Raw genomic sequence first — 224610 nt, 5'->3', positions numbered from 1 at the left:
CCGTCGCCGCCCAGGATGGTGTCGCGGCCGTCCGCGCCATAGACGAAGTCGTTGCCGGCGCCCGCATCGAGGAGTCGTCCCCGTCCTCGCCCCAGACCTGGTCCTGGCCGTCGCCGGCGGAGATGGTGTCCTTGCCGTCGCCGCCGTAGAGCTTGTCGGCGCCGCCGGCGGCCACGAGCTTGTCGTTCCCGTCCTTGCCCCACATCCGGTCCGCGCCGGCCGTGCCGGACAGCGTGTCGGCCTTGTTGCCGCCGAACCTGTCCGGACCGGCGGGAATCGGCGTCAGGGTCACCTTGACGGTTTGGGCCGCCGAATAGTCCGTGCCGTCGAAGGCCCGGTACTGGAAGCTGACGACCCGCGCCGAGGTCAGGTCGGCGTCCCCCCGCCACCGGTTGGACGTAGAACGTCCCGTCGGCGTCGAGCACCACGCCGGCGGGGAGGGTCCCCACGGCCTGGTAGGTCAACGTCTGCTGGTCCACGTCGGTGGCCACCAGGTGGCCGGTGTACAGCGTCCCGCCCTGCGTGGCGGCGGTGAAGGCCTGGGCGACGGGCGCGGTGTTCAGGGTGAGCGTCAGGTTGTCGAAGGCGCCCCAGCCGGTGCCGCCGTTGACGAACCAGCGCAGTTGGGTGAGGCCGGACGCGAACTCGGTCGGCAGGGCGACGGTCTGGAAGCCGTCCACATTGTCCGTCGTGAACTGGTAGCTGATGATGTTCCCGTCAGCCTTCACGCCCTGGAAATAGTACTCGACCACCGAGGTCCCGGTGATTGGCGTCGTGCCGTTGAAGCCGCCGAAGCTGAAGCCGTTCACCTGGATCGAGGTCGCGCCGAACGCGCCGCCGGCCGTCGGTTTCACGACCACCGTATCGGAGGTGTACTGGTTGATCAGGTAGCCGCCGGTGCCCAGGTCAGTGGTCTGGGCGCGGTTCCAGAAGGCGTCCGCGAAGCCCTGCTGCTGCGTGAGCTGGGTGGAGAAGTTGAAGCCCTGCTCAGTGTAGGTCGTGACCAGACCCGTCGGCACAGCCTCGAAGTTGATCGTGATCGGCATGGTGTCGCCCCTCGATGACCCGTTCTGGCACAGGTCCGTTCCTGCTGCCCGGGGACCCGCACACCTGCGAGCCCGTTCCCCCCAGCAAGAGCAAGAGCCGCGCCGGCCCTAGTTGTAAGCGACGGTTACCGCGAAGGTCCCCGAATACGTCCCGTTGCGGGTCGTGGGCGAGATCGGGAAGGATCCGCCCACGAAGAAGTTCAGGCTGCCGGAGTTGCCCAGGATCGAGCTGAGCTGGGCATTGCCGCCGGAAATGAAGGTGTTGGTGGTGACCGTCAGGCTCGACGCGCTTGGACCGGTCATCGTGAAGGTCGACGGCACGGTGATGGCGAGCGTCTGGCCGCCCTCGCCGGACACCGAGAAGGAGGCCCGGGTCGGCAGGGGCAGGTTCAGCCAGGCGACGCCCGCCGGCACGGTCTTGGAGGCGTCGGCGGCCGCCAGTCCCACGGTGACCGCGCCGCCGCTCACCGGCTTGACGATACGCCCGAACGCCAGGTCGGAATTCTTGGTGAGCGAGAGCGAGCGGAACACCGTGGCCACCGCCGTGCCGCTGCCCGACTGAGAGCCGTTGGGCGGGTTCACGTCGTCGGCCCAGACGTAGAAGCTTGCTGTCGCGTTGCCGGTGGAGCCGGTCCCGTCCGCGCCGATCGGGAAGTCCGCCCCGACGTAGAAGGTCTTGGAACTGTTCTTGCCGATCGGGCCGATGCGGAAGTTGATCGGGTTCGTCCCGGACGCCGCGGTCTTCAGCGTCGCCGTGCCCATGGAGACCGTGAAGTTGGTCAGGGCCTTGGCGCGGCCGGTGACGGATCCCGCGCCGACCCGGATGTAGACGTCGTCGTTGTTGCAGGCATTGTCGTTGCCGCAGCTGATCGTCACCGTCGCGCGGCTGGTCCCGGTGCTGACGCGGGCGCCGTTGCCGCTCTGCTTGGTGATCGCGCCCGTCGAGGGCGCGATCCGGAAGACGGTGTCGCCGGACGCCGCGGAGGCGACCTCACCCAGGGAGGGCGTGCTCGAAGACACGCCGACGCCATAGGTTTGCGCCGCCGCACTTCCGCTTGCAGCGGCGAGAAGCATCACAATCAAGAGTTGAGATATACTGATGCTGCGCATGGCGATGCTGGATAACACTTTCGAGCGACGATTGTGAGGGGCAGTTTATCTGCCGCAGGTTACTGGGAATCTTCCTGTTTCTGCTGCGTCGCACCGTCCGACGGCGCCGGAGCCGGCGCCTCCGGCTCCGCGTCATCCCGGGGACGGGGGGCGAACTTGACCTCGGCGTCCACGTCCGGCGCGAAGCCGCCGTCGCCCTCGATGACGATCGGCGGGGTCTCGAGCAGGCTCATCCGCAGGCGCTGCGCCTGGTCGGGATCGAGCTCCAGCCGATACTGGCCGACCGGCAGGTTCTGGAAGCTGGCCGAGCCGTCGAACTCGGTGCTGCCTTCGACGGCGAAGCCATTGTTTCCGACCAGCCGGACCTGCGCCGCCGACAGGCCGACCAAGGAGCCGTCGGGCCTGCGCAGGTTGATCCGCACCAGCACCTCGCCGGTCGGCCGCATCGGATAACGGACGGTGGTGAAGCTGCCGGCGCGCGGCGAGAACTGGACGGTGCTGGGCGGCGTCTGGACCGAGGTGTTCTCCACCTCGTCCAGCCCGACGAGCAGGCGGGCGGTGGGTCCCGCGCCGACGCCGGTGACGAAGGCGCGGCCGTTGAGGCCGGTGCGCACCTTGGCCTCGGCGCCCTCGAGGGTGACGTTCGGCACGGGCGTGTCGTCGCCGTCGAAGATGCCGTTGCCGTTCCGGTCGAGGAAGGCCTCGAACAGCAGGCTGCCGCCCGAACCCGGACCCGGGCGGGTCATCTGGTAGCGGCCGGCCACCGGGTTGTAGTTGAGGCCGAAGTTCAGCTGCGCCCCCACCCGCCACGACTGGTCGGCGTTGTTGTAGTCGCCGCCGACCGACAGATCGGCGAACCTGAGCTTGAAGATGCTGGACGCGGTCAGGTTGAAGCCGTCGAGATTGTCCAGCGGCTGGCCGATGCCGAGGCGGAGCGCGACGGTCTCGGAGATGTCGCGGTCGGCGGTGATCGCCAGGCTCCGCGCCTCCAGCTCCGGCAGGATCTGGAAGTCGATCGTCGAGCGGATCTGCCACTTGTAGCCGCGGAAGGTGGAGCCGGCGAAATAGCCATTGAGCTGTTCGGTGGCCGAGGTGTTCTGGCGGCCGGAGTTGCGCTGGTATTCCAGGCCGGCGCTCAGCAGGAAGCTCGATGCGGTGGTCGACGCGCGCATCGAGGCGGCGAGGTCGACCTGGCCATCCGCGTACTGGTTGCGCTGGCCGCGCAGCTGGGGGGATGACCTGGCCGGCGAGCGTCAGATTGCCGTCGAAAGTCAGTTCGCTGCGGCGAAGCATGAATCGCGTGGTGTCGACGCCCGGGCCGTTCTCGTCGAACAGGGAGCCCTGGAACTCCACGTGGCGCAGGACGCTGGAGATGCCCAGGATCTGGCCGGCCAGGCCGATGCTCTCGGCCGAGGCGCCGGTGTTGTCGTAGGCGAAGTCGAGCTGGGTCGACCAGCCGAACAGCGAGGTTCGGGCGCCCAGCAGGTAGAGCTGGCGATCGTTCAGCGCGCCCAGCGGAATGTAGGCCGCGGAGGCCGAGAGCGTCAGCGTCGAGGTCAGGCCATAGTTGACCGTTCCCACGGCCCGCAGCCCGCCGCGGCCGATCTGCACCGTCGCCTGCGGGTCGGGCCGGCGCACGAGCAGCAGCGGCTCGTCCTGCTGGACGATCCCGGCCTCGAAGGTCGCCTCGCCCCGCTGCAGCAGGCCGCCGCCGACGTTGATGATCCGGGTGTCCTCGCTCCGCTCCCCGCGCGGGCCGTAGGTGACCACGCGGACGACGTTGATGCCCTGGGTGAGGGGCACGTTGAGGAACTCGTAGCGGCCCTTGGCCGGGGTGTTCTGGCCGCTGCGCAGGATGTCGTTGACGTAGAGCTCCACGTCGTAGCCCAGCGGCAGCTCGCCGCGCAGGTCGATGCGGTTGAAGATGTTCGTCTGGTCGAGCGGGACGGTGGAGAAGTAGAGGCCGCGGCCGCCGACGCTGCGCGGACCGAGGGTGAGGCCAGGCGCGTAGACGTCGCCCGCGCTGATGACGCGGGCCTTCAGCGGTCCGAAGAGGCCGCCCTCGACGGAGCGGCGCTCGAAGACGAAGCGGGCGGTGTCGGGTTCGCCGGTCTCGTTCGAGCCGAGGTAGCCCTGGAAGCCGGTGTAGAGCAGGTCGGCGCCGACGCGGACGTCGTAGCGCATCGGGAAGCGGTTCTCCGACTTCTCGACGCCGGCGCCGAGCGCGATGTCGAAGGCCGGGAGGCTGAAGAGGCGGTAGGGGGTCTCGACCTTCAGGACATCGTCCCTGGGGCCGACGTTCTGCATGGCGTCGCGGCGGCGCGCCATCCGCTCCATCCGGCTCTGGATCGGGAGGAGCTCGGTCGGCGTGATCTTGAGCGCCAGGGTCTCGGGCTCGACCTCGAACTTGATCGGCAGCAGGCGCTGGAGCGCCGAGGCGCGGATGTAGATCTCGGTGTCGGTGGCGACGACGTCGGCGGCGGCCAGCGGCACATTCCGCGGGCCGTCCTTGGCTGTGCCCGAAGCAAGGTCGACGACCAGGGAGCGGCGCGCCTCGCCCAGCCGGCCGATGATCCGACGCTCGTCGGGCAGGACCTCGACGTCCATCTCGAGAAGTCGGGTAAGCTCGCCGACCGGGAGGAGGGGGTCCTCCGGGACGTCGTAGGCCGTGAGGCCGTCGGTCAGGGTGAGGTCGTCGAGCTCGACGGAGAACAGCAGCAGGGTCGCCGGATCGATGACCGGCGCGGCGGCGGGCGACGGGGACTGGGCAGCTTCGGCAGGCGCGCTCGTGGGCGGGGCGACGGCCTCAGCGGCCGCGCCCTGCGACGCACGGAAAATGGCAAGTGCGGCGGTGGCAGACCACGCGACGCACCTACGACGCCTGTTTGGCAAGGAGTTTACCCGGGGAAGTGTCGTCGTCGGTGAAGGTGATCTCGAGCTTCTCTCCGGCGGCGATGGTGCGGCTCAGCGGAATCCGCAGAGTGCGCCTCGCGACCTCCGGATAGACCCCGACCCCCGGGCTATACCGATGACCTCGTTCGCTTTGCCGCTCGGCTTCACCTCCACGTTGCCGAACAGCGAGTTCGCGCCGACCCGGACAAGGTCGAACACGGCGACCGGCGTGCGCCGGGCCGGGCTCGAGCCATCCGGCGAGATGTCGGCGTACTCAACATGCACGTTCTCGATCCCGGCCCGGACGTCGGCATCTCCCGTCCGGACGATCGCCGGGATGCTGAGGCCGAAGACGGAGTTGATCTGGAAGCGCAGTTCGTTGGGACCGATCCCGGCGGCCGCTTCGGCGGTGAGGCCGGCGTCCCTGGGGGAATGGTCGTGATCGTCAGGTGCGTGCGGTATTCGGCCGACGTCGCGTCGGGCGCGCCGTTGACCCGCAGGCGGATCGTCTGGCCCTGGCCGGGCGCGAGCGTCACGCGCCGCGGCGAGACCAGCAGCAGGCTTTGAGCCGACTTCAGGTTGTCGGCAAAGGGCTTGATCTCGGGCCGGCGCTCCAGGTCGGAGACCGCCACGATCTGGCCGTCCGGCAGCATCGTCCGGTCGATCAGCGCCACGTCGAACGACGCGGCGGCGTTGCCCTGGTTATAGATGTAGACCGTGGCCGACCGGCGGTTGCGGTCGAAGGTCACGCGCTTGGGCGAGATGTTGAGGTTCGCGCCGACCGTCGTGGTGTTGACGACGGGCGCGGGTGGGGCCGCCGGCGCCGCAGCGGGCTGCGCCAGGACTGCGGACGTGGCGAGGACCGCCATGACGGCGATCGCGACGGGAATGGCGACGCGGGTCAATTGTATTGAACCACGACAACCAGGAGGCCCTCATAGGCCCCGGGTTCCAGGCGGTCGGAGGAGGCCAGCGACAGCGCGCCCCCCGACGTTGACGCTCATGGTGTTGGAGCCCATCACGGCCCCGCCGAGGACGACCCCATCGCCCTCGATGCCGAGCTCAGAGCTGGTGTTGGTTCTTACCGTCAAGGCTTCGGTCCCCCCGTTGCGGACGACCGTGAAGCTCTCTGGCACGGCCATCGACACAGCGTCGCCAGCCTGTCCCCGAATGGTTAAGGTGGCGTTGCTGACACCAGCGGTTGTACCATTAGTTCCCGCCGAAGGCACGGCCCCCCGCAAAGGACGCGTTCGGAGAGACCGCCGATGCCGTCACGCTGGGCAGGACCAGGGGACTGACGACCTGGATGCCGACCGGCCGGGCGACAATGCGCGCGTTGACCCCCGTCGATGCGGAGGACGACGAAACGCCGAGCGCCACCGCCTGCGCGCAGCAGGCGATGGCGCCGAGAGACGTCAGGAGGAAAAGCGACGCTCGTTTCATGGCTTCCGCTTATACCCGCCTGATTGACCGAAGCTGAACGCGGCCGGTTGTCGCCGGCCGCATCCGCCTTAGTTGTAGTCGACCGTCGTCGTCAGGGTGCCGGACTTGGCGCCGAGCGACGGGTTGGCCGGGATGTTGAGCGTCGCGCCGACGACCAGCTCGCAGGCGGCCGAACCGGTGCCCGTGTTGGCGGTCTTGCCGGTGCCGGTGCCCGCCGCGATGATCGTGTTGAAGCAACCCGAGGCGGTGAAGTTGTCCACCGAGAAGGTGTTGTCCGACATCACCGCGCTGATGGAGATGTTGAACGCCTGGTTGGCTTCACCGGTGATGTCGAAGCTGCCGGCGCGCGGCGCGGTGCCGCCCGGAGCCAGCAGTTCGGTGTCGCTCGCGGTGCGGGCGCCGGCGGTGGAGATGGTCACCGTGGCGGCGGCGGTCGGCGCGACGATCGTGCCGAACTCGAGGCTCAGGTCCGGATCGATGGTCAGCGGCGCGATGAGGCGAGCGTTGATGCCCACCGAAGCGCTGTCGCTGCTCTGAGCGGCGGCGGCGGTGGCAAGACCCGCCACCAGGGCGGCGCTGCCAGCGCCGATGAGGATCTTACGAAGGGTGTTCATGTTCGCCCCAGGCGTGAAAGTTGTCAGATGAACGCTTGAACTGCTTTGACGGAAACCTTGGAACTTCAACAGAACCGCGACGCGAGTGTTGCGGAGACCTGTAAAACCCCCTAGTTGTACGCCGTCAATTTAACCCACAGTTATCCATGGCCCTCTAGATGCGTTGCCGTTGGCTGTCAAGATTGAAGGCCCTCGGTAACCAAACTAACGGGGCGCCAAGGTCAAAGTCCCGAAACGGAACAACGGCCCGGACGCAATCCAATTCCTGCAAAAGGTGTGCGCACAAAGGTCAGGATGAGCTGTGAATCTCTCGGAGAGCTTGCAAATTCACCCGTTGAGGGGAGGGGGGCTCCGTTACTGTTGCAAACACCTTGAGGTGGCGGCGATGACATTGGACGCAACCCATTGGTGTGGAAGTATAGTGAATTGAAAATCGGCGTTCTCTGGAGCGGCGAGTTCAGGAACTCGCGCTGTTCGGACCAAGTAAAGCCGCCGCGGCAATACGTCACGTATCGGCGTTCTTCTACCAGGCGTGGCGAAAAGGCGGCGAACCTTTGCCGTGAAGCTTTGCCGGGAGCGCGCGCTCGCGGGGCCTCTATTAACGAATTGCTTAGCTTGCTGCGGGGGCCGTCAGGCGTCCGGCCGCACGAGGATCTTCACATGGGCCTCCGGATCGCCCAGCGCCTCGAACGCCCCGGCCACCCCGTCCAGCCCCACGGCGCCGGTCACCAGGTCGGAGACGTCGATTACGCCTTCGGCAAGATGGCGCAGCGTCTGGCCGAATTCCTCCGGCGTGTAGCCGAACACGAAGGTGAGCTCGATCTCCTTGGTGATGGCGATCGAAGGCTCGATGCGGTCGGTCTCCATGCAGACCCCGGCCACGACGATCTGCGCGCCCGCCGGCGCCGCCTCGATCAGCCCCTGCAGGACCCCCGGCGCGCCGACGCATTCGAAGACCACCGGCCGACCGAAGCCGCCGCCCATCATCCGGATCATCTGCTGGGCCGCGCGCGCCTTGGGGACGCCCAGCGCCTCCCAGCGGTCGTGGGGGCTTTCCTTGGCCGGATCGACCAGGATGTCGGCGCCCAGCTTCTCCGCCGCCGCCCGGCGCCCTGGGCGAGAAGTCCGCGGCGATCACCGGGCCGTGGCCGGCGGCCTTCAGCGCGGCGATCACCGCCAGGCCCACGGGTCCGCAGCCGACGACCAGCGCCACCGAGGTCTTGTCCATCCGCGCCTTGGCCACGGCGTGGAGGCCGACGGCGAAGGGCTCAGTCATCGCCGCCTTGTCGGTCGGCAGGCCGTTCGGCACCTCCAGGAGGAGCTGCTCGGATAACAGCATGCGTTCGGAGAAGCCGCCGGGCAGGCGATTCGAGAAGCCGAGCATCTCCACGCCGCCGGGCGTCATGGTGACGGGAATAGAGACCACGCGGGCGCCGGGCTTCAGCTTCCGCTCGGTGTTGGGCCCGAACTCCAGCACCTCGGCGCAGAACTCGTGGCCGAAGACGGTGTCGGCCGTGGGGTCGAAGCCGTTGTCGCCGCCGCCGGCCCGGCGGCCGAGCTCGATCATGTGTTCCATATGGTGGAGAGCATGCAGGTCCGACCCGCAGATCCCGCAGGCCAGCGTCTTCACCAGCACCTGGCCGTCGACCGGCGTGAGTTCGGAAATCTCGTCGCAGACCAGCCGCTTGTTGCGCCGAATGACCGCTCTCATGGCGTCCTCCCCCTCTAGCTTGCCCACTTTAGCCATATCCCCTAACCCTCGCCGCTCGGATTCTTCAGCGACGGAGCGGGACCATGAGCCTCGCCTTCATCTTCCCGGGACAGGGCAGCCAGGCGGTCGGCATGGGCGGCGAACTGGGCGAGGCCTTCGCAACCGCGCGCGAGGTCTTCCAGGAGGTCGATGACGCGCTCGGCCAGGCGCTCTTCAAGCTGATGAGGGAAGGTCCGGAGGACCAGTTGACCCTCACCGAGAACGCCCAGCCGGCGCTGATGGCCGTCAGCGTCGCCGTCAGCCGCGTGCTCGAGCGGGAGTTCGGCGTCGGCGTCGAGAAGGCCGCCTTCGTGGCGGGCCACAGCCTCGGCGAATACTCCGCGCTCGCCGCCGCCGGGGCGATCAGCCTCGCCGACACCGCCCGGCTCCTGAAGCTGCGGGGCCAGGCCATGCAGCGGGCCGTGCCGGTCGGGGCAGGGGCGATGGCGTCGCTGATCGGCCCCAAGACCGACGTGGCCCTGGCCGAAGAGGCTGCCGCGGCCGGCGCCGAGCTCGGCGTCTGCGTCGTGGCCAACGACAACAACCAGGGCAATGTGGTGATCTCCGGCGCCAAGGCGGCCGTCGACCGGGCGATCGAGAAGGCGAAGGAGCTGGGCGCGCGCGCGATCCCGCTGAACGTGTCCGCCCCGTTCCACTGTCCCCTGATGCAGCCCGCGGCGGACGAGATGGCCGAGGCCCTGGCGGCCGCGACGATCCTGTCGCCCAGGGCGCCGGTGGTCGCCAACGTCACCGCCCGGCCGACCAACGATCCCGAGACCATCCGCCGGCTGCTCGTCGAGCAGGTGACCGGCCGCGTCCGGTGGCGCGAGAGCGTCCTGTGGCTGGCCGGCGAGGGCGGGGTGACGCGGTTCGCCGAGGCCGGCGCGGGCAAGGTGCTCTCGGGCATGGTCAAGCGGATCGCGCCGGACGCCGAGGCCGTGCCGCTGAACACGCCCGCCGACCTCGAAGCCTTCGCCAAGACTCTTTAGAGAAGAGAGGCACAAGCCATGTTCGACCTCAGCGGCAAGACCGCCCTCGTCACCGGCGCCACGGGCGGGATCGGCGCGGAGATCGCCCGCGCCCTGCACGCCCAGGGCGCCCACGTGGTCCTCTCCGGCACCCGCGAGGCGGTGCTGCAGGAGCTCGCCGGGGAGCTCGGCGAGCGCACCTCGGCGGTGGCGGCCAACCTCTCCGATCCGGCGTCCGTCGACGGCCTGATCGAGGCCGCGGAAGCCGCCGCCGGCAAGCCCATCGACATCCTGGTGGCCAACGCGGGGATCACCCGCGACGGCCTCCTGATGCGGATGAAGGACGAGGACTGGGAAGCGGTCATCAAGGTCAACCTCGAGAGCTATTTCCGCCTGGCGCGCGCCTCCATGCGCGGGATGATGAAGCGCCGGCACGGCCGCATCATCGGCATCACCTCCGTGGTCGGCGTGATGGGCAATCCGGGGCAGTCCAACTATGCCGCCTCCAAGGCCGGCATGATCGGCTTCTCCAAGGCGCTCGCCCAGGAGGTCGCCAGCCGCGGGATCACCGTGAACTGCGTGGCCCCGGGCTTCATCGAGAGCCCGATGACCGACGCCCTGAACGAGCAGCAGAAGGCCCAGATCATGGGGACGATCCCCGCCGGCCGCCTGGGCCAGGGCCGCGAGGTCGCCACGGCCTGCGCCTACCTCGCCAGCGACGAGGCGGCCTACGTCACCGGCCAGACCCTGCACGTCAACGGCGGCATGGTGATGATCTAGCCCCTCGCGTCGCCGGAGCGAACATGCTACCCGGCGGCCCGAACCAAACCGGTCCGGTGCCAGTTGACACCAGCGTCGCTGTCGCCGAATGCAAAGACTGACTAAGCCTGAGGGACCTACCTAATGTCCGACGTCCTCGAACGCGTCCGTAAGATCGTCATCGAACACCTCGACGCCGATCCTGAGAAGGTCACCGAAAAGGCGAGCTTCATTGACGACCTGGGCGCCGACAGCCTCGACAACGTCGAGCTTGTTATGGCGTTTGAAGAAGAGTTCGACATCGAAATTCCGGACGACGCGGCGGAGCACATCCAGACCGTCGGCGACGCCGTGAAGTTCATCCAGGAGCGTCTGGGCGCTTAAGCGCTCGTCTTCGCTGGAATTTTTGACCGCCGCGTCGCCGAGGGCTCAACCCCTTAGCCGCGGCGGTTCTCGTTTGAGGACAACCCATGCGTCGTGTCGTCGTCACCGGGATCGGCCTTGTCACCCCCCCTCGGGATCGGGGTCGAGCACAGCTGGAAAGAGATCCTCGCCGGGAAGTCCGGCGCAGGCCGTATCTCCGCCTTCGATCCTGAGGCCTACGCCTGCCAGGTCGCCTGCGAGGTGCCGCGCGTGGACGGCCGCGGCGGCGGCGGCCCCGACGTGCCGGGCTCCTTCGACCCCGACCAGACCCTCGCGCCGAAGGACCAGCGCCGCGTCGACGACTTCATCCTCTACGCCATCGCCGCCGCCGACGAGGCGGTGAAGGATTCGGGCTGGCAGCCCGATGAGGACGACAACGAGGGCCGCGAGCGCACCGGCGTGATGATCGGCGCCGGCATCGGCGGCCTGGGCGCCATCGCCGATACCGCCGTCGAGCTGCACGAGAAGGGCCCGCGCCGGATCAGCCCGTTCTTCATCCCGTCGGCCCTGATCAACCTGGCCAGCGGTCAGGTCTCGATCCGCTACGGGTTCAAGGGGCCGAATCACAGCGTGGTCACCGCCTGCGCCACCGGCGCGCACGCGATCGGCGACGCCGCCCGGATCATCAAGTACGGCGACGCCGACGTGATGATCGCCGGCGGGGCGGAAGGCTCCGTGGTGCCGGTCGGCATCGCCGGCTTCGTGGCCTGCCGGGCCATGTCCACCAGCTTCAACGACAATCCGACCAAGGCCAGCCGGCCCTACGACAAGGACCGCGACGGCTTCGTCATGGGCGAGGGCGCCGGCATCCTGGTGCTCGAGGAGTACGAGCACGCCAAGGCGCGCGGCGCGAAGATCTACGCCGAGGTGGCGGGCTACGGCATGGCCGGCGACGCCTACCACATCACCGCCCCGGCCTCGGACGGCGACGGCGGCTTCCGCGCCATGCGCAACGCCATCAAGGATGCGGGCCTGGAGCCGGCGGACGTGGACTACATCAACGCCCACGGCACCTCGACTCCGCTCGGCGACGAGATCGAGCTGGGCGCCGTCGAGCGTCTGTTCGGGAATGCGGCGTCCAAGCTGACCATGAGCTCGACCAAGTCGGCGACCGGACACCTGCTGGGCGCCGCCGGGGCCATCGAGGCGGCGTTCTCGGTGCTGGCGATCCGCGACCAGATCGCGCCGCCGACGATCAACCTCGACAATCCCTCCGTCGAGACGCCCATCGACCTGGCGCCCAACAAGGCCAAGCCGATGGAGATCAATGTCGCCATGTCGAACTCCTTCGGCTTCGGCGGCACCAACGCCTCGGTGGTCTTCAAGAAGGTCGCGTGAGCCGCAGAGCCCGCCCGCGTCGCCGCGCCGTCCCGCGCAAGGCCCCGCCGGGACCCTTGCGGATGCTCGGCGGCGCGCTTGCCGCCATCGCCGCCTTCGCGGTGGTCGCCATCGCCTGGGTGATGTGGACCTACGGCGGGCCGGGCCCCCAGGCCCGCGAGGGCGAGGTCACCACCGTTGTCCTCCCGCGCGGATCGGGCCTGTCCACGATCGCCGGCGACCTGGCCGACGCCGGGGTCATCCGCTCGCGAGGCCTGTTCATGGCGGCGGCCCGGCTGGGCGGCGCCGCCGGGTCGCTGAAGGCCGGCGAGTACGAATTCCGAAGCGGGACGTCGATGGCCCGTGTCCTGCGCGATATCCAGGCCGGCCGCGTCGTTCGCCACCTCGTCACCGTGCCGGAAGGCTGGACCAGCGAGATGGCCTGGGAGGCCGTCCATAAGGCGCCGGTGCTGACGGGCGAGGCGCCCGTTCCGGCTGAGGGGACCCTGCTCCCCGACACCTACCAGGTTCAGCGCGGCGACAGCCGCTCGACGGTGATTCAGCGGATGGCCGAGGCCCAGGACAAGCTGATGGCGGACCTCTGGCCGAAGCGACAGCCGGGCCTGCCCTTCGACACGCCGCAGGAGGCGCTGACGCTGGCCTCCATCGTGGAGAAGGAAACCGGCATCGCCGCCGAACGTCCCCGCATCGCCGCCGTCTTCGTGAACCGGCTGCGCAGCGGCATGCGGCTCGAAAGCGATCCGACGATCATCTATGGCGTCTCGAAGGGGCGGCCGCTCGGGCGGGGCATCCTGCTCTCGGAGCTGAACGCCCGGACGCCCTGGAACACCTATCAGATCGATGGCCTGCCCCCGACGCCGATCGCCAATCCGGGGCGGGCGGCGATCGAGGCGGTGCTCAATCCGCCGACATCGGACGAGCTGTTCTTCGTCGCCGACGGTTCGGGCGGGCATGTCTTCGCCTCGACCTACCCCGAGCATCAGCGCAATGTCGCGCGCTGGCGCCAGGTGGAGCGGCAGAAGGCGGCTGCGGCCGGGGCGGGGCGCTAGATGGCCATCTCGGGCATGACCGGCTTCGGCCGGGCGGAAGGGGCGCAGGGCGCCTGGAGCTGGGCCGTCGAGGCCCGCTCGGTGAACGGCCGCAACCTGGAAGTCCGCTTCCGTGGCCCGCCGGGCTTCGAAGGCCTGGAGCGGGCCGCCCGCGAAGGGGCCCAGGCGCGCTTCCAGCGCGGCCAGGTGACCGTCGGCCTGCAGGCCAGGCGCGGCGAGCAGGCCGCCGCCGTGAAGATCAACATCGAGCAGCTCGAGCGCTACCTCACCGCCGGCGGCCTACATGGCGACCGGCATGGTCGCGCCCCCGCGCTTGGACGGCCTGCTGGCGTTGAGGGGGCGTCATCGAGGCGGCCGACGCGCTGGAGGATCCTGAGGCGCAAGGCCAGCTGGAGGCCGCCATGGCCGCCTCCATCGCCCAGGCCTACGAGGGGCTGCTCGCCGCGCGACGCGAGGAGGGGCGCGCGCTGCTGGCCGTGCTGACGGGGCAGATCGACCGGATCGCCGAGCTGGTGGCCGAGGCCGAGGGCCACGCCCAGGCCCAGCCGATCGCCATCAAGGAGCGCTTCGAACGCCGCATGGCCGAGCTGGCCGGCGAGGCCGTCTCCGAGGACCGGGTGCTGCAGGAGGCCGCGGCGCTCGCGGTGAAGGCCGACGTCCGCGAGGAGCTGGATCGCCTGGTGGGTCACATCGCGGCCGCCCGGCAGCTCGTGGCCGGGGAGGGCGCCGTGGGCCGCCGCCTGGACTTCCTGACCCAGGAGTTCATGCGCGAAGCCAATACGCTCTGCTCGAAGTCGGCCATCGCGGCCCTCACCACGGCCGGCCTGGACCTGAAGGCCGTCATCGAGCAGTTCCGCGAACAGGTCCAGAATGTCGAGTAGCAGAGGCCGCCGTTGACCCTCCAAGACGATCACCACGACGCGAAGCCCTGGGAAACCGTCCGCCGCGGGCTGCTGATGCTGGTGTCCAGCCCGGCGGGGGCCGGCAAGACCTCGCTGTCGCGCCGGCTGGTGGCGGACTATGCGAGCATGATCCTCTCGATCTCCGCGACGACCCGCGGCCCGCGGCCCGGCGAGGAGGATGGGCGGGAGTACTACTTCAAGACTCGCGCCGAGTTCGAGGCGATGATCGCGGCGGGCGAACTGCTGGAATGGGCCGAGGTCAACGGCCACCTCTACGGCACGCCCAAGGCTCCGGTGATGGCCGCCCTGGAGGCCGGCCGCGACGTGATGTTCGACATCGACTGGCAGGGCGCCCAGCAGGTCGCCGCCCAGGCGCCGGAGGATTCCGTTCGCGTCTTCATCCTGCCCCCCCTCCTGGGTGGACCTGGCCCGCCGGCTGCGCGCGCGCGCCCAGGACAGCGAAGAGGTGATCAACCAGCGGCTCGCGCTCGGCAAGCGCGAGATCACCCACTGGGGCGAGTACGACTACGTCATCGTCAACAAGGACTTCGACCGGGCGTATGCGGATCTCCTGCACATCTATCGCGCCGAGCGTATGAAGCCGGTCCGCAATCCCTGGCTGCCGCCCTTCGTGCAGGACCTGCTGGACGAGAAGATCTAGGGCGCGCGACCCAAAGGGCCCCGCTGCCCATCCGCCGGGCCCGGCGGCGCAAGTTCCGGCGTTTCACCCCAATCCGTCCGCTGACGGCGCTCGGCCGTCGCGCCCCGCGCTGGGCGCTCTCTAGCTTCCCGCCCAGTGCAAACGCGAGTGGGGCTTTCGGGGATGGGTTCCGGACAACAGACGCCGACCAGGCGCCAGCTACTCAACGCCATCGGCCTGATGGGCGGGACGGCGGCGCTCTACCAGATGATGACGACCTTCGGGCACGCCGCGGAGACGCGGTTCGACGGGCCGCCGAACCTCTCCGGGGCGCGGAAGGGGGCCTCGGTCATCGTGCTGGGCGCGGGGCTGGCCGGAATGCTGGCGGCCTACGAGCTCGAGAAGGCCGGCTACAAGGTCCGCATCCTCGAATACCAGAACCGCCCCGGCGGCCGGAACTGGTCGCTCTATGGCGGCGACACCTACACCGAGATGGGCGGCGCGACCCAGCACGTGAAGTTCGCCAAGGGGAACTATCTGAACCCCGGGCCCTGGCGGATCCCGCACCACCACCGGACCCTGCTGCACTACTGCAAGGCCTTCGGCGTGGCGCTGGAGCCGTTCATCCAGTTCAACCACAACGCCTATGTCCACACGACCGAGGCGTTCGGCGGCGCGCCGCAGCGGTTCCGGTCGCTGGCCGCGGACTTCGAGGGGAATGTCGCCGAACTGCTTGGCAAGGCCGTCGACCAGAAGGCGCTCGACACCCGGCTGACGCCCGAGGACGTCGACCGCCTCAAGGAGGCGCTGCGCAGCTGGGGCATGCTCGACGAGAACATGCGCTACACAAAGGGCCTCAGGTCCTCCTCGCACCGTGGCTTCGACCTGCCCCCCGGCGGCGGGGTGAACGGCGCCCCGAAGCCCTCGGACCTCTTCCCGTTCGACGAGGTCCTGAAGTCGGGCGTCTGGGCCCAGATGGCGTTCTTCATGAACGACGAATTCCAGACCACCATGTTCCAGCCGGTGGGCGGCATGGGCAAGATCGGCGAGGGCTTCGGCCGTAAGGTCGGCCACCTGATCACCTACAACGCCAAGGTGACGAAGCTCCATCAGGACAGGTCCGGCGTCACGGTCAGCTACACCGACGTCGCCAAGGGCGGCGCGGCCGTCGAGGCCAAGGCCGACTACTGCGTCTGCACCATCCCGCTCTCGGTGCTCAGCCAGATCGAGAACAACCTGTCGGAGAAGAAGAACGCCGCCATCCAGGCGGTGCCCTACTCGGGCCAGGTGAAGATCGGCCTCGAGATGCGCCGCCGGTTCTGGGAGGAGGACGCCGACATCTATGGCGGCCATTCCTTCACCAACCAGCAGATCGGCCTCGTCTCCTATCCCAACAACAACTTCTTCCAGGACGGTCCGGCCGTGCTGCTGGGCGCCTTCGCCAGCGGGGCGGGCGGCTTCAACCTCGCCGGCATGACGCCCGAGGAGCGGATCGAGGTGGCGCTGAAGGAGGGCTCGGTCTTCCACCCGGAGAGCTACCGCAAGGAGTTCCTCTCCGGCGCCTCGGTCGCCTGGAGCCGGGTTCCCTGGGCCATGGGCTGCTGCGCGCGCTGGAACGAGCAGACCCGCCGGGACCACTACCAGGAACTGGTCGCCCTCGAGGACCGCGTCGTGCTGGCCGGCGAGCACGCGTCGTACGTCGGCTGCTGGATGGAGGGTTCGCTGCTCTCCGCCCTCGACGCCATCACCCGCTTGCACAAGCGCGCCCTGGAGGCCTGAACCCATGCGCCCAGCCCTGATCGCCACCGCCCTGATGTTCGCCGCGACCCCGGGCCTCGCCGACGAGCCCGGCCCCGGGGGCAGCAAGCCGCCCGTTCCGAAGACCGGCGCAGAGGTCTACCGGATGTACTGCCAGGCCTGCCACATGCCCGACGCCAAGGGGGCCGTGGGCGCCGCGGCCTTCCCGGCGCTGGCCGCGAACCCGAGGCTCGGCAGCCCGCAGTACGCCATGTTCGTGGTCGAGAACGGCAAGGCCGGCATGCCGCCGTTCAAGACCGCGCTCACGCCGGAGCAGGAGGCGATGCTGATCACCTACCTGCGCACCCACTTCGGCAATGACTACCGGGAGCCTGTGAGCGTCGCCGACGTCGAGGCCATGCGGAAGGCCGCGCCCTAGACCCCGCGGCTGGCGATCCAGCGATCGACGCGGGCCTCCAGGACATCGAGGGGCAGGGAGCCGGCGCCCAGCACCGCCTCGTGGAAGCCCTTCTGGTCGTAGCGGGCGCCCAGCGCCTGACGCGCCTTCGCCCGCAGCGCCAGGATCTTGACCATGCCCACCTTGTAGGAGGTCGCCTGGCCGGGGTTCACCAGGTAGCGGCGGACCTCCGAGCGGATCTTCGCCTCCGGCTGCGGTGAGTTGGCGGTGTAGAAGCGAAGCGCCTCGGCCTCGCTCCAGCCCTTGGCGTGGATGCCGGTGTCGACCACCAGGCGGATCGCCCGCCAGATCTCCGCCCCAGGCGGCCGAAGTCGGAATAGGGGTCGGTGTAGAAGCCCATCTCCTTGGCCAGCAGCTCGGAATAGAGGCCCCAGCCCTCGATGTAGGCGCCGTAGCCGTACTGGCCGCGGAACTTCGGCGTGCCGGTCATCTCCTGGGCCAGCATGATCTGCATGTGATGCCCCGGCCAGCCCTCGTGGTAGGCGGTGCCTTCCAGCTCGAAGATCGGCGTGGCGCCGGTGTCCGCCAGGTGGACGTAGTAGATGCCCGGACGCGAGCCGTCCGGCGCGCCGGAGTTGTAGTGCGCCGCGCCGCCCGGCTCCTCGCGGAAGCTCTCCACCCGCTTCACGATCAGCGGCGCCTTGGGCAGGCGGCCGAACTGCTCGGGAATGCGGGCGCGCATGGCGGCCAGGTAGGTCTCGGAGGCCTTCAGATACTCTGCGCGGCCTTGGTCGGTGTTCGGCAGGAAGAACCGCTTGTCGGTGCGCATGAAGACGAAGAAGTCCTCCAGCGAACCCGCAAAGCCGATCCTGGACTTGAGCGCTTCCATCTCGCCGCGGATGCGCTTCACCTCGGCGAGTCCGAGCTCGTGGATCTCGTCGGCCGTCATCCCGGTGGTGGTCTGGAGTTTCAGCAGGTCGTCGTAATAGGCCCGGCCGTTGGGGAGCGCGTGCGCCCCTTGCGGCTCCAGCGCGGTGTTCTCGCGCTCGGCCGTCAGCCACGCGGCCACCCGGGCGTAGGCCGGCTGCATGGACTGCGTCATGGCGGCGGACTGGGCGGCGACGAAGCGGTCGGCCTGCGCCGGATCGATCTTCCCGGCCTTCTGGAGGGCCGCGATCTTGGCCTTGGCGTCGGCGAAGAGCGCGGAATCGGCGCCGGCTGCGAACGGCGCGCCGGCGGTCAGCCGCTTCACCTCCTCCAGGCTCTGGTCGAAGGCGAAGCGCGGCGGCCGGACTCCTGCGCGGCGGCCAGCTTCGCCCGCTCCAGCGACTGGTCGAGCGCCGGGCCGATCGCCCGGGTCCGGGCGACGTAGGCCTCCAGGTCCGCCGGGGTGTCGACCCGGTGGCTGTTGATCAGGAAGTTCGGCAGGCCGCTCTGGGGCCCCCCGCGGACGAAAATGTAGTCGTTGCGCCGCCACTTCGCCTCGATCTCGGCGCGGTCCAGCTCCAGCGCCCACATGTCGTAGGAGGTGCGGGCTTCCTCGGAGAGCTTTGCGCCGGCGAACTGGGCCTTCATCTTCGCCACGCTGGCGCGGCGCCAGGCCAGGACCCGGTCGGCGTGCGCCTCGCTGCGGGCGGTGAGCTCGGAATAGCGTTCCTTGCGGCCGAGCCGCGTCAGCCACTGCGGGTCCATCTGGACCTCTTCCTCGAACTGCGCGTCGAGGAAGGCGGTCAGGCGGGCGTCATCCTGGCCTTGCGCGAGCGCCGGCTGGGCGATCAGGGCCGCGGACCCCATAAGGGTCAGGGTGAACTGGCGTCGGGAAAGCCGCATCTATTCCTCCACTTTGCGCGCGAAGGCCTAGCCGGGTTCGCGGGGTCCGGACAAGCGGCGCGAGACGGGGAGGGAGAAGCGCCGGGGATAACGCCCCCGGTCGGGCGGCCGGCTCCCTGTCTGGGGGACGTAGCCGGCTGCGGGCGATATCTACGGCTCTGCCCGCTTACCGCTCGATCACCCTTCGCAAGGAAATCGAGGGGCGATATTCCCCGCGCCGCGCGAATTAATACAACCTGGAGGAAGCCCGGAATGGGTCGAGCTTGCGGCCTGGCAACCGGAGCTCGGCTTTGGCATTCACGCGATATGCGCGACGCAGAGACCTGCCGCCATCGGGCGGCCGAATATGAAGCCGCAGCCAGGGAGGTTGGCCAGGAGGCGAACCGCCGACGCTACCTGCACCTGGCCGAGTGCTGGCGCGAGCTGGCCGAGGCGGCGGAGTTCGAGTCCAGGCGCGAGGTCGCGGCCTGATCTCACGCGCCGCGTGGCGTCCGGCCCCTGGGCGCTGCTAGGCCTTGGCCATGAGCGTCATCGCCGCCAACGCCTACCGGAACGGGGCGCCGGTCCGCAGCCTCTCGCTGAGCGCGCCGGAAGGCCTGAAGCTCGCGCCCGACGAGTTCGCCTGGATCGGGCTGCACGAACCCACCGCCGAGGAGCTCGGCGTCCTGGCGGACCACTTCCGGCTGCACCCTCTGGCCATCGAGGATGCGCTCAAGGCCCACCAGATTCCCAAGGCCGAGGTCTACGACCACGAGCTGTTCGTCGTCGCCAAGACCGCCCAGCTCGACGAGGATCAGGACATCGCCTTCGGCGAGACCCACATCTTCGTCGGCCCCCAGCACATCATCACCGTCCGCCATGGCTCGGCCCGGGCGCACACGGCGCTGCGGGCCCAGCTCGAGGCCGCGCCGCGGCTCCTGGCGCATGGCGGCGACTATGTGCTGCACGCCGTCCTCGACTTCATCGTCGACGGCTACCTGCCGATCGTCGATTCGCTCGAGGAAGAGGTGCTGGAGATGGAGCAGCGCACCCTCGACAGCTTCCTCAGCCGGCCCGAGATCACCCGCATCTTCGAGCTGCGCCGCGAGCTCACGCGCTTCCGCCGCATCCTCGGCCCCATGGAGGAGATGGCCAGCCGGCTGGAGCACCTCGACACGCCCTGCATCGACCCGGAGGTCCGGCCCTACTTCCGCGACGTCCTCGATCACGTCCGCCGGGTCGCGGTGCGGGTGGAGACGCTGCGCGACGCGCTCGGCTCGGTCTTCGAGGTCGCCAACCTCCTGGAGCAGCAGCGCCAGGGCGTGATCACCCGCAAGCTCGCCGCCTGGGCCGCCATCCTGGCCGTGCCGACCGCGGTGGCGGGGATCTACGGCATGAACTTCAGGCACATGCCGGAGCTGGAGTGGACCTATGGGTACTATCTCGTCCTGGCGGCGATCGCCGTGATCTGCGCCGGCCTCTACTACCGCTTCAAGGAGTCCCGCTGGCTCTGACGGGCGCGGTAGGCGCGGCTCATCGTGTGGCCGGCAAGCGCCGCTACGGCCACCAGCAGCGGCAGGACGAAGTAGCTCAGGCGGTATCCGAGAAAGGCCGCCGCCAGGGCGGCCGGCGGCGCAGCCCGCGGCAGGAGGGCGGAGAGCATGCTCTCGAAGACGCCGGCCCCGGCCGGCACCGTCGATGCGAGGCCCGCGACCAGCGCGATGGCATAGGCGCCGACGAAGGCCAGGTAATCCACGGCGCCCGGCGGCAGCAGGATCCAGATGATCGCCGCCGCGGTGGCGTTGTCGATCGCGCCCACGACGAGCTGGACCAGGGCCGTGCCGGGCGAGGGGAGGGCGAGCGTCCGCCCGAAGGCGTGCAGCGGTCTCCGATGGAAGGTGCACGTCAGGATGTAGGCGGTGACGCCCGCCAGCAGGACCGCGCCGGTGGCGCGGGCCACGGGGGTGGCGATCGCGCTCCGCGCCAGCTCATCATGGCTGGCCAGCAGCAGGCCAAGCCCGGCCAGGGTCGAGATGCCGACGACGAAGGAGAAGCTCTGGAAGAGGGTCGCGCCGGCCACCTGGCTCACCTTGATCCCGTGCCGGTCGTAGAGCCGGGCGCGCACCGCGCCGGACACCAGCAGGTTGGCGCCCAGCGAATGGGCGATGGCGCTGGCGATGAAGGTGGTGGCCAGTGTCCGGCCCCATGGCAGGTTGGCCCCCATCCAGCGGAGCCCGACCTTCTCCACCACGCCCATGAGCAGGAAGCTCACCGCCGACAGCGCCAGGGCGGCGAGGATCGCGCCGGGGCCCCAGCGACGGATCTCCAGGGCGACATCGGCGAGGCTCAGGTCCTGGTACTGCCGCCAGAGCACCAGGGCGGCGGCCGACAGCAGCACCAGGGGCACAAGCCGGAGCGTCCAGCGCCAGATCAGGGTGCGGAGGCTGGTCTCGCGGCCGGGCAGGGCCTGGACGATGTCGTCCTCGATCGGGTGATCGGCGACCGGGACGGCACGGTCCGGTGGTGAAAGGGGCTTCCGCACGCCTCTGGTGTCTCAGGAGTCGGCGACGGCGTCACGACATGGGGGGAACCGAAGCCCACGGCTGAGGTTTCTCCGCGGACCGCTTAGACGACGAGGAGGATAACCCATGGCGCGCGAAGATTGGCGGCAACGTGACGACGGGCGCTGGGAGCGCCAGGAGCGTCCGGCGGGGCGCGACGATTTCGGCCAGGCGGACTACTCCACCGACTATGGCTACGACCCGCAGCGCCGGGCCGGCTACCGTGCGGACGCCGAGCCGGACGTCCGGCGCGACGATTACGGCCAGGCCGACTATTCCAAGGACTACGCCTACGACCGCGACCGCGGCGCCGCCTACCGCCGCTTCTCGGCCGACGACCCCGACTACGTGCGGCGGATGGACGACGGCGACTACCGCCGCGACGAGGGCCGGTCCTGGCGCGAACGCACCGGCGGCCTGTTCGGCGGCCGCCCGGCCGAGGACCGTTCTCCCCGCCGCCGGGGCTCTTCGGACCGCGTGCTCTGGGCGGTGATCGTCGAGCGCCTGGAGGACGAACGCCGGCTCGACCTCCGTGACGTCGAGGTGATCGTCGAAGACCGGGAGGTCACGCTCAACGGCACGGTCCGCCGCAAGGAGGACCGGCGCCGGATCGAGGACATCGCCGACATCGACGGCGTCCGGCACGTGCAGAACAACCTGCGCGTCCGTGACCGGGGCGGCTGGACCTTTCTCTAGGCGCCGGTCGCCCGCGGGAACCGCCGGCGGAAGCGCTCGACGACGATGGGCGCCGTCGCGGCGGCCAGCCCGCCCAGGTCGGCCACCCAGTTGTCCATGAGCGGGGCCAGGGCGGCGCCGCTCAGGAGATGCAGCGCTTCCAGGACCGTGGCGAAGGCGCCGACGCCGGCCGCCACGGTCCTGAGCCTCGTCCGCGGCATGGCGGCGAGCGCGCACAGGGTCAGCACATAGAAGGCCGCGAAGTGCTGCAGGTTCGGCGAGCGGACGAAGTCCGGCACGAGCTCGCTCGGCAGGAACTTGGCGACGATGATGGCCAGGCCCGCGCCCAGCAGGGACAGGCGCGCCATGACGGCGAGCGGCCCGGCCTCGGGATAGCGCCCATCCCCGAACAGGCTACGATCTTCACTCACGCCGGTTTGTCCTCCCTGCGCCGACCCTAGGGGCCTTGCGGCCGGTTCGGAACCCCTGAGCGCCGCCTGTGCGTTGGATCGTCATGAGCAAGGCGATCACCGTCAACATCCCCCACGAGCTCGGCCGCGCCGAGGCCCGCCGCCGCATCGAGGAGGGTTTCACCCGCTTCTCCACCCAGATGGGCGCGGCCGCGGGCGCCTTCACCAAGAGCTGGGACGGCGACCGGCTGAACTTCGCCCTCCAGGCGATGGGCCAGGCGATCTCCGGCTCCATCGATGTGGAGGAGACCGTGGTCCGTCTGGAGGTCCTGCTGCCCAACCTGCTCGGCATGATCGCCGGCAAGCTCAAGGGGCGTCTCCAGAAGGAGGGCCAGATCCTCCTGGAGAAGAAGTAGCCGGCAACCGTCCCTGTCGCCGGGGGTTCTACAGTCAAGTCAACGAGGAACGTTTCGATGCCCCATAAGCAGACGGAAGAAGAGGCCAAGCGGGCCTTCACCCATGGCTCCAGCGGCGCCAACGCCGACATGGCCGTCGACGGCCAAAGCAAGCCGCTGGACGAGCACCGCCATATCGATGCGCCGCATTCCCGCCCGGCCGAGCCGCTGGCGGAGGGCGAGAAGCACGATCAGCTGGCCGAGAAGGAAGCCTGCGCCGAGGACCGGCAGGAAGCCCTGCTCGACGAGGCCATCGAGGAGACCTTCCCGGGTTCGGATCCGATCAGCCCGAAGCACATCACCTGACGTCGGCGGGCGGGGGCGCTCAGCGCCCCTGCTTCGCGCCCACCGTGTCCGCCATGACGGCGCCCCGCGCGCCCAGCGGCTTCTCCGGCCCTACGGTGGTGTCCTTCGCCGTCTGATGCTCGATCTCCGAGTTCAGTTCGGCGCCCAGCAGGATCACCTGGCCGGACACGTACATCCACATCATGAAGCCGACCGCCGCCCCCAGCGACCCGTAGGTCCGCTCGTAGTGGGCGAAGTTGGCCACATAGACCGAGAACGCCGCCGAGGCGGCCATCCACAGCACGAGCGCCACGGCGCTGCCCCAGCTGATCCAGCGCCACCGGGCCTGGTCGCGGCTCGGTCCGAAGCGGTAGAGCAGGGCGAGGCCGGTCCCCAGCGCGGCCAGCAGCACGGGCCAGGTCACCAGGCGGAAGCCGAAGGCCGTCGAGGGCCCCAGGACGCGCTCGATGGCCGGCGGCGCGGCGATGACGGCGACGGCGCAGAGACCGAACGCCAGGAAGCCGAGCGTGAACGCCAGTGAAATCAACGTCCTGCGGACGAAGCCTCGCTTCTCGACCTCGTCGTAGGCGATGTTCATGGCGGTGATCAGCGCGCGGGTGGCCCCGCTGGCGCTCCACACCGAGAGCAGCAGGCCGCCCACGAAGGCCAGCGACAGCCCGCCTTCGCTCGCCGCGGAGATCCGCATCATCTGCTCGCCCACGAACCGCAGCATGTCGGCGGGGATGACCACCGTCAGCGCCTGGAGGTGGTCCTGCACCTGGGCGACGTCGGCGAACAGGCCGTAGAGCGCCACGAAGGACGCCAGGGCCGGGAACATCGCCAGCAGGGCGTAGAACGTGAAACCGGCGGCCACCAGGGGAACCTGGTCCTCGGAGAACTCCTTGCCGGTGCGGATCAGGATGTCCTTCCAGCCCGGCGCCGGGATGTCCTGCGGCGCCTCGGCCAGCCGGCCGCGCGCGGCGTCGAACATCTCGCTGGGTTCGAGCGTGTCGCGGTCGGACGCGGGCGCGTCCTTGAGCGCCGAGGCCGGGCGCGTCGGGCGTTCGGCCGCCGTGTCGCGCGGGCGCCGGGGTCCGGCCCGCGTCGGCAGCAGCGCCACGCCCGCGAGCGCCAGCCAGGGCACTATCTTCCTGAGGGTTCTCGCCATCCGCCGCCGCACTCCTGCACCCGGCGGGCTGAACCGGTCAGGGCGGCGCAGGTTCCGTCAGCCGACCTGCAGCGCCTCGTAGGCTTCCTGGGCCTCCAGCCATTCCAGCTCGGCGGCGTTGACCGCGGCCTGGGCCTGCTCGCGGCGGCGTCCGAGTTCGGCCGCCTTCTGGGGATCCCTGGTGAACACCTGCGGATCCGTCAGCGCCTGGTCGATCTGCGCGAGCGCCTCGGTCGCCCGGGTGAGGGCGGCCTCGGCGGCCTCGGCGCGGCGGCGCGCGGGGCCGGTCGGGACCTTCGGTCGCTGGGCCGGCGGGGGCGGCGGAGGCGGCGGGGCCTCGGCCTTCACCTGGGTCGGCGCGCGGGCCGCGACCCGGGCACGGTCCAGCACGAAGCGGGCGTAGTCCTCGAGGTCCCCGTCGAACGGTTTGATGGTCCCGTCCGCCGCCAGCCACAGGCGGTCGGCGACCAGCTCCATCAGCGAGCGGTCGTGGGTGATCAGGATCACCGCGCCCTCGTAGTCGTTCAGCGCGTCCAGCAGGGCGCGGCGGCTGTCGATGTCCAGGTGGTTGGTCGGCTCGTCGAGGATCAGGAGGTGCGGCGCCTCCATGGCCACCATGTTGAGCAGCAGCCGCGCCCGCTCGCCGCCGGAGAGGTTGGAGACCGTGGTGTCCTGCTTCTCGAAGCCCAGGCCGAACTGGGCCAGCTTCGAGCGCCTCTGGCTCTCGGTGGACTGGGGCAGGGCGCGGCGCATGATCTCCAGCGGAGTGTCCGTGGGGTCCATGGCCTCGATCTGGTGCTGGTGGAACCAGCCCACCTTGAGCCGGCCGCTGCGATGCAGGTGGCCGCTCTCCACCGTCAGCGCGCCGGCCACCAGCTTGGCGAAGGTCGACTTGCCGGCGCCGTTGACGCCCAGGAGGCCGATGCGGTCGTCGAGGTCGAGCCGCAGGTCCAGCCGCTTCAGGATCGGCGCGTCGCCGTAGCCCACGGCCGCGCCCTCCACGCGGATCAGCGGCGGGGGCAGGGGTCGCTCGGGCGAGGGCAGGGTGAAGGGCGCCACGTGCTCCTCGATCACCGCGGAGACTGGCGGCAGCTTGGCGATCGCCTTCATGCGCGACTGCGCCTGCCGGGCCTTCGACGCCTTGGCCTTGAAGCGGTCGACGAAGGACTGCATGTGCGCCCGCTTTGCCTCGATCTTCACCCGGTTGGCTTCCTGCAGCCTGAGCTTCTCGGTGAGTTGGCGCTCGAAGCTGTCATAGCCGCCGGAGTAGAGCTCCAACTTGCCGTCCTTCAGGTGGAGGATGTGGTCGACCGAATTGTTCAGCAGCTCGCGGTCGTGGCTGATGACGATGGCGGTGTGCGGGTACTTCCGCAGCCGCGCCTCCAGCCAGAGCGCGCCTTCCAGGTCGAGGTAGTTGGTGGGCTCGTCGAGCAGCAGCAGGTCCGGCTCGGCGAACAGCGAGGCCGCCAGGGCCACCCGCATCCGCCAGCCGCCCGAGAACTCCGCCATCGGCCGCGCCAGGTCCTCGTTGGCGAAGCCCAGGCCCGCCAGGATCTCGGCGGCGCGCGACGGCGCGCGGTCGGCGTCGATCTCGATCAGCCGGGTGTAGATGTCGCCCAACTCCTCCGGCGCGGCGGTCTCCAGCCGCGCAAGCAGGCTCGAACGCTCGAGGTCGGCGGCCAACACGGTGTCGAGCAGCGGCACGGGCGTCGCCGGATGCTCCTGGTCGACGGAGCCGATTCGCGCCTGCCGGGGCAGGCCGATCTCGCCCGAGCCCAGGACGAGCTGGCCGAGGATCAGCTTGAAGAGGGTCGACTTGCCGACACCGTTGCGGCCCACGAGGCCGACCTTGGCGTCCTTCGGAAGGCTGACGCTCGCCTGGTCGAAGAACCGGCGGCCCCAGGCGTCGAAGACGAGGTTCTGGATCTGAAGCATGACAAACGACGGGCAGGAGTTGCGGGCGCGGACCAGCCCTCGCCGGATCGCGTATGTGGAGAAGGCCAGGGCTTGAATGTCAGGAGCCGCGCCGCCACTTGGCCGGGCGGGCTCTTAGCAGACCGCTGGCGCCTTGGCGAGGCGGGGGCGAGCGTTTATAGAGCCCGCCACTTTCCGCGGCGCCGCTGCGGCCTCCCCCAGTCCTGAGAGACCAAGAACAACACCATGACCGAACGCACCTTCTCGATCATCAAGCCGGACGCGACGCGTCGCAACCTGACCGGCAAGGTCAATGCGGTGATCGAGGACGCCGGCCTGCGGATCGTCGCCCAGAAGCGCATCCGCATGACCCGCCAGCAGGCGGAGCAGTTCTACGACGTCCACAAGGAGCGCCCGTTCTTCGGCGAGCTCGTGGACTTCATGATCTCCGAGCCTGTCGTCGTGCAGGTCCTCGAGGGCGACAACGCCGTCGCCAAGTACCGCGAAGTGATGGGCGCGACGAACCCCGCCCAGGCCGCTGACGGCACCATCCGCAAGCTCTACGCCGAGAGCGTCGGCGAGAACTCGGTCCATGGGTCCGACAGCCAGGACAACGCCAAGATCGAGATCGCACAGTTCTTCACGGACGCCGAAATCGTCGGCTGATCCGGCAACCCGATCTGGTCCGCGGGGGTTTTCCCGCGGACCAACTTTGTGTTTCCCCACCTAGAAAGTCCCGATGCGAGAAATGAAGATCGGTGGCTTCAGCGAAAGGCTGGAGTCCCAGGCTGCGGCGCGGAAGGCGCTGCTCGAGAAGTTCAAGCCCAAGCCGATGGTCCAGGCGGTCGAGGCCGAGGGCCGGTTCGAGACCCGGGCTCAGCGCAAGGCGCGCGAGCTGGAAGAGGTCCGCGCCAAGCGCGCCGCCGAGAAGGAAGCCGCCCGCGTCCAGGCCGAGCAGGCCGCTGCGGCGCGCGCCGAGGCGATCGCCAACGACGAGGAGCTTCAGCTCGCGATGAAGCGCGACGAGCGCAAGGCGCGCAAGGCGGAAGCCAAGGCCCAGGCCCGCGCCAAGCGCGAAGCCAAGTCGGCGGCCCGCCGCTAAGGCGGGCTCAGCTGTCCCCCGCCGCTCATGCGGCGGGACATCTCGCCGTAGTATCCCTGAATGAGAAGTTCGACCTGCTCGCCGCGTTCCTCCGCGTCGAACGCGAGGTCGCGCGCCATCTGAATGGCCGCCGAGCGCGACAGGCCGCGCTCAAGCGGCGCTCCGTCGCAGAAGACAGTCCAGTCCCCATCCTTCAGGGTGACCGCGTATTGGACCATTCCGCACAACCCTCGCGATAAAGCTTCAGCGTGCAACGGCGCTGTTGGTTCCAGCCGTCCTCGGAACTGAACCGGCGGATGGCGGGCGCACGGCTATTGGGCGGCGGATTCTTCCACGAAAGCTATCACTTGGCCGCGCCGGCCGGCGCATTCGTACGACCGGTCCGTCCAGTGCAGGTTCGCGCGGTGCGGGTATGGCCTCAGGGGCACAAGCCGCGTGACCTCCGGAGCGGCGCCTGCGATCCTCCCGCCGCCGCTCGGAGACGCGCCATGGACGGTCCGCACCTGATCTATTTCACCGACCCCATGTGCTCGTGGTGCTACGGCTTCTCCCCGGCCATCGAGGAAATCCGGCGGGCCTTCGGCCGGGCGCTTCCGATCCGCCTGGTCCTGGGGGGCCTGCGGCCCGGGACCGAGGAGCCGATGAGCTTCGCGGCCCGCGCGGAGGTCACCACCCATTGGCGACACGTGCATGACGCCTCGGGCGTGCCGTTCGACGAGGCCGCCCTGCCGGAGGGGTTCGTCTACGATACCGATCCCGCCGCCCGCGCCGTCGTCGTGGCGCGACGCGAGGACCCGGAGCTGGCGCTGGCCTATCTCGCCCGCGTGCAGCGGGCGTTCTACGCCGAGGCGCGCAACGTCACCGATGGGCAGGTGCTCGCCGACCTCGTCGCCGAGCTCGGCCTCGACCGCGCCGACTTCCACGCCCAGTGGGCCGCCGAAGACGCCAAGCGGGAGACCTGGGGCGACTACGCCCTGTCCCAGCGGGCCGGCGTCACCGGCTTCCCGACCCTCGTCGCCGGGCCCAACGAGGCCGGGGTCTATGGCGTCGTCACGCGCGGCTATGCGCCGCCGGACCAGGTGGTCGCCACGCTCAAGGCCTGGATCGAGCAGATCTCGGCCTGAAACCAATCTCTTCCACAGGTTTCCTGCGGCAGATCGCGCGCGTTCGGCGAACGTTGTTGACCCCCGTCACAGGGACGTAACAGCTGGTGGATAGCGACCGCCCCGGGAGGCGGTCATCTCGGACGGCCATCATTTGCGAACCGGCGCTGGGGAGCTCCGGTGGGGGAGTTCCATGCCTGTTTGGATCAACGAGTTCCACTACGACAACGCCGGCACGGACGCCGGGGAGTTTATCGAGATCGCCGCCAGCGCCGGCACGGATCTGACCGGCTGGACCGTGGTCCGCTACAACGGCGCCAACGGCCAGGCCTACACCTCGCCGGGCGGCGTGCTGACGCTCTCCGGTGTGGTCTCCGACGAAACCGGTACGGGCTTCGGCTTCCGCACCATCACCCTGCCGGTCGACGGGCTGCAGAACGGCGCGCCGGATGGCTTCGCCCTCGTCAACGCCCAGGGCCAGGTCGTCCAGTTCCTGAGCTATGAAGGAACCTTCGCGGCCACCAGCGGGCCGGCGCTCGGCATGACCAGCGTCGACATCGGCGTCGTCGAGCCGGGGAACGCCACCGGCACCTCCATCTCGCTGACCGGTTCGGGCACGCAGTACGGCGACTTCAACTGGGTTCTCGACACCAACGACACCCCTGGCCAGACCAACAACGGCCAGTCGTTCGGCGGCGTCACGCCGCCGACGGTCTCGGTCTCCGACGCCACCGTGACGGAGGGCGACGCCGGCGCCTCGACGCTGACCTTCACCGTCACCCGCACGGGCGGGACGGGCGCCTTCACCGTCGGCTACGCCACCGCCGACGGCACGGCGACGGCGGGCGTCGACTACACGGCGGCCTCCGGAACGCTCAGCTTTGCCGCCGGCGAGACCAGCAAGACGGTCAGCGTCACGGTCTCCGGCGACACCACGGTCGAGGCCAGCGAGACCCTCTTCCTGAACCTCTCCGGCGCCACCGGCGGCGCGGCCATCGCCGACAGCCAGGGGCAGGGGACGATCGTCAACGACGACGCGCCGCCGCCGATCGTCGGCACGCCCTGGATCAACGAGTTCCACTATGACGACGCCGGGACCGACACCGGCGAGTTCATCGAGGTGGCGGGCCCCGCCGGCCTCGACCTCACCGGCTATTCCCTGGTGCTCTACAACGGCAACGGCGGCGCGGCCTACGCCACCATCCAGCTCTCCGGCGTCATCCCCAACCTGCAGAACGGCTCGGGCGTCCTGAGCTTCGCCGCCAGCGGCCTGCAGAACGGCGGCACGTCCACCCCCGAGGCCGACGGCATCGCCCTCGTGGCGCCCGGCGGCGCAGTGCTGGAGTTCATCAGCTACGAGGCGACCATGACGGCCGCCAACGGCCCGGCCGCCGGCATGACCAGCGTCGACGTGGCCGTGGCCGAGCTCGGCAACGCCGAGGGGACCTCAATCGCCCGCACCGGGACCGGGGGCGAAGGCCTCGACTTCGGCTGGACGCTGTCCGCCGACGACACGCCCGGCCAGATCAATGGCGACCAGACCCTGGTGGCCCCCACCGCCCGCGTCCGCGTCGCCGACGTCACGGTCACGGAAGGCGACGACGGTTCGAAGACCCTGACCTTCACCGTCACCCGCTCCGGGCCGACCCAGGCCTTCACGGTGGACTACGCCACCGCCGACGGCACGGCGAGCGCGGGCTCCGACTACACCGCCACGTCCGGCCAGCTCAGCTTCGCGGCCGGCGAGATGAGCAAGACGGTCGCGGTCACCGTCTTCGGCGATACGGTCATCGAGGCGCACGAGACCCTCTTCCTGAACCTCGCCAACCCGACCAATGGCGCGACGCTCGGCGACGCCCAGGGCGTCGGCACCATCCGCAACGACGACGTGCCGTTCCTGCGCATCTACGAGATCCAGGGCGCGGGCCACCTCAGCGCCTACGACGACCAGGAGGTGAAGACCGAGGGCGTCGTCACCGCCGTCGACACCAACGGCTTCTGGATGCAGGACCCGACCGGCGACGGAAACCTCGCCACCTCGGACGGCATCTTCGTCTTCACCAACACCGCGCCCGGCGTCGTGGCCGGCGACAAGGTCAGCGTCCGCGGCCAGGTGGACGAGTTCGGTACGGGCAACAACCTCACTACCACCCAGATCGCCACGCCCACCGTCACGAAGATCGGCGCGGGCGAGGTCACCGCCACGGTGATCGGGCAGGGCGGCCGGCAGGTCCCGAACGCCGTCGGCGACGACGACGACGCCTACGATCCCTCGACCCAGGCCATGGACTTCTTCAAATCCATGGAAGGCATGCTGGTGACCCTGCCGAACGCCCGGGCCACCGACCTCTCGGATGGCGGCTCCACCTGGGTGGTCACCGACGGCGGCGCCGGGAACCCGGACGTCAACGGCCGTGGCGGCGTGACCGTCGACGCCGGCGACTTCAATCCGGAGCGCATCGAGGTCTATGTCGACCAGGGCGTCCTGCCGGGCTTCTCGCCGGCCTACGACATGGGCGACAGCCTGGGCGACGTCACCGGTGTCATCAGCTACTTCGGCGGCGACTACGAGGTGGTGGCGACCCAGATCGCCAACCGCACCGGTCCGGGCTCTCCCGCCGACGAGGTCTCGGCCCTGGTGGGCGACGCGATCCGCCTGACCATCGCCGCCTACAACCTCGAGAACCTCGATCCCAACGATCCGCAGGCGAAGTTCGACGCGCTGGCGCAGGACATCGTGAACGCCCTGAGGAGCCCTGACATCATCGGCGTCGAGGAGATCCAGGACGCGGACGGGGCGGGCGGCGGCGCGGACCTCTCCGGCGCGGCCACCGCCCAGAAGCTGATCGACGCCATCGTGGCCGCCGGCGGCCCCCGCTACGAATATGTCGAGGTCGCCCCGGCGACCGCCGGCAGCAGCGGCGGCGAGCCCGGCGGCAACATCCGCAACGGCTTCCTCTACAACCCCGACCGCGTCGACTACGTGGAGGGCTCCGCCCGGCTGGTCAGCCCCGAGGACGAGGCCTACGCCGGCAGCCGCAAGCCGCTGGCCGCGGACTTCGTCTTCCGCGGCGAGACCGTCACCGCCATCGACCTGCACTCCACCTCGCGGATCGGCAGCGACGAGGGCATCTTCGGCGACCGCCAGCCGCCGGTGAACGCCGGCGAGGACGCCCGCGAGGCGCAGAGCGAGGCGGTCCAGGCCTTCGTCCAGCAGCTCCTCGCGGCCGACCCGACCCGCCACGTGGCGGTGATGGGCGACTTCAACGGCTTCCAGTTCGAGGAGTCGCTCACGGTCCTGGAGCAGGACGGCCTGCTGCAGAACCTCTCCTGGCTGCTCCCGGCCAACGAGCGCTACAGCTACGTTTTCGACGGCAACTCCCAGCAGATCGACCACCTGCTGGTGTCGGGCCGGCTGGCGGAGACCGCCGAGTTCGACATCGTCCACCTGAACTCCGGCCAGGCCGGTTTCCGGCCCACCGACCATGATCCGGTGCTCGGCCGCTTCCTGGTCAACACCGGCCCCTCGGCGGGCGCCGACGCCTATGCGGCGAACGAGGACGCCGTGCTGACGGTCTCCGCGGCCAACGGCGTGCTGGCCAACGACAGCGACCTGAACGGCGACGCCATCACCGCCATCCTGCAGCAAGGCCCGGCGCACGGCGCGCTGACGCTCAACGCGGACGGCTCGTTCACCTATGCGGCGGCGGCCAACTACAACGGGGCCGACAGCTTCACCTACGTCACCCGCGACGCCGTGGGCGCCGTCTCCCAGGCGACGACCGTGGCCCTGAACGTTGCGGCGGTGAACGACGCGCCGGTCGCGGTCGCGGACACGGCGGCGGTCGCCAACAACCAGACGGTGGTCATCGACGTGCTGGCCAATGATGCCGACGTCGATGCCGGCGACATCCGCACCATCGTCGGCGTCTCCGCGACGTCGCTCGGCGGCTCGGTCAGCATCGTGGACGGCAAGCTCGTCTATGCGGCCGACGCCGACGCCTTCGACCTCCTGCTGCTGCCCAGCCTGAAGGTCACGGACACCTTCACCTACACCATGAAGGACGCCGCCGGCGCGACGAGCACGGCGACGGTCAAGGTCACGGTCTCGGGCGTCCTGCCGATGCTTCCGCAGTTCGGGACCAATGGGAACGACACCCTGAACGGCGACGACGGCATCAACATCCTGAGCGGCGGCAACGGAAACGACCGGCTGGCGGGCTTCGACGGGTCCGACTCGCTGAACGGCGGCAACGGCAACGACGTGCTCGCCGGCGGGGGCTCCAGCGACGTCCTGGTGGGCGAGAACGGCGACGACACGATCTCCGGCGGCGACGACGGCGACCTGATCTCGGGCGACAACGGCAACGATCGCCTGGACGGCGATGCGGGCGCCGACCTGATCGGGGTGGCAACGGCAACGACACCCTCGCCGGCGGGACGGGGGCCGACACGCTGTCCGGCGACAACGGGGCCGACCGCTTCATCTTCTCCGGGGCGTTCGGCCGCGATCGCATCACCGACTTCAACACCCGTGACGATGTGATCCAGCTCGACCGGACGCAGTTCGCCAACTTCGCCGACGTCATGAGCCATGCCCAGCAGGTCGGCGGAAACGTGGTCATCACCTACGACGCGGAGAACTCGATCACCCTGATGGATGTCCGCCTGTCGAGCCTGAGCTCGAACGACTTCCTGTTCGCCTAGCCTCCGGCGTCGGCCCGCCGCCGCGGAATCTGCGTCCGGGAGGGCGCGGCGGCGTGTCTGCGCCGCCGCCGCCCTTGCGGCGCAACGCCCGGCGCGCGATATCGGGGAGACGCGGGTTACGGCAGCCCGCATGCGAATTCCTGGAAGGACGTCCTTTTCATGCGTGACCCTGTCACCACCGCGCTTGGGCTCGTGCCGATGGTCGTCGAGCAGACGAGCCGCGGCGAGCGCGCCTACGACATCTTCTCCCGCCTCCTGAAGGACCGGATCGTGTTCCTGGCCGGCCCCGTCGAGGACGGCATGGCCAGCCTGATCTGCGCCCAGCTCCTGCACCTCGAGGCGGAGAACCCGAAGAAAGAGATCCAGATGTACATCAACTCCCCGGGTGGGGTGGTGACGTCCGGTCTCGCGATCTACGACACCATGCAGTACATCAAGAGCCCGGTGATCACGCTCTGCCTCGGCATGGCGGCATCCATGGGCTCCTTCCTGCTGATGGCCGGCGAGAAGGGCCAGCGCATCGCGCTCCCCAACTCGCGGATCATGGTGCACCAGCCTTCGGGCGGCTTCTCCGGCAAGGCGTCGGACATCGAGCGCCATGCCGAGGACATCATCAAGACCAAGCGCCGGCTGAACGAGCTCTACGCCAAGCACACCGGCCGCACGGTCCAGGAAGTCGAGGACACCCTCGACCGCGACTACTTCATGACGGCGGAGGAAGCCCGCGACTGGGGCCTCGTCGACCACGTCTGGGAAAAGCGCGACGCCGAGAGCTGATCGCTCGGCCAGGGCAGGGACAGCAGGGCGCTCGCCGGCCGCGGCGGGCGCCTTTGCATGAGGGGGCGGGACTTGCGGATCTTCTACGTCACGACCGGCCAGCACGTCGCCGGCGGCCAGCTCATCAATCTCGAGCACGTGGCGGCGCTCCGGAGGATGGGCTTCGACGCGCGCTTCCTGATCCTGCCGATGGACGACGCCGGAGACGCCGCGCCGACCTTCCCTCCTGGGCTTGAGAGTCCCTGGCAGTACGAGGCGGAGCTGACCGCGGACGACTGGGTGGTCTGCGGCGAGATGCACGGCCGGGGCATGCTCCACGTGATCAAGAGCCCGGCCCGCAAGGTCGTCCACAATCAGAACTGGCACTACAGTTTCCAGGCGGTGCGGGACATGCCCTCCCTCCGGCGCTGGGGCTGCGAGGCGATCATCGCCGGCAGCCGGATCGGGGCGGAGAAGATCGTCGAGCTGGGATGGGATGGTCCGATCCCGGCGGTCAGGGTCTTCGTGGAGCCGGCCTTCGCCCAGCCGCTCGATGCGCCGCGCAAGCTGGCGGTGGCCTTCATGTCTCGCAAGCGCGGCATGGAGGGCAAGCTGATCAACGGCGCGCTGCTGTCGCTGCACCCGCGCCATCTCGACGTGCCCTGGGTGCAGATCCGGGGCGTCGCGCGGCCGAAGGCGGCCGAGATGGTCAAGGGCTGCGAGGTCTTCCTCAGCCTCAGCCACATGGAGGGCCTGGGCCTGCCGCCGCTGGAGGCGATGGCGGCGGGGTCCCTCGTCGTGGGCTTCCACGGGGTCGGGGGCCTCGAGTACGCCACGGAGGCGAACGGGGACTGGTTCGACGACGCGGCCTCCCCACGCCGCCATCGCCCATCGCCTGGCCGAGCGGCTGGATGCGCTCAAGGCCGGCGAGCGCCTCGACGACCGCCGCCGGGCCGGCCAGGCGACGGCGGCCGGGTTCTCCCGCGACCGCTTCGAGGCCGAACTGAAGGCGGCCTGGGACCAGATCCTCGCGCTGCCGCGCGCAAGCTGAGCCGATCACCTCACGCGAAGTTTAGACGTCGGCCCGTTGGCGTGAGCCTTCGCAGGGTCTAACTGCAACGTGATGTGGGACGACATCCAAATCGAAAAGCAGTTTGATCAGTTCACGACAGTCTTGGTCGTCAGGACATTTTCGGAGAACCCCGATTCACTCGTGGCGGATCTCACCGATGCGGGCGTGAATGTTCTCGGTCCGGTGGATACGGCGGCGAAAGCCTTGACGCTTGTCGCCCAGACGCCGGTGGACCTCGCACTGGTTTCCGCGAAGCTGGCTGGGCGTCGGAGCGGGGCGGAGCTCGCGCGATGCCTTGAGGACACCTGGGGCGTGCCGCCCGTCCTGCTGCCTTGAGGGGCGCGTGATGGGGCGACTGATCGTAATCTCCAACCGCGTGAACCCGCCCGGCGACGAGGCGGGGGCCAGCGTGGGCGGCCTCGCCATGGCGCTGTCGGCGGCGCTGCGCGAACACAACGGCGTCTGGTTCGGCTGGAGCGGCCGCACCATCGAGACCTTCAGCGGACAGCTGGCGGTCCAGCGCAGCGGCGGCGTCACCGTGGCCACCGTCGACCTCGAGGAGCAGGACCGGCAGGAGTACTACAACGGCTACGCCAACCGGACGGTCTGGCCGCTCTTCCACTACCGCATCGACCTGTCGGCCTACGAGCGCTCCTTCGACGAGGGCTATGCGCGGGTGAACGCCCGCTTCGCCGACACCGTCCGGCCGCTCATCGAGGCGGAGGACTTCGTCTGGGTCCACGACTACCACCTGATCCCGCTGGCCCGCGAGCTGCGCCGCCGCGGAGTCGGCAACCGCATCGGCTTCTTCCTGCACATCCCCTGGCCGGCGCGACGGCTGTTCACGACGCTCCCCAACCACGTCGAGCTGGTGCAGTCGCTGTTCGACTACGACCTCGTCGGCTTCCAGAGCCACGACGCGCTTTCCGCCTTCCGGGACTATGTGGTCCAGGAGGCGGGCGGCCAGGTGGAGGCGGACGGCCGGGCCACGGCGTACGGCCGGACGGTGCGGCTGGGCGTCTTCCCGATCGGGCTCGACGCCGAAGCCTTCGCCCGGGCCGCGGAGGGCGAGGCGGCGCGGGCTTGGCAGGCGCGGATGACCCGCAGCCTCGCCGGCCGGCGGATGATCGTCGGCGTCGACCGCCTCGACTATTCCAAGGGCCTCGAGGAGCGCTTCCTCGCCTACGAGGAGTACCTGACCCGCACCCCGGAGGCGCAGGAGCAGGTCTTCTTCCTCCAGATCGCGACGCCGAGCCGCGACGAGGTCCCGGCCTATCAGGAGATCCGGGCGCGGCTGGACGGGGTGAGCGGCCGGATCAACGGCGCGTTCGCCACGGCCGACTGGGTGCCGATCCGCTATGTGAACCGCAGCTACCGGCGGGACGAGCTGGCCGGCATCTACCGCACCGCCGCCATCGGGCTCGTCACGCCGCTGCGCGACGGCATGAACCTGGTGGCCAAGGAATACGTCGCCGCCCAGGACCCCGAGGATCCCGGCGTGCTGATCCTGTCGCAGTTCGCCGGGCGCCGCCGAACAGATGGCGGAGGCGCTGATCGTCAATCCCTTCAGCCGCGAGGACGTCTCCGACGCCATCCGCCAGGGGCTGGGCATGGAGCTGGCCGAACGCCGGCGCCGCTGGGAGGCGCTGATCGACGGGGTCCGCCGAGACGACGTGAACGCCTGGCGCGACGCCTATCTCGCCGCCCTGATGGACCGGTCGGCGGAGCGCCCGCCGCCTCTGCACCTGGTGACCGAGGGCTAGGGTCTGCCCTTGAACACCCGGTAGCCGGGGATCTCGGCCATCGCCAGCATCTCCCGATCGCCGCTGGTGTCCCCGTAGGCCGCCTTCAGCCGCATCTCCGGGCCGAACACCTCCTTCAGCCGCACGATCTTCTCCGGCCCGCGGCAGTTGGGACCGGAGAAGGCGCCCAGCACCCGGTTGTCGGCGTCGAACGAGAGCTGGGTGCCCAGCACCGCGTCGGCGCCAAGGCCCCGGCCGAACGGCCCGACGGTCATCTCCGGCGAGGCGGTGACGATCACCAGCCGCACCCGCTGCGTGCGCCAGCGCTTCCAGGCGGCGACGGCGTCGGGGCGCAGGAGTTTCCGGGCGTGGGTTTCGGCGAAGCGGCGGGCGTCGGCCTCCAGCCGGTCGTGCGGCACGCCCTTGAGGAACTCACCGACCGCCTGCGCCTTTATGCGGCCACGGTCGCGATGGAACACATAGGCGATCAAGGCAGGCACGAGGCGTGCAAGGCCCAGCGCGTAACGTGCCGGTCCGGCACGCCATCTGAGGAAGGCCGTAAAGCTGTCCCTGACCGTCAGCGTGCCGTCGAAGTCGAAGGCGACGACCGGAAGGTCGGCTCCGTTCGGGTCCTCCGCGGCTGTTTCGCTTGGGGACAGGGCGGTGGTGAACTCTTGTGCCATTTCGGCCCGTATCCCATTTAGGGGCGCGAGTCGCCGCCAGGTGCGGGCGCCGCGTCGCCATTTGTCGCTCCGGCGAACGAAGGGTTGTGATCCTTAGCCGGATCGGGGAATGTCAAGACTTAGACAACCCGCGGCGCGTAATCTGCATTGTAGGGGCGCAGACGTCCTGCGGGACGGCGCGGGCCGGTTATCGGCCGTGTCGTCTAGAGAGTGAGAAACGACCATGACCAAGGCCGCGAGCGGAGATTCGAAGAGCACCCTCTATTGCTCTTTCTGCGGCAAGAGCCAGCACGAAGTCCGCAAGCTGATCGCCGGGCCCACCGTGTTCATCTGCGATGAATGCGTCGAGCTGTGCATGGATATCATCCGCGAAGAGCACAAGATTTCCTTCGTGAAGTCGAAGGACGGCGTGCCGACGCCGAAGGAGATCCGCGAGGTTCTCGACGACTATGTGATCGGCCAGGACCACGCCAAGAAGGTCCTCTCGGTCGCGGTCCACAACCATTACAAGCGCCTGAACCACGCGACGAAGAACAACGACGTCGAGCTGGGCAAGGCCAACATCATGCTCATCGGGCCGACCGGCACGGGCAAGACCCTGCTGGCCCAGACGCTCGCCCGAATCATCGACGTTCCGTTCACCGTGGCCGACGCCACGACCCTCACCGAAGCCGGCTACGTCGGCGAGGACGTCGAGAACATTATCCTGAAGCTGCTGCAGGCCGCCGACTACAACGTCGAGCGCGCGCAGCGCGGCATCGTCTACATCGACGAAGTCGACAAGATCAGCCGCAAGTCGGACAACCCGTCGATCACCCGCGACGTGTCGGGCGAAGGCGTCCAGCAGGCGCTGCTGAAGATCATGGAAGGCACCGTCGCCTCCGTGCCGCCGCAGGGCGGGCGCAAGCATCCGCAGCAGGAATTCCTGCAGGTCGACACCACCAACATCCTGTTCATCTGCGGCGGCGCCTTCGCCGGCCTCGAGAAGATCATCTCGGCGCGCGGCCAGGGCACCTCCATCGGCTTCGGCGCCAAGGTGTCGGATCCGGACGAGCGGCGCACGGGCGAGATCTTCCGCCAGGTGGAGCCGGACGACCTGCTCCGCTTCGGCCTGATCCCGGAGTTCATCGGCCGTCTGCCGGTGATCGCCACCCTCGACGACCTGGACGAGAAGGCCCTGGTGAAGATCCTCACCGAGCCGAAGAACGCTTTCGTGAAGCAGTACGTCCGCCTCTTCGACATGGAGAACGTGGGCCTCACCTTCACCGACGACGCCCTGATGGCGGTCGCCCGCAAGGCGATCCAGCGCAAGACCGGCGCGCGGGGCCTGCGCTCGATCCTGGAAGGCATCCTGCTCGACACCATGTACGAGCTGCCGACCTACGACGGCGTGGAAGAGGTGGTGGTCAACGCCGAGGTGGTGGAAGGCCGCGCCCAGCCGCTGCTGATCTACGCCGAACGCCGCGACAAGGGCGGCGCGGCCTAAGCGCCGCCGACCAAGCCGGAAAGTTCAGGCCCCGCAGGCGACTGCGGGGCCTTCTTCGTTCCAGGCCGAAAAACCTTGACTCCGCCGGCTGCATATGTTCTCGTTTCGTTCTCATGACCGACGATGCAGCCCAGATCGGAGAAGACCGTCACACCCTGACGCTCCGCGCGCTCGCGGGGATGAGCCTGGAGCTCTGCCGCGACCTGCAGCAGCGGGCGCTGGACGCCGAGAACCCCGAGGACGCCGGCCGCCTCGCCACCGCCTTCCACCGGGTGAGCCGCGGCCTGCGCCAGACGCTGGCGCTGGAACTGAAGCTCCTCCGCTACAAGGACGATCTGGTTCTCAAGGAAAAGGCCGCCGCCGACCTCGCCGAAGCCCGGGCGAAAGCCGAGGCTGACCTGCACGACCTCGCCGTCGACCAGCGCCGCGACGGCGTCTGGACCCGGGTCGGCGACTGCTTCTGGTCTGAGCACGAAGGCGCCGACTGGAACCTCCCCGACGACGGGATCGACAAGCCCGACCGCCCGCCGCCCGAAGACCCCATGTGGGACAGGCTCGAGGCCTTCCTCGATGCCGAGCAAGCCAAACCCGACTTCCTCACCCGCGACTTCGACCTCCTGGTCATCGAAGCCTGCGACGCCATCGGCGCCGACCCCACCCTGATCTACGACATCCGAGGCCGCGAACGGGCCGAGCCCGAACCCGAGCCCGCAACCGCCGACTCCAGCTAACCCCCCTCCGCTCATCCCGGCGAAAGCCGGGATCCAGGCTGACTCAGCGACCGCGCCGCGCGCGAAAATCAAACCACGGAATACACGGAATACACGGAAAGGCGGGCCACCCCATGGCTTGGCGCCTCGATCATGCTTGCGCGCCTCCGGCGCGCGATTCCCTTTCCACCACCTCGCCCGCCTCGAAAGGTCAGCTCGGCTCCCTTCCGTGTATTCCGTGTATTCCGTGGTTCCATCAGGCCGAGCCAGCGGCCATCCGTGAAATCCGTGGTTCAAACCCACCCTCAGCCTGGATCCCGGCTTTCGCCGGGATGAGCGGAGGAGGGGCGGATCAATGGCGTGTCCTTCGCGCCCTTCGTGGTTCCAACCCGAACCTCACCCACGCTCCGATCTCACAGCCGGCGCAGAATTCCTGCCATCCATTTCGCTGCGCCCGCGAATATGATGATCATCATTCCATCGGGCGCGGAGGAGCATCCCATGGCGGAAAAGGCGGTCATCGTCATCGGGGCAGGGGACGCGCTGGGCGGGGCCATCGCCAAGCGGTTCGCCCGGGAGGGCTTCGCGGCGGTCGTCGTGCGCCGCCACGCCGACCAGCTCGAGGACCTGGCGCAGGCCATCCGCGACGCCGGCGGCGAGGCGCACCCCTTCGGCGTCGACGCCCGCCAGGAGGACCAGATGGTCGGCCTCTTCGACCGTGTCGAAGCCGAGATCGCGCCGGTGGAGGCCTGCGTCTTCAACATCGGGGCGAACGTCCGCTTCCCGATCGCCGAGACCACGGCGCGGGTCTATTTCAAGGTCTGGGAGATGGCCGCCTTCGCGGGCTTCCTCGCCGGCCGCGAGGCGGCCAAGCGCATGACCCCCGGGGCCGGGGCACCATCCTCTTCACGGGGGCCACGGCCTCCGTACGCGGCCGCGACGGATACGCCGCCTTCGCCGGCGCCAAGCATGCGTTGCGCGCGCTCGCCCAGAGCATGGCCCGCGAACTGGGACCCAAAGGCCTCCACGTGGCCCACACCATCATCGACGGCGCGATCGACACCGCCTGGATCAAGGAGAACTTCCCGGAGCGCTATGCGCAGAAGGACCACGACGGCATCCTCAATCCGGAGCACATCGCCGAGGCCTACTGGATGCTGCACGCCCAACCCCGCGACGCCTGGACCCACGAGCTGGACCTCAGGCCCTGGACGGAGAGCTTCTGATGGGAAAGACGGTCGAGTTCCTGTTCGATTTCGGCAGTCCCGCCAGCTACCTGGCGTGGAAAGCTCTTCCGGATGTCGCCGCCCGCACGGGCGCCGAGATCGACTACCGGCCGGTGCTGCTGGGCGGGGTGTTCAAGGCGACCGGCAACGCCTCGCCGGCGACCATCGCGGTCAAGGGCGCCTGGATGAACGCCGACCTCGCCCGCTGGGCCGCGAAGCGCGGGACGCCCTTCACCCGCAACCCACACTTCCCGATCAACACGCTTCACCTGATGCGCGGCGCGGTGGGTCTGCGCGACGATCCGCGGTTCCTGGCCTACGTGGACGCGGTCTTCGACGCCATGTGGAACGACCCGAAGAACCTCGGCGACCCGGCCGAGATGGGCCCGGTTCTGGCGCGCGCCGGGGTCTCGGGCGAGGAGTTCATGGCCTTCCAGGCCGACGAGGACGTCAAGGCGCGGCTGAAGGCCGACACCGAGGCGGCCGTGGCGCGCGGCATGTTCGGGGCGCCGACCTTCTTCGTGGAGGGCGAGCTCTACTTCGGCCAGGATCGGCTGGATTTCGTGGAAGCGGCGCTGGCCGGCTGAGGCCGCCCGGGGGTGAGCGAAGAGGGGGGTATGCATCCGGAACATGCTCGTCTGATCGAGGATCTCCGCGCCCTCGCGCCGAAGACCAGGCGGCTCGAGACCGCCGCCTACCTTGGCGCCGACAGCGAGGTGCTGGGGGTGCCGGTGCCGGCCCGCCGCGCCCTGGCGAAGGCCTGGGTCGACCAGCGTCGGGACGCGCCGCCGGCCGAGATCCTGGCCGTGGTCGAAAGCCTCGCCGGCGCCGCGACCTTCGACGAGAAGACCCTGGGCGCCCTGATCCTTGGCCTGCACCGGCCGGCCCGCCAGGCCGTGCGCCCGGAGGACCTGGAGCGGTGGCTGGGCGCCATGCGCGGCTGGGCGGAGGTCGACCACCTCTGCCAGAACCTCTTTCCGCCCGAACAGATGCTCGCCGACTGGCCCGCCTGGAAGGCGGCGATCCGGCGGATGGCGGGGGATCCGGTCATCGCGCGCCGCCGCGCCTCGCTGGTCCTGCTCACCGGCCCTGCGCGCAGGTCGCCGGACGTGCGGTTCGCCGACCTCGCCTTCGCCAACATCGAGGCCCTGAAGGCCGAGCGCGACATCCTGATCACCAAGGCGGTGTCCTGGCTGCTGCGCGCGCTGACGGCCCATCACGCCGCCGCCGTGGCCGCCTATCTGGACGCCAACGCCGCGTCCCTTCCGGCCATCGCGGTGCGCGAGACCCGCACCAAGCTCGCCACCGGACGGAAGACCGCTTGATGCACGGGCAGGGGGCCTATCTGAACGCTGTTCAGCAGGGCATGGCCTTGCGCGAGCGGCTCCGCTTTCCCCGGTCAAGCTAACCTGTGGACGGCGATGAGGCGCAGTGTCGCGCAACGGACTTGCTCCGCTTGCACCGGCCCGGAAACGGTCCACATAAATCCCAACAAGCCGCCGCGAGCACGGCGGACGGGTCGTCCGACTCAGGCGCATCGTCTGGGTGACCGCGATCCGGCAGGCTGAGTCGGACACCAAACCGGCCGGCCAGGAGTTGAAGCATCATGTCCGAGATTAAGATCCTGCCGATCCTGCCGCTGCGGGACATCGTGGTCTTCCCGCACCAGCCAGTCCCCCTGTTCGTGGGTCGGGAGAAGTCCGTGCGCGCGCTCGAGGAAGCGATGCGCAATGAGGGCAAGCAGATCCTGCTCGCCACCCAGAAGGACAAGGACGACGACGATCCGTCGCCCGAGGCCATCTACGACGTCGGCGTCGTCGCCACCGTCCTGCAGCTGCTGAAGCTGCCCGACGGCACCGTGAAGGTGCTGGTGGAGGGCCGCGCCCGCGCCGGCATCACCCGCTTCACCGACCAGCCCGACTATTACGAGGCCGAGATCGCCTTCGTTCAGGAGGACGGCGCCGGCACGTCGGAGGCCGAGGCCCTGAGCCGCGCGGTCGTCGAGCAGTTCGAGAACTACGTCAAACTCAACAAGAAGGTGCCGCCCGAGGCTCCTCGCCGCCATCCCGCAGATCGAGGATCCGGGCGAGCTGGCCGACCGCATCGCCAGCCACCTCTCCGTGAAGATCAGCGAGAAGCAGCAGCTCCTCGAGGTCTTCAGCGTCGTGAAGCGCCTGGAGAAGGTCTACGCCCTGATGGAGGGCGAGATCTCGGTCATGCAGACCGAGAAGAAGATCCGGAACCGCGTGAAGCGTCAGATGGAGAAGACGCAGCGCGAGTACTATCTGAACGAGCAGATGAAGGCGATCCAGCGCGAGCTGGGCGAGCAGGACGACCAGCGCGACGAGCTGATCGAGCTCGAGAAGCGCATCAAGAAGACCAAGCTCTCCAAGGAAGCGCGGACCAAGGCCGAGGCGGAGCTGAAGAAGCTGCGCAACATGAGCCCGATGTCCGCGGAATCGACCGTGGTCCGGAACTACCTGGACTGGCTGCTGTCGATCCCGTGGGGCAAGGCCAAGCAGAAGCCCATCGACCTGCAGAAGGCCGAGGACATCCTCAACGAGGACCACTACGGCCTCGACAAGGTCAAGGAACGGATCCTGGAGTACCTGGCGGTGCAGAGCCGCGTGGGCACGCTGAAGGGCCCGATCCTGTGCCTCGTCGGTCCTCCGGGCGTCGGCAAGACCTCGCTCGGCAAGTCGATCGCCAAGGCGACGGCGCGCGAGTTCGTCCGGGTCTCCCTGGGCGGCGTGCGCGACGAGGCCGAGATCCGCGGCCACCGCCGGACCTACATCGGCTCCATGCCCGGCAAGATCATCCAGTCGATGAAGAAGGCCAAGTCGACCAACGCCTTCTTCCTGCTCGACGAGATCGACAAGATGGGCTCGGACTGGCGCGGCGACCCGTCGTCGGCCCTGCTCGAGGTGCTGGACCCGGCGCAGAACTCCACCTTCGCCGACCACTACCTGGAGGTGGACTACGACCTGTCGCCGGTGATGTTCGTCACCACGGCGAACAGCCTGAACATGCCCCAGCCCCTGCTGGACCGCATGGAGATCATCCGCATCCCCGGCTACACCGAGGATGAGAAGGTCGAGATCGCCAAGCGGCACGTCCTGCCGAAGCTGACCAAGGACCACGGCCTGAAGCCGGAAGAGTTCGTGGTGCCGGAATCGAGCATCCGCGACCTGATCCGCTACTACACCCGTGAGGCCGGCGTCCGCTCGCTGGAGCGCGAACTGGGCAACCTGGCGCGTAAGACCGTGCGCGACCTGGCCCGCGAGAACGTCCTGTCGATCACCATCGACGACGAGCGGCTGGCCAAGTACGCGGGCGTCCGCAAGTACCGCTACGGCGAGACCGACGCGGAGGATCAGGTCGGCATCATCACCGGCCTGGCCTACACCGAGTTCGGCGGCGACATCCTGACCATCGAAGCGGTCAAGATGCCGGGCAAGGGCCGCATGTCCATCACGGGCAACCTGAAGGACGTGATGAAGGAGTCGATCGCGGCGGCGAACAGCTATGTCCGCAGCCGGGCCACGAAGTTCGGCGTCGAGCCGCCGTCCTTCGAGCGGACCGACGTCCACATCCACGTGCCGGACGGCGCCACGCCCAAGGACGGCCCCTCGGCCGGCGCGGCCATGGCGACGGCCATCGTCTCGGTGCTCACCGGCATCCCGATCCGCAAGGACATCGCCATGACCGGCGAGGTCACCCTGCGCGGCCGGGTCACCGCCATCGGCGGGCTGAAGGAGAAGCTGCTCGCGGCGCTCCGGTCCGGCGTGAAGACGGTGCTGATCCCGGCCGAGAACGAGAAGGACCTGGCCGACATCCCGGACAACGTGAAGTCCGAGATGGAGATCATCCCGGTCTCGACCATGGACGAGGTGCTGAGCCACGCGCTCACCCGCCAGCCGACGCCGATCGAGTGGTCGGAGGCCGACGCGCCGCCGGTCGCCCCGGTGGACGATGGCGACGTGGAGAGCGTGATCACCCACTGAATGCCGCCTGGGCGCGCTATGCGTCCGGGGCTCGATCAAAAGTTGTGACAAACGCGCGGCGCGGGAGGAATCCCGCGCCGCGTTCGTTTGACGACCCGCGTTCTCGGGTCCTTAATCGGCGGCAGAGGCGCCGGGGGGTAGGCCTCGCGACCATCCCGGCGTGCTCCACAAAAAAAGAACAGAAGAACGACACATGGGAGAATGCGCACATGACGAAGGCGGAACTTGTCTCGGCGATCGCCGACAAGGCTGGATTGAACAAGGTGCAAGCCAAGGAGGCGCTGGACGCCTTCATCGCCTCCGTCTCCACCTCGCTGAAGCAGGGCCAGGAAGTCCGCCTCGTGGGCTTCGGCAGCTTCGTGCCGGTGAAGCGCGCCGCGGGGCTGGCGCGCAACCCGAAGACCGGTGAGACGGTGAAGCGGCCCGCCCAGAGAACCTGCCGCTTCAAGGTCGGCGAGAGCCTGAAGGGCGTGCTCAACACCTGACGGGAGGCGGCTCCCGCGACAAAAGGCGACCAGGGGCGGTCGCCTTTTTCATTGCCCGCCCGCCGGGCGTCCCCTATCAGGGCGGCTTCTTCGGGGAGTAGCCGTTCGCTCCAGCGGAGTCCGCGTCAACACACTTGCTTTCGGGCATGGCGCGGGCGGCGGGCCTTAGGGCCCGGATTGGCGAGACCGACGATGCGCGCCGGGCGACAAGGCCCCGCCGGGCGCCGCGTCGTCGTCTCTGACGCCAGGGCCCGGAGCGTCTTCTTGGAACCCTTCCTCATTTCCACCGGCGTCGTCGCGATCGCCGAGATCGGCGACAAGACCCAGTTGCTCGCCATGGTGCTCGCCGCCCGGTTCCGGAAGCCCGTGCCGATCATCCTGGGCATCCTGTGCGCCACCATCCTGAACCACGCCGCCGCGGCGGGTCTTGGCGTGCTCATTGCGCAATGGCTGGAGGGCCGCTGGCTCCAGGCCCTCGTCGGCGCCGCCTTCGTCGCCATGGCCGCCTGGGCCCTGATCCCTGACAAGGAGGATGAGGACGCCGCGGCGAAGTCGCACGGCGGGGTCTTCCTGACGACGCTGGTGGCCTTCTTCCTGGTGGAGATCGGCGACAAGACCCAGATCGCCACGTCGCTGCTGGCCGCCCGGTTCGAGAACCTGGTTCTCGTCACCGCCGCCACCACCTTGGGCATGATGCTGTCCAACGTCCCGGCCGTGTTCCTGGGAGAGGCGGCGACGAAGGTCGTTCCGCTCAAGGTGGTGCGGATCGTGGCCGCGGTGATCTTCGGCCTGATCGGCCTCTGGGTCCTGGCGGCGGCCTTCCTCCCCGGCGGATTCCGGGTCTAAGGTCCCGCCCGGCTTGGAGATTCTGATGACGACAACGACCGCGACCGTCGTGAAGGACGGCGACCGCGCATTCCTGGGCCACCCCAAGGCGCTGGGCTTCCTCTCGTTCTCGGAAGCCTGGGAGCGGTTCTCCTACTATGGCATGCAGTCGCTGCTGGTCCTCTACATGACCAAGACCCTGCTGCTCTCGCCCCATGTGGAGCAGATCGCGGGCTTCGAGGGCTTCCGGGCCTTCATCGGCCAGCTCTACGGACTGTCGCCGGATGCCTCGACCCAGGTCGTCGCCTCGACGATCTTCGGCCTCTACACGAGCCTGGTGTACCTGACCCCGATCTTCGGCGGCTTGCTCGCCGACCAGCTTCTGGGCCGGACGCGGACCATCGTCATCGGCGCCCTGCTGATGGCCGCCGGCCACTTCCTGATGGCCTTCGACGTCTCCTTCCTCCTGGCGCTGCTCTGCCTGGTGCTCGGCACCGGCTGCTTCAAGGGCAACATCGCGGGGCAGGTGGGCTCCCTCTACGCCGAGGGGGACCTGCGCCGGGCCGACGCCTTCCAGATCTTCTACCTGGGCATCAATGCGGGCGTGATCGCCGCCCCGCTGATCGCGGGCACGCTGGGGGAGACGGTCGGCTGGCACTACGGCTTCGGCGCGGCGGGGGTCGGCATGCTGATCGCCCTCGTCATCTACCTCGCCGGGCGCCGCCACCTCCCGCCCGATCCGCGCCTGCGCCGCAAGGGCCCCGCCGTCGCGCGTCCGAAGATGCGCGCGCACGAGTGGCGCACGGTCGGCCTGCTCATCCTCCTGCTGCCGGTGCTCACCGCCTCGGTGCTCTGCAACCAGCAGATCTTCAATGCCTACCTTGTCTGGGCCGACACAGGGGTCGACCTGACCTTCTTCGGCTCGAAGGTGCCCACCACCTGGCTGATCACCCTCGACAGCGTCGTCTCGGTGTCCTTCCTGGCGATCATGGTGGTGTTCTGGCGAGTGTGGGCGACCCGCTTCAAGGAGCCGGACGAGATCGGCAAGCTGACGATCGGCGCCTTCATCTCGGTTCTGGGCGTCCTCTGCCTGGCCGCCGGCGCGGCGCAGGCCGCCGCCGCCGGGACCCAGGTCAGCATCTGGTGGTGCGTGGCCTTTCACGTCCTGAACAGCATCGCCTTCGCCAACATGCTGCCCGTGTCGCTGGCGCTCTACGCCCGCGCCGCGCCGGCCGCGATCACCGGCTTCGTCATCGGCCTCTACTACCTGCACCTCGTCGCCGGGAACCAGACGGTGGGCATCCTGGGGACCCTGCTGGAGAAGATGCCGCCGACGCAGTTCTGGCTCATGCACGCCGGCATCGCCGCCGGCGCCGCCGTGGTGTTCCTGGTCGTCGGCCGGTTCTTCGCGACCCTGCTCAGCCACGAGAACGTCAAGGGACCCGCCGCGCCCGCCCACGCCTAGGCGAAGCGCCGGGACTTGCCTAAGAAGGCCAGGAGGGGCGGCTAGCTCAGCTGGTTAGAGCATCTCGTTTACACCGAGAGGGTCGGGGGTTCGAATCCCTCGCCGCCCACCAGTCTTCGCCCGCAGGGAGGCTCCGACATTGCGATGGCTGGCTCTGTTCCTCGGGCTGATGGCGGCGACCGTGGCTGAGGCCGAGCCCGCCTCCCTCGACGCCTACATGAGCCAGCCGCGCGTCCAGCCGGACGCCGTGATCCGCTACGGCGAGGCGCCGTCGCAGGTCGTCGAGCTGTTCAAGCCGAGGGGGCAGGGGCCGCACCCCGTCGTCGTCCTGCTCCATGGCGGCTGCTACCTGAAGGCATACGAGGGACTGCCTCAGACCAGCGGCATCGCCGCCGACCTGGCCCGGCGCGGCTATGCGGTCTGGAACGTGGAGTACCGGGGGCTCGGCGAGCCCGGCGCCGGCTATCCCGGGACCTTCCAGGACGTGGCCGCGGCCATCGACCGGATCCGCGCCGAGGCGAAGACCCACGGCCTCGATCCGACGCGCGTGGTCGCCCTCGGCCATTCGGCGGGCGGCCACCTGGCGCTCTGGGCCGCGGCGCCGCGAAGCTACCGAAGGACAGCCCGCTCCATGTCGCCGACCCGCTGAGGCTCCGCGGCGTCGTCAGCCTGGCCGGCATCGGCGACCTAGAGGGGCAGGGCGCGGTGTTCTCCAACGCCTGCGGCGCCGAGACCTTCCCGCAGATGGTCGGGGACCACTTCGCCGACACCTCGCCGGCCCGGCTCCTGCCGACCGGCGTCCCCATCGCCCTGGTGCATGGCACCTGGGACCATGTCATGCCGCCGTTCGCCGGGCGGCAGTACGCCCAGAAGGTCCGCGCCGCAGGCGACGTGGCCGAGGTCGTCGTGCCGGAGGGCGCCGGCCACTTCGACGTGGTGATCCCGACCACGCCCGCCTGGGAGACCGTGGCCGACCTGGTCGCCAGGGCCTTCGGGGACCGCTGATGCGCTATCGCCGCCTCGGCCGCACCGGCCTCACCGTCTCCGAGATCGGCTACGGCTGCGCAAGCTGGTGGGGCAAGCCGCGCTTCCCCGAAGCCGACGCGCTTGGGCTCGTACACGCCGCCATCGACCTCGGCGTCACCTTCTTCGACACCGGCGCCAGCTACTCCGCCGGCGAGGCCGAACCGCGCCTCGGCCGGGCGCTCGCCGGCCGCGACGTCTCGAGGCTGGTCATCGCCACCAAGGCCGGCACCTTCCATGCCGGCGGCGGCCGGATCGCCCGGGACTTCAGCCCGACCGCGATCACCGCCAGCGTCGAGCGCTCGCTCGGCAACCTCGGCCTCGAGCAGGTCCAGCTCCTGCAACTCCACGGCCCGGCCATCGGCGAGCTGACCGACGAGCTCCGCAGCGCGCTCGCCGACCTGAAACAGCGGGGCCTGGTCCGCGCGTTCGGCGTCAACAGCTTCGACACCGCCGTGATCGAGCACGTGGTCGGCCTGCCGGACTTCGATGTGGTGATGGTCGACTACAATGTGCTGCGGCCCGAACGCGAGCCTCTGATCCACCGCGCCGCCGCGGCGGGGAAGGGCGTCCTGGCCGGCATGGCGCTGGCCATGGGCCATACCGGCCTGAAAGTGGCGAAGCTGAAGGGGCCGCAGGACCTCTGGTACGCCGCCCGCGGCCTCGTTCGGCACCGCGACGAGGTCCTGAAGGGCGCGCGCTTTGGCTTCCTGCACCGCCAGCCTGGCGTCACGGGCTCGCAGGCCGCGCTCGCCTATGTGCTGGAGAACCCCCACGTCGCCTGCGCGGTCATCGGCACCACGCGCCTGGCGCACCTGCAGGAGAACGCGGTGGCGTCGGGGATGGAGCTTCCGCCGCAGGTTAGGGCAGGGATCCTCGGCGCCCAGCGGCGCTAGAGGTCGAAGGCCTCAGGGGAAGGCGACGGTGACGTCGTACTGGCCCTTGTAGACCCCGGTCTTGGCGTCGGCGGAGACCGGCAGGCTGCCCTGGACCTCGACCTTGGCGCTGGCCGGCTGGCCGGCGGGCCCGGTGAAGGCCCCGACCGTCCGGCTGGGATGCAGGGTCAGCTTGATCTCCTCGGCGCCGCCGTCGCGGGTCAGGGTCACCGTGGAGGGGGTGGAGATGCTGTAGGCCTCGCCGCCGAGACCGACGACCGTGTAGCTGGCCTCCTCGGCCGTGGCGGTCTTCGACCCCTTGGCCGGCCGGGTCACGTCGGCGATCGCCAGATCGGCGTCGTGGCTCATCTGGCCCGGGTCGAGGACGGTGATCGAGGCGTTGGTCACCGCGCTGTCGCGCGTCTGCGCCTGCGCCGCGCCCGCAAGGAGCGCGCCGGCGGCGAGCATCGCGAAGAAGGTCGGTCGAACCAGCATGGCCCTCATCCTAGGCGCCGCAAGTTAACGCAGCAATGACCCGGGTCACACGTGGCCTGACGTCACGGCGCCCTTTCGCGCGGGCCGGACGGGAGTCATGCTGCCTGACATAACAACGATAAGCCTGGGAGAGAGACGACGATGGCGGAGGCCCTGCAACTGGAGCAGGCGCTGGCGGACGCGCACCTTCCGGCGCTGCTGGCGGCCCTGGTGCACGTGACCGGCGATCCGGACTGGCTCCGGCCCGAATGGGCGCCGACCTACGTCCCCCTGACCCGCGGCGACCCCGGCATCTCCGAGGAAGAGCAGGCGAAGATCCGCAAGCAGGCGAAGGCGGCCATCGAGGCCTTCATCGCCTCCGGCGCGCCGCCGAAGCTGACCACGCCCGACCGCCAGTTGCTCGGCCGGATGATGGACTTCGTGGGCGGCGGCCCGATCCCGGACATGTACGGCGACTTCCTTTTCGACGAGCTGGCGATCTCGGGGACCAGCTCCAAGGACCCGAAGTTCGAGGCGCCGAAGGTCCGCGAGGCGGCCCGTAGGCTGAGGGTGCTGGTCATCGGCGCCGGCATGTCGGGCCTCTTGACCGGCATCCGCCTCTCCCAGGCCGGCGTGCCGTTCGAGATCGTCGACAAGAACGCCGACGTGGGCGGCACCTGGTTCGAGAACACCTATCCCGGCTGTCGCGTGGACAACGCCAACCACATGTACAGCTACTCCTTCGAGCCGAACCACTTCTGGCCGCAGCACTTCTCGCCGCAGCCGGTCCTGCTCAGCTATTTCCGCGGCATCGCCGACAAGTACGACCTGAAGAAGCACATCCGCTTCGAGACCCTGGTGGAGAGCGTCACCTGGGACGAGGCGAGGGCCGTGTGGCGGGCCGAGCTCGTGGGCCCCGGAGGCACGCGCGAGACCGTCGAAGCCAATGCAGTGGTCAGCGCGGTCGGCCAGCTCAACCGGCCGCGGTTCCCCGACATCGAGGGGATGGGCAGCTTCGAAGGGCCCGCCTTCCACTCCGCGGAATGGCGCCACGACGTGGACCTGGAAGGCAAGCGCGTCGCGGTGATCGGCACCGGCGCCTCGGCCTACCAGTTCGTGCCGGAGATCGCGCCGAAGGTCGGCAGCCTGAAGGTCTTCCAGCGCACCCCGCCCTGGGGCCTGCCCGTCGAGCACTACCACGAGAACGTGCCCGAGGGCGTGAAGTGGCTGCTGGAGCACGTGCCCTATTACGACAAGTGGTACCGCTTCTACCTGTTCTGGACGACCACCGAGGGCTTCCTGCCGATGGTGAAGTCGGATCCGGCCTGGAACGGCGGTCCCGGCGCGGTCAGCGCCGACAACGCCATGCTGCGCGAGATGGCCGCCGCCGCCCTGGCCATGCAGGTTCAGGACCGGCCCGACCTGCTGCCGCACGTGGTCCCGGAGTATCCCCTGGGCGGAAAGCGCGCGGTGCTCGACAACGGCGTCTGGATCGGCGCGCTCAAGCGCCCGAACGTCCAGCTCGTCACCGAGAAGATCACCAGGATCACGCCCAAGGGGGATCGTCACCGCCGACGGGACCGAGCACGAGGTCGACGTGCTGATCTACGGCACCGGCTTCCAGGCCTCGAACTTCCTGGCCTTCTACAAGGTGAAGGGCAGGGGCGGGCGGGAGCTGCACGACGTCTGGAGCGGCGACGCGCGGGCCTACCTGGGCGTCACGGCGCCGGGCTTCCCGAACTTCTTCATGATCTATGGGCCGAACACCAACATCGTCGTGAACGGCTCCATCATCTTCTTTTCCGAATGCGCGGTCCGGTACATCGTGGGCTGCCTGAAGCTGCTGGCCGAGACCGGAGCCCGGGCGATCGAGGTGAAGCAGGCCGTCCACGACGACTTCAACCGACGCGTCGACGAGGCTAACCAAGGCTGGGCCTGGGGCTCGCCCCACGTGTCGAGCTGGTACAAGAACCAGTTCGGACGGGTCAGCCAGAACTGGCCGTTCGGGCTCATCGACTACTGGCGCGCGACGCTGGCGCCCAATCCCGAGGATTTCATCCTCGAACGCCAGCCGGAGACGGTGGCTTGAGGGCCGGGCCCTCCACGCTCCTCATCCTCGCGGCTGCGCTGGCCGGCTGCACCACCGTGACCCACCCCACCGAGCCCGCCTCGGTGCTCCACTGCGAGAACGGCGAGACCGTCGAGGTCCGCTACGCCGGCGACATGGCCCTCGTCGTCTATAAGAACCGGAAGCACACCATGCGCACGGTGATCTCGGGCAGCGGCGCCCGGTACATCGGCGATGGGATGGAATGGTGGAGCAAGGGATTCGAGGAAGGCATGATCGCGCCGGTGGCGCACGGGGCCGAGATGGGCATGAGCGACCAGCGGGTGACCTGCCGGGCCGGCCCGCCGCCGCCGTGAGGGCGCTGGCGCTCGCGGGGGTTCTGGCGCTGGCCGCTTGCGGCGAGCCGTCGCCCCCGCCCGCGGGCCGCCCGGTCGCCGACGCGGTGACGAAGGCGTCGCCCCCCCACCGCCCCTGCGACCTATCCGCCCGTCGAGCCGCCCGCCCCGGGAACCCCGGGCGGCCTGCCCGACGACCGCACCCCGATCTCGGAGGCGCCGTTCACGCCCGAGAGCGCTCAGGGCGCGGCCGACGTGGTCCAGCGCTACTTCGCCCTGCTCGGCGAGCGGAAGTACGCCGAGGCCTGGGCGCTGTGGTCGGACGGCGGCAAGGCCAGCGGCAGGGCCGAATCGGCCTTCGTCCGGGAGATGGCCGCCTATCCTCAGTATGACGCGCAGATTGGGGCGCCGGGCGACATCCAGGGGGCCGCCGGTTCGCTCTATGTGGAGGTGCCGGTGGTGATCTACGGGCGCAACCCGGACGGCTCGGAGCTGCACCGGAAGGGCGTGGCGGTGCTTCGCCGCGTCAACGACGTGCCCGGCGCCACGGCCGAGCAGCGGCGGTGGCATATTGCCCGCTTCGATCTGAATTCCTGAGGAGGATCGCCGACTTCCCCTTCCAGATCGGGGGAAGTGGCGCGAGTGACGGGGCTCGAACCCGCGACCTCCGGCGTGACAGGCCGGCGCTCTAACCAACTGAGCTACACCCGCGTATGGACCGTTCGGCCCGGCGAGGCGCGTCTGATATGTGCGGACCGGAATCGTGTCAACGGAAGACTGCGTGCGCGACGATTTTGCCCGGTTCGCGGGCCCTCTTTGCGAGCGCTTCGCAATTGGGTCGGGCGGTTTGAAACCGGCTTGGCGCTGGTCTAGAAGGGCGCGCGACTCCCCCGAGGACTCCATGAACGCGTTCCTTCTTCAGTACCTGCCCATCGTGATCTTCCTGGGGATCGCGGCGGCGCTGGGGATTGTCTTCATCCTGTTCGCCACGGTCATCGCCCCCAAGGCGCCGGACCCCGAAAAGCTGTCGTCGTACGAGTGCGGCTTCAACGCCTTCGACGACGCGCGGATGAAGTTCGACGTGCGATTCTACCTGGTCTCGATCCTCTTCATCATCTTCGACCTGGAAGTGGCCTTCCTCTTCCCGTGGGCTGTCACCCTCATGAAGCTGCCGGCCGACGTGGCCCAGTTCGCCTTCTGGTCGATGATGACCTTCCTGGGCGTGCTGACGGTGGGCTTCATCTACGAATGGAAGAAGGGAGCCCTGGAATGGGAGTGATCGTTCCTGCGGGCGAGGCCGGCCGAACCACGGTCGAGGGCTACGACCCCAAGAAGCACGACCCGTTCTTCGACGGCGTCTCGGAACAGCTGGCCGACAAGGGCTTCGTCACCGCCGGCCTCGACGACCTGATCACCTGGGCGCGCACCGGCTCGCTCATGTGGATGACGTTCGGCCTGGCGTGCTGCGCCGTCGAGATGATGCAGGCGTCCATGCCCAGGTACGATCTGGAACGTTACGGCTTCGCGCCGCGGGCCAGCCCGCGCCAGTCGGACGTGATGATCGTCGCCGGCACGCTGTGCAACAAGATGGCTCCCGCGCTCCGCAAGGTCTACGACCAGATGCCGGAGCCGCGGTACGTCATCTCCATGGGCAGTTGCGCCAACGGCGGCGGCTACTACTACTTCAGCTATTCGGTGGTCCGCGGCTGCGACCGCATCGTGCCGGTGGACGTCTACGTCCCGGGTTGCCCGCCGACGGCCGAGGCGCTCGTCTACGGCGTGCTGCAGCTCCAGAAGAAGATCCGCCGCACGGGGACCATCATCCGATGAGCTGGCCTGCGACCTCCAAGCAGCTCGAAACCCTCGGCAAGAAGATCGTCGCCAACGGGAAGCAGACCTTCACGGGCTTCACCGTGGCGTTCGGCGAGCTGACGCTCACGGCCCAGGCGCCGCAGATCGTGCTGGCGCTGACGGCGCTGCGCGACCAGTACGGCTTCCACCAGCTGGTCGACCTTTGCGGCGTGGACTATCCGGAACGCGAGCGGCGCTTCGACGTGGTCTATCACCTGCTGTCGATGACCGAGAACCGCCGGATCCGCATCAAGGTGCAGACCGACGAGGACACCCCGGTGCCGTCCGTGGTCGAGGTCTTCCCGGCCGCCGACTGGTTCGAGCGCGAGGCGTTCGACATGTACGGCATCTTCTTCGAGAACCATCCCGACCTTCGCCGGATCCTCACCGACTACGGCTTCCACGGCCACCCGCTGCGGAAGGACTTCCCGATGACCGGCTATGTCGAGGTCCGCTACGACGACGAGCTGAAGCGCGTCGTCTACGAACCGGTGAAGTCCGTCGAGTGGCGCAACTGGGATTTCCTGTCGCCCTGGGAAGGCGTGGAACAGGGCTTCGCGCCCATCATCCCCGGCGACGAGAAGGCGGGGGAAAAGAGCAAGTCATGACCGGCGACAACGCCCCCGCCGCGGCCACGGACATCTTCGACCGCGCGAGCACCTCCGAGACCCCGGTCCGGAAGTTCAACATCAACTTCGGCCCGCAGCACCCGGCGGCCCACGGCGTGCTGCGCCTGGTCCTCGAGCTCGACGGCGAGGTGGTGGAGCGGGTCGACCCGCACATCGGCCTCCTACACCGCGGCACCGAGAAGCTGTGCGAAGCCCGGCCCTACCAGCAGACCATCCCCTACATGGACCGCCTCGACTACGTGGCGCCCATGAACCAGGAGCATGCCTACTGCCTGGCGATCGAGAAGCTGCTGGACGTGACGCCGCCCTACCGGGCGCTGCTGATCCGCACGCTCTATGACGAGATCGGCCGGATCCTGAACCACCTGCTGAACGTCACGACCCAGGCCATGGACGTCGGCGCGCTCACCCCGCCGCTCTGGGGCTTCGAGGAGCGCGAGAAGCTGATGGTGTTCTACGAGCGCGCGTCTGGCGCCCGTATGCACGCCAACTACTACCGCGTCGGCGGCGTTCGCCAGGACCTGCCGGAGGCGCTGGTCCGCGACATCTCCGACTGGTGCGACTTCTTCCCGAAGGTCTGCGACGACCTCGAAGGCCTGTTCGGCAACAACCGCATCTTCAAGCAGCGGAACGTCGATATCGGCGTGGTGTCGAAGGAAGAGGCGATCGCCCGTTCGTTCTCGGGCGTCATGGTGCGCGGCTCCGGCATCGCCTGGGACCTGCGCCGGGCCCAGCCCTACGCGGCCTACAACGACATGGAATTCAACATTCCGGTCGGCGTGAACGGCGACTGCTACGACCGCTACCTGTGCCGGATGCAGGAGATGCGGGAGTCCACGAAGATCATGAAGCAGTGCTGCGACGCGCTGCTGAAGACGCCGGGTCCCGTGCTCGTGGACAACAACAAGGTGTCGCCGCCCCGGCGGGGGCGAGATGAAGCGCTCGATGGAAGCGCTCATCCACCACTTCAAGCTGTTCACCGAGGGCTACCGGACGCCGCCCGGCGAGGTTTACGCCTGCGTCGAGGCGCCGAAGGGCGAGTTCGGGGTCTTCCTGGTCTCGGACGGCACCAACAAGCCCTACCGGCTGAAGATCCGCGCGCCCGGCTATCCGCACCTGCAGGCCATGGACTGGATGAACCGCGGCCACATGCTGGCCGACGTCTCCGCCATCCTGGGCTCGCTCGACATCGTGTTCGGGGAGATCGACCGTTGACCGCGGCCGCCCCCCTGCAACCCGGCGACCTGGCCCAGGGCCAGCTCGACGCCTACAACGCCCAGGACCTGGACGCCCACTGCGCGTTCTTCGCCGACGACGTGGTGGTGGCCGACCTCAACGGCGACGTCACGATCCGCGGCATGGACGCCTACCGGGCGAAGTACGCCCAGGTGTTCGCCGACTTCCCGAAGAACCGCGCCGAGCTCGCCAACCGCATCGTGGTCGGCGACACCGTGATCGACCACGAACGGGTCTATCGCGACGGCCAGACCGAGGCCTTCCAGGTCATCGCCATCTACACCATCGCCGGCGGCAAGATCGCCCGCGTGGATTTCCGTAAGTGAGGCCCGCGTGAGCGTCCGCAGACTCGCCGCCGTCCAGCCCGACGGCTTCGCCTTCAAGCCGGCGACGCTGAAGGAAGCCCAGGCCTGGATGGCCAACTATCCCGCCGGCAAGCAGCAGTCGGCGGTGATCCCGATCCTCTGGCTCGTCCAGAAGCAGGAAGGCTGGGTGTCCGAGCCCGCGATCCGCACGGTCGCCGAGCTGCTCGGCATGCCGGTCATCCGGGTGCTGGAGATCGCCACCTTCTACACCATGTTCATGCTGGAGCCGGTCGGCACCCATGCCCTGGTGCAGGTCTGCGGCACGACGCCCTGCCAGACCCGCGGCTCCGAGGAACTGCTGGCGGTCTGCAAGCGCAGGATCGGCCCGCAGAACCACCGGTCGGCCGACGGCAAGTTCTACTGGCAGGAAGTGGAGTGCCTGGGCGCCTGCTCGAACGCGCCCATGGCCGCCATCAACGACTACTATTACGAGGACCTCGACGCGGCCTCGTTCGAGAAGCTGCTCGACGACTTTGCGGCCGGCAGGAACCCCCCGCCGGGCTCGGTGATCGGCCGCCAGGGCGCCTCGCCCGAGGGCGGTCCGCTGACCCTGACCGACAAGACCCTCTACGACGGCAGCCGGGCCAAGAAGATCAAGATCCCGAACCTGCCGACCAAGACCCCGAAGGAGACCGCCTGATGCCCGGCCTGCTTCAGGACAAGGACCGCATCTTCACCAACCTCTACGGCCTCCACGACTGGGGCCTGGACGGCGCGAAGGCGCGCGGCTGCTGGAACGGCACCGCCGACATCGTCAAGCAGACGCCCGAGTGGATCTGCGACCAGATCAAGGCGTCGGGCCTGCGCGGCCGGGGCGGGGCAGGGTTCCCCACCGGGCTGAAGTGGACCTTCATGCCCAAGCAGGAGAGCGAGCGGCCGCACTACCTCGTCGTCAACGCTGACGAGTCCGAGCCGGGCGCCTGCAAGGACCGCGAGATCCTGCGCAACGACCCGCACCTCCTGATCGAGGGCTGCCTGATCGCCTGCCGGGCGATCCGCGCACACACGGCCTACATCTACATCCGCGGCGAGTACGTGCACGAGCGCGAGCGCCTGCAGGCGGCGATCAGGCAGGCCTATGACGCCAAGCTGATCGGCAAGGGCAACGTCCACGGCTGGGACTGCGACATCCGCGTGACCCACGGCGGCGGGGCCTATATCTGCGGCGACGAGACCGCCCTGATGGAGAGCCTGGAGGGCAAGAAGGGCCAGCCGCGCCTGAAGCCGCCGTTCCCGGCCGGCGCTGGTATCTACGGCGCTCCGACCACCATCAACAACGTCGAGTCGATCTCCGTCGTCGGCTCGATCCTGCGCCGCGGCGCGGAGTGGTTCGCGGGCTTCGGCACCGAGAAGTCCACCGGCACCAAGCTGTTCGCCGGCTCCGGCCACCTCAATAAGCCCTGCGTGGTCGAGGACGCTGTCGGCATCCCGCTCAGGCAACTCATCGAGGAGCACATGGGCGGCGTCCGCGGGGGCTGGGGCAACCTGAAGGCCGTCATCCCGGGCGGCATTTCGGTGCGGATGATCCCGGCGCACGAGGCCGAGGAAGCCCTGATGACCTACGAGGACCTGCAGGCCCGCGGCTCGGGCCTCGGCACCGGCACCATGATCGTCTTCGACAAGGACGCCGACCTGGTGAAGGCCATCGCCCGCGCCTCCTACTTCTACAAGCACGAGAGCTGCGGCCAGTGCACGCCGTGCCGCGAAGGCACCGGCTGGATGTGGCGGGTCATGGAGCGGATGGTCACCGGCGAAGCCGAGATGTCCGAGATCGACCTGCTGCTGGACGTCGCGTCCCAGGTCGAGGGCCACACCATCTGCGGCCTCGGCGACGCGGCCGCCTGGCCGATCCAGGGTCTCTTCCGTCACTTCCGCCACGAGGTGGAGGAGCGGATCAACAACTACCGCGCGCGCAAGGGCAGCTACGCCGGCGCATCCATCGCGGCGGAGTAAGCGGAATGCCTATCGCCAAGGTCGACGGGGTCGAGGTCGAGTTCGAACCCGGCATGAACGTGCTCCAGGTGGCGGAGCTCGCGGGGAAGGAGATCCCGCGGTTCTGCTACCACGAGCGGCTTTCCATCGCCGGCAACTGCCGGATGTGCCTCGTCGAGGTGAAGCCCGGCCCGCCGAAGCCGCAGGCGTCCTGCGCCCTGCCGGCCGCCGAGAACATGGAGATCTTCACCGACACGCCGATGGTGAAGAAGGCCCGCCACGGGGTCATGGAATTCCTGCTGATCAACCACCCGCTGGACTGCCCGATCTGCGACCAGGGCGGCGAGTGCGACCTGCAGGACCAGGCCATGGGCTATGGCCGCGACGACAGCCGCTACGCCGAGAACAAGCGGGCGGTCGAAGAGAAGTACATGGGTCCGCTCATCAAGACGGTGATGACCCGCTGCATCCAGTGCACCCGCTGCGTCCGCTTCATCACCGAGGTGGCCGGGGTGCCGGACATCGGCCTGATCTCGCGCGGCGAGGACGTGGAGATCACCACCTACCTCGACAAGTCGGTGGCCTCGGAGCTGTCGGCCAACGTCATCGACCTCTGCCCGGTCGGCGCGCTCACCTCAAAGCCCTACGCCTTCAACGCCCGTCCGTGGGAGCTGAAGAAGACCGAGAGCGTGGACGTGATGGACGCGCTGGGCTCGGCGATCCGCGTCGACGCCCGTGGGTCCGCCGTGCTCCGCGTGCTCCCGCGCATCAACGAGGACGTCAACGAGGAGTGGATCTCCGACAAGACGCGCTACGCCGTCGACGGCCTGGCCCGCCAGCGCCTCGACCGTCCGTACATCCGTGAGGGCGGCAGGCTCCGCCCGGCGACCTGGAACGAGGCGCTCGACGCCGTCGCCGCCAAGCTCACCGCCACCAGCCCCGACCGCATCGGCGTGATCGCCGGCGACCTGCAGGACGCGGAGTCCATGAAGGCCGCCCTCGACCTGTTCCGCGGCCTGGGCGTCCAGTCCACCGACTGCCGCCAGGACGGCATGGCGCTGGGCGACGGCGCCCGCGAGAGCTGGCTGTTCAACTCGACGCTGGCCGGCATCGAGGAGGCCGACGTGGTTCTCCTGGTCGGGACCAACCCGCGCCTCGAGGCCCCGGTGTTCAACGCCCGCCTGCGCAAGCGCTGGCTGGCCGGCGCGCTCCGCGTGGGCGTGATCGGCGAGCAGGCCGACCTGACCTACGCCTACGACTACCTGGGCGCGGGTCCGCAGAGCCTGGGCGGTCTGGCCCGCCAGAAGAACGCCTTCGTCGAGGCCCTGAAGGGCGCGAAGAACCCGGCGATCATCGTCGGCGCCGGCGCGCTCAGCCGCGCCGACGGCGCGGCCGTGCTGAAGGCTGCGGCGGGCGTCGCCAAGACGTTCGGCGCCACCTGGAACGTGCTGCACACCGCCGCCAGCCGGGTCGGCGGCCTCGACCTGGGCTTCGTGCCCGGTCCGGGCGGCAAGACGGCGGGCGAGCTGGTCGCCCCGGGCGGCGCCGACGTGCTCTTCCTGATGGGCGCCGACGAGATCGAGCTGTCGGCCTCCAAGGCCTTCACGATCTACCTGGGCACCCACGGCGACGCCGGCGCGCACATGGCCGACGTGATCCTGCCGGGCGCCGCCTACACCGAGAAGAACGGCATCTATGTGAACACCGAGGGCCGGGTTCAGCTCGGCGCCCGGGCCGTCTTCCCGAAGGGCGAGGCGCGCGAGGACTGGGCGATCCTGCGGGCGCTCTCCGAGCGCATGGGCCGCAAGCTGCCCTACGACAGCCTGGACCAGCTCCGCGCCAGGCTCTTCGAGGACCATCCGACCTTCGGCCGCATCGACCACGTCGACGGGCCGGACGCGGCGAAGGGCCTCGACCTCGGCGCGCTCGGCCGCCAGGGCGATCTCTCCGACGCGCCGTTCGCCAGCGCCGTCCGCGCCTTCCACCTGACCAACCCCATCGCCCGCGCCAGCGTGACGATGGCCGAATGCGCCGCCCTGGCTTCGGGCGCCGCCAAGATCGCCGCGGAGTAGGCATGGAACCTGCGACCCAAAGCTTCTGGGCCACGCCTGTCGGCTGGACCATCGGGACGGTGGCGCACATCCTGGCGATCACCGTCGTCCTCCTGCTGTGCATCGCCTTCATCATCTACGGCGACCGCAAGATCTTCGCGGGCGCGCAGATGCGCAAAGGCCCGAACGTCGTCGGCCCCTTCGGCCTGCTGCAGTCCTTCGCCGACCTCGGCAAGTTCCTGATCAAGGAGCTGATCATCCCGGCGGGCGCCGACAAGGCGGTCTTCCTGCTGGCCCCGATCATCTCGGTCACCCTGGCGCTCGGCGCCTGGGCGGTGATGCCGGTGGCGCCGAACTGGGTGGTCTCCGACATCAACGTCGGGATCCTCTACCTGTTCGCCGTATCGTCGCTCGGCGTCTACGGGATCATCATGGGCGGCTGGGCGTCCAACTCGAAGTACCCGTTCCTGGGCTCCTTGCGCTCCGCGGCCCAGATGGTCTCCTACGAGGTCTCCATCGGCTTCGTGATCGTCACGGTCATCCTGCTTGCGGGCAGCATGAACCTGACGGCGATCACCCAGCAGCAGGCGGGCGGCTTCTGGAACTGGAACATGTTCGGCGGCGGCTTCCCGCACAATCTGCCGCTGATCCTCGTCATGTTCCCGATGGGCGTGATCTTCTTCATCTCCAGCCTGGCCGAGACGAACCGTCCGCCCTTCGACCTGCCGGAAGCCGAGTCCGAACTCGTGGCCGGCTACGCGGTTGAATACGGCTCCACGCCCTACATGCTGTTCTACCTGGCCGAGACCGCCAACATCGTCCTGATGAGCGGCCTGATGGCGGTGCTCTTCCTGGGCGGCTGGCACGCGCCCTGGCCGGAGGACTACCTGGCCACCTGGCCGGCGGTGCTGGTCAGCCTGCACGGCCTGTTCTTCTACATGGCCAAGACCTTCTTCGTGTTCTTCATGAACGCCATGGTCCGCGCCATCACGCCCCGCTACCGCTACGACCAGCTCATGCGGCTGGGCTGGAAGATCTTCCTGCCGACCTCGCTGGTCGCCGTGGCGCTCGTCGCCGGCTGGCGCGTGTACGCATGAGGACGATCCTGGCATCGCTGCTGGCCCTGGGCGTCGCCGCCTGCGCCACGGCCATGCCAGCCGGTGGCGTGGCCACCTACGACGACCTCCAGCGCGCGCAGGCCGCCTGCGCCGCGAAGGGGGGAAAACTGACGCTGAAGCGAGGCGGAGACTCCCAGTACCTGGAAGACTACGCCTGCGAGAGGACCTGAGATGCTCAATCGGATCGGACAGGCGATGAAGGGAGCGGCGCTCCTCGACTTCGCCGGGGCCTTCGGCCTCGCCATGAAGCACATGGTGCGTCCCAAGAAGACCGTGCAGTACCCGCACGAGCGCAACCCGCAGAGCCCGCGCTTCCGCGGCGAGCATGCGCTGCGCCGGTATCCCAACGGGGAAGAGCGCTGCATCGCCTGCAAGCTCTGCGAGGCCATCTGCCCGGCCCAGGCGATCACCATCGAGGCGGAGCCCCGCGAGGACGGCTCGCGCCGCACGACCCGCTACGACATCGACATGGTCAAGTGCATCTACTGCGGCCTGTGCCAGGAGGCGTGTCCGGTGGACGCCATCGTGGAGGGGCCGAACCTGGAGTTCGCCGTGGAGACCCGCGAGGAGCTCTACTACGACAAGGAGCGCCTGCTCGATAACGGCGACCGCTGGGAACGGGAGATCGCGAAGAATCTGGAACTCGATGCGCCCTATCGCTAAGACAGCCGCGCGATTCCGCGGCCGTCCGGCATAGACGCAGACCTCAGTTTTCTCAGGGAGCTAGAACCCGCCGATGGCCCTTCAGGCGATCGCATTTTACTTGCTGGCGGCGGTGACCGTCCTGGCCGGTTTCGCCGTCGTCTCGGCGCGGAACCCGGTCCACTCCGTCCTGTGGCTGATCCTGTCGTTCTTCTCGGCGGCGGGCCTCTTCGTGCTGCTCGGCGCGGAGTTCCTGGCCATGCTCCTGGTCGTCGTCTACGTCGGCGCGGTCGCGGTGCTCTTCCTCTTCGTCGTGATGATGCTCGACGTGGACTTCGCCGCGCTTCGCCAGGGCTTCGCCCGCTACCTGCCGCTGGGCCTGGTGGTGGCCGGCATCCTGGTCGCCGAGATGGTGATGGTGTCGACTACCGTGGCCACCCGCGGCGCGGCCGCCGCGAACGACACGCCCAACGCCTCGGGCGCCGTCGACGTCACCAACGCCGAGGCCATCGGCCGGGTGCTCTACACGGACTATGTCTACTTCTTCCAGGCCGCCGGCCTGGTGCTCCTGGTCGCCATGATCGGCGCCATTGTGCTGACGCTGCGCCACAAGCCGGGCGTCCGCCGCCAGGTGATGATGGACCAGGTCCTGCGCACGCCGAAGACCGGCATGCGCATCCTCGACCTCAAGCCGGGCAAGGGGATCGGCGAATGATCATCGGGCTCGCCCACTATCTGGCGGTCGCCGCCATCCTGTTCACGATCGGGGTCTTCGGGATCTTCGTGAACCGGAAGAACATCATCGTCATCCTGATGTCGATCGAGCTGATCCTGCTCGCCGTGAACATCAACCTGGTGGCCTTCTCGGTCTATCTGCACAACGTGGTGGGGCAGATCTTCGCCATGTTCGTGCTGACCGTCGCCGCGGCCGAAGCGGCCGTGGGCCTGGCCATCCTCGTCACCTTCTTCCGTAACCGCGGCGACATCTCGGTCGATGACGCCTCGATGATGAAGGGCTGAGCGCACACCCATGCCTGCCGCCGAAACCCTCGTCAGCATCATCCTCTTCGGCCCGCTGATCGGCGCCGTCGTCGCCGGCCTGTTCGGCCGCAAGATCGGCAACGTGCCGTCCCAGGCGGTCACGACCGGCTTCCTGTTCCTCTCCGCGATCCTCTCCTGGGTGGTCTTCCTCCAGTGGATGGGCGGGGCGATCGAGCCCTTCGTGGTCACCTACGCGCCCTTCATCACCGTGGGCGACTTCCAGTCGCACTGGGCCTTCCGCTTCGACGCCCTCTCGGCGGTCATGCTGGTGGTGGTGACGTCGGTATCGTCGCTCGTGCACCTCTACTCGTGGGGCTACATGGCCGAGGACCCGCACAAGCCGCGGTTCTTCGCCTACCTGTCGCTGTTCACCTTCGCCATGCTGGCGCTCATCAGCGCCGCCGACTTCATGCAGCTGTTCTTCGGCTGGGAAGGCGTGGGCCTGGCGAGCTACCTCTTGATCGGCTTCTGGTACAAGAAGCCCACGGCGAACGCCGCCGCGATCAAGGCCTTCGTGGTCAACCGGGTCGGCGACTTCGGCTTCGCGCTCGGCATCATGACGGTGTTCTGGGCCTTCGGGACCATCCAGTTCGCTGAGATCTTCCCGGCGGTCGCCGCCAACGCCGACCGCGCCTGGGAATTCGCTGGCCACTCCTGGCGGCTGATGGATCTCGCCTGCGCTCTGCTCTTCGTCGGCGCCATGGGCAAGTCCGCCCAGTTCTTCCTGCACACCTGGCTGCCGGACGCCATGGAAGGCCCGACCCCCGTGTCGGCCCTGATCCACGCGGCGACCATGGTGACCGCCGGCGTCTACATGGTCTGCCTGCTGTCGCCGATGTTCGAGTACGCCCCGGTGGCCAAGCACATCGTGACCGTCGTCGGCGCGGTGACGGCGCTGTTCGCCGCGACCGTGGGCCTGACCCAGAACGACATCAAGCGGGTCATCGCCTATTCGACCTGCTCGCAGCTCGGCTACATGTTCTTCGCGGCCGGCGTCGGCGCCTACCAGGCGGCGATGTTCCACCTGTTCACCCACGCCTTCTTCAAGGCCCTGCTGTTCCTGGGCGCCGGCTCGGTGATCCACGGCATGGCCCACGAGCAGGACATGCGCCGCTATGGCGCGCTGATGCCCTACATGAAGTGGACCTTCGCGGTGATGACCGTCGGCACCATCGCCATCACCGGCCTGGGCATCCCGTTCATCGACCTGGGCTTCGCCGGTTTCTACTCGAAGGACGCAATCATCCACGCGGCGTGGGAAGCCGCCCAGGCGGGCGACAGCTTCGGCTACTTCGCCTTCGTCATCGGCATCTTGGTGGCCGGCCTGACCGCCTTCTATTCCTGGCGCGTCGCCTTCTTCACCTTCAACGGCCACGCCCGCTGGACGCCCGAGGACCTCGAGCACCACTGGCACAACCGCGACCACCACGACGCCGCCCACGGCGCGCACAGCGACCACGCCAGCGCCGCGCAGCACGAGACCCACGACGAGCCGCTGGCCGAGCCTGCGGACCATGGCCACCACGGCCACGGCCACGGCCACCATGACCACAAGCCCCACGAGAGCCCGTGGTCCATGCGGATCCCGCTGATCGTTCTGGCGGTCGGCGCCATCGGCGCGGGCTTCGCCTTCCACCATCAGTTCATCGGCGACGAGAAGGCCGAGTTCTGGCGCGGCGCCATCTACAACGCCCCGGCCCACCACGCCCCGGCGGAAGCCGTCGCCGCGGGTCCGGCCCACGACGCCGCGCCGGCGGCCGCCCATGCGCCGGAAGCGGTCGGCGCGCCCAGCCACGCGGCCCAGGCCGCGGCCGGCCCGGCGCCCGAGCATGCGGAGGAGGGGGCGGACACCACGCGCCGGCCTGGGTCATCCTGGCCCCGCTGTTGGCCTCGGTGCTTGGCCTGCTGATCGCGGCCTACGTCTATCTGCTGCGGGAAGGACTGGGCGCGCGCCTGGCCGCCCGCGGCGGGCCGCTCTACGTGTTCTTCTACAACAAGTGGTTCTTCGACGAGCTCTACCAGGCGACCTTCGTCCGCGCGGCGAAGTTCCTGGGCGACCTGTTCTGGAAGGGCGGCGACCAGAAGATCATCGACGGCCTCGGCCCCGATGGCGTGTCGGCCGTCTCCTATGCGGTCGGCCGCGGCACGGGCCGCCTGCAGACCGGCTACGTCTACCACTACGCCTTCGTGATGCTCCTCGGCGTCGCAGGCCTGCTGACCTACGCCCTCTGGGCGTGGAACGCCTAAGGGGAGGGCGCTGACGATATGACCGGGCTGCTTTCCCTCATCACCTACGCCCCGCTGGTGGGCGTGGCCGGCATTCTGATCCTGCGCCTGGTGCGCGGGAGCGAGGACGCCGGCGTGGTCAATGCATCCAAGTGGATCGCGCTGGTCACCACGCTCGCCACCTTCCTGCTGTCGGTGCTGCTGGTCGTCCAGTTCAACCCGGCGGACCCGGGCTTCCAGTTCCTGGAGGAGATCCCGTGGTTCGCGGGGGATCACCTACCGGATGGGCGTCGACGGCATCTCGGTGCTGTTCGTCCTGCTGACGGCCTTCCTGATGCCGCTCTGCATCGCGGCCTCCTGGCGCTCCATCGAGAACCGGGTGCCCGAGTACATGATCGCCTTCCTGGTCCTCGAGACCCTGGTGATCGGCGTCTTCTGCGCCCTCGACATCGTGCTGTTCTACGTCTTCTTCGAGTTCGGCCTGGTCCCGATGTTCCTGATCATCGGCATCTGGGGCGGGGCGCGGCGCGTCTACGCGGCCTTCAAGTTCTTCCTCTACACGCTGCTGGGCTCCGTGCTGATGCTGGCCGCCATCCTGGCGATGATCGGCGTCGCCGGCACCAGCTCGATCCCCGAACTGATGGCCTACAAGTTCGATCCGAACCTGCAGACCTGGCTCTGGCTCGCCTTCTTCGCCTCCTTCGCGGTGAAGATGCCCATGTGGCCGGTGCACACCTGGCTGCCGGACGCCCACGTGGAGGCGCCCACCGCGGGCTCCGTCATCCTGGCGGGCATCCTGCTGAAGATGGGCGGCTACGGCTTCATGCGCTTCAGCCTGCCGATGTTCCCGAACGCGTCGGAGATGTTCACCCCGCTGGTGTTCGCGCTGAGCGTGATCGCGGTGGTCTACACCTCGCTCGTCGCCTTCCGGCAGACCGACATCAAGAAGCTGATCGCCTATTCGTCGGTCGCCCACATGGGCTTCGTGACCATGGGCATCTTCTCGGGCAACGCGGCGGGCGAGCAGGGCGCGCTCTTCCAGATGATCTCCCACGGGGTGATCTCCGGCGCGCTCTTCCTCTGCGTCGGCGTGGTCTACGACCGCATGCACACCCGCGAGATCGCGTTCTACGGCGGCCTCGTGAACCGCATGCCCTGGTACGCGGCGGTCTTCATGCTCTTCACCATGGGCAACGTCGGCCTGCCGGGCACCTCCGGCTTCGTCGGCGAGATCCTGACCATGACCGGCGTCTACCAGGCGTCGACCTGGACGGCGATTGTCGCGGCCACCGGCGTCATACTGTCGGCGGTCTATGCGCTGACCCTTTACCGCCGGGTGATCTTCGGCGAGCTCGCCAACCCGAAGCTCGCCGCCATCGAGGATCTCGACTGGCGCGAGTGGGTGATCTTCCTGCCGCTGATCGTCTCCACCCTCTACCTGGGCGTCCAGCCCAACTCTGTGTTCAACGTGACCGCGGCTTCGGTCGACCAGCTCGTCTCGGTCTACCGCGCGGCGGTCGGGGGCTAAGCCTGTCATGACGTTCTCCACCGACATCGGCCTGGCTTTCCCCGAGCTGATCCTGGCCGGCGCGGCGCTGCTGCTGCTGGTCTGGGGCGCCTTCGCGCCGAGGATGACCGCAGCGATCGCCGCCGCCGCCGTCGTCGCCCTGCTGGGCGCCGCCTTCGCCGCCGCCACGGGCCCGCTCGGCCGCGCCTTCGCCGGCGGCCTCATCGCCGACGACGCCGCCGTCTTCGCCAAGGTGGCGATCTACGCGGCCTCCGCCGTCGCCATCCCCCTCGGCCAGAGTTGGTTCGAGCGCCGGGGCGTGAAGAACTTCGAGTTCCCGGTGCTCATCGTGCTGGCCGCGCTCGGCATGGGCATGATGGCCTCGGCCGGCGACCTGATCAGCCTCTACGTCGGTATCGAGCTGCACTCGCTGGCGCTCTACATCCTGGCCGCCATGCACCGCGAGGACGGCAAGGCCTCGGAGGCCGGCCTCAAGTACTTCGTGCTGGGCGCGCTCTCGTCGGGCCTGCTGCTGTACGGCTCCAGCCTGATCTACGGCTTCGCCGGCTCGACCGTCTTCGCCGACATCGCCGCGGTCGCCGGCCAGCCGGGCAACACCGGCCTGCTGTTCGGCCTGGTCTTCCTGATCTGCGGCCTGGCCTTCAAGGTCTCTGCCGCGCCGTTCCACATGTGGACGCCCGACGTCTACGAAGGCGCGCCCACGCCCGTGGTGGCCTTCTTCGCCGCCGCCCCGAAGCTCGCCGCCATGGTGCTCTTCGCCCGCGTCCTGGCCGAAGGCTTCGCCGGCGCGATCCCGCAGTGGCAGCAGGTGCTGGTCGCGATCGCCCTGATCTCGATCTTCGTCGGCGCCTTCGCGGGCCTCGCCCAGAAGAACCTGAAGCGCCTGTGGGCCTACTCCTCGATCGCCAACATCGGCTACGCCGTCCTCGGCCTCGCCGCCGGCACCAACGAGGGCGTGCAGGCCATGCTGGTCTTCATGGTCCTCTACATGATCGACGTGACCGGCTTCTTCGCCTGCCTGGCCGCCCTGTCGCGCCAGGGCCGGGCGATGGAGACCATCGAGGACATGGCCGGCCTCATCAAGCAGCAGCCGGGCATCGCCCTGGCCATGACCGCCTTCTCGCTGTCGGCGCTGGGCCTGCCTCCGTTCTCGGGCTTCTTCGCCAAGATCTATGTGTTCAAGGCGGCCATCGACGGCGGCCTGACCTGGGCGGCGGTGCTGGGCCTGGTGGGTTCGGTCGTGGCGGCCTTCTACTACCTGCGCCTGATCAAGGTGATGTGGTTCGACGCGGCCCCGGGCGCGACCGACAAGCCGGCCTTCGAGGCCCGCCTGATCGGCGTGGGCCTGGCGCTGTTCTCGTTCCCTGTTGTGGTGCTCGCGCTTCGCGGCCTCGACCAGGCCGCGGCGCGCGCCGCGGCCGCGTTCGGACTGGCCTGATTTGGCGGCTCACCCGCCGATCGAAGCCTACGACGAGCTCGACAGCACCAACGCCGAAGCGCGCCGCCGGGCCGAAGCCGGGGAGGGCGGTCCCGTCTGGCTGACAGCGGCGGTGCAGACCGCCGGCCGCGGGCGTCGCGGCCGCGCCTGGTCCACGAACCGGGGCAACCTCGCCGCGACGCTCCTGATGACCACCGACCGGCCGCCGGTGGAGGCCGCCCAGGTCTCCTTCGTGGCCGCGCTCGCCGCCTGCGACCTCGCCGACACCTGCCTGGGCGAGGGGGCGGCCCGGCTGAAATGGCCCAACGACGTCCTGGTGCATGGCCGCAAGGCGGTCGGCATCCTCGTGGAATCCGGCGCCCGCGCCGACGGCCGGCTCTGGCTCGCGATCGGCGTCGGCGTGAACCTCGCCCACGCCCCGCAGGACGTGGAACGGCCCGCCGCGGCGTTCGCGGAATTCATGACCGGCGCGCCGCCGAAGCCGCTGGACGCCCTGGAGGTCCTCACCGGACGCTTCGAGGCCTGGCGGTCGCTGTGGGCCACCCAGGGGTTCGCGCCGATCGCCCAGGGCTGGACGGCCCGGGCCATGGGCCTCGGCGACCGCTGCGAGGCCAGGCTGCCCGCCCGGACCCTTACCGGCGTCGCGGAGGGCCTCGATCTCGACGGCGCGCTCCGGCTCAGGCTGGACGACGGCGGCCTTGAGCGCATAACGGCAGGCGACGTCTTCTTCGGGGAGTCCTGATGCTTCTGGCCATCGAGCAGGGCAATACCAATACGCTGTTCGCCGTCCACGACGGGGAGCGCTGGACGGCCCAGTGGCGCGCGGCCACCGAGAGCTCGCGCACCGCCGACGAATACGCCGTCTGGCTCTCCCAGCTCCTCAACATGGCCGGGCTGCAGCTCGGCGTGTTCAACGCCTGCATCATCTCCAGCGTGGTGCCGCAGTCGATCTTCAACCTGCGCAACCTCGCCCGCCGCTACCTGCACGTTGAGCCCCTGGTGATCGGAGAGAACGCGGAGCTCGGGATCGCCGTCAGGATCGACAAGCCGTCGGAGGCCGGCGCGGACCGCCTGGTCAACGCCATCGGGGCCCATGTGGCCTACGAGGGGGCCCTGATCGTCATCGACTCCGGGACCGCCACCACCTTCGACGTCGTCGCGCCCGACGGGGCCTTCGAAGGCGGGGTGATCGCACCGGGGATCAACCTCTCCATGGAGGCGTTGCACAACGCGGCGGCGAAACTCCCGCGCGTCGCCATCCAGAAGCCCCAGCGGGTGGTGGGGACCGATACCGTGGGGGCCATGCAATCCGGCGTGTTCTGGGGCTATATAGCGCTGATCGAAGGCCTCATCTCCCGTATCAAGGCCGAGCAGGCCCGCCCGATGACCGTGGTCGCCACGGGCGGCGTGGCCTCGCTCTTCCATGGGGCGACAACCTCGATCGACCGGTTCGACCCCGACCTGACAATCCGCGGCATGCTGGAGATCTGGCGCCGCAACCAGAAAGCGTCCTGATGGCCAAATCCAAAGGCCATGACGAGCTCGTCTTCCTGCCGCTCGGCGGGTCGAACGAGATCGGCATGAATTTCAATCTCTACGGCTACGGCCCGCCGCATGACCGCAAGTGGGTGATCGTCGACCTGGGCGTCACCTTCGGCGACCAGACGACGCCGGGCGTCGAGGTCATCCTGCCGGACCCCGCCTTCATCGAGGAGTATGCGGACCGGATCCTGGGCATCGTCGTCACCCACGCCCACGAGGACCACATCGGCGCGGTCGCGCACCTGTGGCCGCGCCTCAAGGCGCCGATCTACGCGACGCCCTTCACCGCCTTCGTCCTGCGCGAGAAGCTGCGCGAGGCCGACCTGGTGGAGGCCGCCCCGATCACCATCGTGCCGCTGGGCGGCACCATCGAGCTGGGTCCGTTCAAGCTCGACCTGATCACCCTGACGCACTCGATCCCCGAGCCGAACGGCATCGCCATCCGCACGCCGCTGGGCACCGTGCTGCACACCGGCGACTGGAAGATCGACCCCGATCCGCTGCTCGGCGCGCCGACCGACGAGGACGCCATCCGCCGGCTCGGCGACGAGGGCGTGCTGGCCATGGTCTGCGACTCCACCAACGTCTTCGTGGACGGCGTGGCGGGCTCCGAGCTCGAGGTGCGCAACACGCTCACCCCGCTGATCGGCCAGATGAAGGGCAAGGTGGCCGTCGCCTGCTTCGCCTCCAACGTGGCGCGGATGGACAGCGTGATCCGCGCCGCGGAGGCCAACGGCCGCCGCGTCTGCCTGGTCGGGCGCTCGATGCACCGCATGGCCGCGGCCGCGAAGTCCGTGGGCCTGATGGAGGACGTCCAGCCCTTCCTCGACGACACCGAGGCCAAGCACTATCCCCCCAACAAGATCCTCTTCCTCTGCACCGGCAGCCAGGGTGAGCCGCGCGCGGCGCTGTCGCGGATCGCCGAGGGCACCCATCCGCATGTGAACCTCGGGGCGGGGGACGCCTGCGTGTTCTCCTCGCGGGTCATCCCCGGGAACGAGATCCCGATCCGCAACCTGCAGAACAAGCTGACGGAGCGGGGCGTCCGGCTTTACACCGAGCGCGACCATCCGGGCATCCACGTCTCCGGCCACCCGTGCCGCGACGAGCTGGCCGAGATGTACCGCTGGGCGCGGCCCGAGATCGCGGTGCCGACCCACGGCGAGCGCCGCCACCTGATGGAGCACGCCGCCTTTGCGCGCGACCTGCAGGTGCCGCAGCAGATCGCGCCGCGCAACGGCGACATGGTCCGCCTGGCGCCGGGCCGCGCCGAGGTGATCGACGAGGTTCACGCAGGCCGCCTCTATGTCGACGCCGGCGTGCTCACGCCCGAGAACGGCGAGGCGCTGCGGGAGCGGCGCCACGCCGCCTACAATGGCGTCCTGGCCGTCTCCGTGGTGCTCGACCGCAAGGGCAAGGTGCTGGCCGGGCCCGAGGTCCGGGCGCTGGGCCTGCCGACCGACGAGGACTATCCCCTGGAGGACGTGCTCGACGACCTCTCCGAGGAGGCGGAGAACGCCCTCGGCCGACTCGGCCGCGACGACCGCGACCTCGACGACGCCGTCGAGACCGCCATGTCCCGCGCCGTCAAGAAGGCCAGCCAGCGGATCTGGGGGCGCCGGCCAGTCGTCGAGACCACTGTGCTTCGTGTCTGACGCCACGTGATCTCGCGCCCAGGCCCGCCGCGGCGTATATCCGGCCCATGATCGGAAGACTGAACCACATCGGCGTCGCCACACCGTCCATCGACGAGGCCGTGAAGCTCTACCGGGACGTCCTCGGCGCCACGAAGATCGGCGAGAAGTTCGCCATGCCCGAACAGGGCGTCTGGGTCTGCTTCGTCGACCTGCCCAACAGCCAGGTGGAGCTGATCGAGCCCCATGGGGACGCCTCGCCGCTGAAGGGTTTCCTTGAAAAGAACCCCCTGGGCGGGCAACACCATGTCTGCTTCGAGGTCGAGGACATCCTCGCCGCCCGCGATGACATGGTCGCCAAGGGCGCCATGGTCCTCAACGGCGGCCAGCCCCGCATCGGAGCGCACGGCACGCCGGTGATCTTTGTCCATCCGAAGAACATGGGCGGCGTGCTTGTGGAACTCATGGAGTCACCGAAGGGAGCCCACTGATGGGTCCGCTGACCGGGATCGCGATCTACATCACCATCTGGTGGACCGTGCTGTTCGCCGTCCTGCCGTGGGGCGTGGTCAGCCACGCCCAGGCCGGGATCGACAAGGGCGACGGCGGCGACCCCGGCGCGCCGGTCGACCCGAAGCTCAAGCAGAAGTTCATCACCACGACCTGGATCTCGGCCGTCGTCTGGCTGGCGGTCTGGGCGATCATCCACTTCGAGATCATCAAGCTGCCGCCGCTGCCGTCAGGTTACTAAGCTCTCCGTTGCCAAGGGGAGGGGGCGAACGCTATCAGGGCCGCTCGCTGCCGCCTCAGGGACAACGATAAGACCGATGCGCCTCTCGCGTTACTTCATGCCGACCCTGCGCGAGGCGCCGTCGGACGCCCAGATCGTCTCGCACCAGCTCATGCTGCGCGCCGGCCTGATCCGTCAGGAGGCCGCCGGCATCTATGCCTGGCTGCCGCTCGGCCTGAAGGTGCTGAAGAAGATCGAGCAGGTGGTCCGCGAGGAGATGGACCGCGCCGGGGCCGTCGAGATCCTGATGCCGACGCTCCAGCTCGCCGACCTCTGGCGCGAGAGCGGCCGCTACGACGCCTACGGCGAGGAGATGCTGCGCATCAAGGACCGCCATGAGCGGGACCTGCTGTACGGCCCCACGGCGGAGGAGGTCGTCACCGATATCTTCCGGGCTTATGTGAAGTCCTACAAGGACTTGCCGAAGAATCTTTACAACATCCAGTGGAAGTTCCGCGACGAGCGCCGGCCCCGCTTCGGGGTCATGCGCGGCCGCGAGTTCCTGATGAAGGACGCCTATTCCTTCGACCTCGACGCCGAGGCGGCCAGGCGCTCCTACAACCGGATGTTCCTGGCCTATCTGAACATCTATGCCCGCCTCGGCCTGAAGGCGATCCCGGTTCGGGCCGACACCGGCCCGATCGGCGGCGACCTCTCCCACGAATTCATCATCCTGGCCGACACCGGCGAGAGTCAGGTCTGGGCCCACTCTGACCTCGTGGAGATGGGCGCGCCCGGGCCCGACATCGACTGGGAGGGCGACCTCCAGCCGCTCGTCGAGCAGCGCACCAGGCTCTACGCCGCCTCCGACGAGATGCACGACCAGGCCCGCTTCGAGTCCGAGGCCGCCGAGGACAAGCGGATGACCGCCCGCGGCATCGAGGTCGGCCACATTTTCTACTTCGGCGAGAAGTACTCGAAGCCGATGAACGCCAAGGTCGCCGGGCCGGACGGCAAGGACGTGGTCGTCCACATGGGCTCCTACGGCGTCGGCGTCTCGCGGCTGGTGGGCGGGATCATCGAGGCCAGCCATGACGAGGCCGGGATCATCTGGCCCGAGGCCGTCGCCCCGTTCGGCGTCGCCGTCGTCAATCTGCGCCCCGGCGACAGCGCCGTGGACGAGGTGGCCGAGCAGGCCTACCGGGCGCTCGCCGACCGCGGCAAGGAACCCTGCTTAGACGACCGCGACGACCGTCCGGGCGCCAAGTTCGCCTCCCTCGACCTCGTGGGCATCCCCTGGCAGCTCATCGTCGGCCCGAAGGGCGTCGCCGACGGCACGGTGGAGGTGAAGCGCCGCGCCACCGGCGAGCGCCAGACCCTGCCGCTCGACCAGGCCCTGAAGGTCATCTGCGCCTGATGGCCGACGCCACCCCCCATGGGCGGCCGCGCCCCGCCGTTCGGGCTCTGGGAGCGCATGCTCGCCGGCCGCTACCTGCGCGCCAAGCGCAGCCAGGGCGGGGTGGCGCTGATCTCGGTGATCTCCTTCATCGGCATCATGCTGGCGGTCGCCACGCTGATCATCGTCATGAGCGTGATGAACGGCTTCCGCTCGGAGCTGCTCGGCCGGATCCTCGGCTTCAATGGCCATGTGTTCGTCAGCGGCCCGGTGCTCGACGGCGACGCCCGCGACGCCGCCGTCCGCCGCGTGGTGAAGGTGCCCGGCGTCGTCCAGGCGGCCCCGATCATCGAGGCCCAGGCCATCGCCATGGGCCCGACACAGATCACCGGCGCCATCGTTCGCGGGATCGCGCCCGCCGATCTTCAGGCCACGAAGATCGTCTCCGGCAACATCACCCGCGGCTCGCTGCGCGAGTTCGGTCAGGGCGAGTTCGGCGGCGAGACCATCGTCGTCGGCGACCGGCTGGCCCAGGCGCTAGAATCATGCCCGGCGACGTGCTGACGCTGATCTCGCCCACCGGCGGGGCCACGGCTTTCGGCGGCACGCCCCTGCAGAAGGCCTACACGGTCGGCGCCACCTTCACGGTCGGCATGAGCCAGTACGACCAGGCCTACATCTACATGCCGTTCGAGCAGGCCCAGCTCTTCTTCGCCCGGGAGGGCACGGCCGACGTCATCGAGGTCAAGGTCGCCGATCCGGACAAGGCGGTCGGCATGAAGGCCGCCGTCCAGAAGGCCGCCGGCCCGCTCGCCATGGTCGCCGACTGGACCCAGCGCGACAGCTCGTTCTGGGGCGCGCTGAAGGTCGAGCGCAACGTCATGCGCCTGATCCTGATGCTGCTCGTGGCCATCGCCGCCATGAACATCATCTCGGGCCTGGTCATGCTGGTGAAGAACAAGGGTCGCGACATCGCCATCCTGCGCACCATGGGCGCGGGCCAGGGCTCGATCCTGCGGATCTTCTTCATGTCCGGCGCCGCCATCGGCGCGCTCGGCACCGTCGCCGGCCTCGCCATCGGGGTCGTCTTCTGCCTCTACATCGGTCCGATCCAGCAGTTCGTGGAGTGGGCGACGGGGCAGGCGGTATTCTCCTCCGACGTCTATTACCTCAGCCGCATCCCGGCGAAGGTCGACTGGGCGGAGGTGGCTCTGATCACCTCCTGGGCGCTGGGCATGAGCTTCCTGGCCACCCTGCCGCCGGCATGGCGGGCCTCGCGCCTCGATCCTGTGGAGGCGCTCCGTTATGAGTGAGACGGTCCTCTCCATCCGCGGCCTCGAGCGCACCTACGAGACCGCCGCCGGCGGCCTCACCGTGCTGAAAGGCGTCGACCTCGACCTCCAGGCCGGGGAGATCGTCGGCCTGATTGGCCCCTCGGGGTCCGGCAAGTCCTCGCTGCTCCACGCCGCGGGCCTGCTGGAGCATCCCAACGCCGGCCGGATCACCGTGCTGGGCCAGGACTGCACCGATCTCTCGGACCGCCAGCGCAGCCGCGTGCGGCTGGCGACCATCGGCTTCGTCTACCAGTTCCACCACCTGCTTCCGGAGTTCTCGGCGCTCGACAATGTCGCCCTGCCGCAGATGATCGCCGGCAAGGGCCGCCGACCGGCCCAGGCCCGGGCCCGGGAGCTGCTCGAACAGCTCGGCCTGAAGGAGCGCGTCCAGCATCAGCCGGCTCAGCTCTCGGGCGGCGAGCAGCAGCGGGTCGCCATCGCCCGGGCGCTCGCCAACAGCCCGCGCCTGCTGTTGGCCGACGAGCCCACCGGCAATCTCGATCCGACGACCTCGGCGGCGGTGTTCGAGAACCTTTACGCCCTGGCCCGCAGCCAGGGGGCCGCCCTGGTGGCCACACACAACCTCGAACTCGCCCGCCACATGGACCGGGTGTTCGCGCTGAAGGACGGCCACCTGGAACCGCACGCCGGCTAGCGGGGCCTGACGGCTGGACCTCGGAAGGCCGGCGGCTACAGTGCCTTCCGAACGGGGGAGTTCATCGATGCGTGCAAGGATCACCGCGGCCGTCGCCGCCATCGGGCTCATGCTGGCCCAGTCGGCCGCCGCCCAGGCGCCTCCGCCCGCCACCATCATACACGCCGGCGCCCTGCTGGCTAGGCCGGGTCAGCCGCCGGCGGGCCCATCCACCCTGGTGATCCGCGCCGGCAAGGTCGAGGCGGTGCACGCCGGCTTCCAGGACCCCGCCGCCGTCGGCGCGGCCGGAGCCCGCATCGTCGACCTGAAAGACCAGTTCGTCCTGCCCGGCCTGATCGACAGCCACGTCCACATCTTCAGCGACGATGACAAGCTGCGCGCCCGGGTGGAGGGCAACACCCGCGACATCGAGGACAACTTCGTCATCGGTCTCGACAATGCCCGGCGCACGCTGGAGGCCGGCTTCACGACCATCCGCGACCTGGGCAGCGACGCGCGCAGCGTCACCGCGCTCCGGGACGGGATCAACAACGGCCTCATCGCCGGGCCGACCATCCTGGCCGCCGGCCGTCCGATCAGCATCACCGCCGGCCACGGCGACCCGTCGAACAGCCTGAACCGCATGCTCTCCGGCCCGGTCCGGAGTGAATCGGACAACCTCTGCAACGGCCCCGAGGACTGCCGCCGCGCGGTCCGCGCCCAGATCGGCCAGGGCGCCGACGTGATCAAGTTCACCGCCACCGGCGGGGTGAACTCGAACATCGCCGGCGGGCTCGGCCGCCAGATGTTCGACGACGAGATGAAGGCCATCGTCGACACCGCCCACATGTTCGGCCGCAAGGTCGCCGCCCATGCCCACGGGACCGACGGTATCATCGCCGCGCTCAACGCCGGCGTGGACTCCATCGAGCACGGGACCTTCGGCACGAAGGAGACCGACGCCCTTTTCAGGAAAACCGGCGCCTGGTTCGTGCCCACCATGCTGGCCCCCCAAGCGGCGCTCGCCCAGGCGCGCGCCGGCTCTCGGAGCCGCGCCACGCTGGAGAAGGCCGAGATCGCGGCGAAGGCGGCGATGGAGAACCACCGGCGCGCCATCGCGTCCGGCGTGAAGATCGCGTTCGGCACCGACTCCGGGGTCTCCAGCCACGGCGACAACGGCAAGGAGTTCGCCCTGATGGTCCAGGTCGGGATGACGCCCGCCCAGGCGATCAAGGCCGCTACCGTGGACGCCGCCGAGCTACTCGGGCGCGCCGACGCCATCGGCAGCCTCGAGCCCGGCAAGGACGCCGACCTGATCGCGGTGGCCAGGAGCCCGCTTGCCGACGTCACCGAACTGGAGCGCCCGACCTTCGTCATGCGCCGCGGCGTGGTCCACAAGCTGGCCGGCGAGCGCCAGGGCTTCCCGCCGCCCGGCAGGCCCTGACGCCATCGCGGGCGCCGCCGCGCCTGCGCTGACGCTTCCGCGGGCGTTCCGGCGCCGCGGGATGTGCCCTGGACGCCTGGGCGCTGACCGGCCGCCCCCCGCCTGCCATCGTTTCGTCAGCACAAGCGGGGGATGTCGCCATGACCGTGAGCCGTCGGGAGTGGATGCAGGTCGCCGGGCTGGCGGCGACGGCGGTGGCGGCCGCGCCGGGCTTCGCGGCGGCGAAGGCCGCCGAGCCGGTCAACCTGTCGCTGAACGAGAACCCCTGGGGGCCCGGCCCCGTCCGCGGTGAAGGCCATGCAGGACAGCCTCACCCGCGTCAGCCGTTACGCCCATCCGGAAACCCAGCGGCTGGCCCAGCTCATCGCCGAGCGGCAGGGCGTCACCCCCGACATGGTGGTGATCGGCGCCGGCTCCAGCCCGATCCTGGCGGCCTGCGGCGAGTATTTCGCCCGGGACGGCGGCGAGCTGATCACCGCGCCGGCCACCTTCGAGACCCTCTACCGCGCCGCCGCCGGGCGGGGGCAAGGTCGCCTTCGTGCCCTTCGACGAGAAGATGCGCTACGACCTCGACGCCATGGCCGCCCGGGTCGGCAAGGCGACCTGCGGCGTCTACATCTGCAATCCGAACAACCCGACCAGCACGGTCGTGGACGCGGCGAAGCTGAAGGCCTTCGCCCTCGACGTCTCGAAGACCGCGCCGGTGTTCATCGACGAGGCCTACATCGACATGACCGACGCCTATCCGGCCGACACCACGGGCGAGCTGGTGCGGTCGGGCCAACGTCGTCGTCTGCAAGACCTTCTCCAAGCTCCATGGCTTGGCGGGCCAGCGGGTGGGCTACGCCATCATGCCGGCCGCGATGGCCGCGAAGGTGCGGCCGCGCGTCAGCGGCGGCGGCATGAACCGCCTGGGTATCGCCGCCGCCACCGCCAGCTATCTCGACCTGGGCTTCCAGGAGGAGATGCGGCTTCGTCTGATCCGCGGCCGCCGCCAGATGGTGGCCATGGCCGAACGGCTCGGTCTCGCCTACGCCCCCCGATCCCCAGGCCAACTTCATCTATGTGAAGACCGGCATGCCCAACGCCCGCTTCGTGGAGCGGATGCGCGGGGAGGGGGTGCTCGTGGTCGGTCGGGGTTTCCAGGGCTACGACGACTGGAACCGCATCTGCGTCGGCCAGGACGAGGAGCTGGCCGCCTGCGAGGCGGCGCTCAGGCGAGTGATGGCCTAGCCCGCGCCGAAGGTTGTGGAGCCGTCTTCGCCGATCACGCACTGCGGGTTCCAGGCCACCTCCCAGGTGTGGCCGTCCGGATCGCTGAAGTAGCCGGAATACCCGCCCCACGCCGCGTCTTCGGGTGGCTTGGTGATCGTGGCGCCCGCCGCCTCGGCTTGGGCGAAGGTCGCGTCCACGTCGGCCTTGCAGCGCTCGTTCAGGGCCAGGGTGATCCCGCTAAACGTCCCGTCGATCGGGCGCTTGGCGTCCTTCTCCAGTTCGTGGCGCAGGAAGAGGGCGAGGCCGAAGCCAGGCCGGAGCTCATAGAAGCAGACCTCGTCCATGGCCGTCTGCGCGGTCCAGCCGAGCCCGTTCTCGTAGAACCGGCGCGCCCGCGCCATGTCGGCCACGCCCAGGGTGATCAGGGATAGGCGCTGTTCCAAGCGGTTACCCCTAGCGTTGTTCGCGCGGACTGCGCGAGGCCTCCACATCGCCCGCGCCCATGCGGTCCAGTTCGTCGGCCAACGCCATGAGCGCCTTCGACGCCGGCTCGGAGTCGGCAAGCTCATACGTCTGGCGGACCTCGACGACGTAGTCGCCGCGCCGGGCGAACAGGACCACCTGCATCCGACCGTCCTTGTCGAGCCAATTGCTCCCGGCCTGGATCGCCCGCTTCGGTCCCATCGGCGGGAGCGAAATCTTGCGCGTGACCCCGGTGGCCTGCTGGGAGCGCGAGATCTCGTCGTTCCAGTAGCGCTTGTCGCCCGACGTATCCGGCGCGCGCATGACGAAGACGGAGAGGCCGGCGGTCTCGGTGGCGAGGTTGCAGCCCAGGTTGAGCCGTTCCTCGTCCGCGTTCAGCACCGACAGGCTCTGCCGCTCGAAGGCGCCGAACGCCGGCGGGCACCGGAAGCCGGACCCCTTGAACACGAAGTCGCCCTCATCGCCCTGGGACACCAGCCGGCCATCCGGCAGGAACATCGTGGCCATCTGTTCCCCGTTCAGGTCGGCGGGCCGGAAGATCTCGGCGCGCGGGCCGCTATCCGCCTCCAGGATCAGGGAGACGACGCCGCCGGCGAGGCTGTAGGCGGCCAGCGGGATCGCGTCGCCGATCTCCGCGTCCGTAATGTCGTCGGCCAGGGCTTCCATGGTCGGCGGCGCATCGTAGATCCGAGCGATATAGGCCACGCCGTCGGACAGGCCCGCGAGGTAGTAGGCCGGCCCCGTCGTCGTCACCGGCGAGGCGCCCCGGCTGGCGTGCCACGTCGCCGCGTCCGCCAGGTTCGGTCCACGCAGGAAAACGTATGAGGTCTCGGCGCCTTGGGCGGTGACGATGCGGAGCGGCGCGGTCCCGGCGCCGGAGTGGATGGTCCAGACGCGCTCTCCCGCCACGAACCGGGCGACGGGGCAGGCGAGCGCCGCCTCCACGTCGCCCTCCGTCCAGCCGGCTCCGGAACCGCTCATGGCAAGGAAGACGCCGCCGAGCAGCCCGGTCCGCTGGACCTCGTTGAGCGGCGCCGTCAGGGCTGCCGGCTTGCCTGTCCCTTGCAGCGCCGTCCCGCAGCCGCTTGTCGGCGCCGCCTGGAACATCTGCGCCCGCTCGGCGGCCTGTGCCGAGGTCTGTACGCCGAGAAGGGCAAGCGCAGCGATCAGCGCCCGGATCATGTGGAGCCTCCTGAATCCAGGCTCTGCAATAGCAGCTTGACGATGAGAACAAAAGCAGAATAAGAACGAATACAGAACGCCTAACCGGTCGTCCACAGACGGCCCACAGCAGGATCGTCGCACATGGTTCGTCTCGCCCGGGAATCACTGGCTTTTGCCTCGGTGGCCAGCTTTGTCTGGATGATGTGCGCGGTCGCGGCTCACGTGGGGTGACGCCGTGAGCCGCATGGCGGAGGCGGCGGGGTTGAGCGAGGACGGTCTGGGCTTTGTGCACCTGAGGGTCCGCTCCGCCTATTCGCTGCTGGAGGGCGCGATCAAGGCCGACAAGATCGGCGCGCTCGCCCAGGCGCAGGAGATGCCCGCCGTCGCGCTCTGCGACCGGGCGAACCTCTTCGGCGCCCTCGAATTCTCCGTCGCGACCAAGGGCGCGGGCGTCCAGCCGATCATCGCCTGCGCCATACCGGTCTCCGGCATCGGAGAGGGGCCCTCGGAGCGCTGGGCCAAGACGCCGACGGTCGTGCTGATCGCCCAGAGCGAGCGGGGTTACCTGAACCTCTGCGAGCTCTCCTCCATCGCCTATGTGGAGAATGACGGGACCGAGGGAGCCGCACGTGCCCTGGTCCCGGGTCGCGGAGCACGCCGAGGGCCTGATCCTGCTCTCCGGCGGGCCGGACGGGCCGGTCGACGCGCTGATGGCGAGCGGCAAGAAGGTCGAGGAGGGCCGCCAGGCGCTGCTCGAGATGAAGCGGGTGTTCGGGGGACCGGTTTTACGTGGAGCTCCAGCGCCACGGTGCGCCGGCCGAGGCCGCCGCCGAGGGCGAACTGGTGCGCTTCGCCTACGAGGAGGACGTCCCCCCTCGTCGCCACCAACGACTGCTATTTCGCCAAGAAAGAGATGTACACGGCGCACGACGCGCTTCTGTGCATCGCCGACGGCAGCTTCATCGGCCAGGACGAGCGCCGCCGGATCACGGCGGAGCACTGGTTCAAGGCGGCCGCCGACATGCGGGCGCTGTTCGCCGACCTGCCCGAGGCCTGCGACAACACCATCGACATCGCGAGGCGCTGCGCCTTCATGGTGCACAAGCGCGACCCGTTGCTGCCGCGCTTCCCTACCGAGGGCGGCCGTTCCGAAGCCGAGGAACTGGCCCACCAGGCCCGCGAGGGGCTGAAGCTACGCATGTCCCGCGGCCAGGCCAACTCCGCGACGGCCGAGGAATACGAGGCCCGGCTGGAGCGCGAGATCGGGGTCATCACCCAGATGGGGTTCCCCGGCTACTTCCTGATCGTGTCGGACTTCATCAAATGGGCGAAGGCCCATGAGATCCCGGTCGGGCCGGGGCGGGGCTCGGGCGCGGGCTCGCTAGTGGCCTATGCCCTGACCATCACCAACCTCGACCCGCTGCGCTATGGCCTGCTGTTCGAGCGCTTCCTGAACCCCGAGCGGGTCTCCATGCCCGACTTCGACATCGACTTCTGCCAGGAGCGGCGGGAGGAGGTGATCAACTACGTCCAGCAGCGCTACGGCCGCGACCGGGTGGCCCAGATCATCACCTTCGGCACGCTCAGGCGCGCGCGGTGCTGCGCGACGTCGGCCGGGTGTTGCAGCTTCCGCTGGGCCAGGTGGACCGGCTCGCCAAGATGGTGCCGGCCAATCCCGCCAATCCGGTGACGCTCGCCCAGGCCATCGACATCGAGCCGCGCCTGAAGGAGGCCCGCCGCGAGGACGAGGCCGTCGCCCGCCTGCTCGACGTCGCCCTGCAGCTCGAGGGTCTTTACCGCAACGCCTCCACCCACGCCGCCGGCGTGGTGATCGGCGACCGCCCGCTGACCGAGCTGACCCCGCTCTACCGCGACCCGCGCTCGGAGCTGCCGGCCACTCAGTTCAACATGAAGTGGGTGGAGAGCGCGGGCCTGGTGAAGTTCGACTTCCTGGGCCTGAAGACGCTGACGGTGATCGACCGGGCGCTGAAGCATCTCGAGAAGCGCGGGGCCCGCGTCGAGATGGACACTCTGCCGCTCGACGACGAGAAGACCTACGAGCTGATGAGCAACGCGCTCACCGTCGGGGTCTTCCAGCTCGAAGGGCAGGGGATGCGCGACACGCTCCGCCAGCTCCGCCCCAACTCCATCGAGGACGTCACCGCCATCGGCGCCCTCTATCGCCCCGGCCCGATGGACAACATCCCGGCCTTCGTGGACTGCAAGTTCGGCCGCAAGCCGATCGACACCCTGCACCCGACGTTGGCGCCGGTGCTGAACGAGACCTACGGCATCATCGTCTACCAGGAGCAGGTGATGCAGATCGCCCAGATCCTGGCGGGCTACAGCCTGGGCGAAGCCGACCTTCTGCGCCGCGCCATGGGCAAGAAGAAGAAGGAGGAGATGGACGCCCAGCGGGCGCGTTTCGTCTCCGGGGCCGAGAAGAACGGCATCCCGCCGGCCCAGTCGGGGGCGATCTTCGATCTCGTGGACAAGTTCGCCGGCTACGGCTTCAACAAGTCCCACGCCGCAGCCTACGCCTACATCAGCTACCAGACCGCCTGGCTGAAGGCGAACGCGCCCGTCGAGTTCTTCGCGGCGTCCATGAGCCTCGATATCGCCAACACCGACAAGCTCAGCGTCTTCTATCAGGACGCCAAGCGCTTCGGCGTGAAGATCTGCGCGCCGGACGTGAACCGCTCCGGCGCCGACTTCGAGGTGGAAAACGGCGAGGTGCTCTACGCCCTGGGCGCCATCCGCAACGTCGGCCTGCAGGCCATGCAGCACCTGGTGGAGATCCGCCGCGAGGGCGGGCCGTTCCGGGATATCTTCGACTTCGTCGAGCGCGTGGACCCGAAGCTGGTCAACAAGCGCACCTTCGAGACCATGGCCCGGGCGGGCGCCTTCGATACGATCCATCCAAACCGCGCCCAACTCGTGGAGGCCGCCGAGCTGCTGGTCAGCTTCTCCCAGACGGTCGCCAACCAGCGCGCCTCCGACCAGGGCGGGCTCTTCGGCGACAGCAACGACCACCTGGCCGAAGCCCAGAAGCGGAAGATGCCGAGGCGCGAGCCCTGGACGCCCACCGAGCGGCTGGACGAGGAGCTGGCGGCCATCGGCTTCTACCTCTCCGGCCACCCGCTGGAGGACATGGTCGAGGCCCTGCGCCGCAAGCGCACCGACCTCTACACCGACGCGGTGGCCAAGGCGCTCGCCGGGGCCGAGGCCCTGCGCATGGCCGGCATCGTCCGTCGCAAGCTCGAGAAGCCAGGCCGCACCGGCGAGAAGTTCGCCTTCGTCACCCTCTCCGACCCCACGGGCGAGTACGAGGTGCTGTTCCCGCCTGAGACGCTGCGCCGCTGCCGCGACTTTCTGGAGCCGGGCAAGGCCGTCTCGATCCGTGTCCGCGCGAAGGCCAGCGAGGGCGAGGTCCGCTTCTTCGGCGACGACGCCCAGCCGGTGGAGAAGGCGATCGAAAATGCGGTCGCGGGTCTGCGCGTCCACGTGGCGCCGCGCAGCGCCGAGATCGAGGCGCTGAAGAAGCGGCTGGAGGGCGTCACCGACCCGCGCGGCGGCGAGATCCTGCTGGTCGCCGGCCTCGGGGCCGGGCGCGAGATCGAGCTCAAGCTACCCGGTCGCTTTACGCTCAACGGCGCCGTCCGCGGCGCGCTGAAGACCGCGCCCGGCGTGGTCTTTGTCGAGGATCTCTAGAGAGGGGGAACGGATGCGTCGTCTCGCCCTGATCTGCGCCGCCGCGGCGCTCGCCGCGTCCCCGGCGCTCGCCCAGGGGACCTTCAACGGCGGCGCGAAGTCCGGCGGCTACGGGACCTTCGCGCCGGGCCTCCCCAAGCCGAAGGCCTACGAACCGAAGCCCTACGCCCCGCCGAAGCCGCCCCCCGTCGGCCCCCGGCCGAGTGCTCCGACGGAGCCAACTTCTCCGGCCTTCAAGCCCTACGAACCCTGGAAGCCGTCCGGCGCGACGAGCCTCTACGGCCCCGACGGCAGGCCGAAGAAGAAGTAGCGGTCCAGGCTGTCCGCCCGCCGGCTTGATTTTCCGGCGCTTTCACCCTACATGCGCCGGTCCAATCCACACGCAGGTGTGCGGCTGGGTCGGGGAGACATCCCGTCCTATCCGTTCCGGTCCTCTTCGGAGGGTTTGCCTGCGGCGGTTCAACCGGAAGAAAGAGAAGACACAGACGATGGCTCTGCCTGAATTTTCCATGCGCCAGATGCTCGAAGCCGGCGCGCACTTCGGCCACCAGACGCACCGCTGGAACCCGAAGATGGAGCGCTACATCTTCGGTAGCCGCTCGAACATCCACATCATCGACCTCTCGCAGTCGATCCCGCTCCTCCACCAGGCCCTGGTGAAGGTCCGCGAAGTCGCCGCCTCGGGCGGCCGGATCCTGTTCGTCGGCACCAAGCGTCAGGCTTCCGAGCCGATCGCCACGGCCGCGCGTCGCTGCGCCCAGTACTATGTGAACCACCGCTGGCTGGGCGGCACGCTCACCAACTGGCGCACCGTGTCGGGTTCGATCGCGCGCCTGCGCGAGCTGGAAGGCCTGGTCGAGGGCGAGGGGCAGGGTCGCTCCAAGAAGGAGCTGCTGACCCTGAACCGTGAAAAGGACAAGCTCGAGCTCAGCCTCGGCGGCATCAAGGACATGGGCGGCATCCCCGACCTGATGTTCGTGATCGACACCAACAAGGAAGCGATCGCGATCCAGGAAGCCCGGAAGCTGAACATCCCGGTGATCGCCATCCTCGACACCAACTGCAATCCGGACGGCATCACCTATCCGATCCCCGGCAACGACGACGCCGCGCGCGCCATCCAGCTCTACTGCGACCTGATGGCCGACTCGATCCTCGACGGCCTGGCCGCCGGCCAGGCCGCCTCGGGTGTCGACCTCGGCGCTTCGGAAGCTCCGGTGGAACCGGCGCTGGCCCGCGAGCTGGCCCCGGAAGCCGCTCCGGCTGAGCCCGAGGTCACCGCGCCGGAAGCCGCGGCCCTCGAAGCCGAGATGACCGGCGCCGAAGCCCCCGCCGAGGAAGCCCCCGCGGCCGCCTCGGAAGCGTCGAGCGAAGAACAGGCCGGCTGAGCGCGGTTTCCGCGTTCGACCGACACAAGACCTTGATGGCGGGCCTCCATGCTGGGGGGCCCGTCCTGACCTAGAACTCTGAAGGAGCTGACCATGGCGGAAATCACCGCTGCGCTGGTCAAGGACCTGCGCGAAAAATCCGGCGCCGGCATGATGGACTGCAAGAAGGCCTTGCAGGAGAACAACGGCGACGTCGAAGCGTCGATGGACTGGCTGCGCACCAAGGGCCTGTCCAAGGCCGCCAAGAAGTCCGACCGCGCCGCCGCGGAAGGCCTAGTGGCCGGCCTCGTGTCCGGCGACGGCAAGAAGGGCGTGCTGATCGAGCTGAACGCCGAAACCGATTTCGTGGCCAAGAACGACAAGTTCCAGGCCGCGGCGCGCAACATCGCGGCCACCGCGATCGCGCTGAACGGTCTCGACGGCCTGCATGAGGCGAAGACCTCGGACGGCGAAGTGATCGGCGACGTGATCACCAACCTGATCGCGACGATCGGCGAGAACATGCGCCTGCGCCGCACGGCCGAGCTGAAGGTCGAGCAGGGCGCCGTCGCCCTCTACCTGCACAATGTGCAGGGTGAAGGCGTGGCTCGCCTTGGCGTGCTCGTGGCGCTGGAAGGCGCCGGCGATCAGGCGAAGCTGAAGGACGTCGGCCGCCGCATCGCCATGCACGTGGCGGGCACGCCCACGCCGCCGCTGGCGCTGAACTCGGACGAGCTCGACCCGGCGGTCGTGGCGAAGGAGCGCGAGATCCAGACCCAGACGGCGATGGAATCGGGCAAGCCGCGCGAGATCGCTGAGAAGATGGTCGAGGGCCGCATCCGCAAGTGGCAGGAGGAAGTCGTCCTCCTGAAGCAACCCTTCGTGATGAACCCGGACCAGACGATCGAGCAGCTGATCGCCGAGACGGCCAAGGAAACCGGCGCGCCGGTGACCGTGAAGGGCTTCGTGCGCTTCGCTCTCGGTGAAGGCGTCGAGAAGACCGAAGGCCCGGACTTCGCCTCGGAAGTGGCGTCGATGACCGGCCAGGCCTAAACACGGTCTGACGAAAACAAGGGCGCGGCCGCGTCGACGCGGTTCGCGCCCTTGGTATATCTACTCCCTGCCATAGTTCTGGATCGCCCATGTCCGACGCCACGCCGCGCCCCAAACGTGTCCTGCTCAAGGTGTCGGGCGAAGCCCTGATGGGGGGATCAGGCGTTCGGCATCGATACCGGCGTGCTGGACCGCACGGCCGAGGACATCGCCGAGGTCGTGAAGTCGGGCGTCGAGCTCTGCCTGGTGATCGGCGGTGGCAACATCTTCCGCGGCGTCTCGCTGGCCGGCCGCGGCATGGAGCGGGCGCAGGCCGACTACATGGGCATGCTGGCCACCGTGATGAACGCGCTCGCGATGCAGGGCGCGCTCGAGAAGATCGGCATCTACACCCGCGTCCAGTCGGCGATCCCGATGGAAGCGGTGTGCGAACCCTACATCCGCAGGCGCGCCCTGCGTCACCTGGAGAAGGGGCGCGTGGTGATCTTCGCCGCCGGCGTCGGCGCGCCGTTCTTCACGACGGACACCGGCGCGGCGCTGCGGGCCGCCGAAATGGGCTGCGACGCGCTCTTCAAGGGCACCAGCGTGGACGGCGTCTACACGGCCGACCCCAAGAAGGACCCGAGCGCCCAGCGCTACGAAACCCTCGACTATCAGACGGTGCTGGCGAAGGACCTGCGGGTCATGGACGCCTCGGCCACCAGCCTGATGCGCGACAGCGGCATCCCGATCGTGGTCTTCTCGATCCGCGAACGGGGTAATTTCATGAAGGTGCTGAACGGGCAGGGGGTCTATACGACCATCGCTTGATCGGCGCGTTACACGGATCAAGGTTCAAGAGACGGGAGAACGTCCATGGCCACGACGGAAAAGCCGGTGCTGTCCAGGTACAGGGATCGGATGGACAAGGCGGTCGCCGCCTTGAAGGAAGAGTTTGGCGGCCTGCGTACCGGCCGCGCGTCCGCGAGCCTGCTCGATACGATCCACGTGGAGGCCTACGGCTCCTCCATGCCTTTGAACCAGGTGGCCGCGGTCAGCGTGCCGGAAGCCCGCATGATCTCGGTAAACGTCTGGGACCGCGGCATGGTGGTGTCGGTCGAGAAGGCGATCCGCTCGTCGGGCCTGGGGCTGAACCCGGTCGTCGACGGCCAGAACCTGCGCATCCCGATCCCGCCGCTCACCGAGGAACGCCGCAAGGAGATCGCTAAGATCGCCAGCAAGTACTCCGAGCAGCAGCGCATCGCGGTGCGCAACGTGCGCCGCGACGCCAACGACGACCTGAAGAAGGCCGAGAAGGACGGGGCCATCAACCAGGACGAGCACAAGAAGATGGAAGCCGAGGTGCAGAAGATGACCGATGAGGCCATCAAGCGCATCGACGAAGCCTTGAAGACCAAGGAACAAGAGATCATGCAGGTCTGACGACCTGCCGACCGTCCCGCGTTCCAGGAAACCAAGCCGCATGGCCGCCGAGAAACAGTCCCCGACCGCGGGCGCGCCTGCCGAGGAGGCAGGTTCACCGCTGCACGTGGCGATCGTGATGGACGGCAATGGCCGGTGGGCGAAGAAGCGCGGCCTGCCGCGCACCCTTGGCCATCGGGCCGGCGTGGATGCGCTCAAGCGCACAGTTTCGGCGGCCGCCGAGCTCAATGTCCGGTGGCTCACGGTCTTCGGATTCTCGACCGAGAACTGGAGCCGGCCGGCCGCCGAGGTCGCCGAGCTGATGGCGCTTCCGAAGCGCTATTTCGAGACCGACATCGCCCGTCTGGAACGGGAGGGGGTCCGGGTCCGGGTGATCGGCCGGCGCGAGGGCCTGTCGGCGGAGCTGGTGCGGATCATTGAGGACGCCCAGGCGCGCACGGCGCACAACGACCGCTTCTTCCTCAACATCGCCTTCAACTACGGGGGCCAGGCCGACATCGTCGACGCCGCCCGCCGCTTCGCCGCGGAGGTGGCCTCCGGCCGTGCACGGCCGGAGGACCTCACCGAGCAGCTCTTCGCGAGCCACCTCGCCACCGCCGGCTCCCCGCCGCCGGACGTGATCATCCGGCCTTCGGGCGAACAGAGGCTGTCCAACTTCCTGCTTTGGGAGGCGGCCTATGCCGAGCTGGTCTACCAGGACGTGCTCTGGCCCGATTACGGCCATGAGCACCTGAAGGCGGCCCTCGAGGCCTTCGCGGGCCGGGATCGGCGATATGGGGCCCTCGCGGCCGATGACGTCCTTGCCGCCGGCTAGGCGCTTCGACTGGTCGAACCTGGGCCTGCGCGTCGCTTCGGCCGTGGTCCTGGTGCCGGGCTCCCTGTTCGCGACCTGGGTGGGCGGCTGGATCTTCCTCGTCCTGATCGCGGTGGCGGTGGCGCTGCTCTCCATCGAGTGGGGCGGCATGAGCGCGCCCTACGCGCCCGTGCGCGTCTCTGCGGCCGTGACGGTCGCCGTGCTCTCGGCTGTATTCCTGACGCACTTCGACAAGTTTGCGATCGCCTGGCTGGCCGTGCTTGTTGGGGCCGCCGCGTCCGCCCTCGTGGCCCGCGGCGTGTCGGAACGGCCCGCCGACGCGGCGTTCGGCGTCTTCTACATCGCGCCGGCCTGCATCTGCCTCATCTGGCTACGTGACACCGACCAGACGATGTCCGCCCAGGGCCACTGGTGGACGCTGATGCTCTTCGCCATGACCTGGGCCGCCGACATCGGCGCCTATGCGGTCGGCAGCACGCTCAAGGGCCCGAAGCTGTGGCCCCGCTTCTCGCCGAACAAGACCTGGTCCGGCTTCCTAGGCGGCCTTGCCGCTGCGATGGCCGTGGGCGCGTCCATGTCGATCTGGTCGGTCTTCCAACTGAACCCGTGGGCCGCCGCGCTGATCGGGCTTCTCGTGGGCCTCGCCACCATGGCCGGAGACCTCTGGGAATCCGCCATCAAGCGGCGGTTCGGCGTGAAGGACTCCGGCGACCTGATCCCCGGCCACGGCGGCCTGCTGGATCGCGTCGACGGCCTCATGTTCGCCGTGGTGGTGATGTCTGCAGCCCGCCTGGTCAATCATTGGGGGTGGGGACATTGAGCCTGCCGCGCAAGGTCGCCGTCCTCGGCTCTACCGGCTCTATCGGGGTCTCGACCCTCGACCTGTTCGACAAGGCCGAGGTGGAGGTGGAGGTGACGGCGCTGGCCGCCGGCCGGAACGCCGAACGCCTGGCCGAGCAGGCCCGCCGCTGGCGGCCGCAGCTCGCGGTGATCGAGGACGAGAGCAAGCTGCCGGAACTCCGCGAGCGTCTGGCCGGCTCCGGCATCAAGACCGCCGCCGGTGCCGCCGCGGTCGATGAGGCTGCGGCCTCCGACGCACAGTGGGTGATGTCGGCCATCGTGGGCTTTGCCGGCCTCGCCCCGACGCTCGCCGCCGCCCGCTCGGGCGCAGTTGTGGCGCTGGCCAACAAGGAAAGCCTGATCTGCGCCGGGCCCTCTCTGCTGCGGACGGCAAAGCTGGCGGGCGGGACGGTGATCCCGGTGGATTCCGAGCACTCGGCGATCTTTCAGGTTTTCGATCCGGCCAACGCGCACAACGTAGAGCGCCTGATCCTGACGGCGTCCGGCGGCCCGTTCCGCGGCTGGTCGCGCGAGCAGATGGCCCATGCGACGCCGGCGCAGGCGCTGGCCCACCCCAACTGGAACATGGGCGCCAAGATTTCGGTCGATTCCGCGACCATGATGAACAAGGGCCTGGAGGTGATCGAGGCCGCCTACCTGTTCGCCATGCCCGCGGAGCGCGTCGAAGTCTTGATCCACCCGCAGTCGATCGTCCACAGCCTGGTCGAGTACCAGGACGGCTCGACCCTGGCGCAGCTCGGGCCTCCGGACATGCGGGCGCCGATCGCCTGCGCCTACGCCTGGCCCGACCGGCTGCCCTGGCCGGCCCAGCGGCTCGACCTCGCCAAGGCTGGCCAGCTCACCTTCGAGACGCCCGACCTGGACCGGTTCCCGGCCTTGCGCCTGGCCAAGGAGGCGCTGGCCGCGGGCGGCCGGGCGCCTGCGGTGATGAACGCCGCCGACGAGGTGGCCGTCGCCGCTTTCCTTGACCGACAATTGGGCTTTCTCGATATTGCCCGCGTCGTTTCCGAGACTCTCGACCGGATGGCGGGCGAGAGTCTGACGGCGGGCTCCGGCGACGCGCTGGAGGACGCCCGCGCCACGGATGCGGCGGCGCGTCGCGTCGCGAACGAGGTTGTGTCCGGTCTTATGGCTTCGGCCTGATGGAGTCCCGATGATCGGCTTCGTGCAAACCGCCCTGATCTACATCGTCCCGTTCCTCATCGTGCTTGGCGTGGTGGTGACGGTCCACGAGCTCGGCCACTTCCTGGCCGCCCGCTGGCTGGGGACCAAGATCGACCAGTTCTCGATCGGCTTCGGCCGCCCGATCGCCCAGTGGCGTGACCGCCAGGGCGTTCAGTGGCGGGTCGGCTGGCTGCCGCTCGGGGGCTTTGTGCGCTTCGCCGGCGACGACAACGCCGCCAGCGTGCCCGACAACGACGACCTTGAGGCCCTGCGCCGCGACCTGGTGACGCGCGAAGGCGAGGGGGCGCTCGGTCAGTACTTCCACTTCAAGCCGATCTGGCAGCGCGCGGTGATCACCGCCGCGGGCCCGTTCGCCAACTTCCTCCTGGCGATCGTGGTCTTCGCGGGGCTGCTGATGGTCATGGGCGAGCCCAGCCAATCGGCGCGGATCGCTCGGGTGGAAGCCAATACGCCCGCCGCGCGCGCCGGCCTGATGCCGGGCGACGTGATTCTCGCGGGCGAGGGGCGGCCCATCAAGACCCCGGACGCCGTCAAACAGCTGATCGTCCTGCGCAGTGGCGTGCCGACCGATTTCACCGTCGATCGCGGTGGCCGGATCCTTGACGTCGTGGTGACCCCCGAGCGTGGCGACGTGGTCGATGGTCTGGGCCGTGTGCAGCGCCTCGGGCGCATCGGGATCGCCTTCGCCGACAGCCCGGTGAGGTTCGAGCGTGTGGGCCCGGTCGGAGCGCTGTTGGGCGGCGTGGAGCGCACCGGCGACGTGATTACCACGACGGTGTTCTACATCGGCCGCATGCTCTCGGGCCGCGAGACCGCCGACCAGCTGTCCGGCCCGCTCGGCATGGCGCAGATCTCGGGCGAGCTGACCAAGCAGAACGTCGAGGTCGCCCCGGACATGAACGCCTTTGTCCGCAATGGCGTCCTGACCATCCTCGTCCTGGTCGCGAACATTTCCGTGGGCATCGGTTTCCTGAACCTCTTGCCGATCCCCGTGCTCGACGGCGGCCACCTGCTCTTCTATGCGTACGAAGCGCTCGCCCGGCGCCCACTTGCTGCCAAGGTTCAGGCGGCAGGGTACAGGGTGGGCCTTGCGCTGGTGCTGGGACTGATGCTGTTCGCGACCTGGAACGATCTGCAGCGCCTGCGTGTGTTCAATCTCTTCGGCGGGCTATTCTCCTAGCCACCCGATTTTCCCAAACGGCTGATTCGATGCACCAACACCGCGCCCGTCGCGCTGCGCTTGCCACAGGCCTTGCCTTGCTTCTGGGCTCCACGGCCCTGGTCGCCCCAGGAATGGCTCTTGCCCAGGACCCGGCCGCGCAACCGGCGGTTCCGCCCGCCGAGGCGTCCGGCACGGTTCAGCGGATCATCGTGCGCGGCAACGAGCGGATCGAGCAGTCGACCGTCGTCTCCTATCTGCCGATCCAGCCCGGCGAACCGGTGAACGCCGAGCGGCTCGACCTCGCCCTGAAGACGCTCTTCCAGACGGACCTGTTCTCCGACGTGAAGATCGACTTCCAGGCCGGCGACCTCATCATCACGGTCGTCGAGAACCCGATCATCAACCGGGTGATCTTCGAGGGGAATTCGGGCCTCAAGGGAAGACAAGCTCCGCGATGAGGTGAGCGTCCGCCCCCCGCGGCATCTTCACCCGCGCCAAGGTGCAGGCCGACGTCCAGCGGATCGTCGAGCTTTACCGCCGCTCCGGCCGGATCTCGGCCAACGTCACGCCGCAGATCGTCGAACTGCCGCAGCGCCGGGTGGACCTGATCTTCAAGATCGAAGAGGGGCCGAAGAGCGGCGTGCTCAACGTCAACTTCCTCGGCAACCGCGAGTTCTCGGACAACGACCTGCGCGATGTGGTCGTGACCGAGCAGTCGCGCTGGTACCGGTTCTTCTCGAACAACGCCAACTACGATCCGGACCGCCTGGAGTACGACAAGGAGCAGCTGCGCAAGCACTATCGCAACCGCGGCTTCTACGACTTCCGCGTCGTCTCCGCCGTCGCCGAGCTGGCGCCGGACAAGAACGGCTTCGTGGTCACCTACACGCTCGACGAAGGCCGCGAGTACAAGTTCGGCAAGGTGGGCGTGGAGACCGAGCTGCAGAAGCTCGACAAGAACGTCCTGACCGCGCTGGTGCCGCTTCGCAGCGGCCAGACCTACCAGGACGAGGCGATCGAGCAGGCGACCGACGCGTTGACCTTCGCGGCCGGCGCCGCGGGCTTCGCCTTCGTGGACGTGCGCCCGCGCTACACGCCGAACCGCGAGACCGGCCTCGTGGACGTGACCTTCCAGGTGAACGAAGGTCCGCGCGTCTACGTCGACAGGATCGACATCGTCGGCAACACCGCCACCCTCGACTACGTGATCCGGCGCGAAATGAACGTGTCGGAAGGCGACGCCTACAATCGGGCCCTGGTGGACCGTTCGCGTAACCAGATCCGCTCCCTCGGCTTCTTCAAGGAAGTGGAGATCACCGAGGTGCCGGGCTCTGCGCCCGACCGCACCGGCCTGCGCGTACAGGTCGAGGAGCAGCCCACGGGCGAGCTGTCGTTCAGCGCCGGCTACTCCTCGGTAGACCAGCTTGTCATCGACCTCGGCGTCACCCAGCGCAACTTCCGCGGCCGCGGCCAGAACGTGCGGGCGCGGGTTTCGCTCGGCTCGCTCCGCCAGCAGGCGGACTTCTCGTTCACCGAGCCGCGGTTCCTGGGACGCGACCTCGCGGCCGGCCTCGACGCCTACTACTACAAGTACGACCTCACCGAGTACTCGGCCTACAAGACTGAGTCCCTCGGCGCCGGCACGCGCCTGAGCTTCCCGCTCAGCCTCAACTCGCGCGGCAGCCTCGGCTACACGCTCCGGACCGACGACGTCTCGATCGACGATGCGCTCTGCCAGCAGGGCTTCGTGTCGTCGGTGATCTGCGACCAGCGCGGCTCGTTCCTGACCTCGCTGATCAGCTACGGCTATCGCCTCGACCGCCGGAACGACTACCTGAACCCGACGCGCGGGTTCTACGTGGCGGCCAACCAGGACCTGGCCGGCCTCGGCGGCGACGTGAACTACCTGCGCACCGAGCTCGACGGCGGCTGGTACTATGGCTTCACCCGCGACTTCATCCTCAGCGTCACGGGTTCGGCCGGCTACATCGACGGCTGGAGCAGCGACAACGTCCGCATCAACGACCGCTTCTTCAAGGGCGGCACCAACTTCCGCGGCTTCGAGACCGCCGGCGTCGGGCCGCGCGACACCTCGCTCGGCCGTCAGGACGCGCTGGGCGGCAAGGCCTATGCGATCGGCACGGTGGAACTAACCGTTCCCACCTTCCTGCCGGACCAGTACGGCATCAAGGCGGCGCTGTTCACCGAGTTCGGCACGGTCGGCATGCTGGACGACGTGGACAAGCTCTGCCCGTCCGATGGCGGCGAGGTTTGCCCGCCCGGGACAGAGAACCCGTTCATTCGGGACGATCTGTCGCTGCGCGCCGCTGCAGGCTTGAGTATCTTCTGGCGATCCCCCATGGGACCGATCCGCTTCGACTTCAGCCAGATTTTGGCCAAAGAAGACTACGACAAGACCGAAACCTTCCGGTTCTCCACCTCAACCAGGTTCTAGCATCATCATGAATTCCAAGACCCTCGCCGTGGCCGCCAGCGCCGTCGTCGCGCTGAGCGCCGGCGCCGCCTTCGCCCAGCAGCCGGCGGCGGCTCCTGCCGCTGCGGCGCCCGCCGTCAGCCACGGTCCGGCCGTGCCCGGCCTGTGCATCCTGTCGGTCCAGGGCGCCATCGGCGGCTCGACCGTCGGCAAGTACGTCGACACCCGCATGCAGCAGATCGTCCAGCAGGTGAACGCCGAGCTGAACGGCGAGCGCACGGCCATCGAGAACGAGGGCAAGACCCTCGAAGGCCAGCGCGCCACGCTCGACCGCACCACGCTGGAACAGCGCGCCTCGGCCCTGCAGGTCCGCGCCAACGCCCTCCAGCGCAAGGCCCAGCAGCGCGAGCGGGAAGTCTCCGCCACCGAGCAGAAGGCCGTTGGCCGCGTCGGTCAGGAGATGGAGCCGCTGATCCGTCAGGTCTACCAGCAGCGCCAGTGCTCGGTGCTGCTCAACCGTGACGCGGTCGTGATCGCCTCGCCTGCCGCCGACATCACGCCCGGCGTGGTGACCGCGCTGAACGCCAAGATCACCCAGTTCGCCTTCGACCGCGAACGCCTGGACGCCCAGCCGCAAGCCGCGGCCGCCGCCACCCCGGCGCCCGCCACCCGCCGCTAGGACAGAGACCCGAAGAGGGCGCGGGTCGCGGTGACCCGAAAGGACGTCATGCCCGATCCGCGCTTCTTCGAAGACCTCGGTCCCATAACCCTAGGCGAACTCGCGGCGCTCACCGGCGCCGAGCTCTCCGACCCGGCGGCGGCCGGCCGGTCCGTCCGCGCCGTGGCCATCCTGAGCCGGGCCCAGGCCGACACTGTCACCTACATCTCCGACCGCAAGCACGCCGAGGCGCTTGCCGCGTCGAAGGCCGGCGCCTGCTTCGTGCCCGCGGCCCAGGCGGCCACGGTCCCGTCGGGTTGCGTCGCGCTGGTCACGCCCGCGCCGCAGGCGGCCTACGCCCTGGCAGCCCAGCGGCTTCATCGACCGCGGGTGAACACGTCCAAGCAGGCGGTGGCGGCGGATGCGCGGCTGGAGGAGGGCGTCATCCTCGGCCCGGGCGCGGTGGTCGGTCCGGGCGCCCAGATCGGCCGCGGCACGGTGATCGGCGCCAATTCGGTCGTGGGACCGGGCGTGACCATCGGACGGAACTGCGAGATCGGCCCCAATGTGACGCTGGGGTTCGCGTTGCTTGGCGATCGGGTCCGAATCCTCGCCGGCGCGGTCATCGGCGAGCCCGGATTCGGCGCCACGGTGGGCCCCAAGGGCCTGATCGACGTGCCCCAACTCGGCCGGGTGATCCTGCAGGACGGCGTCACCGTGGGCGCCAACACCTGCATCGACCGGGGCGCCTATGACGACACCTCGATCGGCGAGAACACCAAGATCGACAATCTGGTGCAGATCGCCCACAACGTGCGCGTCGGTCGCAATTGCGTGATGGCGGCGCACACCGGCATCTCGGGCAGCGTCGACATCGGCGACGGCGCTCAGTTCGGCGGACGGGCGGGCGTCGCCGACCATGTGAGCATCGGGGACGGCGCCCGTGTCGGCGCGGCCGCCGGCGTCATGAAGGACATCCCTGCCGGCGAGACCTGGGGCGGCATGCCGGCCCGGTCGATCCGTAAGTGGATGCGTGAGACCGCATGGCTGGCCAAGATGGCCGCCGGCAAGGAGGGTAAGGCATGAGCCGCAAGGCCCCGGTGAACGACGAGACCGGCCACATCGACATCACCGAGATCCTGGCTCGCATTCCCCACCGCTTCCCCTTCCTGCTCATCGATCGGGCGGAGGGAGTACAAGGCCAACGAGAGCATCGTCGGCATTAAATGCGTGACCGTGAACGAGCCCTTCTTCCAGGGCCACTTCCCGGACTATCCGGTGATGCCCGGCGTGCTCCTGATCGAGGCCATGGCCCAGACGGGCGCGGTGCTGATGTCGAAGACCCTCGAGGTCGATACGACGGGCAAGGCGATCTTCTTCATGTCGGCCGACAACTGCCGCTTCCGCGCGCCTGTCCGGCCGGGCGACGTGGTGCGCATGCCGGTCCGCGTCACCAAGCAGCGCGGCGACATCTTCAAGTTCGCGGGCCAGGCCATGGTCGGCGAGAAGGTGGTGGCGGAGTGCGAGTTCGCCGCCATGGTGGTCGACACCCAGTGAGCGGCGGGATCCATCCGACGGCGGTCGTCGCCAAGGGCGCGGAGCTCGCCGAGGGCGTTACCGTCGGCCCCTTCTGCGTGATCGGCGCGAGGGTGAAGATCGGGCCGGGCACCCGGCTGCACAGCCACGTGGTGGTCGACGGCTCCACGGAGCTCGGCGCGAACAACCAGGTCTATCCCTTCGCCGTCCTGGGCGGTCCGCCACAGCACACCGCCTACAAGGGCGAGGACACTCGCCTGGTGGTGGGCGACAACAACGTCATCCGCGAACACGCCACCATGAACCTCGGCACCGTCAACGGCGGCGGGGTAACAAGGGTCGGATCCAACGGCTTCTACATGATCGAAAGCCATGTGGGGCACGACTGTGTGGTCGGCGACAGCGTCATCCTCACCAAGCAGGCGACGTTGGGCGGTCACTGCGAGATCGGCGACTTCGTGATCGTCGGGGGCCTGGCGGCCGTCCATCAGTTCACGCGGGTGGGCCGGCACGCCATGATCGGCGGCCTCGCGGCCGTGGTGAAGGACGTGATCCCCTACGGCTCGGTCTGGGGCAACCATGCCCACCTCGAGGGCCTGAACCTCGTGGGCCTGAAGCGCCGGGGCTTCAGCCGCGAGAGCATCAACACCCTCAGAGCCGCCTACCGCCTGCTGTTCGCCGACGAGGGCACCTTCCAGGAGCGGCTGGACGACACGATCGAAACCTACTCGGACTCGCCTGAGGTGATGGAGATCATCGACTTCATCCGCGCCGACGCCAACCGGCCGATCTGCCTGCCCGAACGCGAAGTCTGATGAAGAAGCTCGGGCTGATCGCCGGCGGCGGGAGCCTACCCGTCGAGATCGCCCGGCACTGCGAGCGGGCCGGCCGGCCCCTGTTCGTCATCCGCCTCAAGGGGTTCGCCGGCGACGGTCTGGGCGACTATGCCGGCGCCGAAGTCGGCCTGGCGGAACTCGGCAAGTGCTTCAAGGCGCTGAAGCGGGCGGGCTGCGAGGCGGTCTGCCTGGCCGGCAACGTCGCCAGGCCGGACTTCGCGACGCTGATGCCGGACATGCGCGGCCTTGCCGTCATCCCCGCCGCCATCGTGGCGGCCAGGAAGGGCGACGACGCCCTGCTGCGTCTGCTGGTCTCCGAGTTCGAGAAGGAAGGCTTCGTCGTCGAGGGGGCGCATGAGGTCATGGACGACCTCGGCCTGCCGGCCGGGCCGCTCGGCCGCGTCACGCCGTCGGAGGCCGCCGCCGGAGACGTCGCCCGCGCCCTCGAGGTCGCCCGTCACATCGGCAAGCACGACATCGGCCAGGGCGCCGTGGTCTGCGACGGACTGGTGCTCGCGGTGGAAGCCCAGGAGGGCACCGACGCCATGCTGGCCCGGGTCGCCGAGCTGCCGACGGCGGTTCGCGGTCGACCCGACGCGCCGCGTGGGGTGCTGGCCAAGGCGCCCAAGCCGATCCAGGAAACCCGCGTGGACATGCCGACCATCGGCCTGGCGACGATCGAGGCCGTGGCCCGCGCGGGCCTGGCGGGCATCGTCGGTGAGGCCGGCCGCCTGCTGGTTCTCGACCGCGAGGCGGTGATCGCCTTGGCCGACGAGCTTGGCCTGTTCGTCCTCGGCGTGGAGCCCGAGACACCATGACCGGTCGCCCGCTCACCGTCATGCTGGTGGCGGCGGAGGCATCGGGCGACGATCGCGGTGCGGGCCTCGCCCGCGCGCTCCGGAAGAAGCTCGGTAAGGATGGGGTCCGCTTCGTGGGCGTCGGCGGCCAGCATATGGCGGCCGAAGGGGTCGCGAGCCCATTCGACATCGCCGAGCTTTCGATCTTTGGCCTCGTCGAGGGACTGATGGCCTGGCGCAAGGTGGTTCGCCGGGCTGACGAGACGGCGGCGCTCGCCGCGCGCGAGAAGCCGGACGTGGCGGTGCTGATCGACCTGGGGTTTCACCCTGCGCGTGGCCCAGCGACTGCGGAGGCTCGATCCGAAGCTGCCGCTCATGAAGTACGTCGGTCCGCAAGTCTGGGCCTCGCGGCCCGGTCGGGCGAAGACGGCGGCCGAGGTGTTCGACCACCTGCTCTCGATCCTCGCCTTCGACGCGCCGCTGTTCGAGGAGCACGGCCTGCCCGTGACCTTCGTGGGCAATCCGGCGCTCAACCTCGACTTCAGCCGCGCCGACCCGGTCCGCCTGCGGAGCCAGATCGGCGCCGGTCCCGACGATCCCATCCTTCTGGTGCTGCCGGGCAGCCGGCCGAGCGAGATCGCCCGGATGCTGCCGCCCTTCGAGGCGGCCGTGAACCGGCTCAAGCGGACCCGGACCGATCTCCACGTCGTGATCCCGGCCGCCCCGACGGTGGCCGAAGCGGTGAGGGCGCGCGTCGCGGGCTGGCCGCACCGCGCCCATGTGCTGGAAGGCGACGAAGCCAAGCTCGACGCCATGAAGGCCGCCACGGTGGCGCTGGCCTGCTCTGGGACGGTCACGACGGAGCTGGCGCTCGCCGGCGTTCCTATGGTCGTCGCCTACCGCCTAGGCCCGGTGACCTATGCCATCCTGAAGCGGCTGATCCGCACCAAGTGGGTGACGCTGTTCAACATCGCCGCCCAGGACTTCGTCGCGCCGGAGCTGATCCAGGACGCGTGCAACGCTGAGCGGCTGACACACGAGATCGCACAGCGCCTCGACGACAAGGCGCTGCGCGACGCCCAGGTGGCGCGGCAGTACGAGGCCCTGGACCGCATGGGGCGCGGCGGCCCCGATCCGAACGATGCGGCCGCCGAGGCCGTGCTGAAGCTGGTGAAGGCCCGCGCCTAGGCTGGCTGGAGCCTGGCGTCTGTGAGGTCGAGTGCGCCGAGACCGTTCCTGACCTCGAAGATCTGTGGCTCGGCCGCGGGCACGCCGAGACGGTTCGCCCGCTCCTCGATCTGGGGCCGGTAGGCGGCCAGGGCCTCGCGGCTCTCCCAGACGTCCACGATGGTCATCTCGCGCCCGTCATAGCCGACGAGATGGAGCAGCGCGCCTTCGGGCAGCGGTTGGTGGGCGAGTTCGGTTTCGTAGGGCGCGTAGTCGGTCGGAGCGACCTTGTCCGACCGGTAGATAGCCATGATGGCCATGGCGGTCTCCCTTGGAGCGGCGGAGCCGTCTTGGCCCCGCCGTATCCTTGGGCGACTTTTCAGTCGTTGCAACCTGCGCGGGCTTAGCCGCGCTTCTCGACCGCCACGTAATCGCGTTGCGGCGCGCCGGTGTAGAGCTGGCGCGGGCGGCCGATCTTCTGCGACGGGTCCTCGATCATCTCCTTCCACTGGGCGATCCAGCCGACGGTCCGCGCCAGGGCGAACAGCACGGTGAACATCTCCGGCGGGAAGCCGAGGGCGCGGAGCGTGATGCCCGAGTAGAAGTCGACGTTCGGATAGAGCTTCCGCTCGACGAAATAGGGGTCGTTGAGCGCGATCTTCTCGAGCTCCATGGCCACCTTCAGCAGCGGGTCGTCCGAGTGGCCGACTTCCGCCAGGACCTCGTGGCAGGTGGTCTGCATGACCTTCGCGCGCGGGTCATAGTTCTTGTAGACCCGGTGGCCGAAGCCCATCAGGCGATAGCGCCGGTCCTTCACGCCCTGGACGTATTCCGGGATGCGGTCGACCGTGCCGATCTCCTTCAGCATGTTCAGCGCCTCCTCGTTCGCCCCGCCGTGGCTGGGGCCCCAGAGGCAGGCGATGCCGGCGGCGATGCAGGCGAACGGATTGGCGCCCGAGGAGCCGGCGAGGCGGACGGTCGAGGTCGACGCGTTCTGCTCGTGGTCGGCGTGGAGGATGAAGATCCGATCCATGGCGCGGGTCAGCACCGGGTTCGGCTTCCAGTCCTCGGCCGGCACCGAGAAGCACATCTTCAGGAAGTTCTCGGCGTACGAGAGGTCGTTGCGCGGATGCACGAACGGCTGGCCCAGCGAATATTTGTAGGCGCGGGCCGCGATCGTCGGGATTTTGGCGATCATCCGGTGCGCGGAGATCATCCGCTGTTCGGGATCATCGATGTTGGTGCTGTCGTGGTAGAAGGCCGACAGGGCGCCGACGGCGCTGACCATGATCGCCATGGGGTGCGCATCGCGCCGGAAGCCCATGAAGAACCGGTCGAACTGCTCGTGCAGCATCGTGTGGTAGGTGATGTTGTGGTCGAAGGTCGCGTACTCGGCGGCCGTCGGCAGCTCGCCATGCAGCAGCAGGTAGCAGACCTCGAGGAAGCTGGACTTCTCGGCCAGCTGGTCGATCGGGTAGCCGCGGTGCAGCAGGATGCCCGCGTCGCCGTCGATGAAGGTGATCTTGCTCTCGCAGGACGCCGTCGACGTGAATCCGGGGTCGTAGGTGAAGGTGTCGGTCTCGGCGTAGAGCTTGCGGATGTCTACGACGTCGGGCCCGGTGGTCCCCTTAAGGACCGGAAGCTCGACGGTCTTGCCGCCGATGCCGATCTTCGCCGTGTCGCCCATGCGGACCCCTTTCGCAATGCGGGATAAAACGCTCGTTCGAGCGGCCTTATAGCGTTTTACGCGCCGTCGGAAAGCGCATCGTTAAGCCGGCCAAGACTTTCGTCTTTTCCGAGCGATACCAGCGTTCCGGCGAGGTCCGGCGCGGGTGAGCCGCCCGAGAGGACGCCCCGCAGCGCCGGACCGAACTTTCCAATACCCACCCCTTCGGCCTCGGCGAAGCCGCGGATGGACTGCTCGAGCGCCGGGACGGCCCAGTCGGCCTCGTCCGCCAGGCGATCTCGCAGGCGCGAAAGGCGGCCGCGGGTCTCCTCGGTGAGCAGGCCCTGGACCTTCTCCGGCAGCTCCAGGGGCCGGTGCTTCAGCACGAAGACTGTGGCGTCGGCCAGCTCCAGCATGGTCTTGGCGCCGTCGCGGACCAGCGGGATCGTCCGTTCGAGGACGGGCAGGGCGGCTTCGCGGACCTTCAGGTCGCGGCTCTTGTGGATGTCGACGACGAGGCCGGCCAGGCGGGCGGGCTCGGCCAGGCGGATGTAGTGGTTGTTGAGGTGGTTCAGCTTGTCCCAGTCGAGCCGGGCCGGGGCGGAAACCACGTCCTTGATGTCGAACCAGGCGATCGCCTGTTCGTCGGAGAAGATCTCGTCGTCGCCATGACCCCAGCCGAGCTTGGCCAGGTAGTTGCGCATCGCCTCGGGCAGGTAGCCCATGGCGTCGAACTCGCTGACCGCCTGGGCGCCGTGGCGCTTGGAGAGCTTGGCGCCGTCGGGGCCGTGGATCAGCGGCAGGTGGGCCCAGACGGGCGCCGCCCAGCCGAGGCCCTGGTAGATCAGCGTCTGGCGGGCGGCGTTGTTCAGGTGGTCGTCCCCGCGAATGACGTGGGTCACGCCCATCTCGTGGTCGTCCACCACGACGGCCAGGTTGTAGGTCGGCGTCCCATCCGTCCGCAGCAGGATCAGGTCGTCGAGGTTCTGGTTCTGGAAGCGGACCTCGCCCTTCACCTGGTCGTCGATCACCGTCTCGCCGTCGAGCGGCGCCTTCAGGCGCACGACGAAGGGGCGGTCCGGCGCGTCGTTCGGCGAAAGGTCGCGCCAGGGCGAGCGGATGACGCGGCCCTCGGCGCGGGCGAGCTCGCGCTCGGCCTCCAGCTCCTCGGGCGTCATGTAGTCCCGGTACGCCGAGCCGCGGGCGAGCATCTGGTCCACGGCGGCGCGATGGCGGTCGGCGCGGCCCGCCTGGAACACCGGGGCCTCGTCGGCCTCCAGGCCCAGCCACTTCAGGCCATCGAAGATCACCTGCACAGCCTCGGCCGTGGAGCGCTCGCGGTCGGTGTCCTCGATGCGCAGCAGGAACTTGCCGCCGGTGTGGCGGGCGTAAAGCCAGTTGAAAAGCGCCGTCCGGGCCGTGCCAATGTGCATCATGCCGGTGGGGGGACGGGGCGATACGGGTGACGACGGGTCGGTCGGACATCGATTTTCGTGAAGCTGGGGAAGGGGGGCGCCGGGCGCCTGGGCGGCGCCTCTTAGCACGCGGATTCCGCCGGGCTCCTAGCCTTGCTGCGGCGCTCGGGTGGCTCAAGGCGCAAGTCGGAGCCCAGGCAGATCGCTGGACGCTCTGGACGCCGGTCGCCTTCGGCCTCGGCGCGGCGCTCTACTTCAGCCTGCCGAGGGAGCCGATGGCGACGGTCGCCTGGGCCTGCCTGGCGATTGCGGGGCTGCTGCTGGCCGGCGCGGCGCGCTCTAGCGTTCGCATCCTCACGGCGGTCCTGGTGCTCTCCGCCTGCGCCATCGGCGGCTTCGGCCTGGCCAAGGTGCGGACCGAGCGCGTCTGGGCGCCCGTCGCGCCGGCCGGCGGCGAGCCGCAGCGGATCGAGGGCTGGGTCGTGGACGTGGCGAGCCCGGGCGAGGGCGGCCAGCGGCTGCTGATCGCGCCGGCCCGGATCGGCGACTGGGGCCCGGCGGCGACGCCGATCCGCATCCGGGTGACGCTGCGCCCGGGCGCCCCCGTGCCGGCGCCGGGATCGCCGGTGCGCCTGCTGGCCATCGTCAACGCGCCGCCCCCGCCGGCCGCGCCTGGGGCCTACGACTTCGCCCGCGACGCCTTCTTCGAGAGCGTCGGCGGCGTGGGTTTCGCGCTCAGCCCGCCGGTGACCTGGGAGCCGCTCGCCGAGCCGCCGTGGCGGCTGCGCTGGCAGATGCGCATCAACGCCGTGCGCTGGGAGCTGTCGCGGCGGATCGTCGACGAGCTGGGGCCGGCCACCGGCGGGCTCGCGGCGGCCATGACCACCGGCCACGAGGCGTTCATCCCGCGCGAGCAGGAGGAGAACCTGCGGGCCGCGGGCCTGGCGCACATCATCTCGATCTCCGGCCTGCACATGGCGATCGTCGGCGGGTTCGCGTTCGCCGCGGCCCGGCTCGGCATCGCCGCCTGGCCCTGGCTGGCGCTGCGGATCCACGGGAAGAAGGTGGCCGCCCTCGTCGGATTGGCCGCCGTCGGCGGCTACCTCGTGCTCTCCGGCGCGCCGCCGCCGGCCGAGCGGGCCGCCGTGACCGCGGCCGTGGCGTTCGGGGCCATCCTCGTCGACCGTCAGGCGATCAGCCTGCACGCCCTGGCGCTCGCAGCGATGGCCGTGCTGCTGCTGCAGCCGGAGGCGGTGACCGAACCCGGCTTCCAGATGTCGTTTGCTGCCACCGCGGCGCTGGTGGCCCTCGCCGAGCGGTGGCCCAGGCCGATCCGGGAGATCGAGGTCCCGTGGCCGATCCGGACGCTGCAGGCGGCCGGCGCGTGGATCGCCATCAGCATCGCCGCGAGCTTCGTGGCGGGCCTGGCCACCGGACCCTTCGCCATGCAGCACTTCAACCGGGTCTCGACCTGGGGCCTGGCGGCCAATCTGGTGGTCGCGCCGATCTCGTCCTTCCTGATGATGCCGGGGCTCGCCGTCGGCGCGGCGCTGACGCCCTTCGGCCTGGGCGACGCGCCGCTGGCGGCCGCGGGGCTCGGCATCGAGGCCATGAACCGGGTGGCCGCGATCGCGGCCGCCGCGCCCATGGCGCAGGTGGTCGTGCCGAGCGGACCGGCCTGGACCCTGGCGGTGGCGTTCCTCGGCATCCTGTGGCTCTGCCTCTGGAAGGGGCCGCTGCGGTGGATCGGGCTGCCGTTCGCCTTCGCCGTGCTGCTCGCGCCCCGACCGCCGGTTCCGGACGCCTGGGTCAGCGCCGACGGGGCGACCGCCGCGGTGAGGTCCGAAAAGGCGGCGCTCCTGCTCCGGCCGGACGTGAAGCTGTTCGGCGCCGAGCTCTGGGCGCGGCGGCGTGGACTGACGCCGCAGGCCGCGGACCAGGGCTACGACTGCGACCGCTGGAGCTGCCTGCCTAAGGCGAAGGCGCCGGTGAAGCTGGCGGAGGCGTGGAACCTGAAGCGGCCGCTGAAGCCCGGCCGGACCGAGGCGATGTGCGCCGCAGCCGAGGTGGTGGTGATCCGCAACGACGAACGCCCGGCGAGCTGCCGGGCGCGAGTGGTCCTGACAGGCGTCGACTTCCGCAAGGGCGGCTCGGCCGAACTGCACCGTCAGGCGGACGGGACGTGGCGGGTGACCTGGGCGCAGGACCTGCGCGGCCATCGCCCCTGGACCTGGGGGCCGGATCCGCGTCGTCGCTGACAGGGGGCCTGGGCCGGCGGTGTCGCCTCTGGACATCGGACCAGGGGACCACGGCCCTGCGACAGACCTGGTCGCAACGGATTTGGCTGCGTGCGAGGGGGGTTCAAGGGGAGGGCGGGGCTGTTCGCCTGCGCCGTCCTCTCCCGGCCTCTCCCATGGCGCTGGCGGGCCTGAGAGAGGGGCGGGATCGGCCTAGTGGTAGCGGCGGATCAGGCCAACGAGGCGGCCCTGCACGGCGACCTGGTCGGGGCCGAAGATGCGGGTCTCGTAGGCCGGGTTGGCGGCCTCCAGGGCGATGGACGCGCCCTTCTTGCGGATGCGCTTCAGCGTGGCTTCCTCGCCGTTGACCAGGGCCACGACGATGTCGCCCGACTGGGCGCTGTCGGTGCGGCGGATGACCACGAAGTCGCCGTCGAGGATGCCGGCGTTGATCATCGAGTCGCCGGAGATCTCCAGGACGAAGTGCTCGCCGGCGCCGAGGATCGCCTCGGGGACGGGGAGGCGGTCGCGCTCCTGCTGGATCGCCTCGATGGGGGGTGCCGGCGGCGATCTTGCCGAGGATCGGCAGGTCCCGGGAGTCGTTGGCCACCGGCAGGCCGCCGGCCTGACCGGCTTCGACGAGCTGGGGCTTGAAGGGCGCGCGGCCCTTGGGCGGGGCGGCGGCGGTGGCCTGCTGCGGCAGCTTCACGACCTCCAGGGCGCGGGCCCGGTGGGGCAGGCGGCGCAGGAAGCCGCGCTCCTCCAGGGCGGTGATCAGGCGGTGGATGCCGGACTTCGAGGCCAGATCCAGCGCCTCCTTCATCTCGTCGAAGGAGGGAGACACGCCGGTCTCCTTGATCCGTTCGTGGATGAACATGAGCAGTTCGTGCTGCTTACGGGTGAGCATGGCGCTAGTCCCTGAGGAACAAATCGAAAACCTTGTCGATGTTCTCTAGGTGTTCCTCGTTAATGTCAAGTTACCGACGAGGCCATTGAAACCGCTGATCAAATTTCGGAGGGCGCGGCGGCGACTCAGCCGAGCAGGGCGCGAGTCGCGGCGGCGACGTCGGCCTGGCGCATCAGGCTCTCCCCGACCAGCATGGCCTTCGCGCCCGAGCGTTCCAGGCGGGCGGCGTCCTCGGCCGTGAAGATGCCGCTCTCGGTGACGAGCAGGGCGTCCGTGGGCGCGCGGGCGGCGAGACGCTCGGTGATCGCGAGGTCGACGGTAAAGGTGCGGAGGTCGCGGTTGTTGACGCCCACGAGGTCGGCGCCGAGCGCCCCGGCGCGGTCCATCTCGGCCTCGTCGTGGACCTCGACGAGCGCGTCCATGCCCAGGCGGCGGGCCTCGGCCACCAGCTCGGCGGCGAGCGTGTCGTCGACCATGGCCAGGATCACCAGGATGGCGTCGGCCGAGAGCGCCCGGGCCTCGGCCACCTGCCAGGGGTCGACCAGGAACTCCTTGCGCAGGCAGGGCAGACCCGTCGCCTGGTGGGCGGCGGTCAGGTAGGCGTCGGCGCCCTGGAAGCTGGGCGTGTCGGTGAGCACGGAGAGGCAGGCCGCGCCGCCGGCCTCATAGGCGCGGGCGAGCGCCGGCGGGTCGAAGTCCTCGCGGATCAGGCCCTTGGAGGGCGAGGCCTTCTTGATCTCGGCGATCAGGGCGAGGCGGCCGGGGCCGTGGGCGCGCTCCAGGGCGGCCTTGAAGCCGCGCGGGGCGGGCGCGGCGCGGGCCGCGGCCTCGACCATGCCCTGGGTGCGCCCGGCCTTGCGGGCGGCGACCTCGTCACGCTTGTAGGCGGCGATCCGGTCGAGGATGTCGCTCATGCGTAGGTCTTGGTGATATCCGCCAGGCGGTCGAGGGCGGCCAGCGCCTTGCCCTCGTCGATCACCCGGGCGGCCATCTCCACGCCTTCGCGCAGGGTCTCGACCTTCTCGTCCACCAGGAAGGCGGCGGCGGCGTTCAGCGCCACCACGTCGCGATAGGGACCCTTCTCGCCTTCGAGCAGGCCGCGGAGCGCCTTGGCGTTCTCGGCCGGCGTGCCGCCCGTGAGGTCGGCCAGCGCCGCGCGCGGCAGGCCGACGGCCTCAGGCGTGATGGTGAAGAGCCGGACCTGGCCGTTGCGGAACTCCGCCACGCTGGTCTCGCCGGTGGTCGTCATCTCGTCCATGCCGCCGCCGTGGACCACCCAGGCGCGCTCGGCGCCCAGCGCGCCCAGCACCTGGGCGAGCGGCGAGACCCAGCGTTCGGCGAAGACGCCGACCACCTGGCGCTTCGCGCCGGCCGGATTGGTCAGCGGGCCCAGCAGGTTGAAGATGGTCCGGAAGCCGAGCTCGGTGCGGATCGGCGACACGTGGCGCATGGCGCCGTGGTGGGCCGGGGCGAACAGGAAGCAGATGTTCGCCTCCTCCAGCGCCTTCAGATGGGTCTCGGGCGGGGCGGCGAGGTTGACGCCCAGCTCGGAGAGCACGTCGGCGCCCCCGGACTTCGAGGACAGGGCGCGATTGCCGTGCTTGGCGACCTTCAGGCCGCCGCCGGCCGCCACGAAGGCCGCGGCGGTGGAGATGTTGAGCGTGTGCAGGCCGTCGCCGCCGGTGCCGCAGACGTCGATGGTCGGGAAGCCCGGCTCGATGTGGATGGCGGCGCGGCGCATGGCCCGCGCGCAGGCGGTGATCTCGCCCATGGTCTCGCCGCGCATGCGCATGGCGGTCAGCGCCGCGCCGACCTGCGCGGGCGTCGGCTCGCCGCGCAGGCAGGCGGCGAAGAACTCGTCGGCGTCCTCCTCCGAAAGGGTCGCGCCGTCGGCCAGGCGCTGCAGGAGCGGCTTGAAGAGGTCGGACATGGGTCCCGGGTCAGGCGGTGGCCAGGCGCTTCACGCCGGCGATGTCGAGGAAGTTGCCGAGCAGCTCGTGGCCGCATTCGGTGGCGATGGACTCCGGGTGGAACTGCACCCCGTGGATCGGCCGCGTCTTGTGCTGGACGCCCATGATCTCGCCGTCCTCGGTCCAGGCGGTGACCTCCAGCACGTCCGGCAGCACCTGCTGCTCGACGGCGAGCGAGTGGTAGCGGGTGGCGGTGAAGGGGGCCTTCAGGCCCTTGAATACGCCCTTGCCCTCGTGATGGATCTGGCTGGTCTTGCCGTGCATCAGGGCCTTGGCGCGGACCACCTCGCCGCCGAACGCCTGGCCGATCGACTGGTGGCCCAGGCAGACGCCGAAGATCGGCAGGTCGTCGGGGGCGGCGGCCAGAAGGTCGAGGCAGATGCCGGCCTCGTTGGGGGTGCAGGGGCCGGGCGACAGCAGCACGCCCTGGGGCTTCAGCCCGAGCGCCTCGGCCACGCTCACCGCGTCGTTGCGGTGGACGACGGTCTCCGCCCCCAGCTCGTTCAGGTAGTGGACGAGGTTGTAGGTGAAGCTGTCGTAGTTATCGATCACCAGGATCATGGGTTCTCTCTAGGGGCAGAGGGGCGGTCCGCCAAGCGCGCCGATTGGCGATGGGTGGATTGGAGATGGGCCAATTGGAGATGGGCCAATTGGAGATGGGGACGACTCCGGCGATCCTCCATCCATGTCCGCCCTGGATACCGAGGCTGTCGAGCGCGCGCGCAGGCTGGTCGCCGGACCGGCGCGGCGGGAGCGGCTGTGGCCCGTGGTGGCGGCGGCGGCGCTGGCCGCGGCGACCGCGCTGGGCTTCGCGACGGCGATGATCCTGGCGCCGCCGGTCGTGACCCAGCACGTGGTGGAGACCGTGGAGTAGGGCGCTGGGCGCCTTGCCGGTCCGGGTCTGGACCCACGAAGGGCGCGAAAGCCACGACCTTGATCCGCTCCTTCTCCGCTCATCCCGGCGAAAGCCGGGATCCAGGCTGAGGGTGGGTTTGGAACCACGGATCTCGCGGGTGCTGGCCGGCGGGCGCGGGTGCGGTCCGGGTTTGGAACCACAGAACCACACAGAACCACACAGTAGGGGCTGAACAGGTTGAGGTCGGGGAGATGGCGGGCGTGACTCGCGCGCCTGGAAGGCGCGCATGGTGATGGAGGCGCCTGGCCATCCCGTGGCCCGCCTTCTGTGTGGTTCTGTGGTTCGTCTTCCGCGCGCAGCGCGGCTGCGGCCTCGGCTTGGATCCCGGCTTTCGCCGGGATGAGCGGAGGGGGGTTAGCTGGAGTCGGCGGTTTCGGGCTCGGGCTCGGCCCGTTCGCGGCCGCGGATGTCGTAGATGAGGGTGGGGTCGGCGCCGATGGCGTCGCAGGCTTCGATGACGAGGAGGTCGAAGTCGCGGGTGAGGAAGTCGTCGCGCTGTTCGGCGTCGTCGAGGAAGGCCTCGAGCCTGTCCCACATGGGGTCTTCGGGCGGCGGGCGGTCGGGTCTGTCGATCCCGTCGTCGGGGAGGTTCCAGTCGGCGCCTTCGTGCTCGGTCCAGAAGCAGTCGCCGACCCGGGTCCAGACGCCGTCGCGGCGCTGGTCGACGGCGATCTCACGGGTCTCGGCCTCGGCCTTCGCCTTGGCTTCGGCGAGGTCGGCCTTCTCCTGAGCCTTGAAGTGCAGATCGTCCTTGTAGCGGACCAGCTTGAGTTCCAACGCCAGCGTCTGGCGCAGGCCGCGGCTCACCCGGTGGAAGGCGGTGGCGAGGCGGACGGCGTCCTCGGGGCTCTCGGCTTCCATGGCTCGGTGCTGCAGGTCGCGGCAGAGCTCCAGGCTCATCCCCGCGAGCGCGCGGAGCGTCACGGTGTGACGGTCTTCTCCAAGCTGGGCTGCGTCGTCGGCCATGAGAACGAAACAAGAACAGATGCAGCCGGCGAAGTCAAGGTTTTTCGGCTGCAGGCCCTCTCCCTACCCTCTCCCTCTCCGCTTCGCGGGGGAGAGGAGGTGATGGCTTTGACTCTCAGCTCCACTCCTCTCCCCCGGGCGAAGCCCGAGAGGGAGAGGGTAGGGAGAGGGCCGGGCTCGACCTGCGTCGCCGTGATTAGGGGTCCAGGTCTTGGGCTGACGCCCAAGCCGGGATGACAAGCGTGGCGGACGCCGGGATCAGACGAAGCGCCAGCTTTCCTCGGCGGCGCGGCGCAGCGCGCGGGCCTTGTGGAGGGTCTCGTCGTACTCGGCGTCGGGATCGCTGTCGGCGACCACGCCGCCGCCGGCCTGGACGTACATGGTCCCGTCCTTGAAGAGGGCGGTCCTGAGCACGATGCAGGTGTCCACCGAGCCGTCGGCGCCGAAATAGCCGACGCCGCCGGCGTAGCCGATGCCGCGCTTCTCGATCTCCAGCTCGTCGATGATCTCCATGGCGCGGACCTTGGGCGCGCCGGAGAGCGTGCCGGCGGGAAGCGCGGCCATCACCACGTCGACCGGGTCGAGGCCTTCGGGCGCGTCGCCCTCGACGTTGGAGACCAGGTGCATGACGTGGCTGTAGCGCTCGACGAAGAAGCTGTCGGTGACGCGCACGCGGGGGCCGCGGGCCCTCGGCGGGGGTTCGTTGGCGCCGGCGGACTTCAGCATGGCGACCCGGCCCACGTCGTTGCGGCCGAGGTCGAGCAGCATCAGGTGCTCGGCGCGCTCCTTCGGGTCGTTGATCAGGTCCTGTTCGAGGGCGGCGTCCTCGCTGGGCGTCTCGCCGCGCGGCCGGGTGCCGGCGATGGGCCGGATGGTGATCTTGCCGTCGCGCAGCCGGACCAGGATCTCCGGCGAGGAGCCGGCGAGCTGGAAGTCGCCGAAGTCCAGGTAGAACAGGAAGGGCGAGGGGTTCATCCGCCGGAGCGACCGGTAGAGGGCGAAGGGATCGCGGTCGAACGGGCTGCGGAAGCGGTGGCTGGGCACCACCTGGAAGATGTCGCCGGCCCGGATGTAGTCCTTCGCCGTCTCGACGATCTCGCGGTAGCGCTCCCGGCTGACCGGGGAGGTGAAGCGGTCCGGCTCGGGCTGGCCGTCGCCGGCGAGCGGCGGGGTCGGGCGCTGACTGTCGGCCCGGACCTTGGCGAGCCGCGCCTCGGCCGCCGCATAGGCCTCGGCCGCCGGGAGCCCGTTCGGCCGGACCGGGGTGACCAGCAAGATCTCCTGGGCGATGGCGTCGAAGATGGCCACGACCGACGGGCGGGTCATGACGCCGTCCGGCAGGCCCAGCGGGTCGGGATTGACGTCCGGCAGGTGCTCGGTGAGCCGGATCATGTCGTAGCCGATGGCCCCGAACAGGCCGGCCGACGGCGGCGGCAGGCCGGCCGGCAGCTCGATCCGCGAGCGGGCCACGAGGTCGCGCAGGCTATCGAGCGCGCCGCCGGGCTGTTCGGTGAAGCGGCCGGCGGCGATGTCGTCGCCCTCGGCGATCTCGGCCTTGTCGCCCCGGCAGCGCCAGACGAGGTCGGGGTTCAGCGTGATGATCGAATAGCGGGCGCGGAACGCGCCGCCCTCGACGCTTTCGAACAGGAAGGCGTAGGGGCGGCCGTGGCCGATCTTCAGATAGGCCGAGACCGGCGTCTCCAGGTCGTCGATCAGGCGCGTCCAGACGAGCTGGGGGCGCCCGCGTCGTAGGTCGACTGGAAGTCGTCGAACGCGGGCTCCAGCTTCACTTCTCGGCCTTCCCGGCGGCCTTGCCCTCCAGCGATTCCGGCTCGAGGCCGAGGGCGGCGCGGGCGCGGGCCTCGTTGGCCTTGACCTTCATCGCCGCACGCGCGCCGAGGCGGGCGCTCTCCTCCAGCTCCTTGAAGAGCTCGGCGCTCATCTGGTCGCGACCGAAGGCGGTGATCTGGGCGGTGAGGGCGGGGTCGCCGGGGCGGACGGCCTCCAGCTTGCCCACCGCCATGGCGAACTGCAGGTCGCGGGCGGTGAAGGTCTCGCCGGGCTTCACGGTGAAGGCCTGGCCGAGCACGTCGCGGGAGACGGTCTGGACCTGGCCGGCGGTCTGGCGCGAGAGGCCGGCGACGCGGACGACCTTCGCCCCCACCGAGCCGGCGACGGCGTCGATCGCCTCGCCCTTGCGGACGCGCTCGGACAGGGCCGTGGCGCGGGTCTCCATCCGCTTCAGGGTCTCGCGGCCGACCCAGACGCGGGACAGCTCGGCGCGCAGGGCGGCGTCGAGCGGCGGCAGGGCCGGCGGGACGATCCTCTCCACGCGGACGGCGAAGTAGCTGTTCTCGCCATCCTCGACGAGCTCGCTCTCGCCGCCGGAGGGCAGGGCGAAGGCCGCTTCGACGAGCTTCTGGGTGAGGCCGGCGACCGGCTGGTTCTGCTCGTCGCGGCCGCCCTGCGTGACCGGGCCGACCGTGACGACCGGGACACCGGCCTTGGCGGCGGATTCGGCGAGCGAGCCGCCGGCGGTGTGCGCCTCCTCGTAGGCCGTGGTCTGGGCGAGCACCTTCTCGGCGGCCTGGTCCTTGCGGATCTCGGCTTCCAGCACCGGGCGGGCCTCTTCCAGGGTGATCTCGCGGCCGGGGGTGACGCCGACGACCTTCACGACCTGCCAGCCAAGCCCGCTCTGCACCGGGGCGACCTGGCCCGCGCCGAGCCGGAAGACGGCGTCGGCGATGGCGCGGTCCGGGAAGGCGGTCTTCGGCCGGTTGTCGTAGCTGATGGCGTCCACCTTGAGCGCGCGGGCCACGGCCTGCGGGTCCTCGCCGGCCTGCAGGCGGCCGGCGATCGACTGCGCGGCGGCCTGGTCCTTCGCCGGGATCTGGACGACGGTCCGGGTCTCGGGCGTGGAATAGGTGTCCTTCCGGAACTCGTACCGCTTCTGCAGCTCGGCGGGGTCGACCGGCGGCAGGGCGCCGACCGCGTCCGGGGTGAAGCGCACCACCTGCAGCACGCGGAACTCGGGGCGCGTGAGCTGCTGGGCGTTCTCCTTCATGAAGGCCTGGAGCTGGGCCTCGGTCGGCGGGGCGACCGTACCGACCATGGCCGGGGTGACGCTGAACCAGGCGAGGTCGCGGTTCTCCAGGCCGTAGAGGGCGTTGAGCGCCGACATGGCGCGGGGCGCGCGGGCGCCGGCGACGACGCCAGTGAGCGCCATCTGGGCGGCGATGTCGTCGCGCGCCATCTGCTCGAACTGTTCGGTCGTGAAGTTCGCCTCGGCGAGCTGGCGCTGGTAGGCGGTCTTGTCGAAGCGGCCCGACACGGGATCGAAGAAGGCCGGGATCTTGGCGATCTCGTCGACCACCAGCTTGTCGGACGGATAGAGGCCGACCTTCTGCAGGAAGGCGGCGAAGGCCTCGCGGTCGGCCATCACCTGCAGGACCTGGCGGTCGAGCCCGCGCTCGACGGCGAGCTCGAGGGGAATCGGCTGGCCCTGCTGCTGCTCGATGCGGCGCTTCTGGGCGTCGAACTCGCGGCGGAACTCGACGGAGCTGACCGTTCGGCCGCCGGCCTGGATGACCCAGTCCTTGAAGGACCCGGTGAAGACGTCGTTGATGCCGAAGACGGCGAAGCTGACGATCAGCAGGCCGATCAGCACGGCGGCGACCCAGGATTTCGCGAAGGTGCGAATGGCGGCGAGCATCAATTCCCTTTCCGGGCGCAAACTTGCGGGTGGGTATAGTGGAGGCCTCTCCGTCCCCGCAAGCAGGTGACATCGGGGGCGGCATGGCTTACCGCCCGGCCCACGTGACAGAAGTGAGGCCAAATGACCGCTCCGACGCCGCTGATCGCCGGAAACTGGAAGATGAACGGGACCGCCGCCGCCCTGGGTGAGGCGAAGGCGATCGCCGAGGGCGCGGCGGGGGCCGCCGGCCGGGTGGCGATCTGCCCGCCCGCGGTGCTGATCCACCGCATGGCCGAGGCGCTGGCCGGGTCGAGCGTGCTGGTCGGCGGCCAGGACGCCCACTGGGAAGACGCGGGCGCCTTCACCGGGGACACCTCGGCCGAGATGCTGGCCGACGCCGGCGCCAAGCTGGTGATCCTCGGCCACTCCGAGCGGCGCGACGGCTACCGCGAGACCGACGACATCGTGGCGGCCAAGACCCGCGCGGCGCTCAGGGCCGGCGTGGAGCCCATCGTCTGCGTGGGCGAGACCCTGGCCCAGCGCAAAGCCGGCGAAGCGCTGGCGGTCGTGACGGGGCAGGTGAGGGGGTCGCTGCCGGCGGAGTTGGCCGGCCAGGCGTTCTCGGTGGCCTATGAGCCGGTCTGGGCGATCGGCACCGGGCTCACGCCCACCATGCCGGAGATCGAGGAGGTGCACCGCGCCATCCGCGCGACCCTGGTCGAGCAGTTCGACGACCACGGGAAGACCGCGCCCATCCTCTACGGCGGGTCGGTGAAGCCGGGCAACGCCGCCGAGATCCTCCACGCCGACGAGGTGGGCGGCGCCCTGGTGGGCGGGGCCTCGCTGAAGGCCGAGGACTTCCTGGGGATCATCCGGGCGCTCTAGGGGCCCAATCCCTCCCCTTCAGGGGGAGGGGCAGGCCGCGCCAGCGGCCAGGGTGGGGCAGGGTGGGCCAGTCCCGTCGTCCGGGCTTGAGCGTGACTCCCCCCACCCGGCGAGGCTTCGCCTCGTCCACCCTCCCCTGAAGGGGAGGGATGACCTTGCCTAAAGCAGCAGGCCGAAGAGGCGCAGGTCGCGGCGTTCGCCGTCCTCGAGGATATGGCCGCGGAGCAGGCCCTCCTCCTTGAAGCCGAGGCCTTCCAGCAGGGCTTCCGAGCGACGGGCGCCGAGATAGGTGCGGGCGCTGAGCTTGCGCAGCCCGCTGACGGCGGCGTAGGCGGTCACCGTGGTCAGGGCCTCCATCGGATAGCCCAGGTCCCAGGAGCCCTTGGCGAGCTTGAAGCCCACCTCGGCGCGGCGGTGGCGGCGGTCGATCTCGGTGAGGTCGATGGCGCCGACGAAGCGCGCGTCGCCGAGCGTGCGGATCGCCCAATGGATGGCCCGGCCGGCGGCCATGGCCTCCACCTGGCTGCGGATGATGTCGGCGACCATGTCGGGGTCGTCGATCTCGGGCCAGTCCCAGGCGGCCATCACCTCCGGGTCGTCGACGATCGGGAAGATGTCGGCGGCGTCCTCCGGCGTCAGCGGATCGAGCCGCAGGCGTTCGGTTTCCAGGATCGGCAGACGCGTCAGGTCGAGAATCATTCTTGCCACGGGGCTGCGACGTCCTAGGTATGGCTTTGGCGCAGGCTCGGTGATAGAGCGCGCGCTTCAATTTCAGGGTGGTGTTGCCGCCCGAACGCACGGACGCCCGAAAGCTCGCATGCTGCTCACCATCCTCCTGGTCATCGAAGTCCTCGTCAGCCTCGGCCTCGTGGGCGTGGTGCTGCTCCAGCGCTCGGAAGGCGGCGCGCTGGGCATGGGCGGCGGGCCGTCGGGCTTCATGACCGCGCGCGGCGCGGGGCGACCTGCTGACGCGCATCACCTGGATCCTCGGCGGGACGTTCTTCGCGGTCGCCCTGCTGCTGACCATCCTGGCGGGCCGCGAGCGGGGCGCCTCCTCGGTCGTCGACCGGCTGAAGGTCAACGCCATCGACCCGACGACGCTGAACACGCCGCCCCAGGGCCAGGCCCAGCCGGCCCAGCCCAGCGGCCAGCCCGCGCCGATCACCGCGCCGGCCCCGACCGTTCGCAATCCGCTGCTCGGCGAGCCGGCTCCGGCCCAGCCGACGGCCCCGGCGCCGCAGCAGTAAGCCGTGGATGAATTTGATAGCCGCCTGAGTCGCCGCCGCGAATCAGGGGTAATCTGAACGCCCATGGCCCGGTACATTTTCATCACCGGCGGCGTGGTCTCTTCCCTTGGTAAAGGTCTCGCGTCCGCCGCCCTCGGCGCGCTCCTCCAGGCACGTGGCTACAAGGTCCGCCTCCGCAAGCTCGACCCGTATCTGAACGTCGATCCGGGGACGATGAGCCCCTATCAGCACGGCGAGGTCTTCGTGACCGACGACGGGGCCGAGACCGACCTCGACCTCGGCCACTACGAGCGGTTCACCGGCGTCAACGCGACGCGCGCCGACAACATCACCACCGGGCAGATCTACAAGACGATCATCGAGAAGGAGCGGCGCGGGGACTACCTCGGCGCGACGGTCCAGGTGATCCCGCACGTCACCGGCGAGATCAAGGACTTCGTCCTCTCCGATCCCGGCGAGGGCGTGGACTTCGTGCTCGTGGAAGTCGGCGGCACGGTCGGCGACATCGAGGGCCTGCCGTTCTTCGAGGCGATCCGCCAGCTCGGCCAGGAGCTGCCGCGCGGCCACGCCTGCTTTATCCACCTGACGCTGCTGCCGTTCATCAAGACGGCCGGCGAGATGAAGACCAAGCCGACCCAGCACTCGGTGAAGGAGCTGCGGTCCATCGGCATCCAGCCGGACATCCTGCTCTGCCGCTGCGAGATGGAGATCCCGGAGGGGGAGCGGCGGAAGATCGCCCAGTTCTGCAACGTGCGCCCAAGCGCCGTGATCCAGGCGATGGACAGCCCGAACATCTACCACGTGCCGCTGGACTACCATGCCGAGGGGCTGGACCGGGAAGTGCTCGACGTCTTCGGGATGAGCGACACGGCGCCCGCGCCGGACCTCTCCCGCTGGCAGCAGATCTCCCACACGCTGAGCCATCCGGACGGCGAGGTGAACATCGCCATCGTCGGCAAGTACACGGGGCTGACCGACGCCTACAAATCCCTGGTCGAGGCGCTGGTCCACGGCGGCGTGGCGAACAATGTCCGCGTGAAGTTCGACTGGATCGAGGGCGAGGCCTTCGAGAAGGACCGGGAGCTGATCGGCGAGCGGCTGACCGGCGTCCACGGGGTGCTGGTGCCCGGCGCCTTCGGCGAGCGCGGCTCGGAGGGCATGATCCGGGCGGTGCAGTTCGCCCGCGAGCACGCCATCCCCTATTTCGGCATCTGCTTCGGCATGCAGATGGCGATGATCGAGGCGGCCCGGAACCTGGCCGGCATCCATGCGGCCTCGTCGACCGAGTTCGGCCCGACCTCGGAGCCGATCGTCGGCCTGATGACCGAGTGGGTGCGCGGCAACGAACGCGAGACCCGCCAGGCGGGCGGCGAGCTCGGCGGCACCATGCGCTGCGGGGCCTATGACGCTGTGCTCGCGCCGGGCTCGAAGGTGGCCGAGATCTATGGCGCGCCGACGATCTCCGAGCGCCACCGGCACCGCTACGAGGTCAATATCGACTACCGCGAACGGATCGAGGCCACGGGGCTGAAGTTCACGGGGCTGTCGCCGGACGGCGTGCTGCCGGAGATCTGCGAGCGCGGCGACCATCCGTGGTTCGTGGGCGTGCAGTACCACCCCGAGCTGAAGAGCCGGCCGTTCGACCCGCACCCGCTGTTCTCCAGCTTCATCGGCGCGGCCAAGGAGCGGAGCCGGCTGGTCTAGGCGGCCGCGGCCGTGTTGTCCTCGGCGGTCTCCGCCGCCGGGGCGCGCTTCGCCAGCGCAGCGGCGAGGCGCTGGTTCAGCCAGATGGCGACCGGGATGAAGCTGTAGGTCATCGGCGGCAGCCAGGGCGCGCGCTCCAGGGGCAGGAAGGTGAGCAGCGCCGAGATCACGCCGCTCGCCGTGCAGACCAGCCAGGCATCCCGCCAGGCGCGGGCGGCCGCCGCGATCTCCGGGGTAGGCGCGAGCGCGGTCGAACGTGCGAAGAGCGCCGCCACCAGGCCCGAGAGCACCGCAAAGCCGACGCCGTAGATCTGGTAGAGCGCGGCCAGGTCCCCGTAGCCGTGGATCAGCTCCTGACCGGGCAGACGGCCCTGGCTCAGCCAGTAGAACAGCGCCTGCATCAGGAAGCGGAGCGGGTGGACATAGACCAGGACGGTGAACACCACCGCCAGGCTGAGCAGGGTGGTCCAGCCGTCGCGCACAGGGGTCACCCGGCTGAACGAGCGGTGCGAGTTCCAGAACAGCACGATCAGCACGAAGGCGGCGAGCGAGGAAGGCAGGTAGAGGAGCGCGCGCTTCAGGTCGTTGAGGTCGGTCGGCGCCTCGGCCCCGGTGATCAGCAGCAGGGTCACCGCGAACGCGAAGGCCGCGTCCACGAACTGGTCCAGCCGCTTCCTGGAGTCGCCGTCTTCCATACCGACGTTATCGCCCAGGCTCCGAAGCTTGGCTATGCTGGCGGCGATGCCCAGCCGCGACGACATCCGCCCCCTCGCGCTCGCCCTGCCGGAGGCCTACGAGCAGGACCACCACGGCATCCCGTCGTTCCGGGTGAACAAGAAGATCTTCTGCACCGTCCACCTGGACCGCCCGCGGATCGTCCTGAAGCTCGACCGCGACGATCAGCTCAATCTCGCCGCCGAACACCCGGGGATCGTCGAGGAGGCGGAATGGTACCCGCACCACGGCTGGACCTATGTGTGGTTCGAGAAGGCGGACGGGGCGCTGCTCAGCCTGCTGCTGCGTCTGGCGTGGGCGAATGTCGCGCCGAAGAAGCTGCTAGCCCGCGCCTAGTCGCAGGAAGAACCACACCCAGAAGGCCATCAGCACGAAGTTGGAGAGCGCAAACGCGCTCAGCCGATGGAGGATGTGGTTGTAGGTCATGTGGATCAGGGAGTGGGCGGCGCGCAGGCCCACGAAGGTCCAGGCCAGCACCAGGGTCACGGCGTCGACCCGCTCGGCGACGTAGAACATCAGGCCGCCGACGTAGAACAGCATCGGCAGCTCGAGCAGGTTCATGTAGTTGCGGTTGGGGATCGAGACGTCGCCGGGCACCCGGCGCGATTCCCCGAACAGGAAGTCCTCGGGCTTCGCGCGGCCCGCGCCGACCGCCCGGAAGCGCCGGATCGGGATGAAGCCCAGGACCAGGAAGGTGAGAAGCGCCAGCGCGCCCATGGGCGCGAAGATGAGTTCCTGCGGCATGGATCCGCCCCCCCATAGGTGCTTACGTCGTAAAGCCTATACCGTGGCGCTTGAATCCGCATGGGCTTTCATGCATAAGCCCCCGCTCACGTCGGCGGCCCTCACCGGTCGCCGCTTCCATTTCCACGCCGGCGAGATTCTCCCATGGCCGTTCCTAAGCGAAAAACATCGCCCTCGCGGCGCAACATGCGGCGCTCGCACCACGCGCTGGGCCCGAACTCCTTCGTCGAAGACAAGGAAACCGGCGAACTGAAGCGCCCGCACCACGTCGATCTGAAGACCGGCATGTACAAGGGCCGCCAGGTCCTGACCCCGAAGGAAGACTAAGCCCTTCCTTCCGAGTGACGTGCTCCGACGAGACGCCGGCCGCGAGGCCGGCGTTTTGCGTTTCCGGCGACCCTTCCGCAGCATGGGAAAGGACGGCCGCGAGGTTGCTCCTGGGAGGGAAGCTGGCTAAGCCACGCCCGCCCCCCGCAGACCAGGAGACTTCCATGACCGAGATCGTCGACATCAACGCCCGCGAGATCCTGGACAGCCGCGGCAATCCGACGGTCGAAGTCGACGTGATCCTCGAGGACGGCTCCATGGGCCGTGCGGCGGTGCCGTCGGGCGCCTCCACCGGCGCCCACGAGGCCGTGGAGAAGCGCGACGGGGAGAAGGGCCGCTACGGCGGCAAGGGCGTCCGCCAGGCGGTGGAAGCCGTGAACGGCGAGATCTACGACGCGCTGGCCGGCATCGACGCCGAGGACCAGCGTCGCATCGACAGCCTGCTCATCGAGCTGGACGGCACGGCGAACAAGAGCCGGCTGGGCGCCAACGCCATCCTGGGCGTCAGCCTGGCGACGGCGAAGGCGGCGGCGAGCTCGGCGGCCCTGCCGCTCTACAAGTACGTGGGCGGGGTGTCGGCCCGCGTCGTGCCGGTGCCGATGATGAACATCATCAACGGCGGCGCCCACGCGGACAATCCGATCGACATCCAGGAGTTCATGATCCTGCCGACCGGCGCGGCCACCTTCGCGGAAGGCCTGCGGATGGGCGCGGAGATCTTCCACGGCCTGAAGAAGGCGCTGCACGACGCCGGCCACAACACCAACGTCGGGGACGAGGGCGGCTTCGCGCCGAACCTGTCGAGCGCCGAGGACGCGCTGGCCTTCATCGTCAAGGCGGGCGAGGCGGCCGGCTACAAGGTCGAGGACGACTTCGTGCTCGGCCTCGACGTGGCGTCGACCGAGTTCTTCAAGGGCGGCAAGTACGTCATGGAAGGCGAGGGCAAGACCGTCGACCCGGCCGGCATGGTCGACTACCTGGCGGGCCTGGTCGCCAAGTTCCCGATCGTCACCATCGAGGACGGCTGCGCCGAGGACGACTTCGAGGGCTGGAAGCTGCTGACCGAGCGCCTGGGCGGCAAGGTGCAGCTCGTCGGCGACGACCTCTTCGTCACCAACCCGGCGCGCCTGTCGCAGGGCGTCGACCAGGGCCTGGCGAACTCCATCCTGATCAAGGTCAACCAGATCGGCACGCTGTCCGAGACGTTGGACGCCGTCGACATGGCCCACCGCGCCGCCTACACGGCCGTCATGAGCCACCGCTCGGGCGAGACCGAGGACTCGACCATCGCCGACCTGGCGGTGGCCACCAACTGCGGTCAGATCAAGACCGGCTCGCTGGCCCGCTCCGACCGGACGGCCAAGTACAACCAGCTGCTGCGCATCGAGGAGGAGCTGGGCGACCAGGCCATCTACCTCGGCCGCAAGGCGCTCAAGGTCCGCTGATCTTGGCGGGGGCGGACGTCGGGATCGACGCCGCCCTCGTCCGCCGGCTCGTGGCCGGCCAGTTCCCCGCAGTGGGCGGGCCTCGACGTCCGCCCGGTGGCCCATGGCGGCTGGGACAATCGCACCTTCCATCTGGGCGAGCGCTTAAGCGTCCGGCTGCCGTCGCACGCGCGCTACGCCGCCGCCGTGGAGAAGGAGCAGGCCTGGCTGCCGAGGCTCGCGCCGCGCCTGCCGCTGCCGATCCCGGCGCCCGTTGCGATGGGGCGGCCGGGGGAGGGCTATCCCTTCCCCTGGTCGGTGTGCCGCTGGCTGCCGGGCGAGGCGGCCGACGCCGCGCCGCCCGCGGATCTTGCAGGCTTCGCCGAGGACCTGGCGGGCTTCCTCGACGCCTTCCAGGCCATCGAGGCCGCCGACGGGCCGCCGGCGGGCGCGCACAGCTTCCACCGCGGCGGCGACCTGGCGGTCTATGACCCGGAGACCCAGGCCGCGCTGGCGAAGCTGGAGGGCCGGATCGACGCCAGGCTCGCCCGGTCGCTCTGGGACCGGGCGCTGGCGGCCCGCTGGGACCGGCCGCCGGTCTGGGTTCACGGCGACGTGGCGCCCTCGAACCTGCTGGTCGCGGACGGCCGGCTTTCGGCGGTGATCGACTTCGGCCAGCTCAGCGTCGGCGACCCGGCCTGCGACTACGGCATCGCCTGGACCTTCCTGGACGCGGAGGCGCGGGCCGCGTTCCGGGCGAGGCTGGCGCCGGACCCCGGGACCTGGGCGCGGGCGAAGGGCTGGACGCTCTGGAAGTCGCTGATCATCGCCGCGGGCCTGGCCGCCACGACGCCGCGGCAGACGGCGCTTTGGATCGAGGCGCTGAAAACCGTGCTCGGCGAGGGGGAAGGTTAGCGGCCTATTAAGCACGTTGGCGCGAATCTCCCGAACACCGCCCCAGGGATTCGCCCGTGCTCGCCCGCCTTCGCCCGTACCTGCCGACCGCGGCGCTCGCCTTCCTGATCTTCTACTTCGGATTCCATGCGCTGACCGGCGACGCCGGCCTGCTGAAGTCCGACAGCCGCGACGCGACCCTGGTGGCCAAGACCCGCGAACTCGCGGCCCTGCGCGCCCAGCGGCAGGACCTGGAAATGCGCGCCCAGCTCATGCGCGACGCGAGCCTTTCCCGCGATCTCCTGGAGGAAAGGGCGCGCTCCCTGCTAGGCTTCGCCGATCCAAGAGACTATGTGATCCGCATGAAGCCCTAGGCCTGCTTCGGCAGTTCTAACAAAAGGGCCAAGCAAGAGATCACGGAGAGACGCATGGCGCGTGGGCAGGCAGCCGCTGCCGGCCGGAAGGCCAATGGCTCCCATCCGAAAGGCGATGGGGTAGGGGCCACCAAGGAAGAGCTTCTCGGTTATTACCGCGACATGCTGATGATCCGCCGCTTCGAGGAGCGGGCGGGCCAGCTCTACGGCATGGGCCTGATCGGCGGCTTCTGCCACCTCTACATCGGCCAGGAAGCGATCGCGGTCGGCATCGAGTCGGTGCGCGAGCCGGGCGACGAGGTGATCACCGGCTACCGCGACCACGGCCATATGCTGGCCTGCGGCATGGACCCGCGCGAGGTCATGGCCGAGCTCACCGGCCGGGCCGGCGGCTCGTCCAAGGGCAAGGGCGGCTCGATGCACATGTTCTCGATGGAAGCCGACTTCTACGGCGGCCACGGGATCGTCGGCGCCCAGGTCAGCCTGGGGACCGGCTTGGCGCTCAGCAACAAGTACCGGAAGAACGACAAGGTCTCCTGGACCTACTTCGGCGACGGTGCGGCCAACCAGGGCCAAGTCTACGAGAGCTTCAACATGGCGCAGCTCTGGAAGCTGCCCGTGGTCTATGTGATCGAGAACAACCAGTACGCCATGGGCACCTCGATCGAGCGGTCGTCGTCGGAGACCCGGCTGCACAAGCGGGGGATCTCGTTCGGGATCCCCGGCGAGGAAGTGGACGGCATGGACGTGCTGGCGGTCCGCGCCGCCGCGGCCAAGGCCCGCGAGCACGCCGCCTCGGGCCAGGGCCCCTACATCCTGGAGATGAAGACCTACCGCTACCGCGGCCACTCCATGAGCGACCCGGCCAAGTACCGGACCCGCGACGAGGTGGACGAGGTGCGCAAGACGCGCGACCCGATCGACCATGTGGAGGAGCTGCTCGAGAAGCAGGGCTTCGCCGACGAGGCGACGCTGAAGGCGCTCGACGCCGAGGTGAAGAAGATCGTCGCCGATGCGGCGGAGTTCGCCCGCACCTCGCCCGAGCCCGACCCGTCCGAGCTGTACACCGACGTCTATACGGAAGCGCGCGCATGACCGACGTTCTGATGCCGGCCCTGTCGCCCACCATGGAGGAGGGCACGCTCGCCAAGTGGCACGTGAAGGTCGGCGACACCGTGCGCTCCGGCGACGTGATCGCCGAGATCGAGACCGACAAGGCCACCATGGAGGTGGAAGCCGTCGACGAGGGCGTGATCGAGGCCATCCTGGTCCCGGAAGGGTCCGAGGAGGTGAAGGTCAACACGCCGATCGCGCGGCTGGCGGGCGAGGGCGGCGCGGCCGCCGCGGCCCCGCCGCCGTCCGCCCCGGCCTCGGCCGCCGCGGGCGACCCGGAGAAGCAGGCCCGAAGCGGCCAAGCCGCAGCCGGAAGGCGAGGGCCCGGCCCCGGTGAAGCCGGCGCAGGCGCTGAAGGATCCGGAGCTGCCGGAAGGCGTCAGCCTCGTGAAGACCACGGTCCGCGACGCGCTGCGCGACGCCATGGCCGAGGAGATGCGCCGGGACCCGGACGTCTTCCTGATGGGCGAGGAGGTCGCACAGTACCAGGGGGCCTACAAGGTCTCCCGCGACCTGCTGCAGGAGTTCGGCGACCAGCGGGTGATCGACACCCCAATCACCGAGTACGGCTTCGCCGGCGTGGGCGTGGGCGCGGCGATGGCGGGCCTGAAGCCCATCATCGAGTTCATGACCTTCAACTTCGCCATGCAGGCCATTGATCACATTATCAATTCGGCCGCGAAGACCCTCTACATGTCCGGCGGCCAGCTGAAGACCTCCGTGGTGTTCCGGGGCCCCAACGGCGCCGCGGCCCGGGTGGCGGCGCAGCACAGCCAGGACTACGCCGCCTGGTACGGCCACGTGCCGGGCCTGAAGGTGATCGCGCCCTACGACGCGGCCGACGCCAAGGGCCTGCTGAAGGCCGCCATCCGCGACCCGAACCCGGTGGTCTTCCTGGAGCACGAGATGCTCTACGGGACCGAGTTCGACGTGCCGGAGGGCGTCGACTGGGTCGTGCCGATCGGCAAGGCCAAGGTCCGCCGCGAGGGCAAGGACGTCACGCTCGTCGCCTATTCCCGGATGGTCGGTTTCTGCCTGAAGGCGGCCGAGGAACTGGCGGCCGACGGGATCGAGGCGGAGGTCATCGACCTGCGCACCATCCGGCCGATGGACTATGCGACCGTCGTCGAGAGCGTGAAGAAGACCAACCGGCTGGTGACGGTGGAGGAAGGCTGGGGCCCGATGGGCGTCGGCGCCGAGATCTGCGCCAAGGTGCTGGAGGAGGCCTTCGACTACCTGGACGCCCCCGCCCGCGCGGGTCTGCCAGGAGGACGTGCCACTGCCCTACGCCGCGAACCTGGAGGCGCTGTCGCTGCCCTCGGTCGAGAAGATCGTGAAGGCGGCCAAGGCGGTCAGCTACAAGTGAGTGGGCTCTATGAGCGCGAAGGGCTGCCCTCGGGCGCGACCTCACGCGCTCGCGGCATGCGGCGCCGGATGAATGGCGCGGAGCTGAAGCTGTGGAAAGAGCTGCGGAAGCTCGACCAGAACTTCCGGCGGCAGGCGCCGATCGGTCGCTACTTCGTCGATTTCGCCTCACACGGGCGGCGGCTTGTCATTGAGGTGGACGGCGGCGTGCACGAGCGCCTGCCGGAGGTGGCCTTGCGGGACGCCGAGCGTCAACGCTGGCTCGAAGCGGAAGGCTATCGCGTGCTGCGCTTCAGCGATCGGCAGGTGTGGGACGACGTGCACGGCGTGATCGATCTCATTCGCGAAGCCCTCCTCCTCGATGGAGGAGGGTTGGGTGGTGGTGGGGCCGCTGAGCTTGGGCAGACGGCGCAGGTTGGCGCTGGCGCCCACGAGCGCCTGGACGAGCCACTCATTGCCCCCACCACCATCCCCGACCCTTCCTCCATCGAGGAGGAAGGGAGGATGTTTCGACCGGCGAGCCCGGTGGATGTGGGAGCGGCCCATGTCTGACGCACCGTTCGAATGGCGGGGCGGCGGATGCCATTGCGGCGGCGTGCGCTTTGAAGTGGCGCTCCCCGCGACCGTCGAGGCGCAGACGTGCAATTGCTCGATGTGCGCCAAGACGGGGTTCGTGCACGTCATCGTGCCGGAGAGCCGGTTCCGCATCGTCCGCGGGGCCGAGCGGCTGGCCGAATACACGTTCAACACCCGGGTGGCGAAGCACCTGTTCTGCGCCGAGTGCGGGGTGAAGGCCTTCTACCGTCCGCGGTCCAACCCGGACGGCTGGAGCGTCAACGCCCGTTGCCTCGACAGCCTGGACGGCGTCGACCTCGACCTCACCGCCTTCGACGGCCAGAACTGGGAAGCCAACGCCCACGAACTGTCGCACCTGTCCAGGGAGCCGGCATGACCACGCTCGCCGGCCACTGCCACTGCGGGGCGATCCGGGTCAGCCTGGACACCGCGCTGACGGCCGCCGAACTGCCGCTCCGGGCCTGCCAGTGCACCTTCTGCCGGCGGCACAACGGCCTGACCACCAGCGACCCGGCGGGCCACGCCCACTTCGAGGCCGCCCCGGGCGCCGTCACCCGCTATCGGTTCGGCCAGGGGAACACCGACTTCCTGGTCTGCGCCGAGTGCGGCGTCTATGTGGGCGCGACCACCGAGACGCCGGAGGGGCTGACGGCGGTGATCAACGTCCGCGGCGTCGACCTCGACGGGTTCGACGGCCGCACCCCCGAACCCATGATCTATGACGACGAGGCCCCGGCCGAGCGTCTGGCGCGCCGTGCGGCCCGCTGGACCCCCGCCGTCGTCGTCGAAGCCCAGCCCACTTCCTGAGAGATCCGATGCCGATCGACATCCTCATGCCCGCCCTGTCCCCCACGATGGAGGAGGGCACGCTTGCCAAGTGGCACGTGAAGAAGGGCGACGCCGTCCGCTCCGGCGACGTGATCGCCGAGATCGAGACCGACAAGGCCACCATGGAGGTGGAGGCTGTCGACGAGGGCGTGGTCGAGGAGATCCTGGTCCCCGAGGGCACGGAAGGCGTGAAGGTGAACAGCCTGATCGCGCGCCTGTCGGGCGAAGGCGAGACCGCCGCGCCGGCCCCGAAGGCTGAAGCGCCGAAGGCGGAGGCTCCGAAGGCCGAGGCTGCGAAGCCCGCGCCTGCGCCGGCCGCGGCGCCCGCGCCCGAGAAGGCGGCGGCCTTCCAGGCCCCGCGCGGTCCGCGGATCTTCGCCTCGCCGCTGGCCCGGCGGATCGCCGAGCAGAAGGGCGTCGACCTCGCCGCCATCCAGGGCTCGGGCCCGCACGGCCGGATCATCAAGGCCGACGTCGAGAAGGCCCAGCCTGCTTCGCCGGGGGCTTCGCAGGCCAAGGCCCCCGCGGCGCCGGCCCCTGGCGCGCCGGCCGCCGCTGCTGCGCCCCGGCAGGTGCAGTCGCTGGAGCAGATGGGCATCGCGCCCGGCAGCTACGACCTGATCCCGCTGGACGGCATGCGCAAGACGGTGGCCCGGCGGATGACCGACAGCTTCCGCGACGTGCCGCACTTCCCGCTGACCATCGACCTGGAGATCGACGGCCTGCTGGCCGCGCGGACCAAGATCAACGCCATGCTGGAGAAGCAGGGCGTGAAGGTCAGCGTCAACGACATGGTGATCAAGGCCGCCGCGGTGGCCCTGAAGCAGGTGCCGGAGGCCAACGCCTCCTACTCGCCGGAAGGCATCGCCATGCACCACCATGCGGACGTCGCCATGGCCGTGGCGGTCCCCGGCGGGCTCATCACCCCGATCATCCGCTCCGCCGAGCTGAAGGGCCTGGCGCAGATCGCCACCGAGGCCAAGGACCTCGCCGAGCGGGCCCGCAACAAGAAGCTGAAGCCCGAGGAGTTCCAGGGCGGCACCTTCTCGGTCTCCAACCTGGGCATGTTCGGCATCAAGACCTTCGCCTCGATCATCAACGAGCCGCAGGGCTGCATCCTGTCGGTCGGCGCGGGCGAGAAGCGGCCCGTGGTGCGCGGGAACGAGCTCGCCATCGCCACCGTGATGAGCGTGACCCTGACCTGCGACCACCGGGTGGTGGATGGGGCCACGGGCGCGCGCTGGCTGACCGCGTTCAAGGCGCTGATCGAAGACCCGATCACCATGATCGTCTGAGGCCGCGACGTGGCCAGCATCTACGACTTCGAGGCCGAGACGCTGGACGGCCAGCCCGCGCCGCTCTCGGCCTACCGGGACAAGGTCGTGCTGATCGTCAACACGGCCAGCAAGTGCGGCTTCACCCGCCAGTACGCGGGCCTGGAGGCGCTCTGGACGAAATACCGGGACCGCGGCCTCGTGGTGCTGGGCTTTCCCTGCAACCAGTTCTCGAACCAGGAGCCCGGCGACGCGGCGGAGATCGCCAGCTTCTGCTCGCTGACCTACGACGTGGACTTCCCGATGATGCGGAAGATCGACGTCAACGGCCCGAAGGCCCACCCGCTCTACGTCTACCTGAAGGGGGCGAAGAAGGGGCTGCTGGGCACCGAGGGCATCAAGTGGAACTTCACCAAGTTCCTCGTCGACCGGCAGGGGCGGGTGGTGAACCGCTTCGCGCCCACCGTTGAACCCAAGGCGCTGGAAGGCGCGATCGAGGCGTTGCTCTGATGGCTGATTTCGATGTGGTGGTGATCGGCTCGGGCCCGGGCGGCTATGTGACGGCGATCCGCGCGGCGCAGCTCGGGATGAAGACGGCCATCGTCGAGCGCGCCGAGCTCGGCGGCATCTGCCTGAACTGGGGCTGCATCCCGACCAAGGCGCTGCTGAAGTCCGGCGAGGTCTATGAGACGCTCGGCCACCTCGCCGACTACGGCCTGAAGGTGGAGAAGGCGTCGTTCGACTTCGGCGCCGTGGTGCAGCGCTCGCGGAAGGTCTCGGCCCAGCTCAACGCCGGCGTCGCCTTCCTGATGAAGAAGCACAAGATCGAGGTGATCGCCGGGACGGCGAAGCTCGAGAAGGGCAGCCCGGCGCCGAAGGTGGTGGTCGCCCTGACCGCCGGCGGTTCGCGGACGGTGCAGGCCAAGCACGTGATCCTGGCGACGGGCGCGCGGGCCCGGACGATCCCGCAGGTCGGCATGGAGCCGGACGGCGAGCGCGTGTGGACCTACCGCGAGGCGCTGGTTCCGAAGGAAGCGCCGAAGCGGCTGATCGTCGTGGGCTCCGGCGCCATCGGCATCGAGTTCGCGAGCTTCTTCCGGGCGCTCGGCTCGGAGGTGACGGTGATCGAGGCCCTGCCGCGCATCCTGCCGGTCGAGGACGAGGAGGTCTCCAAGGCCGCCCACAAGGCGTTCGAGAAGCGGGGCCTGAAGTTCCGCGTAGGGGCCTCCGTGAAGAAACTGACCAAGTCGAAGTCCGGCGTCGCCATCGAGCTGGAGGCGGGCGGCAAGGCGGAGACGCTGGAGGCCGACGTGGCCATCGTCGCCATCGGCATCGTCGGCAATGTCGAGGACATGGGCCTGGAAGCGCTCGGCGTGAAGATCGACCGGACCCACGTCGTCACCGACGGCCATGGCGGGACCGGCGTGCCCGGCCTCTACGCCATCGGCGACGTGGCGGGCCCGCCCTGGCTGGCCCACAAGGCGAGCCACGAGGGGGTCCACTGCATCGAGCACATCGCGGGGCTGAAGCCCTCGAACCTGAATGCGCCGATCCCGGGCTGCACCTATTCGAACCCGCAGATCGCGTCCGTCGGCCTGACGGAAGCCCAGGCGAAGGAGCAGGGGATCGAGGTGAAGGTCGGCCGCTTCCCGTTCAAGGTGAACGGCAAGGCCATCGCGTCCGGCGAGACCGAGGGCTTCGTGAAGACGGTGTTCGACGCCAAGACCGGGGCGCTGATCGGCGCGCACATGATCGGCGCCGAGGTCACCGAGATGATCCAGGGCTATGCGCTGGCCATGACGCTGGAGGCCACCGAGGCGGAACTGCACGCCACGGTCTATCCGCACCCGACCATGAGCGAGGCCATGCACGAGGCGTCGCTCGACGCCTTCGGCAAGGTGCTGCACATCTAGCCAAAGGGTCCCTCCCTTAATGGGGAGGGACAGCTCGCCGGAGGCGAGCAGGGTGGGGGTTTGTGGTTCAGATCACGAGCTCGGAGACTGCGCCCGACTTCCCCACCCTGACCGCTTCGCGGTCGTCCCTCCACATTAAGGGAGGGACTGGGGTTCTACGCCTTCTTCCGCACCACCGCGTCCAGGCTCCAGGGACCTGGACCGGCGCAGGCGATGTAGAGGAAGACGAAGCAGAACAGGATGGCCGCGTCGCCGCCGTTCAGGCCGGGCCAGAAGCCCTGCGACGCGTGCGCCATGAAATAGGCCACGGCCATCTGGCCGGAGCAGATGAAGGCGGCGAGGCGGGTGAAGAAACCCACGGCGATCAAGGCGCCGCCGACGATCTCGATGGCGGCCGCGGCGATCAGGAGCGGCGGCAGCGGGTCGGGCACGCCGGGCTGCGGACCCGGGAAGCTGATGAGCTTCATCAGGCCGTGCTCCATGAAGAGCAGGGCGGCCATGATCCGCAGCAGGCTCAGGACTCGTGGCGCCCAGGCGGAAAGATCCGGCATCGTGAAGTCCCCCCATGAAGGCCGGGGAGAGCCCCGGCCGGAAACACTCACGCGGCCCGGCGGATCTCCGCGTCGACGATACGCTGGAGGGCCACGTAATCGGTCTTGCCCGTGCCGAGCACCGGGATCTCCGGCACCCGGATGATCTTGCGGGGCACGGCGATCTCCGGCGCGCCCTGCTGTTGCGCATAGGCCAGCAGGGGTGCGGGGTCGGCGTCGCGCTTGTCGGTGACCAGGATCAGCCGTTCGCCCTTCTTCGGGTCGGGGAGCGCGACCACTGCGTGGCGGCAGTCCGGCCAGACGGCGGCGGCCAGGTCCTCGGCGGCGGTGAGCGAGACCATCTCGCCGCCGACCTTGGCGAAGCGCTTCACGCGGCCGAGGATCTTGATCCAGCGGTCGTCGTCGTCGGTGATCGAGACCACGTCCCCGGTGTCGTGCCACCCGTCCACGGGCGGATCGATGCCGCCGTCGGGCCGGAGGTAGCCCGCCATCACGTTCGGGCCCCGGACGTGGAGCTTGCCGCCGCCGGGGATGCCCTCCATGGGCTCCAGGCGGACCTCGATGCCGGGGAGCAGGCCGCCGACGGTGCCGCGGCGGTTGTCCTCCGGCTTGTTGACGGCGATCACCGGCGAGGCCTCGGTCGCGCCGTAGCCTTCGAGCAGCGGGATCGGCCCGAACCGCTCGGTGATCAGGTTGTGGGTCTCCTCGCGGACCTTCTCGGCGCCGCAGACCACGAACTTCAGGTCCGACAGCTCGCCCGGCTGGGCGGCGCGGGCGTACTGGTTGATGAAGGTGTCGGTGGCGAACAGCACAGCCGCGCCGGAATCCTTCACCAGCGGCGGGATCTGCTTGGTGTGCAGCGGCGAGGGGTACTGGAAGGCCTTCATGCCGGTCAGCAGCGGGAGGAGGACCCCGCCGGTCAGGCCGAAGACGTGGAAGATCGGCAGCGGGTTGAAGAACACCCAGGCCGGATCGAGCGCGATGTGGGCCGCGATCTGGCGGCAGTTGGCGATCAGGTTCGCCTGGGTCAGCACCACGCCGCGGGGCGCGCCGAAGCTGCCCGAGGTGAACAGGATCACGCCCGGCGCGTCGGAGCGGGTCTCGGCGCGGAAGCGCTTCGGGAAGGCCCCGGCGGCGGCGGCGTAGAGCTTGTCGCCCAGGCCGATCGTCTCGCGGACGTCCTCCAGGTAGGTGACGGTCGTGAGCCCCTCCAGGGCGTCGACCAGGTCGTGCAGCTTGCCCTGCTCGACGAAGCGGTGGGAGGTCAGCACCCGCTTGACCCCCGGCCAGCTCGCAGGCGGCCTTCAGGTTCCGGATGCCGGCCGTGAAGTTCAGCATGGTCGGGGTGCGGCCAAAGGCGTGCAGGGCGAAGAAGGTCACCACCCCGCCGGCCGAGGCGGGCAGCATGACGCCCACACGCTCGCCGGGCCTGGTCATGGCGGCGATCTTGCGGCCGAGCGCGAACGCGGCCCGGATCACGCCCTGGTAGGTCAGCGGATTGCGCTCCTGGTCCTCCAGGATAGGCTTCTTCAGGCCATAGGTCTGGCTCGCCTCGATCAGGGCGTCGAAGATCGTGGTATGGATGCGACTAGGGTCGAAGGTACGCGACAAGGGCGTACGCCTCCCGGATTGTTCTCGTTGGCGCGCAACCTATAGCCGCGGTCACGGTCTGAAAAGGTCGGTAACAGTCCGTGAGACGGCGGGGGTCAGCCGAGGGCGAAGACCACGCAGGCGGACTCTTCCAGGCGTTGCATCGGCGGCTGGACAGGCAGTCGGAAGGCCTCCGGGTCCAGGCCCACCTCCCTGGCGCGACGCTGGGCGGTGACGACGATCTCTTCGAAGCCGGGCGGCGGGGGCGGCGCCGGGGGCGGGACGCGATAGGCCCCGCCGACCGAGCCGCCGCCGCCGGCCGGCCAGCAGGACGTCCGTCTGGCAGGCGCGGCCGGTGGGATCGATCACCTTCGCCGCGCCGACCCCGGTCCCGGCGGCTTCCGCGCCCAGCAGGGCGCGCCGCCGTGCGTCCTCAACGGCGCGCCGGAACATCTGGGTGCGCGTCTCATTGTCTGGCTCGAGGCGGAACGACATCTGCTCGGTCGAGGACGGCCTGGCGGCCATCAGAGTGGCGTAGACGCGCTCGGCCAGCCGCACGTCGCGAACCTCCACGGAGACGGTCGTGGAAACCTGGTAGCGTTCGATCTTATCGGCGCGTTCGTTGTCGTTCAGGTTGCCCTCCTTGTCCCTGTACTGGGCGTAGAGCGGCGTGATGGCGAAGGCGGTGGTCACCCGGACCTTGTCGGCGCCATAGGCCTCGAGGGCTTGGCCGAGCGCGCGGACCTTGTCGGCGGCCTGTTTCGTCGCGTCCTCGGCGCTGCGATCGATGGCCTGGTAGGTGGCCTGAGCGTAGGCGCGGTTGGCCGGGACCTCGGTCCAGACGTAGCCGACGGACGGGATGACCGGCTTGTCCATCCACCAGGGCGCGACGTCGTAGACGCGCGGCGCGACCGGGGTCTGGGCGGCGGCGGGCAGGGCGGCGGCGAGGACGACGGCGGCGAGGGCGATGCAACGCATGCGGAACTCCAGCTTGAGGTCGCAGCCTGTCCGGAAGCCGGGCCATGGGCAAGACGCCGCGTCCCGCAGGGCACGTCCCGCTTGATCCGAAGCCCCCGACAGACGATCTAGGGCGCATGGCCGTGGTCATCGACACCGTGGGCGGCAAGCGTCCCCGCCACCCCGAGAAGCAGAACCGTCCCGAGACGCCGATCCTGCGCAAGCCGGACTGGCTGCGCGTGCGCGCGCCAGGCTCGGCGGGCTACAACGCCACACGGGACATCGTGAAGAGCCACGGGCTGGTCACGGTCTGCGAGGAGGCGGCCTGCCCGAACATCGGCGAGTGCTGGACCAAGAACCACGCCACCATGATGATCATGGGCGAGGTCTGCACCCGGGCCTGCGCCTTCTGCAACGTCACGACCGGCAAGCCGGACGCGCTCGATCCCACCGAGCCGGCGCGGGTCGCCGACGCCGTCGCCAAGATGGGCCTGGCCCATGTGGTCATCACCTCGGTGGACCGGGACGACCTGGCGGACGGCGGGGCGGCGCACTTCGCGGCCGTGGTCCGGGCGATCCGGGCGGCGTCGCCGGCCACCACCATCGAGATCCTGACGCCGGACTTCCTCCGGAAGCCCACGAGCGCCGCCGAGCTGGTGATCGACGCCAGGCCCGACGTCTTCAACCACAACCTGGAGACCGTGCCGCGGCTCTATCTCTCCATCCGGCCGGGCGCGCGCTACTACCACTCCCTGCGGCTGCTGGAGCGCGTGAAGGAGCGCGATCCGACCCAGTTCACCAAGTCGGGCGTTATGGTCGGGCTGGGGGAGACCAAGGAGGAGGTCATGCAGGTCATGGACGACATGCGCTCGGCCGGCGTCGACTTCATCACCATCGGCCAGTACCTGCAGCCCACGCGCCGGCACGCCGCCATCGACCGCTTCGTGCATCCGGACGAGTTCAAGGCGCTCGAGGAGATCGCGCGGGCCAAGGGGTTCCTGATGGTCTCCTCGAGCCCGCTGACCCGGTCATCGCACCACGCCGGCGAGGACTTCGCCCGCCTGCAGGCGGCCCGCCAGGCCAAGGAAGCGGCGGCTTAAGCGCCGTGCGCCACCACGTCTCGAAGCTGCTGCCCTACGAGCCGGACCAGCTCTTCCGGCTGGTCGGCGACGTGGCGAAATATCCCGAGTTTGTGCCCTGGATCACCGCTATGCGGACCTGGAACGCCCGCCACCTGAGCGACGGCGTCGAGGCGGTGGACGCCGAGGCCAAGGTGGGGTTCGCCTTCCTGAAGGAGCGGTTCGCCACCCGCGTGCGCCGCGACGGCCACGAGCGGCAGATCGACGTCAGCCTGCTGTCCGGGCCGTTCAAGAAGCTGGAGAACCGCTGGCGCTTCCTCGACGCGGGCAAGGGCTGCACGCGGATCGAGTTCGACATCGACTTCCAGTTCAAGTCGCGGCTGCTGGAGGCCATGCTGGCGGCCAATTTCAACCATGCGGTCGACCGGCTGATGGACTGCTTCGAGGCCCGGGCGAAGACGCTCTACGGCGAGACGGCCCCGGCCGCCGCGGAGCCCGGCGCCTAGGCGATCCGGTCCCGGAGCGCCTGGAGCGCCGCCTGCACCGCCGCGAGCTGGATGCCCTCGCGGGTGTCCTCCTCGAAGAACTCCTGGCGGTGCATCAGGCCGTGGTTGGTGCGGGCCGTGGCGATGTGGACGGTGCCGACCGGCTTCAGCGGCGTGCCGCCGCCAGGGCCGGCGACGCCGGTGATGGCCACGGCCAGGTGGGCGTTGGAGGCCTCCAGCGCGCCCTCGGCCATCATCCGGGCGACGGGCTCGGAGACCGCGCCCAGGTCGGCAATCAGGTCGCCGGGGACGCCCAGCATCTCCTGCTTGGCCCGGTTGGAGTAGGTGACGAAGCCGCGCTCGAAGACGTCCGAGGCGCCGGCCACCTGGCAGATAGCGCCCGCCACGAGGCCGCCCGTACAGCTCTCCGCCGTGACGATCCGCAGGGAGCGCTCCCGGGCCTCGTCGATGAGGAGCCGGGCCAGGGTCACGATCTCAAGGGAAAACATCGGCGCCCGACCCCGCGAAAATTGGCTGGCTTGGTAACGAAGACCGACCACAACATCTGCCACCTGATCGATTCAAGGCTGAAAAAACCACCATGACCACGATCGCGGCCGACAAGGCCGGCCTCCAACCGCCGCCTGCGCTGTTCGCCGTGACCGTCTTTTCGAGCGCCGCCCTGGTGTTTCTGGTCCAGCCGATGGTCGCCAAGCTGGTCCTGCCGCTGCTGGGGGGAGCCCCTCGGTGTGGAACACCTCGATGGCGTTCTTCCAGCTGGCCCTCCTGGCCGGCTACGGCTACGCCCACGCCCTGCAGCGGCTTCCCAGCGTCGGGCGCCAGGCCCTGGTGCATGGCGCAGCCCTGCTGATCGCGGCGCTGGCGCTCCCGCTCAGGGTCAACGAGCTGATCGGGCCGCCGACGTCCGAACACCCCAACCTCTGGCTGCTGGCGGTGCTGGCGCTGTCCATCGGCGCGCCCTTCGCCGTCCTTTCGGCCACCGCGCCGCTGGTGCAGGCGTGGCATGCGCGGACGGTCGGGGCGGGCGAGGGGAAGGAACCCTACGTCCTCTATGCGGCCTCGAACCTCGGCAGCCTGCTGGCGCTGCTGGCCTATCCGTTGCTGGTGGAGCCCGCCTTCACGCTCTACGGCCAGAGGCTAGGGTGGAGCGCCGCCTACGGGGCCTTCGTGCTGCTGATGGCGGCGCTGGCCTTCGTGGTGACCCGCGCGCCGGACAGGCGGCCCGAGGTGGCCGAGGTGCGCAAGACCGCGCCGATCCCTTGGCGCGAGCGGCTGATCTGGGTGGCGCTGGCGGCGATCCCCTCCAGCCTGATGCTGGGGGTGACCACCCACATCACCACGGACATCGCCTCCGCCCCCTTCATCTGGGTCGTGCCGCTGGCGCTCTACCTCGTCACCTTCATCATCGCCTTCCAGGCCAGGCCGCTGATCCCGCTCGACCTGACGCTGGTCCTGCAGGCGGCGGCCCTGGCCGGCTGCGCGGCCCTGCTGCCGTTCAAGACGACCAACCTGATCGTCCAGCTTCTCGTCCACCTGACCGCCTTCTTCCTGACGGCGCTGATGTGTCACCAGCGGCTCGTGGCCCGTCGGCCCGACCCCGCGCACCTGACGGAATTCTACCTCTGGCTTTCGGTGGGCGGCGTCGTCGGGGGCGCGTTCAACGCGTTCATCGCGCCGGTGATCTTCAACAATGTCTGGGAGTACCCGCTGGTCCTGGCGCTGGCCGTGCTGGCCCGGCCCTGGGGGTCGGACCGCGTGCCGATCGGGAGCTGGGTCCTGCTCGTCCTGGGCGTGCTGGGCGCCGCGCTGACGCCGATCCTGATGACCTTCGTGGGCCCCTCGCTCGACACCCGCTCGGTGATGGGCGACTTCAGCCAGTTCGACCTCCTGGAACTGGCCGTGCGGGCGCTGCTCTGCGTGGCGGTGGTGTCGGCCTTCCTGGTGCGGCAGCAGGCGCTGCTGATGTTCGCCATCGTGGCGGTGATCTCGATCGGGGCCAACGCCACCGCCGATCGGTCGGACACCACCCGGAGCTGGCGGAGCTTCTTCGGGGTGCTGACGCTCTCCAGGACCGAGGCCGCGGCCCGGGGCGGGGAGATCCGGATGCTGGCGCACGGCACGACGCTGCACGGCGCCCAGGCGGTGCACCCCTACTGGCAGTGCCAGCCGATGGTCTACTACACGGTCGGCACGCCCATCGGGCAGGTCTTCCTCCAGCAGCAGGCGCAGCGGCCGGCGACCCGGATTGGCGCGGTGGGCCTGGGGACCGGCTCGGTGGCGGCCTATGTGCGGCCGGGCGATCACCTGACGTTCTTCGAGATCGATCCCCTGGTGATCGACATCGCCAACGACCCGGCGAACTTCACCTACACGACCAAGTGCAGCCAGGGGCCGATCGACTATGTGGTCGGCGATGCGCGGCTGACGCTGGCGCAGCAGCCGGATCAGGCCTTCGACATTCTGCTGATCGACGCCTTCTCGTCCGACGCGGTGCCGGCGCACCTGCTGACCGTCGAGGCGGTGCGGGGCTACCTCCAGAAGCTGAAGCCGGACGGGGTGATGGTCCTGCACCTCTCGAACCGGAACCTGGAACTGCTGGGGCCGGCCCAGGCGGTGATCCAGGCGGCCGGCGGCCATGGCTGGCTGCAGAAACGCCGGGTGCTCGGCGACGGCGCCTTCTGGGAGGCCGACGAGGACGCCATCGTGGTGGGCCGCAATCCTGAGGCGGTGGCCGCCTACGGCCGCGACCCGCGCTGGCTGGCGCTCGACCCGACCCAGGCCAGGCCGTGGACCGACGACTACACCAACCTGCCCGGCGCGCTCTGGCGCAAGCTGCAGGAGCGGTATGCGTGGATGCCGGGGTAGGGGGCTGGGCCTGAGAGGCTAGAGCGGCGTCTCGACGGCCACCACGGCCTGGGCCATCAGGCCCTCCTCGCGGCCGGTGAAGCCCATGCCCTCGGTCGTGGTCGCCTTCACGCTGACCCGGTGGACGGGGATGTCCAGGAGTTCGGCGATGCGCTGGCGCATGGCGTTGCGGTGCGGGCCGATCTTCGGCCGCTCGCAGATCAGCGTCAGGTCGGCGTTGATGATCCGGCCGCCCTGGGCCTGGGCGAGCTTCACGGCGTGGACCAGGAACTGGTCGGAGGAGGCCCCCTTCCATCGGGGATCGGACGGCGGGAAGTGCTCGCCGATGTCGCCCGCGCCGATCGCGCCCAGGACGGCGTCGGTGAGCGCGTGGAGGCCGCAGTCGGCGTCGGAATGGCCCACGAGGCCGAGATCGTGCTCGATGCGGATGCCGCAGAGCCAGACCACGTCGCCGGGACCGAAGCGGTGGGCGTCGATGCCCTGGCCCATCCTCAGGATGCGGCGCGAGGACGCAAGCTGCTCCGCCATGAGGAAGTCCTCGGGGTAGGTCAGCTTCATCAGCATGGGGTCGCCGGGGATCATGGCGACACTGCCGCCGGCCCGCTCGACGACGGCGGCGTCGTCGGTGGGCTCCTCGCCGGTCGGCCAGCGGCGGTAGGCGGCTTTCAGCTTGGCGACCTTGAACGCCTGGGGCGTCTGGGCGCGCCAGAGACCCTCGCGGGAGACGGTCTCGTCGACCAGGCCGTCGCCGCGCTTAAGCGTGTCCGGGACGGGCAGGGCGGGCACCGCGCCGTCGGCCAGCTCCAGGGCGGCCAGCAGGCGGTCCACGTGCTCGCGGGTGACGAACGGCCGGGCGGCGTCGTGCACCAGCACCGGCTGATTGCGGCCGGCCGTGACGGCGGCCAGGCCCGCCTGGACGGAATCGGCGCGGGTCTTGCCGCCGGTGACGGCCTTCCAGCCCGTGAGGCCGCTCAGCGCCTCGTCCACCTGGGCCAGGCGGTCGCGGGCGACGACGACCACGACCTCGCGCGCGCGGCGGAGAGCAGGCCCTCCACCGACCAGCGGACGATCGGCCGGGAGCCGAGCATGCGCCAGGCTTTCGGTTCTCCCGGCCCGGCGCGCAAGCCCGCCCCCGCCGCCACGACAATCGCGGAAAAACTCATGCGCCCTCTTTAGGGGGCGGGGAAAACTTGTCCAGATTGGCGGGGCTTTACGGCGCCGCACAATGTGCCTAAAACTAAGGCGGTGGGGATGAGTAAAAAATGAGCAGCAGGCTCGAGATTGGCGGCGTGGAGGTTGCGGGCCGCGCCTGGATCGCGCCGATGACCGGCGTTTCCGACCTTCCGTTTCGCCGGGCGGCGAGCCGGCTGGGCGCGGCCTATGTCGCGACCGAGATGGTCGCCTGCGCGGAATTCTCGAAGGGCCGGCCGGACGTCGTCCGTCGCGCGGCGGTGGGCGAGGGCCTGCCGCTGATGGTCGTGCAGCTGGTCGGCCGCGATCCCGCCCACGTGGCCGAGGGCGCCAGGCTGGCGGTCGAGGCCGGGGCCGAGATCATCGACCTCAACTTCGGCTGCCCGGCGAAGGAGGTAACCGGTGTCCTCTCGGGCTCGGCCCTGATGCGCGAGCCGGACCTGGCCTGCCGGCTGGTCGAGGCGGCGGTGACCGCCGTCGACGTGCCGGTGACGGTGAAGATGCGCCTGGGCTGGGACGACAATTCCAAGAACGCGCCCGAGCTGGCCGCCCGGGCCGAGGCGATCGGCGCGGCGGCGGTGACCGTGCACGCCCGCACCCGCTGCCAGTTCTATAAGGGCCAGGCGAACTGGAACGACGTGGCGCCGGTGAAGGCCGCCGTCGGCATCCCGGTGATCGTCAACGGCGACATCGTCGACGGCGAGAGCGCCAAGGCGGCGCTGGCCGCGTCGGGCGCCGATGCGGTGATGGTCGGCCGCGGGGTCTATGGGAAGCCGTGGATCGCGGCCCAGATCGAGGCGTCGCTGGACGGCCGGCCCTTCGCCGAGCCCGAGGCGGAGGCGCGGCTGGCGATCGCCCTGGCGCATTTCCGCGACAGCCTGGACTTCTATGGCGAGCGCCTGGGCCTGCGGATCTTCCGCAAGCACCTGGCCGCCTACATCGAAAACGCCCCCCTGGCCCGCGTCCGCGCAGGCCCGGAGAGAAGCGAGGTCGGCGCTCTGCCGGCTGGAGGACGCCCGTGACGTGGAGGCGGGCCTTAGGGCCCTCTGGGGAACTCCGGATCACAGGTTGGCGGCATGACGGGGAAGACAAGAATAAGACCGGACGGACCGGACACCGACGCCTTGAAGGCCGCGGCCTTCGAGCTGTCGCCGGATCCCGCGATGGTGGTGGACGCCGACGGCGCGCTGGTCGCCGTCAACGAGGCGGCGCAGGCGCTGTTCGGCCAGGGGGCTGGGCCTGCTGGCCCGCGGGCGGTTCGGGGCGGCCCTGCCGCCCGGCTCGGCGCTCGTTTCGCTGCTGGAGCGGGCGATCGAGGAGGGCGCGCGGGTCCGCGAGCGGGGCGTGCAGATCAGCCTCTTCGGCCTGCCGCCGTTCGAGGCCGACGGCGCGGCCGCGCCGCTGGGCGACGGCTCGGTGCTGCTGACGCTGTCGGTGAAGACCGGCCTGGGCGCCGACCGCGGCGGCAACGAGGCCGCGGGCCTGCGCTCGATCGTCGGGCTCGGCCGGATGCTGGCCCACGAGATCAAGAACCCGCTGGCCGGCATCCGAGGCGCCGCCCAGCTCCTGAAGACCGGGGCCAAGGCCGAGGACGTGCCGCTGGCGCAACTCATCGTCGACGAGACCGACCGGGTCCGCCGTTTGGTGGAGCGGATGGAGGCCTTCTCCGACGACCACCTGCCGTCGCTGACGCCGCTGAACATCCACCAGATCCTCGACCGGGTGCGGGCGCTGGCCGCCAACGGCGTGGCCGACGGCCTGGTGCTGCGCGAGACCTACGACCCCTCGCTGCCGCCGGTGCTCGGCGACGAGGACCAGCTGATCCAGGTGTTCCTGAACCTCGTGAAGAACGCCGCGGAGGCCGCCCATGCGCGCGGCGACGGTCGCGGCGAGCTCTCGATCCACACCGCCTTCCGCCACGGCGTGCGCGTCCGGGCGATGAAGGGCCAGCCGGCGCGGGGCGCGCCGCTGGAGGTGCGGATCATCGACAACGGCCCGGGCGTGCCGGCGCACCTGCGCGAGCACCTCTTCCAGCCGTTCGTCACCTCCAAGGCCAATGGCGCGGGCCTGGGCCTCGCCCTGGTCGCCAAGCTGGTCGCCGGCCATGGCGGCCTCATCGATTTCGAGTCCGAGCCCGGGCGCACGGTGTTCCGGGTCCTGCTTCCCATCGCCACCGAAGAGGACGTCACGGGATGAACGCGGCCGCGAAGAAGATCCTGATCGCCGACGACGATTCCTCGATCCGGCTGGTCCTCTCCCAGGCGTTCACGCGCCTGGGCTATCAGGTCCGGGCCACCGGCAACGCCACGACGCTCCTGAAGTGGGTCTCCGACGGGGAGGGCGACCTCGTGGTGACCGACGTGGTCATGCCCGACGAGAACGTCTTCGACGTCCTGCCGCGCATCAAGAAGGAACGGCCGAAGCTGCCGGTCATCGTGATGAGCGCCCAGAACAACCTAATCACCGCGGTGAACGCGGCCGAGGTGGGGGCCTTCGACTATGTGCCGAAGCCCTTCGACCTGGACGACATGACGTCGGCGGCCCGCCGGGCGCTGGCGCGGCCGGCCGACGCCGACGCCGCCAAGGCCCAGGCCCGGGCGGTGCGCGACGACCGCCTGCCGCTGATCGGCCGCTCAGGGCCCATGCAGGACGTCTACCGGACGATCGCCCGCCTGGTCGGCGCCGACCTGACGGTGCTGATCCTCGGCGAGAGCGGCACCGGCAAGGAGCTGGTCGCCCGCGCCCTGCACGACATGGGCCGCCGTCGCGACGGCAAGTTCGTGGTCATCAACCTGGCCGCCGTGCCCCGTGAGCGTGTCGAGACCGAGCTGTTCGGCAAGGAGGACGGCGACTTCGGCAAGCTGGTCGAGGCCGACGGCGGCACGCTGTTCCTCGACGAGATCGGCGACATGCCGCTGGACGCCCAGACGCGGCTTCTGCGGGTGATCGACGGCTCCGAACCGGCGCTCAATCCGAAGACCGGCCGGCGGCCGAACGTGCGGATCATCGCGGCGACCAACCGCGACCTGCGCGCCCTGATCCAGCAGGGCCTGTTCCGCGAGGACCTTTATTTCCGCCTGAACGTCGCGCCGGTGCGCCTGCCGCCGCTCAGGGACCGGGCCGACGACATCCCGGATCTCGCGCGGGCCTTCCTGCTCCGCGCCAACCGCGAGGGGCTGCCGGCCAAGACCATCGACGCGGGCGCGCTCGAGCGGCTGAAGCTGCACGCCTGGCCCGGCAATGTGCGGGAACTGGAGAACCTGGTCCGCCGGATCTGCGCCCTCTACGCCGAGGACCTGATCACCGCCCGCATCGTCGAGCGCGAACTCGCCGACCAGCAGCCGGTCGTGGAGGGCCAGGAAGGCCCGGCGACCCTGGCCCAGCTCGTGGAACGCAAGCTCGCCACCTATTTCGCCGACCAGCCGGACGGCCTGCCGCCGGCGGGCCTGTACGACCGGGTGCTCGAGGAGGTGGAGCGGCCGCTGATCCAGCTGACGCTCGCCGCCACGCGGGGCAACCAGGTGCGGGCGGCGGAGGTGCTGGGCCTCAACCGGAACACGCTCCGCAAGAAGATCCAGGATCTCGGCGTGGAGATGAGCCGCGGCCGGCGCTAGCGGGTCCGCGGCAGCTCTGCCGCAAATCCGCAACATCGCTGTTGAGTTTGGAGCACAGTGCCGTACCCTTCGGGGCGATGGCGTTGTTGGCCGATCACATCCGCGAAAGTGAAACGGCTGCCCGGCTCTGGCGGGCGCTGAACTCCCGGGGGGTGCTGGGGGCGGGCTACGGCCTGGCCGCGGCGCTCACGGGCATCGCCATCCTGCTCGCGGCGTCGCCGCCCGAGACGGGGCCGCTGGGGCCCGCCAGCCAGCTGATCCTCACGGTTCTGAGCCTCAACCTCGTCCTGATCCTGGCGATCACGGCGGTCGTCGCCCTGCGGTTCGTGACCCTGCTGGAGGCGCGCGACACCGATCCGGGCGCGCGTCTGCACCTGCGATTCGCCACGCTCTTCGCGCTGGCGGCCGTCGCGCCGGCGGTGGTCGTGGCCCTGTTCTACGGCGTGCTGGTCAACCGCGGCGTCGACAACTGGCTGGGCGAGCGGGTGCAGACGGTCGTGGAGAACTCCGCGACGGTGGCCCGCTCCTATGTCGAGGACCAGAAGCGCTACATCGGCGACCACGTGAGCCTGATGGGCGCGGACCTGAACCGGGCCGCGCCCGGCCTGCGGGAGAGCCCGGTGGCGTTCAGCCACTACCTGGCCGAGCAGGCGGCCTACCACGCCTTCCCGGCGGCCTATCTGATCGACCGCGAGGGCCGGGTGCTGGCGCGGGCCGAGACGGCCGACGCGCCGCCGTTCGTGATCCCGCCGGAATCGAGCTTCCGCGCCGCCGACGAGGGCGACATCTCGGTGCCGGCCTTCGACTCGCCGGACCTGATGCGGGCGATCTACCGGCTGACCGCCTATTCCGACGCCTATCTCTACATCGCCCACCCGGTGGAGAAGGGGATCATCAACCACCTGCTGGAGGCCGAGGCCTCGCTGGTCTCCTATCGCGAGGCGGCTCAGAACCGGCAGCGCATCCAGGCGATCTTCGCGCTCTCCTACGCCGAGACGGCGCTGCTGGTGATGGTCGGGGCCGTGTGGCTGGGCCTGGGCGCCGCCAACGCGATCTCGGGACCGGTGGGCCGGCTGGTGCAGGCGGCGGGCAAGGTCGCGAGCGGCGACCTCAGCGCCCGAGTGGACGCCGATGACGACGCCGAGGAGATCGCGGTTTTGTCCCGTGCGTTCAATAGTATGACGCACGATCTTCAGGCGCAGCAGGAGGCGTTGCGCCACGCCGGGCTGGAGGCTGAGCGCCGCCGGCAGTTCATCGAGACCGTGCTCGCCGAGGTGAGCGCCGGGGTCATCGGCCTCGACGCCGAGGGCCGTATCTCGGCGGCCAACCGGCAGGCGGCCCTGCTGCTCGACCTGCCCGGCGACCACGGCCGGGGGCGGAAGCTGAAGGAGGTGGCGCCCGAGATCGCCGCGGTCGTCGAGACCGCCGGACGCGGCGGCGCCGAGGAGGAGGTGGACGTGATCCGGGGCCGGGAGACGCACCGGCTGCGGGTCCGGGCCAGCCACAGCGACGACGGGCCGGTGCTGACCTTCGACGACATCACCCGGCTGGTCACCGCCCAGCGGAACGCCGCCTGGCGGGACGTGGCGCGGCGCATCGCGCATGAGATCAAGAACCCGCTGACGCCGATCCAGCTTTCCGCCGAGCGGCTGCGGAAGAAGTACCGCAAGGACATCGCCGAGGCGGAGCTGGAGACCTTCGACCGCTGCACCGACACAATCGTGCGCCAAGTGGGCGATATCGGCCGGATGGTGGACGAGTTCTCAGCCTTCGCCCGGATGCCGGCCCCGAAGTTCGCGGACGCCGACGCCGCCGAGCTGATCCGCGCCGCGGTGTTCGCCCAGCGGGTGGCGAGCCCGGACCTGAGGGTGGAGCTCGAGGATCCGGCGTCGGAGGTTGTGGTGGTGGCCGACGGCCGGATGCTCGCCCAGGCGCTGACCAATGTGCTGAAGAACGCCGCCGAGGCGGTGAGCGCCCGCAAGGCGCGCTCCCCGAAGATCAAGGGGAAGATCCGGGCGCGGCTGATCGCCGACGACGCCGGGGTGGCGTTCGAGGTGGAGGACAACGGGATCGGCCTGCCGGCCATGGATCGCGACCGGCTGACCGAGCCCTATGTGACGACGCGCGAGAAGGGGACGGGTCTCGGCCTCGCGATCGTGAAGCGGATACTGGAAGACCACGGCGGCGAGCTGGAGCTCACCGACGCGCGGAGCGGGCAGGGGGCGTTGGCCATCCTGCGCCTGCCGGCCGGCGCGCGGGTGAAGCCCAGGCCCGCGGCCGCGGCCGTGACGGCGTGAGGTGAGGAATGGCGTCTGACGTTCTTGTGGTCGACGACGAGGCGGACATCCGCGACCTGGTGGCCGGAATCCTGACGGACGAAGGCTATGCGGTGCGGACGGCCAACGATTCCGAGTCGGCGCTCGCCGCATTCCGGGCCCGCAAGCCGTCGCTGCTGATCCTCGACATCTGGATGTCGGGCGGCGGCATGGACGGGCTGGAGCTGCTCGACATGGTCAAGAAGCTCGATGCGGACCTGCCCGTGGTGATGATCTCGGGCCACGGCAACATCGAGACCGCGGTCAGCGCCATCAAGCGGGGGGCCTACGACTTCCTCGAGAAGCCGTTCAAGTCGGACCGCCTGCTGCTGGTCATCGAACGGGCGCTGGAGGCCGCGAACCTCCGCCGCGAGAACCGACGCCTGCGGGCCCAGGCGATCACGCCCGAGGGGCTGATGGGCCGCTCGGTGGCCGCCCAGCAGCTCCGGCAGATGATCTCCAAGCTGGCGCCGGCCAACAGCCGCGTGCTGATCTCCGGCCCGCCGGGCTCGGGCAAGGAGACCGTCGCCCGGCTGATCCACTCCGCCAGCCCGCGGGCCAAGAACGAGTTCGTGGCGATCAGCGCCGCCGGCATGACGCCGGAGCGGATGGACGTGGAGCTGTTCGGCGAGGAGGGCGAGGGCGGCCGCACGGCGAAGGTCGGCGTGTTCGAGCGCGCGCATTCCGGAACCCTCTACCTCGACGAGGTGGCGGACATGCCGCGCGAGACCCAGAGCCGGATCCTGCGCGTGCTGGTGGAGCAGCGCTTCCGCCGGGTGGGCGGCGATTCCGACGTCCAGGTGGACGTGCGCGTGGTCTCGTCGACCTCCCGCGACCTGCGCGAGGAGATCGCCGCGGGCCGGTTCCGCGAGGACCTGTTCCACCGGCTGAACGTGGTGCCGGTGAACGTGCCGGGCCTGACCGAACGGCGCGAGGACATCCCCGAGCTCGTCGAGTACTTCATCGAACGGATCTGCGACGCCACCGGGATGCCCCGGCGCAAGCTGGCCGACGACGCCCTGGCCACCCTCCAGGTGCGCGCCTGGCCGGGGAACCTGCGCCAGCTGCGCAACAATGTGGAGCGGATGCTGATCCTGGCCTCGGGCTCGCCGTCCGAGCCGATCACCGCCGACATGCTGCCGGCCGAGGCGACGGTCAACGAGCACCCGAGCTCGATCGGCGCCGAGCGGATCATCGCGCTCCCGCTCCGGGAGGCCCGCGAGGTGTTCGAGCGCGAGTACCTGAACGCCCAGATGCTCCGCTTCTCGGGCAATATCTCGCGCACCGCGGCGTTCATCGGCATGGAGCGCTCGGCGCTCCACCGGAAGCTCAAGTCGCTCGGCCTGTCGGGCGGCCGTCAGCTCGAGGACGAGGCGGTCTAGGATGGGCCTGCTTCGCCAAGGCTTCGCAGCCCTCATCGCCGATCCTTCGAAGCTCACGACGGGAGCGGAGTAGGATGGGACGGATCGCTTATGTGAACGGCCGGTTCGTGCCGCATGGCGAAGCCTGCGTGCACATCGAGGACCGGGGCTACCAGTTGGGCGACGGGGTCTATGAGGTCTGGGCGCTGTTCGACGGCAAGCTGGCCGACGCCGAGGGGCATTTCGCGCGGCTGGAGCGGAGCCTCTCGGAGCTCTCGATCCGCATGCCGATGAGCCGGGCGGCCCTGACCATCGTGCTGCGCGAGGCGGTCCGGCGGAACAAGGTGCGGGAGGGGCTGCTCTATCTGCAGGTCACCCGCGGGGTGGCGCGCCGCGACCACGCCTTCCCGAACCCGGAGGTGAAGCCGGCGGTCGTGATCACCGTCAACGGGCTGGACCGGGCGGCGGTGGAGGCCCGCGCCGCCAAGGGGATCGGCGTGGTCACCACGCCCGAGAACCGCTGGGGCCGCTGCGACATCAAGACGGTGGGCCTGCTGCCCAATGCGCTCGCCAAGCAGAAGGCCCGCGAGGCCGGGGCCAGCGAGGCCTGGTTTGTTGACGAACTGGGCTTCGTCACCGAGGGCGCGTCGTCCAACGCCTGGATCGTCGGCCAGGACGGGCGGCTGAGGACGCGCGACACCAACGCCAACATCCTGCGTGGCGTCACCCGCCACACCCTGCTCGACGTGATCCGCGAGGATGGGCTGGAGGTGGACGAGCGGCCGTTCACGCCTGAGGAGGCGGTGCAGGCGCGGGAGGCCTTCATCACCGGCGCGGGCAGCCTGGTCCTGCCGGTGATCGCCGTGGACGGACGCCCCGTCGGCGATGGGGCGGTCGGACCAGTGGCGAGCCGGCTTCGGCGTCTCTATATCGAGCGGGCCAGGGCCACGGCGATCTGACGATCGCCTTCTGGATTGCGGCTGTCGCAAATTCAGGCCAGCGTGACTTTGCGTGTGTGGGCGGCGCTTGGCCGTCCGATCAAAAAAAGAGGCGGAAAGCCAATGAGCGACAAGAAGCAGAACCTGCAGGACACCTTCCTCAACAGCGTGCGCAAGTCCAAGACGCCGCTGACCATCTTCCTGGTGAACGGTGTCAAGCTTCAGGGCGTGGTGAGCTGGTTCGACAACTTCTGCGTCCTGCTCCGGCGCGACGGGCAGTCCCAGCTCGTCTACAAGCACGCGATCTCCACCATCATGCCGGCGCAGCCTGTGCAGCTCTATGAGCCGGCCGAAGACGAGACAGATTGAGTTCCTCCAAATCCGTTGACCGCCAGGCGCCCGTCCAGGGCGCCGTCGTCATCCACCCCGATCGTGAGGGCCGCGGCTCCGCGCGGGACGCCGAAGCGCGTCTCGAGGAGGCCGTGGGCCTGGCGCTCGCCCTCGATCTCGAGATCCGCGAGACGGCCATCGCGCCCTTGCGCAAGCTCACGCCCGCCACCCTGTTCGGCTCCGGCAAGGTGGCCGAGCTCGGCATCCTGATGGAGGCCGTCGAGGCCGACGTGGCCGTCGTTGACGACAGCCTGACGCCGGTCCAGCAGCGGAACCTGGAGAAGGCCTGGAAGGTGAAGGTCATCGACCGCACCGGCCTGATCCTGGAGATCTTCGCCCGCCGCGCCCGGACCCGCGAGGGCCGGCTGCAGGTCGAGCTGGCGCGGCTGACCTACGAGCGCTCGCGCCTCGTCAGGACCTGGACCCACCTGGAGCGCCAGCGCGGCGGCTTCGGCGTCATGGGCGGCCCCGGCGAGACCCAGATCGAGACCGACCGGCGGCTGCTGGCCGAGAAGATCGGCAAGCTGAAGCGCGAGCTGGCCGAGGTGCGCCGCACGCGGACCCTGCAGCGGTCCGGCCGCAAGCGCGTGCCGTACCCGACGGTGGCCCTGGTCGGCTACACCAACGCCGGCAAGTCGACCCTCTTCAACCGCCTGACCCAGGCGGAGGTCGTCGCCGAGGACATGCTGTTCGCCACCCTCGACCCGACCATCCGGATGCTGAGGTTGCCCGACGGGCGGCCAGCGATCCTGTCCGACACGGTGGGCTTCATCTCCGACCTGCCGCACGAACTGGTGGAGGCGTTCCGCGCCACGCTGGAGGAGGTGCAGGAGGCCGACGTGGTGCTGCATGTCCGCGACATCGCCAGCGCGGAGAGCGACGCCCAGGCGCAGGACGTGCGCAAGGTGCTGGAACGGCTGGGCGTCGACATGGACGAGCGGCGGATCCTGGAGGTCTGGAACAAGGTCGACCTGCTGGATGCTGACGGACAGGCGGCCGTGGCCGGCGACGCCAAGCGGGCGCATCCGCCGGCCGTGCTGGTCTCGGCGGCGACCGGCGAGGGCTGCGACGCCCTGCTGCGGCAGGTGGCGGCCCTGGTCGACGAGGCGCCGCCGGTGGACGTCTATGCGCCGGCCGGCGAGGGGGCGGCGATCGCCTGGCTCTACCGCCACGGCCGGGTGATCGAGCGCAACGAGGGCAAGGACGGCAGCGTCCGCCTGGCGGTCAGCCTGACGCCGCAGGCGCTCGGCCAGTTCGAGCAGCTCTTCCCGTCAGCGGAGATCCGGCCGCACTAGACGCGCTCGGCGGCCTTGGCCTCGTCCCAGAGCGCGTCCATCTCGGGCAGGTCGGACTGTGCGGGCGTCCGGCCGCGCTCGGCGAGGCGGCGCTCGATGTGGCGGAAACGGCGGACGAACTTGGCGTTCGTCCCACGCAACGCATCCTCCGGGTCCACGTCCAGGGTGCGGGCGAGGTTGGCGACCACGAACAGAACGTCGCCCATCTCATCACGGGCCTTCTCCAGGTCGCCGGCGGCGATCTCGGCCTTCAGCTCGCGAACCTCCTCGTCGAGCTTGTCGATCACCTCTTTCACCGAGGGCCAGACGAAGCCGACGCCGGCCGCCCGCTTGGAGAGCTTCACGGCGCGGGTGAGGGCAGGGAGGCCGACCGGGACGTCGTCGAGCAGGCTCTCCCGGCGGACCTTCTTCTCGCGTTCCTCGGCCTTGAGCTGCTCCCAGCCGGCCTTCTGGTGCTCCAGGCTCTCGTAGCTCTCCTCGGCGAAGACGTGGGGGTGGCGGCGGACCATCTTGTCGTTGATGGCGGCGGCCACATCCTCAAAAGCGAAGGCGCCCTTCTCCTCGGCCATGCGCGAATGGAAGACCACCTGCAGCAGGAGGTCGCCCAGCTCCTCCTTCAGGTCCGAGAGGTCATTGCGCTCGATGGCGTCGGCGACCTCGTAGGCCTCCTCGACGGTGTAGGGCGCGATGGTGGCGAAGGTCTGCTCGAGGTCCCAGGGGCAGCCGCTCTCGGGATCGCGCAGCCTCGCCATGATGGCCAGGAGCCGGTCGAGGGGCCGCAGGTCGGCGGAGGGGGCAGGCGCAGGCATCTCGAGAATCCGGGCGCATATGGAAACGGCGCGCGGCGATGAGACCGCGCGCCGTCGTCTGGCGCAAGCTGGACCGACCGTCTAGCGGCGGGCGAGCGCCTGGCCCTGGCTCAGCTTCCGGGCGAAGCGCTCGAAGGCATATTCGGTGTCGCTCCAGACCCAGTTGGCCCAGGTCCAGCGGATGTCGGTCTCGTACCAGTCGTAGGCGACCGGGGTAACCACGCCGTCGGCGGCGGTGACCTGGCCCTCGATGCGGGCGCCGCCGACGCCGAAGCTCTCCATGGAGAGCCCCGGGGTGTCGCCGAGCTGCTTGAAGGTCGGGCGATTGGGGACGACGTCCACGAGGACGAGGTCGATCCGGGCGTCCTGATAGGCGCCGGTGCGGCCGAGCTCGCGTTCCACGTCCTTGCGCAATTCCTCCTGCAGGCGGGTCACGTCGCGCATGCCGTAGACCTTCTCGGACTTCTCCTGAAGCTCCGGGGCGAGGGTGACGCTGACGCTGGCCGGGGCGGCGAGGGCGGCCGTGCCGCTGAGCGCGACGGCGAAGGCGGCAAAGGCGAGGGACCGCATCGGAAGCTCCCAGGAAAGGCGACTACAGTAAGAACTAAACATAGGAAGCCCGCGGTGTCACGCAACGTCTTCGTGAGCCCGACGCCGAAAAACACTTAGGGATTCCCCGGGGGTCTCCATAGGGGCGACAACCGATGCCGGGGCTTAGGCAGGGCGGGAATAGTCCGGAACTCACCGGGAGACATCGAGGCATGCAACATGGCGCGCCCGCGATCCCGCCGGCTGCAGCGGCCGGCGGCGCGGAACTGAGCGGCCGCGAGGCGCGGATCGAACGCTGGCGGGAAGTGGCGACGGCCGTCTGCCTGGCCGCGGCGGGCCTGCTGACCTCCTGGGCCAGCTACCAGGGCGCGCTGTGGGCGGGGCACCAACTGATCGAGTACGGCGAGGCCGACGCCGTGCGGGTCGAGGCGGCCAACATGGCCCAGCGCGCCGCGTCGCTGCAGGGTGTGGAGGTCGGGCTGATCAACGCCTGGGTGATCGCCAAGGAGCGTGGCGACCAGGACATGGCGGACTTCTACGCGCGACGGATGCCCGATCATCTGAGACCCGCGTTCCGCGAGTGGATGGCGCAGAACCCGACGGAGAACGCCAGCGCCGCGGAAAGCCCGTTCCAGTTCGCGTCCTACAGGTCGCCGGGCATGGAGGCCGCGGCGGAGCTGAAGACCCGGGCCGACCGGATCTTCAAGGAGGGCACCGAGGCCAAGTACACCTCGGACGCCTACCACCGGGCCGGCGTGATCCTGGCCATGGCCATGTTCTTCGCCGGCATCAGCCAGGTGTTCCACCGCCGGAACCCGCGGATCGGCCTGACCGTCGTCGCCGTGCTGATCCTGCTGGTGGGGGCGCAGCAGACCCTGACGCTGCCGATGATCTCGCTGGCGGAGCTGATGAGCGGCGGGGGACACTGAGGGCGACGATGGCCGCCCGCGAGGCCTGATCCCTTCTTCGCCTAAGGAAGATTATCGGAAATCAGATATGGGCGTCAGGCGGGCAAGCCGACGCCGCCCACCGGCTCGGTCTCGAAGCGCTCTCCGAAGCCGGCGATGATCGGACGGGCCTTCGCAATCGCCTGCTGCACGGCTGGCAGCTTCAACGAGGCCTGGTGGCTGGCCTGGCTGTCCCAGACCTCGGTGATCCAGATGGCGTCGGCGTTGGTCGGATCGTGCGCCACCACGTAGCTCAGGCAGCCCGGCATCGATCCTGTCCCGGCCAGCAGCGCGCCGATCAGCTCATCACGCTTGCCGGGCTTCGCGAGCATCTTGCCGATCAGGCCGTACATCCCGGTCTTCTCCTGGGCCGCGGCGCCGCCGGCCGCGGCCATGGCGGCGGCTCCGGCGACAAATCCCCGACGTGCGATGTCCATGGCGGCCAACCTAGCCGTTAACGGATGCGTCCGGCAGAGCGAGCTCGCCGCTGGCGATCCGGCGCAGCGTGGCCACGAAGAATTCGGGTTCCACTCCCGTCACGCGGGCCTCCAGAGTCTCGGCCGTGTCGCCCGGCTCCACAGGCACGCTGCGGCGCGCGATCACCGGCCCGCGGTCGTACTCCTCGTCCACCAGGTGGATGCAGACGCCGCTCTCGGGTGCCTTCGCCGCAATCACCGCCTCATGGACGCGCCGGCCATACATGCCGTGGCCGCCGAACGCCGGCAGCGGGCCCGGGTGGATGTTCAGGATCCGCCCGCGGTAGCGCCGCAGCGTCGCCGGGCCGAGCTTGCGCAGGTAACCGGACATGACGATCAGATCGACGCCGTGGGCCGCCATCTCCTCGGCCAGGCGCGCGTCCGCCGCGTCGGGATCGGCCTGGGTCGGGATCGCCAGCGCCGGAAGGCCCAGGTTCGCCGCCCAGTCGAGGGCCGGAGCCTTGCGGTTGTTGCTGACCAGCAGGCTGGCGTCGGCGGCCAACTCCCCTCCCCGGATCGCGTTAACGATTCCCCGGGCGCTGGAGCCATTGTTCGACGCGAGGAAACCCAGCTTGAGGCGTTGATCCATCACAGGAATTCCGCTCCGAGCTCATGTTCGAAGCGCATCCCGTCGTAGGCCGGCTCGCAGCCTGCCGGCAGCTCGCGCCGCAGGGTCTCGTAGTCGAGGTCGATGTGCAGGTTGGTGAGGATCGCGCGGCGCGGCCTGGCGCGGGCGATCCATTCCAACGTGCGTTCCAGGTGGGCGTGGGTGGGATGCGGCCGGTAGCGCAGCGCGTCCACGATCCAGACGTCCAGATCGGCCAGCGCCTCGAAGGCCGCATCGTCCAGGCCGACCACGTCCGAGGAATAGGCCACGCCGCCGAACCGGTAGCCCACCGAACGGATCTCGCCGTGGTCCTGGTCGAAGGTGACGATCGGGATGGCGCCGGAGGGGCCGTCCACGCGCCAGGTCTCGCCGTGCGCCGGAATGGCGCGGGCGTCGCAGATCGCGGGATAACCCCCCTGCCCCTCGAAGACGTAGCCGAAGCGGCGGAAGGCGCTCTCGGTCGTGTGGGCGTCCATCCAGACCGGCAGCCGCGCCCGCTGGCGCAGGAAGAAGGCCCGCACGTCGTCCAGGCCGTGCATCTGGTCGGCGTGGTCGTGCGTCAGGAGGACCGCGTCCATGCGCTTCGCGCCGGCCATGGCGGTCTGGATGCGCAGGTCGGGGGAGGTGTCGACGATGACGGTCGTCTCGTTCACCGGCCCGTCCCCCTTCCGGCGGACCAGCAGCGAGCAGCGGGAGCGCAGGTTCTTGGGGTTCGCGGGGTCGCAGGCGCCCCATTCGCCGTCGGCGCGCGGCACGCCGCCGGAGGAGCCGGAGCCCAGGATGGTGAACTCCAGCGTCGCCGTCACGGCCGGGGAATCCGGTCGAAGAGGGCGAAGAAGGCGTCCTCGGTGCGGTGCTCGGCGTCCTTCAGGTCCCAGCCGCGGATCTCGGCGAGCTTGGCCAGCACATGCGGCAGCATGGCGGGCTCGTTGCGCCGGCCGCGGTAGGGCACGGGGGCCAGGTAGGGGCAGTCCGTCTCGACGATGATGCGGTCGGCCGGCATCTCGCGGATCACCTCGCGCACGTCCTCGGCGGCCTTGAAGGTGGCGATGCCGGAGACCGAGAACCAGGCCCCAAGCGCCGTGCATCGCCGGGCGAGCTCCGCGCCCGAGGTGTAGCAGTGCATCAGCAGGCGGAACGGGCCCTGGGCGTATTCCTCCTCGAGGATGTCGCCCATCACCTGGTCGGCCTCGCGGGTGTGGACGACGAGCGGCAGGCCGGTCTCGCGGGCGGCCGCCACGTGGGCGCGGAACACCTTGGCCTGCACATCGCGCGGGCTGAGGTCGTAATGGAAATCGAGGCCGCACTCGCCGATCCCGACCACGCGCCGATCCTGCGCCAGACGGATCAGGGTCTCGGCGGAGAGGTCCGGGTCTTCCTTCGCCTCGTGCGGATGGGTGCCGACCGTGCACCAGATGTCCGGGTGCTGGGCCACGTGGCGCACCTTGTCGAAGTTCGACACCCGGTCGGAGATGTTCACCATCAGGCGCACGCCCGCGGCGAGCGCGCGGCTGATCACCGCTTCGCGGTCCTCGTCGAATTGCGGGGCGTGCAGGTTGACGTGGCTGTCGATCAGCATGGGTGGTCTTGGGTCTCGCCGCTCAGGCCTGCGCGGCCTGACGGAGCTCGCGGAGCGCCGTGAACAGCGCATCCGTGCGGTCGAGGTTGAGGGCCTCGACCTCCCGCGGCAGGCGGGTCAGCGTCTCCCACGCCTGCGCCCAGCGATCAAGCGGGCCGATCCCGTCGCGGGCGCGGTCCAGGCTCATGGTGTGGACCCGGTCGGCGAGGCGTTCGAGCAGGAGGTTGAAATTGGCCTGCCCCTCCCCGCCCCGGAACCGGTCGGCGAGGGACAGCGCCAGGGCCTCGTCCACCCGCGGCAGGTCCGAAAGAAGGTGGCGGGCGGCGTCGTCCATGGTCAGCGCCTCGGAGGCGGCGAGCTGCAAAGCCTTGCCCGGCGCGCCGCCGGCCATGCGGGAGAGCCTGAGCGCCTCCTCGTCGTTCACGTCCGCGTGCCGCTGCACGAAGGCGGCGGCGCCCTCCAGGCCGAACGGCTGGAAGGCCAGGCGCCGGCAGCGCGAGCGGATGGTGGGCAGGAGTCGTCCGGGGGAATGCGAGATCATCAGCAGGATGCCGCGGGGCGGCGGCTCCTCCAGGGTCTTCAGCAGGGCATTGGCGGCGTTGACGTTGAGGTCGTCGGCGGCGTCGACGATGGCCACCCGGTGCGGGGCGCTGGCCGGCGACTTCGAGAAGAACTCGGCGAGCTTCCGGACATCGTCGACCGGGATCACCTTGCGCGGCTTGCCGTCCGGCCCCTCGCGCTCCAGCACCAGGATGTCGGGGTGCGCGCGGGCGATCACCTGGCGGCTGACCGGGTGCTCGGGATCGGCGCCCATGAGGCCGTGGCGCGGATCGTGCGGCGCGCCCAGCAGGCGGCGGGCGGCGCGGTAGGCGAAGGTGGCCTTGCCGACGCCCTCGGGGCCGGTCAGCAGCCAGGCGTGGTGCAGGCGGCCGCGGGCGCGGGCGGCCTCGAACGCCTCCTCGGCGGCGCCCTGCCCTTCGAGGTCGAACACCTCGCGGGGATGGGCGACGTCCTCAGGCATGGACGGCCAGGCGGTCGGCGACCGCCGCCCAGACCTCCGCCTCGACCTGGTCGAGCGTGCCGCGCGCGTCGACGATGGCGCAGCGGTCGGGCTCGGCCCGGGCGATGGCCAGGAAGCCGTCGCGGAGCCGTTCGTGGAAGGCCATGCCCTTGGATTCGAAGCGCATCTCGGACCCGGCGCGGGCGTGGGCGCGCTCCAGGCCGACTTCGGTGGGCAGGTCGAAGATCAGGGTGAGATCGGGCCGCGTGCCCTCAAGGATGTGGGTCTCCAGCGCCGAGATCAGCTCCGGCGCGGTCCCTCCGGCGGCCCCCTGGTAGGCGCGGGTCGAGTCGGCGAAGCGGTCGCAGACCACCCAGGCGCCGCGCTCCAGCGCCGGCCGGATCACGCGCTCGATGTGGTCGCGGCGGGCGGCGTACATGAGGAGCGTCTCGGTCACCGGGCTCCAGCGGTCGGCGGACCCCTTGAGGACCAGTTCGCGGATGCTCTCGGCGCCCGCAGAGCCCCCCGGCTCGCGTGTGGCCACGACCTCGCGCCCATGGCCCTCAAGCCGCGCAACCAGGCGCTTGAGCTGGGTGGATTTCCCCGCCCCCTCGCCGCCTTCGAAAGTGATGAAACGTCCGCGTGTCACGCGGCCCAAATTGGCCGCTTCGCGCCGGAAGTCCAGCGGGGCTAGTCGATGTTGACCTGGATCGTGGCGGTGCGGATGCCGGCCTCGCCCACGTAGCGGACGCGTACCCGGGCCAGGCCCTTGCCCTCGAAGCCGAGGCGTTTCGCCGCTTCCTGGCTGAGGTCGATGATCCGGCCGTCGACGAACGGGCCGCGGTCGTTCACGCGCACCTTGATGCGCTTGCCGTTGTCGAGGTTGGTCACCTCGACGATCGACGGCAGCGGCAGGGTCTTGTGGGCCGCCGTGATCGCGTTCTTGTCGAACCGCTCGCCGTTGGAGGTGGGCTTGCCCTGGTGGTGGCCGCCGTACCAGGAGGCGACGCCGGTCTCGTCGTAGTCCGGCTGCTCGCGCGGGACGTACCACTTGCCGTTGATCTGATAGGGCTTCCAGGTGCCGCCGCGCTTGGCGGTGGCCGGGGGTTTCGCCGGCGGACGGCTCGCCCCGTTGTCGGCATAGGGCGAATAGCGCGGGCCGCCCGCACAGGCCACGAGCGAAGCGGCGGCGGCCATGAGGGCGCCGGTGCGCAGAAGTCCCGAAAAGTCCATGGCGACGCCCCCAGACGCGGCTCGCCCCCCGATGGGGCCATGGTTAAAGCTGCCTTAGGAAACTTGCCCTGTGGTTAAGCGCCACGGCGGTTGGAGACCTCGGGCGGCCGTTGCTATGGCTGCGGCATGACGAGCGCCTTGCAGGACGAATTCGCCGCCGCCCTGCGCGAGCGGGACGCGGGGCGGCTGGAGCCGGCGCGGGCCCGGCTGGAAGCCCTGCTGGCGCGTGCGCCGGACGACGTGCGGGTGCTGGGCGCGCTGGGCGGCGTGCTGCTGCGGCTGGAGCGCGCCGCGGACGCCCTGCCCGTCTTCGACCGGGTGCTGGCGCTGAAGCCCGGGCTCGCTGTCGCCCACGCCGACCGCGGCCAGGCGCTGACCGGCGTCGGCCGGGCGGAGGAGGCGCTGGCGGCGACGGCCGCGGCGCGGCGGATCGGCGGGACCGCACTGGCCTATGCCTGGCGGGCGGAGGCGGCCGCGCTCGCGGCCCTCGACCGGACCGACGAGGCGGTCGCCGCGCGTCGCGCGGCCGCCGCGCTCGCCAGCGGGGACGCCCAGGCCGACGACCTCGGCGGCGCCGCACAGTATCTGATGGACGCCGGGCGGCCGGACGAGGGCCTCGCCGCCTATGAGGCAGCCCTGGCCGCCCATCCCGGCTCGCACGGCCTGCGCTATCGCGCCGGGGTCGCGCGGCTGGCGCTGGGCGACTTCGCCGGCGGCTGGAAGGACTATGCCTCGCGCTGGATGACGCCCGGCTACCGCAACATCGCGACCAATCCGCTGCTGACCGCCCATTTCGTGGACCGGATGACCCTGCTGCCGACGCGCGAGGAGCTTGCCGGGCGCCGGGTGCTGGTGGTGGCCGAACAGGGCGTCGGCGACGAGCTGATGTTCGCGAGCCTGCTCCCGGAACTGGTGGAGGTCGCCGCCCAGGTCACCTGCGTTCTCGACCGCCGGCTGCAGGCCCTGGTCGCCCATTCGGTCCCCGGCGCCCGGATCATCGCCGGCCAGGGGCCGGATCTGGTCAATACCGAGGACTTCGACCTCTTCGTCCCCCTGGGCGGACTTGCGGCCGCGTTCCGCCCGACCCGCGACGCCTTTCCGGGCCGGCCCTTCCTCAGGCCGCGCGACCCTGTGCGCGAGCGTTGGCGGGACCGGCTCGGACCCCCGGACGGCCGGCTGCGGGTGGGGATCTCGTGGCGGGGCGGCATGCCCCATACCCGCAGGGCGGCGCGATCGCTGACCCTGCCCGACCTGGCCCCGATCCTCGACCAGCCGGGCTGCGCGTTCGTCAGCCTGCAGTATGGGAACGTCGCCGCTGAGCTGGCCGCGTTCAACGCCGGGCGCGAGCGGCCGATCGCGGCCTTTCCACGCGCCGACATCGACGACTTCGAGGACCTGGCGGCGCTGGTGCTCGAGCTCGACCTGGTCGTCACCGTCCAGACGGCGCTCGCCCACGTGACCGGCGCGGTCGGCCAGCGGGGCCTGGTGATGGTGCCGAAGCCCGCGGCGTGGCGCTACGGCCAGTCCGGGCCGCGGATGCCGTGGTACGGGTCGCTGGAGCTGTTCCGCCAGCCCGCGCCCGGCGCCTGGGAGCCGGTGATCGCCGAGGTCGCCGCCGCCGTGCACGCCGCCGTTGGGGGCTAGCCGGCGGCCAATCATCGCGCTTGGCTCCCCGCGCCGGGCGTGGCATCGAGCGCCGACCCTCAGGGACAGGTGGCCGAGTGGTTTAAGGCAGCGGTCTTGAAAACCGCCGTAGGTGCGAGCCTACCGTGGGTTCGAATCCCACCCTGTCCGCCATCGCTCGAACCAGTGGCGTCCGCGCCGGATTCCCCGCACCCTCCACGCGCATGACCTCCGACGCCGCCCCGGACATCCACGGCCCCGCCGCGCTGCGCCGCGTGGTGGTGAACGCCGGCAAGCTGCTGGGCGGGCGCTCGGTGAACGCGGTGCTGAGCCTGGCCTATCTGGCGATCGCCGCCCGGGCGCTTGGGGTCACGGCGTTCGGCGTGCTGGTGCTGATCCACGCCTTCGCCCAGTTCCTCGGCGACGTGGTCAAGTTCCAGTCCTGGCAGACCCTGATCCACTATGGCGCGGGGCCGCTGCACCAGGGCGAGAAGGCCCGCTTCCAGCAGGTGCTGCGCTTCACCCTGCTGCTGGACGTGGGCAGCGGGATCGTCGGCCTCGCCATCGGGATCGCCGGCGCCTTCCTGTTCTCCGGCAAGCTCGGCTGGACCCCCGACCAGGCGCCGGCGGCGGCGGGCTATGTGCTGTCGGTGGCCTTCATGGTCTCGGCGACGCCGCTCGGCCTGCTGCGGCTGTTCGACCGGTTCGACGTGCTGGCGGGCCAGGCGGCGCTGGTCTCCATCGTCCGGCTGGCGGGCTCGGCCATCGCCTGGGCGATCGGCGCGCCGCTGGAGGGCTACCTGCTGGCCTGGGCGGTCGGGACCGCCGTGGGCTTCGCCCTGCTCGTCTGGGCTTCGGTGTCGGAGCTGGGCAAGCGCGGCCTGCTGGCCGGCTTCTCCATGCGCGGTCCCCTCGCCGACGGCCTGCCCGGGGTCTGGAAGTTCGCCTGGTCGACCAATCTCAACACCACCCTCGACGTGGCCTTCACCCATATCGTGACCCTGGCCGTCGGCGCCCTCGTGGGCCCGGCCCAGGCCGGGTTCTGGCGGATGGGCCGCCAGGTGGCGGACGCCATCGCCAAGCCCGCCAAGCTGCTGACGCCCGCCCTCTATCCCGAGCTCGCCCGCCTGCGGGTGGCGCAGGGCGAGGCGCAGATGGCGAAGCTCGCGCTGCAGGTCGGCCTGATGACCGGCGGCTTCAGCGCGGTGATCGTCACCATCGCCGCCTTCGCCGGCAAGCCGCTGCTGACCCTCGTCATGGGACCGGCCTTCGCGCCGGCCGCCGAGCTGATGACCTGGCAGGTGGCGGCCGCCGCCATCGGCATCTTCGCCCTTCCCCTAGAACCCATGCTTGTGTCACAGGGGCGGCCCGGCGCAGCCCTGCGCGTCCGCCTCGTGGTCAGCCTGGCGTTCCTCGCCTCGCTCGCCCTGCTGATCGACCAGTGGGGCGCGCGGGGTGCGGCCATCGGCCTCGTGGCGGCGGCGGCGGCCATGGCGCTGGGTAACCTGGGGATGCTGCTCAGGCGTCCGCGGGGCGCCCTGAGCCAAGAAGCCGCTTGCGGGGACTCAGTCCCCGGCGCGAAAGACGAACCGTGACACCGACGACCACCGATCCCGACCGCGAGCTTCGCCTCGGCTTCTCGACCTTGATCGAGGCCCTGGAGTTCGCCGGCACGCGCGCCACCGGCGTGAACCTCTACGATCAGCGCGGCCGGCTCGCCCTGGCGCTGCCCTATTCGACCCTCGTCGAGGAGGCGCAGGTCCTGGCGCGCCGGCTGCTGGCGTCCGGACTGGAACGCGGCGAGCGCGTGGGCCTGGTGGCCGACACCGACGCCGACTTCGTGCGCCTGTTCTTCGCCTGCCAGTACGCGGGCCTGATCCCCGCGCCCCTGCCCCCTGCCCGCGCCGCTCGCCGGCCGCCAGGCCTGGATCGAGCAGATCGCCCGGCTGATGGGCTCGGCCGGCGCGAAGGCCCTGTTCGGGCCCGAGACCCTGCTGCCCTGGCTGACGGAGGCCGCCGAAGCCGCCGGGATGCGCGCGCCGGTCGGCATCGACGCCCTTCCCGCGGCCGACGACCGGCCGCTGCCGACCATCGCGCCGGACGACGCCTGCTACGTCCAGTTCTCCTCGGGCAGCACGCGGACGCCGACCGGCGTGCTCGTCACCCACAAGGCGCTGATGGCCAATGCGCTGGCGATCACCCGCGACGGGCTGAAGGTCCGCCCGCAAGACCGCGCCGTCTCCTGGCTGCCGCTCTACCACGACATGGGCCTGATCGGCTTCCTGCTGAGCCCGCTGGCCAGCCAGATGACGGTCGACCTGCTGCCCACGGCCGCCTTCGTGCGCCGGCCGCTGATCTGGCTCGACCTGATCACCAAGAACGGCGGGACGATCAGCTACAGCCCGACCTTCGGCTACGAGCTCTGCGCCCGGCGCGCCGACACGGCCGACATCTCCCCTACGATCTCTCCGGCTGGCGCGTCGCCGGCAGCGGCGGCGACATGGTCCGTCCGGGCCCGCTGCGCGCCTTCGCCGAGCGGTTCGCCGAGGTGGGATTCAGGGCCAGCGCCTTCGTGGCGAGCTACGGCATGGCCGAGGCGACGCTCGCGCTGACCATGGCCCCGCTGGGCGAGGGCGTGGGCGCCGCGACGGTGGACGTGGAGCGGATGGAGAACGAGGGCGTCGTCGTCCCCGCCGCCGGCAAGCGGGCCCGCGAGTTCGTGAGCTGCGGTCCCGTCCTGCCGAACCACGAGCTGGAAGTGCGCGGACCGACCGGCGAGCGGCTGCCCGAGCGCCGCGTGGGCCGGGTCTTCGTGCGCGGACCGAGCATCATGACCGGCTACCTGAACCAGCCGGAGGCGACGGCCGCCGTGCTGGACGCCGACGGCTGGCTCGACACCGGCGACCTGGGCTTCCTGGAGAACGGCGCCTTCACGCCGACCGGCCGGGCCAAGGACCTGATCCTGCTGAATGGCCGCAACATCTGGCCGCAGGACCTGGAATGGACCGCCGAGGCTGAGGTCGAACGCCTGCGCAGCGGCGACGTGGCCGCCTTCGCCGTGGAGACCGACGGCGACGACGAGATCGTGGTGCTGGTCCAGGCGCGGTCCAGCGACCCGGACGTGCGCCAGGCCCTGACCGAGGACGTGGCCGCCGTTCTGCGCCAGCGCCATGCCGTGGAGACCCGGGTGGAGCTGGTGGGTGCGCACGCCCTGCCCCAGACCTCATCGGGCAAGCTCAGCCGCTCGAAGGCCCGCACACTCTACCTCGCCGGCGCCTTCAAGACCGTCGAGCCCGCCTGAGGATGCGCCTCGCCGCCCTCACGGGCGCGACCGGCTTCCTGGGCCGCCACACGGCCGCCGAGCTGGCCCGCCGGGGCTGGCGGGTGCGGGTGCTGACGCGGCGCGATCCGGTCGATCCCGTGTGGCGCGGCTTCGAGCCGGAGGTGGTCGTGGGCGACCTAGCTGACGCTGGCGCGCTGAAGGCCCTGGCCCGAGGCGCGGACGTGGTGATCCACGCCGCGGGCCTCGTGAAGGTCAGCCGCCTCGCCGACTTTACCCGGGTCAACCGCGACGGCGCGGCGCGCGTGGCCGAGGCGGCGGGCAACGCGCATCTGCTGCTGGTCTCCAGCCTGGCGGCGCGGGAGCCGCAGCTTTCCCCTATGCCGCCAGCAAGCGGGCGGGCGAGGACGCCGTCCGGGCAGTCGTGGGGGAGCGACTGACGGTCGTGCGGCCGCCGGCGATCTACGGACCCGGGGACCGCGAACTCCTGCCGCTCTTCCAGCTCGCCGCGACCAGTCCTGTCCTGCCCGTGCTCGGCGAGTCGGCGCGCACGGCGGTGATCCATGTGGAGGACGCGGCCGCCCAGGTCGCGGAGCTGGCCGGACGCCCGCCGTCCGGTGCGACCTATGCCCTCACCGACGCCCGGCCCGACGGCTATGGCTGGCGCGAGATCATGCAGGCGGCCGCCGAGGTCATGGACGCCCGGCCGAGGCTCACGCGGGCGCCCGCCGCGGCGGTGAAAGCCCTGGCCTTACTGAGTGTTGGTCAGCGCTGGGCCGGCGCGGCGCCCATTTTCACGCCGGGCAAGGCCCGCGAGCTGCTGCATACCGACTGGAGCGTCAAAAGCGACGAGATCGCCCCGGGTCTTCCCGTACAAAAGTTTGACCTTTGGAACGGTCTGGCGCACACGGCGGATTGGTATCGGGCTGTTGGCTGGCTTCCGAAGATTTTGTGACCGCGACGTTACAAACGGTTGAGAAGCCAGAGCTTCGTGGTTAGCTACCGTCCAGGGGACTTGCCAGAGGGGGCAGGCTTTAGCATGGCCGAAGTCGTCACCGATCTTACGGTGCGAGAAATCGAGCGCGCCGTAACGACCGTGCTTGGTCGTTCCGTTCGTCTACAGGACGAAACCGATATCGCGCGCGATCTCTCCGTGGATTCCCTGGCGCTGATGAACATCGTGATGGAGCTTGAGGATCGGTTCGATATTTCGATCCCGCTCGATCGACTTGCGGATATTCAGACGATCGGGGACCTGAGCGCCCTGATCACCGAGCTGCGGGCGTAAGGCAAAAGAAGAATGGGACTGCTCGACAAGCACCTCGGCTACAGCCAGGCCTACGAAGGTATCCGCAGCCACGGGGCGGACCCGTTCAACGTGCGATTCGACGCCGTGCGTTCGCCGACCGAGGCGGAGCTGGGCGGCCGCCGCGTCATCCTGCTCGGCACCAACAACTACCTTGGCCTGACCTTCGACCCCGACTGCATCGACGCCTCGGCCGAGGCCGTGCGGACCTGGGGCACGGGCACGACCGGCTCGCGCATCGCCAACGGCAGCTTCGGCGGCCACCTGGCCATGGAGCGCGACCTCGCGAAGTTCTACGGCCGTGAGCACGCCATGGTGTTCACGACCGGCTACCAGGCGAACCTCGGCGTCCTGTCGGCCCTCGTCGGCCGCGGCGACCACCTGATCCTGGACGCCGACAGCCACGCCTCGATCTACGACGGCGCACGGCTCGGCCACTCGGAAGTCATCCGCTTCCGCCACAACGACCCCGAAGACCTCGCCAAGCGCCTGCGCCGCCTCAAGGACGCGCCGGGCGAGCGGCTGATCGTCGTCGAGGGCATCTATTCGATGATGGGCGACGTGGCTCCGCTGAAGGAGATCGTCGCGGTCAAGAAGGAGATGGGCGCCTACCTGCTGGTGGACGAGGCCCACTCCATGGGCGTGCTGGGCGAGAAGGGCCGCGGCCTGGCCGAGGCGGCCGGCGTGGAAGCGGACGTCGACTACATCGTCGGCACCTTCTCCAAGAGCCTGGGCGCCATCGGCGGCTTCTGCGTCTCCGACGATGCGGATTTCGACATCCTGCGCGTCGTCTCGCGGCCCTACATGTTCACCGCCTCCCTGCCCCCGGCCGTCGTCGCCTCGACCCTGGCGGCGCTGAAGCGGGTCGAGGACGAGCCCGCGCTGCGCACCCGCCTGCAGGCCAATTCAAAGCGGCTGTTCGATGGCCTGCGCGCCATGGGCTTCACGACCGGCGACACGGCCAGCCCGATCGTCGCCGTGGTCATGCCGGACCTTCCGGCCGCGCTGACCGCCTGGAACGCCCTGCTGGCCAACGGGGTCTATCTGAACCTCGCCATGCCGCCGGCGACGCCGGACAACCGTCCGCTGCTGCGATCCAGCGTCAGCGCCGCGCACAGCTTCGAGCAGATCGACGAGGTGCTGTCGGTGTTCGAGGCGGTCGGCAAGCAGATCGGCCTGCTGCCCTCGGAACAGCGCGCGCTGGGCTAGGCCTAGGGCTTCCTCTTCCAGCGCGAGAGCTGCCAAAGCACGATGGGCGACGCCAGGATCGGGTGCCGCTCGCGGAACGGCGTGACCTCCACGGGCATCCCCGTGTGCCGCTCGATCTTCCACGCGGCGTAGCGCGCCGCCCCGTCGAAGGTGAAGGCGGCCTTGGCGAGGCGCGCCAGGTTCAGAGGCTTGCCCGAGCGCCGGCGCGCGCGCCAGCGGGCGAGCATGGTCCTGCGGAACTCGTCGTTGAGCGCGGGGCGCAGGTCGTCGCCGTTCCGCTCGAAGACGAAGCCCTGAGCCGTCCAGGCGAGCGGCAGGAGCGCCGACCAGCGGGCGGGCGCGACCTTCAGAATCTCATCGGCCCGGCTCGCGGTCTCGACCCGGAACTCGGCCTGGTAGGTCTGGCGGAACAGCGCCCGCCAGTATTCCAGCGCCACGCCCCGTTCGGGACCGAGCACGGCGGCGTAGGCGCCGGCCGTCCGGACCGCCGCGGCGACGGCGGCGATCACCTCGTCGCGGGCATGGGCGTCGCGGCTCCAGACGAGGCCGGCCGGCTGAACGAACCGCGCCCAGATCGTCGTGTCGAGCGTCCGGCCCTCCGCCGCGCGCCGGAACACCGAAAGCGGCATGGTGGAGGCCTTGGCGCGGAGCGTTCCGGCGACGGTCTCGACCTCCCGGTAGCTGACTTCGGGCCACAGGCGGCGCTCCAGCGCGCCCCGGACGCCGGTCCGGTGCGGCTGTGCGGTGAGGACGTAGAAGTCGAGCAGGCCCGAGAGATCCCCGGTGCGCAGGGTGGAGCCGTAGTAGATCACCGCCAGCGCCCCCGGCTGGGCGGCCGCCAGCGTCTCGGCGAACTGGCGGGCGGCGGGCGTCACCTTCGCCGCCAGCTCCTTCTTCAGCATCGCCTCGAGCGAGGTCACGTCACGAACTCCAGCACCGGCCCGGCGCGCACGATCAGGTCGCCGGCAGGGTAAGCTTCACCGTCCAGCACATACTCGCCGTCGAGCGCCGCCTCCAGGTCGCCGTCGCGCCGGACGTAGCCGGCGGGCTCCAGCCAGGCCGGAGTCTCGCCCTTCCAGAGGGGGCGAGCGCGGACGCCAGCCGCCGGGGCGGGGCGTCGACGGCGAGCGTCTTGAGGCCCGGCCGTTCCGGTCCGAACGGCTTGAGGCCGAGCGGCAGGCGTTCCAGTGTCGTGGAAAGCACCAGGAAGCGGGCGTGGTCCTCGGCCTCGCCGCCGGCCAGGCGCAGCCGCACCGGCTCCCCGCCCCGCCAGCCGCGATCCGGCCGGCCCACGAAGCTCTGGACCACCGAGGCCCCGAGGGTCAGGGCCACCGACAGCGTTCCGAACGCCCCAAGCCGGTGGGCCGAGGCCGCGAGCCGGGTCGCGCGGACGTAGGCGCCTATGCCGAACACGAAACCCCGGCGCCGTTCCGACCCGTCCCGGCGGACCACCTCCAGGCAGGCCCGCGCCTGGCGCGGCGCGCCGGGTTCGAAGGCCCGCTTCAGCGCCTGCTCCACGGTCCAGTCGGCCGGGACGCCCAGGTCCTCGGCCAGCACATTGGTCTTGCCCGAGGGCACGACGGCCAGGGCCGGGTGGGCGTCGCCGAAGGCGGCGGGGATGCGGGTGAGCGCATCGCGCACCGTCCCGTCGCCGCCGTCCAGCACCAGGAGGTCGACGCCGGCCCCGGCGAACTCGCGGAGCGCCTCGGACAGCGCCTCCTTGGTCCGCGGCTTGGCGAACAGCGTCCCCTCGGGGGCCTGGGCCCAGGGCATGCTGCGCTGGTTGCGGTAGCTCTTCGGGTTCCGGATGACGCCGGCGCGCATCAGCGCGAGAGCCAGGAGACGATCTGGTCGCGCGGGGTCATCAGCGCCTTGGCGAGCTGCACGGCATGGACCGCCAGCGAGATCGCCGTCCAGGCGCCGACCAGCCAGAACCCGTGGCCCGGGGCCCAGCAGGGCGGCGGGCGTCAGGATCAGCAGGTTCGGGTTTCGCCGCGCCGTGATCAGCCGGAAGAAGCTGTCGAACGGCCGCCACGAGTGCACGTGGAAGCCGTAGCGGCGCATGAACACGCCTTCCATACCCCGCTGCACCCAGTAGCCGATCAGGATGACGCCCAGCCAAAGGCCGGCGTCCGGCGGGAGCTGGCCGGTGTGCTGCAGGCCCACGTACCAGGCCCACCACCAGAAGGGCGGGTGGATCAGGTCGATGCCGTGGTCGAAGAGGTTTCCGAACTTGGACGAGGTCAGCGTCACCCGGGCGAGCTTGCCGTCGACGGTGTCGAGGAAGGTCATGATCCAGGCGCAGACCAGGCCCCAGCCGAACTCGCCGATCCAGAACAGCCAGAAGGCGGCGAGCACCAGCAGGAAGCCGATGGCGGTGACCTGGTTGGGCGTCATCTTCGCCAGCGCGCACCAGCGGGTGACGATCCTGGCCGGCAGCGGCCAGGCGTACTTGGTGACGATGTCGGTGACGCCCTTGTAGGACCCCTTGAAGGTGCGGGCCTCGACGGCGCGGACATTGGCCTCGGTCAGGGGCTCGAGGACGGGCGTCTCCTTCTTCCGGAGCGCCTCGTTGTAGGACAGGGCGTCGAGGTCGAGGGTTTCGAGACCGGTCGGAAGGCCGCCGGCCTCCAGGGCCGCGGCGACGGACGCCCCCTGCCCCGCCGGCGCGTGGGCGGCGACGGCTGCGCCGTCCGGGGCGACCAGCATCGAACCCGGCCGCTTCGCCACGGCCTTCAGCAGGTTCTCGTCGATCACCCAGTCGGCCCGCGCGATCACCGCGGCGCGGTCGGCGGCCGGCGCGGCGGCCGGCTCCAGGTCGGCGCGCACGAACTGCCGGCGCAGCCGTTCCGCGCCGGTCATGCCCCAGATGCGGGCCTGGCCGCTGCCTACCGTCAGGCCGAGAGGCCGTCCCACCGATCCCGTGTCGCTCAAAACGCCCATAGCCCCTTTGCAAATGCGGTGGACTTGATAGCCAGATTGCGCCGCGCCTGACCAGAAACCGTTCGCCTCCGGGACCTCCTTCTTTTGTCGCAGATCCGCCTCGCCCACTTCTCGGACCCGCATCTGGCGCCGCCGCCCATGAAGCTGGGGCTCGCCGACGCCGTGTCGAAGCGGGCGCTTTCCCGGATCGCCTGGCGGCGGAAATCGAAGGTCCACCGGCCGGAGGTGCTGGCCGCCCTGGTCGCCGACGTGAAGGCGCATGCCCCCGACCACATCGTGCTGACGGGCGACCTGACGAACTTCTCGACTCATGAGGAATACGACCAGGCCCGCGCCTGGCTGGCGGGCCTCGGCCCCGCCGGCGACGTGACGGTGAGCCCGGGCAACCACGACGCCCTGATCGATCGCCGGGCCGGCGATCCCCTGGCGGCCTGGGCCGACTGGCTGGGCGACGAGGCGACCGGGCCCTTCCCGCGCGTGCGGTTGCGCGGGCCGGTGGCGCTGATCAACCTCAGCTCGGCGGTTCCCACCGCGCTGCACCTGGCCCAGGGCAAGCTGGGCGCGGAGCAGATCGCGCGGCTGGCGCAGGTGCTCCGCGAGACCCGCGCGTCTGGGCTCTACCGTCTCGTGCTCCTGCACCACCCGGTCGCGGAGGGGGCGGTGTCCCGGCGGAAGTCTCTGACCGACGCGCTGGAGCTGCGGGCCGTGCTGGCCGCGGAGGGCGCCGAGCTCGTCCTGCACGGCCACGCCCACGAATCGCTGGTGACCCGGATCGCCGGACCGGACGGCCCGATCCCCGTGCTGGGCGTGCCCTCGGCGTCCGCGGCGCCCGGCGGGCACGGCGAGGCGGCGCGCTGGCACGAGCTGGCCATCGCCCGGACCGAGGCCGGCTTCACGACCCGGGTCAGCGCGCGCGGCGCGACGGCGGACGGGGAATTTGCGCCGCTCGGCGCCTACCGGCTCAGATCGGCGCGCAGGTAACGCATCTGCACCGCGAGCTGGCGGCCCTCCGGCCCGACGTCGAAGCGCGCCGCCTCGAAGGCCGGCAGGCCGAATCGGGTGGGCGGATTGTTCGAGAAGGCGAAGCCCTCGACGGGCGAGCCCAGCCGGCTGCGGTCGAAATCCCGGTCCCCGTCGGCGTCGTGATAGACGGCCAGGGCGTAGGCGCCCGGTGCGACCCAGAAACAGGCGGACGTGGTCCCCGCCTGCGCCTTCACCCGCGTCCGCAGCAGCTTGCCGCCCGCCGCCAGGAAGCGGCGCTTGATGTTGGGGTAGAGGGTGAAGGCCACCTCGCCGGCGCTCGACTGCACGTTCTGCGCCCGCACCGTCAGCCGGACGAATCCCGGCTCCGCCGCGCCGGCGCAGGAATCCTGCGCCCTGGCCGTGATCGGGAGAATCGCCGCACCGATCGCCGCCACCCACATGGCGGCCATTCGGGCTTTCATCAGTACGACCCCCTCCCTATGATGCGACCCACAGCGCTACTGACCGGACTCGGGACACTAGCGGCCTGTCCCGGCGGACGATGACCAACCCTACAGCCCAGAAATTCGGCCATCCAAGGACCCTGGTCGCGGAAACCGCGCATTGGTGGGTCCTCGTGCGCCCTCAGCAGCCGACCCTCGGCTCGCTCGTGCTCGTATGCAAGGAGGAAGCCGGCGCCTTCTCCGAGCTGACGCCGTCGGCGTTCGCGGATCTCAAGACCGCGGTGGACGGGATCGAGCGATTGCTCACCGACTTCGTCGGCTACGAGCGGATCAACTACCTCATGCTGATGATGGTCGACCGGGACGTCCACTTCCACGTCATCCCCCGCTACGACGGGAGCCGCGAGCACGCCGGCCTGACCTTCGCCGACGCCGGCTGGCCGGCGCAGCCCAACCTCGGCGCCCATGTGGCGCTGACCGACGACCAGTCCGCCGCGCTCGCCGCCGAGCTCGCCGGCCGCTGGGGACGGGCCTGAGGGCGGACGGAGACCCAGTGCGCCTCATCGACCGCTACACGCTCAAGCTCATGACATGGCCCCTGATCGGGGCCATTCTCGTCACCCTGACGGGGCTCCTGCTGGAGCGCGTGCTGCGGCTGCTGGACGTGCTCTCGGGCTCCAGCAACCGCTTCGGCTTCCTGACCGAGCTCACGGCCAACCTGGTTCCGCACTACCTGGGCCTGACCCTGCCGGCGGCCTTCTTCATCGCGCTCTTCGTGGTGATCTCGCGGCTGAACCAGGATTCCGAGATCGACGCCCTGCTGGCCAGCGGCGTCTCGTTCAGCCGGATCGTCGTGCCGTTCGTGGGCCTGGGCCTGGTGCTGATGTGCATCTCGCTCGTGCTGTTCGGCTACCTCCAGCCCTACTCCCGCTACGCCTACCGGGCGGTGCTGCACGCCGCGGAGAACGCCGGGTGGAGTGGTTCGGTCCAGGGCGGGATGATCGTCGCGCCGAACGACAAGCTGACCATGACCACCAACTTCGCGGACGCGGCGGGCCGCAGGCTGACCGGCGTCTTCATCCGCCAGATCGACGACGACGGTCGTGAGCAGATCATCACCGCCCGGATGGGCCAGCTCAGGACCAACGCGGACGGCGAGAGCGCGACCCTCGTGCTGGAGCGCGGCTTGCAGCTCGGGACCAACCGCCGCGGCGAGCCCGAGGTGCTGAGCTTCGACACATTCGCCATGCGGGTGCCGCTTTCGGGCGCGGCGCGGCTGCTCCGGGCCCGGGGCGGCGACGAGCGGGAGCTGACGCTCGGCGAGCTGGTCTCGGAGGCCCGTCGGCCCGACAGCCTGATCCCGCGCCAGACCCTGATCGCCGAGTTCCTGGCCCGCTGGAGCCGGGCGCTGTCCCTGCCGCTGCTGCCGCTGCTCGCCCTGCCGCTGGGCTTGGCCACCAAGCGCCGGGGCTCGGCGCCCGGGATCATCGTCGCCGGTCTGCTGCTGCTCACCTTCAACCAGCTCCTGCAGTTCGGCCAGGGCCTGGCGGCCAACGGCAAGGCGGCCGCCGCCTTGAGCGTTGGCGGCCCGTTCGTGGCCTTCACGGCGATCTGCGCCATCACCTTCGTGACCAGCCGCAAACGACCCGGCGAGACCCCCCGCGACGGTCGTCGTCGAGCACGTGGCCGACTGGCTGGCCCGGGCCCGCAAGCAGATGAAGATGCGCCGGAGGGCGGTCGCATGACCATGACCCGCCACGTGGCCAAGGTGCTGGGCGTCCAGATCCTTGGCGCGCTCGTCGTGCTGATCGGCGTGCTGCAGGTGCTCGACCTGCTGGATGTGACCAGCGATATCGTCGAGCGGCAGCTCGGGGCCGGCGGCGTCGCCTACTACACCATGCTGCGCCTTCCGCGGTTGATCGAGCAGGCCGCGCCGCTCGCCGTACTGGCGGGCGCGCTCTTCGGCTTCACCCGCCTCGCCCGCAACAGCGAGGTCACCGCCATGCGCGCGGCGGGGGTGTCCGGCTACCGCCTGACCGCCATGGCCGTGCCCCTGGCGATCGGCATGATGATCCTGCAGCTGGCCATGAGCACCCTCGTGGCCCCGGCCACCGACCGCACCCTCGTCGACTGGTGGCGTTCCACCACCCCGCCGGTGAGCCGGGAGGCGCCCCAGCCCCGCACCTTCCGGGTCGGGCCGGACATCGTGGTGGCGACGCCCTCGCCCGCCGGGCCGGACCGCCTGGACGACATCACGATCTACCGGCGCACCCTGGATGGCCAGCTCAGCCAGACCATCAAGGCGGCGTCGGCCGTCCATGTGCCGAACGGCTGGAAGCTCGACTCGCCGGAGGTGCGCACCGTGGCGCCGGGCCGGGTCCAGGCGTCCTCGGCCGAGGAACTGATCTGGCGGACCGCGCTCGCGCCTTCCGAGGTGGAAGCCCTGTTCTCCGACGCCATGATCACGCCGAAGGTGGCGCAGGCCGCGCTGGAGGGCACGGCCTCGGTGCGGCCCCGCAGCTACTACGCCACCCAGCTTCAGCGGTTCGCCGCCCATCCGATCGCCTGCGTCGTCATGCTGCTGCTGGCCGTCCCCGTGGCGCTGGCCAACTTCCGCGCCGGACGCGGCGGCGTCACCCTCGTGGTCTGCCTGGCCGCCGGCCTGCTGTTCCTGGTGGTGGAGGGTGTCTTCACGGCGATGGGCGAGAGCGGCCTCGCGCCGGCCTGGCTGGCCGCCTGGGCCGCGCCGGCGCTGTTCGCGGGCGGCGCGCTCTCCGTCCTGCTCTATCTCGAAGGATAGCGGGGCCTTGGGGGGCGTCACCATCCTGCCGGTCACGACGCCGGCCGAGCTCGACCGCTTCATCCGCCTGCCGATGCGGCTGAACGCCGGCGATCCGAACTACATCGCCCCGCTGGTCGTCGAGCGCCGAGAGGCGCTGACGCCGAAGACCAACCCGTTCTTCGCCCACGCCGAGGTGCAGCTCTGGCTCGCCGTCCGGGACGGCCGCGACGTGGGCCGGATCAGCGCCCAGATCGACCGCCTGATGCCAGAGAGATCTCGGCAAGGCCGGGCACTTCGGGATGATCGCGGCCGAGGACGACCCCGAGGTGTTCGCTGCCCTCTTCGCCGCCGCTGAGGCCTGGCTGCGCGAGCGGGGCCGCGACCGGGCGCTAGGCCCCTTCAACCTCTCGATCAACGAGGAGGTCGGCCTGCTGGTCGAGGGGCACGAGACCCCGCCCATGGTGCTGATGGGCCACGACCCCGCCTTCACCGGCCGCAGGATCGAGGACCTGGGCTACGCCAAGGCCAAGGACATCTTCGCCTACCTGGCCGACACCACCCACGACCTGCCCGACCGGGTGCTGGAGCGCGTCCGCCGCGGCTTGCCCGAGGGCGTCGCCGTCCGAGAGCTGGACATGGCGCGGTACGACCAGGAGGTCCGCGAGCTCACCACGATCCTCAACGACGCCTGGGCGGACAACTGGGGGTTCACCCCGACCACCGAGGCTGAGACGGCGCAACTCGCCAAGGCCCTGAAGCCGCTGATCGACAAGCGGCTTACCTGGTTCGCCGAGATCGACGGGGAAACGGCGGGCTTCATCGTCTTCCTGCCAAACCTCAACGAGGCGATCCGCGACCTGAAGGGGCGGCTGCTGCCGTTCGGGTGGGCGAAACTGCTTTGGCGCCTGAAGGTGAAGGGCCTGAAGACCGCTCGCGTGCCGCTCATGGGTGTCCGCAGGAAGTTCGCCCGCACACCGCGGGGCGTGCTGCTGCCGTTCCTGCTGATGGATGCGGGGGCCAGCGCGGCCCGGAAGCTGGGCTACCAGCGCGCCGAGTTGTCCTGGATCCTCGAGGACAACCGGCCGATGAACCACATCCTCCAGGCGGCCGGCGCCCAGGTCTACAAGACCTACCGGATCTACGAGAAGGCGCTGGCGTGACGGCGTTCAATGCTCTCGTCCTGGCCGGCACGCGCGGCGGGCCCGATCCGTTCGCGGAGAGCGTCGGCGTGCCGCACAAGGCGCTGATCCTGCTTCAGGGCCGGACCCTGCTGGAGCGGGTGGTGACGGCGCTGCGCGAGGCGGGCGCGGCGCGGATCTGCGTCTCGGCCAACCATCCGGCGGTGGTCGAGGCGGCGAGCTCGCTGGGCGTCGAGGTGCTGGACGCCGCGCAAGGGCCGAGCCTCAGCGTGGAACAGGGCGCGGCCGCCATGGGCACGCCGCTCCTGATCACCACCTCGGACCACGCCCTGCTGGCGCCCGAGTGGATCCACGCGTTCCTGGCCGGCATCCCCCCAGGGGACCGATGTCGCCGCCATGCTGGCGAACCGCGCCGTGATCGAACGCGACGCCGGGGGCACGAAGCGGACCTACCTGCCGTTCACCGACGGCGGCTGGTCGGGCTGCAACCTGTTCTACCTGGGCACGCCCCAGGCTCTGAAGGCCGTGGACTTCTGGAAGCGGCTGGAGGCCGAGCGCAAGCGGCCCTGGAAGATGGCGGCGATCCTGGGACCCGGCGCCCTCGCCGCCTTCCTGCTGCGCCGGCTCACCCTGCAGGGCGCGGTGGAGAAGCTCGGCAGGCTGGCGGGCGTGCGGGCGGCGGCCGTGCCCTCCCCGTTCGGCCTGGCGGCCGTGGACGTGGACAAGCCCGCGGACCTCGACTTCGTCCGCAAGGTGGTCGGGGAGGCCTAGGCGGCGGTCTGCTTCGACGCGTTGGCCGCCCAGCGGGCGGTCAGCTCGCTGTTGGCCTCGTAGTCGGCCGGGAAGTCCATCTCGCCCCACTCCAGCCCTTCGATGGACTGGACGGTGACCACGCCGCTGGCTTTGGCGATCTCGTCGATGGCCGAGAGGTACCAGCGCTTCAGGCCGCCGGGCGAGCGGATCACCGCGTCGATGGCGGCGACGAAGCGGGCGCCGCCGGCCGGCGAGAACCGCAGGAAGCCGATGCTCTCGGCGTTGTACTCGGTGATCACCTTGCCGATGGCCTTCAGGCGGCCGCCCGCCTCAAGGACCTTCATGTCGTCGGCGTCGTACCCGGCCTTGCGATCGACGGTGACGGTGATCTCGGACGGCGGGGCGGCGACCAGGCGCTCGGCGATCTTCGGCTCGAAGAGGGTGTCGCCGTTCAGCAGCAGGAGGTCGCGGTCGAACTGCTCCTTGGCCATCCAGCAGGAGGCCAGGTTGTCGGCCACGTCGAAGAACGGGTTGAACTGGGTGCGGACCTGCAGGCCGGGAAGGTCGAGGGCGGCGACCTCGGCGTCCACGGCCTCGGCCTTGAAGCCGGTGACGACGACCGCCTCGCGGATCCCGGCCGCGCGCAGGCCCTCGAGCTGCCAGCGCAGCAGGGTCTTGCCCGACAGTTCGATCAGGCACTTTGGGCGCGACGTGGTCAGCGGCAGGAGCCGCTTTCCTGGCCGGCGCTGAGGATCAGGGCGCGAGTCACGGACGACATGTGGCGCTCTCTCGCAGAAGATCATGACGGACGAAAGAGCCCACAGCGCCGCGCGCCGGCGGCGGGAACTCCCTCCGGCCGGACCCCGCTCGCGGCGGGGCCCGGCCGGGGGTGGCCGCGGGACCCGAAGACCCCGCCGCCAGCTCCGGTGTGGGCATGACGGAGCCCGAAAAACGTAGCAGCGATTTCGCTCAGGAGTTGCAGAGCTTTCGCGACTCGCGACGTTCCGACGCATCCAGGTGAACAGCGTTCAGGAAGCGCAGGTACGTCAAAAGCGGCGCAATTCCGGCGGCGGACCCCGGACCACCCCTGATTTCGTGGCCCCGGCGCCACAACCTTGACCTCGTGAGAGCCCCGGGAGCGGGGCCGTTTGTGCGCGCGCGTCGGCGCCCGTAGAGGCCGCCCACTTTGAGCCGAAGCCCGCGCCTCCCCGCGTGGGCGGCTCGGGAGGATCTATATGCAAATCCAGAAGCTTCTCCGCACGGCGGCGCTCGCCCCCGTTCTGCTGGCCGCCGGCGTGACCGCGGCCCAGGCGCAGGACGTCGAGGCCGGCGCCGAGCGCGCGGTCGAGGAAATTGTCGTCACCGCCCAAAAGCGTGAGCAGAGCCTGCAGGACGTGCCGATCGTCGTGACCTCGGTGTCGGGCGAACTGATGCGCGACGCCGGCGTCCGCGACATCCGCGAACTGACCGTGCTGACCCCCGGCCTGACCGTCACCTCGACGTCCAACGAGACCATCGTCACCGCCCGCGTCCGCGGCGTCGGCACGGTGGGCGACAACCCGGGCCTGGAGAGCTCGGTCGGCGTGGTGATCGACGGCGTCTACCGTCCCCGCAACGGCGTCTCCTTCGGCGACCTGGGCGAAGTGACCCGCATCGAGGTGCTGAAGGGCCCGCAAGGCACCCTGTTCGGCAAGAACACCTCGGCCGGCGTGATCAACATCATCACCGCGGGCCCGACCCGCGAGCTGACCGCCGAATCCGAAGCGACCGTCGGCAACTTCGGCCAGTTCGGCTTCACCAACGCGATCTCCGGTCCGCTGACCGACACCCTGGCCGGCCGGATCTTCGTCGGCGGCCGTCACCGCGACGGCTACCAGGACATCGAGACGGGCCCCGGCCCGCGCGGCAACACCCACGACAACAACCAGAACTTCTACACCGGCCGCGCCCAGCTCCTGTGGGAGCCGGTGGACACGCTCTCGCTGCGCCTGATCGCCGACTACACCAAGCGCGACGAAGACTGCTGCGTGGGCACCCAGCTGTTCGTCGGCCAGGCCGCCAACAGCCGCGCGAACTTCATCGAGCAGGTTCGCCCGGGCTCGCTGGACACCACCAGCACCCCGTTCGACCGCCAGGGCTACGCCAACCGCTCGACCGCCCAGCGCGTCGAGGACAAGGGCGTGTCGGCCGAGGCCAACTGGGACATCACCCCGGACATGACGCTGACCTCGGTCACCGCCATCCGCAACTGGCGCGCCGAGACCGGCCAGGACAGCGACTTCACCGCCGCCGACCTGGTCTATCGCCCCGCTGACGGCTCGAACTTCGTGGAGTTCGGCCAGGTGTCGCAGGAAGTCCGCCTGGCCGGCCAGGCCGTCGACAACCGCCTGAACTGGCTGGTCGGCGGCTTCTACGCCAAGGAAGACCTCGATAGCCGGGCGATCCTCCGCTACGGCACGGACTACTACGCCTACTTCGCCGGCCGCGTGCTGGGCGGCGCCCCGGCGCTGATCGGCCTCGTCCCGGGCACGATCTTCCAGAACGGCAACGGCTCGGACGACCGCTACAGCCAGGAGGGCGAGACCTTCGCCCTGTTCACCAACAACTCGTTCGCGATCACCGACGCGCTCGAGGCGACGGTGGGCCTGCGCTGGACCCGCGACGAGAAGACCCTGGTCACCGACTACAGCTCGACGGGGACCTCCTGCGACCAGGGCGAGGCGGCGTTCGCCACGCTCGTCCGCGTCGCCGGTGCGGCCACCGCCCAGACCATCGTCGGCGGTCTGTGCCTGAACGCCCAGAACAACGACTTCGACGACCTGGGCGTCACCACCCAGGAGCGGACCGAGGAAGAATGGTCGGGCACGGCGAAACTGTCCTACCGCTTCAGCCCCGACCTGATGGCCTACGGCTCCTACTCGCGCGGCTACAAGGCGGGCGGCTTCAACCTCGACCGTGAACAGGCGATCGTCATCGCCGGCGGCCTGCCGAACTTCACGGCCGATCCGGACACCTCGTTCAAGGGCGAGTTCGTCGACTCCTTCGAGCTCGGCGCCAAGACGAGCTGGTTCGGCAACAGCCTGCTGCTCAACGCCGCGCTGTTCCACCAGACCTTCAAGGACTTCCAGCTCAACACCTTCGTGGGCACCGCCTTCGTGGTGGAGACGATCCCGGAAGTGATCTCGCGCGGCGTGGACCTGGACTTCATCTACGTCCCGCAGATCGACGGCCTGACCTTCCAGGGCGGCGTGACCTATGCCGAGACCGAGATCTCGCCGTTCGTGGCGGGCGAGCTGATCAACCCGAGCCGCTTCAACAGCCTGCGTCGCCTGCCCGGCGCGCAACTGTCGTTCGCGCCGCGTTGGTCGGCTTCGCTGGCCGGCACCTACGAGCGCGACGTGCTGGACGGCATGAAGTTCAAGTCGAACGTCTCGGCGAAGTACACCTCGCGGTACAACACCGGCTCCGACCTGCATCCCTCCAAGGAGCAGGACGCCATGGTGCTGGTGAACGCCCGCGTGGCGCTCTCGACCGCCGACGAGGCGTGGACGGTGGAGCTGTGGTCGAACAACCTGTTCGACAAGGACTACGTCCAGGTCGGCTTCAACGGCCCCTACCAGGTCGATGAGAACAACGACTCGGTCAGCGTCTATGACGCCTTCCTGGGCGCGCCCCGGACGGTCGGCGCGACCCTGCGCTTCCGGTACTAGTCTCGGCGTAATCGAGACGGAGAACGGCCCGGAGCAATCCGGGCCGTTTTTCTTTGGGCGGCGTCCGGCCTATGGATGGGCCATGACCGAGCGCCTGCCGATCATCGACATGGGGCCGCTGTACGACCGCGCGGACGCCGCGGGCCGGGCCCGCGTGGCCGGGGCGATCCGGGCGGCCTGCGAGGCGCACGGCTTCTTCTACCTGGTCGGCCATCGCATCCCGGCGGAGCTGTTCGGGCGTCTGGAGGCCGAGAGCCGAAGGTTCTTCGCCCTGCCCCTGCCTGCCAGGGAGGCGATCGCCATGGCCCACGGCGGCCGGGCCTGGCGCGGCTGGTTCCCGCTGGGCGGCGAGCTCACCTCCGGCAGGCCGGACCTCAAGGAGGGGCTCTACCTCGGCACGGAGCTTGGCCCGGACCATCCGCGCGTCCGCGACCGCATGCCGATGCATGGGGCGAACCTCTGGCCGGCCGAGCAGCCGGCGCTGAAGCCCGTCGTGCTGGCCTACATGGCGGCGGCGACGCGGGCGGCCGCCGTGCTCATGGAGGGCGTCTCGCTGAGCCTCGGCCTGGACGCCGACTGGTTCGCCCGAACCTACCTCGCCGAGCCCACGGTGCTCTTCAGGATCTTCCACTATCCCGCGGGCGGGGCTGGGGATTCCTGGGGCGTGGGCGAGCACACCGACTACGGACTGCTGACCCTGCTGGCCCAGGACCGCTACGGCGGCCTGCAGGTGAAGACGCCCGGCGGCTGGATCGAGGCCCCGCCGATCGAGGGCGCCCTGGTCTGCAACATCGGCGACATGCTGGAGCGCCTGACCGGCGGGCGGTTCAGGTCGACGCCGCACCGGGTGCGCAACGTCTCCGGCCACGACCGGCTGTCCTTCCCGCTGTTCTTCGATCCCGACTTCACCGCGCGGATGCAGCCCCTACCCCAGGCCGCCACGGCCGACCGGCACAGCGACCGCACCGAACGCTGGGACAAGGCCAGCGTGCACGACTTCTCCGGGACCTATGGCGACTACCTGCTGGGCAAGGTGGCCAAGGTCTTCCCGCAACTGGTGGATGAGGCGCTGGGCTAGACCGGCTTCAGCGGCTCGTGCGGCTCCGGCGGCAGCTCGACCACGATGGCGTCGCCCGCCCTCACCTCGCCGCCCGCCAGCACCACGCACATCACACCCGCCTTGCGGACGAGGACGCCGTCGCGGTCCTCGAGACAGGCCTGCATCAGGCCCTCCTGCAGCCGTTCGAGCTGGATGCAGGGGTTGCGCAGGCCGGTGACCTCGATCAGGGCCTCGGGGCCCAGGCGGATCCGGGCGCCCCTGGGCAGGCCCAGCAGGTCGACGCCGCGGGTGGTGACGTTCTCGCCCATGTAGCCGGGGGCGATGGAGAACCCCTTGCCGTTCAGTTCGTCGTGCAGTTCCTGGTGCATCAGGTGCACCTGGCGCAGGTTCGGCAGGCCAGGATTGAACCGCGCCCGGCTGCGATGCTTCACCTTCTCGCCGCAGTGGGCGTCGCCCTCGGCACCCTGGCCGGCGATCAGGCGGATGAAGAGCTGGTTCTTCTTGTCGGGTCCGTGGCTGCGCTTGGCGCTGACGGCCACGACGACCGCGCTCAAGCGAGGCGCTCCGCGTGCCAGGCCAAGTGGTCGGCCATGAAGGTCGAGATGAAGTAGTAGCTGTGGTCGTAGCCGGGCTGCATCCGGAGCGTCAGCGGGATGCCGGCGTCGCGGCAGGCCTGCTCCAGCAGCTCGGGCTTGAGCTGACCATCCAGAAAGTTGTCCGCCGCGCCCTGGTCGACGAGGAGCTCCGGGATGCGGGCGCCGTCCTCGATAAGCGCGGTGGCGTCGTAGCGCCGCCAGGCGGCGCGTTCCTCGCCGAGGTAGCCGCCGAGCGCCTTCTCGCCCCAGGGGCAGCGCATGGGCGAACTGATCGGCGCGAAGGCCGAGACGCTTTTCCAGCGGCCGGGATTCTTCAGGGCGAGGGTCAGCGCCCCGTGGCCGCCCATGGAGTGGCCGGTGAGCCCCTGCCGGGCCATGTCGACGGGGAAGTTCGCGGCGACGATCTCCGGCAGCTCGGAGACGACATAGCTCTCCATCCTGAAGTGCTTCGCCCAGGGCTCCTGGGTGGCGTCCACATAGAAGCCCGCGCCCTGGCCGAAGTCGTAGCCCGGGTCGTCCGGCACGCCTTCGCCCCGGGGGCTGGTGTCCGGCGCCACCAGGATCAGGCCGAGCTCGGCGCAGGCCCGGCGGAATTCGCCCTTCTCGGTGACGTTGGCGTGGGTGCAGGTCAGCCCCGAAAGGTACCAGACCACCGGACAGGGCCCCTGCTCCGCCTGGGGCGGCGCATAGACCGAGAAGACCATCGGCACGCCCGTCTCCCGGCTCTGATGCCGGTAGACGCCCTGGGTCCCGCCGAAGGCCTTGTTCGTGCTGAGGGTCTCGAGGCTCAATAGACCACCACGCTGCGGATGCTCTCGCCGGCATGCATCAGGTCGAAGGCCTTGTTGATGTCCTCGAGCGGCATCCTGTGGGTGATCATCGGGTCGATCTCGATCTTCCCGTCCATGTACCAGTCGACGATCTTCGGGGTGTCGGTGCGGCCGCGCGCGCCGCCGAAGGCGGTGCCCTTCCAGACCCGGCCGGTGACGAGCTGGAACGGCCGGGTGGCGATCTCCTTGCCGGCCTCGGCCACGCCGATGATGATGCTCTCGCCCCAGCCGCGGTGGCAGGCTTCCAGCGCCTGGCGCATGACCGTCGTGTTGCCGGTGGCGTCGAAGGTGTAGTCCGCCCCGCCGTCGGTCAGCGCCACGAGGTGCTGGACCAGGTCGCCCGACACGTCCTTGGGGTTCACGAAGTCGGTCATGCCGAAGCGGCGGCCCCATTCCTCGCGGTCGGGGTTGAGGTCGACGCCGACGATCTGCGAGGCGCCCACGAGCTTCAGGCCCTGGATGACGTTGAGGCCGATGCCGCCCAGGCCGAAGACGATGCAGCGCGCGCCCGCCTCCACGTCGGCGGTGTGGACCACCGCGCCGACGCCCGTGGTCACGCCGCAGCCCACGTAGCAGGCGGTCTCGAACGGCGCGTCCTTGCGGATCTTCGCCACCGCGATCTCGGGCAGGACCGTGTAGTTCGAGAAGGTCGAGCAGCCCATGTAGTGGTAGATCGTCTGCCCCTTGTACGAAAACCGGCTGGTCCCGTCGGGCATCAGCCCCTTGCCCTGGGTGGCGCGGATCGCCGTGCAGAGGTTGGTCTTGCGGGAAAGGCAGCTTTTGCACTGCCGGCATTCCGGCGTGTAGAGCGGGATCACGTGGTCGCCCGGCTGGACGCTGGTGACGCCCGGGCCCACCTCGACCACCACGCCCGCGCCCTCATGGCCCAGGATCGAGGGGAAGAGGCCCTCGGAATCGAGGCCGTCCAGGGTGTAGGCGTCGGTGTGGCAGACGCCGGTCGCCTTGATCTCCACCAGCACTTCGCCGGCCTTGGGCCCTTCGAGGTCCAGCTCCACGATCTCCAGCGGCTTCTTGGCTTCGAACGCCACCGCGGCGCGGGTCTTCATGGGCTGATCCTCCGACTTGGACGGCGGACCTATCCTCGATGCAGCGGCGATTGTGAAGGCCCGGCGGGCGGAATCGCCGAGCCGCGCAACGCAGAACGCGGGTCGGCGTTAGGGGCAATATGGAACACGGCCACGCTCTGACCCCCGACGAACGCGACGTCCTGATGATGGCGCTGCAGACGCCGCTGGTGGAGCGCGACCCGGTGATGCTGGGCCTGTGCCTGAGGCTCTGCGGCCGGCGCCTGCTGCAGCGGGCCGGAACCGCCGCCGTGATGAACGGCTGGCGCGGCTCGCCCCACGCCTTCGTTCTGACCCGGGAGGGGTGGAACGTGGTGAAGGCCCAGCGGCACGCCTGGCCGATGAAGCGGACCGCCTAGAGCGAAATCGGCTTCGATAGGATCGGATTTCGCTCAAGACCCTTTGAATTTAGGACATTTTCTACGCCGAACCGGCCTCCGCTTCGGCGGAGAATGCTCTAGTCGCGGTGCTGCGACAGCGGCGCTGCCAGCGCCTCGAGCGGCTTGCGCTCGGCCTTGACGCCCAGGACCAGGGTCACGACCGCCGCCGTCAGCATCAGCCCGCCGCCCAGCAGGTAGCCGGCGAGGATCTGCGAGCGCTCGCCGGTGTCGATCAGAGCCCCGAACAGCCAGGGGCCCGCGACGCCGCCCAGCAGGGTGCCGATGGCGTAGAACAGCGAGATGGTCAGCGCCCGGAGCTCCAGCGGGAAGAGTTCGCCCACCGTCAGATAGGCCGCGCTGGCGCCGGCCGAGGCGAAGAAGAAGATCGCCGTCCAGGCCAGGGTCTGGGTTTCGGCGGTCAGCGCCCCTTGCGCGAACAGCCAGCCGGAAATGCACAGGAGCGCGCCCGCCAGGCCGTAGGTCGAGGCGATCATCGGCTTGCGGCCCACGCTGTCGAACAGCCGGCCGAGCAGCAGCGGCCCCATCACATTGCCCAGCGCGAACGGCAGCATGAACCAGCCGATGTTCTTCGCCGGGATGTCGTAGAAGCGGGTGAGGATCAGGGCGTAGGTGAAGAAGATCGCGTTGTAGCAGAAGGCCTGGGTGGCCATCAGCACGAGACCCAGGACCGTCCGCTTCGGATAGGTCCGGAACAGAGCGACGCCGAGCTCGCGCCAGCTCGTACGGCCGCGGTGGAAGAGCGTGATCGTCGGGAGCGGGGCGAGCATCGCCGGCAGGGCCACGTGGCGTTCGACCTGCCGTTCGATGTCGCGGACGATGGCCTCGGCCTCGTCGGGCCGTCCGTGGGTCATCAGCCAGCGGGGACTTTCCGGGATGTAGCGGCGGATCCAGATGACGATCAGGGCCAGCAGGCCGCCGATCACGAAGGCCAGCCGCCATCCCAGGCTCTGGTCGATGATCTCCGGATCCAGGACGACGATCGAGCCCATGGCGCCGATCGCCGCGCCGATCCAGAAGGTGCCGTTGATCGCGAGGTCGGTGTAGCCGCGGCGGCGGGCGGGGATCAGTTCCTGGATCGCCGAGTTCACCGCCCCGTACTCGCCGCCGATGCCGGCCCCCGTGATGAAGCGGAACAAGAGGAAGGACCAGAAGTCCCACGAGAACCCCGTCGCGATCGTCGCCAGCAGGTAGACGAGCACGGTGATGGTGAAGAGCCGGCGGCGGCCGAAGGTGTCGGTCAGCCGGCCGAACACCAGGGCCCCGATCACTGCGCCCAGGATGTAGGCGCTGCCCGCCATGCCCACCTGCTGTGCGCTGAGGTTGAGGCCGTCGGCGCCGGAGATGGCCGGCGACAGCGAGCCGACCAGCGTCACCTCGAGCCCGTCGAGGATCCACGTCACGCCCAGCGCGACCACGACGAGCCAGTGGAATCGGCTCCACGGCAGGCGGTCGAGCCTGGCCGGCACGTCGGTCTGGAAGACCCGGCGCTGGGAGTCCATGTCCTGAAATCCTGGTCCCGTCCCTGAGTTCGGCCACAACGCATGAAGGCCGAGCTTGGGTTCATGGAGGCGTCGTTGTATGCGCCCGGCATGGTCGCAAACGAGATCCTCGTCGACGCGCGGGGCCACCGCTGTCCCGTTCCGACGCTGCGCCTGCGCCGCGCCCTGGAGGATGCGCCGTCCGGGGCCCGGGTGCGCCTGCTGGCGGACGATCCCCTGGCGCGGATCGACGTCCCGCATTTCGCAGGCGAGATCGGCTGCGCGATCGCCGAGCGCGGCGAGGACGGCCCGACGCTCAGCTTCCTGGTGGTGAAGCCCTAGGGCTGATCGGCGCGGTAGGCGTCGACGGCGATCTCCACCTCAGTGGCCAGCGCGCCGCCGAAGAATACCGCGTTCACGTTCCAGGACAGCCAGATCAGGAAGATCACCACGGTGGCGACCGAGCCGTAGGTGGCCCCCAGGTGGGCGATCTGCTCCACGTAGAAGCCGAGCGCCCAGGACGCGAAGATGCAGAGCGCCGCGGCGACGCCGCCGCCCAGGACCGACGCCCGCCAGTCCACCGGCCGCCGCGACATCGCCCAGCGGTAGATCAGCGCCAGGCTGGCCGTCATGCCGGCGCTGGCCCAGGTCCACTCGCTGTAGAGCCAGGGCACGCCGCGCAGCGGCCGGAGCTCGAAGGTCTCGCCGAGGATCCGGAAGCCGAAGAAGACCACCGACAGCACGCCCAGGCCCACGAAGGTGGCCAGCAGCACCGCCAGCGCCAGCAGGTTGAAGCCCACGAAGCCGCGCGGCTCGTCCTCGTCGTGGATGAAGGAGAGGCCTGCCAGCAGGGCCTTGAAGCCCCGGTGCGCGGCATAGCCGCCGACCACCAGGGCGACGCCGCTCTGGACGGAGACCGCGCCGAGCGGCGCATGCGACAGGCGCAGGAGCTCGCCCTGGAAGATCAGCCGGGCCGCGTCCGGCATCAGCCGCGCGACGGCCTCACCCTGGGCCGCCGCCTGCGCCGGGTCGGAGAGCAGGCTGTAGAGCCCCATTCCGATGGCGAGCGCCGGGAAGATCGCCAGCATGACGAAGAACGAGACGCCGCCCGTGTAAAGCATGACGTCCCGGCCCCAGAGGCGGGCCAGCGCCTTGCCGAGGATCACCAGGCCGACGCGAAGCCACTGCACGGGATCCCAGTTCAGGGTTCGGAGACGCTCGAGGGCGCGGCGGGGCCTCATCCGGGCGGAAGCTGGAGAAGCGGGGAGAGTCTGGCAAGGGGATTGGCGCCGCGGCGGCCGCGGGGGGCCGAAATGGAAACGGCGCGCCACCGGGTTAAGGGGTGGCGCGCCGCCGATGGGCGTGTCGTTCCATCAGGTCGGTCGCCGCTTCGAGGGACGGGAGAGCGCGACGGCCAACCTGGGATCAGTTCTAGGGTTTGCTGGCTGAACCCAAGCTGAATGGACCTTTCAGGAAACCCGGGTGTCGGCGATGGCGCCGGCGTCGGCCAGTTTGTCGATGTCGGGGCCGGTGAAACCCCACTCGAGGAGCGCCTCGCGGTCATGGGCGCCGATGGCCGGAGGCGGCCCCTGGATGGCGCCGGGCGTGGCCGAGAACCGGGGCGCGGGCCGGCTGCACGACGCCGGCCACCTCGACGAAGGTCTGGCGCGCGACGTTGTGCTCGTGCTTCGGGGCCTCGTCCAGGTCGAGCACCGGGGCGAAGCAGACATCCGTTGCGCCCATGATCGCGGTCCACTCGTCGCGGGTCTTCGTCGCGATCACGGCGGCGAGCTTGTCGCGCAGCTCCGGCCAGGCCTTGCGGTCCATCTGGGCGGCGAACGCCGGGTCCTGGATGCCGGTCTTCTCCAGCAGCAGAGCGTAGAACTGCGGCTCGATGGAGCCGATCGACACCCACTTGCCGTCCGAGCACTGGTAGGTGTCGTAGAAGTGCGCCCCGCCGTCGAGCAGGTTGGCGCGCCGCTCCTCCTGCCACATGCCGGCGCCCTTGAAGCCGTAGAACATGGCCATCAGCGAGGCCGCGCCGTCGCTCATGGCGCAGTCGACCACCTGACCCTGGCCGGTGGCGCGGGCCTGGATCACCCCGGCCAGCAGGCCGAAGGCCAGGTAGAGCGCCCCGCCCCCCGAAGTCGCCCACCAGGTTCAGCGGCGGCACCGGCTTGTCCTTCGTGCCGATGGCGTGCAGGGCGCCGGTGATGGCGATGTAGTTCATGTCGTGGCCGGCGGCGCTGGCGTAGGGCCCGGTCTGGCCCCAGCCGGTCATCCGGCCGTAGACGAGCTTCGGATTGCGGGCGAGCGCCACGTCGGGACCGAGGCCCAGGCGCTCCATGACGCCCGGCCGGAAGCCCTCGATGACGCCGTCGGCGGCTTCCATCAGCTTCAGGCAGGCCTCGACGGCCGCCGGGCTCTTCAGGTCCAGCGCCACCGAACGCCGGCCGCGGGAGGTGACATCGGAGGGCGCGCCGCCCCGGCCTGCGCCCTTGCGGTCGATCCGCACCACGTCGGCGCCGAGGTCCGAGAGCAGCATGCCGCAGAAGGGCCCCGGGCCGATGCCGGCGAACTCGATGATCTTCAGACCCGAAAGCGGTCCCTGGCCCATGGCGTCACTCCCTGATTATGCCGGCATCCAAGCATCCTGCCCTTCGGTGAGCCAACCCTGTCAGCGGCCGCCCGGCAGCGACTGGCCGTCGTCGACCGTGACGATCGAGCCGGTGATCGCCCGGGACGCGGGCCCCACCAGCATCAGGACGGCGGCGTCGAGGTCCGAGGCGTGCATCAGCCGGCGGCGCGGGAAGGCCTTGAGCTGCTTCTGGCCGCCTTCGGTCGGCCACCAGTCGGCGTTGATGTCGGTCTCGATGTAGCCGGGGCAGAGCGCGTTGACCGCGATCCCGCGCCTCGCCCACTCCCGCGCCAGGCTCTTGGTCAGCATGGCCGCCGCCGACTTGGAGCCGCAGTAGGCCGAGAGTCCGGGCAGCACGGTGTGGCTGGCGATCGAGGCGATGTTGAGGATGCGCGCCTCGCCGCGCTCGCCGGCGCCGGAGGCGATCATCCGCCTGGCGGCGGCCTGGGCCGCGAAGAACAGCCCCCGCACGTTCACGGCGAAGGTCTGGTCGAAGTCCTCGATGGAGAGATCGAGCGCCAGGCCCTCGCCGCCGACGCCCGCGTTGTTCACAAGAATGTTCAGGGGACCCAGGTCGGCTTCCACGGCGTCGAACGCTGGCCCGATGGACAGGGCGTCGGCCACGTCCAGCCGCAGCGCCATCGCCCGGCCCCCGCCGGCGTTGATCTCGTCGGCCAGGGCCTGGACCTTCTCGACGCGCCGGGCCGTGACCGCGACCGCGGCGCCCTCGGCGGCCAGCAGCCGGGCGAAGTGCTCGCCCAGTCCTCCGGACGCGCCGGTCACGATCGCCACCTGGCCGGTCAGGCTACCCATCGGATTTCTCCTCCCCCGCGACTCACCGCCGCTGCCGCACCTCATGCGAGCAAGGCTATTGTTCCTATTCGCCCCGCCGCGATTCCGTGCTTAGCACGTGGCAGGGTATCGTCAGGGAATGGGGGATATGGCGGCAGGCGTCCAGGCGCGGGTCCTGATCGTAGCGCGCGACGACGCGCTCGCGGGCACGCTCGCCGACGGTCTCGACCGCCTCGGCTGGCGCACGGTCACCGCGCGCGGCCCCTATGCGGCCATCGCCAGCCTCACCGACCTCCAGATCGAGGCGGCGATCATCGACCTGCGCGGCGGCGAGGACTTCCTGCTGCTCGCCATGCGCCTGAAGGCGGCCTGCGCCCCGCGCCGGCTGCCGGTCGTCGCCATCGGCGACCCGGACCCCTCGCTCTACACCCATGGCTTCGACCTGACGGTGGCGGCGCCGCTGCACCCGGCCCAAGCGGCCATGCGGCTGGAGAGCCTGGTCCGCGTCGCGGTGTCCGAAGAGGAGTTCGAGCTCCGGCAGGAGACCTTCGCCGAGCGCGGGCGCACCATGGATCTGCCCGCCGCCGACCTGACGCCGTTCCGCGTCCTGGCGATCGGCGAGCCGGCGCCGCAGTTCCTGGCGCTCGCCAATGCGCTGAAGGCCAACGGCGCGGACGTGGTCGGCGCCTTCACCGCCTACACCGCCTTCGACTACCTGCACGAGCGCACCTTCGACGCCGTGGTGCTCTGGGCGGGCGAGACCCCGCAGGAGGCCATGTCGATCGCCGCCGGCCTGCGCCGGAACACGCGGCTCTACCACACGCCCGCCCTGCTCTACATGAAGCGCGAGGCGGCGGTGACCATCTCGGAGGCCTATCACCGGGGCATCTCCGACGTGGCCTCCCCGGAGACGCCCGAGGGGGAGACGGCCAAGCGGATCGTCGAGCTGGCGCGCAGCTATCGCCGGGGCGTGGCCGTGCGCCAGTCGCTGGAGCAGGCGCGAAGCTCCGGCCTCATGGACGCCGCCACCGGCCTCTTCACCCGCGACCTGTTCGCCGCCCACCTGGCGCGGCTGGCCCAGGCGTCGCGGGTGCGCAACCGGCCGCTCAGCGTCTGCGTGCTCAAGGTGGCCGAGAAGCCCGAGGTGACGGCCGCCCGCGCCAACGGCTGGCTGGACCGCGCCGTGCCGCAGATCGGCTCGATGATCGGCCGCCTCGTCCGGGTGGAAGACACCGCCGCGCGGCTTGCGCCCGAGGTGTTCGCCCTCGCCCTCCCCGCCACGCCGCTTGCGGCGGCCCGCGCCGCCGGGGAGCGGATCAGCGCGGTGATCGGCTGCACCGCCTTCGAGGCCGGCGACGGCAAGCCGCCGTTCGTGGTCGACTTCGACATCGGCGTGGCCCAGGTGGGTTCGCCGGAGACGGTGGCCCGGGCGCTGGAGGAAGCCGCCTCCGAGGCCCACGGCCGCAAGGCGAGCTGATCCAGCTCCCGGCGCGGGCGCAAGGTTCTCGCGGGCGCCCAGGCCGGCCGCCGGCTAGGCCGACAGCTTCGCCAGCTCGCTGAGAATCTTCTCGGCCGCGTTCAGGCGCTGCTCGGGGGTAGCCCACTCGCCCTTCACGACGATCTTGTGATCCGGGCGCAGCTTCCAGGCGACCTGGTTCCGGGCCAGGAATTGCAGCAGCGCCGCCGGGTTCTTCGGCTGGTCGCCCCGGAAGGTCACGACCGCGCCCTTCGGGCCGACGTCGATCTTCGAGACGTGCGCCTGGCGGCAGAGGCCCTTGATGGCCACGACCTTCAGGAGCTGTCCGGCTTCCGGCGGCAGCGGACCGAACCGGTCGATCAGCTCGGCGGCGAGCGCCTCGCGGTCCTCGACCTTCTCGGCGTCGGACAGGCGTCGGTACATGGCCAGTCGGACGTTGAGGTCCGGGACGTACTCCTCGGGGATGAGCACGGCCGCGCCCGTGTTGATCTGCGGCGACCAGCCCCGGTCGAGGTCGAGCCCCTCGGCGCCGGCCCGGGTCTTCAGTTCGTTGACCGCGTCCTCCAGCATCTGCTGGTAGAGCTCGACGCCGATCTCCTTGATGTGGCCCGACTGCTCCTCGCCCAGCAGGTTGCCGCCGCCGCGGATATCGAGGTCGTGGCTGGCGAGCTGGAAGCCCGCGCCCAGGCTGTCGAGCGACTGCAGGACCTTCAGCCGCTTCTCGGCCGAGAGCGTGATCTGCTTCTCGGCGGGCGTGGTCATGTAGGCGTAGGCGCGGCTCTTCGCCCGGCCGACGCGGCCGCGCAGCTGATAGAGCTGGGCCAGGCCGAACATGTCGGCCCGGTGGATGATCAGGGTGTTGGCGGTCGGGATGTCGAGGCCGCTCTCCACGATGGTGGTCGACAGCAGCACATCGTACTGGCCGTCGTAGAAGGCGGTCATCACCTCCTCGAGCTGGGTCGGGGCCATCTGGCCGTGGCCGACCACGAACTTCACCTCGGGCACCTGTTCGCGCAGGTAGCGCTGCAGCTCCGGCAGGTCGGCGATGCGCGGGGCGACGTAATAGGCCTGGCCGCCGCGGTACTTCTCGCGCAGCAGGGCCTCGCGGATGACCACCGGGTCCCAGGGCGTGATGTAGGTCCGGACCGCCAGGCGATCGACCGGCGGGGTGGCGATGATCGACATCTCGCGGATGCCGGAGAGCGACATCTGCAGGGTCCGCGGGATCGGCGTCGCGGTGAGCGTCAGCATGTGCACGTCGGCGCGAAGCTCCTTGAGCTTCTCCTTGTGCTTCACCCCGAAATGCTGCTCCTCGTCGACGATGACGAGGCCGAGGTTCTTGAACTCGACCTGCTTCGACAGCACCGCGTGGGTGCCGACGATGATCTCCACCTCGCCCTTCTTCAGCCCCTCGCGGGTCTCGGCGGCCTCCCCTGGCCGGGACCAGGCGCGACAGGCGGCGGACCTTCACCGGCCAGCCCTCGAACCGCTCGGAGAAGGTCTTGAAGTGCTGACGGGCGAGCAGGGTCGTGGGCGCGACGATCGCCACCTGCTGGCCGCTCATGGCGACGACGAAGGCGGCGCGGAGCGCCACCTCGGTCTTGCCGAACCCCACGTCGCCGCAGATCAGCCGATCCATGGGCCTGCCGGCCGAGAGGTCCGCCAGCACGTCGCCGATGGCGTGCAGCTGGTCGTCCGTTTCCTCGTAGGGGAAGCGGGCGCAGAACTCCTCGAAGACGCCGTGCGGCGGGTCGACCGCCTCGGTGTGCTTGGTGGCGCGCTCGGCGGCGATGCGGATCAGGCCCTCGGCCATCTCGCGCAGGCGCTCCTTGGCCCGCGCGCGCCGGCCTTGCCAGGCCGCGCCGCCCAGCTTGTCGAGCTGCACGCCCTCGCTGTCCGCGCCGTACCGCGTCAGGAGGTCGATGTTCTCGACCGGCAGGTAGAGCTTGGCCTCACCGCCGTACTGCAGCTCCAGCGTGTCGTGAGGCGCGCCCTGCACGTCGAGGGTCTTCAGGCCCTCGTAGCGCCCGATCCCGTGGTCGATGTGCACCACGAGGTCGCCGGGCGTCAGGGACGCGGCTTCCGCCAGGAAGTTGGACGCACGGCGGCGGCGTTTCGGCCGCGCCAGCCGGTCGCCCAGGATGTCGGTCTCGGAGATGACCGCCAGGGCGTCGGTCTCGAAGCCCGCGTCTAGCGGCAGGACCACCCGCTGGGGCCGCTTCCGGATCGCCGGCCTTGGCCTGGTCCCAGTAGGCGGCGAAGGGGACGTCCTTCAGGCCGTGGTCGGCGAGCATGGAGCCGAGCCGGTCGGAGGAGCCCTCGGACCAGGAGGCGAAGAGCACCCGCTTCCCCTCGGACGCCAGCGTCCGGGCGTGGTCGGCGGTCGCCTCGAAGAGGTTGACCGAGTCCATCTTCCGCTCGGCGGCGAAACTGCGCCCCGTCCGCGCGCCCATGTCGATGACGACCTCGCCCTCGGCTTCCTGGAAGGCGGAGAACCGGCGCGTCGGGCGGACCGCCAGGCTCTCGGCCCACTCCGCGTCGTCGAGGTAGAGCCGGCTCGGCTCCAGCGGATGGTAGTGGATCTTCCGCTCGGTCTGTGAGCGGGCGTCGTAGGCGTCGGCGATGAGCGCCATACGCTCCTCGCGCGCCTCCCGGGCCAGATGGTCGAGGGCGACCAGGCTGTCGGGCGGCAGATAGTCGAAGAGCGTCGCCATGTCCGGGTAGAACAGCGGAAGGTAGTGCTCCATGCCCGCCCGGCGGCCGCCCTCGGAGATCGCCGCGTAGAGCGGATCGTCGCCCGGGGCGCCCGAAGGTCTCCAGATAGCCGGTGCGGAACCGGCTGATGGCGTCCTTGTCCAGCAGGGCTTCGTTCACCGGCAGGAGGCTCACCTCCTTGAGCTGCCGGGTGGACCGCTGGGTTTCCGGATCGAAGGCCCGGATGCTCTCGAGCGTGTCGCCGAACAGGTCGAGCCGCACCGGCTCCTCCGCCGACGGCGGGAAGACGTCGATGACGCCGCCACGGATGGCGAACTCGCCGCGCTCGGAGACGGTGGAGGCCCGCTGGTAGCCGTTGATGGCGAAGTAGCGCTCGAGATCGTCGATCACGACGCTGTTGCCGGTCCGGGCCGAGTAGCCGGCGCGCTGGACGATGGTCTTCGGCGGCACGCCCTGGATCAGCGCCGGCGCCGAGGTGACGAGCAGGGTCGGGACCTTCGGGTCGAGGCCGGCGGCCAGCCGCGACAGGGTCGTCATCCGCTGGGCGGAGACCGCCGCCGACGGACCGATCCGGTCGTAGGGCAGGCAGTCCCAGGCCGGGAAGGTCAGGATCTCGACGGTTTCGGCGAAGAAGCGGAAGGCGTCGGTGAAGGCCGAGATGCGGGCCGCGTCCCGAGCCACGAACACGGTCAGGCCCTTCCGGGCCCGGACCACGTCGGCCAGGACCATGGCGTCGAAGCCCTCGGGCGCGCCGACGAGGTCCAGCCGGCCGGGATCGTCCGCCACGCGGCGGAGCTGGGCGGCCGAGGGCGCCGCGCGTACCGTCAGCCGCCACGATCGTCCCCGCGAAGGTCGTTAAGTTCGAACCGGAACGCCTTGATCCGGTTCATGATCTCGGTGTCGTACTCGGGCGGCGTCGGCAGCGTCCCGATGATCCAGGCATAGAGGTCCTGATCGGGCGTCTCCAGCAGGCGCTCGAACCAGTCGAGCTCGCCTTCGTCCATGGTGTGGACATGGTTGTCCGCGAACGGCCCCAGGATGAGGTCCGCTTCCCGGAAGCCCCTGCGCCAGGCGCGGAACTTCAGCTTCTTGAGCCGTGCATCATCGGTGGTCATGAGAAGTCCGCGCATATAGAGCGCGCCTTGCGTCGGCGCCAGTCAGGTATGCTCGTTTCATGCGGCCGGAGATTCTATTTCCGCTCTATGCCCCCGTGACCTCGCTCAAGGGCGTGGGGCCGCGCGTCGCGCCCCTGCTTGAGCGGCTCGCGGGTCCGATCGTCCGCGATGTCCTGTTCCTGAGGCTGCATTCGATCGTGCTCAGGACCCCGGCGGTCCTGTCGGCGGCGCTGGACGGTCAGATCATGACCTTCGAGGTGACGGTCGAGGCCCACGAGCGGCCGCGGTCGAACGCCCAGCCCTGGCGGATGCGGGTCTCCGATCCCACCGGCTACATGACCCTCGTCTTCTTCGGCCGGTTCGGCGACGGCCTGGAGAAACGGCACCCGGTGGGCGCCAAGCGGATCATCTCCGGCAAGGTCGAGGACCAGAAGTTCGGCCGCCAGATGGTCCACCCCGACTACATGGTCGAGCCCGGCAAGGCCGACGAGATCCCCGAGCTGGAGCCGATCTACCCGGCGACCGAGGGCCTGCCCGCGCGCCGGGTGCGGACCTTCGTGCTGGAGGCGCTGGAGCGCGCGCCCGAGCTGCCGGAATGGCAGGATGCGGCCTGGCTCGCCCGGGAGCGGTTTCCCGCCTGGCGGGCCGCGCTGGCGCGACTGCACGCCCCGGAGGGCGAGGCCGACCTCTCTCCCCTCGCCCCGCACATGCGACGGCTGGCCTTCGACGAGCTGCTGGCCCACCAGCTCGCCATGGCCCAGCGGCGCGCCGAGCGCCGCCGGGAGCCTGGCGCGCGGATCGAGGCCAGCCGGACGGCCGACGACATCCGCGCCGACCTGCCCTTCGCCTTCACCGGAGCCCAGGAGCGCGCCCTGGCGGACATCCGCCGAGACCTGGTGGCGGGCGAGCGGATGAGCCGCCTGATCCAGGGCGACGTGGGCTCCGGCAAGACCGTGGTCGCCATGTGCGCCATGGCCGATGTGGCGGCGGGCGGCGGCCAGGCCGCGCTGATGGCCCCGACCGAGATCCTGGCGCGCCAGCACTACGAAACGATCGCAGCCCCGCTCTCGGACCACGGCATCGGCGTGATCCTGCTGACCGGACGCGACAAGGGCGCGGCGCGAGCGGAGAAGCTCAGGGCGCTGGCGTCGGGCGCTGTCCAGGTGGCGGTGGGGACCCACGCGCTGTTCCAGGACGACGTGGCCTTCCATCGGCTGCAGATGGCGGTGATCGACGAGCAGCACCGTTTCGGCGTGGCGGAACGCCAACGCCTGCAGGCCAAGGGCGAGGCCGTCCACCTTCTGGCCATGTCGGCGACCCCGATCCCGCGCACCCTGGAGCTGACCGTGTTCGGCGACCTCGACGTCAGCCGCATCGACGAGAAGCCCCCGGGCCGGACGCCCGTCGCCACCCGCGCCGTGCCGTCGGCCCGGATCGAGGAGGTGGAGGCGCGCCTGCGCGAGGCGGTGGCCGGCGGCGCCCAGGCCTTCTGGATCTGCCCGCTCGTCTCGGAGTCCGAGATCATCGACCTGAAGGCCGCCGAGGTCCGCGCCGCCGAGCTTCGCGAGCGCATCGGCCCGGGCGTCGGCCTGGTCCACGGCAAGATGACGCCCCAGGCCAAGGACGCCGTGATGGCCGACTTCGCCGACGGCAAGCTCACGGTGCTCGTGGCGACCACTGTGGTGGAGGTCGGCGTCAATGTGCCCAACGCCACCATCATGGTGATCGAGCATTCCGAGCGGTTCGGCCTGGCCCAGCTCCACCAGCTCCGCGGACGGGTCGGACGGGGCCGGCGGGAGAGCGCCTGCGTCCTGCTCTACGACGCCCCGCTCTCGGAGACCGCCCAGAAGCGGCTCGATATCCTGCGGCGCACCGACGACGGCTTCCTGATCGCCGAGACCGACCTGGAGCTGCGCGGCGGCGGCGACGCGCTGGGCCTGCGCCAGTCCGGCTTCCCGGCCTATGTCTTCGTCGACCCCATCGTGCACCGCGACCTGATCGCCGCCGCCGGCGACGACGCCCGGATGATCATGGACCGCGACCCTGCCCTCGCCTCGCCGCGCGGCCAGGCCCTGCAGGTGTTGCAGGAGCTTTTCGACTGGAAGGCCAACATGGCACTGAAGACCGCCGGCTGATTTGTCGGCCTGCACGTCGGACGGCCGTCTTCCAAGGGCCCATCGGCTGGAGATCCCGGATGAAACACCTCTGTCTCGTCTACATGGAGCCGGGCGGCCTCGACCGCCTGACGGCCGAGGAACGCGAGCGGCTCGACCGGGACTCCCTGGCCTATGACAGGGAGCTGGCGCGCCGGGGCCACTTCATCGCCGCCTCGGCGCTCCAGCCGACGCGGACGGCCCGCACCGTGCGCCGCGGGACCCTGCTCGACGGGCCGTTCGCCGAGACGAAGGAGGTGCTCGTCGGCTTCATCTTCCTGGACGCCGCCGACATGGAGGAGGCCATTCGGCTGGCCGCGGACATCCCGATGGCGAAGTACGCCGCGATCGAAGTGCGGCCGGAGTTCGACTTCTAGCGGACCTTCACCATCCGCTTGCCGCGGTTCTCGCCGGCCAGCAGGCCGACGAGGGCGGCCGGCAGGTTCTCCAGGCCGTCGATGACGTCCTCCTGGACCTTCAGCTTCCCCTCGGCGACCCAGCGCTGGAGATCGGCGAGCGCCTTCTCCCGCTGGTCGTCGAAGTCCATGACCACGAAGCCGCGGAGCGTCAGGCGCCGCGTGACGATCAGGCCGGGCACGCCGCGCGGACCGTGCGCCGGCGGCGCGCCGTCGTAGGAGGACAGCGCGCCGCAGCAGGCGATGCGGCCGAAGTTGTTCATCGAGAACAGGCAGGTCTCGAAGATGTCGCCGCCGACGTTGTCGAAATAGACGTCGATGCCGCCCGGCGCGTGCTCCTTGAGCTGAGCCCGGAGGTTGCCGGCCTTGTAGTCGGCCACCGCATCGAAGCCGAGCTCGTCGATCAGCCAGCGGCCCTTGGCCTCGCCGCCGGCGATGCCCACCACGCGGCAGCCCTGGATCTTGGCGATCTGGCCGACGATGGAGCCGACGGAGCCCGCCGCGGCGGAGACGACGACGGTCTCGCCGGCCTTGGGCTTCCCGCATTCCAGCAGGCCGAAGTAGGCGGTCAGCCCGGCCACGCCGTAGACGCTGAGCAGGTGGGTCATCGGCTCGAGCTTCGGCAGCTTCGCCAGCCGCTTGGTCGGCAGGACCGCATAGTCCTGCCAGCCGGTGTCGGCGGAGACGAGGTCGCCGGGTTCGAGCCCGCCGCCGTCCGCCTCCACCACCTCCGCCAGGGCGCCGCCGGCCATGACGTCGCCGGCCTTCAGGGCCGAGCGGTAGGTGGCGCCCTGCATCCAGGCGCGGTTGGCGGCGTCCAGCGAGATGTAGCGGGTGCGGAGCAGGGCCTCGCCCGGCCCGGGCGTCGGCCGCGCGCCCTCGGTGAGGCGGAAATGATCCGGCGACAGGTGTCCCTGCGGCAGCTCGGCGAGCAGGATCTGGCGATTGACGTCGGACATGGCGGCCTCCCTCTGGTTGTCGACAGGGAAGCCTGAACGCAGGCCGCGGCCAAGCCCTATCGGTGGAGGAAGGCGTCCGCCCGGCCTTCCGCGTCGGCCTCGAGGTCCGCGTAGAAGAGGTTGTAGCCCGGGACCTTGCGCCGCTCGGCCCAGCTTCCGGTGCGCTTCAGGGCGGAGGACCGGGGCGCGGAGACGCGGAGCACTCCGCCCTCGCAGCTGGCCGAGACCTGGCGGGCCATGAAGGCCGGCCGCGCGCCCCACTCCAGGTCCGTGGCGTTGGCCGCGCCGCGGTGGAGCCGTGCGGGCGCCGGCTCGTCGGTCGTCGCGCTGAGGATCGGGTTGAAGCAGAGCGGCCGGCGGCCCTTCAGGTTCTCCAGGTCGCCGCCGGGGGTCCAGACGAGCGCACGGTCGAGGAGGACCTGGGCGCGTTCGAACTCGGCGGTGTTGATGCTGGCCCAGGCGGCGAGGCAGCCGGTCTGGCCCGGCCCTTCGCAGGGCGGGATCGGCGGCGCGTCGGCCGGGACGATCGTCTCGGGCAGGTAGGCGGCCACGAGGCGGCTCCGGAGCTCCGGATCGAGCGCCACCTCCTCCCTCAGGAGGCGGGCGGCGAGCGTGCCGCCCTGCTCCACCCCGACGATGATGAAGGGTCGGCCCCTGTTGTACCGGGCCACGTAGGTGCGGAAGGCCTGGGACACGTCGCCATAGGCGAACCGTCGGGCCTCGCGGGCGTCTTCGCGGAGCGTCAGCAGGCTGTACAGGCTGGCCTGGCGGTAGCGGGGCGCGAAGATGCGGCCGACCCGGACGAAGGGGCCGACGTAGTTGGGCGCCATCCGACGCACGAACAGGTCGGCTGAGTCCGCGTCGTCGATGGGGGCGTTCCAGTCCTCGCCGCCGTCATAGACCGTCGGCGAGACGAAGAAGACGTCGACGGCCGGATCGGCGGCGCCCGGCGCCTCGGGACGGGTCGGCATCAGCCACCAGGCGGCGCCGACGCCATAGTTCGGGGCCGGCGGCGGGTCGTAGGTTTGGAACGGCACCTTGGGATCGAGCGCGGTGCGCCGGAGATCCTCCCAGAAGACGCCGGTCGCGATGGCCAGGACGACCGCCACCCCGAGGACGAAGGCGGCGAGCCACCGGGTCCGGCGCGGCAGCGGCCCGTCCATCGCCTAGCGGTAAGGGTCGGGCTGGGAGAGGTAGCCCCGCACGTAGTCGCCGATCCCGTCCTCCAGCGTCGTCATCGGCTTCGGGTAGCCGGCCTGGAACAGCCGGTCCATCTTCGCCTCGGTGAAGTACTGGTACTTGTCGCGGATCGCCGGCGGCATGGGCGTGTACTCGATCTCGGCGTTGCGGCCGGCCGCCTCGAAGACCTGGCGGGCCATCTCCTCGAAGGTGCGGGCCTTGCCGCTGCCGAGGTTGTAGATGCCGTTCACCTGCGGGTTCTCGTAGAGCCAGCGCGAGACGTCGGCGGCGTCGCGCACATAGACGAAGTCGCGGGTCTGGCCGCCGTCCGGGACGTCCTTGCGGTAGCTCTTGAAGAGCTGGACGGCATGGCCCTCGCGCACCTTCGGCCAGATCTGCGAGGCCACGGACTTCATCGAGTGCTTGTGCTCCTCGTTGGGCCCGTAGACGTTGAAGAACTTCAGCCCCACCCACTGCGGCGGGGCGTAGTCCCGGGCCGCCTGGCGCGCCGCGAAGAGGTCGAACAGCGCCTTCGACCAGCCGTAGGTGTTGAGCGGGCGGAGTGCGGTCAGCGCCTCATAGCTGTTGTCGTCGTCGAACCCCTGCTCGCCGGACCCATAGGTCGCCGCCGAGGACGCATAGACGAAGCGGCGCTGGCGGTCCGCACACCAGCGGAACAGGTCGCGGCTGAGGGTGAAGTTCGAATGGATGATCTTGTCGGCGTCCGGCTCCGTCGTCGACGAGACCGCGGCCATGTGGACGACCAGCTCCACGTCCCGCCACCGCTTCTCCAGCCAGTCGAACATGGCCTCGGGCGCCACGAAGTCGCCGATCGGGTGCTTGGCGATGTTGCGCCACTTGCCGAGTTCGGCCTCTCGCAAGCGGTCGCAGACCACCACGTCGAGCGTCGGGTCCTCGGCCAGGCGGGCGACGATGTTCGAGCCGATGAAGCCGGCCCCGCCGGTGACGAAGGCGATGCGACGGGTCATGCCTCTTCCTTTCGGCTCATCCGGCGGATGGCGGCGGTGGTCGAATAGCCCTCGACGATCTCGGCCAGCTTCACCTCGCCGCCCCAGGACCGGACCTCCCTGGCGCCCACCACCTCGGCCTCGGTGTAGTCGGCGCCCTTGATCAGGACGTCGGGCCGGGCGGCCTCGATCAGCCTGAGCGGGGTGTCCTCGTCGAAGGGCACCACTAGGTCGACGCTGCCGAGGCCGGCGAGCACGAGGGCGCGGCTTTCCAGGTCGTTGACCGGGCGTCCCTCCCCCTTCAGCGCCCGGACCGAGGCGTCGGAGTTCAGGCCGACGACCAGGCGGTCGCACCAGGTCCGGGCCTGGCCGAGGTAGGCCACGTGGCCCTTGTGCAGGATGTCGAAGCAGCCGTTGGTGAACCCGACGCGCAGGCCCTTGGCGCGCCAGCGGGCGACCTCGTCGGAGAGGCGCTGGAGCGTGGCGACCTTCGCCTCGGCCGGGGCCAGGTGGGCGGTGATCGCGGCCTCGACCAGTTCCTCGGGGCTGACGGTGGCGGTGCCGACCTTGCCGACGGCCACGCCGGCGGCGAGCTGGGCGAAGCCGATGGCCTCGTCGAGGGTGGCCCCGGCGGCCAGGGCGAGACCCAGGGCGGCGATGGTGGTGTCGCCGGCGCCCGAAACGTCGAACACTTCGCGGGACACGGTCGGGAAGTGGCGCACCGGCTGACCCCGGAGCGCCAGCGTGATGCCCTTGGCCGCGCGGGTGACCAGGACGCCCTTGGCGTCCCAGAGTTCCAGGGCGCGGGCCAGCGCCGCCTCGACCTCGGCGTCCGTGCCGGTGGGCAGGTCGGTCGCGTGGGCAAGCTCGAGGGCGTTCGGCTTGATCAGATCGACGGCGCCGTAGCGGGCGAAGGAGCGGGCCTTGGAGTCCACGACCACCTTGGCCCCGGTCGCCTTCGCAGCCTCGAGGCAGGCGGCGATCAGGGCGTCGGTCACCACGCCCTTGCCGTAGTCGGACAGGAGGATGACCCCTGCCCCATCGATGGCGTCGCGGACCGTGCGGACCAGGCGCTGCTCACAGTCGCCGGTGACCGGGCGGCTCTCCTCCAGGTCGACGCGCAGAAGCTGCTGCTGGCCGGACACGTAGCGGACCTTCAGGGTCGTGGGCCGTCCGGTGTCGGTGACGAGATAGCCCTCGATGCCGCTTTCGGCGCCCACGAGGCTCATGGCCTCGTGGCCCTCAGGTCGCTGCCGATCAGGCCGACCAGGGCGACCGTCCCCCCGAGCGCGGCGACGTTGCGGGCCACGTTGCCGGCGGCCCCAAGCATGACGGTCTCGCGCTTGCGGGCCAGGACGGGGATCGGCGCTTCGGGGGAGATCCGGCTTACCTCGCCGTACACGAAGCGGTCGATCATCACGTCGCCGACGCAGACGACCCGGCGGCCCGCCGCGTCACCCAGGAGATGCTGGAGCGCTGAGAGATCCATGGTCACTAGCCTGTGCGGCGCGTCGGCGGCGGGGTCAACCCGCGGCTCAGCCGTTCACCACGGCGTGCAGGGCCTTGAGCGTGGCGAGCAGGTCCTTGGCGCCATCCAGGGGCAGGCAGCTCGGGCCGTCGCACAGCGCCTTGTCCGGATCCGGGTGGAATTCCAGGAAGACACCGTCGGCGCCGGACGCCACGGCGGCCTTGGCGATCACCGCCACGCCTTCGCGCCGTCCGCCGGTCGAGGCGCCGCCGGTCCGCGGGTCGGCGCCGGGGAGCTGGACGGCATGGGTGGCGTCGATCGTGACGGGGACGCCGAGCTTCTTCATCTCGCCGATGCCGAGCATGTCGACGATCAGGTTGTTGTAGCCGAAGGAATTGCCGCGCTCGCAGAGGATGGTGAACTCGGCGCCGTCGGTGGCTTCCTGCACCTTGGAGACGATGTTCTTCGCGTCCCAGGGGGCGAGGAACTGGCCCTTCTTCACGTGCAGCCAGCCGCCGGCCGCATGGGTGGCGCGGGCCGCGGTGACCACGAGGTCGGTCTGCCGGCAGAGAAAGGCCGGGATCTGCACGATGTCGGCGACCGCGGCGACCGGGGCGGCCTCCTCCGGCGCGTGGATGTCGGTGGCGATCGGCACGTCCACCTGCCGCTTCACCTCGGCGAGAATCTCCAGGCCCTTCTGCAGGCCGGGGCCACGGAAGCTCTTGATCGAGGAGCGGTTGGCCTTGTCGTAGCTCGCCTTGAACACATAGGGCAGGCCGAGTTCGGCGCAGACGGCCTTCAGATGGCGCGCGGTGGCGAGCGCCAGGTCCAGGTCCTCGATGACGTTGAGCCCGGCGATCACCAGCAGCGGATGGCCGTCGCCGATCGAGAGGTTCCAGCGGTCGAGCGTCAGAGCGGGCATCTCGCAATCCCTGCAGAGGAGGTCGGCGGCTAAGTGGCCTGCCGCGCGGGCGGGCACAAGAGCTTCGCGCGCCGGCCCCTGTTCCTGCGGGCCCCCGACGCTTAAGTAGCGATCATGGAAGTCGCCAGAAGCGTCCTGGACGCCATCGGAAACACGCCGCTCATCCGCCTGAACCGGGCGAGCGAGGCCACGGGCTGCGAGATCCTCGCCAAGGCCGAGTTCATGAATCCGGGCCAGTCGGTAAAGGACCGGGCCGCGCTGTGGATCGTCCGCGACGCCGAGTCGAAGGGCCTGCTTCGCCCGGGAGGCCGGATCGTGGAGGGCACGGCGGGCAATACCGGCATCGGGCTCGCCATGGTCGGCAAGGCGCTGGGCTACAGATGCACCATCGTCATCCCGCGCACCCAGAGCCAGGAGAAGAAGGACGCCATCCGGCTGTACGGCGCGGAACTCGTCGAGGTGGACGCGGTCCCCTACGCCAATGAGAACAACTATGTGAAGTATTCCGGCCGCTTGGCCGCGGAACTTGACGCCAAGGAGCCGGCCGGCGCGGTCTGGGCCAACCAGTTCGACAACGTGGCGAACCGCCAGGCCCACGTCGCCGGCACAGGTCCGGAGATCTGGCGCCAGACCGGCGGCACGGTCGACGGCTTCGTCTGCGCGGTGGGTTCCGGCGGGACGCTGGCCGGCGTCGCCGAGGCCCTGCGCGAGCGGAAGAAGGATGTGGTGATCGGCCTCGCCGACCCGCACGGCGCCGCGCTCCACGCCTACTACACCGACGGGGAACTGAAGGCCGAGGGCAGTTCGATCAGCGAGGGCATCGGCCAGGGGCGGATCACCGCCAACCTGGAAGGCCTCGCCATCGACCGCTCCTACCGGATCTCCGACGAGGAGATGCTGCACGCGATCTATGACCTCGTGGAATACGAGGGCCTGGTGATGGGCGGCTCGACGGGGATCAACGTCGCCGGCGCGATCCGCCTCGCCAAGGACCTGGGTCCCGGCCACACCGTGGTGACGATCCTCTGCGACCACGGTCAGCGCTACCAGTCGAAGATCTACAACCCGGGCTTCCTCGGCGAGAAGGGCCTGCCGGTCCCCACGTGGCTGGCATGACAGATCCCGTCGTCTCCACGGCCTGGCTGGGCGAACGCGTCGGCGATCCGGCTATCCAGGTCGTCGACGCCACCCTGCCGAAGGTCGGCCAGGCAGGCCATGGGCGCGACAGCTACGCGGCGGGTCATCTCCCCGGCGCGGTGTTCTTCGACATCAACGGCGTCTGCGATCCGGCGACCGACCTGCCGCACATGCTGCCGACCCCGGAGGCGTTCGCGGAGATGATCGGCGAGCTGGGTCTGCGCCGGGACGCGACGATCGTCGTCTACGACGCCCACGGCATCTACTCGGCGCCCAGGGTCTGGTGGACGCTGCGGACCATGGGGTTCCCGAGGGTGTTCGTGCTGGACGGCGGGTTGCCCAAGTGGCGCGCCGAGGGCCGGCCGGTGGAGACCACCCCGTCCGCACCGGCGGCCAGCCAGCTCGACGCGGCGTTCGACGCCGGCCTGGTCCGCGACCTGGACGCCGTGCGCCAGCTCCTGGAGCGGCGCGAGGCCCAGGTGGTGGACGCCCGTCCGGCGGCGCGGTTCCGCGGCGAGGCCGCCGAGCCCAGGCCGGGCCTGCGGTCGGGCCATATGCCGGGCGCGCTCAACCTGCCCTCCGACGGCGTCGTCCGGCCCGACGGGACCCTGAAGTCCGCCGACGAGCTGCGCGCCCTGTTCGAGGACGCCCAGGTGGACCTCGCCCGCCCGATCGTCACCACCTGCGGCTCGGGCGTGACCGCCTCGACCCTGGCGCTGGCGCTCGCCCGCCTCGGCCGCGAGGACGTGGCGGTCTATGACGGTTCGTGGTCCGAGTGGGGCGCACGGGCGGACGTTCCTGTCGTCACCGGAGCCTGACCCATCGAGATCCGCCCCGCCCGCCCGGAAGACCTCGCCGCCCTGCCCGCCGTGGAGCTCTCCGCCGCGGGATCCTTCCACGGCCGCGACGTGCCCGAGCGCATCTTCAGCGAGTTCACCCCGCCCGAGGCCTGGAGCGGGCGGCAGGAGGCCGGCACCCTGTGGGTCGCGGTCGCGGGCGGCCACGTGCAGGCCTTCCTCGGCGCCACGGCCCACGGCGAGCGCCTGCATATCGACGAGTTCGCCGTCGCCCAGGGCCATCAGGGCAAGGGCCTCGGTCGCCGGATGTTGGCCGAGGTGATCGCCTTCGCGCGCGGGGCCGGCTTCCGGCGACTGAGCCTGACGACCTTCCGCGACGTGCCGTTCAATGGACCCTTCTACGCCTCGGCCGGATTCCGGTTCTGGGACGACGCGCCGCCCGAGTTCGACGCCATTCTCGCGGGCGAAGCAGCGCGCGGCCTCAGGACCGCTGCGCCATGGTGCTGGAGCTCTGAGCCGCGATGGCCGCTGACGTTGTGATCCGCCGCGCGACACCCCAGGACGCCGCCGCCCTCGGCCGCCTGGGCGCCGCCCTCGTCGCCCTACACCACAGCTTCGATCCCCAGCGCTTCATCGCCGCCACGCCGCAGACGGAGCGCGGCTATGCGGCCTTCCTGAAGGACGAGGCCCAGCGCGAAGGCGCCTTCGTCCTGGTCGCCGAGCAGGCCGGCCGGGTGGTCGGCTACGCCTATGGCGCCCTCGAAGACTTCGACTGGCTGGCGCTGCGCGGCCCCTGTGGCGCGGTCCACGACCTGCTGGTCGACCCCGACCACCGTGGCCATGGGACGGGCCGGCGCCTGCTGGAGGCCATGGCCGCGGCCCTGCTCGACGCCGGCGCGCCGCGCATCGTCCTCTCCACCGCCCACGCCAACGCAGACGCCCAGCGGCTGTTCGCCGCCGCCGGCTTCCGCCCGACCCTCATCGAAATGGCCCGTGAGCGTCCAGCCTAGCGGGAAGCCCGTCGAGCTCTCCGCGTGACGCCTGTGGGCTGCGGATGGTTCAGCGCATCGGCGGGGCGTACATCAGGCCGGGCTTCGGAGCGTTCCAGAGCGCGTTCAGGCCGCGATCGAGGTTGAGGGCGGAGTCGGCCCCCCACGTCCCGCCGGAAGATCTCGTGATAGGCGCCGACCTGCTTGATGACCTGGTAGGCCCAGTCGTCCTTCAGGCCGAGCAGCGGGCCCAGGCCGCCTTCGAGGCCGAGCAGGCGCCGCGCCTGCGGGTCGGTGACCGTCTCCCCGGGCCGCCTCCACGGTGCGGGAGGTCAGCCCCAGCTCTTCGGCGAGCACGGTCGCGTAGACCGTCCAGCGGACGATGTCGGCCCACGTGGGATCCGTCTGCCTCACCACGGGGCCGAGAGGCTCCTTGGAGATCACCTCGGGCAGGATGACGTGCGCCCCCGGGTTGTTGAGCACCGAGCGCGAAGCCGCCAGCGCCGAGATGTCGGCGCTGAACACGTCGCAGGCCTCCTCCTGATACAGACGCCGCGCGTCTTCCTCCGACGCCGCCATAACGGGCTGGAAGCGGAGGCCCCGGCTGTTGAACCAGTCCGCGAGGTTGGCCTCGCTGGCCGTACCCGACTGGACGCAGATCCGCGCGCCCGAGAGTTCCTCCGCGCTCGTCACGCCGAGCGACCGCGGGGCGAGGAAGCCCTGGCCGTCGTAGTAGGTGACCGCCGCGAAATCGAGGCCCAGGCCGGCGTCGCGGGCGAAGGTCAGGCTCGTATTGCGCGCCAGGAGGTCGATCTGGCCCTTCTGGAGCGCGCTGAAGCGGTCCTGGGCGACGATCGGGATGAAGCGCACCTTGGCCGCATCGCCCAATGTGGCGACGGCCACCGCCCGGCAGATGTCCACGTCGAAGCCGCGCCAGACGCCGCGGGCGTCCGGGAAGGCAAATCCCGGAAGACCTGGATGAACGCCGCAGGCGACATAGCCGCGCTTGCGCACCGCCTCGAGCGTCGGACTGACGGCGGGGGTGTAGGCGATGGCCGCGGGCGTCTGAACCTTCGGAGCGGCCTTCGCCGGCTCGGGCGGCGCCGGCTGGCGTTCGCACGCCGCCAGGCAGAGGCTGAACATCGCCGTCGCCGCCAGGCGCCTGATCATGCCTGCTCCTTGATCGTGGAAACCCTTGGGCTCTATGTGCCCGCAGGCACTTTCGCCAGCGCAACCTGGGCCCGCAACCCCGCATGGACGACGAAACCCGCCTGATCCGCGCCGGAAGCACGCCGCCCAAGCTGGTGAAGACCGTGGGGCCGCCCATCCAGAAGGGCTCGACCGTCCTCCTGCCCAGCGCAGCGGCGCTCTATGACGACGACAACCACGTCACCTATGGCCGACAGGGGCTCGCCGCCCAGGCGGCGCTGCAGGAGGCGCTGGCGACCCTGGAGGGCGCGGTCGGCGTCGCGCTCTATCCCTCCGGCCTCGCAGCCATGGCCGGCGCTCTCCTGGCCGTGCTGAAGACCGGCGACGAGGTGCTGGTCAGCGACGCCATCTACAAGCCGACGCGAAGGTTCTGCGACCTCGTGCTCAAGCGTTTCGGGGTGAAGACCACCTACTATCCGCCCGACCTCGACGCCGAGACCCTGGTGAAGGGCGCCTCGGATGCCGTGCGGCTGATCCTGCTGGAGAGCCCCGGCTCGCTGACCTTCGAGATGGTGGATCAGTCCCGCGTCGCCGAACTCGCCCGCGAACGCGGCATCCTGACGGCGTCCGACAACACCTGGGGCGCGGGATATCTCTACAAGCCGCTGCATCATGGCGTGGACATCTCGATCCAGGCGCTGACCAAGTATGTCGGCGGCCACTCCGACGTCTTCATGGGATCGGCCGCGGCGCGCGACCCGGCCCTGGTCAGGAAGCTCGACGAGGGCGTGCTCCACCTCGGCTGGGCGGTCTCACAGGACGACGCCTACCAGATGCTCCGGGGCCTCAGGACCCTGCCGACCCGCCTGGAGCGGCACGGGGCCAGCGCCCTGAAGCTGGCGCACTGGTTGAAGGCGCGGCCCGAGGTGGCGGAGATCTATCACCCCGCCCTGCCCGGCGCGCCCGGGCACGAACTCTTCGCCCGGGACTTCCGCGGCGGCTGCGGCCTCTTCGCCTTCGCGCTGAAGCCGGCGCCGGAGGCGGCGGTGAACGCCTTCCTGGACGCGCTCACCCTGTTTGGCCTGGGATTCTCGTGGGGCGGGTTCGAGAGCCTGGCGATCTCCTGCGACCCCCAGCTGCACACCCGGACGTTCAAGCGCGACTACGGCGGCCCGCTGATCCGGCTGCATGTGGGCCTGGAGAACGCCGACGACCTGATCGCCGACCTGACGCGCGGGCTGGCGGCCTACGCCGCGGACGCCGCCTAGGAACCTCCCCACGCCCCGGCAGTTGCCCCGCTGAACACCAGCGAGGGACATGCCATGAGCCAATCCGAAACCGGCCGCTTCGCCGCCGAGGGCGACCGCGCCGCCCAGGCCGAACGCGAGATCCAGGCGCCGCTCGACGCCAAGCACGAGCAGCGTTCCTTCGAGTCCGGCGAGGACGAGAAGCCCATGCAGGCCGGCGCACGGGAATACCCCGTTCCGCCGCTCCCGAGGCAGCATCTGGAAAAGCCCGGCGTGGAGGCCGACCTCGAGCTGCAGCCCATGTGGGATGCGCCCTACTGGGAGGGCTCGGGCAAGCTGAAGGACAAGGTCGCGCTGATCACCGGGGCCGATTCCGGCATCGGGCGGGCAGTGGCGGTGCTGTTCGCCCGGGAGGGCGCCGACGTCGCCATCGCCTACCTGAACGAGGACGAGGACGCCGAGCTGACCAAGCAGGCCGTCGAGAAGGAAGGCCGGCGCGCCATCCTTATCCCGGGCGACGTGGCCGACCCGGCCTATGCCGCCGTCGCCGTGCAGAAGACGCTGAAGGAGCTCGGGAAGCTCGACATCCTGGTGAACAACGCCGCCTTCCAGAACCACGTCCACGACATCGCCGACCTGACGCTCGAGCACTTCGACCGGACGCTGAAGACCAACCTCTACGGCTATTTCCACATGGCCCAGGCGGCGATCCCGCACATGAAGCCGGGCTCGGCGATCGTGAACACCGGCTCGGTCACCGGCATCGATGGGGAGAAGCGCCTGCTCGACTATTCCATGACCAAGGGCGGCATCCACGCCTTCACCCGCGCTCTGGCCGGCAGCCTCGTGCCCAAGGGCATCCGGGTGAACTGCGTGGCGCCGGGGCCGGTCTGGACGCCGCTCAACCCCGCCGACAAGGTGGGCAAGGAGATCGAGGAATTCGGGGCGAAGGTCCCGATGAAGCGCCCGGCCCAGCCGGAAGAGATCGCGCCAGCCTTCGTCTTCCTCGCCTCTCCGCAGATGTCGAGCTACATCACCGGCGAAGTCCTGCCGGTGATCGGCGGATACTGAGGGGCCGGCGCCCCGCGAAGGGGTGATCTTGCGCGACGACGACTGGCTTCCCGAGTTTCTGGCGACCGAGGAATTGCCGGAGACCTTCCGCGCGACCCTCGAATGGGTGTGCCGTCCGCTCGCCGACCGCGCCGCGCGCCTGCGGCAGGTCCGGCGGCGGACGGCGATCCTCGGGCTGTGCGGGGCGCAGGGATCGGGCAAGTCGACGGTGGCCGCAGCGACGGTGAAGCTGCTGGAAGCCAAGGGGCTGAGCGCGGTCGCGGTGTCGCTGGACGACTTCTACCTGCCCAAGTCGGCGCGGGAACAGCTCGCCAAGGACGTTCATCCCCTGCTGGCGACCCGCGGGCCGCCCGGGACGCATGACGTGGCCATGGCTGGCGCGACGCTGGACCAGCTCCGCACCAGGGGCCGGGTGACGCTGCCGAAGTTCGACAAGGCCACTGACAACCGCACGCCGCGGGGGACTTGGGGAGACCATCGCCACGCCCGTGGACGTGGTGATCTTCGAGGGCTGGTGCGTCGGCGCCCGCGGCCAGGGGGCTGGCGGCGCTGGCGACCCCGGTGAATGACCTGGAGCGCGACGAGGACCCCGACGGCCGCTGGCGCGGCTGGGTCAACGAGCAGCTCGACGGGCCCTACCAGGCGTTGTTCGCGAAGATACACAGCCTGTCGCTGATGGCGGCCCCGGGGTTCGAGGTGGTCGTCGGCTGGCGGACCGAACAGGAGCACCGGCTGAAGGCCAAGACCGGCAAGGGCATGAGCGACGCGGAGGTCGCGCGCTTCGTCCAGCACTACGAGCGCCTGACCCGCTGGATCCTGGCCGAGATGCCGGAACGCGCCGACTGGACCGTAGAGCTCGACGCCCAGCGCCAGCCGGTGGGCGAGCGCTAGAGGATCCGGCAGGCCTCTTCGAACCCAAGCCTGGGATTGCGCGGGAAGAGGTTCTCGTCGGAGCCGTAGCCGAGGTTGCAGAGGAAGTTGGACCGCCAGTCCGTGCCGGCGAAGAACTCGGCGTCCACCCCCTGCCCTGTCGAACCCGGACATTGGCCCGCAGTCCAGGCCGAGCGCGCGGGCGGCCAGGATCATGTAGGCGCCCTGCAGGGAGCCGTTCCGGAACGCGGTCTCCTGGGCCACCTCCGGCTTGGCGAACCAGGCGGCCGAGCCCGGATTGTGCGGGAAGAGCCTGGGGATCGTCTCCGAGAACGCCAGGTCATAGGCGACGATCACCTGGACCGCCGCGCCGATGCTCTTCGCGGCATTGGACCTGGACAGGTGGGGCGCGAGCCGGGCCTTCGCCTCGGGCGTCGTGAGGAAGACGAAACGGGCCGGCGTCGCGTTCGACGCGGTCGGGCCCCATTTCAGCAGGTCGTAGAGCTCGCGCAGCAGGGCCTCGGGGACCGGCCGGTCGGTGAAGGCGTTGCGGGTGCGCGCCTCGCGGAACAGGCTGTCCAGGGCGGCGGCATCGAGGGGTTCGGCCATGACCGGCGTTCTCCGAGGCTTGGCTTCGCCTGCCGCTATGCCATGGTGGCCGGTCTCGAGACAGAGCGGGCGTGAATGACCAAGACCGACACCCTCGTCCTGCCGGCCCGGCCGGAGCCGGTGGCGCTCGCGCCGGCCCAGACGGCGGTCGTGGTCATCGACATGCAGAACGCCTATGCCTCGCCCGGCGGCTACCTGGACCTGGCCGGGTTCGACATCTCGGGCGCGCCTGCGGTGATCGGCAAGATCAAGGGCGTGCTCGACACCGCGCGCGCGGCCGGGATGCCGGTGATCTACTTCCAGAACGGCTGGGACGCCGACTATGTGGAGGCTGGCGGCGAGGGCTCGCCAAACTGGCACAAGTCCAATGCGCTCAAGACGATGCGGGCGCGCCCTGAATTGCACGGAAAGCTGCTGGCGCGGGGGGACCTGGGACTACGAGCTGGTCGACGACCTGAAGCCGCAGCCCGGCGACATCGTCCTGCACAAGACCCGCTATTCCGGCTTCTTCAACTCGCAGCTCGACAGCGTCCTGCGCTCGCGCGGCATCCGGAACATCGTCTTCGTGGGCATCGCCACCAACGTCTGTGTGGAATCGACGCTCCGGGACGGCTTCATGCTGGAATACTTCGGCGTCGTGCTGGAGGACGCCACGCACCAGGCGGGGCCGGAGTTTCTGCAGCAGGCCGCGCTCTACAACATCGAGAAGTTCTTCGGCTGGGTCTCCAGCGTCGCCGACTTCAAGGGCGCGTTCGGCCAGATGCCGCCGGCGTAAGGAGGATCCATGCCCAAGACCGTCATCACCCCGCCCGGCACGGGCACGCCGATCGCCCCCTTCTCGCCCGGCACGCTGGCCGACGGCGTGGTCTACGTCTCGGGCACGCTCGCCTTCGACAAGGACAACAACGTCGCCCACGTTGGCGACGCCGCCGCCCAGACGCGCCAGGTGCTGGAGACCATCAAGAGCGTCATCGAGACCGCGGGCGGGACCATGGACGACGTCACCATGAACCACATCTTCCTGAAGGACTGGGCCGACTACCAGGCGATCAACAAGGTCTATGCGGAGTTCTTCCCGGGCGACAAGCCGGCCCGGTTCTGCATCCAGTGCGGGCTCGTGCGGCCCGACTTCCTGGTGGAGATCGCCACCATCGCCCACATCGGCAAATAGGCTCGCGGAGGCTCCCATGGAGATCGGCGTCTTCATCCCCATCGGCAACAACGGCTGGCTGATCTCCGAGACGTCGCCGCAGTACATGCCGAGCTTCGAGCTCAACAAGGAGATCACCCAGAAGGCGGAGGGCTATGGGCTCGATTTCGCGCTCTCGATGATCAAGCTGCGCGGCTTCGGCGGGAAGACGGAGTTCTGGGAGCACAACCTCGAGAGTTTCACCCTGATGGCGGGCCTCGCGGCGGTCACCAGCAAGATCAAGATCTTCGCCACCGCCGCCACCCTGACGCTGCCCCCCAGCGATCGTCGCCCGCATGGCGTCGACGATCGACTCCATCGCGCCCGGCCGGTTCGGCATCAACCTCGTGACCGGCTGGCAGAAGGCCGAGTACGACCAGATGGGCCTGTGGCCCGGCGAGGCGCACTACAAGACCCGCTACCGGTACCTCGCGGAGTACGCGACGGTGCTGCGGGAGCTGCTGGAGACCGGCAAGTCCGACTTCAAGGGCGAGTACTTCACCATGAACGATTGCCGGGTGAGCCCCACGCCGAAGGACACCAAGATCATCTGCGCGGGCTCCAGCGATGAAGGTCTGGCCTTCACCGCCCAGTACGCCGACTACGCCTTCGCGCTCGGCAAGGGGACCAACACGCCCACCGCCTTCGCCCCGGTGAACACGCGCCTGGAGGCGGCTGCGGCCAAGACCGGCCGCGACGTGAAGAGCTACATCCTCTTCATGATCATCGCCGACGAGACAGACGAGAAGGCCATGGCCAAGTGGCGGCTCTATCGCGACGGGGCCGACCAGGGAGGCGCTGAAGTGGCTGACCGACCAGGCCGCGCCGAACGCGGCGGCGGGGGCCACGACCAACACCGTCCAGCTCGCCGACGCGACCTCGGCGGTGAACCTCAACATGGGGACGCTGGTGGGCAGCTTCGAAAGCGTCGCCCGGATGCTCGACGAGGTGGCCTCTGTGCCGGGCACCGCCGGCGTCCTGCTCACCTTCGACGATTTCCAGAAGGGCATCGACGACTTCGGCCGGAAGATCCAGCCGCTGATGGCCTGCCGCAAGGCGCTGGAACCCGCCTGACCGGCGGCCTAAAGGTTGCGGCCCTGATGCTGCTGCAGGACCGCAGATGAACGCCGAACGCCCCCGGGTGGTCTTCGCCTACGACTTCGACGGGACCCTTGCGCCCGGGTTCATGCAGAACCACGCCTTCATCCCGGACGAACTGGGGATGGATCGTCAGGAATTCTGGCGCGCCGTGGACGACCTCGCCAAGCAGCAGCGCGGCGACACCATCCTCGCCTACATGCACATGATGCTGGCCAAGGCCCGCGAGAAGGGCCTGGAGCTGTCGCTGGACAGCTGGCGCCGACGCGGCGCGACCCTGAATCTCTTCCCCGGCGTCGAGGATTGGTTCGAGCGTCAGAACCGACGGGCCGCCGACATGGGCCTGGACCTGCATCACTTCATCATCTCGTCGGGCAACCGCGAGCTGATCGAGGGGTCGCCCATCGCGAAGCACTTCGAGCGGATCTACGCCTCGGCCTTCATGTTCGACGAGAACGAGGAGGCGATCGGGGTGGCGCTGGGCGTCAACTACACGTCCAAGACCCAGTACCTGTTCCGCATCAACAAGTGGACGCTGGAGGAATGGGACAACTACGCGATCAACCGGGCGCAGGAGAAGGACGATCGTCCGGTCCCGTTCGACCGGATCGTATTCTTCGGCGACGGCTTCACCGACGTGCCCACCATGCGCCTCGTCACGGACCAGGGCGGCTATGCCGTGGCCGTCTATGAGGAGGGCAATCCGTTCACCGAGCGGGCCGCTGTCGACCTCCGCAAGGACGGCCGCGCTCATCTCGCAGGCCCCGGCGACTATCGTGAGCACGCGCCCCTGGACCAGCTCGCCCAGGCGATGCTGACGGAGATCGCGGCGCGCGCGCACCTCCCCAACCTCGTCCGCTGGCCCGACGCGGAGACCCAGCCGAAGCTTCCGCTCGAGTAACGAGGGTTCGGAACGACCTGGAGTCCCATGGGTTAGCCATGGACTCCAAACATAGGGCGTTCTGGCTCATGCCGACCCTCGACCTATTCGCGCGGCTGCGCGATGGCATGGCCTGGGCCCCGCCATGGCTGGCCAGCCTGCTGATCTTCGCCGTGGCCGCCGTGGCCGCGGTCGCCTTTCACCACGCCGTGGTGTTCCTGATCCGGCGGGCGCTCCGGCGGCGGGACGCGTTCTGGCGCGCGCTCCTGGTGCGCAGCCGACGTCCGGCGCGCATGCTGACGGTGCTGGTGGCGTTGGCCGCCGCCACACCCGCGGCGCCGCTGTCCTCGGACGCGGCGGGACTTATCCGACACGCGCTGCTCGTCGCCTTCATCCTAACGATGGGCTGGATCGCCATGGCGGCGCTCGATATCGGCGCGTCCCTGTACATGCGGCGCTACCGGGTCGACGTCGCCGACAACCTCATCGCGCGGAAGCACCTGACCCAGGTGAAGATCCTGCGGCGCGCCGTGGCCACTCTCGTGGTGCTGGTCAGCGTCGGCCTCGCGCTGATGACCATCGGCGGCGTGCGCCAGTGGGGCGTGAGCCTGCTCGCCGCGGGCGGCGCGGCCTCGATCATCGTGGGCCTGGCCCTGCAGCCGCTCCTCGCGAACCTGTTCGCCGGAATCCAGGTGGCGGTGACCCAACCGATCCGCATCGACGACGCGGTCCTGGTCGAGAACGAGTTCGGCAACGTCGAGGAGATCACCACGACCTATGTGGTCATCCGGCTCTGGGACCAGCGGCGGATGATCGTGCCGCTCAGCCACTTCCTGCAGAAGCCGTTCCAGAACTGGACGCGGGAGTCCTCGAACCTCCTTGGAACGGCGATGGTCCATGCGGACTATTCGGTCCCGGTGGACGAGGTGCGCCGCAAGCTCGAGGAGATCGTCCACGCCTCGCCCCTCTGGGACAAGCGGGTCTGCGTCCTGCAGGTGACCGAGCTCAAGGAGCAGACCGTGGAGTTGCGCTGTCTGGTGAGCGCGGCGGCGTCCGGCCCGCTGTTCGACCTGCGCTGCGAGGTGCGGGAGAAGCTGCTGGCCTGGCTCGCCGAAGAGCACGAGGACGCCCTGCCCCGGACGCGGCAGATCGAGTACCGGCAATGGGACGGTGGCGAGCGCCCGACGACGGGCGTCGGCGACGCCCCAGCCAGGCCGCAGTAGGTCGGCGCGCCCTGGCGCGCCCGGCAGGACTCGAACCTGCAACCGTCCGCTTAGAAGGCGGATGCTCTATCCGGTTGAGCTACGGGCGCGTGGGCGCGGTCAGTGCGTCCAGGGGGACCTTACGGCCGAACGCGAAATTGTCCGCATAGGCCTTGATGATCTTCTTGGCGGGCTTCGGGTCGATCAGCTGGAAGGCGATGCCATGCTTGTCGGCGTACCGGATCGCCTCGTCCTTCGTCTCGAAGCTCAGGCGGACCTGGCTGGAGGCGGTGTCGCTCGTCTGGGTCCAGCCCATCAGCGGGTCGGGTCTGCGCGCCGCGCTCGGCTCGAACTCCAGGACCCAGTCCTGGGTCTTCTGCTTCCCCGACTGCATGGCGTTCTTGGCGGGGCGGAAGATGCGCGCGAGCATGCGGTCCTCAATAACTTTCCTCGCCGGCGTGGTCGGGGCGGTGTGATCCGAACACACGACCCTCTGCTCCCAAAGCAGATGCGCTACCAGGCTGCGCTACGCCCCGGAAACGCCGGCGGGTCCTGCAATATGGGCGTTTCCGCTTTTCCGCAAACGCGAAGGAGCCGCAGGGCTCAGCCGCCCATCAGCTTGAACACCCCGGACGCGCGGACCACGTCGCGGCCGCCGACGAAGGCGCGTCCCTCGGCGAAGGCGACGTCACGCGTGGCTCGCGTGAGCCGGGCCTCGGCCTGGACCCACTCCCCGGCCCGCGCCATGTGCAGGAAGTCGATGGAGAGGTGGATGGTCACCGCCCGCCGCTTCGCGCCGCGCCAGACGGCGCCCGCCAGCACGCCGTCCATGAAAGCCGACAGCATGCCGCCGTGGACGATGCCGACGCCATTGGTGTGGCGCTTCAGGGCGAAGAAGGCCTGCTCGACCAGCGGACCTTCCGAGGGCCGGTGGAAATAGGGCCCGTTATGGGTGGAGAACGCCCCCCGCCCGTCCGAAAGCACGAAGCCCTCCGGGGGCTGCGGGATCGACTCTTCGTCCATCACCGCCGAACCGGCGTCAGCCGGACCTCGTAGAGCCTGGGCCAGAGCTTGCCGGTGACGAAGAGCCGGTCACCAGCCGCGTCGTAGGCGATGCCGTTCGGCACGGCGTCAGGAGACGCGGGCCGGGTCGCCTCCGGGAGGGCGGAGAGGTCGATGACCCCCTTCACGACGCCGGTCTGCGGGTCGATCCGCGCGATCAGGCGGGTCATCCAGACGTTGGCGTAAATCTCCCCCTTCACCCACTCGAGCTCGTTGAGGTTGGCGAGCGGGCGGCCCTCGGCGGTGACGGTGATCCGTCGGACCTCCTTCAGCGTCTTCGGATCCAGGAACTTCAGCACCGGGGTGCCGTCGCTCATGATGATCTGCTTGCCGTTCTGGGTCAGCGCCCAGCCCTCGCCGGCGTACCGGTAGGAGGACTTGAGGGCGAACGTCCTGCGGTCCCAGCGGAAGCCGACCTGGTCGCGCCAGGTGAGGCTGATCAGCTCGTCGCCCCAGTTGACCAGGCCCTCGCCGAACACGGCCGGCGAGACGATCTTGGACTGCAGCACCGCGCCGTCCTGCAGCCGCACGCGCCGGATCGTCGACTGCCCGACCAGGCCGGTGCTCTCGTAGAGATCGCCGTTCAGATAGAGCAGGCCCTGGGTGAAGGCCCGGCTGTCATGGGGATAGGTCGCCTTGACCTCCACGCCCTGCACCGGCAGGGCGGCGCCCGCCGGCTGGCAGGCGGCGACCGCGAACGCGAACGCAAGCAGGCGCAGGAAGCGGGAAATGGGGCGCACGCGGAGGCTCCGGGCTCAACCAGCCCCCTGTCCTTTGCGGCAGTCGCGGGCCGCAGGCAAGGGCGGCCTGCCTAGCCCCCGAGCTCGATCTCGGCGACCACCAGCCCCTTGGGCCCTTCCGCGAAGCGCACCATCACGTCCTCGCCGGGCTGCAGGTCTTCCATGCCGGAGCGGCGCAGGGTCTCGATGTGCACGAAGATGTCGCCGGGCTCGGCGTCGCGGACCACGAAGCCGTAGCCCTTGGTGCGGTTGAACCACTTCACCTTGGCGCGCTCCAGCGGGCCGGTGGCCTGCACCGGGCGGCGCACGGGCCGCGCGCCAATGAGGCCGCCGGAGCCGAAGCCCTCGCGGCTGCGGAAGGCGTCGTCGCGCTGGCGCCGCTCGCTCGGCGGCGGGGCGCAGCTCTCGTCGATCTCGACGACCTCGGCCACCTGCCAGCCCTTGGGGCGGCGGACCACGTCGCAGGTGATGGCGGAGCCTTCCAGGGCGCTGTCACGCCCGGAGCTGCGCAGGGAAGTCACATGGAGAAGGACGTCCTTGAGGTCGGTCTGGCTGGGATCGTCCGGGACGATGAAGCCATAACCCTTGCCCGGATCGAACCATTTGACACGCCCCGTGATCCGCACGGCCTCGACCTGCGCATCCACGTGCTCGAACTCTAAACCCGCCATTTCGCCCCTCGGCCCCGATACCCCCCATCCGAACATTGGATTGGAGCCAACTATAACACTGTTCGCCTAATGATCGCGGCGTCAACGTGTTTCTGCGGGCGCAGTGCTGCAAGCAGCGGAAACGATACTCGTTTCGGGGAGGTCGCGTGGCAGTCCCTAGGGGAGTCGAACCCCTCTCTCCAGGTTGAAAACCTGGCGTCCTAACTCGATAGACGAAGGGACCGCTTGCGCGAGGGCGGCTCTATATAAGCGTTGTTCCGGACCTGCAACCCCCTCTTCGCAAGATCATGCGCGGCGGGGGTCTGCGATATCCTCGATCTCCAATTCGACGGCCTCGCGGCCCTGCCAGTCGTCGGGTTTCAGGCGGCCGACGACGTGCACGGCGCCGCCTCCGGAGAGCAGCCGGCGGCCGGCCTCGGTGTCCTCCGCGCGCCAGGCGACGGCCTTCAGCCTGCCGCCGGACAGATCGGTCAGGGTGCAGCGCACGTGGCCGCCGCGGAGCGCCATGGGCCGCTCGACCTGGACCCCGGCGGCGGCGAAGACCGGCTCAGGATTGCCCGGGCCGAAGGGCGCCAGACGCTGGAAATCCTGCCACAGCGAGCGGCTGGCGCCGGCGGTCGAGACCAGGGCGTCGACGTCCAGGCAGTCCTCCGCGGCGGCGGCCTCGCTCTCGGCGGCCAGGCGCTCGTTCAGGAAGGCGCGGAGCTCGGGAATGGCGTCGGGCCGGACCGACAGCCCCGCGGCCATGGCGTGGCCGCCGCCGGCCAGCAGCAGGCCCTCGTCGAACGCCGCCTGAACGGCCCGGCCGAGGTTGACGCCCGGCTGCGAGCGGCCGGAGCCCTTGCCGACGTTGGCGGCCCGATCGATGCCGACGACGATCACCGGCTTGCGGTAGCGTTCGCGCAAGCGCCCGGCGGCGATGCCGATGACGCCGGGGTGCCAGCCGTCGGCGGCCACCAGGATGCAGGCCTCGTCGGCGACGTTCATGCCCCGCTCGATGACGGCGACCGCGGCCTCGACCACCTCGCGCTCGACCTCCTTGCGGGAGGCGTTGAGGCCGTCCAGCTCGGCGGCGAGCTCCGACACCAAGTCGGCGTCGTCGGAAGAGAGCAGCCGGGCCCCCAGGTCCGAGCGGCCAATCCGGCCGCCGGCGTTGATCCGCGGGCCGAGCAGGAAGCCCACGTGGAAGGTGGAGGCGGGCCCCGAGCCCTTGGCGAGGTCCATGAGGGCCCGGAGGCCGGGGTTGCGCCAGGCGCTCATGACCTTCAGGCCCTGGGCGGCGATGGCGCGGTTGAAGCCCGTGAGCTGGGTCACGTCACAGATGGCGCCCATGGCGGCCAGGTCGAGCCATTGACGCAGGTCCGGCTCGGGACGGTCGCCGAAGAGGCCGCGGCGGCGCGCCTCGCGGTTCAGGGCGGCCAGCAGGACAAAGGTGACGCCGGCGGCGGCGAGGTGGCCCTGGCCGGACGTGCAGTCGTGGCGGTTGGGGTTCACCAGCGCCGCGACGCTGGGGATCTCCTCGCCGCGCATCAGGTGGTGGTCGATGACCACGACATCGAGGCCGATCTCGGCGGCGCAGGCCAGCGCGTCGTGGGCTGCCGCGCCGCAGTCGACGGTGACCACCAGCTCGGCGCCATCCTCCTTGAGGCGGCGCATGAGGGCCGGCGACGGGCCATAGCCGTCCAGGATGCGATCGGGGACGTAGATCGGCAGGTCGTGGCCCATGGCCCGGAACCAGCGGACGAGCTGGGCGGCCGACGAGGCGCCGTCCACGTCGTAGTCGGCGAAGACCACCATCGGCCGGCGGCGCTCCAGCGCATCGACCAGCACCTCGGCGGCGCGGTCCATGTCGGCGAAGGACGACGGGTCGGGGAAGAGCGCCTTGAGCGTCGGGTTGAGGTAGGTCTCCCCCTCCCCGTCCCGGACCCCGCGGGCGGCGAGCGCGCGGGCCAGCGGCTCGAACAGGCCCAGGCTGAGCTGGTGGCGGCGCACCGTCTCGGCGTCGGCGGCGCGCTCGCGCCAGCGGCGGCCCGAGAGCGAGCTCTCGACGCCCAGAAAGCCGATGTTGGCCGCGCCGTCCGCCAAGTCCGTCTCCGATCCGATGATCGGCCACTATCGGCCGACCGCCCGCGAGTCGCCAGACGGACCCCTAGCCGCACCCGCCGTCAAAAGCGGACGTAGAGATGAGACTGGGGGATCAGGCGGGACGCTTCATCCGCACTTCGCGCACGGTGTGGCTGGCGGAGTTCATGACGAGCGTGTGGGTGTGCACGAAGCCGCCCTCGAACTTCACGCCGTCCAGCAGGGCGCCGTTGGTCACTCCGGTCGCGGCGAAAATGGCGTCAGCCTGGACCATCTCGTGGAGGTCGTAGGTCTTGTCGAGATCGGTGATGCCCAGCCGGGCGGCGCGGGCCCGCTCGTCGGCGTTGCGGAACAGCAGCCGGCCCTGGAACTGGCCGCCGACGCATTTCAGGGCCGCGCAGGCCAGGACGCCCTCGGGCGCGCCGCCGGAGCCCAGGTAGAGGTCGATGCCGGTGGCCGGGTCGGCGGTGTTGATGACGCCGGCGATGTCGCCGTCCCCGATCAGGTGCACCCGGGCCCACCTCGCGGAGGCTGGCGATGATCTCGGCATGGCGCGGCCGGTCGAGCACGCAGACGGTGACCTGGGCAGGCTCCACGCCCTTGGCCTCGGCGACCGACCGGACATTCTCGGCCGGGGTCTTGTCGAGGTCGATGACGCCGGCCGGATAGCCTGGCCCGCAGGCGATCTTGTCCATGTAGGTGTCGGGGGCGTGCAGCAGGGGTGCCCTTCGGGGCCCAGGCCATGACGGCCAGCGCATTGGGCATGGCCTTGGCGGTGAGCGTGGTGCCCTCGAGGGGGTCCAGCGCGATGTCGATCTTCACCTTGCCGCCGCGGCCGACCTTCTCGCCGATGTAGAGCATGGGCGCCTCGTCGCGCTCGCCCTCGCCGATGACGATCTCGCCGTCGACGTCGATCTCGTTGAGCGCCGTGCGCATGGCGTCCACGGCCGCCTGGTCGGCGGCCATCTCGTCACCGCGGCCCGCCAGCCGCCAGGCCGCGATGGCCGCGGCCTCCGTGACACGCACGGCGTCGAGCACCAGCCCGCGGTCCAGGATCTTCGCTGCCATCCGCGTCACGTCTCCGCCCCCCACCAGACAGGGGTTTAGCACGCGGCGTCAGATCCGCGCGATTCGCAACAACCTTGGCCGTTCGAGCACGGAGGACAGGCCCGCGATCCGCTCCACGGCGGCCATCAGCACGGATTCCGCCACCGCGTGGGTGGTGAGCACGATCGGCACGCCTTCGGTGTTCTCGACCGGCTTCTGCAGGAAGCTCTCGATGGAGACCCCGGCCTCGGCCAGGGTCTCGGAGACCGCGGCGATCACGCCGGGCTCGTCCTTGACCATGAAGCGCAGGTAGGCGCGGCCCACCGACTTCGAGGGGTCGACCGGCGTGAACGGCGAGAGCGAACTGGCCGGCGCCTGGAAGACTGGGCGGACGGCGCCGGTCATCACGTCGGCGATGTCGGCGGCCACGGCGGCGGCCGTGGGCCCTGCCCCGGCCCCAGGCCCCTGGACGAAGATCCGGCCGATGCGGGCGCCTTCGATGAAGAGCGCGTTCAGCGCTCCTCCGGCCTGGGCCAGCGGATGGTTCAGCGGCGCCAGCGAGGGGTGCACGCGGACCAGGACGCCGTCCGGCGAGCGGTCGGCGGAGGCCACCAGCTTCACCCGGTAGCCCAGGTCGCGGGCGAGCTTGATGTCGAGGAGGTCGACCTGGTCGATGCCCTCGATCTCGGCGGCGGCGTAGTTGGGCGCGCAGCCGAAGGCGAGCGCGGCCAGGATCGAGATCTTGTGGGCGGCGTCGAAGCCGCCGACGTCCATGGTCGGGTCGGCCTCGGCGTAGCCCAGGCGCTGGGCCTCGGCGAGCACGTCGCCGAACGAACGGCCCGTGGCCTCCATCTCGGTCAGGATGAAGTTGCAGGTGCCGTTGAGGATGCCGGCGATCGACCGGATGTCGTCGCCGACAAGGGCCTCGCGGACCATCTTCACGGCCGGCACGCCGCCCATGACGGCGGCCTCGAAGAGCAGCGGCGCGCCCTTGGCCTCGGCCAGGGCCGCGAGCTCGGCGCCGTGCTCGGCGATCAGGGCCTTGTTGGCGGTGACCACCGGCTTGCCCGCATTGAGGGCGGCCTCCACCGCCGCCTTGGCCGGGCCGTCCGAGCCGCCGACCAGCTCGACGAAGATGTCCACGTCCGGCGAGGTGGCGAGCGCCACCGGATCGTCGAACCAGGGCAGGTTGGAGATGTCGAACGGCCGCGGTCGGGACCGCGAGCGCGCCGAAACGCCGGTCACGCTCACGCGGCCGCCGGCCGGAGCGAAGCCGGGCCGTTCGGAGAGGAAGGTGAGCAGGCCCGCGCCGACGGTGCCGAGGCCCGCAACGCCGATGCGCCAGTCTTTCGAGGTCATTGGGCCGCCAGGGTGTTGTGGTGCCGCGCCAGGATGTCGTCAGCGTTGGCCAGGAACTTCTTCACGTTGCGCGCGGCCTGACGGATGCGCTGCTCGTTCTCCACCAGGCCGACGCGGACGAACCCCTCGCCGTACTCGCCGAAACCGGTGCCGGGCGCGACCGCGACCCCGGCCTCCTCGACCAGGAGCTTGGAGAACACCAGCGCGCCGGCTTCCTTGAACTTCTCGGGCACGGGAGCCCAGGCGAACATCGAGGCCGACGGCGAGGGAATGTCCCAGCCGGCGCGCTTCATGGAGTCCACCAGGCAGTCGCGGCGCGCCTTGTAGATGCCGCGGATCTCGTCGACGCAGTCCTGCGGCCCGTTGAGCGCGGTCGCCGCCGCCACCTGGATGGGCGTGTAGGCGCCGTAGTCGAGATAAGACTTCACCCGGGCGAGCGCGGCGCAGATGCGGGCGTTGCCCACCACCATGCCGACCCGCCAGCCGGCCATGGCGTAGGTCTTGGAGAGCGAATTGACCTCGACGGCGATGTCCTTCGCGCCTTCGACCTGCAGGACCGAGGGCGGCGGGTTGTCGTCGAAGTAGATCTCGGAATAGGCGATGTCCGAGATGACCAGCATCTCGTGCTTCCGCGCCAGGGCGATGGCGTCCTTATAGAAGTCGAGGTCGACGCACTGGGCGGTCGGGTTCGACGGATAGCTGAGGATCAGCACGGTCGGCGGCGGCGCCGAGTGCTTCACCGCCCGGCTGACGCCCGCCAGATATTCCTCCGGCGAATGGGCCGGCACGTGGCGGATGACCCCGCCGGCCATGATGAAGCCGTAGGCGTGGATCGGATAGGCCGGGTTCGGGCAGACGATGACGTCGCCCGGCGCGGTCAGGGCCTGGGCCAGGTTGGCGAAGCCCTCCTTCGAGCCGAGGGTCGCGATGACCTCGGTGTCGGGGTTCAGCTTCACGCCGAAGCGTCGGTCGTAGTAGCCGGCCATGGCCTTACGCAGGCCGGCGATCCCCTTGGACGCGGAATAGCGTCCGGCCTTCGGGTCGCGGGCGGTCTCGATCAGCTTGTCGACGATGTGCTTCGGCGTCGGCATGTCGGGATTGCCCATGCCGAAGTCGATGATGTCGGTCCCCTGCGCGCGCAGGCGGGCCTTGATGCGGTTCACCTCCTCGAGGACGTAAGGCGGGAGGCGACGGATGCGATGGAACTCGGGGGTCATTTATAGGGCTCTTGGCCGCGGTTTGCCCAAGGCGGCCATTCCGGGAGCTTAGGGTCGGGCATGGATAGACTCCGGGCCGGAGTCAGCCAAGCCATCGATTGGAAGATTTTGCCCCCGCAGGCCCTAGTTTCTGGGCGGCGGGGGCGGTGTAGCTCGCTTCCGGAGGTCTTCGGCGAAAGCTTCGGTCCCGCCGGCGTCCGACGGGGCGGGCTCCGAGCCGGCCGCACTGCGTGCGCCGGCGGCGAAGGTGTCGGTGCCCTGCAGCGTCCAGGCGGACGGCGCGGTCTGGCGCTCGATCTCGGCGCTGGCCTGGGCGACGTCGCGGGCGGCCTGCCCGTAGAGGCGCCTGGGCCTGAGGTCCTTGGGCGTCTCGGGGATCTCGTGGAAGCTCGGCCAGTCGTCGCCGGTCTTGGAGAGACGGGCCACCTCGCCGGCGACGGGAGACGTCGGGTCGACGGTGGCGTCGGAAAACATCTGGCGCGCGCTCACGCAGCCGCCCAGCAGCACGGCCGCGCCCGCGCACGCCATGAGGGCGGGAGCCCAGGTCCGTCGGACGGCGTTCACAAAAAGGCGGGCGCGCGGAGTCATCTCCGGTAAGCTCTTATGCGATGATGGGAAACGGTGGAAGGGCGCCCAGACGTCCAACCGCCCGGGAAGGAAGCGTCAGATGAGCGAGCAGACGGTCGACCCCAAGCCCCCGAAGGGCGGCAAGGCTCCGCGCAGCGCCGCGCCGAAGCCGCCCCTGCCCGAGGACGTCTCGGCGGAGCTCCGCGCCACGGAAGCGCCCCAGGCCGAGGCTCCGAACCCCGGCGCCCAGACCCCGCCGCCCTCCCCCGGCCTCGACATCGCCGCCCTCTCGGCGGAACAGCGCGCCCAGCTCGAGAAGCTGTCGTCCAACCTCGCCCGCGCTGCGGTGGCCGCTCAGGGCGTGATCGCCGAGATGGCGCTGCGCAACGCCGAGCGTCCGCCGGCCCTGACCGCCGACCCGTTCCACGTGGGCCCGGCGCTGACGGAGGTGATGGGCCGGCTGGCCGCCCAGCCGGACAGGATGATGCGGGCCCAGGCCGACCTGTTCACCCGCTACATGGAGCTCTGGCAGTCCACGGCGCGGCGCCTGCACGACGGCACGGCCGCGCCCGTGGCGACGCCCGCCAAGGGCGACAAGCGCTTCATGGACCCGGACTGGAGCGACAACCCGGCGTTCGACGCTATCAAGCAGTCCTACCTGATCACGTCGGACTGGCTGAACACCCTGGTGGCCCAGGTGGACGGCGTCGATCCCATGGAGAAGCGGCGCGCCGAGTTCTTCATGAAGATGCTGACGGACGCCTTCTCGCCGTCGAACTTCCTCACCTCCAACCCGGCGGCCCTGCGCGAGCTGATGTCGTCCGGCGGCGAGAGCCTGGTGCGCGGCATGGAGAACTTCGCCGCCGACCTGGAGCGCGGCGGCGGCCAGCTCGCCATCGCCCAGACCGACTACGAGATGTTCAAGCTGGGCGAGAACGTCGCCACGGCGCCGGGCAAGGTGGTGTTCCGCAACGAGATCATCGAACTCATCCAGTACGAGCCGACCACCGAGAGGGTCCACGAGATCCCGCTGGTGATCTTCCCGCCGTGGATCAACAAGTTCTACATCCTGGACCTCCGGCCCGAGAACTCGATGATCCGCTGGCTGGCGGACCAGGGCTTCACGGTGTTCGTGGCCTCCTGGGTCAACCCGGACAGCAAGCTCTCCACCCGCACCTTCGAAGACTACATGCGCGAGGGCATCTACGCGGGCACGGCCGCGGCCATGGAGCAGGCCGGCGTCACCCATGTGAACACCGTCGGCTACTGCATCGGCGGCACCCTGCTGGGCTCGACCCTGGCGCACATGGCGGCCAAGGGCGTGCAGCCGATCAGCTCGGCGACCTTCTTCGCCGCCCAGCACGACTTCACCGAGGCCGGCGACCTGCTGCTGTTCACCAACGAGGAGTGGCTGCGTGACCTCGAGCAGAAGATGGACGAGGGCGGCGGAGTGCTTTCGGGCCAGGCCATGGCCGACACGTTCAATATGCTGCGCGCCAACGACCTGATCTGGTCGTTCTTCGTGAACAACTACCTGCTCGGCCGCGAGCCGAAGCCGTTCGACCTGCTGTTCTGGAACTCCGACCAGACGCGGATGCCGAAGACGCTGCACCTCTTCTACCTGCGCAAGTTCTACGGCGAGAACGCGCTCGCGGAAGGCAAGCTGGTGCTGGACAACACCCGGCTGAGCCTCGGCGACGTGAAGATCCCGATCTACATGCAGTCGTCCAAGGAGGACCACATCGCGCCCGCGCGCTCGGTCTACAAGAGCGCGCGCCTGTTCGGCGGGCCGGTGACCTACACCCTGGCCGGCTCGGGCCACATCGCCGGCGTGATCAATGCGCCGGTGGCCAAGAAGTACCAGCACTGGACCGCCGAGGGCCTGCCGCCGACGCTTGAGGAATGGCAGGCGAGCGCGGGCGAGACGCCCGGGTCCTGGTGGCCGCACTGGGCCGCGTGGCTGGCCGACAAGTCGGGCGGCATGGTCCCGGCCCGCGATCCGGCCAAGGGCCCGCTGAAGCGGCTGGGCGATGCGCCGGGCGAATATGTGAAGGTGAGGGGCTGATCTCCTCTCCCCCGACGCGAAGCGCGGGGGAGAGGATCAAGGTGAGGGCCGGCTCGTGAGATCGGCTCGCGCCGGATAAGCGATCGAGGGCCCTCGGGCTCGCATCCGGAGTGGTCGTGAGGTCCCAGCCGGCCCTCACCCTACCCTCTCCCTCTCGCTTCGCCGGGGAGAGGAGGTCTAGGCGGCCGCCTCCTTGTCTTCCTTCTTGCCCGGCAACAGGACCAGGCGCGCCAGGACCACCAGGGCGCCGACCGGCATCGAGAAGCGGATGAGCCAGGGGGAGATGTCGGTGTCGCGGCCGAAGCCGACGTTGACCAGGCTGATCTCCGCCCAGTTGAAGCCGCCGGGCGCCCGTCGTCCAGTTGAACCAGGCCTGGCCGACGCCGACGAGGGCGAGCACCATCCAGGCGATCTTGAACCTGAGGCCCCGGGTCATGGCGGCCATGGCGGCGACGGCGACCATGACCAGCGGGCTGAGGAAGGCGCTGACCAGAAAGGCGTAGTGCTGGGGCGTCTTGCCGGACAGGGTGAAGCGGTTGGCCTCAACCTGGCCGCGCGGCAGGCGGTTGGCCATGAAGCTGGCAACCCGGGGGCCGCCGTCGGGCTGGGGCTGCAGGAGGGTGCGGACGACCACGTCGCTGTCTTGGAACCGGTAGAGGTGGACGGCGGAGACCACGCCCTTGTCCAGCTCTTGCCAACCGACGGCGCGGGCCTCGCGCGGGGTCTCGTGCGGCAGGCCGCGCCGGAGCCGGTCAAAGCCATCCCTGAGGTTCGGCGAGCGGGCCAGGCTCGGCGAGAGCGCGCGCTCGACCCCCTGCCAGTCTCCGGACTGGACGGCGGCGTAGAAGTCCCGCGCCGCCTTGTCCGCCGCAGGGTCCATCGGCGGGCGGCCGCAGGCGGCCACGAAGAGCAGGGCGATGAGCGCGATCCAGATCCTCATGGCGCGAGCTTAGCCCGTCCGGCGAAGCTTACTAACTTGTAACGCCCACTACCTTGCACCGCACGCTACCTTGCGATACGAAGATCCCAAGGAGGCGCTCGTGCCCGAAGCCATAGAGATCCAGCTGAAGAAGGGAGCTCTCGAGCTCTGCGTGCTGGCGCTGCTCTCGCAGCACGACAGCTACGCCTACGAGATCGCCAGCCGCCTCGCCGACGCCATCGGCATGGGGGAAGGCACGATCTACCCGCTCATGCGCAGGCTGCAGACCGACGGCCTGGTGGAGACCTATCTCGAGGAATCCCCGTCCGGTCCGTCGCGCAAATACTACCGGCTCACCGAGGCCGGAAAGCGCAGCCTGTCATCACAGAAGGCGTCCTGGAGGTCGTTCTCCGGGGCCGTGGAAGACATCCTGGGAGAGACGCAATGACACGTCAGGCGTTCCTGGCGAGGTTGCGGGAGGGGCTGGCCGGACTTCCGGCCCACGTCATCACCGACATCGTCGCGGACTATGAGACCCACTTCGCCGACGGCGTCGCCGCCGGCCGCACCGAGGCCGAGGTGGCCGCGGCGCTGGGCGACCCAAGCCGGCTCGCCCGCGAGCTGCGCGCCGAGCACGGCATGAAGCGGTGGGAGGAGCAGAGGAGCCCCTCGGCCGCCGGCGGGGCGATCTTCGCCCTGTTGGGCCTCGGCGCCATCGACATCATCTTCCTGCTGCCGCTCCTGATGGGCGTGCTGGGCGCGATCTTCGGCATCGGCATCGCGGTGATCGCGGTGTTCTTCGCCGGCGGCGTGGTGTTCGCGGCCGGCCCCTTCACCGATCCGCCCGGCGGACCGGTCGCGGCTCTGCTGGCCGGCATCGGCATGATGTCGGGCGCGGCCTCGGTCGGGGCCCTGCTCACCATCGTCGTCATCGGGCTGATGAACGCCCTCGTCTGGTACGGGCGGCTCCACTACCGCCTGCTTAAGCCCGCCCTCGAGCCGCAGGGAGCCGCCTGATGATCCGCACCCTCCTCCTGATCGCCGTCGCCGGCTTCTTCCTGTCGCTGGTGACGATCTCGACCGCGGTGGCCATCGGCGGGCCGGACGTGCTGGCCCGCGGCGCCTGGAGCAACTGGAACTGGGACTGGGACGACGACTGGGACCATCCCGCATGGGATCACCGCCGCAACGGCGAATGGGACAGCGACCGCGGCCCGCAGGCGACGCGGGAGCTCGTCTGGAGCGGCGGCGACACGCTGGAACTCGATGTGCTGGCGGACGTGGTCTACACTCAGGCGCCCGGCCCGGCGAAGCTGACCGTCAGCGGTCGCAAGCGGGCGGTCGAACTGCTTCGGATCGGCTCCGACGGCCGGGTCTATCTGGACGACCATCGCAGCCGCTCACGCCTGCACATCGTGCTGAGCGCGCCCGACATCCGCACCTTCAGGCTCAACGGCTCGGATCGCCTGACCATCGCCGACTACGACCAGGACGTCCTGAACGTCGAGATTTCCGGCAACGCCGAGGTCCAGGCCCGTGGCCGGGCCAGGCTGGTCGAGGTCGACATCTCCGGGTCCGGTGAAGCCGACCTGGGGGGCCTGCAGGCGCAGATCGCCGAAGTGGACATCTCGGGCTCCGGCGAGGCCACCATCGCCCCGACCGAAGAGGCCGACCTCGAGGTCTCCGGCTCTGGCGACATCACCCTGCTGACCCAGCCGAAGCGGATGAACACCGACGTCTCGGGTTCGGGCTCGATCCGCCAGGAGACCGAGGGCGATCGGATCACGCCGACTCCGTCGCCGTCGGACACCCCCTCTCCCGCCCCGCCGTCTTCGCCAACTCCCCAGGGCGTCGAAGACCTGAGTGCGGGGTCCGGCCCGGGCGTGGTCGCATGCGCCCGGGCCGGTCTTTCTTGTCTTGAAGCCGGCTACGCCGGTGTGAACCGAAGCGCCAAGCCGTTGTTGCAGTAGCGCAGGCCCGTGGGCTTCGGTCCGTCGGGGAACAGGTGGCCCTGGTGCCCCAGGCACTGGGCGCAGTGGTACTCGGTGCGGCGCATGCCGAGCGTGGTGTCCACCTTCGTGCCGATCGCCCCCGGGATCACGCGGAAGAAGCTGGGCCAGCCGGTGCCGCTCTCGAACTTGAAGTCGCTCTTGAAGAGCGCCAGGCCGCAACCGGCGCAGTGGAAGGTCCCCTTGCGCTTTTCCTTGTTCAGCGGACTGGAGCCCGGCCGCTCGGTGGCCTCGTGGCGGAGCACCCGGTAGGCGTCCGGCGAAAGGCGCTTCTTCCACTCGGCGTCGGAGAGCCTGCGGTAGGCGGACGACGCATAGGGGTCGGCGGCCAGGGCGGCGCCGGGGGCTGCGCAGGCCACGGCGCCCAGCAGAAGGAAGTGGCGGCGGTTCATACCCGATAGGTTGGCCCGCCGCCGGGAAGTTGCAAGCGCCGCCTTAGAGGCCGGCCGCCTCGTCCAGACCGAGCATCAGGTTGAGGTTCTGCACCGCCGCGCCGGACGCGCCCTTGCCGAGGTTGTCGAGCTGGGCGACCAGGCGGGCCTGCCTGCCGTCGGCCGAGCCGAAGACGAAGAGGCGCATACGGTTGGTGTCGTTCAGCGCCTCGGGATCGAGGGCGGCCACATAGCCGCCGGCCCCGGCGCGGACCTTCTGCAGCTCGGTGCATTCCGGGCCCGAGGCGACCTCCACGAACCGCTCACCGGCATAGGCGGCCTCCAGGGCCACATGCAGGTCGGCGGGCGACGGCTGGCCGGGCATGGCCCAGAGCTGCAGCGGAACGTCCACCAGCATCCCCTGGGCGAACCGGCCGACGGCCGGGGCGAACAGCGGCGGGTGGATGAGGCCGGCATGCTGCTGCATCTCCGGGAGGTGCTTGTGGGCGAGCGTCAGGCCGTAGGTGCGGAAGGCGTCGTTCGTCCCGGCCGGCGGCGCCTGCTCGAACTCGGCGATCAGCCCCTTGCCGCCGCCGGAGTAGCCGGAGATGGCGTTGACGGTCAGGGGGCGTCCGCCGGGATCAGGCCGGCCTCCACCAGCGGCCGCACGAGGCCGATGAAGCCGGTGGGATAGCAGCCCGGGTTGGAGACGCGGAGCGCGCCCCGGATCTGGTCGCGCTGGCCCCTGTCCATCTCGGCGAAGCCGTAGGTCCAGGACCGGGCGACCCGGTGGGCCGTCGAGGCGTCGACGACGCGCACGGCGTTGGAGGAGATCATGTCCACCGCCTCGACCGCCGCATCGTCCGGCAGGCAGAGCACCACGGCGTCCACGCCGTTCAGCAGCTCGCGGCGGGCGTCCGGGTCCTTGCGGCGCGCGGGATCGATCGAGACGATCTCGAGGTCGCTGCGGCGTTCCAGCCGCTGGCGGATCTGCAGGCCGGTCGTGCCGGCTTCGCCGTCGATGAAGACCGTATGGGCCATGGCTTGGACTCCGGACAAAGAGAAAGGGCGCTCCGGTTTCCCGAAGCGCCCTTCCGATAACGCGATGAACTCGCGCGCGGCTTAGCGCTTCGAGAACTGGAAGCTGCGGCGGGCCTTGGCCTTGCCGTACTTCTTCCGCTCGACGACGCGCGGGTCGCGGGTCAGCAGGCCATGCGGCTTCAGGACGGCGCGCAGGCCGGGCTCGTAGTTGGTGAGCGCCTTGGAGATCGCGTGGCGCACGGCGCCGGCCTGACCGGAGAGGCCCGAGCCTTCCACGGTGCAGATCACGTCGAACTGGCCGGCGCGGTCCGAGAGCTCGAACGGCTGGGCGAGCATCATGCGCAGCACCGGGCGGGCGAAGTAGATCGCCTGGTCGCGGCCGTTGATGGTGATCTGGCCCTTGCCGGGCTTGATCCACACGCGGGCGATGGCGTTCTTCCGCTTGCCGGTCGCGTAGGCGCGGCCCTGGGCGTCGATCTTCGGCTCGCGGACGACGGCGTCCTCGGCCTGGGCGGTGCCCATGCCCTTCAGGGCGTCGAAGCCGGTGGCTTCGGTCGTGTTGGTTTCGCTCATTACGCGCTCCGCACGTTCTTGGCGTTCAGGTCGGCGAACGCGATGGTCTCGGGGTT

Annotated in this window: 201 protein-coding genes, 6 tRNA genes and 40 pseudogenes (2 of these 247 only partly in view); 162 read left to right on the top strand and 85 right to left on the bottom strand. The window is 69.9% G+C overall.

Going from position 1 to position 224610, the window contains the following annotated elements; translation table 11 throughout:
- The 4 genes and pseudogenes from LRS04_RS28410 to LRS04_RS21710 form a co-directional block, all read right to left on the bottom strand.
- Positions 1-95, bottom strand: partial view of a hypothetical protein gene (locus LRS04_RS28410; RefSeq protein ID WP_374577280.1) — the 5' portion only. Its footprint begins 397 nt before the window's first position; the window shows 95 of its 492 coding nt (coding positions 1-95); it begins with the start codon at positions 93-95; its stop codon lies off the left edge, out of view.
- Positions 96-115: 20 nt separating this feature from the next.
- A pseudogene (locus LRS04_RS28405) lies at positions 116-205 on the bottom strand (hypothetical protein); the annotation flags it as partial.
- A 949-nt stretch (positions 206-1154) separates the two neighbouring features.
- Positions 1155-2066 (bottom strand): DUF4402 domain-containing protein, encoded by a 912-nt coding sequence (locus tag LRS04_RS21715; protein ID WP_257818166.1) that lies wholly within the window; start codon positions 2064-2066, stop codon positions 1155-1157.
- 149 nt (positions 2067-2215) lie between these two features.
- Positions 2216-3328 (bottom strand): hypothetical protein, encoded by a 1113-nt coding sequence (locus tag LRS04_RS21710; protein ID WP_257818164.1) that lies wholly within the window; start codon positions 3326-3328, stop codon positions 2216-2218.
- Here LRS04_RS21710 and LRS04_RS21705 point away from each other — a divergent pair.
- Positions 3312-5081 carry a hypothetical protein gene (locus LRS04_RS21705; RefSeq protein WP_257818163.1) on the top strand — a complete coding sequence of 590 codons (1770 nt, stop codon included), beginning with the start codon at positions 3312-3314 and terminating at the stop codon, positions 5079-5081. The two genes, LRS04_RS21710 and LRS04_RS21705, sit on opposite strands and share 17 nt — an antisense overlap.
- Positions 5082-5212: 131 nt before the next feature.
- Here LRS04_RS21705 and LRS04_RS21700 read toward each other — a convergent pair whose 3' ends face one another.
- The 5 genes from LRS04_RS21700 to LRS04_RS21685 form a co-directional block, all read right to left on the bottom strand.
- Entirely contained in the window at positions 5213-5917 is a 705-nt protein-coding gene (locus tag LRS04_RS21700) for a hypothetical protein (protein WP_257818161.1), read from the bottom strand.
- Between the two features lie 66 nt (positions 5918-5983).
- Positions 5984-6277, bottom strand: a complete 294-nt coding sequence (locus LRS04_RS28400) for a DUF4402 domain-containing protein (RefSeq protein ID WP_374576681.1) — start codon at positions 6275-6277, stop codon at positions 5984-5986.
- Positions 6258-6491, bottom strand: a complete 234-nt coding sequence (locus LRS04_RS21695; protein ID WP_257818160.1) for a hypothetical protein — start codon at positions 6489-6491, stop codon at positions 6258-6260. The genes LRS04_RS28400 and LRS04_RS21695 overlap by 20 nt, the downstream gene beginning before the upstream one ends.
- Before the next feature lie 68 nt (positions 6492-6559).
- Positions 6560-7105 (bottom strand): DUF4402 domain-containing protein, encoded by a 546-nt coding sequence (locus tag LRS04_RS21690; RefSeq protein WP_257818158.1) that lies wholly within the window; start codon positions 7103-7105, stop codon positions 6560-6562.
- 630 nt (positions 7106-7735) lie between these two features.
- The gene (locus LRS04_RS21685; RefSeq protein WP_257819219.1) at positions 7736-8179 is read right to left on the bottom strand and encodes a zinc-binding dehydrogenase; all 444 of its coding nucleotides are present in this window, start codon (positions 8177-8179) and stop codon (positions 7736-7738) included.
- A 1-nt stretch (position 8180) separates the two neighbouring features.
- On the opposite strand from LRS04_RS21685, the gene LRS04_RS21680 reads away from it, so the two are divergent.
- The gene (locus LRS04_RS21680; RefSeq protein WP_257818157.1) at positions 8181-8438 is read left to right on the top strand and encodes a hypothetical protein; all 258 of its coding nucleotides are present in this window, start codon (positions 8181-8183) and stop codon (positions 8436-8438) included.
- A 30-nt stretch (positions 8439-8468) separates the two neighbouring features.
- Here LRS04_RS21680 and LRS04_RS28395 read toward each other — a convergent pair.
- Positions 8469-8699, bottom strand: a pseudogene (locus LRS04_RS28395) (alcohol dehydrogenase); the annotation flags it as partial.
- On the opposite strand from LRS04_RS28395, the gene LRS04_RS21675 reads away from it, so the two are divergent.
- From LRS04_RS21675 to LRS04_RS21630, 10 genes and pseudogenes are all read left to right on the top strand, one after another.
- Positions 8598-8834, top strand: coding sequence for a hypothetical protein (locus LRS04_RS21675; protein ID WP_257818156.1), 237 nt, complete (start codon positions 8598-8600; stop codon positions 8832-8834). The pseudogene LRS04_RS28395 and the gene LRS04_RS21675 sit on opposite strands and share 102 nt — an antisense overlap.
- Before the next feature lie 65 nt (positions 8835-8899).
- Entirely contained in the window at positions 8900-9844 is a 945-nt protein-coding gene (gene fabD / locus LRS04_RS21670) for an ACP S-malonyltransferase (protein WP_257818155.1), read from the top strand.
- Positions 9845-9862: 18 nt separating this feature from the next.
- The gene (fabG, locus tag LRS04_RS21665) at positions 9863-10603 is read left to right on the top strand and encodes a 3-oxoacyl-[acyl-carrier-protein] reductase (protein ID WP_257818154.1); all 741 of its coding nucleotides are present in this window, start codon (positions 9863-9865) and stop codon (positions 10601-10603) included.
- 123 nt (positions 10604-10726) lie between these two features.
- On the top strand, positions 10727-10966 hold the full coding sequence (locus tag LRS04_RS21660; RefSeq protein ID WP_012522113.1) for an acyl carrier protein: 240 nt from the start codon (positions 10727-10729) through the stop codon (positions 10964-10966).
- Between the two features lie 86 nt (positions 10967-11052).
- Positions 11053-12343, top strand: a pseudogene (gene fabF / locus LRS04_RS21655) (beta-ketoacyl-ACP synthase II).
- Entirely contained in the window at positions 12340-13392 is a 1053-nt protein-coding gene (gene mltG / locus LRS04_RS21650) for an endolytic transglycosylase MltG (RefSeq protein WP_257818153.1), read from the top strand. The pseudogene fabF and the gene mltG overlap by 4 nt, the downstream one beginning before the upstream one ends.
- Positions 13393-14273, top strand: a pseudogene (locus LRS04_RS21645) (YicC/YloC family endoribonuclease).
- A 75-nt stretch (positions 14274-14348) separates the two neighbouring features.
- Positions 14349-14955, top strand: a pseudogene (gmk, locus tag LRS04_RS21640) (guanylate kinase).
- A 162-nt stretch (positions 14956-15117) separates the two neighbouring features.
- Entirely contained in the window at positions 15118-16713 is a 1596-nt protein-coding gene (locus LRS04_RS21635) for a flavin monoamine oxidase family protein (RefSeq protein WP_257818152.1), read from the top strand.
- A 4-nt stretch (positions 16714-16717) separates the two neighbouring features.
- The gene (locus LRS04_RS21630; protein WP_257818151.1) at positions 16718-17110 is read left to right on the top strand and encodes a cytochrome c; all 393 of its coding nucleotides are present in this window, start codon (positions 16718-16720) and stop codon (positions 17108-17110) included.
- Here LRS04_RS21630 and LRS04_RS21625 read toward each other — a convergent pair.
- Positions 17107-18781: pseudogene (locus tag LRS04_RS21625) on the bottom strand (DUF885 family protein). The gene LRS04_RS21630 and the pseudogene LRS04_RS21625 sit on opposite strands and share 4 nt — an antisense overlap.
- A 444-nt stretch (positions 18782-19225) precedes the next feature.
- Here LRS04_RS21625 and LRS04_RS21620 point away from each other — a divergent pair.
- Both LRS04_RS21620 and LRS04_RS21615 read left to right on the top strand, forming a co-directional pair.
- Complete coding sequence (locus LRS04_RS21620) at positions 19226-19390, top strand: hypothetical protein (protein ID WP_257818150.1); 165 nt, start codon at positions 19226-19228, stop codon at positions 19388-19390.
- 50 nt (positions 19391-19440) lie between these two features.
- Positions 19441-20412 carry a magnesium and cobalt transport protein CorA gene (locus LRS04_RS21615; protein ID WP_257818149.1) on the top strand — a complete coding sequence of 324 codons (972 nt, stop codon included), beginning with the start codon at positions 19441-19443 and terminating at the stop codon, positions 20410-20412.
- On the opposite strand, the gene LRS04_RS21610 is transcribed toward LRS04_RS21615, so the two are convergent.
- Positions 20382-21440: a YbhN family protein gene (locus tag LRS04_RS21610; protein WP_257818148.1), complete on the bottom strand. Its 1059-nt coding sequence runs from the start codon at positions 21438-21440 to the stop codon at positions 20382-20384. The genes LRS04_RS21615 and LRS04_RS21610 overlap by 31 nt on opposite strands.
- Positions 21441-21546: 106 nt before the next feature.
- Here LRS04_RS21610 and LRS04_RS21605 point away from each other — a divergent pair, with 106 nt between their 5' ends.
- Entirely contained in the window at positions 21547-22155 is a 609-nt protein-coding gene (locus tag LRS04_RS21605; RefSeq protein WP_257818147.1) for a BON domain-containing protein, read from the top strand.
- Here LRS04_RS21605 and LRS04_RS21600 read toward each other — a convergent pair.
- Complete coding sequence (locus tag LRS04_RS21600) at positions 22152-22565, bottom strand: hypothetical protein (protein WP_257818146.1); 414 nt, start codon at positions 22563-22565, stop codon at positions 22152-22154. The genes LRS04_RS21605 and LRS04_RS21600 overlap by 4 nt on opposite strands.
- A 68-nt stretch (positions 22566-22633) precedes the next feature.
- Between LRS04_RS21600 and LRS04_RS21595 the strand changes: the two genes are divergently transcribed.
- A complete protein-coding gene (locus LRS04_RS21595; RefSeq protein WP_308238200.1) occupies positions 22634-22960 on the top strand; it encodes a polyhydroxyalkanoic acid system family protein in 327 nt (108 codons plus the stop codon).
- 57 nt (positions 22961-23017) lie between these two features.
- Positions 23018-23305 carry a hypothetical protein gene (locus LRS04_RS21590; protein WP_257818145.1) on the top strand — a complete coding sequence of 96 codons (288 nt, stop codon included), beginning with the start codon at positions 23018-23020 and terminating at the stop codon, positions 23303-23305.
- Between the two features lie 19 nt (positions 23306-23324).
- Here LRS04_RS21590 and LRS04_RS21585 read toward each other — a convergent pair whose 3' ends face one another.
- Positions 23325-24452, bottom strand: coding sequence for a YihY/virulence factor BrkB family protein (locus tag LRS04_RS21585; RefSeq protein WP_257818144.1), 1128 nt, complete (start codon positions 24450-24452; stop codon positions 23325-23327).
- A gap of 57 nt (positions 24453-24509) precedes the next feature.
- Entirely contained in the window at positions 24510-26387 is a 1878-nt protein-coding gene (locus tag LRS04_RS21580) for an ABC-F family ATP-binding cassette domain-containing protein (RefSeq protein WP_257818143.1), read from the bottom strand.
- A gap of 225 nt (positions 26388-26612) precedes the next feature.
- Between LRS04_RS21580 and ndk the strand changes: the two genes are divergently transcribed.
- Both ndk and LRS04_RS21570 read left to right on the top strand, forming a co-directional pair.
- The gene (gene ndk, locus LRS04_RS21575; protein WP_257818142.1) at positions 26613-27032 is read left to right on the top strand and encodes a nucleoside-diphosphate kinase; all 420 of its coding nucleotides are present in this window, start codon (positions 26613-26615) and stop codon (positions 27030-27032) included.
- A gap of 73 nt (positions 27033-27105) precedes the next feature.
- On the top strand, positions 27106-27468 hold the full coding sequence (locus tag LRS04_RS21570) for a DUF6481 family protein (protein WP_257818141.1): 363 nt from the start codon (positions 27106-27108) through the stop codon (positions 27466-27468).
- Here the strand turns inward: LRS04_RS21570 and LRS04_RS21565 are convergent.
- Positions 27465-27686, bottom strand: coding sequence for a DUF2188 domain-containing protein (locus LRS04_RS21565; protein WP_257818140.1), 222 nt, complete (start codon positions 27684-27686; stop codon positions 27465-27467). The genes LRS04_RS21570 and LRS04_RS21565 overlap by 4 nt on opposite strands.
- A 270-nt stretch (positions 27687-27956) precedes the next feature.
- On the opposite strand from LRS04_RS21565, the gene LRS04_RS21560 reads away from it, so the two are divergent.
- The 7 genes and pseudogenes from LRS04_RS21560 to otsA all read left to right on the top strand — a co-directional run bounded on the left by LRS04_RS21560 (position 27957) and on the right by otsA (position 36869).
- Positions 27957-28592 carry a DsbA family protein gene (locus LRS04_RS21560; RefSeq protein ID WP_257818139.1) on the top strand — a complete coding sequence of 212 codons (636 nt, stop codon included), beginning with the start codon at positions 27957-27959 and terminating at the stop codon, positions 28590-28592.
- A gap of 172 nt (positions 28593-28764) precedes the next feature.
- Positions 28765-33117: a Calx-beta domain-containing protein gene (locus LRS04_RS21555; RefSeq protein WP_308238199.1), complete on the top strand. Its 4353-nt coding sequence runs from the start codon at positions 28765-28767 to the stop codon at positions 33115-33117.
- Positions 33015-33278, top strand: a pseudogene (locus LRS04_RS28390) (M10 family metallopeptidase C-terminal domain-containing protein); the annotation flags it as partial. The gene LRS04_RS21555 and the pseudogene LRS04_RS28390, both read left to right, overlap by 103 nt.
- A gap of 159 nt (positions 33279-33437) precedes the next feature.
- The gene (locus LRS04_RS21540; RefSeq protein ID WP_257818138.1) at positions 33438-34055 is read left to right on the top strand and encodes an ATP-dependent Clp protease proteolytic subunit; all 618 of its coding nucleotides are present in this window, start codon (positions 33438-33440) and stop codon (positions 34053-34055) included.
- A 72-nt stretch (positions 34056-34127) separates the two neighbouring features.
- On the top strand, positions 34128-35147 hold the full coding sequence (locus LRS04_RS21535; RefSeq protein WP_257818137.1) for a glycosyltransferase: 1020 nt from the start codon (positions 34128-34130) through the stop codon (positions 35145-35147).
- A 10-nt stretch (positions 35148-35157) separates the two neighbouring features.
- The gene (locus LRS04_RS21530) at positions 35158-35442 is read left to right on the top strand and encodes a hypothetical protein (RefSeq protein ID WP_257818136.1); all 285 of its coding nucleotides are present in this window, start codon (positions 35158-35160) and stop codon (positions 35440-35442) included.
- 10 nt (positions 35443-35452) lie between these two features.
- Positions 35453-36869 (top strand): annotated as a pseudogene (gene otsA, locus LRS04_RS21525) (alpha,alpha-trehalose-phosphate synthase (UDP-forming)).
- Here the strand turns inward: otsA and LRS04_RS21520 are convergent.
- Positions 36866-37531: an HAD-IB family hydrolase gene (locus tag LRS04_RS21520; RefSeq protein ID WP_374576667.1), complete on the bottom strand. Its 666-nt coding sequence runs from the start codon at positions 37529-37531 to the stop codon at positions 36866-36868. The pseudogene otsA and the gene LRS04_RS21520 sit on opposite strands and share 4 nt — an antisense overlap.
- Positions 37532-37754: 223 nt before the next feature.
- On the opposite strand from LRS04_RS21520, the gene clpX reads away from it, so the two are divergent.
- From clpX to LRS04_RS21455, 13 genes and pseudogenes are all read left to right on the top strand, one after another.
- Positions 37755-39017 (top strand): ATP-dependent Clp protease ATP-binding subunit ClpX, encoded by a 1263-nt coding sequence (gene clpX, locus LRS04_RS21515; protein WP_257818135.1) that lies wholly within the window; start codon positions 37755-37757, stop codon positions 39015-39017.
- Positions 39018-39130: 113 nt separating this feature from the next.
- On the top strand, positions 39131-39748 hold the full coding sequence (locus tag LRS04_RS21510; protein ID WP_257818134.1) for a hypothetical protein: 618 nt from the start codon (positions 39131-39133) through the stop codon (positions 39746-39748).
- Between the two features lie 441 nt (positions 39749-40189).
- Positions 40190-40953, top strand: a pseudogene (locus LRS04_RS28385) (SDR family oxidoreductase).
- Positions 40953-41540, top strand: coding sequence for a 2-hydroxychromene-2-carboxylate isomerase (locus LRS04_RS21500; RefSeq protein ID WP_257818133.1), 588 nt, complete (start codon positions 40953-40955; stop codon positions 41538-41540). The pseudogene LRS04_RS28385 and the gene LRS04_RS21500 overlap by 1 nt, the downstream one beginning before the upstream one ends.
- 30 nt (positions 41541-41570) lie before the next feature.
- Positions 41571-42278, top strand: a complete 708-nt coding sequence (locus tag LRS04_RS21495) for a DNA alkylation repair protein (protein WP_257818132.1) — start codon at positions 41571-41573, stop codon at positions 42276-42278.
- Positions 42279-42559: 281 nt separating this feature from the next.
- Positions 42560-44957: pseudogene (gene lon, locus LRS04_RS21490) on the top strand (endopeptidase La).
- Positions 44958-45166: 209 nt separating this feature from the next.
- Positions 45167-45442 (top strand): HU family DNA-binding protein, encoded by a 276-nt coding sequence (locus LRS04_RS21485; RefSeq protein ID WP_257818131.1) that lies wholly within the window; start codon positions 45167-45169, stop codon positions 45440-45442.
- 264 nt (positions 45443-45706) lie between these two features.
- Entirely contained in the window at positions 45707-46288 is a 582-nt protein-coding gene (locus tag LRS04_RS21480) for a TMEM165/GDT1 family protein (RefSeq protein WP_257818130.1), read from the top strand.
- A 25-nt stretch (positions 46289-46313) separates the two neighbouring features.
- A complete protein-coding gene (locus LRS04_RS21475; protein WP_257818129.1) occupies positions 46314-47732 on the top strand; it encodes a peptide MFS transporter in 1419 nt (472 codons plus the stop codon).
- 35 nt (positions 47733-47767) lie between these two features.
- Positions 47768-47844: transfer RNA gene (locus tag LRS04_RS21470), tRNA-Val, on the top strand.
- A 27-nt stretch (positions 47845-47871) separates the two neighbouring features.
- Positions 47872-48381 (top strand): alpha/beta hydrolase, encoded by a 510-nt coding sequence (locus LRS04_RS21465; protein WP_257818128.1) that lies wholly within the window; start codon positions 47872-47874, stop codon positions 48379-48381.
- Positions 48382-48437: 56 nt separating this feature from the next.
- On the top strand, positions 48438-48737 hold the full coding sequence (locus tag LRS04_RS21460; RefSeq protein ID WP_257818127.1) for a S9 family peptidase: 300 nt from the start codon (positions 48438-48440) through the stop codon (positions 48735-48737).
- Positions 48737-49651 carry an aldo/keto reductase gene (locus tag LRS04_RS21455; protein ID WP_257818125.1) on the top strand — a complete coding sequence of 305 codons (915 nt, stop codon included), beginning with the start codon at positions 48737-48739 and terminating at the stop codon, positions 49649-49651. The genes LRS04_RS21460 and LRS04_RS21455 overlap by 1 nt, the downstream gene beginning before the upstream one ends.
- Positions 49652-49663: 12 nt before the next feature.
- Here LRS04_RS21455 and LRS04_RS21450 read toward each other — a convergent pair whose 3' ends face one another.
- Positions 49664-50125 (bottom strand): DUF4402 domain-containing protein, encoded by a 462-nt coding sequence (locus LRS04_RS21450; RefSeq protein ID WP_257818124.1) that lies wholly within the window; start codon positions 50123-50125, stop codon positions 49664-49666.
- Positions 50126-50266: 141 nt separating this feature from the next.
- Between LRS04_RS21450 and LRS04_RS21445 the strand changes: the two genes are divergently transcribed.
- The 4 genes from LRS04_RS21445 to LRS04_RS21430 all read left to right on the top strand — a co-directional run bounded on the left by LRS04_RS21445 (position 50267) and on the right by LRS04_RS21430 (position 53104).
- Positions 50267-52027 carry an NAD(P)-binding domain-containing protein gene (locus tag LRS04_RS21445; protein WP_257818123.1) on the top strand — a complete coding sequence of 587 codons (1761 nt, stop codon included), beginning with the start codon at positions 50267-50269 and terminating at the stop codon, positions 52025-52027.
- On the top strand, positions 51978-52193 hold the full coding sequence (locus LRS04_RS21440) for a hypothetical protein (protein ID WP_257818122.1): 216 nt from the start codon (positions 51978-51980) through the stop codon (positions 52191-52193). The genes LRS04_RS21445 and LRS04_RS21440 overlap by 50 nt, the downstream gene beginning before the upstream one ends.
- Entirely contained in the window at positions 52190-52528 is a 339-nt protein-coding gene (locus LRS04_RS21435) for an MliC family protein (protein WP_257818121.1), read from the top strand. Before LRS04_RS21440 ends, LRS04_RS21435 begins: the two co-directional genes overlap by 4 nt.
- A 234-nt stretch (positions 52529-52762) precedes the next feature.
- Positions 52763-53104 carry a hypothetical protein gene (locus LRS04_RS21430; RefSeq protein WP_257818120.1) on the top strand — a complete coding sequence of 114 codons (342 nt, stop codon included), beginning with the start codon at positions 52763-52765 and terminating at the stop codon, positions 53102-53104.
- Between the two features lie 37 nt (positions 53105-53141).
- Here LRS04_RS21430 and LRS04_RS21425 read toward each other — a convergent pair.
- Positions 53142-53218, bottom strand: a tRNA-Asp gene (locus LRS04_RS21425).
- A gap of 190 nt (positions 53219-53408) precedes the next feature.
- Between LRS04_RS21425 and LRS04_RS21420 the strand changes: the two genes are divergently transcribed.
- From LRS04_RS21420 to LRS04_RS21300, 25 genes and pseudogenes are all read left to right on the top strand, one after another.
- Positions 53409-53786 (top strand): NADH-quinone oxidoreductase subunit A, encoded by a 378-nt coding sequence (locus LRS04_RS21420; protein ID WP_257818119.1) that lies wholly within the window; start codon positions 53409-53411, stop codon positions 53784-53786.
- Positions 53756-54337 (top strand): NADH-quinone oxidoreductase subunit B family protein, encoded by a 582-nt coding sequence (locus LRS04_RS21415; protein ID WP_257818118.1) that lies wholly within the window; start codon positions 53756-53758, stop codon positions 54335-54337. Before LRS04_RS21420 ends, LRS04_RS21415 begins: the two co-directional genes overlap by 31 nt.
- On the top strand, positions 54334-54966 hold the full coding sequence (locus tag LRS04_RS21410; RefSeq protein WP_257818117.1) for an NADH-quinone oxidoreductase subunit C: 633 nt from the start codon (positions 54334-54336) through the stop codon (positions 54964-54966). The genes LRS04_RS21415 and LRS04_RS21410 overlap by 4 nt, the downstream gene beginning before the upstream one ends.
- A pseudogene (locus LRS04_RS21405) lies at positions 54963-56202 on the top strand (NADH-quinone oxidoreductase subunit D). Before LRS04_RS21410 ends, LRS04_RS21405 begins: the two are co-directional and overlap by 4 nt.
- Positions 56203-56216: 14 nt before the next feature.
- On the top strand, positions 56217-56549 hold the full coding sequence (locus LRS04_RS21400; RefSeq protein WP_374577277.1) for a nuclear transport factor 2 family protein: 333 nt from the start codon (positions 56217-56219) through the stop codon (positions 56547-56549).
- Between the two features lie 7 nt (positions 56550-56556).
- On the top strand, positions 56557-57228 hold the full coding sequence (gene nuoE / locus LRS04_RS21395; RefSeq protein ID WP_257818114.1) for an NADH-quinone oxidoreductase subunit NuoE: 672 nt from the start codon (positions 56557-56559) through the stop codon (positions 57226-57228).
- On the top strand, positions 57228-58541 hold the full coding sequence (nuoF, locus tag LRS04_RS21390; protein ID WP_257818112.1) for an NADH-quinone oxidoreductase subunit NuoF: 1314 nt from the start codon (positions 57228-57230) through the stop codon (positions 58539-58541). The genes nuoE and nuoF overlap by 1 nt, the downstream gene beginning before the upstream one ends.
- Positions 58542-58546: 5 nt before the next feature.
- Positions 58547-60592: an NADH-quinone oxidoreductase subunit NuoG gene (gene nuoG / locus LRS04_RS21385; RefSeq protein WP_257818110.1), complete on the top strand. Its 2046-nt coding sequence runs from the start codon at positions 58547-58549 to the stop codon at positions 60590-60592.
- A gap of 2 nt (positions 60593-60594) precedes the next feature.
- Complete coding sequence (nuoH, locus tag LRS04_RS21380; protein WP_257818109.1) at positions 60595-61668, top strand: NADH-quinone oxidoreductase subunit NuoH; 1074 nt, start codon at positions 60595-60597, stop codon at positions 61666-61668.
- Positions 61665-61859: a hypothetical protein gene (locus LRS04_RS21375; protein ID WP_257818108.1), complete on the top strand. Its 195-nt coding sequence runs from the start codon at positions 61665-61667 to the stop codon at positions 61857-61859. The genes nuoH and LRS04_RS21375 overlap by 4 nt, the downstream gene beginning before the upstream one ends.
- A 1-nt stretch (position 61860) precedes the next feature.
- Positions 61861-62352, top strand: coding sequence for an NADH-quinone oxidoreductase subunit NuoI (gene nuoI / locus LRS04_RS21370; RefSeq protein ID WP_257818107.1), 492 nt, complete (start codon positions 61861-61863; stop codon positions 62350-62352).
- A 73-nt stretch (positions 62353-62425) separates the two neighbouring features.
- The gene (locus LRS04_RS21365) at positions 62426-63046 is read left to right on the top strand and encodes an NADH-quinone oxidoreductase subunit J (RefSeq protein ID WP_257818105.1); all 621 of its coding nucleotides are present in this window, start codon (positions 62426-62428) and stop codon (positions 63044-63046) included.
- Positions 63046-63351 carry an NADH-quinone oxidoreductase subunit NuoK gene (gene nuoK / locus LRS04_RS21360; RefSeq protein WP_257819215.1) on the top strand — a complete coding sequence of 102 codons (306 nt, stop codon included), beginning with the start codon at positions 63046-63048 and terminating at the stop codon, positions 63349-63351. The genes LRS04_RS21365 and nuoK overlap by 1 nt, the downstream gene beginning before the upstream one ends.
- A 10-nt stretch (positions 63352-63361) precedes the next feature.
- Positions 63362-65619, top strand: a pseudogene (nuoL, locus tag LRS04_RS21355) (NADH-quinone oxidoreductase subunit L).
- An 18-nt stretch (positions 65620-65637) separates the two neighbouring features.
- Positions 65638-67126 (top strand): annotated as a pseudogene (locus tag LRS04_RS21350) (NADH-quinone oxidoreductase subunit M).
- Positions 67127-67133: 7 nt separating this feature from the next.
- On the top strand, positions 67134-68564 hold the full coding sequence (gene nuoN / locus LRS04_RS21345) for an NADH-quinone oxidoreductase subunit NuoN (RefSeq protein ID WP_257818104.1): 1431 nt from the start codon (positions 67134-67136) through the stop codon (positions 68562-68564).
- Position 68565: 1 nt separating this feature from the next.
- Positions 68566-69306, top strand: coding sequence for a biotin--[acetyl-CoA-carboxylase] ligase (locus LRS04_RS21340; protein WP_257818103.1), 741 nt, complete (start codon positions 68566-68568; stop codon positions 69304-69306).
- Positions 69303-70079, top strand: coding sequence for a type III pantothenate kinase (locus LRS04_RS21335; RefSeq protein WP_257819214.1), 777 nt, complete (start codon positions 69303-69305; stop codon positions 70077-70079). Before LRS04_RS21340 ends, LRS04_RS21335 begins: the two co-directional genes overlap by 4 nt.
- Positions 70079-71761 (top strand): ribonuclease J, encoded by a 1683-nt coding sequence (locus LRS04_RS21330; RefSeq protein ID WP_257818102.1) that lies wholly within the window; start codon positions 70079-70081, stop codon positions 71759-71761. The genes LRS04_RS21335 and LRS04_RS21330 overlap by 1 nt, the downstream gene beginning before the upstream one ends.
- Positions 71762-71808: 47 nt before the next feature.
- Positions 71809-72231 (top strand): methylmalonyl-CoA epimerase, encoded by a 423-nt coding sequence (gene mce, locus LRS04_RS21325; protein WP_257818101.1) that lies wholly within the window; start codon positions 71809-71811, stop codon positions 72229-72231.
- Positions 72231-72491 (top strand): DUF1467 family protein, encoded by a 261-nt coding sequence (locus LRS04_RS21320; protein WP_257818100.1) that lies wholly within the window; start codon positions 72231-72233, stop codon positions 72489-72491. The genes mce and LRS04_RS21320 overlap by 1 nt, the downstream gene beginning before the upstream one ends.
- A gap of 76 nt (positions 72492-72567) precedes the next feature.
- Entirely contained in the window at positions 72568-73887 is a 1320-nt protein-coding gene (proS, locus tag LRS04_RS21315) for a proline--tRNA ligase (protein WP_257818099.1), read from the top strand.
- An 18-nt stretch (positions 73888-73905) separates the two neighbouring features.
- Positions 73906-75179, top strand: a pseudogene (locus tag LRS04_RS21310) (lipoprotein-releasing ABC transporter permease subunit).
- Positions 75172-75855 carry an ABC transporter ATP-binding protein gene (locus LRS04_RS21305; RefSeq protein WP_257818098.1) on the top strand — a complete coding sequence of 228 codons (684 nt, stop codon included), beginning with the start codon at positions 75172-75174 and terminating at the stop codon, positions 75853-75855. Before LRS04_RS21310 ends, LRS04_RS21305 begins: the two are co-directional and overlap by 8 nt.
- 67 nt (positions 75856-75922) lie before the next feature.
- Entirely contained in the window at positions 75923-77278 is a 1356-nt protein-coding gene (locus LRS04_RS21300; protein ID WP_257818097.1) for an amidohydrolase family protein, read from the top strand.
- Between the two features lie 326 nt (positions 77279-77604).
- On the opposite strand, the gene LRS04_RS21295 is transcribed toward LRS04_RS21300, so the two are convergent.
- A complete protein-coding gene (locus LRS04_RS21295) occupies positions 77605-77766 on the bottom strand; it encodes a hypothetical protein (RefSeq protein WP_257818096.1) in 162 nt (53 codons plus the stop codon).
- A gap of 44 nt (positions 77767-77810) precedes the next feature.
- On the opposite strand from LRS04_RS21295, the pseudogene LRS04_RS28380 reads away from it, so the two are divergent.
- From LRS04_RS28380 to LRS04_RS21285, 3 genes and pseudogenes are all read left to right on the top strand, one after another.
- Positions 77811-78008: pseudogene (locus LRS04_RS28380) on the top strand (aminotransferase class I/II-fold pyridoxal phosphate-dependent enzyme); the annotation flags it as partial.
- Positions 78009-78114: 106 nt separating this feature from the next.
- Positions 78115-78258 (top strand): annotated as a pseudogene (locus LRS04_RS28375) (hypothetical protein); the annotation flags it as partial.
- A 97-nt stretch (positions 78259-78355) separates the two neighbouring features.
- Positions 78356-78511, top strand: coding sequence for a hypothetical protein (locus tag LRS04_RS21285; protein WP_257818094.1), 156 nt, complete (start codon positions 78356-78358; stop codon positions 78509-78511).
- Here the strand turns inward: LRS04_RS21285 and LRS04_RS21280 are convergent.
- Together LRS04_RS21280 and LRS04_RS21275 are read right to left on the bottom strand one after the other, a co-directional pair.
- Entirely contained in the window at positions 78508-78936 is a 429-nt protein-coding gene (locus LRS04_RS21280) for a VOC family protein (protein ID WP_257818093.1), read from the bottom strand. The genes LRS04_RS21285 and LRS04_RS21280 overlap by 4 nt on opposite strands.
- A gap of 10 nt (positions 78937-78946) precedes the next feature.
- A complete protein-coding gene (locus LRS04_RS21275) occupies positions 78947-80158 on the bottom strand; it encodes a hypothetical protein (RefSeq protein ID WP_257818092.1) in 1212 nt (403 codons plus the stop codon).
- A 123-nt stretch (positions 80159-80281) separates the two neighbouring features.
- Here LRS04_RS21275 and sidA point away from each other — a divergent pair, with 123 nt between their 5' ends.
- The 18 genes and pseudogenes from sidA (at position 80282) to lpxB (ending at position 99164) form a co-directional block, all read left to right on the top strand.
- Positions 80282-80371 (top strand): cell division inhibitor SidA, encoded by a 90-nt coding sequence (gene sidA / locus LRS04_RS21270; RefSeq protein WP_257818091.1) that lies wholly within the window; start codon positions 80282-80284, stop codon positions 80369-80371.
- A gap of 13 nt (positions 80372-80384) precedes the next feature.
- Positions 80385-83851, top strand: a pseudogene (gene dnaE / locus LRS04_RS21265) (DNA polymerase III subunit alpha).
- Between the two features lie 13 nt (positions 83852-83864).
- Positions 83865-84161, top strand: a complete 297-nt coding sequence (locus tag LRS04_RS21260; RefSeq protein WP_257818090.1) for a hypothetical protein — start codon at positions 83865-83867, stop codon at positions 84159-84161.
- A 178-nt stretch (positions 84162-84339) separates the two neighbouring features.
- A complete protein-coding gene (gene rpsB / locus LRS04_RS21255; RefSeq protein ID WP_257818088.1) occupies positions 84340-85239 on the top strand; it encodes a 30S ribosomal protein S2 in 900 nt (299 codons plus the stop codon).
- A 93-nt stretch (positions 85240-85332) separates the two neighbouring features.
- Positions 85333-86271: a translation elongation factor Ts gene (tsf, locus tag LRS04_RS21250; RefSeq protein ID WP_257818087.1), complete on the top strand. Its 939-nt coding sequence runs from the start codon at positions 85333-85335 to the stop codon at positions 86269-86271.
- An 89-nt stretch (positions 86272-86360) separates the two neighbouring features.
- Positions 86361-87081 (top strand): annotated as a pseudogene (gene pyrH, locus LRS04_RS21245) (UMP kinase).
- Positions 87082-87126: 45 nt separating this feature from the next.
- Entirely contained in the window at positions 87127-87693 is a 567-nt protein-coding gene (frr, locus tag LRS04_RS21240) for a ribosome recycling factor (protein ID WP_257818086.1), read from the top strand.
- 40 nt (positions 87694-87733) lie between these two features.
- On the top strand, positions 87734-88507 hold the full coding sequence (gene uppS, locus LRS04_RS21235; RefSeq protein ID WP_257818085.1) for a polyprenyl diphosphate synthase: 774 nt from the start codon (positions 87734-87736) through the stop codon (positions 88505-88507).
- A complete protein-coding gene (locus LRS04_RS21230) occupies positions 88485-89327 on the top strand; it encodes a phosphatidate cytidylyltransferase (protein ID WP_257818084.1) in 843 nt (280 codons plus the stop codon). The genes uppS and LRS04_RS21230 overlap by 23 nt, the downstream gene beginning before the upstream one ends.
- Positions 89315-90511, top strand: coding sequence for a 1-deoxy-D-xylulose-5-phosphate reductoisomerase (locus tag LRS04_RS21225; protein WP_257818083.1), 1197 nt, complete (start codon positions 89315-89317; stop codon positions 90509-90511). Before LRS04_RS21230 ends, LRS04_RS21225 begins: the two co-directional genes overlap by 13 nt.
- Positions 90512-90521: 10 nt before the next feature.
- Entirely contained in the window at positions 90522-91733 is a 1212-nt protein-coding gene (locus tag LRS04_RS21220) for an RIP metalloprotease (protein ID WP_257818082.1), read from the top strand.
- 29 nt (positions 91734-91762) lie between these two features.
- Positions 91763-94170, top strand: a pseudogene (gene bamA, locus LRS04_RS21215) (outer membrane protein assembly factor BamA).
- A 7-nt stretch (positions 94171-94177) separates the two neighbouring features.
- Positions 94178-94828: an OmpH family outer membrane protein gene (locus tag LRS04_RS21210; RefSeq protein ID WP_257818081.1), complete on the top strand. Its 651-nt coding sequence runs from the start codon at positions 94178-94180 to the stop codon at positions 94826-94828.
- A 48-nt stretch (positions 94829-94876) separates the two neighbouring features.
- Entirely contained in the window at positions 94877-95893 is a 1017-nt protein-coding gene (gene lpxD / locus LRS04_RS21205; protein ID WP_257818080.1) for a UDP-3-O-(3-hydroxymyristoyl)glucosamine N-acyltransferase, read from the top strand.
- A pseudogene (gene fabZ / locus LRS04_RS21200) lies at positions 95890-96364 on the top strand (3-hydroxyacyl-ACP dehydratase FabZ). The gene lpxD and the pseudogene fabZ overlap by 4 nt, the downstream one beginning before the upstream one ends.
- Entirely contained in the window at positions 96361-97158 is a 798-nt protein-coding gene (gene lpxA / locus LRS04_RS21195; protein ID WP_257818079.1) for an acyl-ACP--UDP-N-acetylglucosamine O-acyltransferase, read from the top strand. The pseudogene fabZ and the gene lpxA overlap by 4 nt, the downstream one beginning before the upstream one ends.
- Positions 97158-97997, top strand: coding sequence for an LpxI family protein (locus LRS04_RS21190; RefSeq protein WP_257818078.1), 840 nt, complete (start codon positions 97158-97160; stop codon positions 97995-97997). Before lpxA ends, LRS04_RS21190 begins: the two co-directional genes overlap by 1 nt.
- Positions 97994-99164, top strand: a pseudogene (gene lpxB, locus LRS04_RS21185) (lipid-A-disaccharide synthase). Before LRS04_RS21190 ends, lpxB begins: the two are co-directional and overlap by 4 nt.
- On the opposite strand, the gene LRS04_RS21180 reads toward lpxB, so the two are convergent.
- From LRS04_RS21180 to gltX, 3 genes and pseudogenes are all read right to left on the bottom strand, one after another.
- Complete coding sequence (locus LRS04_RS21180; protein ID WP_257818076.1) at positions 99161-99463, bottom strand: hypothetical protein; 303 nt, start codon at positions 99461-99463, stop codon at positions 99161-99163. The pseudogene lpxB and the gene LRS04_RS21180 sit on opposite strands and share 4 nt — an antisense overlap.
- An 83-nt stretch (positions 99464-99546) precedes the next feature.
- The gene (gltA, locus tag LRS04_RS21175; protein ID WP_257818075.1) at positions 99547-100830 is read right to left on the bottom strand and encodes a citrate synthase; all 1284 of its coding nucleotides are present in this window, start codon (positions 100828-100830) and stop codon (positions 99547-99549) included.
- A 56-nt stretch (positions 100831-100886) separates the two neighbouring features.
- Positions 100887-102294: pseudogene (gene gltX / locus LRS04_RS21170) on the bottom strand (glutamate--tRNA ligase).
- Positions 102295-102499: 205 nt separating this feature from the next.
- Between gltX and LRS04_RS21165 the strand changes: the two are divergent.
- Positions 102500-104482, top strand: a complete 1983-nt coding sequence (locus LRS04_RS21165) for a ComEC/Rec2 family competence protein (protein ID WP_257818072.1) — start codon at positions 102500-102502, stop codon at positions 104480-104482.
- Positions 104483-104674: 192 nt separating this feature from the next.
- On the opposite strand, the pseudogene lexA reads toward LRS04_RS21165, so the two are convergent.
- From lexA to LRS04_RS21145, 4 genes and pseudogenes are all read right to left on the bottom strand, one after another.
- Positions 104675-105368 (bottom strand): annotated as a pseudogene (lexA, locus tag LRS04_RS21160) (transcriptional repressor LexA).
- 125 nt (positions 105369-105493) lie between these two features.
- On the bottom strand, positions 105494-106282 hold the full coding sequence (gene trpC / locus LRS04_RS21155) for an indole-3-glycerol phosphate synthase TrpC (RefSeq protein WP_257818071.1): 789 nt from the start codon (positions 106280-106282) through the stop codon (positions 105494-105496).
- On the bottom strand, positions 106279-107298 hold the full coding sequence (gene trpD, locus LRS04_RS21150; RefSeq protein WP_257818069.1) for an anthranilate phosphoribosyltransferase: 1020 nt from the start codon (positions 107296-107298) through the stop codon (positions 106279-106281). Before trpD ends, trpC begins: the two co-directional genes overlap by 4 nt.
- Before the next feature lie 10 nt (positions 107299-107308).
- Complete coding sequence (locus tag LRS04_RS21145; RefSeq protein WP_257818068.1) at positions 107309-107899, bottom strand: aminodeoxychorismate/anthranilate synthase component II; 591 nt, start codon at positions 107897-107899, stop codon at positions 107309-107311.
- A 124-nt stretch (positions 107900-108023) separates the two neighbouring features.
- Between LRS04_RS21145 and LRS04_RS21140 the strand changes: the two genes are divergently transcribed.
- Positions 108024-108212 carry a hypothetical protein gene (locus LRS04_RS21140; RefSeq protein WP_257818067.1) on the top strand — a complete coding sequence of 63 codons (189 nt, stop codon included), beginning with the start codon at positions 108024-108026 and terminating at the stop codon, positions 108210-108212.
- A 396-nt stretch (positions 108213-108608) separates the two neighbouring features.
- Here the strand turns inward: LRS04_RS21140 and LRS04_RS21135 are convergent, their stop codons facing one another.
- From LRS04_RS21135 to LRS04_RS21125, 3 genes and pseudogenes are all read right to left on the bottom strand, one after another.
- On the bottom strand, positions 108609-109220 hold the full coding sequence (locus tag LRS04_RS21135) for a hypothetical protein (RefSeq protein WP_257818066.1): 612 nt from the start codon (positions 109218-109220) through the stop codon (positions 108609-108611).
- A gap of 258 nt (positions 109221-109478) precedes the next feature.
- Positions 109479-111010: pseudogene (gene trpE, locus LRS04_RS21130) on the bottom strand (anthranilate synthase component I).
- The gene (locus LRS04_RS21125) at positions 111007-112932 is read right to left on the bottom strand and encodes a peptidylprolyl isomerase (RefSeq protein ID WP_257818065.1); all 1926 of its coding nucleotides are present in this window, start codon (positions 112930-112932) and stop codon (positions 111007-111009) included. The pseudogene trpE and the gene LRS04_RS21125 overlap by 4 nt, the downstream one beginning before the upstream one ends.
- Before the next feature lie 123 nt (positions 112933-113055).
- Here LRS04_RS21125 and tpiA point away from each other — a divergent pair, with 123 nt between their 5' ends.
- Positions 113056-113799: a triose-phosphate isomerase gene (tpiA, locus tag LRS04_RS21120; protein WP_257818064.1), complete on the top strand. Its 744-nt coding sequence runs from the start codon at positions 113056-113058 to the stop codon at positions 113797-113799.
- Positions 113800-113958: 159 nt separating this feature from the next.
- On the opposite strand, the gene LRS04_RS21115 is transcribed toward tpiA, so the two are convergent.
- Entirely contained in the window at positions 113959-114498 is a 540-nt protein-coding gene (locus LRS04_RS21115) for a GNAT family N-acetyltransferase (RefSeq protein WP_257818063.1), read from the bottom strand.
- 118 nt (positions 114499-114616) lie between these two features.
- Here LRS04_RS21115 and secG point away from each other — a divergent pair, with 118 nt between their 5' ends.
- Positions 114617-115057, top strand: coding sequence for a preprotein translocase subunit SecG (gene secG, locus LRS04_RS21110; protein WP_308238198.1), 441 nt, complete (start codon positions 114617-114619; stop codon positions 115055-115057).
- Between the two features lie 52 nt (positions 115058-115109).
- Entirely contained in the window at positions 115110-116750 is a 1641-nt protein-coding gene (locus LRS04_RS21105; RefSeq protein ID WP_257818062.1) for a CTP synthase, read from the top strand.
- Here LRS04_RS21105 and LRS04_RS21100 read toward each other — a convergent pair.
- Positions 116747-117445 carry a TMEM175 family protein gene (locus tag LRS04_RS21100; RefSeq protein WP_257818061.1) on the bottom strand — a complete coding sequence of 233 codons (699 nt, stop codon included), beginning with the start codon at positions 117443-117445 and terminating at the stop codon, positions 116747-116749. The two genes, LRS04_RS21105 and LRS04_RS21100, sit on opposite strands and share 4 nt — an antisense overlap.
- Before the next feature lie 34 nt (positions 117446-117479).
- Between LRS04_RS21100 and LRS04_RS21095 the strand changes: the two genes are divergently transcribed.
- Positions 117480-117821: an MmcQ/YjbR family DNA-binding protein gene (locus LRS04_RS21095; protein WP_257818060.1), complete on the top strand. Its 342-nt coding sequence runs from the start codon at positions 117480-117482 to the stop codon at positions 117819-117821.
- Here LRS04_RS21095 and LRS04_RS21090 read toward each other — a convergent pair.
- Positions 117807-118229 (bottom strand): MAPEG family protein, encoded by a 423-nt coding sequence (locus LRS04_RS21090; protein ID WP_257818059.1) that lies wholly within the window; start codon positions 118227-118229, stop codon positions 117807-117809. The genes LRS04_RS21095 and LRS04_RS21090 overlap by 15 nt on opposite strands.
- A gap of 144 nt (positions 118230-118373) precedes the next feature.
- On the opposite strand from LRS04_RS21090, the gene rpmF reads away from it, so the two are divergent.
- The 12 genes and pseudogenes from rpmF (at position 118374) to lpdA (ending at position 128317) form a co-directional block, all read left to right on the top strand.
- A complete protein-coding gene (gene rpmF, locus LRS04_RS21085; protein ID WP_257818058.1) occupies positions 118374-118556 on the top strand; it encodes a 50S ribosomal protein L32 in 183 nt (60 codons plus the stop codon).
- 164 nt (positions 118557-118720) lie between these two features.
- Positions 118721-120001 (top strand): phosphopyruvate hydratase, encoded by a 1281-nt coding sequence (eno, locus tag LRS04_RS21080; RefSeq protein WP_257818057.1) that lies wholly within the window; start codon positions 118721-118723, stop codon positions 119999-120001.
- A 96-nt stretch (positions 120002-120097) separates the two neighbouring features.
- A complete protein-coding gene (locus LRS04_RS21075) occupies positions 120098-120895 on the top strand; it encodes an aminoglycoside phosphotransferase family protein (protein WP_257818056.1) in 798 nt (265 codons plus the stop codon).
- A gap of 56 nt (positions 120896-120951) precedes the next feature.
- Positions 120952-121248 (top strand): septum formation initiator family protein, encoded by a 297-nt coding sequence (locus LRS04_RS21070; RefSeq protein ID WP_257818055.1) that lies wholly within the window; start codon positions 120952-120954, stop codon positions 121246-121248.
- Positions 121249-121302: 54 nt separating this feature from the next.
- Entirely contained in the window at positions 121303-122343 is a 1041-nt protein-coding gene (pdhA, locus tag LRS04_RS21065; protein ID WP_257818054.1) for a pyruvate dehydrogenase (acetyl-transferring) E1 component subunit alpha, read from the top strand.
- Positions 122340-123727 (top strand): annotated as a pseudogene (locus LRS04_RS21060) (pyruvate dehydrogenase complex E1 component subunit beta). The gene pdhA and the pseudogene LRS04_RS21060 overlap by 4 nt, the downstream one beginning before the upstream one ends.
- The gene (locus LRS04_RS21055; protein WP_257818053.1) at positions 123724-124278 is read left to right on the top strand and encodes an endonuclease domain-containing protein; all 555 of its coding nucleotides are present in this window, start codon (positions 123724-123726) and stop codon (positions 124276-124278) included. Before LRS04_RS21060 ends, LRS04_RS21055 begins: the two are co-directional and overlap by 4 nt.
- Complete coding sequence (locus tag LRS04_RS21050) at positions 124271-124678, top strand: GFA family protein (RefSeq protein WP_257818052.1); 408 nt, start codon at positions 124271-124273, stop codon at positions 124676-124678. The genes LRS04_RS21055 and LRS04_RS21050 overlap by 8 nt, the downstream gene beginning before the upstream one ends.
- On the top strand, positions 124675-125109 hold the full coding sequence (locus LRS04_RS21045; RefSeq protein WP_257818051.1) for a GFA family protein: 435 nt from the start codon (positions 124675-124677) through the stop codon (positions 125107-125109). Before LRS04_RS21050 ends, LRS04_RS21045 begins: the two co-directional genes overlap by 4 nt.
- Positions 125110-125117: 8 nt before the next feature.
- On the top strand, positions 125118-126425 hold the full coding sequence (locus LRS04_RS21040) for a pyruvate dehydrogenase complex dihydrolipoamide acetyltransferase (protein WP_257818049.1): 1308 nt from the start codon (positions 125118-125120) through the stop codon (positions 126423-126425).
- Positions 126426-126434: 9 nt separating this feature from the next.
- Positions 126435-126914, top strand: coding sequence for a glutathione peroxidase (locus LRS04_RS21035; RefSeq protein WP_257818048.1), 480 nt, complete (start codon positions 126435-126437; stop codon positions 126912-126914).
- Entirely contained in the window at positions 126911-128317 is a 1407-nt protein-coding gene (gene lpdA / locus LRS04_RS21030; protein WP_257819213.1) for a dihydrolipoyl dehydrogenase, read from the top strand. The genes LRS04_RS21035 and lpdA overlap by 4 nt, the downstream gene beginning before the upstream one ends.
- A gap of 155 nt (positions 128318-128472) precedes the next feature.
- Here lpdA and LRS04_RS21025 read toward each other — a convergent pair whose 3' ends face one another.
- The 3 genes and pseudogenes from LRS04_RS21025 to LRS04_RS21015 all read right to left on the bottom strand — a co-directional run bounded on the left by LRS04_RS21025 (position 128473) and on the right by LRS04_RS21015 (position 131436).
- Positions 128473-128868 (bottom strand): DoxX family protein, encoded by a 396-nt coding sequence (locus LRS04_RS21025; protein ID WP_257818046.1) that lies wholly within the window; start codon positions 128866-128868, stop codon positions 128473-128475.
- 47 nt (positions 128869-128915) lie between these two features.
- A pseudogene (locus LRS04_RS21020) lies at positions 128916-130479 on the bottom strand (AMP-binding protein).
- 51 nt (positions 130480-130530) lie between these two features.
- Positions 130531-131436 (bottom strand): SIMPL domain-containing protein, encoded by a 906-nt coding sequence (locus LRS04_RS21015; protein WP_257818044.1) that lies wholly within the window; start codon positions 131434-131436, stop codon positions 130531-130533.
- Positions 131437-131552: 116 nt separating this feature from the next.
- Between LRS04_RS21015 and lipA the strand changes: the two genes are divergently transcribed.
- Both lipA and LRS04_RS21005 read left to right on the top strand, forming a co-directional pair.
- A complete protein-coding gene (gene lipA / locus LRS04_RS21010; protein ID WP_257818043.1) occupies positions 131553-132515 on the top strand; it encodes a lipoyl synthase in 963 nt (320 codons plus the stop codon).
- Positions 132516-132520: 5 nt separating this feature from the next.
- Positions 132521-133000, top strand: coding sequence for a type II toxin-antitoxin system RatA family toxin (locus LRS04_RS21005; protein WP_257818042.1), 480 nt, complete (start codon positions 132521-132523; stop codon positions 132998-133000).
- Here LRS04_RS21005 and LRS04_RS21000 read toward each other — a convergent pair.
- Positions 132997-133488 carry a CinA family protein gene (locus LRS04_RS21000; RefSeq protein ID WP_257818041.1) on the bottom strand — a complete coding sequence of 164 codons (492 nt, stop codon included), beginning with the start codon at positions 133486-133488 and terminating at the stop codon, positions 132997-132999. The two genes, LRS04_RS21005 and LRS04_RS21000, sit on opposite strands and share 4 nt — an antisense overlap.
- A 253-nt stretch (positions 133489-133741) precedes the next feature.
- Here LRS04_RS21000 and LRS04_RS20995 point away from each other — a divergent pair, with 253 nt between their 5' ends.
- Positions 133742-135865 (top strand): spermidine synthase, encoded by a 2124-nt coding sequence (locus tag LRS04_RS20995; RefSeq protein ID WP_257818038.1) that lies wholly within the window; start codon positions 133742-133744, stop codon positions 135863-135865.
- An 18-nt stretch (positions 135866-135883) separates the two neighbouring features.
- Here LRS04_RS20995 and LRS04_RS20990 read toward each other — a convergent pair.
- Positions 135884-137028, bottom strand: a pseudogene (locus LRS04_RS20990) (bifunctional 2-C-methyl-D-erythritol 4-phosphate cytidylyltransferase/2-C-methyl-D-erythritol 2,4-cyclodiphosphate synthase).
- 99 nt (positions 137029-137127) lie between these two features.
- Between LRS04_RS20990 and dusB the strand changes: the two are divergent.
- The 8 genes and pseudogenes from dusB to hflX all read left to right on the top strand — a co-directional run bounded on the left by dusB (position 137128) and on the right by hflX (position 146969).
- Positions 137128-138136, top strand: a pseudogene (dusB, locus tag LRS04_RS20985) (tRNA dihydrouridine synthase DusB).
- Positions 138133-139252: pseudogene (locus LRS04_RS20980) on the top strand (nitrogen regulation protein NR(II)). The pseudogenes dusB and LRS04_RS20980 overlap by 4 nt, the downstream one beginning before the upstream one ends.
- The gene (ntrC, locus tag LRS04_RS20975; protein ID WP_257818037.1) at positions 139249-140670 is read left to right on the top strand and encodes a nitrogen regulation protein NR(I); all 1422 of its coding nucleotides are present in this window, start codon (positions 139249-139251) and stop codon (positions 140668-140670) included. Before LRS04_RS20980 ends, ntrC begins: the two are co-directional and overlap by 4 nt.
- 86 nt (positions 140671-140756) lie before the next feature.
- Complete coding sequence (locus tag LRS04_RS20970) at positions 140757-142967, top strand: PAS domain-containing sensor histidine kinase (RefSeq protein ID WP_257818035.1); 2211 nt, start codon at positions 140757-140759, stop codon at positions 142965-142967.
- Positions 142968-142975: 8 nt separating this feature from the next.
- A complete protein-coding gene (locus LRS04_RS20965; RefSeq protein ID WP_257818033.1) occupies positions 142976-144367 on the top strand; it encodes a sigma-54 dependent transcriptional regulator in 1392 nt (463 codons plus the stop codon).
- A gap of 74 nt (positions 144368-144441) precedes the next feature.
- Positions 144442-145305: a D-amino-acid transaminase gene (locus LRS04_RS20960; protein WP_257818030.1), complete on the top strand. Its 864-nt coding sequence runs from the start codon at positions 144442-144444 to the stop codon at positions 145303-145305.
- Between the two features lie 102 nt (positions 145306-145407).
- Positions 145408-145653, top strand: a complete 246-nt coding sequence (gene hfq / locus LRS04_RS20955) for an RNA chaperone Hfq (protein ID WP_257818028.1) — start codon at positions 145408-145410, stop codon at positions 145651-145653.
- Entirely contained in the window at positions 145650-146969 is a 1320-nt protein-coding gene (gene hflX, locus LRS04_RS20950) for a GTPase HflX (RefSeq protein ID WP_257818026.1), read from the top strand. Before hfq ends, hflX begins: the two co-directional genes overlap by 4 nt.
- Here the strand turns inward: hflX and mazG are convergent.
- Both mazG and LRS04_RS20940 read right to left on the bottom strand, forming a co-directional pair.
- Complete coding sequence (mazG, locus tag LRS04_RS20945) at positions 146966-147778, bottom strand: nucleoside triphosphate pyrophosphohydrolase (RefSeq protein ID WP_257818024.1); 813 nt, start codon at positions 147776-147778, stop codon at positions 146966-146968. The genes hflX and mazG overlap by 4 nt on opposite strands.
- A gap of 81 nt (positions 147779-147859) precedes the next feature.
- On the bottom strand, positions 147860-148348 hold the full coding sequence (locus LRS04_RS20940) for a hypothetical protein (protein ID WP_257818022.1): 489 nt from the start codon (positions 148346-148348) through the stop codon (positions 147860-147862).
- A gap of 191 nt (positions 148349-148539) precedes the next feature.
- On the opposite strand from LRS04_RS20940, the gene LRS04_RS20935 reads away from it, so the two are divergent.
- Entirely contained in the window at positions 148540-149256 is a 717-nt protein-coding gene (locus LRS04_RS20935) for a hypothetical protein (RefSeq protein ID WP_257818020.1), read from the top strand.
- Between the two features lie 74 nt (positions 149257-149330).
- On the opposite strand, the gene LRS04_RS20930 is transcribed toward LRS04_RS20935, so the two are convergent.
- The 7 genes from LRS04_RS20930 to LRS04_RS20900 are packed head-to-tail and all read right to left on the bottom strand — an operon-like array spanning position 149331 to position 154169.
- On the bottom strand, positions 149331-149711 hold the full coding sequence (locus LRS04_RS20930) for a putative quinol monooxygenase (protein ID WP_257818019.1): 381 nt from the start codon (positions 149709-149711) through the stop codon (positions 149331-149333).
- A gap of 10 nt (positions 149712-149721) precedes the next feature.
- On the bottom strand, positions 149722-150339 hold the full coding sequence (locus LRS04_RS20925) for a phosphoribosylglycinamide formyltransferase (protein ID WP_257818017.1): 618 nt from the start codon (positions 150337-150339) through the stop codon (positions 149722-149724).
- Entirely contained in the window at positions 150339-151163 is an 825-nt protein-coding gene (locus LRS04_RS20920) for an MBL fold metallo-hydrolase (RefSeq protein WP_257818015.1), read from the bottom strand. Before LRS04_RS20920 ends, LRS04_RS20925 begins: the two co-directional genes overlap by 1 nt.
- On the bottom strand, positions 151160-151936 hold the full coding sequence (locus tag LRS04_RS20915; protein ID WP_257818013.1) for a TatD family hydrolase: 777 nt from the start codon (positions 151934-151936) through the stop codon (positions 151160-151162). The genes LRS04_RS20920 and LRS04_RS20915 overlap by 4 nt, the downstream gene beginning before the upstream one ends.
- A 22-nt stretch (positions 151937-151958) precedes the next feature.
- Entirely contained in the window at positions 151959-152957 is a 999-nt protein-coding gene (locus LRS04_RS20910; protein WP_257818011.1) for a DNA polymerase III subunit delta', read from the bottom strand.
- Positions 152950-153585, bottom strand: a complete 636-nt coding sequence (gene tmk / locus LRS04_RS20905) for a dTMP kinase (protein ID WP_257818009.1) — start codon at positions 153583-153585, stop codon at positions 152950-152952. The genes LRS04_RS20910 and tmk overlap by 8 nt, the downstream gene beginning before the upstream one ends.
- 41 nt (positions 153586-153626) lie before the next feature.
- The gene (locus LRS04_RS20900; protein ID WP_257818007.1) at positions 153627-154169 is read right to left on the bottom strand and encodes a septal ring lytic transglycosylase RlpA family protein; all 543 of its coding nucleotides are present in this window, start codon (positions 154167-154169) and stop codon (positions 153627-153629) included.
- 138 nt (positions 154170-154307) lie between these two features.
- Between LRS04_RS20900 and LRS04_RS20895 the strand changes: the two genes are divergently transcribed.
- From LRS04_RS20895 to LRS04_RS20865, 10 genes and pseudogenes are all read left to right on the top strand, one after another.
- Positions 154308-155813: a tetratricopeptide repeat protein gene (locus LRS04_RS20895; protein ID WP_257818005.1), complete on the top strand. Its 1506-nt coding sequence runs from the start codon at positions 154308-154310 to the stop codon at positions 155811-155813.
- Positions 155814-155876: 63 nt separating this feature from the next.
- Positions 155877-155966: transfer RNA gene (locus LRS04_RS20890), tRNA-Ser, on the top strand.
- A 50-nt stretch (positions 155967-156016) separates the two neighbouring features.
- The gene (locus LRS04_RS20885) at positions 156017-157387 is read left to right on the top strand and encodes a lipopolysaccharide biosynthesis protein (protein WP_257818003.1); all 1371 of its coding nucleotides are present in this window, start codon (positions 156017-156019) and stop codon (positions 157385-157387) included.
- Positions 157384-157686 (top strand): annotated as a pseudogene (locus LRS04_RS28370) (AMP-binding protein); the annotation flags it as partial. The gene LRS04_RS20885 and the pseudogene LRS04_RS28370, both read left to right, overlap by 4 nt.
- Before the next feature lie 55 nt (positions 157687-157741).
- The gene (locus LRS04_RS28365; RefSeq protein ID WP_374577274.1) at positions 157742-158404 is read left to right on the top strand and encodes an AMP-binding protein; all 663 of its coding nucleotides are present in this window, start codon (positions 157742-157744) and stop codon (positions 158402-158404) included.
- Positions 158293-159093, top strand: coding sequence for an AMP-binding protein (locus LRS04_RS28360; RefSeq protein WP_374577272.1), 801 nt, complete (start codon positions 158293-158295; stop codon positions 159091-159093). The genes LRS04_RS28365 and LRS04_RS28360 overlap by 112 nt, the downstream gene beginning before the upstream one ends.
- A gap of 2 nt (positions 159094-159095) precedes the next feature.
- Positions 159096-159512, top strand: a complete 417-nt coding sequence (locus tag LRS04_RS27160; protein ID WP_308238197.1) for an NAD-dependent epimerase/dehydratase family protein — start codon at positions 159096-159098, stop codon at positions 159510-159512.
- Complete coding sequence (locus tag LRS04_RS27155) at positions 159497-160027, top strand: hypothetical protein (RefSeq protein WP_308238196.1); 531 nt, start codon at positions 159497-159499, stop codon at positions 160025-160027. The genes LRS04_RS27160 and LRS04_RS27155 overlap by 16 nt, the downstream gene beginning before the upstream one ends.
- Before the next feature lie 84 nt (positions 160028-160111).
- Positions 160112-160360 (top strand): acyl carrier protein, encoded by a 249-nt coding sequence (locus LRS04_RS20870; protein WP_257818002.1) that lies wholly within the window; start codon positions 160112-160114, stop codon positions 160358-160360.
- A gap of 12 nt (positions 160361-160372) precedes the next feature.
- A complete protein-coding gene (locus tag LRS04_RS20865) occupies positions 160373-161587 on the top strand; it encodes a pyridoxal phosphate-dependent aminotransferase family protein (RefSeq protein ID WP_257818001.1) in 1215 nt (404 codons plus the stop codon).
- Between the two features lie 2 nt (positions 161588-161589).
- Here LRS04_RS20865 and LRS04_RS20860 read toward each other — a convergent pair whose 3' ends face one another.
- The gene (locus LRS04_RS20860; RefSeq protein ID WP_257818000.1) at positions 161590-162507 is read right to left on the bottom strand and encodes a hypothetical protein; all 918 of its coding nucleotides are present in this window, start codon (positions 162505-162507) and stop codon (positions 161590-161592) included.
- A gap of 34 nt (positions 162508-162541) precedes the next feature.
- Positions 162542-164503, bottom strand: a complete 1962-nt coding sequence (locus LRS04_RS27150) for a CDP-alcohol phosphatidyltransferase family protein (RefSeq protein WP_308238195.1) — start codon at positions 164501-164503, stop codon at positions 162542-162544.
- Positions 164504-164614: 111 nt separating this feature from the next.
- Between LRS04_RS27150 and LRS04_RS20845 the strand changes: the two genes are divergently transcribed.
- On the top strand, positions 164615-165511 hold the full coding sequence (locus LRS04_RS20845) for a metallophosphoesterase (protein ID WP_257817998.1): 897 nt from the start codon (positions 164615-164617) through the stop codon (positions 165509-165511).
- Here LRS04_RS20845 and LRS04_RS20840 read toward each other — a convergent pair.
- A complete protein-coding gene (locus LRS04_RS20840; protein WP_257817997.1) occupies positions 165484-165975 on the bottom strand; it encodes a DUF2141 domain-containing protein in 492 nt (163 codons plus the stop codon). The two genes, LRS04_RS20845 and LRS04_RS20840, sit on opposite strands and share 28 nt — an antisense overlap.
- A 155-nt stretch (positions 165976-166130) precedes the next feature.
- On the opposite strand from LRS04_RS20840, the gene LRS04_RS20835 reads away from it, so the two are divergent.
- The 6 genes and pseudogenes from LRS04_RS20835 (at position 166131) to LRS04_RS27140 (ending at position 170649) form a co-directional block, all read left to right on the top strand.
- On the top strand, positions 166131-166493 hold the full coding sequence (locus tag LRS04_RS20835; RefSeq protein ID WP_374576611.1) for an HIT family protein: 363 nt from the start codon (positions 166131-166133) through the stop codon (positions 166491-166493).
- A gap of 17 nt (positions 166494-166510) precedes the next feature.
- Positions 166511-168757, top strand: a complete 2247-nt coding sequence (locus LRS04_RS20830) for an LptF/LptG family permease (RefSeq protein WP_257817993.1) — start codon at positions 166511-166513, stop codon at positions 168755-168757.
- A gap of 7 nt (positions 168758-168764) precedes the next feature.
- Positions 168765-169094: a hypothetical protein gene (locus LRS04_RS20825; RefSeq protein ID WP_257817991.1), complete on the top strand. Its 330-nt coding sequence runs from the start codon at positions 168765-168767 to the stop codon at positions 169092-169094.
- A complete protein-coding gene (locus tag LRS04_RS20820) occupies positions 169066-169899 on the top strand; it encodes a dATP pyrophosphohydrolase (protein ID WP_257817989.1) in 834 nt (277 codons plus the stop codon). Before LRS04_RS20825 ends, LRS04_RS20820 begins: the two co-directional genes overlap by 29 nt.
- Positions 169896-170192, top strand: a pseudogene (locus LRS04_RS28355) (nucleotidyltransferase family protein); the annotation flags it as partial. The gene LRS04_RS20820 and the pseudogene LRS04_RS28355, both read left to right, overlap by 4 nt.
- An 82-nt stretch (positions 170193-170274) precedes the next feature.
- The gene (locus tag LRS04_RS27140) at positions 170275-170649 is read left to right on the top strand and encodes a hypothetical protein (RefSeq protein WP_308238194.1); all 375 of its coding nucleotides are present in this window, start codon (positions 170275-170277) and stop codon (positions 170647-170649) included.
- Here LRS04_RS27140 and LRS04_RS20810 read toward each other — a convergent pair.
- On the bottom strand, positions 170646-171434 hold the full coding sequence (locus LRS04_RS20810; RefSeq protein ID WP_257817987.1) for an NTP transferase domain-containing protein: 789 nt from the start codon (positions 171432-171434) through the stop codon (positions 170646-170648). The two genes, LRS04_RS27140 and LRS04_RS20810, sit on opposite strands and share 4 nt — an antisense overlap.
- Before the next feature lie 432 nt (positions 171435-171866).
- Between LRS04_RS20810 and LRS04_RS20805 the strand changes: the two genes are divergently transcribed.
- Complete coding sequence (locus LRS04_RS20805; protein ID WP_257817985.1) at positions 171867-174341, top strand: TonB-dependent receptor; 2475 nt, start codon at positions 171867-171869, stop codon at positions 174339-174341.
- A gap of 82 nt (positions 174342-174423) precedes the next feature.
- Positions 174424-175419: an isopenicillin N synthase family oxygenase gene (locus tag LRS04_RS20800; protein ID WP_257817984.1), complete on the top strand. Its 996-nt coding sequence runs from the start codon at positions 174424-174426 to the stop codon at positions 175417-175419.
- On the opposite strand, the gene LRS04_RS20795 is transcribed toward LRS04_RS20800, so the two are convergent.
- From LRS04_RS20795 to LRS04_RS20785, 3 genes are read right to left on the bottom strand one after another with little or no spacing between them, the layout of a single operon-like run.
- Positions 175416-175955: an MOSC domain-containing protein gene (locus tag LRS04_RS20795; protein ID WP_257817982.1), complete on the bottom strand. Its 540-nt coding sequence runs from the start codon at positions 175953-175955 to the stop codon at positions 175416-175418. The two genes, LRS04_RS20800 and LRS04_RS20795, sit on opposite strands and share 4 nt — an antisense overlap.
- Positions 175952-176788 (bottom strand): S-formylglutathione hydrolase, encoded by an 837-nt coding sequence (gene fghA, locus LRS04_RS20790; RefSeq protein ID WP_257817980.1) that lies wholly within the window; start codon positions 176786-176788, stop codon positions 175952-175954. Before fghA ends, LRS04_RS20795 begins: the two co-directional genes overlap by 4 nt.
- Positions 176785-177894 (bottom strand): S-(hydroxymethyl)glutathione dehydrogenase/class III alcohol dehydrogenase, encoded by a 1110-nt coding sequence (locus LRS04_RS20785; protein WP_257817979.1) that lies wholly within the window; start codon positions 177892-177894, stop codon positions 176785-176787. The genes fghA and LRS04_RS20785 overlap by 4 nt, the downstream gene beginning before the upstream one ends.
- A gap of 119 nt (positions 177895-178013) precedes the next feature.
- Here LRS04_RS20785 and LRS04_RS20780 point away from each other — a divergent pair, with 119 nt between their 5' ends.
- Positions 178014-178271, top strand: coding sequence for a hypothetical protein (locus LRS04_RS20780; protein WP_257817978.1), 258 nt, complete (start codon positions 178014-178016; stop codon positions 178269-178271).
- Between the two features lie 98 nt (positions 178272-178369).
- Here the strand turns inward: LRS04_RS20780 and LRS04_RS20775 are convergent, their stop codons facing one another.
- Positions 178370-179812 (bottom strand): MFS transporter, encoded by a 1443-nt coding sequence (locus LRS04_RS20775; protein WP_257817976.1) that lies wholly within the window; start codon positions 179810-179812, stop codon positions 178370-178372.
- A 90-nt stretch (positions 179813-179902) separates the two neighbouring features.
- Between LRS04_RS20775 and LRS04_RS20770 the strand changes: the two genes are divergently transcribed.
- Positions 179903-180133 (top strand): sulfurtransferase TusA family protein, encoded by a 231-nt coding sequence (locus LRS04_RS20770; protein ID WP_257819211.1) that lies wholly within the window; start codon positions 179903-179905, stop codon positions 180131-180133.
- Here the strand turns inward: LRS04_RS20770 and LRS04_RS20765 are convergent.
- From LRS04_RS20765 to LRS04_RS20755, 3 genes and pseudogenes are all read right to left on the bottom strand, one after another.
- On the bottom strand, positions 180130-180981 hold the full coding sequence (locus tag LRS04_RS20765; protein WP_257817974.1) for a YihY/virulence factor BrkB family protein: 852 nt from the start codon (positions 180979-180981) through the stop codon (positions 180130-180132). The two genes, LRS04_RS20770 and LRS04_RS20765, sit on opposite strands and share 4 nt — an antisense overlap.
- A 279-nt stretch (positions 180982-181260) precedes the next feature.
- A pseudogene (locus tag LRS04_RS20760) lies at positions 181261-182408 on the bottom strand (CaiB/BaiF CoA transferase family protein).
- Positions 182409-182468: 60 nt separating this feature from the next.
- On the bottom strand, positions 182469-183242 hold the full coding sequence (locus tag LRS04_RS20755) for an SDR family NAD(P)-dependent oxidoreductase (RefSeq protein ID WP_257817972.1): 774 nt from the start codon (positions 183240-183242) through the stop codon (positions 182469-182471).
- 127 nt (positions 183243-183369) lie between these two features.
- On the opposite strand from LRS04_RS20755, the gene LRS04_RS20750 reads away from it, so the two are divergent.
- Positions 183370-184698 (top strand): diguanylate cyclase domain-containing protein, encoded by a 1329-nt coding sequence (locus tag LRS04_RS20750; RefSeq protein ID WP_257817970.1) that lies wholly within the window; start codon positions 183370-183372, stop codon positions 184696-184698.
- Positions 184699-184752: 54 nt separating this feature from the next.
- On the opposite strand, the pseudogene mfd reads toward LRS04_RS20750, so the two are convergent.
- Both mfd and LRS04_RS20740 read right to left on the bottom strand, forming a co-directional pair.
- Positions 184753-188199, bottom strand: a pseudogene (mfd, locus tag LRS04_RS20745) (transcription-repair coupling factor).
- A 38-nt stretch (positions 188200-188237) separates the two neighbouring features.
- On the bottom strand, positions 188238-188543 hold the full coding sequence (locus LRS04_RS20740; protein ID WP_257817968.1) for a succinate dehydrogenase assembly factor 2: 306 nt from the start codon (positions 188541-188543) through the stop codon (positions 188238-188240).
- A 44-nt stretch (positions 188544-188587) separates the two neighbouring features.
- On the opposite strand from LRS04_RS20740, the gene recG reads away from it, so the two are divergent.
- Positions 188588-190663: an ATP-dependent DNA helicase RecG gene (gene recG / locus LRS04_RS20735; protein ID WP_257817966.1), complete on the top strand. Its 2076-nt coding sequence runs from the start codon at positions 188588-188590 to the stop codon at positions 190661-190663.
- Positions 190664-190722: 59 nt separating this feature from the next.
- A complete protein-coding gene (locus LRS04_RS20730; RefSeq protein ID WP_257817965.1) occupies positions 190723-191058 on the top strand; it encodes a YciI family protein in 336 nt (111 codons plus the stop codon).
- On the opposite strand, the gene LRS04_RS20725 is transcribed toward LRS04_RS20730, so the two are convergent.
- The 5 genes and pseudogenes from LRS04_RS20725 to kdsA form a co-directional block, all read right to left on the bottom strand.
- Positions 191055-192056 (bottom strand): NADP-dependent oxidoreductase, encoded by a 1002-nt coding sequence (locus tag LRS04_RS20725; RefSeq protein ID WP_257817963.1) that lies wholly within the window; start codon positions 192054-192056, stop codon positions 191055-191057. The genes LRS04_RS20730 and LRS04_RS20725 overlap by 4 nt on opposite strands.
- A gap of 56 nt (positions 192057-192112) precedes the next feature.
- Complete coding sequence (locus LRS04_RS20720) at positions 192113-193219, bottom strand: DUF3089 domain-containing protein (RefSeq protein WP_257817962.1); 1107 nt, start codon at positions 193217-193219, stop codon at positions 192113-192115.
- 3 nt (positions 193220-193222) lie between these two features.
- A complete protein-coding gene (gene rfaD / locus LRS04_RS20715) occupies positions 193223-194224 on the bottom strand; it encodes an ADP-glyceromanno-heptose 6-epimerase (RefSeq protein WP_257817960.1) in 1002 nt (333 codons plus the stop codon).
- Positions 194221-195692, bottom strand: a pseudogene (gene rfaE2 / locus LRS04_RS20710) (D-glycero-beta-D-manno-heptose 1-phosphate adenylyltransferase). The gene rfaD and the pseudogene rfaE2 overlap by 4 nt, the downstream one beginning before the upstream one ends.
- 46 nt (positions 195693-195738) lie before the next feature.
- Positions 195739-196593: a 3-deoxy-8-phosphooctulonate synthase gene (gene kdsA, locus LRS04_RS20705; RefSeq protein ID WP_257817959.1), complete on the bottom strand. Its 855-nt coding sequence runs from the start codon at positions 196591-196593 to the stop codon at positions 195739-195741.
- Positions 196594-196707: 114 nt separating this feature from the next.
- Here kdsA and LRS04_RS20700 point away from each other — a divergent pair, with 114 nt between their 5' ends.
- From LRS04_RS20700 to LRS04_RS20685, 4 genes are read left to right on the top strand one after another with little or no spacing between them, the layout of a single operon-like run.
- A complete protein-coding gene (locus tag LRS04_RS20700; RefSeq protein WP_257817958.1) occupies positions 196708-197709 on the top strand; it encodes a cysteine synthase A in 1002 nt (333 codons plus the stop codon).
- Positions 197706-198548 (top strand): 3-mercaptopyruvate sulfurtransferase, encoded by an 843-nt coding sequence (gene sseA, locus LRS04_RS20695; protein ID WP_257817956.1) that lies wholly within the window; start codon positions 197706-197708, stop codon positions 198546-198548. The genes LRS04_RS20700 and sseA overlap by 4 nt, the downstream gene beginning before the upstream one ends.
- 51 nt (positions 198549-198599) lie before the next feature.
- Positions 198600-199067, top strand: coding sequence for a GNAT family N-acetyltransferase (locus LRS04_RS20690; RefSeq protein WP_257817953.1), 468 nt, complete (start codon positions 198600-198602; stop codon positions 199065-199067).
- Positions 199049-199537, top strand: a complete 489-nt coding sequence (locus LRS04_RS20685) for a GNAT family N-acetyltransferase (protein WP_257817952.1) — start codon at positions 199049-199051, stop codon at positions 199535-199537. The genes LRS04_RS20690 and LRS04_RS20685 overlap by 19 nt, the downstream gene beginning before the upstream one ends.
- Before the next feature lie 105 nt (positions 199538-199642).
- Here the strand turns inward: LRS04_RS20685 and LRS04_RS20680 are convergent, their stop codons facing one another.
- On the bottom strand, positions 199643-200686 hold the full coding sequence (locus tag LRS04_RS20680) for an amino acid ABC transporter substrate-binding protein (protein WP_257817950.1): 1044 nt from the start codon (positions 200684-200686) through the stop codon (positions 199643-199645).
- 83 nt (positions 200687-200769) lie between these two features.
- On the opposite strand from LRS04_RS20680, the gene metC reads away from it, so the two are divergent.
- Genes metC through LRS04_RS20660 form a run of 4 tightly spaced genes read left to right on the top strand, consistent with a single transcriptional unit; the run spans position 200770 to position 203874 of the window.
- Positions 200770-201933 (top strand): cystathionine beta-lyase, encoded by a 1164-nt coding sequence (gene metC, locus LRS04_RS20675; RefSeq protein ID WP_257817949.1) that lies wholly within the window; start codon positions 200770-200772, stop codon positions 201931-201933.
- Between the two features lie 54 nt (positions 201934-201987).
- Positions 201988-202983 (top strand): SDR family oxidoreductase, encoded by a 996-nt coding sequence (locus LRS04_RS20670; protein WP_257817947.1) that lies wholly within the window; start codon positions 201988-201990, stop codon positions 202981-202983.
- A gap of 28 nt (positions 202984-203011) precedes the next feature.
- Positions 203012-203548 (top strand): hypothetical protein, encoded by a 537-nt coding sequence (locus LRS04_RS20665; RefSeq protein ID WP_257817945.1) that lies wholly within the window; start codon positions 203012-203014, stop codon positions 203546-203548.
- Positions 203545-203874, top strand: coding sequence for a hypothetical protein (locus tag LRS04_RS20660; protein ID WP_257817944.1), 330 nt, complete (start codon positions 203545-203547; stop codon positions 203872-203874). Before LRS04_RS20665 ends, LRS04_RS20660 begins: the two co-directional genes overlap by 4 nt.
- On the opposite strand, the pseudogene LRS04_RS20655 reads toward LRS04_RS20660, so the two are convergent.
- A pseudogene (locus tag LRS04_RS20655) lies at positions 203871-204462 on the bottom strand (malonic semialdehyde reductase). The gene LRS04_RS20660 and the pseudogene LRS04_RS20655 sit on opposite strands and share 4 nt — an antisense overlap.
- 75 nt (positions 204463-204537) lie before the next feature.
- Here LRS04_RS20655 and rutB point away from each other — a divergent pair.
- The 6 genes and pseudogenes from rutB (at position 204538) to LRS04_RS20625 (ending at position 208852) form a co-directional block, all read left to right on the top strand.
- A pseudogene (gene rutB / locus LRS04_RS20650) lies at positions 204538-205237 on the top strand (pyrimidine utilization protein B).
- Positions 205238-205246: 9 nt separating this feature from the next.
- Positions 205247-205633, top strand: coding sequence for a pyrimidine utilization protein C (gene rutC / locus LRS04_RS20645; RefSeq protein ID WP_257817943.1), 387 nt, complete (start codon positions 205247-205249; stop codon positions 205631-205633).
- A pseudogene (locus LRS04_RS27135) lies at positions 205524-205865 on the top strand (hypothetical protein); the annotation flags it as partial. The gene rutC and the pseudogene LRS04_RS27135, both read left to right, overlap by 110 nt.
- An 82-nt stretch (positions 205866-205947) precedes the next feature.
- Entirely contained in the window at positions 205948-206775 is an 828-nt protein-coding gene (locus LRS04_RS20635) for an LLM class flavin-dependent oxidoreductase (protein WP_257817941.1), read from the top strand.
- On the top strand, positions 206772-207650 hold the full coding sequence (locus tag LRS04_RS20630; RefSeq protein WP_257817940.1) for an HAD family hydrolase: 879 nt from the start codon (positions 206772-206774) through the stop codon (positions 207648-207650). Before LRS04_RS20635 ends, LRS04_RS20630 begins: the two co-directional genes overlap by 4 nt.
- Before the next feature lie 38 nt (positions 207651-207688).
- Positions 207689-208852: a mechanosensitive ion channel family protein gene (locus LRS04_RS20625; protein WP_257817938.1), complete on the top strand. Its 1164-nt coding sequence runs from the start codon at positions 207689-207691 to the stop codon at positions 208850-208852.
- 12 nt (positions 208853-208864) lie between these two features.
- On the opposite strand, the gene LRS04_RS20620 is transcribed toward LRS04_RS20625, so the two are convergent.
- The 12 genes and pseudogenes from LRS04_RS20620 to LRS04_RS20565 all read right to left on the bottom strand — a co-directional run bounded on the left by LRS04_RS20620 (position 208865) and on the right by LRS04_RS20565 (position 217537).
- Positions 208865-208941 (bottom strand) — tRNA-Arg (locus tag LRS04_RS20620).
- Positions 208942-208951: 10 nt separating this feature from the next.
- A pseudogene (locus LRS04_RS20615) lies at positions 208952-209261 on the bottom strand (ETC complex I subunit).
- A gap of 29 nt (positions 209262-209290) precedes the next feature.
- Positions 209291-209367: transfer RNA gene (locus LRS04_RS20610), tRNA-Pro, on the bottom strand.
- Positions 209368-209434: 67 nt separating this feature from the next.
- Complete coding sequence (locus tag LRS04_RS20605) at positions 209435-209854, bottom strand: PaaI family thioesterase (protein WP_257817936.1); 420 nt, start codon at positions 209852-209854, stop codon at positions 209435-209437.
- On the bottom strand, positions 209854-210633 hold the full coding sequence (locus LRS04_RS20600; protein ID WP_257817935.1) for a glutaminyl-peptide cyclotransferase: 780 nt from the start codon (positions 210631-210633) through the stop codon (positions 209854-209856). The genes LRS04_RS20605 and LRS04_RS20600 overlap by 1 nt, the downstream gene beginning before the upstream one ends.
- A 71-nt stretch (positions 210634-210704) precedes the next feature.
- Complete coding sequence (locus tag LRS04_RS20595; RefSeq protein WP_257817934.1) at positions 210705-211304, bottom strand: cold-shock protein; 600 nt, start codon at positions 211302-211304, stop codon at positions 210705-210707.
- A gap of 147 nt (positions 211305-211451) precedes the next feature.
- A tRNA-Glu gene (locus tag LRS04_RS20590) sits at positions 211452-211527 on the bottom strand.
- 62 nt (positions 211528-211589) lie between these two features.
- The gene (gene recJ / locus LRS04_RS20585; protein WP_257817933.1) at positions 211590-213389 is read right to left on the bottom strand and encodes a single-stranded-DNA-specific exonuclease RecJ; all 1800 of its coding nucleotides are present in this window, start codon (positions 213387-213389) and stop codon (positions 211590-211592) included.
- Positions 213390-213501: 112 nt separating this feature from the next.
- Positions 213502-214454 (bottom strand): annotated as a pseudogene (glpX, locus tag LRS04_RS20580) (class II fructose-bisphosphatase).
- Between the two features lie 48 nt (positions 214455-214502).
- Positions 214503-215792, bottom strand: a complete 1290-nt coding sequence (locus LRS04_RS20575) for a homoserine dehydrogenase (protein ID WP_257817932.1) — start codon at positions 215790-215792, stop codon at positions 214503-214505.
- Entirely contained in the window at positions 215789-217009 is a 1221-nt protein-coding gene (locus LRS04_RS20570) for an LL-diaminopimelate aminotransferase (protein WP_257817931.1), read from the bottom strand. Before LRS04_RS20570 ends, LRS04_RS20575 begins: the two co-directional genes overlap by 4 nt.
- Before the next feature lie 123 nt (positions 217010-217132).
- Positions 217133-217537, bottom strand: coding sequence for a hypothetical protein (locus LRS04_RS20565; protein WP_257817930.1), 405 nt, complete (start codon positions 217535-217537; stop codon positions 217133-217135).
- A 139-nt stretch (positions 217538-217676) separates the two neighbouring features.
- Between LRS04_RS20565 and phaC the strand changes: the two genes are divergently transcribed.
- The 5 genes from phaC to LRS04_RS20540 all read left to right on the top strand — a co-directional run bounded on the left by phaC (position 217677) and on the right by LRS04_RS20540 (position 222530).
- Complete coding sequence (gene phaC / locus LRS04_RS20560) at positions 217677-219641, top strand: class I poly(R)-hydroxyalkanoic acid synthase (RefSeq protein ID WP_257817928.1); 1965 nt, start codon at positions 217677-217679, stop codon at positions 219639-219641.
- A 268-nt stretch (positions 219642-219909) separates the two neighbouring features.
- Complete coding sequence (locus LRS04_RS20555) at positions 219910-220623, top strand: hypothetical protein (protein ID WP_257817926.1); 714 nt, start codon at positions 219910-219912, stop codon at positions 220621-220623.
- A gap of 58 nt (positions 220624-220681) precedes the next feature.
- A complete protein-coding gene (locus LRS04_RS20550) occupies positions 220682-221008 on the top strand; it encodes a PadR family transcriptional regulator (protein WP_257817924.1) in 327 nt (108 codons plus the stop codon).
- Complete coding sequence (locus LRS04_RS20545; protein WP_257817923.1) at positions 221005-221577, top strand: DUF1700 domain-containing protein; 573 nt, start codon at positions 221005-221007, stop codon at positions 221575-221577. The genes LRS04_RS20550 and LRS04_RS20545 overlap by 4 nt, the downstream gene beginning before the upstream one ends.
- Positions 221577-222530, top strand: coding sequence for a DUF2807 domain-containing protein (locus tag LRS04_RS20540; RefSeq protein WP_257817922.1), 954 nt, complete (start codon positions 221577-221579; stop codon positions 222528-222530). The genes LRS04_RS20545 and LRS04_RS20540 overlap by 1 nt, the downstream gene beginning before the upstream one ends.
- On the opposite strand, the gene msrB is transcribed toward LRS04_RS20540, so the two are convergent.
- The 4 genes and pseudogenes from msrB to rplM form a co-directional block, all read right to left on the bottom strand.
- Positions 222488-222961, bottom strand: coding sequence for a peptide-methionine (R)-S-oxide reductase MsrB (gene msrB, locus LRS04_RS20535; RefSeq protein WP_257817921.1), 474 nt, complete (start codon positions 222959-222961; stop codon positions 222488-222490). The genes LRS04_RS20540 and msrB overlap by 43 nt on opposite strands.
- Before the next feature lie 43 nt (positions 222962-223004).
- A pseudogene (argC, locus tag LRS04_RS20530) lies at positions 223005-223981 on the bottom strand (N-acetyl-gamma-glutamyl-phosphate reductase).
- An 81-nt stretch (positions 223982-224062) separates the two neighbouring features.
- Entirely contained in the window at positions 224063-224554 is a 492-nt protein-coding gene (gene rpsI / locus LRS04_RS20525; RefSeq protein ID WP_257817920.1) for a 30S ribosomal protein S9, read from the bottom strand.
- On the bottom strand, positions 224554-224610 hold the 3' end of the coding sequence (gene rplM / locus LRS04_RS20520; protein ID WP_257819210.1) for a 50S ribosomal protein L13. Its footprint extends 417 nt past the window's final position; 57 of the gene's 474 nt are visible here — the last part of the coding sequence; its start codon lies off the right edge, out of view — the gene reads right to left on this strand; its stop codon occupies positions 224554-224556. The genes rpsI and rplM overlap by 1 nt, the downstream gene beginning before the upstream one ends.

The organism is Phenylobacterium sp. J367 (genome assembly GCF_024699985.1).
Taxonomy (GTDB): Bacteria; Pseudomonadota; Alphaproteobacteria; order Caulobacterales; family Caulobacteraceae; genus Phenylobacterium.
This window is presented reverse-complemented; position numbering and strand designations above follow the sequence as displayed.

Bases quoted from the DNA above. Each gene is read 5' to 3' on its own strand.
- LRS04_RS21710 (WP_257818164.1), bottom strand. From the start codon at position 3,328: ATGCGCGCGTCGACCACCGCATCGAGCTTCCTGCTGAGCGCCGGCCTG.
- LRS04_RS21700 (WP_257818161.1), bottom strand. From the start codon at position 5,917: ATGGCGGTCCTCGCCACGTCCGCAGTCCTGGCGCAGCCCGCTGCGGCG.
- LRS04_RS21695 (WP_257818160.1), bottom strand. From the start codon at position 6,491: ATGAAACGAGCGTCGCTTTTCCTCCTGACGTCTCTCGGCGCCATCGCC.
- LRS04_RS21690 (WP_257818158.1), bottom strand. From the start codon at position 7,105: ATGAACACCCTTCGTAAGATCCTCATCGGCGCTGGCAGCGCCGCCCTG.
- LRS04_RS21680 (WP_257818157.1), top strand. From the start codon at position 8,181: ATGTCGGCGCCCAGCTTCTCCGCCGCCGCCCGGCGCCCTGGGCGAGAA.
- fabD (WP_257818155.1), top strand. From the start codon at position 8,900: ATGAGCCTCGCCTTCATCTTCCCGGGACAGGGCAGCCAGGCGGTCGGC.
- fabG (WP_257818154.1), top strand. From the start codon at position 9,863: ATGTTCGACCTCAGCGGCAAGACCGCCCTCGTCACCGGCGCCACGGGC.
- LRS04_RS21660 (WP_012522113.1), top strand. From the start codon at position 10,727: ATGTCCGACGTCCTCGAACGCGTCCGTAAGATCGTCATCGAACACCTC.
- LRS04_RS21635 (WP_257818152.1), top strand. From the start codon at position 15,118: ATGGGTTCCGGACAACAGACGCCGACCAGGCGCCAGCTACTCAACGCC.
- LRS04_RS21630 (WP_257818151.1), top strand. From the start codon at position 16,718: ATGCGCCCAGCCCTGATCGCCACCGCCCTGATGTTCGCCGCGACCCCG.
- LRS04_RS21620 (WP_257818150.1), top strand. From the start codon at position 19,226: ATGCGCGACGCAGAGACCTGCCGCCATCGGGCGGCCGAATATGAAGCC.
- LRS04_RS21615 (WP_257818149.1), top strand. From the start codon at position 19,441: ATGAGCGTCATCGCCGCCAACGCCTACCGGAACGGGGCGCCGGTCCGC.
- LRS04_RS21605 (WP_257818147.1), top strand. From the start codon at position 21,547: ATGGCGCGCGAAGATTGGCGGCAACGTGACGACGGGCGCTGGGAGCGC.
- LRS04_RS21590 (WP_257818145.1), top strand. From the start codon at position 23,018: ATGCCCCATAAGCAGACGGAAGAAGAGGCCAAGCGGGCCTTCACCCAT.
- LRS04_RS21585 (WP_257818144.1), bottom strand. From the start codon at position 24,452: ATGGCGAGAACCCTCAGGAAGATAGTGCCCTGGCTGGCGCTCGCGGGC.
- LRS04_RS21580 (WP_257818143.1), bottom strand. From the start codon at position 26,387: ATGCTTCAGATCCAGAACCTCGTCTTCGACGCCTGGGGCCGCCGGTTC.
- ndk (WP_257818142.1), top strand. From the start codon at position 26,613: ATGACCGAACGCACCTTCTCGATCATCAAGCCGGACGCGACGCGTCGC.
- LRS04_RS21570 (WP_257818141.1), top strand. From the start codon at position 27,106: ATGCGAGAAATGAAGATCGGTGGCTTCAGCGAAAGGCTGGAGTCCCAG.
- LRS04_RS21565 (WP_257818140.1), bottom strand. From the start codon at position 27,686: ATGGTCCAATACGCGGTCACCCTGAAGGATGGGGACTGGACTGTCTTC.
- LRS04_RS21560 (WP_257818139.1), top strand. From the start codon at position 27,957: ATGGACGGTCCGCACCTGATCTATTTCACCGACCCCATGTGCTCGTGG.
- LRS04_RS21555 (WP_308238199.1), top strand. From the start codon at position 28,765: ATGCCTGTTTGGATCAACGAGTTCCACTACGACAACGCCGGCACGGAC.
- LRS04_RS21540 (WP_257818138.1), top strand. From the start codon at position 33,438: ATGCGTGACCCTGTCACCACCGCGCTTGGGCTCGTGCCGATGGTCGTC.
- LRS04_RS21530 (WP_257818136.1), top strand. From the start codon at position 35,158: ATGTGGGACGACATCCAAATCGAAAAGCAGTTTGATCAGTTCACGACA.
- LRS04_RS21520 (WP_374576667.1), bottom strand. From the start codon at position 37,531: ATGGCACAAGAGTTCACCACCGCCCTGTCCCCAAGCGAAACAGCCGCG.
- clpX (WP_257818135.1), top strand. From the start codon at position 37,755: ATGACCAAGGCCGCGAGCGGAGATTCGAAGAGCACCCTCTATTGCTCT.
- LRS04_RS21510 (WP_257818134.1), top strand. From the start codon at position 39,131: ATGACCGACGATGCAGCCCAGATCGGAGAAGACCGTCACACCCTGACG.
- LRS04_RS21500 (WP_257818133.1), top strand. From the start codon at position 40,953: ATGGGAAAGACGGTCGAGTTCCTGTTCGATTTCGGCAGTCCCGCCAGC.
- LRS04_RS21495 (WP_257818132.1), top strand. From the start codon at position 41,571: ATGCATCCGGAACATGCTCGTCTGATCGAGGATCTCCGCGCCCTCGCG.
- LRS04_RS21485 (WP_257818131.1), top strand. From the start codon at position 45,167: ATGACGAAGGCGGAACTTGTCTCGGCGATCGCCGACAAGGCTGGATTG.
- LRS04_RS21475 (WP_257818129.1), top strand. From the start codon at position 46,314: ATGACGACAACGACCGCGACCGTCGTGAAGGACGGCGACCGCGCATTC.
- LRS04_RS21455 (WP_257818125.1), top strand. From the start codon at position 48,737: ATGCGCTATCGCCGCCTCGGCCGCACCGGCCTCACCGTCTCCGAGATC.
- LRS04_RS21450 (WP_257818124.1), bottom strand. From the start codon at position 50,125: ATGCTGGTTCGACCGACCTTCTTCGCGATGCTCGCCGCCGGCGCGCTC.
- LRS04_RS21445 (WP_257818123.1), top strand. From the start codon at position 50,267: ATGGCGGAGGCCCTGCAACTGGAGCAGGCGCTGGCGGACGCGCACCTT.
- LRS04_RS21420 (WP_257818119.1), top strand. From the start codon at position 53,409: ATGAACGCGTTCCTTCTTCAGTACCTGCCCATCGTGATCTTCCTGGGG.
- LRS04_RS21415 (WP_257818118.1), top strand. From the start codon at position 53,756: ATGGAAGAAGGGAGCCCTGGAATGGGAGTGATCGTTCCTGCGGGCGAG.
- LRS04_RS21410 (WP_257818117.1), top strand. From the start codon at position 54,334: ATGAGCTGGCCTGCGACCTCCAAGCAGCTCGAAACCCTCGGCAAGAAG.
- nuoF (WP_257818112.1), top strand. From the start codon at position 57,228: ATGCCCGGCCTGCTTCAGGACAAGGACCGCATCTTCACCAACCTCTAC.
- nuoG (WP_257818110.1), top strand. From the start codon at position 58,547: ATGCCTATCGCCAAGGTCGACGGGGTCGAGGTCGAGTTCGAACCCGGC.
- nuoH (WP_257818109.1), top strand. From the start codon at position 60,595: ATGGAACCTGCGACCCAAAGCTTCTGGGCCACGCCTGTCGGCTGGACC.
- LRS04_RS21375 (WP_257818108.1), top strand. From the start codon at position 61,665: ATGAGGACGATCCTGGCATCGCTGCTGGCCCTGGGCGTCGCCGCCTGC.
- nuoI (WP_257818107.1), top strand. From the start codon at position 61,861: ATGCTCAATCGGATCGGACAGGCGATGAAGGGAGCGGCGCTCCTCGAC.
- LRS04_RS21365 (WP_257818105.1), top strand. From the start codon at position 62,426: ATGGCCCTTCAGGCGATCGCATTTTACTTGCTGGCGGCGGTGACCGTC.
- nuoN (WP_257818104.1), top strand. From the start codon at position 67,134: ATGACGTTCTCCACCGACATCGGCCTGGCTTTCCCCGAGCTGATCCTG.
- LRS04_RS21330 (WP_257818102.1), top strand. From the start codon at position 70,079: ATGGCCAAATCCAAAGGCCATGACGAGCTCGTCTTCCTGCCGCTCGGC.
- mce (WP_257818101.1), top strand. From the start codon at position 71,809: ATGATCGGAAGACTGAACCACATCGGCGTCGCCACACCGTCCATCGAC.
- LRS04_RS21320 (WP_257818100.1), top strand. From the start codon at position 72,231: ATGGGTCCGCTGACCGGGATCGCGATCTACATCACCATCTGGTGGACC.
- proS (WP_257818099.1), top strand. From the start codon at position 72,568: ATGCGCCTCTCGCGTTACTTCATGCCGACCCTGCGCGAGGCGCCGTCG.
- LRS04_RS21305 (WP_257818098.1), top strand. From the start codon at position 75,172: ATGAGTGAGACGGTCCTCTCCATCCGCGGCCTCGAGCGCACCTACGAG.
- LRS04_RS21300 (WP_257818097.1), top strand. From the start codon at position 75,923: ATGCGTGCAAGGATCACCGCGGCCGTCGCCGCCATCGGGCTCATGCTG.
- LRS04_RS21285 (WP_257818094.1), top strand. From the start codon at position 78,356: ATGCCCAACGCCCGCTTCGTGGAGCGGATGCGCGGGGAGGGGGTGCTC.
- LRS04_RS21275 (WP_257818092.1), bottom strand. From the start codon at position 80,158: ATGATCCGGGCGCTGATCGCTGCGCTTGCCCTTCTCGGCGTACAGACC.
- sidA (WP_257818091.1), top strand. From the start codon at position 80,282: ATGGTTCGTCTCGCCCGGGAATCACTGGCTTTTGCCTCGGTGGCCAGC.
- LRS04_RS21260 (WP_257818090.1), top strand. From the start codon at position 83,865: ATGCGTCGTCTCGCCCTGATCTGCGCCGCCGCGGCGCTCGCCGCGTCC.
- rpsB (WP_257818088.1), top strand. From the start codon at position 84,340: ATGGCTCTGCCTGAATTTTCCATGCGCCAGATGCTCGAAGCCGGCGCG.
- tsf (WP_257818087.1), top strand. From the start codon at position 85,333: ATGGCGGAAATCACCGCTGCGCTGGTCAAGGACCTGCGCGAAAAATCC.
- frr (WP_257818086.1), top strand. From the start codon at position 87,127: ATGGCCACGACGGAAAAGCCGGTGCTGTCCAGGTACAGGGATCGGATG.
- uppS (WP_257818085.1), top strand. From the start codon at position 87,734: ATGGCCGCCGAGAAACAGTCCCCGACCGCGGGCGCGCCTGCCGAGGAG.
- LRS04_RS21230 (WP_257818084.1), top strand. From the start codon at position 88,485: ATGACGTCCTTGCCGCCGGCTAGGCGCTTCGACTGGTCGAACCTGGGC.
- LRS04_RS21220 (WP_257818082.1), top strand. From the start codon at position 90,522: ATGATCGGCTTCGTGCAAACCGCCCTGATCTACATCGTCCCGTTCCTC.
- LRS04_RS21210 (WP_257818081.1), top strand. From the start codon at position 94,178: ATGAATTCCAAGACCCTCGCCGTGGCCGCCAGCGCCGTCGTCGCGCTG.
- lpxD (WP_257818080.1), top strand. From the start codon at position 94,877: ATGCCCGATCCGCGCTTCTTCGAAGACCTCGGTCCCATAACCCTAGGC.
- LRS04_RS21190 (WP_257818078.1), top strand. From the start codon at position 97,158: ATGAAGAAGCTCGGGCTGATCGCCGGCGGCGGGAGCCTACCCGTCGAG.
- LRS04_RS21180 (WP_257818076.1), bottom strand. From the start codon at position 99,463: ATGGCCATCATGGCTATCTACCGGTCGGACAAGGTCGCTCCGACCGAC.
- gltA (WP_257818075.1), bottom strand. From the start codon at position 100,830: ATGGGCGACACGGCGAAGATCGGCATCGGCGGCAAGACCGTCGAGCTT.
- LRS04_RS21165 (WP_257818072.1), top strand. From the start codon at position 102,500: ATGGCGACGGTCGCCTGGGCCTGCCTGGCGATTGCGGGGCTGCTGCTG.
- trpC (WP_257818071.1), bottom strand. From the start codon at position 106,282: ATGAGCGACATCCTCGACCGGATCGCCGCCTACAAGCGTGACGAGGTC.
- trpD (WP_257818069.1), bottom strand. From the start codon at position 107,298: ATGTCCGACCTCTTCAAGCCGCTCCTGCAGCGCCTGGCCGACGGCGCG.
- LRS04_RS21145 (WP_257818068.1), bottom strand. From the start codon at position 107,899: ATGATCCTGGTGATCGATAACTACGACAGCTTCACCTACAACCTCGTC.
- LRS04_RS21140 (WP_257818067.1), top strand. From the start codon at position 108,024: ATGTCCGCCCTGGATACCGAGGCTGTCGAGCGCGCGCGCAGGCTGGTC.
- LRS04_RS21135 (WP_257818066.1), bottom strand. From the start codon at position 109,220: ATGGCCGACGACGCAGCCCAGCTTGGAGAAGACCGTCACACCGTGACG.
- LRS04_RS21125 (WP_257818065.1), bottom strand. From the start codon at position 112,932: ATGCTCGCCGCCATTCGCACCTTCGCGAAATCCTGGGTCGCCGCCGTG.
- tpiA (WP_257818064.1), top strand. From the start codon at position 113,056: ATGACCGCTCCGACGCCGCTGATCGCCGGAAACTGGAAGATGAACGGG.
- LRS04_RS21115 (WP_257818063.1), bottom strand. From the start codon at position 114,498: ATGATTCTCGACCTGACGCGTCTGCCGATCCTGGAAACCGAACGCCTG.
- secG (WP_308238198.1), top strand. From the start codon at position 114,617: ATGCTGCTCACCATCCTCCTGGTCATCGAAGTCCTCGTCAGCCTCGGC.
- LRS04_RS21105 (WP_257818062.1), top strand. From the start codon at position 115,110: ATGGCCCGGTACATTTTCATCACCGGCGGCGTGGTCTCTTCCCTTGGT.
- LRS04_RS21100 (WP_257818061.1), bottom strand. From the start codon at position 117,445: ATGGAAGACGGCGACTCCAGGAAGCGGCTGGACCAGTTCGTGGACGCG.
- LRS04_RS21095 (WP_257818060.1), top strand. From the start codon at position 117,480: ATGCTGGCGGCGATGCCCAGCCGCGACGACATCCGCCCCCTCGCGCTC.
- LRS04_RS21090 (WP_257818059.1), bottom strand. From the start codon at position 118,229: ATGCCGCAGGAACTCATCTTCGCGCCCATGGGCGCGCTGGCGCTTCTC.
- rpmF (WP_257818058.1), top strand. From the start codon at position 118,374: ATGGCCGTTCCTAAGCGAAAAACATCGCCCTCGCGGCGCAACATGCGG.
- eno (WP_257818057.1), top strand. From the start codon at position 118,721: ATGACCGAGATCGTCGACATCAACGCCCGCGAGATCCTGGACAGCCGC.
- pdhA (WP_257818054.1), top strand. From the start codon at position 121,303: ATGGCGCGTGGGCAGGCAGCCGCTGCCGGCCGGAAGGCCAATGGCTCC.
- LRS04_RS21050 (WP_257818052.1), top strand. From the start codon at position 124,271: ATGTCTGACGCACCGTTCGAATGGCGGGGCGGCGGATGCCATTGCGGC.
- LRS04_RS21045 (WP_257818051.1), top strand. From the start codon at position 124,675: ATGACCACGCTCGCCGGCCACTGCCACTGCGGGGCGATCCGGGTCAGC.
- LRS04_RS21040 (WP_257818049.1), top strand. From the start codon at position 125,118: ATGCCGATCGACATCCTCATGCCCGCCCTGTCCCCCACGATGGAGGAG.
- LRS04_RS21025 (WP_257818046.1), bottom strand. From the start codon at position 128,868: ATGCCGGATCTTTCCGCCTGGGCGCCACGAGTCCTGAGCCTGCTGCGG.
- LRS04_RS21015 (WP_257818044.1), bottom strand. From the start codon at position 131,436: ATGCGTTGCATCGCCCTCGCCGCCGTCGTCCTCGCCGCCGCCCTGCCC.
- lipA (WP_257818043.1), top strand. From the start codon at position 131,553: ATGGCCGTGGTCATCGACACCGTGGGCGGCAAGCGTCCCCGCCACCCC.
- LRS04_RS21000 (WP_257818041.1), bottom strand. From the start codon at position 133,488: ATGTTTTCCCTTGAGATCGTGACCCTGGCCCGGCTCCTCATCGACGAG.
- LRS04_RS20995 (WP_257818038.1), top strand. From the start codon at position 133,742: ATGGCGTTCTTCCAGCTGGCCCTCCTGGCCGGCTACGGCTACGCCCAC.
- ntrC (WP_257818037.1), top strand. From the start codon at position 139,249: ATGAACGCGGCCGCGAAGAAGATCCTGATCGCCGACGACGATTCCTCG.
- LRS04_RS20965 (WP_257818033.1), top strand. From the start codon at position 142,976: ATGGCGTCTGACGTTCTTGTGGTCGACGACGAGGCGGACATCCGCGAC.
- LRS04_RS20960 (WP_257818030.1), top strand. From the start codon at position 144,442: ATGGGACGGATCGCTTATGTGAACGGCCGGTTCGTGCCGCATGGCGAA.
- hfq (WP_257818028.1), top strand. From the start codon at position 145,408: ATGAGCGACAAGAAGCAGAACCTGCAGGACACCTTCCTCAACAGCGTG.
- mazG (WP_257818024.1), bottom strand. From the start codon at position 147,778: ATGCCTGCGCCTGCCCCCTCCGCCGACCTGCGGCCCCTCGACCGGCTC.
- LRS04_RS20940 (WP_257818022.1), bottom strand. From the start codon at position 148,348: ATGCGGTCCCTCGCCTTTGCCGCCTTCGCCGTCGCGCTCAGCGGCACG.
- LRS04_RS20935 (WP_257818020.1), top strand. From the start codon at position 148,540: ATGCAACATGGCGCGCCCGCGATCCCGCCGGCTGCAGCGGCCGGCGGC.
- LRS04_RS20930 (WP_257818019.1), bottom strand. From the start codon at position 149,711: ATGGACATCGCACGTCGGGGATTTGTCGCCGGAGCCGCCGCCATGGCC.
- LRS04_RS20925 (WP_257818017.1), bottom strand. From the start codon at position 150,339: ATGGATCAACGCCTCAAGCTGGGTTTCCTCGCGTCGAACAATGGCTCC.
- LRS04_RS20915 (WP_257818013.1), bottom strand. From the start codon at position 151,936: ATGCTGATCGACAGCCACGTCAACCTGCACGCCCCGCAATTCGACGAG.
- LRS04_RS20910 (WP_257818011.1), bottom strand. From the start codon at position 152,957: ATGCCTGAGGACGTCGCCCATCCCCGCGAGGTGTTCGACCTCGAAGGG.
- LRS04_RS20900 (WP_257818007.1), bottom strand. From the start codon at position 154,169: ATGGACTTTTCGGGACTTCTGCGCACCGGCGCCCTCATGGCCGCCGCC.
- LRS04_RS20885 (WP_257818003.1), top strand. From the start codon at position 156,017: ATGACCTCCGACGCCGCCCCGGACATCCACGGCCCCGCCGCGCTGCGC.
- LRS04_RS28365 (WP_374577274.1), top strand. From the start codon at position 157,742: ATGGGCTCGGCCGGCGCGAAGGCCCTGTTCGGGCCCGAGACCCTGCTG.
- LRS04_RS28360 (WP_374577272.1), top strand. From the start codon at position 158,293: ATGGTCCGTCCGGGCCCGCTGCGCGCCTTCGCCGAGCGGTTCGCCGAG.
- LRS04_RS27160 (WP_308238197.1), top strand. From the start codon at position 159,096: ATGCGCCTCGCCGCCCTCACGGGCGCGACCGGCTTCCTGGGCCGCCAC.
- LRS04_RS20870 (WP_257818002.1), top strand. From the start codon at position 160,112: ATGGCCGAAGTCGTCACCGATCTTACGGTGCGAGAAATCGAGCGCGCC.
- LRS04_RS20865 (WP_257818001.1), top strand. From the start codon at position 160,373: ATGGGACTGCTCGACAAGCACCTCGGCTACAGCCAGGCCTACGAAGGT.
- LRS04_RS20840 (WP_257817997.1), bottom strand. From the start codon at position 165,975: ATGAAAGCCCGAATGGCCGCCATGTGGGTGGCGGCGATCGGTGCGGCG.
- LRS04_RS27140 (WP_308238194.1), top strand. From the start codon at position 170,275: ATGCTGGCGAACCGCGCCGTGATCGAACGCGACGCCGGGGGCACGAAG.
- LRS04_RS20810 (WP_257817987.1), bottom strand. From the start codon at position 171,434: ATGATCTTCTGCGAGAGAGCGCCACATGTCGTCCGTGACTCGCGCCCT.
- LRS04_RS20805 (WP_257817985.1), top strand. From the start codon at position 171,867: ATGCAAATCCAGAAGCTTCTCCGCACGGCGGCGCTCGCCCCCGTTCTG.
- LRS04_RS20800 (WP_257817984.1), top strand. From the start codon at position 174,424: ATGACCGAGCGCCTGCCGATCATCGACATGGGGCCGCTGTACGACCGC.
- LRS04_RS20785 (WP_257817979.1), bottom strand. From the start codon at position 177,894: ATGAAGACCCGCGCCGCGGTGGCGTTCGAAGCCAAGAAGCCGCTGGAG.
- LRS04_RS20780 (WP_257817978.1), top strand. From the start codon at position 178,014: ATGGAACACGGCCACGCTCTGACCCCCGACGAACGCGACGTCCTGATG.
- LRS04_RS20775 (WP_257817976.1), bottom strand. From the start codon at position 179,812: ATGGACTCCCAGCGCCGGGTCTTCCAGACCGACGTGCCGGCCAGGCTC.
- LRS04_RS20770 (WP_257819211.1), top strand. From the start codon at position 179,903: ATGGTCGCAAACGAGATCCTCGTCGACGCGCGGGGCCACCGCTGTCCC.
- LRS04_RS20755 (WP_257817972.1), bottom strand. From the start codon at position 183,242: ATGGGTAGCCTGACCGGCCAGGTGGCGATCGTGACCGGCGCGTCCGGA.
- LRS04_RS20750 (WP_257817970.1), top strand. From the start codon at position 183,370: ATGGCGGCAGGCGTCCAGGCGCGGGTCCTGATCGTAGCGCGCGACGAC.
- LRS04_RS20740 (WP_257817968.1), bottom strand. From the start codon at position 188,543: ATGCGCGGACTTCTCATGACCACCGATGATGCACGGCTCAAGAAGCTG.
- recG (WP_257817966.1), top strand. From the start codon at position 188,588: ATGCGGCCGGAGATTCTATTTCCGCTCTATGCCCCCGTGACCTCGCTC.
- LRS04_RS20730 (WP_257817965.1), top strand. From the start codon at position 190,723: ATGAAACACCTCTGTCTCGTCTACATGGAGCCGGGCGGCCTCGACCGC.
- LRS04_RS20725 (WP_257817963.1), bottom strand. From the start codon at position 192,056: ATGTCCGACGTCAATCGCCAGATCCTGCTCGCCGAGCTGCCGCAGGGA.
- LRS04_RS20720 (WP_257817962.1), bottom strand. From the start codon at position 193,219: ATGGACGGGCCGCTGCCGCGCCGGACCCGGTGGCTCGCCGCCTTCGTC.
- rfaD (WP_257817960.1), bottom strand. From the start codon at position 194,224: ATGACCCGTCGCATCGCCTTCGTCACCGGCGGGGCCGGCTTCATCGGC.
- kdsA (WP_257817959.1), bottom strand. From the start codon at position 196,593: ATGCCCGCTCTGACGCTCGACCGCTGGAACCTCTCGATCGGCGACGGC.
- LRS04_RS20700 (WP_257817958.1), top strand. From the start codon at position 196,708: ATGGAAGTCGCCAGAAGCGTCCTGGACGCCATCGGAAACACGCCGCTC.
- sseA (WP_257817956.1), top strand. From the start codon at position 197,706: ATGACAGATCCCGTCGTCTCCACGGCCTGGCTGGGCGAACGCGTCGGC.
- LRS04_RS20685 (WP_257817952.1), top strand. From the start codon at position 199,049: ATGGCCGCTGACGTTGTGATCCGCCGCGCGACACCCCAGGACGCCGCC.
- LRS04_RS20680 (WP_257817950.1), bottom strand. From the start codon at position 200,686: ATGATCAGGCGCCTGGCGGCGACGGCGATGTTCAGCCTCTGCCTGGCG.
- metC (WP_257817949.1), top strand. From the start codon at position 200,770: ATGGACGACGAAACCCGCCTGATCCGCGCCGGAAGCACGCCGCCCAAG.
- LRS04_RS20670 (WP_257817947.1), top strand. From the start codon at position 201,988: ATGAGCCAATCCGAAACCGGCCGCTTCGCCGCCGAGGGCGACCGCGCC.
- rutC (WP_257817943.1), top strand. From the start codon at position 205,247: ATGCCCAAGACCGTCATCACCCCGCCCGGCACGGGCACGCCGATCGCC.
- LRS04_RS20635 (WP_257817941.1), top strand. From the start codon at position 205,948: ATGGCGTCGACGATCGACTCCATCGCGCCCGGCCGGTTCGGCATCAAC.
- LRS04_RS20630 (WP_257817940.1), top strand. From the start codon at position 206,772: ATGAACGCCGAACGCCCCCGGGTGGTCTTCGCCTACGACTTCGACGGG.
- LRS04_RS20625 (WP_257817938.1), top strand. From the start codon at position 207,689: ATGGACTCCAAACATAGGGCGTTCTGGCTCATGCCGACCCTCGACCTA.
- LRS04_RS20605 (WP_257817936.1), bottom strand. From the start codon at position 209,854: ATGGACGAAGAGTCGATCCCGCAGCCCCCGGAGGGCTTCGTGCTTTCG.
- LRS04_RS20595 (WP_257817934.1), bottom strand. From the start codon at position 211,304: ATGGCGGGTTTAGAGTTCGAGCACGTGGATGCGCAGGTCGAGGCCGTG.
- LRS04_RS20575 (WP_257817932.1), bottom strand. From the start codon at position 215,792: ATGACCTCGAAAGACTGGCGCATCGGCGTTGCGGGCCTCGGCACCGTC.
- LRS04_RS20570 (WP_257817931.1), bottom strand. From the start codon at position 217,009: ATGACCCCCGAGTTCCATCGCATCCGTCGCCTCCCGCCTTACGTCCTC.
- LRS04_RS20565 (WP_257817930.1), bottom strand. From the start codon at position 217,537: ATGGCGTGCGCGGGCGCGGCCGTGCTGCTGGGCGGCTGCGTGAGCGCG.
- phaC (WP_257817928.1), top strand. From the start codon at position 217,677: ATGAGCGAGCAGACGGTCGACCCCAAGCCCCCGAAGGGCGGCAAGGCT.
- LRS04_RS20555 (WP_257817926.1), top strand. From the start codon at position 219,910: ATGAGCCAGGGGGAGATGTCGGTGTCGCGGCCGAAGCCGACGTTGACC.
- LRS04_RS20545 (WP_257817923.1), top strand. From the start codon at position 221,005: ATGACACGTCAGGCGTTCCTGGCGAGGTTGCGGGAGGGGCTGGCCGGA.
- LRS04_RS20540 (WP_257817922.1), top strand. From the start codon at position 221,577: ATGATCCGCACCCTCCTCCTGATCGCCGTCGCCGGCTTCTTCCTGTCG.
- msrB (WP_257817921.1), bottom strand. From the start codon at position 222,961: ATGAACCGCCGCCACTTCCTTCTGCTGGGCGCCGTGGCCTGCGCAGCC.
- rpsI (WP_257817920.1), bottom strand. From the start codon at position 224,554: ATGAGCGAAACCAACACGACCGAAGCCACCGGCTTCGACGCCCTGAAG.